The 162,794-nt window shown below is 43.5% G+C and carries 159 protein-coding genes and 1 riboswitch (1 of these 160 only partly in view); of the genes, 38 read left to right on the top strand and 121 right to left on the bottom strand.

Annotated elements, in window-relative coordinates; genetic code table 11:
* Together ACYVGZ_RS06950 and ACYVGZ_RS06945 are read left to right on the top strand one after the other, a co-directional pair.
* Window positions 1-211: hypothetical protein (locus tag ACYVGZ_RS06950; RefSeq protein WP_460753129.1), on the top strand; the 211-nt coding region annotated here is incomplete at its 5' end.
* Between the two features lie 75 nt (window positions 212-286).
* Complete coding sequence (locus tag ACYVGZ_RS06945) at window positions 287-2,236, top strand: DNA topoisomerase III (protein WP_460753126.1); 1,950 nt, start codon at window positions 287-289, stop codon at window positions 2,234-2,236.
* Here ACYVGZ_RS06945 and ACYVGZ_RS06940 read toward each other — a convergent pair.
* From ACYVGZ_RS06940 to ACYVGZ_RS06925, 4 genes are all read right to left on the bottom strand, one after another.
* Window positions 2,233-2,853 (bottom strand): LysE family translocator, encoded by a 621-nt coding sequence (locus ACYVGZ_RS06940; RefSeq protein ID WP_460753123.1) that lies wholly within the window; start codon window positions 2,851-2,853, stop codon window positions 2,233-2,235. The genes ACYVGZ_RS06945 and ACYVGZ_RS06940 overlap by 4 nt on opposite strands.
* A 170-nt stretch (window positions 2,854-3,023) precedes the next feature.
* Window positions 3,024-3,791: a hypothetical protein gene (locus tag ACYVGZ_RS06935; RefSeq protein WP_460753120.1), complete on the bottom strand. Its 768-nt coding sequence runs from the start codon at window positions 3,789-3,791 to the stop codon at window positions 3,024-3,026.
* Between the two features lie 195 nt (window positions 3,792-3,986).
* A complete protein-coding gene (locus tag ACYVGZ_RS06930; RefSeq protein ID WP_460753116.1) occupies window positions 3,987-5,561 on the bottom strand; it encodes an inorganic phosphate transporter in 1,575 nt (524 codons plus the stop codon).
* Window positions 5,562-5,783: 222 nt separating this feature from the next.
* Entirely contained in the window at window positions 5,784-7,166 is a 1,383-nt protein-coding gene (locus tag ACYVGZ_RS06925) for an L-serine ammonia-lyase (RefSeq protein WP_460753113.1), read from the bottom strand.
* 423 nt (window positions 7,167-7,589) lie between these two features.
* On the opposite strand from ACYVGZ_RS06925, the gene ACYVGZ_RS06920 reads away from it, so the two are divergent.
* Window positions 7,590-8,030 (top strand): universal stress protein, encoded by a 441-nt coding sequence (locus ACYVGZ_RS06920; RefSeq protein ID WP_460753110.1) that lies wholly within the window; start codon window positions 7,590-7,592, stop codon window positions 8,028-8,030.
* Window positions 8,031-8,040: 10 nt separating this feature from the next.
* The gene (locus ACYVGZ_RS06915; protein WP_460753108.1) at window positions 8,041-9,588 is read left to right on the top strand and encodes an alanine/glycine:cation symporter family protein; all 1,548 of its coding nucleotides are present in this window, start codon (window positions 8,041-8,043) and stop codon (window positions 9,586-9,588) included.
* Between the two features lie 70 nt (window positions 9,589-9,658).
* Here ACYVGZ_RS06915 and ACYVGZ_RS06910 read toward each other — a convergent pair whose 3' ends face one another.
* The 10 genes from ACYVGZ_RS06910 to ACYVGZ_RS06865 form a co-directional block, all read right to left on the bottom strand.
* Window positions 9,659-10,876, bottom strand: a complete 1,218-nt coding sequence (locus ACYVGZ_RS06910) for an MFS transporter (protein ID WP_460753105.1) — start codon at window positions 10,874-10,876, stop codon at window positions 9,659-9,661.
* A 58-nt stretch (window positions 10,877-10,934) separates the two neighbouring features.
* Window positions 10,935-11,198 (bottom strand): hypothetical protein, encoded by a 264-nt coding sequence (locus ACYVGZ_RS06905; RefSeq protein WP_460753102.1) that lies wholly within the window; start codon window positions 11,196-11,198, stop codon window positions 10,935-10,937.
* A 36-nt stretch (window positions 11,199-11,234) separates the two neighbouring features.
* A complete protein-coding gene (folE, locus tag ACYVGZ_RS06900; protein WP_460753099.1) occupies window positions 11,235-11,915 on the bottom strand; it encodes a GTP cyclohydrolase I FolE in 681 nt (226 codons plus the stop codon).
* A 211-nt stretch (window positions 11,916-12,126) separates the two neighbouring features.
* Complete coding sequence (locus ACYVGZ_RS06895) at window positions 12,127-13,218, bottom strand: MJ1255/VC2487 family glycosyltransferase (RefSeq protein WP_460753097.1); 1,092 nt, start codon at window positions 13,216-13,218, stop codon at window positions 12,127-12,129.
* Window positions 13,215-13,730 (bottom strand): phosphatase PAP2 family protein, encoded by a 516-nt coding sequence (locus tag ACYVGZ_RS06890; protein ID WP_460753094.1) that lies wholly within the window; start codon window positions 13,728-13,730, stop codon window positions 13,215-13,217. The genes ACYVGZ_RS06895 and ACYVGZ_RS06890 overlap by 4 nt, the downstream gene beginning before the upstream one ends.
* A gap of 141 nt (window positions 13,731-13,871) precedes the next feature.
* Window positions 13,872-14,438: a hypothetical protein gene (locus ACYVGZ_RS06885; RefSeq protein ID WP_460753091.1), complete on the bottom strand. Its 567-nt coding sequence runs from the start codon at window positions 14,436-14,438 to the stop codon at window positions 13,872-13,874.
* Between the two features lie 83 nt (window positions 14,439-14,521).
* Window positions 14,522-15,481: a phospholipase A gene (locus tag ACYVGZ_RS06880; protein ID WP_460753089.1), complete on the bottom strand. Its 960-nt coding sequence runs from the start codon at window positions 15,479-15,481 to the stop codon at window positions 14,522-14,524.
* A gap of 31 nt (window positions 15,482-15,512) precedes the next feature.
* Window positions 15,513-15,860 carry a 5-carboxymethyl-2-hydroxymuconate Delta-isomerase gene (locus ACYVGZ_RS06875; protein WP_460753086.1) on the bottom strand — a complete coding sequence of 116 codons (348 nt, stop codon included), beginning with the start codon at window positions 15,858-15,860 and terminating at the stop codon, window positions 15,513-15,515.
* A 60-nt stretch (window positions 15,861-15,920) separates the two neighbouring features.
* On the bottom strand, window positions 15,921-16,856 hold the full coding sequence (locus ACYVGZ_RS06870; RefSeq protein WP_460753083.1) for a 2-hydroxyacid dehydrogenase: 936 nt from the start codon (window positions 16,854-16,856) through the stop codon (window positions 15,921-15,923).
* Window positions 16,857-16,924: 68 nt separating this feature from the next.
* On the bottom strand, window positions 16,925-19,312 hold the full coding sequence (locus tag ACYVGZ_RS06865) for a putative bifunctional diguanylate cyclase/phosphodiesterase (protein ID WP_460753080.1): 2,388 nt from the start codon (window positions 19,310-19,312) through the stop codon (window positions 16,925-16,927).
* 225 nt (window positions 19,313-19,537) lie between these two features.
* Between ACYVGZ_RS06865 and rarD the strand changes: the two genes are divergently transcribed.
* Window positions 19,538-20,395 carry an EamA family transporter RarD gene (gene rarD, locus ACYVGZ_RS06860; RefSeq protein ID WP_460753078.1) on the top strand — a complete coding sequence of 286 codons (858 nt, stop codon included), beginning with the start codon at window positions 19,538-19,540 and terminating at the stop codon, window positions 20,393-20,395.
* A 174-nt stretch (window positions 20,396-20,569) separates the two neighbouring features.
* Window positions 20,570-22,207, top strand: coding sequence for a methyl-accepting chemotaxis protein (locus tag ACYVGZ_RS06855; RefSeq protein WP_460753075.1), 1,638 nt, complete (start codon window positions 20,570-20,572; stop codon window positions 22,205-22,207).
* A 48-nt stretch (window positions 22,208-22,255) separates the two neighbouring features.
* On the opposite strand, the gene ACYVGZ_RS06850 is transcribed toward ACYVGZ_RS06855, so the two are convergent.
* Window positions 22,256-23,116, bottom strand: coding sequence for an N-acetylmuramoyl-L-alanine amidase-like domain-containing protein (locus ACYVGZ_RS06850; protein ID WP_460753073.1), 861 nt, complete (start codon window positions 23,114-23,116; stop codon window positions 22,256-22,258).
* Between the two features lie 211 nt (window positions 23,117-23,327).
* On the opposite strand from ACYVGZ_RS06850, the gene ACYVGZ_RS06845 reads away from it, so the two are divergent.
* Window positions 23,328-23,567: a hypothetical protein gene (locus ACYVGZ_RS06845; RefSeq protein WP_460753070.1), complete on the top strand. Its 240-nt coding sequence runs from the start codon at window positions 23,328-23,330 to the stop codon at window positions 23,565-23,567.
* 15 nt (window positions 23,568-23,582) lie between these two features.
* On the opposite strand, the gene ACYVGZ_RS06840 is transcribed toward ACYVGZ_RS06845, so the two are convergent.
* Genes ACYVGZ_RS06840 through ACYVGZ_RS06800 form a run of 9 tightly spaced genes read right to left on the bottom strand, consistent with a single transcriptional unit; the run spans window position 23,583 to window position 32,413 of the window.
* Window positions 23,583-23,894 carry a thioredoxin family protein gene (locus tag ACYVGZ_RS06840; protein ID WP_460753068.1) on the bottom strand — a complete coding sequence of 104 codons (312 nt, stop codon included), beginning with the start codon at window positions 23,892-23,894 and terminating at the stop codon, window positions 23,583-23,585.
* A gap of 26 nt (window positions 23,895-23,920) precedes the next feature.
* Entirely contained in the window at window positions 23,921-24,691 is a 771-nt protein-coding gene (locus ACYVGZ_RS06835; RefSeq protein WP_460753065.1) for a cobalt-precorrin 5A hydrolase, read from the bottom strand.
* Window positions 24,688-25,434, bottom strand: a complete 747-nt coding sequence (gene cobI / locus ACYVGZ_RS06830) for a precorrin-2 C(20)-methyltransferase (RefSeq protein WP_460753062.1) — start codon at window positions 25,432-25,434, stop codon at window positions 24,688-24,690. Before cobI ends, ACYVGZ_RS06835 begins: the two co-directional genes overlap by 4 nt.
* A gap of 30 nt (window positions 25,435-25,464) precedes the next feature.
* Window positions 25,465-26,742, bottom strand: coding sequence for a precorrin-6y C5,15-methyltransferase (decarboxylating) subunit CbiE (gene cbiE, locus ACYVGZ_RS06825; RefSeq protein ID WP_460753740.1), 1,278 nt, complete (start codon window positions 26,740-26,742; stop codon window positions 25,465-25,467).
* Between the two features lie 2 nt (window positions 26,743-26,744).
* Complete coding sequence (locus ACYVGZ_RS06820; RefSeq protein ID WP_460753059.1) at window positions 26,745-27,428, bottom strand: precorrin-8X methylmutase; 684 nt, start codon at window positions 27,426-27,428, stop codon at window positions 26,745-26,747.
* Between the two features lie 45 nt (window positions 27,429-27,473).
* Window positions 27,474-28,214 carry a precorrin-6A/cobalt-precorrin-6A reductase gene (locus ACYVGZ_RS06815; RefSeq protein ID WP_460753056.1) on the bottom strand — a complete coding sequence of 247 codons (741 nt, stop codon included), beginning with the start codon at window positions 28,212-28,214 and terminating at the stop codon, window positions 27,474-27,476.
* A gap of 3 nt (window positions 28,215-28,217) precedes the next feature.
* Entirely contained in the window at window positions 28,218-29,339 is a 1,122-nt protein-coding gene (locus ACYVGZ_RS06810; protein WP_460753053.1) for a cobalt-precorrin-5B (C(1))-methyltransferase, read from the bottom strand.
* Between the two features lie 6 nt (window positions 29,340-29,345).
* Window positions 29,346-30,683: a cobyrinate a,c-diamide synthase gene (locus ACYVGZ_RS06805; RefSeq protein ID WP_460753050.1), complete on the bottom strand. Its 1,338-nt coding sequence runs from the start codon at window positions 30,681-30,683 to the stop codon at window positions 29,346-29,348.
* Window positions 30,680-32,413, bottom strand: a complete 1,734-nt coding sequence (locus tag ACYVGZ_RS06800; RefSeq protein WP_460753047.1) for an AAA family ATPase — start codon at window positions 32,411-32,413, stop codon at window positions 30,680-30,682. The genes ACYVGZ_RS06805 and ACYVGZ_RS06800 overlap by 4 nt, the downstream gene beginning before the upstream one ends.
* 227 nt (window positions 32,414-32,640) lie before the next feature.
* Between ACYVGZ_RS06800 and zntR the strand changes: the two genes are divergently transcribed.
* Window positions 32,641-33,099 carry a Zn(2+)-responsive transcriptional regulator gene (gene zntR, locus ACYVGZ_RS06795; protein ID WP_460753045.1) on the top strand — a complete coding sequence of 153 codons (459 nt, stop codon included), beginning with the start codon at window positions 32,641-32,643 and terminating at the stop codon, window positions 33,097-33,099.
* Complete coding sequence (locus tag ACYVGZ_RS06790; RefSeq protein WP_460753042.1) at window positions 33,096-34,250, top strand: SO_0444 family Cu/Zn efflux transporter; 1,155 nt, start codon at window positions 33,096-33,098, stop codon at window positions 34,248-34,250. The genes zntR and ACYVGZ_RS06790 overlap by 4 nt, the downstream gene beginning before the upstream one ends.
* Before the next feature lie 19 nt (window positions 34,251-34,269).
* Here ACYVGZ_RS06790 and ACYVGZ_RS06785 read toward each other — a convergent pair whose 3' ends face one another.
* Window positions 34,270-34,875, bottom strand: a complete 606-nt coding sequence (locus ACYVGZ_RS06785; RefSeq protein ID WP_460753039.1) for a YitT family protein — start codon at window positions 34,873-34,875, stop codon at window positions 34,270-34,272.
* Between the two features lie 258 nt (window positions 34,876-35,133).
* Here ACYVGZ_RS06785 and ACYVGZ_RS06780 point away from each other — a divergent pair, with 258 nt between their 5' ends.
* Together ACYVGZ_RS06780 and ACYVGZ_RS06775 are read left to right on the top strand one after the other, a co-directional pair.
* The gene (locus ACYVGZ_RS06780) at window positions 35,134-36,024 is read left to right on the top strand and encodes a LysR substrate-binding domain-containing protein (RefSeq protein WP_460753036.1); all 891 of its coding nucleotides are present in this window, start codon (window positions 35,134-35,136) and stop codon (window positions 36,022-36,024) included.
* Between the two features lie 78 nt (window positions 36,025-36,102).
* Window positions 36,103-37,053: a LysR family transcriptional regulator gene (locus ACYVGZ_RS06775; RefSeq protein WP_460753034.1), complete on the top strand. Its 951-nt coding sequence runs from the start codon at window positions 36,103-36,105 to the stop codon at window positions 37,051-37,053.
* Between the two features lie 48 nt (window positions 37,054-37,101).
* On the opposite strand, the gene grxD is transcribed toward ACYVGZ_RS06775, so the two are convergent.
* A complete protein-coding gene (gene grxD / locus ACYVGZ_RS06770; protein WP_460753031.1) occupies window positions 37,102-37,431 on the bottom strand; it encodes a Grx4 family monothiol glutaredoxin in 330 nt (109 codons plus the stop codon).
* A gap of 232 nt (window positions 37,432-37,663) precedes the next feature.
* On the opposite strand from grxD, the gene argF reads away from it, so the two are divergent.
* A complete protein-coding gene (gene argF, locus ACYVGZ_RS06765; protein WP_460753028.1) occupies window positions 37,664-38,569 on the top strand; it encodes an ornithine carbamoyltransferase in 906 nt (301 codons plus the stop codon).
* An 82-nt stretch (window positions 38,570-38,651) separates the two neighbouring features.
* Window positions 38,652-39,578: a LysR family transcriptional regulator gene (locus ACYVGZ_RS06760; RefSeq protein WP_460753026.1), complete on the top strand. Its 927-nt coding sequence runs from the start codon at window positions 38,652-38,654 to the stop codon at window positions 39,576-39,578.
* An 11-nt stretch (window positions 39,579-39,589) separates the two neighbouring features.
* Here the strand turns inward: ACYVGZ_RS06760 and ACYVGZ_RS06755 are convergent, their stop codons facing one another.
* From ACYVGZ_RS06755 to ACYVGZ_RS06730, 6 genes are all read right to left on the bottom strand, one after another.
* Window positions 39,590-41,110 carry an ATP-binding protein gene (locus ACYVGZ_RS06755; RefSeq protein WP_460753023.1) on the bottom strand — a complete coding sequence of 507 codons (1,521 nt, stop codon included), beginning with the start codon at window positions 41,108-41,110 and terminating at the stop codon, window positions 39,590-39,592.
* 6 nt (window positions 41,111-41,116) lie between these two features.
* Window positions 41,117-41,836: a response regulator gene (locus tag ACYVGZ_RS06750; protein WP_460753021.1), complete on the bottom strand. Its 720-nt coding sequence runs from the start codon at window positions 41,834-41,836 to the stop codon at window positions 41,117-41,119.
* A gap of 41 nt (window positions 41,837-41,877) precedes the next feature.
* Complete coding sequence (locus ACYVGZ_RS06745) at window positions 41,878-42,348, bottom strand: DUF1499 domain-containing protein (RefSeq protein WP_460753018.1); 471 nt, start codon at window positions 42,346-42,348, stop codon at window positions 41,878-41,880.
* Between the two features lie 33 nt (window positions 42,349-42,381).
* A complete protein-coding gene (gene rluB, locus ACYVGZ_RS06740) occupies window positions 42,382-43,284 on the bottom strand; it encodes a 23S rRNA pseudouridine(2605) synthase RluB (RefSeq protein WP_460753016.1) in 903 nt (300 codons plus the stop codon).
* A 105-nt stretch (window positions 43,285-43,389) separates the two neighbouring features.
* A complete protein-coding gene (locus ACYVGZ_RS06735; protein ID WP_460753013.1) occupies window positions 43,390-44,010 on the bottom strand; it encodes an L-threonylcarbamoyladenylate synthase in 621 nt (206 codons plus the stop codon).
* Between the two features lie 33 nt (window positions 44,011-44,043).
* Window positions 44,044-44,892, bottom strand: coding sequence for a PHP domain-containing protein (locus tag ACYVGZ_RS06730; protein WP_460753010.1), 849 nt, complete (start codon window positions 44,890-44,892; stop codon window positions 44,044-44,046).
* Between the two features lie 66 nt (window positions 44,893-44,958).
* Here ACYVGZ_RS06730 and ACYVGZ_RS06725 point away from each other — a divergent pair, with 66 nt between their 5' ends.
* Window positions 44,959-45,495 (top strand): septation protein A, encoded by a 537-nt coding sequence (locus ACYVGZ_RS06725; protein WP_460753007.1) that lies wholly within the window; start codon window positions 44,959-44,961, stop codon window positions 45,493-45,495.
* 2 nt (window positions 45,496-45,497) lie between these two features.
* Window positions 45,498-45,800, top strand: a complete 303-nt coding sequence (locus ACYVGZ_RS06720; RefSeq protein WP_460753004.1) for a YciI family protein — start codon at window positions 45,498-45,500, stop codon at window positions 45,798-45,800.
* Window positions 45,801-45,818: 18 nt separating this feature from the next.
* On the opposite strand, the gene ACYVGZ_RS06715 is transcribed toward ACYVGZ_RS06720, so the two are convergent.
* On the bottom strand, window positions 45,819-46,112 hold the full coding sequence (locus tag ACYVGZ_RS06715) for an Rdx family protein (protein ID WP_460753001.1): 294 nt from the start codon (window positions 46,110-46,112) through the stop codon (window positions 45,819-45,821).
* A gap of 89 nt (window positions 46,113-46,201) precedes the next feature.
* Here ACYVGZ_RS06715 and ACYVGZ_RS06710 point away from each other — a divergent pair, with 89 nt between their 5' ends.
* Window positions 46,202-46,753: a peptidylprolyl isomerase gene (locus ACYVGZ_RS06710; protein WP_460752998.1), complete on the top strand. Its 552-nt coding sequence runs from the start codon at window positions 46,202-46,204 to the stop codon at window positions 46,751-46,753.
* The gene (mnmC, locus tag ACYVGZ_RS06705; protein ID WP_460752995.1) at window positions 46,743-48,737 is read left to right on the top strand and encodes a bifunctional tRNA (5-methylaminomethyl-2-thiouridine)(34)-methyltransferase MnmC2/FAD-dependent 5-carboxymethylaminomethyl-2-thiouridine(34) oxidoreductase MnmC1; all 1,995 of its coding nucleotides are present in this window, start codon (window positions 46,743-46,745) and stop codon (window positions 48,735-48,737) included. Before ACYVGZ_RS06710 ends, mnmC begins: the two co-directional genes overlap by 11 nt.
* Before the next feature lie 31 nt (window positions 48,738-48,768).
* Here mnmC and ACYVGZ_RS06700 read toward each other — a convergent pair whose 3' ends face one another.
* Window positions 48,769-49,098, bottom strand: coding sequence for a hypothetical protein (locus ACYVGZ_RS06700; protein ID WP_460752992.1), 330 nt, complete (start codon window positions 49,096-49,098; stop codon window positions 48,769-48,771).
* A gap of 106 nt (window positions 49,099-49,204) precedes the next feature.
* Between ACYVGZ_RS06700 and cysE the strand changes: the two genes are divergently transcribed.
* Entirely contained in the window at window positions 49,205-50,035 is an 831-nt protein-coding gene (cysE, locus tag ACYVGZ_RS06695; RefSeq protein WP_460752989.1) for a serine O-acetyltransferase, read from the top strand.
* 53 nt (window positions 50,036-50,088) lie between these two features.
* Here the strand turns inward: cysE and ACYVGZ_RS06690 are convergent, their stop codons facing one another.
* From ACYVGZ_RS06690 to ccmA, 18 genes are all read right to left on the bottom strand, one after another.
* Window positions 50,089-50,538: a DUF302 domain-containing protein gene (locus ACYVGZ_RS06690; RefSeq protein WP_460752986.1), complete on the bottom strand. Its 450-nt coding sequence runs from the start codon at window positions 50,536-50,538 to the stop codon at window positions 50,089-50,091.
* Window positions 50,539-50,567: 29 nt separating this feature from the next.
* Entirely contained in the window at window positions 50,568-50,807 is a 240-nt protein-coding gene (locus ACYVGZ_RS06685; protein WP_460752983.1) for a YheU family protein, read from the bottom strand.
* Between the two features lie 83 nt (window positions 50,808-50,890).
* The gene (locus tag ACYVGZ_RS06680) at window positions 50,891-53,917 is read right to left on the bottom strand and encodes a type I restriction endonuclease subunit R (protein WP_460752980.1); all 3,027 of its coding nucleotides are present in this window, start codon (window positions 53,915-53,917) and stop codon (window positions 50,891-50,893) included.
* Window positions 53,917-56,046: a GmrSD restriction endonuclease domain-containing protein gene (locus ACYVGZ_RS06675; RefSeq protein WP_460752977.1), complete on the bottom strand. Its 2,130-nt coding sequence runs from the start codon at window positions 56,044-56,046 to the stop codon at window positions 53,917-53,919. The genes ACYVGZ_RS06680 and ACYVGZ_RS06675 overlap by 1 nt, the downstream gene beginning before the upstream one ends.
* Complete coding sequence (locus ACYVGZ_RS06670) at window positions 56,046-57,836, bottom strand: GmrSD restriction endonuclease domain-containing protein (protein WP_460752974.1); 1,791 nt, start codon at window positions 57,834-57,836, stop codon at window positions 56,046-56,048. The genes ACYVGZ_RS06675 and ACYVGZ_RS06670 overlap by 1 nt, the downstream gene beginning before the upstream one ends.
* A gap of 1 nt (window position 57,837) precedes the next feature.
* Window positions 57,838-59,154, bottom strand: a complete 1,317-nt coding sequence (locus tag ACYVGZ_RS06665) for a restriction endonuclease subunit S (protein ID WP_460752972.1) — start codon at window positions 59,152-59,154, stop codon at window positions 57,838-57,840.
* Between the two features lies 1 nt (window position 59,155).
* Window positions 59,156-61,633, bottom strand: coding sequence for an N-6 DNA methylase (locus ACYVGZ_RS06660; RefSeq protein WP_460752970.1), 2,478 nt, complete (start codon window positions 61,631-61,633; stop codon window positions 59,156-59,158).
* A 179-nt stretch (window positions 61,634-61,812) separates the two neighbouring features.
* On the bottom strand, window positions 61,813-63,750 hold the full coding sequence (locus ACYVGZ_RS06655) for a BRCT domain-containing protein (RefSeq protein WP_460752967.1): 1,938 nt from the start codon (window positions 63,748-63,750) through the stop codon (window positions 61,813-61,815).
* 186 nt (window positions 63,751-63,936) lie between these two features.
* Window positions 63,937-64,995, bottom strand: a complete 1,059-nt coding sequence (zipA, locus tag ACYVGZ_RS06650; RefSeq protein ID WP_460752964.1) for a cell division protein ZipA — start codon at window positions 64,993-64,995, stop codon at window positions 63,937-63,939.
* Window positions 64,996-65,059: 64 nt separating this feature from the next.
* Window positions 65,060-66,094, bottom strand: coding sequence for a tetratricopeptide repeat protein (locus tag ACYVGZ_RS06645; protein WP_460752962.1), 1,035 nt, complete (start codon window positions 66,092-66,094; stop codon window positions 65,060-65,062).
* Window positions 66,088-66,501 (bottom strand): cytochrome c-type biogenesis protein, encoded by a 414-nt coding sequence (locus ACYVGZ_RS06640; RefSeq protein ID WP_460752959.1) that lies wholly within the window; start codon window positions 66,499-66,501, stop codon window positions 66,088-66,090. The genes ACYVGZ_RS06645 and ACYVGZ_RS06640 overlap by 7 nt, the downstream gene beginning before the upstream one ends.
* On the bottom strand, window positions 66,498-67,007 hold the full coding sequence (locus tag ACYVGZ_RS06635) for a DsbE family thiol:disulfide interchange protein (RefSeq protein ID WP_460752956.1): 510 nt from the start codon (window positions 67,005-67,007) through the stop codon (window positions 66,498-66,500). Before ACYVGZ_RS06635 ends, ACYVGZ_RS06640 begins: the two co-directional genes overlap by 4 nt.
* Window positions 67,000-68,949 (bottom strand): heme lyase CcmF/NrfE family subunit, encoded by a 1,950-nt coding sequence (locus ACYVGZ_RS06630; protein ID WP_460752954.1) that lies wholly within the window; start codon window positions 68,947-68,949, stop codon window positions 67,000-67,002. Before ACYVGZ_RS06630 ends, ACYVGZ_RS06635 begins: the two co-directional genes overlap by 8 nt.
* Before the next feature lie 40 nt (window positions 68,950-68,989).
* A complete protein-coding gene (gene ccmE, locus ACYVGZ_RS06625) occupies window positions 68,990-69,412 on the bottom strand; it encodes a cytochrome c maturation protein CcmE (protein ID WP_460752951.1) in 423 nt (140 codons plus the stop codon).
* A gap of 5 nt (window positions 69,413-69,417) precedes the next feature.
* Window positions 69,418-69,585 carry a heme exporter protein CcmD gene (gene ccmD, locus ACYVGZ_RS06620; RefSeq protein WP_460752949.1) on the bottom strand — a complete coding sequence of 56 codons (168 nt, stop codon included), beginning with the start codon at window positions 69,583-69,585 and terminating at the stop codon, window positions 69,418-69,420.
* Window positions 69,575-70,321: a heme ABC transporter permease CcmC gene (gene ccmC / locus ACYVGZ_RS06615; RefSeq protein WP_460752946.1), complete on the bottom strand. Its 747-nt coding sequence runs from the start codon at window positions 70,319-70,321 to the stop codon at window positions 69,575-69,577. The genes ccmD and ccmC overlap by 11 nt, the downstream gene beginning before the upstream one ends.
* Window positions 70,321-70,980 (bottom strand): heme exporter protein CcmB, encoded by a 660-nt coding sequence (locus ACYVGZ_RS06610; RefSeq protein ID WP_460752944.1) that lies wholly within the window; start codon window positions 70,978-70,980, stop codon window positions 70,321-70,323. Before ACYVGZ_RS06610 ends, ccmC begins: the two co-directional genes overlap by 1 nt.
* Entirely contained in the window at window positions 70,977-71,516 is a 540-nt protein-coding gene (ccmA, locus tag ACYVGZ_RS06605; protein WP_460753738.1) for a heme ABC exporter ATP-binding protein CcmA, read from the bottom strand. The genes ACYVGZ_RS06610 and ccmA overlap by 4 nt, the downstream gene beginning before the upstream one ends.
* A gap of 201 nt (window positions 71,517-71,717) precedes the next feature.
* Here ccmA and fliK point away from each other — a divergent pair, with 201 nt between their 5' ends.
* Both fliK and ACYVGZ_RS06595 read left to right on the top strand, forming a co-directional pair.
* Window positions 71,718-73,091 carry a flagellar hook-length control protein FliK gene (gene fliK, locus ACYVGZ_RS06600; RefSeq protein ID WP_460752940.1) on the top strand — a complete coding sequence of 458 codons (1,374 nt, stop codon included), beginning with the start codon at window positions 71,718-71,720 and terminating at the stop codon, window positions 73,089-73,091.
* The gene (locus ACYVGZ_RS06595) at window positions 73,091-73,336 is read left to right on the top strand and encodes an EscU/YscU/HrcU family type III secretion system export apparatus switch protein (RefSeq protein WP_460752938.1); all 246 of its coding nucleotides are present in this window, start codon (window positions 73,091-73,093) and stop codon (window positions 73,334-73,336) included. Before fliK ends, ACYVGZ_RS06595 begins: the two co-directional genes overlap by 1 nt.
* Here ACYVGZ_RS06595 and ACYVGZ_RS06590 read toward each other — a convergent pair.
* The 38 genes from ACYVGZ_RS06590 to bioB form a co-directional block, all read right to left on the bottom strand.
* Window positions 73,333-73,737, bottom strand: a complete 405-nt coding sequence (locus ACYVGZ_RS06590) for a DUF2802 domain-containing protein (RefSeq protein WP_460752934.1) — start codon at window positions 73,735-73,737, stop codon at window positions 73,333-73,335. The two genes, ACYVGZ_RS06595 and ACYVGZ_RS06590, sit on opposite strands and share 4 nt — an antisense overlap.
* A gap of 24 nt (window positions 73,738-73,761) precedes the next feature.
* Window positions 73,762-74,253 (bottom strand): chemotaxis protein CheW, encoded by a 492-nt coding sequence (locus tag ACYVGZ_RS06585; RefSeq protein WP_460752931.1) that lies wholly within the window; start codon window positions 74,251-74,253, stop codon window positions 73,762-73,764.
* Window positions 74,254-74,279: 26 nt separating this feature from the next.
* Window positions 74,280-75,140 (bottom strand): chemotaxis protein CheW, encoded by an 861-nt coding sequence (locus ACYVGZ_RS06580; protein WP_460752929.1) that lies wholly within the window; start codon window positions 75,138-75,140, stop codon window positions 74,280-74,282.
* Window positions 75,141-75,146: 6 nt separating this feature from the next.
* Window positions 75,147-75,923, bottom strand: a complete 777-nt coding sequence (locus ACYVGZ_RS06575) for a ParA family protein (protein WP_460752927.1) — start codon at window positions 75,921-75,923, stop codon at window positions 75,147-75,149.
* A 91-nt stretch (window positions 75,924-76,014) separates the two neighbouring features.
* Window positions 76,015-76,848 (bottom strand): flagellar motor protein MotB, encoded by an 834-nt coding sequence (locus tag ACYVGZ_RS06570; RefSeq protein WP_460752924.1) that lies wholly within the window; start codon window positions 76,846-76,848, stop codon window positions 76,015-76,017.
* Window positions 76,841-77,578 carry a flagellar motor protein gene (locus tag ACYVGZ_RS06565; protein ID WP_460752921.1) on the bottom strand — a complete coding sequence of 246 codons (738 nt, stop codon included), beginning with the start codon at window positions 77,576-77,578 and terminating at the stop codon, window positions 76,841-76,843. The genes ACYVGZ_RS06570 and ACYVGZ_RS06565 overlap by 8 nt, the downstream gene beginning before the upstream one ends.
* Window positions 77,578-78,642, bottom strand: coding sequence for a protein-glutamate methylesterase/protein-glutamine glutaminase (locus ACYVGZ_RS06560; protein ID WP_460752918.1), 1,065 nt, complete (start codon window positions 78,640-78,642; stop codon window positions 77,578-77,580). The genes ACYVGZ_RS06565 and ACYVGZ_RS06560 overlap by 1 nt, the downstream gene beginning before the upstream one ends.
* 29 nt (window positions 78,643-78,671) lie before the next feature.
* Entirely contained in the window at window positions 78,672-80,981 is a 2,310-nt protein-coding gene (locus tag ACYVGZ_RS06555; RefSeq protein WP_460752916.1) for a chemotaxis protein CheA, read from the bottom strand.
* Between the two features lie 12 nt (window positions 80,982-80,993).
* Window positions 80,994-81,776 carry a protein phosphatase CheZ gene (locus ACYVGZ_RS06550; RefSeq protein WP_460752913.1) on the bottom strand — a complete coding sequence of 261 codons (783 nt, stop codon included), beginning with the start codon at window positions 81,774-81,776 and terminating at the stop codon, window positions 80,994-80,996.
* Window positions 81,777-81,785: 9 nt separating this feature from the next.
* A complete protein-coding gene (locus ACYVGZ_RS06545) occupies window positions 81,786-82,166 on the bottom strand; it encodes a chemotaxis response regulator CheY (RefSeq protein WP_460752910.1) in 381 nt (126 codons plus the stop codon).
* A 55-nt stretch (window positions 82,167-82,221) separates the two neighbouring features.
* Window positions 82,222-82,959, bottom strand: a complete 738-nt coding sequence (locus ACYVGZ_RS06540; protein WP_460752907.1) for an RNA polymerase sigma factor FliA — start codon at window positions 82,957-82,959, stop codon at window positions 82,222-82,224.
* A gap of 91 nt (window positions 82,960-83,050) precedes the next feature.
* Window positions 83,051-84,358, bottom strand: coding sequence for a flagellar biosynthesis protein FlhF (flhF, locus tag ACYVGZ_RS06535; RefSeq protein ID WP_460752904.1), 1,308 nt, complete (start codon window positions 84,356-84,358; stop codon window positions 83,051-83,053).
* 98 nt (window positions 84,359-84,456) lie between these two features.
* A complete protein-coding gene (flhA, locus tag ACYVGZ_RS06530; RefSeq protein WP_460752901.1) occupies window positions 84,457-86,574 on the bottom strand; it encodes a flagellar biosynthesis protein FlhA in 2,118 nt (705 codons plus the stop codon).
* 31 nt (window positions 86,575-86,605) lie between these two features.
* A complete protein-coding gene (gene flhB / locus ACYVGZ_RS06525; protein WP_460752898.1) occupies window positions 86,606-87,742 on the bottom strand; it encodes a flagellar biosynthesis protein FlhB in 1,137 nt (378 codons plus the stop codon).
* On the bottom strand, window positions 87,743-88,516 hold the full coding sequence (gene fliR, locus ACYVGZ_RS06520) for a flagellar biosynthetic protein FliR (protein WP_460752895.1): 774 nt from the start codon (window positions 88,514-88,516) through the stop codon (window positions 87,743-87,745).
* A complete protein-coding gene (gene fliQ, locus ACYVGZ_RS06515) occupies window positions 88,516-88,785 on the bottom strand; it encodes a flagellar biosynthesis protein FliQ (protein WP_460752892.1) in 270 nt (89 codons plus the stop codon). Before fliQ ends, fliR begins: the two co-directional genes overlap by 1 nt.
* 2 nt (window positions 88,786-88,787) lie before the next feature.
* Window positions 88,788-89,537, bottom strand: a complete 750-nt coding sequence (fliP, locus tag ACYVGZ_RS06510; RefSeq protein WP_460752889.1) for a flagellar type III secretion system pore protein FliP — start codon at window positions 89,535-89,537, stop codon at window positions 88,788-88,790.
* Window positions 89,530-89,949: a flagellar biosynthetic protein FliO gene (gene fliO, locus ACYVGZ_RS06505; protein ID WP_460752886.1), complete on the bottom strand. Its 420-nt coding sequence runs from the start codon at window positions 89,947-89,949 to the stop codon at window positions 89,530-89,532. Before fliO ends, fliP begins: the two co-directional genes overlap by 8 nt.
* A gap of 6 nt (window positions 89,950-89,955) precedes the next feature.
* Window positions 89,956-90,408 (bottom strand): flagellar motor switch protein FliN, encoded by a 453-nt coding sequence (fliN, locus tag ACYVGZ_RS06500; protein ID WP_460752883.1) that lies wholly within the window; start codon window positions 90,406-90,408, stop codon window positions 89,956-89,958.
* Window position 90,409: 1 nt separating this feature from the next.
* The gene (gene fliM / locus ACYVGZ_RS06495; protein ID WP_460752880.1) at window positions 90,410-91,387 is read right to left on the bottom strand and encodes a flagellar motor switch protein FliM; all 978 of its coding nucleotides are present in this window, start codon (window positions 91,385-91,387) and stop codon (window positions 90,410-90,412) included.
* A gap of 6 nt (window positions 91,388-91,393) precedes the next feature.
* A complete protein-coding gene (locus ACYVGZ_RS06490; RefSeq protein WP_460752877.1) occupies window positions 91,394-91,906 on the bottom strand; it encodes a flagellar basal body-associated FliL family protein in 513 nt (170 codons plus the stop codon).
* Window positions 91,907-92,003: 97 nt separating this feature from the next.
* On the bottom strand, window positions 92,004-94,349 hold the full coding sequence (locus ACYVGZ_RS06485) for a flagellar hook-length control protein FliK (RefSeq protein ID WP_460752874.1): 2,346 nt from the start codon (window positions 94,347-94,349) through the stop codon (window positions 92,004-92,006).
* Between the two features lie 54 nt (window positions 94,350-94,403).
* Window positions 94,404-96,053: a SpoIIE family protein phosphatase gene (locus ACYVGZ_RS06480; protein ID WP_460752871.1), complete on the bottom strand. Its 1,650-nt coding sequence runs from the start codon at window positions 96,051-96,053 to the stop codon at window positions 94,404-94,406.
* A 104-nt stretch (window positions 96,054-96,157) separates the two neighbouring features.
* Window positions 96,158-97,999: a hypothetical protein gene (locus tag ACYVGZ_RS06475; RefSeq protein ID WP_460752869.1), complete on the bottom strand. Its 1,842-nt coding sequence runs from the start codon at window positions 97,997-97,999 to the stop codon at window positions 96,158-96,160.
* Between the two features lie 110 nt (window positions 98,000-98,109).
* On the bottom strand, window positions 98,110-98,544 hold the full coding sequence (fliJ, locus tag ACYVGZ_RS06470) for a flagellar export protein FliJ (protein ID WP_460752866.1): 435 nt from the start codon (window positions 98,542-98,544) through the stop codon (window positions 98,110-98,112).
* 33 nt (window positions 98,545-98,577) lie between these two features.
* Entirely contained in the window at window positions 98,578-99,909 is a 1,332-nt protein-coding gene (gene fliI, locus ACYVGZ_RS06465) for a flagellar protein export ATPase FliI (RefSeq protein WP_460752864.1), read from the bottom strand.
* Window positions 99,910-99,920: 11 nt separating this feature from the next.
* Complete coding sequence (locus ACYVGZ_RS06460; RefSeq protein WP_460752861.1) at window positions 99,921-100,721, bottom strand: FliH/SctL family protein; 801 nt, start codon at window positions 100,719-100,721, stop codon at window positions 99,921-99,923.
* A gap of 7 nt (window positions 100,722-100,728) precedes the next feature.
* On the bottom strand, window positions 100,729-101,742 hold the full coding sequence (fliG, locus tag ACYVGZ_RS06455) for a flagellar motor switch protein FliG (RefSeq protein WP_460752858.1): 1,014 nt from the start codon (window positions 101,740-101,742) through the stop codon (window positions 100,729-100,731).
* Complete coding sequence (gene fliF / locus ACYVGZ_RS06450; RefSeq protein ID WP_460752855.1) at window positions 101,739-103,412, bottom strand: flagellar basal-body MS-ring/collar protein FliF; 1,674 nt, start codon at window positions 103,410-103,412, stop codon at window positions 101,739-101,741. The genes fliG and fliF overlap by 4 nt, the downstream gene beginning before the upstream one ends.
* 27 nt (window positions 103,413-103,439) lie before the next feature.
* Window positions 103,440-103,802, bottom strand: a complete 363-nt coding sequence (fliE, locus tag ACYVGZ_RS06445) for a flagellar hook-basal body complex protein FliE (RefSeq protein ID WP_460752853.1) — start codon at window positions 103,800-103,802, stop codon at window positions 103,440-103,442.
* A 68-nt stretch (window positions 103,803-103,870) separates the two neighbouring features.
* Complete coding sequence (locus ACYVGZ_RS06440; RefSeq protein ID WP_460752850.1) at window positions 103,871-105,217, bottom strand: sigma-54-dependent transcriptional regulator; 1,347 nt, start codon at window positions 105,215-105,217, stop codon at window positions 103,871-103,873.
* Between the two features lies 1 nt (window position 105,218).
* Window positions 105,219-106,373, bottom strand: a complete 1,155-nt coding sequence (locus ACYVGZ_RS06435; protein ID WP_460752847.1) for a sensor histidine kinase — start codon at window positions 106,371-106,373, stop codon at window positions 105,219-105,221.
* Window positions 106,373-106,843, bottom strand: a complete 471-nt coding sequence (locus ACYVGZ_RS06430; protein ID WP_460752844.1) for a helix-turn-helix domain-containing protein — start codon at window positions 106,841-106,843, stop codon at window positions 106,373-106,375. The genes ACYVGZ_RS06435 and ACYVGZ_RS06430 overlap by 1 nt, the downstream gene beginning before the upstream one ends.
* Window positions 106,844-106,932: 89 nt before the next feature.
* Window positions 106,933-107,622: a dethiobiotin synthase gene (bioD, locus tag ACYVGZ_RS06425; RefSeq protein ID WP_460752842.1), complete on the bottom strand. Its 690-nt coding sequence runs from the start codon at window positions 107,620-107,622 to the stop codon at window positions 106,933-106,935.
* A gap of 8 nt (window positions 107,623-107,630) precedes the next feature.
* Window positions 107,631-108,428, bottom strand: coding sequence for a malonyl-ACP O-methyltransferase BioC (gene bioC / locus ACYVGZ_RS06420; RefSeq protein WP_460752839.1), 798 nt, complete (start codon window positions 108,426-108,428; stop codon window positions 107,631-107,633).
* Window positions 108,412-109,215 carry an alpha/beta fold hydrolase gene (locus tag ACYVGZ_RS06415; protein WP_460752836.1) on the bottom strand — a complete coding sequence of 268 codons (804 nt, stop codon included), beginning with the start codon at window positions 109,213-109,215 and terminating at the stop codon, window positions 108,412-108,414. The genes bioC and ACYVGZ_RS06415 overlap by 17 nt, the downstream gene beginning before the upstream one ends.
* 17 nt (window positions 109,216-109,232) lie before the next feature.
* The gene (gene bioF, locus ACYVGZ_RS06410) at window positions 109,233-110,417 is read right to left on the bottom strand and encodes an 8-amino-7-oxononanoate synthase (protein ID WP_460752833.1); all 1,185 of its coding nucleotides are present in this window, start codon (window positions 110,415-110,417) and stop codon (window positions 109,233-109,235) included.
* A complete protein-coding gene (gene bioB / locus ACYVGZ_RS06405) occupies window positions 110,410-111,462 on the bottom strand; it encodes a biotin synthase BioB (RefSeq protein WP_460752831.1) in 1,053 nt (350 codons plus the stop codon). Before bioB ends, bioF begins: the two co-directional genes overlap by 8 nt.
* Window positions 111,463-111,499: 37 nt before the next feature.
* On the opposite strand from bioB, the gene ACYVGZ_RS06400 reads away from it, so the two are divergent.
* Together ACYVGZ_RS06400 and bioA are read left to right on the top strand one after the other, a co-directional pair.
* On the top strand, window positions 111,500-112,237 hold the full coding sequence (locus tag ACYVGZ_RS06400) for a ComF family protein (protein ID WP_460752828.1): 738 nt from the start codon (window positions 111,500-111,502) through the stop codon (window positions 112,235-112,237).
* Window positions 112,238-112,307: 70 nt separating this feature from the next.
* Window positions 112,308-113,588, top strand: a complete 1,281-nt coding sequence (gene bioA, locus ACYVGZ_RS06395; RefSeq protein WP_460752823.1) for an adenosylmethionine--8-amino-7-oxononanoate transaminase — start codon at window positions 112,308-112,310, stop codon at window positions 113,586-113,588.
* A 43-nt stretch (window positions 113,589-113,631) separates the two neighbouring features.
* On the opposite strand, the gene ACYVGZ_RS06390 is transcribed toward bioA, so the two are convergent.
* The 6 genes from ACYVGZ_RS06390 to rpsF all read right to left on the bottom strand — a co-directional run bounded on the left by ACYVGZ_RS06390 (window position 113,632) and on the right by rpsF (window position 118,768).
* Window positions 113,632-115,194 (bottom strand): methyl-accepting chemotaxis protein, encoded by a 1,563-nt coding sequence (locus ACYVGZ_RS06390; protein WP_460752820.1) that lies wholly within the window; start codon window positions 115,192-115,194, stop codon window positions 113,632-113,634.
* A 75-nt stretch (window positions 115,195-115,269) separates the two neighbouring features.
* Entirely contained in the window at window positions 115,270-116,646 is a 1,377-nt protein-coding gene (dnaB, locus tag ACYVGZ_RS06385) for a replicative DNA helicase (protein WP_460752817.1), read from the bottom strand.
* A gap of 116 nt (window positions 116,647-116,762) precedes the next feature.
* On the bottom strand, window positions 116,763-117,206 hold the full coding sequence (rplI, locus tag ACYVGZ_RS06380) for a 50S ribosomal protein L9 (protein ID WP_460752814.1): 444 nt from the start codon (window positions 117,204-117,206) through the stop codon (window positions 116,763-116,765).
* An 18-nt stretch (window positions 117,207-117,224) separates the two neighbouring features.
* On the bottom strand, window positions 117,225-118,085 hold the full coding sequence (locus ACYVGZ_RS06375; RefSeq protein WP_460752811.1) for a hypothetical protein: 861 nt from the start codon (window positions 118,083-118,085) through the stop codon (window positions 117,225-117,227).
* 21 nt (window positions 118,086-118,106) lie between these two features.
* Window positions 118,107-118,337: a 30S ribosomal protein S18 gene (gene rpsR / locus ACYVGZ_RS06370; protein WP_067013623.1), complete on the bottom strand. Its 231-nt coding sequence runs from the start codon at window positions 118,335-118,337 to the stop codon at window positions 118,107-118,109.
* A 23-nt stretch (window positions 118,338-118,360) separates the two neighbouring features.
* On the bottom strand, window positions 118,361-118,768 hold the full coding sequence (rpsF, locus tag ACYVGZ_RS06365; RefSeq protein WP_460752808.1) for a 30S ribosomal protein S6: 408 nt from the start codon (window positions 118,766-118,768) through the stop codon (window positions 118,361-118,363).
* Window positions 118,769-119,009: 241 nt separating this feature from the next.
* Here rpsF and ACYVGZ_RS06360 point away from each other — a divergent pair, with 241 nt between their 5' ends.
* Genes ACYVGZ_RS06360 through ACYVGZ_RS06350 form a run of 3 tightly spaced genes read left to right on the top strand, consistent with a single transcriptional unit; the run spans window position 119,010 to window position 121,575 of the window.
* The gene (locus ACYVGZ_RS06360) at window positions 119,010-119,747 is read left to right on the top strand and encodes a MipA/OmpV family protein (protein WP_460752806.1); all 738 of its coding nucleotides are present in this window, start codon (window positions 119,010-119,012) and stop codon (window positions 119,745-119,747) included.
* Window positions 119,748-119,774: 27 nt separating this feature from the next.
* Window positions 119,775-120,665, top strand: a complete 891-nt coding sequence (locus ACYVGZ_RS06355; RefSeq protein ID WP_460752804.1) for a DMT family transporter — start codon at window positions 119,775-119,777, stop codon at window positions 120,663-120,665.
* Window positions 120,666-120,678: 13 nt separating this feature from the next.
* Window positions 120,679-121,575, top strand: a complete 897-nt coding sequence (locus ACYVGZ_RS06350) for a DMT family transporter (RefSeq protein WP_460752801.1) — start codon at window positions 120,679-120,681, stop codon at window positions 121,573-121,575.
* Here ACYVGZ_RS06350 and ACYVGZ_RS06345 read toward each other — a convergent pair.
* From ACYVGZ_RS06345 to hldE, 7 genes are all read right to left on the bottom strand, one after another.
* The gene (locus ACYVGZ_RS06345; protein WP_460752798.1) at window positions 121,572-122,429 is read right to left on the bottom strand and encodes a DMT family transporter; all 858 of its coding nucleotides are present in this window, start codon (window positions 122,427-122,429) and stop codon (window positions 121,572-121,574) included. The two genes, ACYVGZ_RS06350 and ACYVGZ_RS06345, sit on opposite strands and share 4 nt — an antisense overlap.
* Window positions 122,430-122,444: 15 nt before the next feature.
* A complete protein-coding gene (locus ACYVGZ_RS06340) occupies window positions 122,445-123,149 on the bottom strand; it encodes a thiamine ABC transporter ATP-binding protein (RefSeq protein WP_460752796.1) in 705 nt (234 codons plus the stop codon).
* Window positions 123,136-124,698, bottom strand: coding sequence for a thiamine/thiamine pyrophosphate ABC transporter permease (thiP, locus tag ACYVGZ_RS06335; RefSeq protein WP_460752793.1), 1,563 nt, complete (start codon window positions 124,696-124,698; stop codon window positions 123,136-123,138). Before thiP ends, ACYVGZ_RS06340 begins: the two co-directional genes overlap by 14 nt.
* Window positions 124,699-124,735: 37 nt before the next feature.
* Window positions 124,736-125,734 (bottom strand): thiamine ABC transporter substrate binding subunit, encoded by a 999-nt coding sequence (gene thiB / locus ACYVGZ_RS06330; RefSeq protein WP_460752791.1) that lies wholly within the window; start codon window positions 125,732-125,734, stop codon window positions 124,736-124,738.
* Window positions 125,735-125,788: 54 nt separating this feature from the next.
* A riboswitch (TPP riboswitch) is annotated at window positions 125,789-125,911 on the bottom strand.
* Window positions 125,912-125,933: 22 nt separating this feature from the next.
* Window positions 125,934-127,160, bottom strand: a complete 1,227-nt coding sequence (locus ACYVGZ_RS06325; RefSeq protein ID WP_460752788.1) for a 3-deoxy-D-manno-octulosonic acid transferase — start codon at window positions 127,158-127,160, stop codon at window positions 125,934-125,936.
* 3 nt (window positions 127,161-127,163) lie between these two features.
* On the bottom strand, window positions 127,164-128,951 hold the full coding sequence (msbA, locus tag ACYVGZ_RS06320; RefSeq protein ID WP_460752786.1) for a lipid A export permease/ATP-binding protein MsbA: 1,788 nt from the start codon (window positions 128,949-128,951) through the stop codon (window positions 127,164-127,166).
* Complete coding sequence (gene hldE, locus ACYVGZ_RS06315) at window positions 128,952-130,379, bottom strand: bifunctional D-glycero-beta-D-manno-heptose-7-phosphate kinase/D-glycero-beta-D-manno-heptose 1-phosphate adenylyltransferase HldE (RefSeq protein WP_460752783.1); 1,428 nt, start codon at window positions 130,377-130,379, stop codon at window positions 128,952-128,954.
* Between the two features lie 100 nt (window positions 130,380-130,479).
* Between hldE and ACYVGZ_RS06310 the strand changes: the two genes are divergently transcribed.
* From ACYVGZ_RS06310 to ACYVGZ_RS06295, 4 genes are all read left to right on the top strand, one after another.
* Complete coding sequence (locus tag ACYVGZ_RS06310; RefSeq protein WP_460752780.1) at window positions 130,480-131,610, top strand: AGE family epimerase/isomerase; 1,131 nt, start codon at window positions 130,480-130,482, stop codon at window positions 131,608-131,610.
* Window positions 131,611-131,676: 66 nt separating this feature from the next.
* Window positions 131,677-132,624 (top strand): ADP-glyceromanno-heptose 6-epimerase, encoded by a 948-nt coding sequence (rfaD, locus tag ACYVGZ_RS06305; RefSeq protein WP_460752778.1) that lies wholly within the window; start codon window positions 131,677-131,679, stop codon window positions 132,622-132,624.
* Complete coding sequence (gene waaF, locus ACYVGZ_RS06300; protein ID WP_460752775.1) at window positions 132,617-133,639, top strand: lipopolysaccharide heptosyltransferase II; 1,023 nt, start codon at window positions 132,617-132,619, stop codon at window positions 133,637-133,639. Before rfaD ends, waaF begins: the two co-directional genes overlap by 8 nt.
* Window positions 133,636-134,421 carry a glycosyltransferase family 2 protein gene (locus ACYVGZ_RS06295; RefSeq protein ID WP_460752773.1) on the top strand — a complete coding sequence of 262 codons (786 nt, stop codon included), beginning with the start codon at window positions 133,636-133,638 and terminating at the stop codon, window positions 134,419-134,421. The genes waaF and ACYVGZ_RS06295 overlap by 4 nt, the downstream gene beginning before the upstream one ends.
* Here the strand turns inward: ACYVGZ_RS06295 and ACYVGZ_RS06290 are convergent.
* The 5 genes from ACYVGZ_RS06290 to ACYVGZ_RS06270 all read right to left on the bottom strand — a co-directional run bounded on the left by ACYVGZ_RS06290 (window position 134,418) and on the right by ACYVGZ_RS06270 (window position 139,617).
* Window positions 134,418-135,515, bottom strand: a complete 1,098-nt coding sequence (locus ACYVGZ_RS06290) for a glycosyltransferase family 4 protein (protein ID WP_460752770.1) — start codon at window positions 135,513-135,515, stop codon at window positions 134,418-134,420. The two genes, ACYVGZ_RS06295 and ACYVGZ_RS06290, sit on opposite strands and share 4 nt — an antisense overlap.
* A complete protein-coding gene (locus tag ACYVGZ_RS06285; protein ID WP_460752768.1) occupies window positions 135,515-136,543 on the bottom strand; it encodes a glycosyltransferase family 9 protein in 1,029 nt (342 codons plus the stop codon). Before ACYVGZ_RS06285 ends, ACYVGZ_RS06290 begins: the two co-directional genes overlap by 1 nt.
* Before the next feature lie 32 nt (window positions 136,544-136,575).
* Window positions 136,576-137,745 (bottom strand): nucleotide sugar dehydrogenase, encoded by a 1,170-nt coding sequence (locus tag ACYVGZ_RS06280; RefSeq protein WP_460752765.1) that lies wholly within the window; start codon window positions 137,743-137,745, stop codon window positions 136,576-136,578.
* 111 nt (window positions 137,746-137,856) lie between these two features.
* Window positions 137,857-138,768: an aldose 1-epimerase gene (locus ACYVGZ_RS06275; RefSeq protein ID WP_460752762.1), complete on the bottom strand. Its 912-nt coding sequence runs from the start codon at window positions 138,766-138,768 to the stop codon at window positions 137,857-137,859.
* 9 nt (window positions 138,769-138,777) lie between these two features.
* On the bottom strand, window positions 138,778-139,617 hold the full coding sequence (locus ACYVGZ_RS06270) for a sulfurtransferase (RefSeq protein ID WP_460752759.1): 840 nt from the start codon (window positions 139,615-139,617) through the stop codon (window positions 138,778-138,780).
* 143 nt (window positions 139,618-139,760) lie between these two features.
* On the opposite strand from ACYVGZ_RS06270, the gene ACYVGZ_RS06265 reads away from it, so the two are divergent.
* From ACYVGZ_RS06265 to ACYVGZ_RS06255, 3 genes are all read left to right on the top strand, one after another.
* Entirely contained in the window at window positions 139,761-140,528 is a 768-nt protein-coding gene (locus ACYVGZ_RS06265) for a TlyA family RNA methyltransferase (protein WP_460752756.1), read from the top strand.
* Between the two features lie 465 nt (window positions 140,529-140,993).
* Window positions 140,994-141,272, top strand: a complete 279-nt coding sequence (locus ACYVGZ_RS06260) for a hypothetical protein (RefSeq protein WP_460752754.1) — start codon at window positions 140,994-140,996, stop codon at window positions 141,270-141,272.
* A 60-nt stretch (window positions 141,273-141,332) separates the two neighbouring features.
* Complete coding sequence (locus ACYVGZ_RS06255) at window positions 141,333-141,602, top strand: hypothetical protein (RefSeq protein WP_460752145.1); 270 nt, start codon at window positions 141,333-141,335, stop codon at window positions 141,600-141,602.
* A 231-nt stretch (window positions 141,603-141,833) separates the two neighbouring features.
* On the opposite strand, the gene exaC is transcribed toward ACYVGZ_RS06255, so the two are convergent.
* Entirely contained in the window at window positions 141,834-143,348 is a 1,515-nt protein-coding gene (gene exaC / locus ACYVGZ_RS06250) for an acetaldehyde dehydrogenase ExaC (protein ID WP_460752751.1), read from the bottom strand.
* Window positions 143,349-143,570: 222 nt separating this feature from the next.
* Between exaC and ACYVGZ_RS06245 the strand changes: the two genes are divergently transcribed.
* Together ACYVGZ_RS06245 and hrpB are read left to right on the top strand one after the other, a co-directional pair.
* On the top strand, window positions 143,571-144,497 hold the full coding sequence (locus ACYVGZ_RS06245; protein ID WP_460752748.1) for a helix-turn-helix domain-containing protein: 927 nt from the start codon (window positions 143,571-143,573) through the stop codon (window positions 144,495-144,497).
* A 74-nt stretch (window positions 144,498-144,571) separates the two neighbouring features.
* Complete coding sequence (gene hrpB / locus ACYVGZ_RS06240) at window positions 144,572-147,103, top strand: ATP-dependent helicase HrpB (protein ID WP_460752745.1); 2,532 nt, start codon at window positions 144,572-144,574, stop codon at window positions 147,101-147,103.
* Here hrpB and ACYVGZ_RS06235 read toward each other — a convergent pair.
* Window positions 147,092-148,111, bottom strand: a complete 1,020-nt coding sequence (locus ACYVGZ_RS06235) for a phosphotransferase (protein ID WP_460752741.1) — start codon at window positions 148,109-148,111, stop codon at window positions 147,092-147,094. The two genes, hrpB and ACYVGZ_RS06235, sit on opposite strands and share 12 nt — an antisense overlap.
* 161 nt (window positions 148,112-148,272) lie before the next feature.
* Here ACYVGZ_RS06235 and ACYVGZ_RS06230 point away from each other — a divergent pair, with 161 nt between their 5' ends.
* The gene (locus ACYVGZ_RS06230; RefSeq protein WP_460752738.1) at window positions 148,273-149,802 is read left to right on the top strand and encodes a GtrA domain-containing protein; all 1,530 of its coding nucleotides are present in this window, start codon (window positions 148,273-148,275) and stop codon (window positions 149,800-149,802) included.
* Between the two features lie 340 nt (window positions 149,803-150,142).
* Window positions 150,143-151,549 (top strand): PhoH family protein, encoded by a 1,407-nt coding sequence (locus ACYVGZ_RS06225; protein ID WP_460752735.1) that lies wholly within the window; start codon window positions 150,143-150,145, stop codon window positions 151,547-151,549.
* 62 nt (window positions 151,550-151,611) lie between these two features.
* Here ACYVGZ_RS06225 and ACYVGZ_RS06220 read toward each other — a convergent pair whose 3' ends face one another.
* The 4 genes from ACYVGZ_RS06220 to ACYVGZ_RS06205 form a co-directional block, all read right to left on the bottom strand.
* Window positions 151,612-152,238: a bifunctional 4-hydroxy-2-oxoglutarate aldolase/2-dehydro-3-deoxy-phosphogluconate aldolase gene (locus ACYVGZ_RS06220; RefSeq protein WP_460752732.1), complete on the bottom strand. Its 627-nt coding sequence runs from the start codon at window positions 152,236-152,238 to the stop codon at window positions 151,612-151,614.
* Between the two features lie 24 nt (window positions 152,239-152,262).
* Entirely contained in the window at window positions 152,263-153,738 is a 1,476-nt protein-coding gene (gene zwf / locus ACYVGZ_RS06215; RefSeq protein WP_460752728.1) for a glucose-6-phosphate dehydrogenase, read from the bottom strand.
* A gap of 20 nt (window positions 153,739-153,758) precedes the next feature.
* Entirely contained in the window at window positions 153,759-154,733 is a 975-nt protein-coding gene (gene glk, locus ACYVGZ_RS06210; protein ID WP_460752725.1) for a glucokinase, read from the bottom strand.
* A gap of 102 nt (window positions 154,734-154,835) precedes the next feature.
* On the bottom strand, window positions 154,836-155,900 hold the full coding sequence (locus tag ACYVGZ_RS06205) for a diguanylate cyclase (protein ID WP_460752723.1): 1,065 nt from the start codon (window positions 155,898-155,900) through the stop codon (window positions 154,836-154,838).
* A 217-nt stretch (window positions 155,901-156,117) separates the two neighbouring features.
* Here ACYVGZ_RS06205 and ACYVGZ_RS06200 point away from each other — a divergent pair, with 217 nt between their 5' ends.
* Window positions 156,118-156,441, top strand: a complete 324-nt coding sequence (locus tag ACYVGZ_RS06200) for a hypothetical protein (RefSeq protein ID WP_460752720.1) — start codon at window positions 156,118-156,120, stop codon at window positions 156,439-156,441.
* Here the strand turns inward: ACYVGZ_RS06200 and ACYVGZ_RS06195 are convergent.
* A complete protein-coding gene (locus ACYVGZ_RS06195) occupies window positions 156,431-157,450 on the bottom strand; it encodes a DUF3080 family protein (RefSeq protein WP_460752717.1) in 1,020 nt (339 codons plus the stop codon). The two genes, ACYVGZ_RS06200 and ACYVGZ_RS06195, sit on opposite strands and share 11 nt — an antisense overlap.
* Here ACYVGZ_RS06195 and ACYVGZ_RS06190 point away from each other — a divergent pair.
* Entirely contained in the window at window positions 157,449-157,859 is a 411-nt protein-coding gene (locus ACYVGZ_RS06190) for an acyl-CoA thioesterase (protein WP_460752715.1), read from the top strand. The genes ACYVGZ_RS06195 and ACYVGZ_RS06190 overlap by 2 nt on opposite strands.
* A gap of 32 nt (window positions 157,860-157,891) precedes the next feature.
* Here ACYVGZ_RS06190 and ACYVGZ_RS06185 read toward each other — a convergent pair whose 3' ends face one another.
* The 6 genes from ACYVGZ_RS06185 to infB form a co-directional block, all read right to left on the bottom strand.
* Window positions 157,892-158,494 carry an LPP20 family lipoprotein gene (locus tag ACYVGZ_RS06185; protein WP_460752712.1) on the bottom strand — a complete coding sequence of 201 codons (603 nt, stop codon included), beginning with the start codon at window positions 158,492-158,494 and terminating at the stop codon, window positions 157,892-157,894.
* A gap of 115 nt (window positions 158,495-158,609) precedes the next feature.
* Window positions 158,610-160,718 (bottom strand): polyribonucleotide nucleotidyltransferase, encoded by a 2,109-nt coding sequence (pnp, locus tag ACYVGZ_RS06180; RefSeq protein WP_460752710.1) that lies wholly within the window; start codon window positions 160,716-160,718, stop codon window positions 158,610-158,612.
* Between the two features lie 161 nt (window positions 160,719-160,879).
* Window positions 160,880-161,149: a 30S ribosomal protein S15 gene (rpsO, locus tag ACYVGZ_RS06175; protein ID WP_460752707.1), complete on the bottom strand. Its 270-nt coding sequence runs from the start codon at window positions 161,147-161,149 to the stop codon at window positions 160,880-160,882.
* Between the two features lie 110 nt (window positions 161,150-161,259).
* A complete protein-coding gene (gene truB, locus ACYVGZ_RS06170; RefSeq protein WP_460752705.1) occupies window positions 161,260-162,192 on the bottom strand; it encodes a tRNA pseudouridine(55) synthase TruB in 933 nt (310 codons plus the stop codon).
* Between the two features lie 3 nt (window positions 162,193-162,195).
* Window positions 162,196-162,585, bottom strand: coding sequence for a 30S ribosome-binding factor RbfA (gene rbfA, locus ACYVGZ_RS06165; protein WP_460752702.1), 390 nt, complete (start codon window positions 162,583-162,585; stop codon window positions 162,196-162,198).
* Window positions 162,586-162,597: 12 nt separating this feature from the next.
* Window positions 162,598-162,794, bottom strand: the 3' portion of a protein-coding gene (infB, locus tag ACYVGZ_RS06160) for a translation initiation factor IF-2 (RefSeq protein ID WP_460752699.1). The gene runs 2,356 nt beyond the window's last position; the window shows 197 of its 2,553 coding nt (coding positions 2,357-2,553); its start codon lies beyond the right edge, outside the window — the gene reads right to left on this strand; it ends in the stop codon at window positions 162,598-162,600.

The following is a 162,794-nucleotide window of genomic DNA, read 5'->3' as shown; positions in this document are numbered from 1 at the left end:
AATTTTCTATCATTGCAAGGAGCCGGTTATGAAACAGCAAGCCACACATAAATCGCACCTAAACCCTAATACCTCAGTAAAGCGCACTGATTACATAGGTATCATTTTTGTCAGTTTGGTCCTATTTTCTTCTGCTAGTTGTTTTTTGTTTGACTCCCATCAGGAAGGGTCCAGCAGCAAAAGCCATACTATTGAGCTCAACAATACTTGATACGAGTAGTAAGGAACTGGCAATAATCAATCGAATTCGCTAGAATAACTGTATATAAAAACAGTACTTAAGTGAATGATCCTCTATATTGCTGAAAAACCCAGTCTGGCGCGAGCGATTGCCGCCGCAATGCCAGGACCACAAAAAAAACAAGACGGCTGTATTTGGTTAGCAAATGGCGACTGTATTAGTTGGTGTATTGGTCACCTGCTAGAACAAGCAGAGCCTCACCAATACAACCCTTGCTTCAAAAGTTGGCAGTTAGAGCACTTACCTATCATTCCTCAAGAGTGGCAGTGGCAAGAAAAAAAGCAAACCAAAAAGCAATTTAGCATTCTCAAAAAGCTCATCAAGCAAGCCGACCAACTTGTTCACGCAGGAGACCCTGACAGAGAGGGGCAGCTCTTAGTTGATGAAGTCTTACACCATACCAAGGTTCCAAAAGGCAAACTGCATAACACAAAGCGCCTGCTCATCAGTGACTTAACCCCCAAAGCGGTCAAAAAAGCACTCGCGAGTTTACGCGCCAACAGTGAGTTTTCGGCTTTATCCCGCTCTGCTTTAGCCCGAGCTAGAGCCGATTGGTTATTCGGCTTAAACCTGACTCGCTCTTACACTATCCAAGGCCGCCAAGCAGGTTACAATGGCGTACTCTCTATAGGACGAGTTCAAACTCCTGTACTTGGGTTAGTTGTAAGGCGTGATATAGAAAGAGAAAACTTTGTTGCTAAGGACTTCTACCAAGTATGGGCCGAGGTTCACACCCAGCAAGGCCACTCCTTTTCTGCCAAATGGCTCCCCAGTGAACATTGCAAACCTTATATGGATGAAGAAGGGAGAATCCTAAGCCGCCCTTTAGCCGAAAATGTTGCCACTCGTATCCAAGATAAACCCGCTCAATTAGTTGAAGCAAAATACCAAGATAAACAGCAAACACCACCTTTACCCTATAATTTATCTAGCCTACAAATTGATGCGGCGAAAGTCTTTTCTTTATCCGCACAACAGGTATTAGATACCTGCCAGAGCCTCTATGAAAAGCATCAGGTTATTACTTACCCAAGATCCGATTGTCGTTACTTACCAAAAGGGCAACACAGCGAAGCCAGTAGCATCATCAAAGCCTTAAGCATTGGCTCAGAGGCTTTAGCCCAAAGTGCCCTTAAGGCTAAGCCTGCGCGGAAATCCAAAGCCTGGAATGATGCCAAAGTCACCGCCCATCATGCCATCATCCCAACCAGTCAGGCAGCAAAGGTAAAGAAATTAAGTTCGCAAGAACAAAATGTGTTTTATCTCATTGCCCGCCAGTATTTAATGCAGTTTTTAGACAACTACGAATACCTCACCAGCGAAATTCTACTCTCCATAGAAGGAGGAAAGTTTCTTGCCAAAGGCCATACCCCTAAAGCACTAGGTTGGAAAGAAGTACTTCCCCAAAAAACCGCCAAGTCGGATGAGGATGCTCAGCCTCAGCTTCCTTTCCTAACCGAGTCAGACACTCTATGGTGCCAACAAGGCAAAGTGATAGAGAAAACCACCACTCCACCGCCCGCTTTTACTGACGCAACACTGTTAGCTGCAATGACAGGCATTAGCCGTTTTGTGCAAGACACCAATATCAAAGCTGTGCTAAAAGAAACAGACGGACTGGGAACAGAAGCGACTAGAGCTGGTATCATTGAGTTACTCTTCAAACGTGGCTTTCTAACACGCCAAGGTAAACAGATACATGCCAGCAGTACGGGGCGAGCTTTTGCAAACTGTCTGTCCGAAGCGTTAACCACACCTGATATGACGGCTCAGTGGGAAGCTAAACTGAATGCAATGAGCCTCGATGAGATAAGCTATCAAAGTTTTATGAATGAACTCACTTCGAGCCTGCACACGCTACTTAATCAATCGCAGACAGTATCAAGTAGTGCATTGCGAGCGCTACCCGCAGCTCCTAGCAAGGCTAAAGCCCGAAAATATAAAAGAAACCCAACAACAGGTAAAAGAAGTAAAGCCGCAAAAAAGTCAAATTAGCCTAGCGCTAGCCAAGCCCCCACCCCGATCATTAATGTGCCAGCAATACGGTTCATAATGCGAACATTACCGCTTTTCATGAGTAATGACTTTAATGTTCTCCCACCACTGGCATAAATAAGCAGACACACAAACTCTAACGATAAAATAATGGTGATTAGCAATACCAGCTGGTTTACCATTGGTTTAGATGCATCCAAAAATGGCGGTAGCAAAGCAACAAAAAAAGCCCACCCCTTAGGGTTCGCAATTGCAGTAACGAAGCCCTGAGAAATAAGATCGAAGCAGGCAGTTTGAGCTTGATTGTCATCATCAGATTTTATGGCCATTCGCCCTTTTGATAACCACATTTGAATGCCAATATAAGCCAAATATAAGCCACCCAAGTACTTAAAGACGGTAAATACCTGTGGGTAATTCAGCAATAAAGCCGCCACCCCCACTGCAGATAACGCAGCAACAATTCCAACGCCTATCAATTCCCCCAACATCATCCATAAAGCACGCTTTACCCCTATGGTCATGCCCATCGTCATGGCAAGTGTCATACACATACCTGGCGTAATTGAAACAAAGAAAAAGGTTGGGATAAAAGCCGACAATAACGCTACGTTCACTCGGTAACTCCATTTAAAGACAAGGAATAAAAATCTGAAATTGAGTTAATCAGAAGCAATAACGACACACAAGCAGTTAATTCGGGAAGGCAAAAAATAAGTCGATTTCACTCCGTTCCTCGAAAAAATCAGTCTATTAGATCTGCCTTTATTTAACTTAAAGGTTGTATTTAGAAACGTTTTTTTTCTTCAAACGTATTATCATCAATGAACTGCTCCCATTCCGAGTCCAATTCCTCTTTATTAGCAGGCGTTTTACTTGTCTCTACATGGAGCGGGCTTTGTTGAGAAATCTCTTCTATCGCTTGATTAAGATAAATAACGCTGCTCTGAGCATCAGGGGAGTCTTTCACTGGCGCAAGTTGAGAAAGTGCTTCTTGGTATATAGATAACGCTGTTTCAACTTTTCCATTCAAAAATGCCTGATTTGCTTTGTAGGCAAAAAAGTCTGCACTGACTTTATATTTATAAAATACCAATAAATCATCAAACCGGCGGGCCTGATCGGAAGACAAACTTTTCTCTTTTTGGGCGAGCAAAATATAGGTACGAAAAGACTCAAACATACGCTTCAGAGAAGTAATCATAAGTTCATCGTTAATCGTACGGGGCTTTCTGTCATCAGGGCTTTGTTGAAAGCTTTGCAATTCGTCTGAGTATTGAGTTCGACGTCTTGCTAAATTACTATCTGATTGCAATTCAAGCAATTGATCACTCAGTGCTATAATTCGAGAGTACAGCCAAATACGCATATCTTTTGGCTGGTATTGTGTTGGCATTTCATCTAAAAAGCCTCTTACCAAGCGCAACTGACTATTTAACCTAGCTGCTTTTCTTTGCCTTTCAATTCGAGCTTGCTCTTTAAAATGCAAGACGATCGCAAGCACTAAAAAGCCGCCGATGGCTAACAATAAAAAAGTAATGGCTATTTCAGTCATAATTAAGCAACTTATCTTAGCTTTTTAGCCAATAAATGTTTTACCTAAAGGCTAGTAAGCAAATTTCACTCTATGTCTAAATTTATCCCTCATACTCATCTCATCCTATGAGTCTTTTTTTATATCATAGACCATATATGAAGAACACATAAAAAAGGCCAGCAAAGCTGGCCTATGTTAATCAAACAAGCAATATTAACCCGCTACAGAATAGCCTAGCAACATATAGAATAAAGCAGCTGATAACGTCGCTGAAGCGGGCACTGTGATAACCCAAGCAGCAGCAATTTTTAGTAATGCAGAACGTTTAACCAATTCTTTTTTGGTTGCCTTTTTAAGCCCTTTTCTCTCACGGGAGGTAATTGGAGAAGAAGCTTTATGCTCTTTAAGCGCTTTTAACATCGCCCTCTTTTCGCTTACATCAGCCTTGGTAAATTGCTCAACAAACTCTTGAGTTTGAATAGCGTCATGACCGGCATCCGTAGAGTGTTCTATAATATCCTCTAGTTTCTTATCATAAGATAACTTCAAGTATTCGCGTAAAAAACCTACCCCAAACACACCACCAACGGCAATATGTGTTGAGCTTACGGGTAAACCAAGTTGTGAAGCGATGATCACAGTAATAGCTGCCGCCATTGCAATGCAATAGGCGCGAGTTTGATCAAGCTCTGTAATTTCAGTACCCACTGTTTTAATCAGTTTAGGACCAAACAATGCTAAGCCAACCGCAATACCTAAAGCACCCACAATCATAATCCATAAAGGAATCGCGGCTTTGCCTAGTACTGCTCCTGATTGCAAGGCTTCATTAATTGCCGCTAATGGCCCAATGGCATTGGCGACATCATTAGCACCATGAGCAAAGCTTAATAAAGCTGCCGAAATGATAAGTGGAATTGTGAATAAACTATTCACAGAGTCTTTGTCATTTTTAAGGTTATCTGCCGCACGTTCGACTACGGGACGGACAATAAAGTACACAGTAAGTGCAATGGCAAAGCCAATCATTAGAGCGGTAATAAAGTTAACCTTCCAAAGATTTTTCAAGCCTTTCAAAGTTAAGTAGGTCGCAAATACCCACACCATAACACCAACAAGTAAAGGCACGACCTTTTTAGCCGCCTCCACCATGTCACTTTTATAGGTAATATTGCGCTTTATGTAAATTAAGAAAGAAGCGGCTATCACCCCTCCTAAAACTGGCGAAATAACCCAGCTGGCAACAATGGCACTCATTTTATCCCACTGAGCTATATCCCAACCGCCCGCAGCAATACCCGCTCCCAAAACACCACCTACAATAGAATGGGTTGTAGAAACGGGGGCACCAATATAGGTGGCAAGGTTTAACCAGATCGCGCCAGCCAGCAAAGCCGCCATCATTACCCAGATGAAGGTCTTGGCGTCAGCAATGGCATTTGGATCAATAATGCCCTTTTTAATTGTGCCAACAACAGTTCCTCCAGCAATGATAGCACCAGCCGATTCGCAAATGGCTGCAATAAGAATGGCACCAGACATGGATAATGCTTTTGAGCCTACTGCAGGCCCAACGTTATTGGCAACATCATTGGCACCTATATTTAAGGCCATGTACGCGCCAATTGCAGCGGCAATAGATAAAATAGAAAGGTTGGATACTTCGATACCAATCGTTGAAGCGTAAAATCCGCATACTAATACAAAAGCTAAAGCAATTAGTACTCGCAGAAAATCATTACCACCTAAAAGGCTAGTATTTTTTTCAGAAGGGGAATCTTGGTTCATAAGGACTCTTATTAGGTTAACTACCACTCGTCATAGCTTTGGGGCGCCATTAAACATAGTGTAATCCCTAACACTGAAATCAATTTGCCCCAGTCATAAAACCGTCATTATTTTGTCATAAAACGGACGGCCGCAATTCTACACTGCCTCAAAAAAGATAAACACCCCTAAAATGTTAATTGAGTAAAAAGTAATCTTTTACACAGTAAAGCACCGTATTTATTAACATTCGATAACATTTACCGCCAAACCACCACGTGACGTTTCTTTGTACTTATCATTCATATCTCGACCTGTATCACGCATGGTCCGAATGACCTTATCTAAAGATACATAATGCTGCCCATCTCCTCTTAACGCCATAGCGGCGGAGTTAATCGCTTTCATAGATGCCATAGCATTACGCTCAATACAGGGCACTTGCACTAATCCACCAATAGGATCACAGGTCAGCCCTAAGTTATGTTCCATACCAATTTCCGCAGCGTTCTCTATTTGCTCTGGAGTACCTCCTGTAGCCGCTGCTAAACCTGCCGCGGCCATCGCGCAAGCCGATCCGACCTCACCTTGACAGCCAACTTCCGCTCCTGAAATAGAAGCATTTTCCTTAAACAGCATGCCAATTGCCGATGCCGTTAAGAAAAAGTCGATAATGCCTTGCTCATTAGAGCGTGGACAAAAATCCCAGTAATAGTGTAATACCGCAGGGATGATACCTGCCGCGCCATTGGTCGGTGCGGTGACGACTCGCCCGCCAGCAGCATTCTCTTCGTTAACTGCTAGCGCATACAAGTTAACCCAATCCATGGCACCTAATGATGGTGTAATCATATCCATGCGCGTTTTACTGTTAAGATCTTGATACAAACTCGGAGCACGACGCTTTACCTTGAGTCCACCAGGTAAAATTCCTTCTTTTCTAATACCATTCTGTACACACGCTTGCATAATAGACCAGATATTTAAAATACCAGTTTTAATGTCATCTTCGCTACGCCATACTTGTTCATTAGCTAACATGATCTCCGCAATCGTAAGATTATGAGTGCGGCACAAGCCAATAAGGGTTTCTGCATCATGAAAAACATAAGGCAATTCCGTCGTATCCTCTACTAGTTCAACGTCACCTTCTTCATTCTGCTTAACAATAAAGCCGCCCCCTACTGAGTAATAAGTCGCTTCTTCAATAAGCTCTCCAGCTTGATCATAAGCATAGAAAGTCATTCCATTAGCATGGAAATCCAAACGTTTAACTCGGTGATAAATTAGGTCTTGCTGGGAATTAAAAGAAACGCTCTTTATTTTTAAAATGTTAAGTGACTTTGTTTGCTCTATTTCAGCGACTCTAGGAACCACCATATCAGGGTTAATTAAATCCGGTAGCTCCCCCTCTAACCCCATCAATACTGCATCGCCAGTTCCATGCCCTTTTCCAGTAGCTCCAAGCGAACCATACAGTTCAACTTTAATTCGACTTGTAACGGGCAGTTTTTTTGAAGTTTCTAATTTATTAGCAAACTGACAAGCGGCTAACATAGGTCCTACTGTATGAGAACTTGATGGTCCCACCCCTACTTTAAATAAATCAAACAAACTGATTGCCATACCACACCTTTTATCTTTATTAACATTTCTATGGTCCGATAGGCTAATACTAGAACATTTGTTTCCAATAAGAAACAAATGTTCTTCCTTAGCATAGTTACCGCCAACTCATTCAACAAGCATTCACTCCAAGCTACCTATTAAGCACCCTTTTTTACCCCTACTTAGATAATTTTCAGGAATAAACACCAAGAAAAATGCATTTCTTAACATAAAACTCTGATAAAAATGCTTTATAACAGGATTTTTTAAAAAAAATATGCCACTCTATGGTGCAAGTGCACATTATTTACAAAATCAAAGATGCACTTAGCAGTCTCTTTTTAAGTTTTCATTACCTTGGAATGGGAATTGCTTTAATAAAGTCTACGGAAGCCAGTGTTATCTGACTTCTTATAACAAATATTACAGAGGACTTAATATATGTCAGCAACGATTGTAGTAGGCATTGATGGAAGCGAAGCGAGTAGCCGTGCTTTATCTTATGCGAAGCGTCTCGCCGGCTTAATTGGCGAAGAATGCACATTAGAACTGGTGTGTGTTGTCGAATGGTCACCTTATACTTTCCAAACTACCGAAGAAAACGCTCTGCGTAAGAAAAACCGCCAGGACGAAGTAGCCAAAGCACAGGAACGTGTCATCGAACCAGCCCTAAAAATGCTCAGTGAAGTAGGTATTAAAGCAGAAGGTCGAGTGTTACACGGTAAAGTAGCTCACTCACTTAATACTGTAGCCGTTGAGTCAAATGCTGAGCAAATCGTTGTTGCTCGTTCATCTGAGCATGGCTTAAGTGCCAGAGTATTTGGCAGTGTCACAGCGAATTTGGTTATGAGCGCGAATGTTCCAGTAACGGTTGTAGGTTAAGGTGGTCTTTATGAATAAACTAATTTCGTCTCTATCTGCCTTTATGGCATTTATTACATTAACCTTTAGTAGCTCTGCGAAAGCGGAAGGCCTAGACGCTGCGGTTAATGCTGCTTTTAGCTCTGCAACTGGCTGGTTTGTAAGCCTAATTTTCGCGCCAATTCCCGGGACCAGCTTTCCATGGATTGTTCTTTGGTTGGTAATAGGTGCGAGTGTTTTCACCTTATACTTTGGCTTTGTCCAATTCAGAAACATTGGTCACTCTATCTCCCTTGTGAAAGGGGATTACTCAAACCCTAACGATGCAGGTGAAGTAAGCCACTTCCAAGCCCTGGCGACAGCCCTTTCTGGGACTGTGGGTTTGGGTAACATTGCGGGTGTAGCTGTAGCCGTTTCTATTGGTGGTGCAGGAGCAACTTTTTGGATGATCTTAGCCGGCTTGCTGGGTATGGCATCTAAATTCACTGAGTGTACTCTGGGTGTGAAATACCGTAATGAGTATAAAGACGGCAGCGTGTCTGGTGGTCCTATGTATTATATCTCTAAAGGGTTTGCTGAAAGAGGCATTCCTGGAGGTAAAATCTTAGCTGGACTATTTGCCGTGTTCTGTATTCTAGGTGCGTTTGGTGGCGGTAACATGTTCCAAGCGAACCAAGCTCACGCTCAGATTAGCCAGTTAGCTGGTGATTATCCTGGTTGGATCACAGGTATTGTTTTTGCTGCTCTTGTATTTGCAGTAATTGTTGGTGGTATCAAATCTATCGCTCGCGTCACAGATAAAGTGGTTCCATTTATGGGTATCCTTTATGTGGGTGCGGCCTTAGTGATTCTAATTATGAACGCTGATAAAATTGGCTGGGCTTTTGGTCAAATTTTTGAAGGTGCTTTCACGGGCTCAGGTGTAGCCGGTGGTTTAGTTGGTGCCTTGATCCAAGGTTTCAAACGTGCTGCTTTCTCTAACGAAGCAGGGGTTGGTTCTGCTGCAATTGCTCACTCTGCAGTACAAACCAGCGAGCCAATCACAGAAGGCTTCGTATCTCTTCTTGAGCCATTCATCGATACGGTTGTTATTTGTACTATGACTGCTTTGGTTATCATCATCACTCAACAGTTGATGATCGATGCTGAAACAGGATTATACATTCTTAACGACAGCGGCACTATCATGACCGCAGACGGTTCTTCTGGTGTTGCTTTAACGTCAGCAGCGTTTGGTTCCAATATTAGCTGGTTCCCATTCATTCTTGCTATTGCTGTGGTACTGTTCGCTTTCTCTACTATGATCAGTTGGTCATACTACGGTTTGAAAGCTTGGACTTACTTATTCGGTGAAGGTAAAAATGCGGAACTTACTTTTAAAATCATTTTCTGCCTATTTATCATTGTAGGTGCTGCCGCTAACCTTGGCCCAGTAATCGACTTCTCTGATGCCGCTATCTTCGCGATGGCAGTGGCTAACATTATCGGTCTTTACTTCCTAATGCCGATTGTTAAGGAAGAGCTAAACTCTTACCTAAGCCGTCTAAAATCAGGTGAAATTAAAAAGTACAAAGACTAATCGTTAGGTTAGCTTAATAAAAAAGTCAGAGGACATTTTTGTCCTCTGGCTTTTTTATTTCTAATGTAGGTTATGCTTGCGCCATCAACAGACGTTCTCGGCAACGTAAGAAAATCCCTGCCATCACAGCAATACCAATTAAAAGACCATAAAAAGGCATGTCCATAGACACTTGATATAAACTGGCCAAAGTAACCGGACCTAATGTGGCTCCTATGCCTTGCATAGAGGCATTGATACTGGCTAAGCGGCTTTGTTGATCGTCTTTCACTAATAAGGTTTGTGCGGTTAAAACACCAGGAAAAATAGAACCTAGGCCGACACCGAATAACCCCATAGCGACCAATACTCCCAAGTAGGAATGACTGAATATAAAAGTCAGTTGGGCCAGTAAGGCAAACACTAACCCGTTCAAAATAAGCACTTGCGCACTAAACTGAAACTTTGGCACTAGTACCATTTGCATAAGAATACTAAAACAAGACATGCTCATCATCGCAAACCCCAGTAGCCTTGTGGTGTGGGCTGCATCTAGTAGAAACCTATCTTGAATGACAAAACCAATCACTTGCTGGATGCCAGTCACTGAAAGAATCGCCAGTACAGACATGAGCAAGAATGGCATGGCTGGTTGTTTCAACCAATTAATTGGTTTAGGTTTCACATGCTGGCGAACGTGCTTTTGGTCTTTAACAAATAGAACAACCAGAGCTCCAACAAAAAACACAAAGGCAGCAATAATGTAAAAAGGAGCGGTCAAACCAAAACTGCTAAGCAAAGAGGCTAATGCAGGCCCAAGAATCATCCCCACACTAAAGGAAGCCCCAATTTTTGCAATGGTACCACTGCGGTGTTTGATGTCACTGTGGGCTACCAAATACGTTTGCACTGACGGCATAATACCTGCGACACCCAATGCGAATACAATACGCAGTGAAAAAATCCAATAATAGGCTGATGCTGAGGAAAGGTCGTCTGCCAAAGCCTGCTGTAAAACGCCCCCTGTTAGAGCAATCGTCACACCATAACAAAGCATACCTATGATCACAGATCTAACTCTGCCAATTCGGTTAATGATGCCGCCCCATAAAAATGCAGCTACCACAAAAGCCGCAGCCCCTGCAGTAATAAGGGAGCTGATACGAACATCAGCAAGGCCGATCTCCCGCCCGATAGGAGGTAAGGAAGCAAAGATAAAAGATTGCCCAATGCCGACCGACATTAAGCTTAATAACAATAGGGCTTGGGACAGCTTTTCGTTTGCCGCCGGCTGAACATCCTGTTTCATTTAGGTATTCCTAGGTTTGTACGCCAAAAAAGTGGCTAAATAGAGATGAAGTGAATTATTAACCTTTTCGACGACGGTTAATCCGCTGCCACTTCCAGCTCGGAGCCTCACCTTTAACGAGATATAAAAATAACAGACAAAGTGTTAAGCACACTGTCACAATAGACCAGTTGAGTAATTCTTCTTTGGGGTCAATTAAGTAGCTGGTTAAGGCAACCGAGGATAAATACAACAATTGGCTTAGCCAGCCTTGCCATGTTTGAGGTTTTGCCCAGCCCCAGCCATTTTTCTTAGCAGGAAACCAAATGTTGCGCTTCGACATACCTTATATTCCCTAAACATTAATCGAAATAATGAGCTAATTGGCTAAGAATTCGCCACGTGTTTTATCACTGCTTTTAAATAAGCCACCAAGAGCAGTCGTTTGAGTGGATGAACTCGCATCCATCACGCCTCGGGCTTTCACACAGTAATGTACCGCATTGATACTCACTGCCACATTGTCTGTCTCAAGCAGCGCTTGTAGGGTAACTAAGATCTGCTGAGTAAGCCGCTCTTGTACCTGTGGGCGCTGAGCAAAAAAACGTACGATGCGATTAATTTTCGATAGGCCGATAATTTTATTCTTAGGTAAGTAGGCCACTTTTGCTAGCCCATCGATTGTTACAAAGTGATGTTCGCAGGTACTTGTAAAGCTAATATCACTTACTCGCACCATTTCATCGACCTTCATTTTATTATCAATGACGGTAATCTTGGGGAAGTACTGATAATCTAAACCTGAGAAGATTTCTCTTACATACATTTTCGCGATACGGTGTGGTGTTTCCGCCAGACTATCATCAGTTAAGTCTAACCCTAGAGTGGTTACCACTTCTTCGAAAGCACTTTTGATCTTTAAATATTTTTGCTCGCTGGTTAAACCTGTCTCAACCATAGGGGTTTCTAAGCCACGGGCAATTAAAGTGTCTTTTACTAATTGAGCTTCTCGGGAAAGCTCATTACCTGTATCAAGTTGATCTACCATCGCGACCTTCATCTACCTTATGCCAACTGTAAATATCTCTGCCCACAGTGCCAAATATGACTTAATTTTTACCTGGGCTTCGAGACGAGCGCCAAACATACTGGCTGTTCGTCACTCTATTACTTATTCAGCGACAATAGTAAAGGCAAAGCCCAAAAATATACAGGGTAAAAATGAGACATTAGTAAGAATACTCGCCTAAAGCGAGTACTCTTAGTACAGACTAAACCATAACGTTTTTATGGGACAAAGGGGCTTTCTTGGCAGGGTAGTCAAATTGTACTGGCGAAGAGCTATTAGTTTGTTGCCATAGGCTTGAGCATAGATCCGACAAACTCACTTGTTGCCCTCCCTGTAACCAAGCCACCACGGCTTTTGCTACATTAGGGTAAGATATTTGAACGGATTCACTGGTATTCAACCACTCTAAAATCACTTCCGAGCTAAGTTGTTCGCAGGCTGACGCCACTCCCAAATATTCTAATGCAATGGCATTTGAGTGTTGCTCAATCTGCTTATTGAGTGGTTTAACAAGAATTTTCCGCCCCAAATGCAAGGCTTCTGAATTTAACTCAAAACCTGCATTACAAAGCACAGAACCACATTCAGCAAGGTTCTTTTGAAAGCTATCACGACCAAATGCAAACACTTCTATGTGCCCATACACTCCAGGTTCGATGTCTTTACAGTGCATACGGAACTGATATTGAGGAATTTCTTCTAGCCATTCAAATACCGCTTCACTATTTTCAAAGGGCAAATAAACTAATACCTTATCGCTATCAGGCGCATTAACTTCGGCATTTAAATGTACTAACGGTGGCAAGATTGCATGACCGAAATGATGCCAATGAGAACCCAACGCTGTACTAACAGGTGCAAATTTTTTCATGATAAGCTGAGCTATTAGGTTACCTTTATAGCGAGGAATATCATGATTAAAAGCATATTGGTGCCCAAAGCCAATACAAGATACGCCTTGGCGTTTGGCAGCCCAAGCAACAATGGGTTCAAAATCGGTAATGACCAAATCGTACCCTGTTGTATCGAGGGATTTTATGTCTTTAACTAATTTTAGAATATGGGCATTACGGTAAGTCGCCAGTAGATCTAATTGACCGTCTTTGGCGACAAAACTTAATCCTTCAAAGGTTCGATAGTCACCAAAAGCCTGCATATCAAAATACTCTTCAGGGGGTCTGCCTGAAAATATGTAGTCGACCTCGATATTAGCCGCTTTTAACTCAGCAGCCATTGCCCGTGCTCTCGTAATGTGTCCATTACCGGTTCCCTGCACGCCATATAATATTTTCATGCCAGTACTCCGACCATCAACATTGCGCAACTTGTCCCTAAACATGCACCTACTACGGTATCCGTTGGAAAATGAACACCTAAGAACACACGTGATAAGCCCACGTGAGTAGCCCATAGGTATAAAAATTCATTCAGTCCTGGGAACCATTCTGCCAAACAATAAGCCATGAAGAATGCACCAGAGGTATGTCCAGAAGGAAAAGAAAACTGATCAGAAGGAATAATAAAACTCGTAAAATCTTCCAAAATATCAGCAGGGCGATTGCGCTTAAAACCTTTTTTTAAAATTAGGTACAAACAACGCTCTAAAATAAAGCCTACTGCGATTATTAGGGCTAGGGTGTCATAGCCATACCACCAAAGTAATACACCTATCAAAGCGTATAGAGGGCCATCTGCCGTAAACGAAACGCCTTTTCCTATTCGTGTCAAAACATCGCGACGTTTGCGCGCCATACACCAATAAAACGCACTCACATCAAAAGCGTGTATGTTCTGTAATATATTCATTAATAGACACCTAATCCGATTGCCATCATTTTAAAATATAAGGAAAGCATGTCAGTTTCGCGGCACTTTTATGACATATTTACGACAAAAAAACGCCTTACTGAAAACAAGTCAGTAAGGCGTTTTTTTGTTTGGAAAGGCTTAATTCAAGCCATTCATTTTCTTGAAGGCTTCAATCATTACAATCGGTTTTACTTTTTTATTATCACCGTTCAGTGCATACACGACTGTTTCACCAGCAGGACCTGAACCGATATCGGTATAACGTAATGGCACTTCGCCCACTAGACGAGCATTGTTCATTTCAGCAAGAGAAGAGAAAACATAAATACGCCCTTCTACTCGCATTTCTCCATAAAATGGCGTTGCGCCTTCTAAAGTACCATCGTACATTTCGATGCTAGCAATTCCAGATGTTTTCTTTTTGTCTTCATTCGTTAAACCAAAGACAAGGGTTTCACCTTTAGGGCCTTCACCAATACGTACCTTGCGGTAAGAGGTTTCACCTACTTCAAGAAATTCTTCGTAAGTACCACGATCATCAAAAATATAAATTCGACCTTCATGGTGCACTTCGTATAAGTCTTGGTTGTTTAATGCTACAGCCTCAACAACAGGTTGAGCTTGATCTTGTTTTACTGTTTCTGTACCACAAGCTGTTAATAAAGCAGCCGCCATTAAAGTGGAAGCGAAAGGCATAAATTTCATGGTTATAACTCCTAGTTAGAATGCAATAAACCATAATTTTTACACATTACAATATGATGACAATTAACACCCAATCAGCATTTTTATAGCCAGTTCGTTAACATGATCCCCATGCCGATCGATTGAGTATGGTTGTTATAATCAAGCAGTGACTGGCCGTAGCCATTAAAATATTGCAGATAGCCGCGGCTTTTTCCCCATAAGGGAAAATTAAAGCCAATTTGAAATGCACCTTTATTGTCTGATAACTTCAAATTATTACGTAACATCACGTCAATGCTGTAATCATCGACAACATGTAATAACCTAATTTCACCATAACCATAATAATCATCTATATCTGGATTATCGTCTTCTTCAGAGTTTTCAGGAAAGCGATACCAAGGTTTGATTGAAATGGCGGTATTTTCCTTTTCAAATAGAAAGTCTACGTAAACTCGATTCCAAGAGCGAGAAAGGTTTCCTGATTGGCCATTAGACTCATGCACAACACCATAAGAAACGTATTCAGGCTTTATACCTAAGAACTCACTTTCTGGCTGAGTACTAATAAAAAGTTCTGGTTCATAGTTAGTGTCTCTAAACGGCGCGGATATATTCTCGTTATAAGCCTGCCAATAAGACAGCTGTGTGTAGCCTAACCATAAGCTAGTATTTTTACCCACCACATCGTAAACCAGCGGAAATTTTAAACTGATTTGATATTTAAATTCTGTACTGTCTAGGTCTTGGTTTTCTGCTTCCTCACCTAGAAATGCCTCTTCATCAATGCGAGAACTGTAGTAAACAGGTAAAAAGTACGTAGGTTTATGAGGAGTCAAAACAAAAGGGTTATCCGCTGTTGCCGCTTCTCTGATCGCTCTTTGTCGAAACAGTCCCTTCGCATCTTGGGCTCTTTGATAAGTAGAATCAGGTACTTTAGGTTCCAAAGGCGTATAGGTAGACGAACTTGCGTTACTTGATGATTGCGTATCCTGAATTGAGCCTTCTTGTGCAACGACAACACCGGCCCCCAACATTGCACAGCATACAATCGCTTTCATTAATGACACCTTTGAATGGGGTTAATCACGTCTAAGACAAGACAACCTGTTTGTTATAAGTTTCTCTATCCATATCACACAGCTCCACAGAGTAACTGACATTTTTCACGGAGAAAGAAAGTAAGGCTTCTAATAATAACTTGGACACATGTTGTTTTTGTGTCTGAGTACGACCAGAGAGCAAGCGTAAGGTAACATGAACAAACGCATCTTCCTGTCCTGCGGTAATAAAGTTTTTGTAAGGACGACTGCGCACTTTAATATCATCAGGAGAAAATAACTCTGAATCGACACATGCTTTCTTCATGGCGTCCATCCAATCTACCGGAGAGACTTCTTGTTCTAAGTTTTGGCTGTATTCCACAATACAATGGGGCATATTAAATTCTCCTTTTTACTATTTTTGTTAGGAAAGATCGCCAAGATCGATTCTGTTCTTCTAATAACCTGTTGTTGTATCGACCGATTTCGGAATAATACCTTGTTTACGATATTGGCTAATGTTATCAGCAACGATTTGACAAGCACTTTGCGGATGAGTCGGAGCAGAAATATGAGGTAACACGGTCACTTTTGGGTGAGACCATAGCTTATCCTCTTGGGGCAATGGCTCCTGATTAAACACATCTAAAACCGCATGGGAAATTGCCCCTTCATCCAGGGCAGAAACTAAGCTCACCTCATCAATAATCGCGCCACGGGCAAAGTTAATGATACCCGCATTACTGGGTAATAATGCTAAGTTCTTTCGGTTTAAAAGGTGCTTAGTCTGGGGAGTTAAAGGTAACAAACAGACCAATATGTCACTGTGAGACAAAAGGTGATCTAGCCCAGCTTCACCATGAAAGCACGTCACATTGTCGAGAGCCTTAGGACGCCGGCTCCAACCTGCGACCTGAAAACCGTTTGCTTGCAAACGCTGAGCACTAACCTGACCTAGTTCACCTAAGCCTAAAATCCCAACCCTGCGATCCTCGGCACGAACCATTGGTTGCTGTTGCCACCGAGCTTGCCTTTGTAGTTGAGCATACTTGGGCATGTCTCTATGTAGGTAAAACGTCCAAGCTAATACCGCTTCTGACATAGTATGGGCAAGTTGAGGGTCTACCATGCGCACAACTCGAAAATCGGGATTAGGCATTTCGGCCAACAACCCCTCTACTCCAGCCCACACACTTTGTACCCACTTAAGGTTAGGGAGTAACTCTAGCGCTTTAGGGTCAGGGTTCGCTAAAATAGCAATGTCACATTGAGATCTTTCTTCATCACTAAGCTCATGAAACGGCACCACCTTCTCTTGAGGTAGCGCCTCGTTTAGAAGCTCAATCCAATGCTTTTGTTCTGCAGAGCTAATACGGCTTATAAAAGGCAACATATAGACAAACCAAGTTCATTAAATAAGTCAACCATCATACTGTGATTCACTTTCTTGTGCCAAGTAATCTAATGGGCAGGCACAAATTCTCCAATAAATTCGTTGGCTGGCAATGCCCGAGCAAAGTAGTAGCCTTGATAGCTCAAACAACCTATTTTTTTCAGATACTCATAATGTTCTAGTGTCTCAACTCCTTCCGCTAGAACATTGATTTTTAAGGCTTTAGCCATAGCAACAACCGCATCAACAATGGCTCCATTACTTTTATCTTCGAGCAAATCTCGAACAAAAGATTGATCTATTTTAAGACGATCAACGGGTAAAGATTTAAGGTATTTTAATGATGAATAACCAGTACCAAAGTCATCTATAGACAAGTAAACACCCAGTTCTCTAACGGCATTCATTTTAGCTAAACTGGATGCCCAATCAGACAACAGCATATTTTCAGTAATTTCTAGGTCCACATTCGCTGCAGGTACTTGATGCTTTTCTAATAACAGACGTAATTTCGGCAAAAAGTCAGCTTGCTGGAATTGTAGTGGACTCACATTGATAGACATACGCCAATCCGCCAACCATTGCCCTTGCTTTATCCAAGCCGCCACTTGTCCTAGAGCTTCATCCATCACCCAATCGCCAATATCAACAATTAAGCCTATTTCTTCAGCCACAGGGATAAATTGCGCTGGCGAAATAAACTGCCCTGATTGATCTTGCCAACGCATTAATGCTTCACTACCAATCAAGCTTCCTTGATCGTTCATTTGAGGCTGGTAAAACAACTTAAACTCACGATTGGCTAGGGCCTGATGAAGCGCTTTTTCCATTTTTAATCGAGCATCAACTGCTTCTTGCATACTTGCACGATATAAAAGATGAGTATTACGGCCATTTTCTTTGGCCTGGTTTAACGCCGTGTCTGCTTGTTTAAAAATGGTTAAAATATCTTTCTTTCCTTGAAAAATGGTTGCTCCAGCACTGGCACTTACATGCATTTCATGCAACCCAACCTTATTTATTTGACTACAAGCGGTAATCACTTTGCTCATAAAATCGTGTAGCTTCATTTCGGTCGAAGCACACTGACTCGCTAGGTTAACTAATAAAAAAGCAAATTCATCGCCTCCTAGGCGCATTAACGTGACATTCTCTTGAGCAATTTTTTGAAACTCTTCTGCTACCCGACACAATAGTTGATCGCCGACATTGTGCCCTAGGGAATCATTAACCGTCTTGAATCGATCAAGATCAACAAATACAAGTGCAGCTGTCTGTTTAACCTTTTGCTGTTCATCCAACAACACTGACAACTGCTCAATCAAGAATTGGCGATTTGGTAAATGAGTTAAACTGTCATAATAAGCAAGTTCATGTATGTGAGCCTCAGACGCTTTACGCTCGGTAATATCACGAATCAAAAGTAATGTTTCTAAATTCGAGTCTACCTCAAATTTGGCTAAACTCACCTCTACAGGAATATTTCCCTTTGTGGTTTCAATTAGAGTTTCATGAGTGCTATTCGAGTTGACACTGGCTTGAGCAACCTGTTCACAAAATAACTGCCATTGTGGTGTGGTACAAACTGAAGAGAGCTTTCGGCCTAATAACAAATCCCTATCAATCCCTAACAGTTTTGCAACGGCAACGTTCGCTAGCGCAATAGTTTGCTCTTCATCTAACTGTAAAATAGCATCGCCGGCGTACTCAATTCTTAGAGCTTGCTGACGGTTATTAGCCTCTAACGTTTGTAAGGCTGTACGAAGCTTTTGCCATAAAGACATAAAAGCTACACTAAGGCGACCCAGTTCATCGGTTCGGTTCGCGCCAACCAAACTAAATAGAGGCTGGTGAGTATCCACTTGTATTTGCGATAAAGAGCGAGTGAGTTGCCTTAACGGGTGCGTCACTAAAAAATAAAACAACAGCGAAATAAGACTGACTAAAAAAATGTCTCGTATTAAATGATCCCAAAAACTGTCTACCAGTTCTCTAAATAACACCTCAATAACACGGTGAGTGTGAGGCACAATGCTTACTGTTCCTAATACTTCAAGTTTTTGCGGGTCGTAAAGTGGAGCGCTGTACGCTTTTAACTCTGGTAATAAACTATCAGCAAATTGATGAATCAGGTTTTGATTTGTCTCAAGAGGCTCTAACTTCGCAATTACTCGGCCCTGTCGATCTGTCAATTGCACATAAGAAACTAGAGGGTAATTTAGTAAAGATTCAAGCCGCCTTTCGACTGCTACAAAATCATCGTCTACTAGAGCATCCACTAAAGGACGATTCAGTACCTGCATCCATTCTGAAAAGGATTCTTCAGTCTGCTCTTGCAACTCGCCAACACCACTAATCAGCTGATAGCAGCTACTCAGTAAACTTAATCCTACCGCCAATAGAAGGGTCAAAGCCGCTTGCTTGGCAAACAAGGACGTTAGAAAAGATCGTTTCATTTATTTCTCTAGTTAAGAAAAGCTAGGTTTATTCAACTGAATAAAAAGCAAACTCTATTCTTCTTACTAGTGCCTTCATTGCTTACTAATAAGAAAAATAGCATTATGTATTCGAAAACTTGGCGACAGCAAGGTTTAAAAAAATTACAAATCGATACATTTCAATTTTATCACTGTTTTCTTTTTCAGTTACATAAGTACACAAGCTAACTATATGGAAATAATATGAATCTCGGTTATTTATTTGCCCTAGGAGCCTTTGGGCTTTGGGGATTTACCCCTATTTACTTCAAAACACTTGGACATATAGCCCCAACAGACATAGTGGCTAATCGAGTGCTTTGGTCTTCTTTGCTACTGACTCTTATTATCAGCGTAATTGCCAAGTGGGAGAAGGTTGTAGTGGTGATTAAGCAGCCTAATCAGCTGGTCATCCTGCTATTCACTACTCTTCTCATTGCTACAAACTGGCTGGTATTTATATGGGCAATCAATAATGATCGAATGTTGGATACATCATTAGGCTATTATATAAACCCTCTAATCACGTTATTTTTAGGGTATGTTTTTCTAAAAGAGCGTCATTCCCCTCTGGCTTGGCTAGCCATAGTATTAGCAGCTTCTGGCGTCATTTTTCAATTAATCAGTCTAGGGTATTTGCCTTGGATATCCTTAGTGTTAGCATTCAGTTTTGGTTTTTACGGGCTACTGCATAAGCGCACTTCAACAGACAGCTTGACCTCATTGTTTATAGAAACCTGCTTGATATTGCCTTTTGCGTTACTCTACATGGTTTGGCTTAACAGCCAAGGCGAAATACCAGCTATTAGCAATTCTGATAATTGGCTTTTACTGGCGCTAGCAGGCCCCATCACAACAGCCCCTTTATTGTTTTTTTCCGCGGCTGCAAAGCGCTTACCCTTAGCACAAATTGGTTTTTTTCAGTATTTGTCGCCCAGCATCCTCTTTTTACTCGCGGTATTTGTATACCAAGAAAATTATGAAAATGAAAAATTGATTACCTTCGCTTTTATTTGGCTGGCCTTATTACTTTTCACATGGGATAGCCGCAGAAGAGCTTAAACTAACTTAAACCAACTTAAACCCAACAAGACTAGCTACTTGAGTGAAAGTAGGTAAAATAAAAATATCCGCAATTTATGGACGAATGAGGTAAAACAGAACCATACTGAAAGAAAGACAGACAGCCCGTCTAGGTAACTTTTCTTTCTTAAGATTGCCCGTTGAGGAATAATAATGATAAACATGCTTCGCTCAATTTCTATAAAAACTCGCTTAGTTTCTCTTGTTGGATTATTGTCGATCGGCTTTCTTGCCGTCGTATTCATGTCTCTTAACGAGACGAAACACTCCCTTCTTGATGAAAAATCCACAAAAACACGTCATGTGGTTGAAACTGCCTATGGGGTTATTCAATATTTCCAAAAGCAAGAAAGCGAGGGGCTGCTGGATCGCAATAGCGCGCAACAGCAAGCCATGCAAATCATTAAAAATATGCGCTACGATGAAGTAGAGTACTTTTGGATTAACGACTATCAATCCAATATGATTATGCACTCCGTAAACCCTGCATTAGATACTAAAAACCTTGCTGATTTAAAAGACCAAAATGGCAAGTATATTTTTCGTGAGTTTATTAAAGTTGTTGAAAGCCAAAATGCAGGCTTTGTTGACTATTTATGGCCTAAACCGGGCAGTGAAAATCCAGTTGAAAAGATTTCATATGTGAAAGGTTTCCAAGAATGGCAATGGATTTTAGGCTCAGGCATTTATTTAGATGATGTCGACAACCAATTCCAGCAGCAGGCAACCACTTTACTTACCTTGAGTTTGGTCATTATTGCTATCTGTTTACTGCTCTCTTTCTTTGTAGTCAGTTCCATTCTGTCACCTATGAAACAGATTCGTGAAGTAATGAATGACATCGCTAAAGGTGAAGGGGATCTCACAACTCGTTTACCCGAATCAGGTAAAGATCAGCTAGCGCTTATCGCTCATTCTTATAATGTTTTTGCTGATCGCTTGTCTGCTACACTGTCACAAGCAATTGACATGAACAATAAAGTTGCCAGTAAAAGCGATGACTTATTAACAGTTTCTGAAGACATTAAACAAATCACTCAGGAGCGCGAGGCTTTGTTTTCTAGCATGTCGGATACCATTAGTGAAGTAGACAGCTTTAAAGCGAATATTATTCACAGTACCCAAGAGACCCTAGAGTCAGCCCATCAAACTGCCGATAAAACACAAACAGGACAAGAATCCATTAAGAAAACCGTCAATTCCTTACAGCAACTTTCAGACGAGCTGGACATAGGCGTAAAATCCGTAGTTGCCTTAGAACAAGAATCGCAAAATATAGGTAAGGTATTAGACGTAATCAGCGACATCGCAGAGCAAACCAATCTGCTTGCTTTGAATGCGGCAATTGAAGCGGCTCGAGCTGGTGAGCAAGGCCGTGGTTTTGCCGTGGTTGCCGACGAAGTTCGAGGATTGGCTAGCCGGACTCAGTCATCTACCGATGAAATTCAAGCCATGATTAAAAAGTTACAAGATGGTGCTAAAGAAGCTGAACTTAGAATTACTTCTAGCCATAAGCAATCCCAACAATCCTCTGAGGACATTACCCTTACTGCGGCGGCTCTTGAAGCCATTGCCACCTCAGTGGACTCCATTACTCAAGCCAGCAACCAGATTACTGAAACTGTTGGTACTCAGAGCGAAGCAGTACAAACCCTTAACGAATTGAATGAGAAAATCATGACAATTTCAAAACAGGCGACGAATAGAATCCAGGAGAATAATAGTACTAGTGAGTCTCTGGCAAGCACTTCTGTTGAAATGAAGAAGGTGATGTCTACATTTAAGCTATGAGTCCTATGAACTGATAAACGTCGCATGATCACCAGATCATGCGACGTTTTATTTTGCTTCAATAGGCAGTTGCAAGTTAAATCCCTTTAACGAAGACCAAGCCAAAAATTGTGCAGCATATTCAGCAAAGTCTTCGTCGACCACACCTTTCTCTTCACTTGCATGGCGTAAATACACCCGATCGCCTTTGCGAACAATGAAACCTTGGTGGGAAATATTCATATTGGTACCAATCCATTTTTTCACCTGCCAGTTCGGTCTCACCCAATTAACGACAGCCCCATTTGGAAGTGCGGCTAATAGCTCATTATTCAAGCCACTCCAAGTTACTTCCTCTTCTATTTTTAGATCTTTAAAAAGCAGTTTAATCGGAATAAAAGGCGTCTTCACACTTTGTTTAGTATAGCCACTTCCTAGTTTCCGTAGATCGTCGAGCAGGTGAACACAATCTTGCTTAGAAAGATGACAAGCATAACTCTCTAAACTCATCGCCTGATACCAGGCTTTTTTATCAATCACAGTGTCGGCATAACTTACTTTACCCTGAGCAATTGGGACCGTTATGTCCTTTAAGAAATGTTTATTATTGGGAATCCAATCAAGACTCGGAAAGTGATTACGATTTTCAAAGCTAACTTGCCCATTTTTATAGCGTATTTGCGTCAAGGTAGCGACAAATGAATCGTCATCATGGGACATCGCTTTAGCAAGCACAGTTTCCACAAAAGTGGTGCAATCAAATGCGTCAAAACGATAAAGAGGGTCAGAGTCAAAACGACCGCTTACTCCTTCACCTAAGGGATTCGCTAAATATGGTGCGCCTAAAAAGACCTCACTCTGCTCTATCACTCGGTCAGCCATTGAGGTAGGTAGAGGTCTGTCGCTCGCTGAATCCTCCCTATTAGCCACACAAGCCACCAATAAAGCATAAGATACCACCAGTATAGCTTTGCTACTGGTTCTACAAAAATTTAGTATTGATAGTAGAAAATAGTAAGTTCGCAACCTAACCACTGACCTTAAAACTTTAACCTAGTAAAAATTATTTTATAGCCTGACAAATAAGACCAGCTTGTATAAAATATCAACACTTATTATTTATACAATGGATATCGCTCCTATGAGAATACCACCAGCCTCTCCCTTTCTACAGGGGCAGTTTGGACTGCAAAACAGTCAGGACAAACTTACCCAGGCAAGCCAAAATATTGCTCATAGCCAACAAGAATCCCCTAACAACATACCGTTAGAAGACTCTTTAGTAAGCCTAAAAAGCGCAGAATTAGAAGCAAAAGCCAGCACTCGCGTCATCGAGACTGCTAACTCCACCCTCGGCAGCTTAATCGATATTAAAGCATAATTATAAAGAGCTCACTCAGCCAATAAATCTCTCTAGCTGTGCTCGGCTATCCGGCCTAACTAGGCGATCAAGCTCTTCACCCTCTTTAAGTAAAATCAAAGTAGGCCATAATTTCACTTTGAATAAGCGACCGAGTCGCTTTCCCTTGCCATCATAAATTTTTATATGAGTCATTGGCGCTGAGCCGTTAAGAAGTTCGCACAAAGGTTCTTGGATAACTTGGCAATGAGGACACCATGGAGCGCCAAACTCTAATATCACTAAGCCTTTTATACTCTTTATGTCGTCAAAGTTTAATTCTTGATTTTGAAACTCTTGTTTAAACATGTCACACCGGTTAATTATTGTTACGTTTAATGCTTATACGAACGTGCAATTGAACAAGTGGCTTTCGTATTCTTAATTTTTTTCAGCACCAACTCGGGAGGCTGATCATTGGCTTCATGACTGGCCAATAATGCAGCTGATTCCGCAACCCCATAAACCCCAACGGTTTTAAAAACATAATCTGATCGAGTCGACAATAAGTCCGTCATGGTATTTAGCTGTTGGGCAGAATAAGTATGAAAGGGCCACTGATACTTCTTGGCTAGCTGTATCAAGCCAACCTCATCTGCTTTGATATTTATGCTATTAAGACTGTGTATGTCAGCAGGAGACAATCCCTTACTCGCTAGAGCTTCTAACATAAGACTCTCTAAAAACGCCAAAGGACAATGACGTTCGCACCCCATACCCAAGGTATAGGTAGGCTCAACATAGGCGTTGGCGGTGGTCATAACCAACTGATTCAATAATAGTTCTGACACCTGCTTGGCCAGATCGTTCGCCCCACCTTCGTGGCCAGACAGCAGAGGAATAACAAACTGCCCCTGTTCATCTAAGGCCAGCACAGGAGGGTCCTGATGTTTATTTTGCAACACAGGAGCCAAGCTTCGAATTACGATTCCTGTGGCACAAATAAAAATCAGTTTTTCTCCGTTGATAAAGGCTTGTTGAGCGCGCTTTGCAAAGGGTATGGGCTTGTAATCTAGCTGACAGCTTTCACCAATAGATTGAAGTTTTTCATTTAGCTCTTGTGCTAAGCTAAGCCCCTCTGGAGTCAAAGCAAAAATGCGGATCATGCTGTTCCTCTTTGGGAACGGGTAACAACAAACAAAGAAAAATAAGGCCCTGCTTTTTCTTCTAGCTGGCTAACGTCTTCAATAATCTGTTCATTTTCTCTACCAATATATTCAAGGTACTTGGCTTCATCTAAACGCCCCGTTTTTCGAAGTGCTGTTAAAATTCGAGGTCTCGCCCGCCCCGCCTTCATTATTACAACTGTATCATGATGGGCTAAAGCCATATCAATCTGTTCGGCACTATGGCGACCACTCACTACCGCAAAGGACTCTTTCAAAACAGTGAGAGGATGAGCTAAACGTGAAGCCGCGGCGTTAATGGAAGAAATACCTGGTACGACCGAACACTCAAAGTGCCCTTTAATACGCTCTAGCAAGTATGCAAAGGACCCAAAAAACAAAGGATCCCCTTCACATAAAAACACAACATTTTGTCCTGATAACAAATGTTGGCGTATTTTTTCAGCCCCCGCATCGTACACTTGATTGGCTAAGCGCCTGTCTGTCGACATAGGCATGATAATGGGAATTTCTATTGGTAATTGAGCCATACCCACAAACGCTTCCCTAGCAATGTGTTTTGATTGAGACTGCCCAGAATCATTGGCTAAATAGCTAATCACAGGGGCTGCTTGAATAGACCTGAGTGCCTTTAAAGTAATCAACTCCGGATCCCCTGGACCCACACCAACCCCAATAAATCGCCCTACTCGCTTAGCTTGATGGTTTTCAATCTGTTTCACGTATTACTCTCTTTCACTTGCATAGGGGGCTTAATTACCTGTCACTTTAGTAAATTGATATAAGGTCACAGGAAGGTTCGGTCTGAAAATGTTTTGACCGGCCAACTGCTCTCCCTTGGAGACAGCCAGTTGTCTGGTTAATTCTTGGCAATCCTGAGCGTTGGCTCTTTGTAAAGAAAACTGCATGGTATAAAAGCGAGTCGTTTCGGTAACACAAGAAACTAATAACACGCCACCTTGAGGTAAAGACTCCCACACCTGTTCCAATAACGGCACTAAATCACCATCGCTGCCACCAATGAATACTTTATTGGGAGACGGCAATGCCGCCAATGCTTGTGGAGCACGCCCTTCTATTAAGGTGAGATTGTTGCTCACACCAAATTGCTCTTGATTAGCCCGCAAGCAAAATAAACGTTCATCATGATGCTCTACCGCATAAATCTGAGCCTTAGGCTGCCAGTAGGCAAGCTCGACACTTACTCCACCACAGCCCGCACCAATATCCCAAATAATATCACCACTATTAGGCTGCAAATAAGACAACACCGCGAGCCGTACCTCTCGTTTCGTTATCATGCCTTTGCCAGCCCCTTTATCAGTGACAAAATATTCATCAGGAATACCCGGCGCACTGACAAAGCGCACAGATTGTCCTGCCAAAAAGACAACAACAACATTAAGTGGATCTACGCTAACAGGAGACTCAAGTAATTCACCTATCTCAAAATGGCGCACTTTCTCGTCTTTGTACCCCATCCTTTCACAAACACTTAAACGACTGGCAAGCAAGCCCGCAGCAACCACTTCTTTCGCGATATGATTAGGAGAGCTATTTTGATCAGTCAGCAGCACCAAAGTTTTATTAGCCTGTAAATGGGGTCGAATACTGTTGAGAGGGCGGCCATGCACACTCAGCACGGTAACATCTTGTTGAGATAACCCTAGCCTTTCGCAAGCTCCCTGAATGCTCGAGACATTCGAATAGTATTGAATACTCATAACCGCTGAGTGAGCCTTTACAAAACGCCCTAACCAAGCACCAATACCATAATAAAGCGGGTCACCCGAGGCCAATACCACCACTCTTGAAACTCTATCGGTTTGCGCCTCTAACAATAAGCTTTCAAGCTTTACCAGTTTAGGCAATACACGAACCTGTACTGCTTTATTAAATTTAACCATCGCCAGTTGGCGCTCTGAAGCAATTAACAAATCATCTGAGGTGAGGTTCGTCAGCAGAGCTTGGGGGGCTGAGGTCAGGCAAGCAGGCTCAGTGATGCCTAGACCAACAACATGAATTTTCATCACTAGTAGTATTCTCCATGATTGCAGCGCAACAGGGCGTTACAGCTTGCTGAAGTGACAGCACTTCCCCCCATGCGCCCAAGCAAGGTAATGCATTCGATGCCTAGGTCTTGATGAGCTTCCCATAAGGCTTGCTTTGATTCTGCTGCCCCCACAAAGCCCACCGGCATGCCGATAATAAGCGCAGGTTTGGCCTGTCCTGCCTGTAGCATTTCAAGCAAGCGAAACAAGGCGGTTGGTGCATTAGCAATTAATACAACACTGTCATTCAAGTGCTCTTGCCATAGAGAAAGAGCCGCCATAGAGCGTGTTTCTCCTTGCTGTTTTGCTAGCTGCGCCGTTCTTGAATCATTTAGAAAACACAAAGGAGGCTGGCTAATCATACGCTTGGTCACACCCTGCTTTACCATTTCAACATCACACAAAATGTTCTGATTATTTGCCAGGGCATCTCTACCAGCTTCAACAGCGCGAGCACTAAAACGAACATGTTCAGCCGCCTCTGGCAAGCCCAAACTATGTACTATGCGCATCACGACTTGTTGTTGGTCTAGGTTCCAAGCAGACAAATTGACCAACTCACGAATCTGCTGAAAGCTTTGCTGTTCAATATTCGTCGGGCTGTGCTCATAATGATAAGGTGTTATCTGGTTTCCAGAGCTATGATCTTGATTGTTCTTCAACACATTTTCTCTTTTTCAATGCATACAGGCTTTTAGCTGTAAGCGAATCTAATTCAACCCCATACAAGCGTGTAAACAGACATCAAGATCACTGAACTCTTTGTCTGCCTCAGGTAATAGAGGACGACTTTGTATAATAATAGGTACACCTAACTCGTCTGCCACGGTTAACTTTGCTTTAGTGGCATCACCGCCGCTATTTTTAGTGACCAGAGCGTCAATACCTTGGGTTAAAAACAAAGTTTTCTCATCTTCGTAACCAAACGGGCCAATGGCTTTTAACCAGTAAACGTTTGTGGGTAACTCAAATTTAGGTGCCACTGCGGTGCGCCAAACGACCGAGTCAATATTAGGCAAGACCAGTATAGCGTTAATAAGCTCAAGGCTCATTTGACCAGCACTTAATAAGGGTTTACGAGCCACCACAAGACGTTTTAATAAGGCGTCATCGTTATTGTATTCAAGCCAATTTTCTTCGTCACTCGGTCGCCAAGCAGGACGGTGAAAGCGCCAACAAGGAACATTAGCCGCTTTGCCCGCCTGCACCGCTTTACTACTCATCGTTTGCGCGTAAGGGTGGGTCACATCTAAGATCAAGGTGATTTCCTGCGCAAGCAGGTACTTTTCTAAGCCACCAAATTGAGTGAAACCGCCCACCACCAGCTGACAATCTAATGTTGGCAAACGTACCAAACCGGCCACACTATAAATGAGTTCAACGCCTGATCTAATTAAGCCTTCTGCGAGCTTTCGAGCATCTGCCGTGCCACCCAAAAGAAGTACTTTCATCTACTACCCCCGAGCATAGCCAATTAGCTTACCGGTACGATCAATGGCCATCACTTCTAATTCAAGACTTGCCGGAAGCTTGGTCCGACAAAAATTAGCAGCCTTCTGGCAGACTTCATTGGCCAGTGCATTAGCCTTAAGATCAGCATGATTCTGTTGAAAAATAGACAGCGCCTCAACACTGGTATTTGCCTGATTCATTGCTTTCCACACCTGGCTGCTAGCTCCTAATGTTACGGCTAAATCCGCTAACGCTGTTAAATTGATCGAGGAGGCACGACTATTTAAGTCCATATTCTTTTCAGCAAGCTTGGTCATTTTTCCAAAACCACCGCAAATTGAGAGTTTAGTAAGCTTAGGATCAGCAGATTCTACTTTTTTAAGATGCTTTAATACGGCTCCCACAAAATCTCCCATTTCTATAAACGCCATGTCTTCTAACTGATAATAGGCTTTAATAGCAGCCTCACTGGCGTTACCAGTCGTAGCTGCAATATGAGTAATACTGTTCGCCCGAGCCACATCAATACCTTGATGAATAGAAGCGATATAAGCAGCACACGAAAAAGGCCGAACAATGCCAGTGGTGCCAAGAATAGACAAACCACCCGTGATACCTAATCTGGGGTTCATGGTTTTTTGTGCTATTTGCTCCCCCTGTTCCACCCCTACTGCGACATTAAATCCACCTTGATAATGGTGCAAACGTGCAAAGTCTTGCAGATGTTCTGTCATCATATTCCTCGGAACTGGGTTAATGGCTGGCTCTCCAACTGGCAACAGCAACCCTGTTCGGGTCACGGTACCCACCCCTTGAGCAGCAAAAAAACGGACCCCTTTTTCTGGCACCAAACTCAATTCCACAAACACAGTGGCGCCGTGAGTGACATCGGGGTCATCACCTGCATCCTTAATCGTTGCCGTTTTACAGCCCTGTAAAAAAGGCTGATATTGAATGATGTTTAGGGACACTTCTTGCCCTTTGGGGAGCGTGACCTGCACCTCGGGCTCTTGGCGCTGAGTAAATAAGTATTGAGCGGCGGCAACACAACAAGCCGTAGCACAGCTACCAGTCGTTAAGCCGCTACGTAATGCTTTGGGTGCCTCAGAGCTCTCTGGCCACATAAACGGTTACTCTACACCCAATTCCGGCGCGAACACCCGAGCAAGGGCCATTGGGTTTGAGGGAAAGAATAAGTGTAGATAGCTGGCAACTAAGCCCTTTTCTTGATATATCGCCTCTCCAGGAGCCGGATGCCTTTGTCTTTTTCCATAACCAATTGGTTGCGGTGTATTTTCACTGCGAGACCTATGGTGAGCATGGCCTCTCACATCTCCTTGTATTAACTGCGCTGTTTGCATGCCTTGGCATCCCCGCTTACCTCGCATGGCACCCTGTCCTGCTAATAGCCCCAACATCGGGTATTCCTCACCATTGAGGTCCGATAGGCTTTGCAAGCAATACAGCAAGCCCCCACACTCAGCTAAAATGCCTTTACCCGAGTCATGAAAGGCTTGTATTGCTTTGTGCATTGGTGTGTTGCTCGCTAAACGCGATGCATGTAATTCCGGATAACCGCCAGGTAACCATAAAGCGTCCGCACTTGGCAGGCGAGTGTCCTCAAGGGGAGAAAAGAAAACCACTTCCGCCCCCATGCCTTCTAACAGCTCTAGATTCGCTTGATAAATAAAACTAAAGGCTGAATCTTTGGCAACGGCTATTTTCTTTCCGCTGAGTAATGCAGGTAGCGGCACGGCCTGTAGGTTTTCTTCTAGCGGGTAAAAAGCGACTGGCTCAGGTAAGGTTAACAAGCCTTCATCGAAGCTGGTTTGCAACCACTCCACCGCCGAGTCAAACGCTTGCTCAAGCTCACCAGAGACTTCATGGGCCTGAACCAAGCCTAAATGACGCTCTGGCAAAACCACACTCTCATCCCGTTTTAAACTGGCAAGTAGAGGCAGTTCCTTAGGTAACGCATCGCGGATGAGCTGTGCATGCCGTTCGCTGCCACAGCGATTGGCAATCATCCCTGCAATTTGGCAACTGGCACGAAAGTTAGCCAGTCCTGAAGCAATTGCAGCGGCAGTTTGCGCCATACCTTTTACATCCATGACAATCACCATAGGAATTCCAAACAACTCAGCGAGATCAGCACTTGAGGGCTCGCCATCGAACATGCCCATGGCTCCTTCAACCAGAATCAGATCTGCCGTTTGTGCTGCAAGATAAAGACGTTCTTGGCAATATTCTTTGCCCGCCATCCAGCTGTCTAATTGCTCTACTGGTTGCTTAGAGGCTTGGGCGAGTATTTGCGGGTCAAGATAATCTGGGCCTGTCTTAAAAACTCGGACACATTTCCCCTGCTGGGTAAAATACCTTGCCAATGCGGCTGTTATTGTCGTTTTACCTTGGTTGGAAGCGGGCGCTGTGAGAAACAACGCTGGGCAATAAATTGCGGACTTACTCATAATGTGTTCTCAGAAATATTGGATAACAATAAGTATTCTGCCCCTAAATCCGCAGCAATCTGTGCCCCGCGCCCACGCTTAATGGGGGCGTTTTCTGTGTCAATCAGCACACAGTGCCCAAGTAAGGCGCTAGCACCATTCGAGAAGTCAGAAACATCGGCCTGGGTACGACCGTCAGTAAGAATATAGGTGTGGCTGACAAGCTTGCTGTGCTGTTTATGTTGCTGCTGCAGATAGTGGCTGGCTTTTTCAATCGCTACACGAAAAGGTGTGCCACCTCCTGCTTTTAACGCGTCGAGCATGGGTAAGATTTCTTTTGGCGCTCTTACCCTAGGCAATAAAGAAGTAACGCCATCTTGACCAAAGCCTAGAATAGCCAGATGTTCACGAGCCAAGTAAGCCCGTTGGGCAATGTCCAAAATCACCCCTTTTGCTTGCGAAAAGACACCTTGCTTCAAAGTGGATGCGGAAGTATCCAATAACACCAAGTGCAATACCGTCTGGCCGGTTCGATCTTTTTTATGAGCCAAATGGCTGGGCGGCCACTCCTGAGGCGAGTTAACCAAACTCCGAAACCAATCAATGCCTTGTTTTTCTGTGGCACTTTGTTCAGCGACGCCTTTTGACTGGCCACGTTTTTTTCCTGCCGCTAACGATTGTGTATCAGAGTCAAAGCTGTTCTTCGTAGTATTTGAGCTTAACGGCACATGAATTGCTTCGCTGGTAGCTTGTTGTTCACCTACCATGGCTCCCCACTCGCCTTCTTGCGAAGAGTTGTCCGTATCGTGTTTTTGCGGCTGTTGAGGCGCCCTAGAACGCGGCGGCTCAGGTGCCCTAGATGATGGAGGCACATTATTTGGTTGACGACGATGAGACAGTACTAACTCTTCCACTGCTGCAACATCTGTAACATTGATTTCTGTTTTTCCTTGCCAAGCAGCATGAGCCACAGCGGCACGTAGCCAAACGATATCTGCGCGCATTCCGTCAACATAGGCGGCTTGGCAACGTTGAGCAATCTCTAGGCGAATCGAGTCGGAGCAACGTATTTGAGACAGTTTTTCTCTTGCCTGCTGTACTGTATTTTTAAGATTGCGTTGCTTGTACTTAAACGCTTCGATAAACGCTTGAGGGTCGAGATCATACTCTTCTCGCAAACGTACAATTTGTACTCGCTCTTCAAGAGTGTACTGATTGGTAAGCACGACATTGAGACCAAATCTATCTTGTAGTTGTGGCCTAAGCTCCCCTTCATCTGGGTTCATGGTGCCTACCAACAAAAATTGCGCAGCATGAGAATGACTCATACCGTCACGCTCAATGTAATTCACTCCGCTCGCGGAGACATCCAACAATTGATCAACCAAATGGTCGGCCAGCAAATTCACTTCATCAACATACAAAACGCCGCCATGGGCGTGACTCAAAATACCAGGCTTGAAAGACACCTCTTTGTCTTGCAAAACTTGCTCAAGATCAAGAGCCCCTAGTAGCCTATCCTCCGTGGTTCCTAAGGGTAAGGTTGCAAATGGCACCTCTTTTTCAAGGCTCTGAGCAGGCATAATGGCCGCTAACCCCCTTGCCAAGGTGGTTTTGGCTGCGCCTCTAGGACCACTAATCAGCACACCGCCAATTTTTGGGTTGATAGCACAGAGTATCAGTGCCAACTTGAGAGGCTCTTGCCCTGCCACCGCAGTAAAAGGGAAGTTAGTATGCTGAGTATGACTCATCCAATGACCTTGCTAATGTAAAATATAATTTAAGCCCTCTATTGTAGAGGGTTTACGCCTTGTTTGTCTCGCTTGATAAGTATCCTTGCCCAAGGGATCAAGTCAAATCAAAAAATACCACGCTAAGATGAAAAACACGCATTAAAAACTACCCCAGCCTCTTGACCTTGGATATAAGTCTAAGGTTTATAATCACCTTAATTCGACAGTCTTTTAAAGGATTCAGTATGTACCGTATCGGAGAAATCGCTAAACGTTTTGCGATCAACGCAGACACCTTACGCTTTTATGAGAAGCACAAATTGCTCATGCCGAGCGTCCGTTCTGAGGCTGGATACCGCCTTTATACTCAGCAGGACGCCCAACGGTTATCTTTTATTTTAAGAGCCAAGTCCGTTGGTTTTAGTTTGAGTGAAATCAGTGAGCTACTTTCAATAGACCTAGATAAGCAAAATAACGTGTGTTCCGACGTGAAGTCTTTGGTGGATATCAAGCTAACAAGCGTTCAAGAAAAAATCATTGAATTGCAGCATTTTGAAAAGTCCTTAACGCAACTGTCGCAAGCCTGTTGCGGCGGTGACATCAGTGCCGAGCATTGCACAATTTTAGAAGCGTTAGAGTCTTGTGACCCATCTTGGCGAGAAAGCACAGCCCCTATTTCGATTAACAAGGAAGATCACCCATGAACCTGATCGACAACTTTTTAGTTTTATTTTTAGAATCTGCTCCCTGGCTATTGTTAGGTTTAATGATAGCAGGCTTATTAAACGTTTTTATTCCCATGAACTGGATGAATAAGCAACTAGGTGGGCATGGGTTAAAGGCAACCATTAAAGCCGCCTTTATTGGCGCTCCTTTACCACTGTGTTCCTGTGGCGTTATTCCTGCCGCGGTTGGACTAAGAAGATCTGGTGCATCACGCTCAGCAACGACATCGTTTATGGTTTCCACTCCAGAAACTGGGCTGGACTCAATTTCTGTGTCCTATGTGCTGTTAGGACCCTTTATGGCCGTAGTCCGACCCATAGCCGCTATTCTTAGTGCAATTCTTGCAGGTCTACTGGTTGGTCAAGAGGATAAGAAAGAACAAAAGCTGCAAAACTCGTCTGCTAAACCCACTTCATCTTGCTGCACCAGTAAAACGGAAATACCAGAACAAGTAAAAGAAACAACACAAACCTCGTGCTGTTCATCCAATAAAGAGCCAACTGCAGAAGCAATAAAAGAAACGAGCGTTGCAAGTGCTTGCTGCAGCAGTGATAAACCCGCCAAACCTAAATCCAAGTTCTTAGGCAAGCTTGCTAAAGCGTTTCGTTATGCCAGCACTAACCTACTGGATGATACCGTAGTATGGCTAATGATCGGCCTTGGCTTTGCAGCCGTAGTACAAACTTATGTCTCTAGTGACTTTCTCGCCTCATGGGGGAATGGCCTTTTGGCCATGCTAGTAATAGTGATTATTTCAATCCCTATGTATATCTGTGCCACTGCTTCTACCCCAATTGCTGCCGGTTTGCTGATGGCAGGAGTATCACCAGGGGCTGCGTTAGTATTCATGCTAGCAGGCCCAGCCACCAACATAGCTACTTTGGGAGTAGTGGCAAAAGAATTAGGTAGGCGTGCTCTACTAGGCTATTTAACAGGAGTGCTGGGGGGAGCTTTAAGCTTCGGCTTTTTAATAGACTATCTAGTAACTGAGTTTGGCTTTCATGTGGCTCCCCAAATTGGCCCAGAGCATGAATTGCTCCCACTCTGGGCGACGGTGGTATCAGGTGCTTTGTTAGGCTCTTTAGTCTTACTGTCTCTGTACCGTAAGGGGAAAAAGCGTTTTCTCTAACAAGCCATCAATGTACAGCTCAAGAAGTACTTTCTTGAGCTTGCGGAGCCTGTGCCCACTTAGGTGGTTTATGGTAGCGCCCAACCACCGAACTGAGCAGTACAAAGGCGAGCAAAGAAAACACCAATTGGCTAATATCCAGCACTCCAAACGCTGCCACCAGCACACATAAATCCGCAATGAGAGTCGTACGACCAGCGTGAATTGAGAAACGGCGCTCAAGATAAACCGCCAGAATGTTTAACCCACCTAAAGAAGCATTATGACGAAACAAAATGATCAAACCAAAGCCAACCAACATGCCACCCAGTACGCCGGATAGAATAGGGTTGATGGTCATATGAAGGTAGTATCGCATTAACTCAGACAATGCAGACAGCAAGCTAATACTCACAAAAGTCCGCCAAGCAAACTCTTTGCCTAGTGTTCGCCACGCCAAAACATAAAAAGGCATGTTTAACAAAAAGAACAGTTGCCCAAAAGATAGATCGGTTACTTTACCTAGGATCATCCCAACCCCTGCTGTTCCACTTATGAGTAGCCCGGCAGAATTGAGTATGTGCAGCCCCAGAGCCACAAGAAGACATCCCTCCACTATGGAGAGCCAACGATGAGTGATATACATAACTTGTCCTTCCTTTGCTTTTCTAACTTATGATCAAAAAAGCCATTTAAACGTCAGCTTCTTTTGGAAGCCCAAATCGCTGCGCCTTCAGCTAGGCACAGCTTAACGCTAAATCAAGCACAATACGTACCAGATCGAGGTGCATTATTACTTCAATTGAATAAAATTTCACCTTTTTTTTTATTTTCTTATCTAAAAGCTTACTAGTGAGCAGCCAGAAGCACTTCATAATCCGGTAAAAAAGGCTACAATGTCCTCATGAGAATCACACTTAGACAGTTACAAATTTTTGAAGCGGTTGTACATACAGGCTCTGTAACGGCTGCAGCAGACCTTGTACACATCAGCCAACCTGCAGCTAGCCAAGCTTTACGGGAGTTAGAGACCCTACTTGGCAGGCCTCTCTTCAGGCGTCATGGCAAACGCTTACAAATCACCTCTCAGGCCAGACATTTACTACCCCAAGCGCGGGCGGTACTCAGCCAAATCGAGCAAATTGAGACCATGGGCAATGCCAATGAACTCAGTGGTTCTCTGCATCTTGCGGCCAGTGTGAGCATTGGTAACTATTTGCTTCCCAAACAAATGGCAGCTTTCAAGACCCAACACCCAAATATTCGCTTTAACCTAGACATAGGTAACACACAAAGTGTGATTCAACAGTTATTAACAGGAAAAGCAGAAGTGGGCTTTATTGAAGGCTATTGCCAGCATGCGGAATTAACAACACACACTTGGCTCAATGATGAGCTGGTCGTATTTGGATCGGCACAGGACGACCGCCCTGAGCAGCTCGATTGGCAAGACCTTGAGTCTGCAGATTGGGTAATGCGCGAAGCCGGTTCAGGCACCCGCACAATTTTAGAGCAAGCAACGTCTTCCCGCATTCCCAATTTAAATGTGGTGCTCTCTTTAGCTCATATGGAAGCCGTTAAACAAGCCGTTATTCACCAAATAGGCTTTGGTTGTTTATCGCGCATGGCGATTTCTCAAGAACTAGATTCTGGCTTAATCAAGCTATTCGAAACCCCTTTACAGTTAAATCGAAATTTATTGATCGTAACCCCTAAAAACACCGCCTTAACTCAAAATGCGCAGTTTTTTGTCGATCAATGCCAACAACTCGCATCACCACCTTCTGACGATTAAGGAAAACTTGACCTTTGCACTAAGGCTCTTACAATCTAATTCATCTGATTTATCAATTAGAAGACATTTATAATACAAATGAATATAAATAAAATTGATCTAAACCTACTGATTTACCTAGATGTCTTACTTAGAGAGTGCAATGTTACCCGTTCAGCCAATAAACTGAATATTACGCAGCCTGCTATGAGTAATGGCCTCAAGCGCCTTAGAGACTTGTTAGACGACCCTTTATTGGTCCGAACCAGTGATGGCATGATGCCCACTGAAAAAGCACTGCGTTTACAGCCCATTGTCCGTAAAGTCTTGCTGGAATTAGAAGAAGCATTACAACCCGAAGCCGACTTCAACGAGCAAACCAGCACCCGAGTGTTTCGCCTTATGGCAAGCGATTACGCCACCTCAACCGTAATCCCTCGTTTATTAAATCGATTACGTGAACGTGCACCTGGCGTCACACTAGATATTATGACTCCCAGTGACGTGACCTTTCACGACGTAGAGGTGGGCAAAATTGACATGGCCATCAACCGCTTTGAAGAGTTACCGCAATCATTTCATCAAAAAAATGTATGGGACGATACCTTTGTCTGCATGCTGAGTGCTAACAACCAAATAAAGAATCATTTAACTCTTGATGCGTATTTAGAAGCGCAACACATTTGGGTAAGTAAAACAGGTTTTGGAGTTGGGGTGGGAATGGACCCAACCGATGTGCAAAAACTTGGTTGGGTTGACGAGGCCTTACAAGCACAAGGCAAAAAGCGCACTATCCGAGTCTTTACTCGAAGCTACCATACCGCCATGCACCTAGCGTTGGAACAAGATTTGATTGCCACCCTGCCTCGTAAAGTGGCTATGGTTAATAGCAACAACCCTGAGTTGGTGATTGTTGAACCTCCTTTCCATATTCCCATGATTGAGTTAAAGATGATTTGGAGCCCATTACTGCATCACGACGCCAGCCACATTTGGTTCCGCAAACAAGTTATTCAAGTGGCCGAAGAGTTTAAACAACACAGTCCATAAACGAAAAAACGCACCCAAGGTGCGTTTTTTTACATTCAAGCTGAACGCTTACTCTTCTTCAGAGCCAGCCGCCTCTTTAATCAACGTTTGCAACTCACCGTTGTTTGCCATTTCAACAATGATATCGCAACCACCAACCAACTCACCTTTCACCCACAATTGCGGGAAAGTAGGCCAGTTCGCAAACTTTGGTAACTCAGCACGAATATCAGGGTTGTCTAGAATATTTACGAACGCGAAACGTTCGCCACAAGACATTAAAGCTTGAACTGCTTGGGAAGAAAAACCACATTGAGGAGCGCGTGGATTACCCTTCATGTACAAAAGGATATCGTTGTTGTTAATTTGCTCTTTAATAGTATCAATTGTCGTGCTCATGCATCACCTCATTCATTGAAATTCATTCATCACCTAGCAAGAGTCCACAGACGCTGACCAAGCTCGGCTAATTTAGCCCAGTTTATTGGGTTTGTTCTATGTATTACAACCCCCCACTCACCTTAAAAAGGAATTAACTGGCTATTCTACCTTTACTCTAGTTAGCGACTGTATTACATTGACCGATTACTTTTTTATTTCATCCATAACTTGATACTAAAAGGAGCTATAGGTGTCCCCTAGACATTTTCTTACGCTACAAGACTTAACTTCACAAGAATTTAAGCAAATCATTCTACGTGCTTCAGAGCTTAAGAAAATACAGCGCGAAGGGCGCATCTATGAACCACTTAAAAATCGAGTATTAGCCATGATTTTTGAAAAGTCTTCAACTCGTACACGGGTGTCGTTCGAAGCAGGTATGGCACAGTTTGGTGGCCATGCTCTGTTCCTCTCCCCACGAGACACCCAACTAGGCCGTGGCGAGCCCATTGAAGACAGCGCACGTGTTATCTCTAGCATGGTAGATGCTGTAATGATACGTACCTTTGATCATGCAACCGTGGAAACTTTTGCGAAGTACTCATCGGTACCTGTGATTAATGCGTTAACCGACGACTATCACCCTTGTCAGCTATTAGCTGACATGCAAACTTTCCAAGAGCACAGAGGGGATATCACAGGCAAAAAAGTCGTTTGGGTAGGTGATGGGAACAATATGTGCCACTCTTACATCAATGCGGCAGATTTACTGGATTTTCAACTGGTTGTCGCTTGTCCTAAGGGTTACGAGCCTAATGCTGATCTGGTTGCTAAACACAGCGATCGCGTTAGCATTGTGCATCAAGCAGATCTGGCTGTTGAAAATGCCGATTTAATCGTTACTGATGTGTTTGCTTCCATGGGTCAAGAAGAAGAACAAGAGCAACGAGTAAAAGACTTTGCAGGCTTCCAAGTAAACTCTGAACTCATGTCCAAAGCAAACAGTGATGCGCTCTTTATGCATTGCTTGCCAGCCCACCGTGGCGAAGAAGTCTCTGCAGAAGTTATGGACGCTGCGGACTCAGTCGTCTGGGATGAGGCGGAAAACCGCCTCCACGCACAAAAAGCATTACTTGAGTTCTTGCTAGTTAAATAGTTCAATAAGCCCGCTCGCCATAATACATGCGGGCTTTTTTGTTTTTCTTATACTGAATTTAATTCACCAATTACTAAAAATCATGAGCATAATCGAAGTTAGGCATTTAAAAACCCTAAATGCCTTAAGAGAAACCGGCAGCTTAGTCGAAGCCGCAGAGCGGGTTCACCTTACCCAGTCTGCACTATCACACCAAATCAAAGATTTGGAAGAGAAGCTCGGCTGTCCGTTGTTTATTCGTAAAACAAAACCCGTACGATTCACCAGCGCCGGTTTACGCTTATTACAATTAGCAGATGATGTTCTATTGTCTTTTCGTTCTGCGCAAAGAGATATTCAACGCTTTGCCGAGGGTGAGAGCGGTCGTTTACACATTGCTATAGAGTGCCATAGTTGCTACGAGTGGCTTATGCCCACTATAGACCACTTTCGCGAGCACTGGCCTGATGTTGAGCTCGACCTTTCAACCGCATTCAACTTCATGCCTCTACCCGCCCTAGCACGGGGTGATCTTGACCTAGTCGTCACGTCTGACCCTCAAGACCTACCTAATATTGAATACATACCGCTCTTTCAATATGAGTCACAAGTTGCTCTATCAAGGCACCACCCTCTCGCCAAAAAAGAGCACCTAGAGCCGGAAGATTTTGTCGATCAGACCTTGATCACCTACCCTGTTGAAACCGAAAGGCTGGATATTTTTAAGCACTTTCTCACTCCAGCGAACATTACACCAGCGAAAATTCGCCATAGTGAGTTAACCCTTATGATGATGCAACTCATTGCCAGTGGAAGAGGGGTAAGTTGTTTACCTAATTGGGCTTTAACGGAATACACCAACCGACAGTATGTGATTACTAAGTCATTAGGTGAGGAAGGCGTATGGTGTAAGTTGTATCTTGCGGTTCGCAAAGACCAGCGCCATAACGCCTATATGGATGATTTAATTAGCACGGCATCAAAAACTTGTTTTAAGAACCTCAAAGGCATTTTAGCCCCTGATCTATAAGGATAACAGCATCAAGACTCTTTCTCTTGATGCTGTTTACGAGACCAAATTAAGCTAAACTTTGCGCCGCCAGTGTCACTGTCGCCAATCAATACTGCACCACCATGCCAAAAAGCAATACGTTGCACAATCGCTAAACCAAGACCATAGCCTCCAGAAGCACGGGTTCGGCTATTGTCTAGGCGTTGAAAGGGAATGAATACTTTGTCCCTATCTTCAAAAGGAATGCCTGGACCATCATCTTCAATATCCAGCATCCAGCGCTCTGTATCTTCTGTAAAGGTTACTGAAATCTTACTATTGGCGTACTTAGACGCATTCAAAATCAGGTTTTGCAAAGCACGCCTTAAATGGTGCTCATCCGCTATTGCCGTACTGTTTGTATCCACTTGTACGTCTACCGATAGTTTTTTTAATAGCGATTGATTATTCTGCAAAATATCACTGACTAGGTGATGCACGCTGACGTTTTCGAAATTTAACGCTAAAGCACCTTCCTCAAGTTTGCCATAAGTGAGCACTTCATCAACCAGGGTATTCAGCTCTTCAACATCATCCTCTAAGCCTTCAATGGTTTTTTCAACCACCTCATCCACATCGTCTTTCATGACTTCAAGACCAAAACGCAAACGAGCAATAGGTGTGCGCAATTCATGGGATATGGCATTGATCATTTCCCGCTGCACCTTCAACAAACGTTCAATGTGCGTGGACATGGAATCAAAAGAATAAGCCAGCTCTTTTAAAGCGCCGTCGCCATCAGGAATACTCTTCGGCAAGGTCCCCTTGCCTCTAGCAATCTGACGGGTAATATTTTCAAACTTTCGTCGCCGTTTATCTATATTGACCAATTCACGCCAAATTACCAGCAGCATGATTACCAAAGCAACAGCAACGACCAACACCACCCACCAGTTTAATGGCAAACCCTTTGTATGAGGAACTAGTGTAATCAGAAGGTTCGGGCGGTCCCCTTCACCTTGCCACACATAACCAAACTCAAGCTCGTTTTTATCCATTAAAGACACACTGCCAAACGGCTCCAACGTTTTTAGGTCGGTTGCTTGTACTTTTAAACAAGCTAACTCCTTAAGCACTTTATGCTTATCGTTGTCGGTTAATTTGGGGGAGTTAATAAACAACCGAAGCAAGCTTTCTATGTGGGCTACCGTTTGCTTTTGTGAGTCTATAACCCCTCGTACAACAGGATTAGACGGATCTCCTAGCACAAGCTCGAAACCGCCAGAACCGAGATGAGTGAGCTGTTTATTATTAACCAGCTGCAACAGGTCTTCAGCACTTAATGTTGCAGAAGGTCTATGTGTAAAATCAAATTGGGAAAAGTCATCGGGAAAGTCGATGTCTGACAGCAAGAGCAGTGAACTCAAGTTAGCATCAATATTTACAAACTGCTCAACTCGCTCTGAGTCAAGCTTATGATTAGTGATCACCATAGCTAGGTAACAACCTATGACTATGATGACACCACTAAACAAAAGGTGACGGTAAAGACGCCAAATAGCTATTTGCATAAAAGATTAAACTTCTTTTACAAACAAGTAGCCCTTACTACGGATCGTTTTAATACGACGCGGATGAATTGGGTCATCACCAATTTTTGAACGAATTCGGGAAATTCGCACATCTACTGAGCGGTCCTGACCATCGTACTCGATACCACGCAACTCACCAAAAATCTCTTCACGGCTCATAGTACGACCTGAGTTACTCGCCAACAGCCATAAAAGGTCAAACTCCGCACTGGTTAATTCAATTTCTTCTTCCAGTAACCAAGCTTCACGACGTGAATTATCTATTTTAAGATTACCAAAGGTTAAAATAGAATCTTCCTGTGAAGCAGAGCCGCCTTGTGCTGCATCCATAGTGCTTCGGCGTAGTAAAGACTGAATACGTGCCAGCAACACCCGTGGCTTAGCCGGTTTCGATACATAGTCATCTGCACCAATTTCAAGACCCAGAATTTGGTCAACATCGTCACTACGGGCTGTCAACATCAAAATTGGCCCTTTGTAATCGTTACGTACGTTACGGCAAACCGTAAAACCGTCTGCACCTGGCAACATCAGGTCAAGCACTACCAAAGAAGGTTTCTCGGCGAGAATACGAGTGATTGCCTTACGACCATCGGCTTCGATATCGACATTAAAGCCATTTTTTTGCAGATATTCTTGCGTTAGAGATGCTAGCCTTTCATCGTCTTCCACAATAAGAATGCTTTGCTTTTCATCAAAATTCATCAGACTTCCTCTATCTATTGTCTTTATTGAAACAACTAGATTTAATTACTTATGGGTGTATTTAGGTGCTCTCTTACTTGCTCAACTCTTTGTCGATTCACTTCAAGGTCAGAATACCCTACTCTAGAAGCGGAGCGAACATGTACCGCACTGTCAGCTTCTGGAAGATAAAACTCGACATCATCAATGTACCCCATGAGTTTACTCTTTATTTCAAGGTGCACATAACCTAACGAGCTACTGACAATTTGAGCATTTCCCTGAGCCAATAAAAAAGACTCGATAGCTAACTGTACTTCTTTCCTATCACCATTGTAAATGATTGGTTCTATAAAATGAGGATCAGTCCTATCTGATTGACTTGAAACACAATTTGGTTGAGAAGGACAAACTTTCATCAATCCATCATTCACCCCAAGATCCGCAGGTCGCACATTATAGAACTTAACGTATACAAAAAAGGCTGCTACAGCAACAACGGCAATAACAAGTATCCAGCGCACCATGCCCATACAACTCCTCAATCAAAATGTCTTTTCGGCTCACTAACGAAACGATCTTTTACCTGGTTTTTTAGGCTTAAACTCTTGCTTATCATTCGCTTGCCAGTCAAACCCTTTATGATTTCTACGTGCCCCACCTGCTGAGCCCGTTTTATTTTTACTACGTTTAGCCGCAATTTTCTCTTGTTGTGTTTTTGGCTTAGGAGAATTCGCTTTAATATCCACCATAGCACAAAGGGAAGCGACTTCTGTCTCTTCCATTTCCACCCAACGGCCAACTTTTGCTTTTGAAGGCAAAAATACTGGGCCAAAACGTACTCGTTTCAAGCGGTTCACTTTTACCCCTTGAGACTCCCAAAGACGACGCACTTCACGATTACGGCCTTCCATTAAACACACATAAAACCAGCGGTTAATGCCTTCACCACCACCATCTACAATGTCGGTAAAATTTGCCATACCATCTTCTAAAGCCACACCTTTTTTAAGGGTTGTTAGGTGATCATCGGTGACTTCTCCCATTACTCGAACAAGGTATTCTCGGTCGATTTCAGTAGAAGGATGCATTAGGCGATTAGCAAGCTCGCCGTCAGTGGTAAAAAGTAACAAGCCAGACGTATTGATATCCAAACGGCCAACCGCTATCCAGCGCTCACCACGCAATTTTGGCAGGCGATCGAAAACCGTCGGGCGGCCTTCTGGATCTTTACGGGTACACACCTCTCCTTCGGGCTTGTTATAAATAATAACACGGCGGCCTTCACCGGCTTTTGTCACCTTAATGGGGTAGCCGTCTAGCTCAATTGCGTCTGTTAAGCTAACTCGATCACCCAGTGTGGCCACTTCGCCATTCACTAATACGCGGCCTTCGCGAATACGGTTTTCCATTTCGCGGCGGGAGCCCTGACCGGATCTTGCTAACACTTTTTGTAACTTTTCGTCCATTACGACCTCTTTGGAATGCTTCTCAGCAACCTGCTAGTAGTTTAAAAATAATGAATCACATTATAAGCCTTCACACGCTGGCTTTATACCCGTTTTTTACCTGTTTCACGTAAAGGGTGTGATATCTCCTGCACCAACACGTAAAACTTCCACATTATCTGCTTCCATCTTGATAACACTAGTGGGCTCTAGGCCACAATACCCACCATCTATCACCAAATCTAATGCATGTTCTAAGACATCACGAATATCATACGGGTCTGTCATGGTGTCGGTTTCTCCTGGCAGGATCAAAGAAACACTCATTAATGGCTCTTGTAGCTCTTCCAGTAAAGCTTGAGTAATTTTATTATCAGGAATGCGAATACCAATGGTTTTTCGCTTTGGGTGCAGCAAACGCCTTGGCACCTCAGAGGTAGCACTAAAAATAAAGGTATAAGGCCCTGGAGTGTTGTTTTTTAACAAACGGTACAAATGGTTATCAAAGCGTGCATAAGTGGATATTTCCGACAGATCACGGCACACTAAAGTGAAGTTATGCTTATCATCGAGTCGTCGGATAACACGGATTCTATCTAAGGCTGACTTATCCCCAAGGTGGCAACCTAACGAGTAGCCACAATCGGTTGGATAGGCGATCACACCGCCTTTTCTTACGACCTCAGCAGCCTGTTTCACTAAACGAGCCTGAGGGTTTTCTGGATGAATCTGAAAAAATTGGCTCATACTTTATTACTCCACTATTACAACAAGCATTTGTTACCAAGAGCGCCAAACAAGATTAACACTGGTTTCATGAATCTGAGTGTATTTACCAAGCTGCATCCAAGGCCCATATGGACCATGATAATCACTGCCGGCTGAAGCCTCTAAATCAAACTCAACAGACAACTTCTCTAACACCCTAACCGCATCTGGCCTTTCATTACCTGATGCGACTTCCATGCCAGTTCCACCCCAGGCTTTAAAGTCTTTCAACAATCTCTTCAGTTTAGTCAAAGTAAGAGGATAACGCTTAGGATGCGCTAGAATCAGTGACATACCTTGACCAGAAAGAGCCTTAAGAACCTCTTCCAGTTCTGGCCAGACATCCCTTAATTTACCTAAATGCTTATTACTCAAATAACGATCAAATGCCCTATTACTGTCTTTAACTATGCCTCTTTTCACCATAACCGCAGCAAAATGAGGCCGGCCTATTTGGCTGCCATTGGCGGCTGTTACTGCCTCCTCAAAGAGGTCTGGCAAGCCCCGTTTGATCAGCAAGTCAGCAATGCTTCTGGCCCTTTGTAGGCGGACCTGCTGATTGTTTTCAACAACTTTACGCAAGGCCTGATTCTCTTCTGAAAAATTCAGTGCCACCATATGCAGCGGAATACCTTGCCATTGGGTCGATAGCTCAACACCATTAATAAAAGAGATATTATAAGCTTGCGCTTGCTCTCTGGCCTCCGCTAAACCAGCGATTGAGTCGTGGTCAGTCAGAGCAAATAAGCTCACACCTTGTTCATGGGCAAGCTCAACCAGTTGAGTTGGCGATAGCTTTCCATCAGAGCAAGTTGAGTGCATATGCAGGTCAACTTTTCGATATCGTTCGGTTTCAGACATAGATAGACTGTTCTTTAAATGAATTGCTCGTTATCATAGCGCCAGCATACATAAAATGGTTTTTATATGAAAATATTATTCGACTTCCTTCCCATCGTTATTTTTTTTGTTGTCTATAAGATGACGAATGACATCATTATTGCTACTGCAGTACTGATTCCGGCCACGTTAATACAAGTGGCTTACACTTGGTTTAAACACAAAAGCATAGAAAAAATGCACATTGTGTCCCTTGCCCTTGTAGTCCTGTTAGGTGGCGCCACCGTCCTTATGGGGGATGGTGACTTCATAAAATGGAAGCCAACTATAGTCAACGGGCTCTTCGCCTTAGCCTTTTTTGGTAGCCAATTCATTGGTAATAAAAACATCATTCAACGCATGATGGGCGATAAAATAGAACTGCCCTTCAAAGTATGGCGCACTCTCAATCTTGCTTGGGTTGGTTTCTTTATTTTATCAGGACTCACCAACCTATATGTGGCCTTCAATTACAGTGAAGAGATCTGGGTTAACTTTAAGCTCTTCGGACTACTTGGAATGACAGTGGTGTTTATTGTCTTGCAAGGCATTTATCTATCTTCTCACATACAGAACAAGGAATAACCATGCTTTACTCAATTGTTGGACAAGATGTTGATAATAGCTTAGCTGCTCGACAGCAAGCTCGACCAGCTCACCTCGGTCGCTTAGAGCAATTACAATCTGCTGGACGCCTTGTCTTGGCAGGCCCGAATCCAGCTATTGATAGTTCAGATCCTGGCACCGCAGGCTTTACGGGAAGTATTATCGTGGCAGAGTTTGACTCTTTGGAAGCCGCTCAAGCATGGGCCGATGCCGACCCATATGTAGAAGCAGGTGTTTACCGCAACGTCATGGTAAAACCTTTTAAACAAGTTTTTCCATACTAAACTGACGGTTAAAGTAATTTAAGAAGGGGAACCTTGTTTCACGTCTGAATGACCTAGATCTCGCTCTGGGTCAATCACATCGCGCATACGTTGTTTCAAGACTTTTGCTTCTGGAAATCCGTTTTCTGCTTTTCTGCACCAAATTTCTTCGCCATTCACCCTTACTTTAAAAATGCCTCCTTGAGTAGGTATTAAAGTAACGCTTTTAATGTCATCGTCAAACGTGGTTAATAACTCTTGAGACAACCAAGCAGCACGTAACATCCAACGGCATAATGTACAATATTCGATTTCAACAATGGCGGTTCGCAAATTATAATCTCCTCAATAGGGTAAAATGGCCTAGCAGCCAAGGCGCCACCCCATTACTATGGGCACATACATTTCATAAGGGAAAAAGCATGTACAAACTGATTGCAATATGGGCGGTGTTATTTACATTTAGCCTACCAGCACAAGCCACTGAGGTCACTATTAGCACCGATAAAGGCGACATTCGGGTCGAGCTTTTTACTGAGCAGGTCCCTGCAACCGTTGATAATTTCTTACGCTATGTAGATGAAGGCTTTTACTCTGGAACGATTTTCCACCGCGTCATTCGTGGTTTTATGGTTCAAGGTGGTGGCTTTGATAAAAACATGAGTCGTAAAACCACTCATAATAGCGTTCCTTACGAAGGCTACAACAGCCCAAATAATGTACGAGGCACCATCGCTATGGCTCGTACGGCTGACCCAGACAGTGCAACGTCACAGTTTTTTATTAACCATGTAGACAACCCCTTTTTAAACCATGGCGCCAGAGGAGGCCCAGGTTACACCACATTTGGAAAAGTCATTGCTGGTATGGAAGTAGTGGATGACATTGCAGCAACACCAACAAAAACAATAGGGCCGTACCAAAACGTACCCAGTGACACCATCACTATATTGAGTATCAAACGTGTCGACTAGTTACCGCCTCACAGAACCTAGCCTTAATTGGGGAACAGACGGCGTACCGCGTTCAGAGTCTTTTGATGATGTGTACTTTGATCAAAAATCTGGGCTGGATGAAACCCGCTTTGTGTTTTTACAGCACAACAAGCTACCAGAGCGTTGGCAGTCTCATAAAGGGGCTTTCACCATTGCAGAAACCGGTTTTGGTACTGGCCTTAACTTCTTATGCGCCTGGCAAGCTCTTATAGAGCAAGCACCAAACGAGGTGAGCTTACATTTTGTGTCTGTTGAGAAGTTTCCTCTCAGCAAAGCCATACTGCAAGACGCCCTCAAAATGTGGCCTTCTTTGTCTGCTTATAGTGAGCAATTCATTGCAGCTTACCCTAGCGTTTGCAAAGGCTTGCATCGTATAGAGCTTGAGCAAGGTCGAGTACAATTAACGCTTTGGTTTGGCGAAGCGGAAGAAGGCTTTAGTCATCTGAACGCTAATGTGGACGCTTGGTTTTTAGACGGTTTTGCCCCCAGTAAAAACCCTGAAATGTGGACTGACACCCTCTTTCAACATATTGCTCGGCTAAGCCACGAGAGAACAACCTTTGCCACTTTTACCGCTGCCGGAATCGTTCGCCGCGGACTACAAAACGTTGGCTTTAACGTAAGAAAAACCAAGGGCTTTGGAAAAAAACGCGAAATGGCAATTGGGGAGTTTACTCAAACTCATGAAAGCTTCAGCCAACGCATGAGCCAAGGGCAAGCTTGGTTTAATAACCGTTCAGACGCTCCGCCAAAAGTCGGCAAAATATTGGTAGTTGGTGCAGGCTTAGCTGGTGCGAACACAGCCTATGCACTGGCCCAAAGAGGACTAACCGTTGACGTATGGGAACAAGCAGATCACGTTGCCCCTGCCGCATCGGGCAATCCTCAAGGCATGCTGTACCCAAAGCTTGCACTCAGCGATACACCTGTGAACCGCTACTATCTAGCCTCGTTTCTTTATGCCGCGCGATTCTATAACAAATTAGCCACAGGCCTTCCTGACCAAGATTTTTGGCAACAAACAGGGCTTATACAAATTCCTAAAGACGACAAAGAACGCCAAAAACTACAGCAACTATTAGACAGTAAGCTGTACCCAAATGAGGTTATTCAAGCTAGCCAGAACAAAAAAGATAGCCTTCTGCTTCCTCAAGCTGGCTGGCTGGCGCCCAAAAAGCTTTGCCAGGCGTTATTGGCTCACCCTAATATCAAGCTTCAGCTCAATACGGCACTGCATAAGCTAGAACGGGTAACAGAGCACGAACAAGCCGTTTGGCGAGCCCAATCTACGGATTTACAAGAAACCTATAGCCACGTTGTTATTTGTACTGCCAATGATACGAATAGCCTATCGTTTATAGAAACTCTGCCCACTAAAGCCATACGCGGGCAAGTATCCTATCTGCACCTTCCTCAGTTAAGCAAGAACACTGAGTTAGCAGATGCAGCAAATACACTTGACCATGTTTTGTGTGAACTGGGTTATGTTTCACCTGCCATGAATGGCGAGCTACACTTTGGTGCGACCTATGATTTAAAAGACCCTGACACACAAATAAGGGACGAAGGACACCAAAGAAACCTAACTATCTTAAACCGTTTGCTGGACCTTGATAATAGCAAGCTAGCACCTTCTGACTGCGCTGGCAGAGTGTCTTTTCGGTGTGCAGTGAGCGATTACACGCCTATTGTAGGACCCAGCACAGCCGCTCAAACACTGCGTCAGGCTTATCAAGCTCTGGCTCGTAATGCCAAATGGCAAAGCCAACAGGTTGCCGAGCAACCTACTGGGCTATTTCTCAACCTTGGCCACGGCTCCCGAGGGTTGGTTTCAACGCCTTTAAGCGGCTGTTACATTGCTGACTTAATTTTGGCTACCCCGAGCCCTTTAGAACACCAAGTTGCCAATCAACTACACCCGAACCGCTTTACCATTCGTGATATAAAGAAAAATATTCTTTAACCGTGGACTAGATGTGTTTAGAAAAACGTATCTAGTTTTCAAACAGCTCAATGGCTCTGGGAATAAGCTCGGCAAAGCTGTTAAATGTGGTAGGTCTATAAACGGTATTATCTAACTCACTTAACAGCACGGATAAGCGTTTTTTTAACTGCACTACACTTGGGTTAATCGCTTCGTAGGGGTACACATGGTCCTGTAAACTCAGCTTATGCAATTCATCCAGTTCATCCTGCAACATGGAGTCCATGGAAAAGAACCTATCCTTCTGATTGATATCGTTAGACTCCCAATAGGCATTTTCTAAACAGGCCTTGAGTTCATAAAAAACATTAAGAGCATCGGCTACGTTTTTTTGTGTCATATTTTCATCCTATTTTTTGGCATTCTTTTTCTTTGCCCTTGTATTGTTTTAAGCTAACCCTATAACCTACAATCTAAGACAAGAATCAGCATAGGTAAACAATCTCTTGATAAATGCACACAATCAGGCAATTTCTCCTGTTAATTTATGGCACACATTGCAAGAAGAAGCGAAAAAACTTGCCCTTGATGAGCCAATATTAGCGAGCTTTTTTAATACCACCATTTTGCGACACGATACCCTATGTAGCGCATTAAGTTTTTTACTTGCCAGTAAATTAGATAGCATATCCATTCCCGCTATGGTGTTGCGAGAAGTGTTTGAAGAAGCCATGGCAGACAAAAACTCAGGTATTGTGGATTGCATTGAAAGAGACATTCTTGCCATTAAAGAACGTGATGCTGCTTGCGACACCCTAACAACACCGCTGCTATTTTTTAAAGGCTTCCATGCTTTACAGACTCACCGAGTGGCCAACTGGCTGTGGAAGAACGACCGCAAGAGCTTAGCTTTGTATCTGCAGGGCCAGATGTCGATGGCATTCAGCGTCGATATTCACCCAGCGGCCACCATAGGCTGCGGCATCATGCTAGACCATGCTACAGGGCTTGTAGTTGGGGAAACCTGTGTGATTGAAGACAATGTGTCAATCTTACAATCTGTGACCCTCGGCGGTACAGGTAAAGAGCACGGCGACAGACATCCTAAAATCCGCTCAGGCGTGCTAATCGGTGCTGGAGCTAAAATTCTTGGCAACATTGAGGTTGGTGTTGGCGCGAAAGTAGGGGCTGGGAGTGTGGTTCTTGAAGAAGTTGCGCCTCATACTACCGTCGCAGGTGTCCCTGCCAAAGTGGTAGGACACAACACTGAAGAAGAGCCTGCTCTAGAGATGGACCACAATATTAATCATTGCGTTCCAGGGGATTGCGATAAGTAATCAAGAAGGCGCGCCTATTATAGGCGCGCCTTCTTTTTTAAAGACAAAACAGGTTACTGCACACTGCTTTTCGCAAGGCCATTAAGCACTTGTGAAACCTTTTTAATTACAGGTTCACAGCCTTCAATATGATGACGCTCTTGTAAATACACAGGGTCATTAAAAGATAACCACACCTTTTGATCAGCATCTTCTAGTACTAACACTTTCTGCGGTAGATCAATGGCAACGCTTTGCGCACATTGCATAAGCGGTGTTCCAACTTTGGGGTTACCAAACAAAATAACTTGCGTTGGCCTAAGTTCTAACCCCACACCTTGGGCGTTTTTCTGATGGTCAATACGAGCGAAGACATTCAAACCTTTTGATTGAGCAAGGTTAGCAAAGCGCTCAGCGGTTTCTGCAACGGAAAAGTCACTCTGATAGCGCACTACACCATCGGCAGCAGACACCGACACACAGGCAGAGACCAGTAAAATACTTGCTAAACTTTTTTTCCACATAACTCACTCCATTTTGTTATTTATTGGGCTTAACGAAAAGCATCGTAAGCTTCTAGTTCACTTTTTGGCAACATTTTGATGGTTTCACTTTCTGTATCAAACAACAAAACGGCCAGTTCGCTCTTTAAGGCCGCCAACGCTTGCTGACACTTTTGCTGAGAAGATAACTCGTAATCCCCATAATCAGTGCCATCCCGAGAGACAATGTCCTCTAAAATGGTCATTAAGGTCTCAGGTTGTAAACTGTCGTATGGAATAACGGTATCCACCTTAAATTGCTCCTAGCTCTGACAACAAAGTAATCACTTGAGTTTCAAGCGTCTTGGTTTTATTTTCTTGCAAGAGAATCTCCTCATAATCCAATGCTACGCTGCATGCTCTGCATCCAAGATGCTTTGAAAGCTGGGTCCCCAGCAAACAACTTGTAGAGCTCTAGTTCATCTTTACGTCTCGCCAACATAACTTCCTTCAACATTTTTTCGAATGCTAGCTCACGGTTATGCGGATCAGGGTTGTTTTGGTATTTCGCTTCAAAATCTGGATGCTGTTTAATACTTTCAGCAATATTGATGAACTTAACTTTCTGTTCCTCTGGCGTTGCACTCCAGCCTTGAAACCACCTTTCGTTGAAGTTCCTAATGATCTCGTCTAGCGGATCTCGCTCTTCTTCACCACCATGTGCTCCACGAGGATTAGGGTTCTGTGGCGCTAACTCTGTTTCTTCTGCATCAAGCCCAATACCATAATTCAACTTAACCCGCTGAAGGCCATAGGAACTTAAATCCACAGACTCTAATAATGCATCAAGTGCTGCTGAATCAGGATCTTTAACAATTAGCTTTGGTATTAAGAATTTTAAAAACCAAAACAGCTTTTCCCATGCAACAATTTCGTATGGCATGATTGAAGCCATTTGCCCGTAAATTTTAACAAATTGCTTAGCTTTGATCTTAAAATCGACTTTATCATCATCTTCTAGATCTAACTCAACATTAAAACGGTGTGACGCAGTATCAATTATAGGGCTTAAAGTTTGCGCATCTTCATTATCAAAATAGCGCTTAACGAAATTTTCGACTTCATACCACTCATATACCCCAACATCATCCATAGAGTCTTTTAACTCATGTAACACATTGATGTCAGTAGCTTCTGACAAAGTAGTTGAGGTGTAGAATGGATCAAATGCTACTTTAATATCATCAATACTGTTGAAAAAGTCTAAAACAAATAAGTCTTCTGTTTTTTTACCTAGTTTGGGCGCCGAACGATTTAAGCGCGACAATGTTTGTACACAAAGCACACTCGCTAATTTTTTATCAACATACATTGCACACAGTTTAGGCTGGTCAAAACCTGTTAGGTACTTATTGGCCACAACCAGCAAACGGTACTCATCTGTATCAAACTTATCTTTGGTTTCGCTTTCAGCAAAACCATTCATTTCCGCTTCTGTATACTCGACTCCATCAACCTCTTTGGTTCCAGAAAACGCAATAGCTGTTTTGAATGGATTGCCTTGCTGTTCAAGCTGCCTAGTTATCGCTTTGTAATAGCGAATAGCTGTTTCTATATTTTGAGTCACTACCATGCCTTTGCCTTTACCACGTAACTTCTTCGCGTTCACAACATGGGGGATAAAGTGCTCAAGCATAATTTCAGCTTTGGTATTTATTGTCTGCTGGCTTGTTTCAACGTAGGCTCGCAATCGTTTTTGCGCTTTTTTAGTATCAAATTCAGGATTGTCTTGAATAGATTTCTCAATCTCGTAGTAGCTTTTATAGGTGGTGTAATTTGCTATAACGTCCAGAATAAAGCCTTCTTCAATCGCTTGTTTCATCGAATATAAATGAAATGGCTTAAAGCTACCGTCTTCTTGTTTTTGGCCAAATTTTTCTAACGTGCTGTTTTTAGGGGTTGCAGTAAAAGCAAGGTATGATGCATTGCCTCGCATTTTACGAGAACGCATGGCTTGTAATACTTTATCTTGTGCATCTTCAGCTTCTTCCACCTCACTTTTGCCCATAGCTCTATTCATATTATCGTGGGCAGAGCCAGACTGTGAGCTATGCGCTTCATCAATAATTACCGCAAAACGTTTGTCGCTTAAATCACTAATACCATCAATAATAAACGGGAATTTTTGAATGGTAGTAATGATGATCTTTTTGCCATTTTCTAGGGCAGATTTTAGTTCAGATGATTTAAATGCAGGGGCCACAATATTCTTAACTTCAGAGAATTCTTTAATATTGTCCCTAAGCTGTTTATCGAGTAATCGTCTATCAGTTACCACGATCACAGAATCAAATAACGGCTGCTCAATACCTTTACTCCCCGGTACGTTTGCAGATTTTGGGTAAGTTTCAATAAGCTGATACGCTGCCCAAGTAATAGAGTTGGACTTACCAGATCCCGCAGAGTGCTGAATTAAATAAGTATGACCAACACCGTGAGTTGAAGCATGCTCAACTAAACGGCGAACAACATCCATTTGGTGATAACGAGGGAAAAAGAGCGTGCGCTTTTTCAAGTCATCTTTGCTTGATCCATCTAAGCGGACAAAATGCTGAATAATGTTAGCCAAACTTTCTTTGTTAAATACTTCTTCCCATAAATATGAAGTCTTATGACCTAACATATTTGGTGGATTACCCTGGCCATGATTATTACCTTTGTTAAACGGTAAAAAGAAGGTGCTTTTACCCGCTAACTTGGTGGTCATATACACTTCGTCAGTATCTACCGCCATATGCACTAAACAACGACCAAACTGCAATAATGTTTGGGAAGTATCTCTGTCTTCACGGTATTGTTTTTGTCCGTGGTAACGGGCATTTTGACCCGTCCAAGCATTTTTTAATTCAAGCGTTATTAACGGAATGCCGTTAATAAACAGCACCATATCGATTTCTTGTAGAGGGTTTGCTTTTGAGTACCTTAATTGCCTTGTGGCACTAAATACGTTGGCATTAAAGTTTTTTCTAACAGAGTTACTACTGCTTGCTAATGGCGCTGGGTACATTAGGTTTAAGTGGGCATCTTCTACACTTAACCCTTTTTTAAGCAAATGCAATATGCCGTGTTTTTTGATTAGCCTGTCAAAACGTTCAAGTACTTTACGCTGCCAATCATTAGGGCTGTTTTTGCTAAGCTTTTCTAGCTCTTGTTCTTGGGTATGTTGTAAAAACTGCCAGAAGACTTTGGTGTCTAATGCGTAATGCATATCAAAATCAGCGGGATAGCCCAGTTGATATTTAGCATTGTTAAAATTAGGCTCAGCTTCTTGCACTCCTGCTTTTAAGTCTTCTAAACAAGTGCCTGTTAAGTGCTTTTCAATAGCGGCTTCTAAAGCTTGTTCGTTTGTTTGACTAACCATTAAGAACTCCTTTTATCTTCTGGTAACAACGTATATAACTCACGTGGACTGCCGCCTTTAAAATCACCTTTTGTATTTAAAAATGGTCTGCGTTCATCAAACCTTTGATCTTCATTGTTGTCCGTGTAATATTCACAAAGTGCAATATAAGCCCCTTGATTCCACATATCTTCTTGTACGTTATGGTTGTACCAAAGCAGCTGACTTAACAATGTGCCGTCAGTACTTTCAATGTATTTTTTCCTTTTTTCAGCCAATAATTGCTCAACTGAGCAACCAGTTTCCATAAGCTCATCAAAAAATACCTTAAACTCCCTGCCTTTTAAAAAGGGAGTTCTTGAACGCACAATATTCCTCCAATCATTGAACTGGTAATTTTCGTAATACCATGGAGATTTTCGTTTCCAGAAATGACCATAATGTAAAAGTAAACTTTGAACTTTTGGAAACGTACTATTCTCTCTAGATTTATCCGCTGGAAAGCAGCCATAAAACGTATTTTTTATTTGGGTTAATTTCTCTAGCGTTGAGCCCTCATCGTAATCAACCAAATGGCTACTATTGGTTAAGCCTACATCTGAGCCATCGAGGTTAAATGGATGATCTTCAATTTTCCAAAGCATGGACTCAATACTTGCCCAGTTGCTTTTATTCTCATTTAAACGAGTAAGCCAACGCTCTTTTTTATACTCTTCATCTTCTGATTTGGCCGAAATAAACCCTGTTTCAAGCAAGCTGTTAACAGAGCTTTTTATACCATTATCACCCGTAACAGAACGCATGTTGTTTTTATATCTAAGGTAAAATTGGCGTATACCACGAAATATTTGATAAGTAGGTAGCTTTTTATCTGAGCTTAAGGCTGAATCAACCCAGTGTAATACGCCCCACACAAACACCATTCTTCGGTGCTCTGTTGAAAAACGAGGATTTTTGTAATCAGTCACCCATGCAGTCGTTGTTGTATTTAGTATTGACCAAAATTCACGTAAAAATTGCTCGACCCAATCAGGGTAACTATAGATATCAGCAAGAGCTCTCTGACTATGTGTAATGAACGATAACGCTTTTATGTACTTAGCGATAAGCTCTAAGGAAAGCACTTGAGTTAACATGCTTTGGGATGGTTTAAAGGATGTATTTTCATCTACCCACGAGTTGCCATTATTCTCTAAATAAATATTCAGCCCCGCTATACAGTTTAAAAACTCATTAAACCCTTCATCTGCGTTAAGCTTATCAACTTTAGTTGCACGTACACCTTTAGCCCTCATACGCCAGAAAAAGTCTTGCCAGTTCTCCCATTCGGCACCCATTGTGTTTTTTTGCTCTGTCGTACCTAAACCGCTTAAGAGTTCTGCTTTAAGATTTTCATTACCCTGCATTTGTTCGCCACGAGCATTAAGGTAAATATATAAGTTTTCCCCTTGAGCACTAATGTTGGTGTCAAAATACCAAAACTCAGTAAAGTCATTTAAATATAAATAAAACTCTGATTCTTTTATCGCTTTATCATCTAACCAGTCCAGGATTATCGAAAAGTTACTGATTATATTTGTGACTGTAATGTCATTTTCATAACTATTTAAACACCAAGACTGTTCTTTTATCTCATTTTTAAAGTCCGCATTGGGATTAGATAGAACAAAGGGAACTAACTGCCTGATAAAGTTACAAGCTGAATCTCGAACTCGATAATCAAGCTTTGGCATTGCTTTAATGCAATACTTTTTTTCAAAGTCTGCTGCATTATTTGTTCTAACGGCAAGCAATAGTAGTACTAAATATAAGGTGGTTATACGCTGCTGGCCATCGATTAAAAAGTAACGTCCATCGTATTGCTGATCGCTATACGCATAAATAAAACCTATATTAGAAGAATGATTTCTTTGGCGATAAAAGTCAGCAAAATCAGCGTTAAGCTGTTTTGAATCGGAACAATCTATACCTGAGCTAAGCGCAGGAATTTCAGCCTGCTCGAACCGTAAGAAATCTTCTTCAATAGACGATAGTAACCCGACTACTTGAGGCTTTTGCCAAACATAATCTCGCTGTATTTCAGGAATGATAAGTTGCTCAACATATCGATTAACAAACAAATCTTTATAGTTATATTTTCCTGCTCTCATTACCCATCGTCCTTAATGTCACTTAAAATGGTATTAGCAATATGCTCTGCATGTGCGTCAATGTCTGTTTTCGACCATTGCTTCAAGTCAACATCTAAGCCTTTTATCATCTTCGCAAATACATCAAAGGTATGTTTAGGAACAAAATCACCTTGTTGAATTAGTTCTAGAATCTTTTGTCTTTTACCATCGAAAAATAGGCAACCTAACGCACTATTTGCTCCGCCCGTTAATAAACACATATTCCCTATACTATCTAACGTACCGGTTTTTCGAATAGCATCAACATATACCTTTTGCTCATCCGTAGTACGGGATGCTTGTTGCAATAAGGCTTCGACCTCTTCATTTTCTTGATTCAGAATATTTCTAATATTGTCTTTTTCTTCATCGGTTAAAACATGCTCTTTACCTTCCGGTGTTTGCGGAAAAACATGCTCTAACGACCAGTCTTGCCGTTTGAATGAATCAAAATCAAAGCGACGAGTCACATTTTTAGGGAACACACTTAACGCTAATAGTACGGCATGAATTTGTTGATCATCAGCACCATATTTTAAGCTCTTAATTAGGGTCGCTTTGTTTTTTATCTCTGCATTTTTGCCGAAAAGTAATTCTGACTGCTTACTGCGTAAAAAAGAGATCAATGCCGTTTTAGTGGGTAGTGCTAAACACTCCTTTAAAAAGTTTAATCGCTTATATTCACTGTTTTTTGTAAATCGGCAAAAACCTATAAGGTGATATATTTCATCCGTCTCAAACCAATCTTTTAAACGCTCTTGGGTTGATATTAAGAACTTAAGGCCATCTTGTGTACTTTGTTGTTTAGAAAAGAAATTAAAAAGCAGATGGCTACCAAATTGAGTGTTGCTCAGTTCAGATGATTTAGCCCCCATAACGAATGCGGTTAATTTGAGTAACTCATGTAAAGGATCATGCTTGTCATCAAAATAGAAGCTGGCAATGGCGCTACTTTGCGCCCATTGCTGAATATCTTCCCATGTTCTGCTCAAACCTAGCCTGACTTCCATTACTTCACGGAAATGGCTGTCAGAGCTTTTCACTTTGTCGCGACCCACTCGGGTTATAAACAAGGCCTTGATCAGTTCAACTTCTGATAGCGGTACTTTATTGCTGTTTAAGTTTTTAAAAACGGTTTCACTGACAATATGTTGTTCAACTGAATTCACAATGAGCTTAACGTACTTAAATAAGTAGGCCTTAAAGTCATGCAGTAACTTGGTTTTGTCAGCAAAAAATTTATCGCACTCTTTGACAGCGCCATATAAATAATAAATATCTTGGCGATCTAACCGTTCAAGATCTTCTGCAATAAATTCATCCCAGTTGGTGTCCACAACTTCAGATAATTTTTCTTGCGCATAAATAAACTCATCAAAGAAGTTAGCTCTAATTGCATAATCGAGCTTATTGCAGGCTATATTGTCAGAGTCGTCTGTATCTGCTTGTAGTAGATTTAACACTGACAATAAAATAGATAAGGTCGTGAGCCTTTGCTGCCCATCGATCACCTCTAAATAGTTGATGCTATCCGCTAACTGTAACGGTTTTACTGTTATGTATTGCAGGTAATATTCGTCTTCTTGTTTTTCAAATGCATGCCATAAATCATTCAGCAGAACCGTAACAGCGCCATTTGGCCCTGCAGCCCATTTATATCCTCGCTGATAAGCAGGAATATGGAATGACGTTGCGCCATATTGGGATAAGCAGCCACCCGTAGTTTTGCTATTAAAGATATCTGCAATATTGAAAACAAGTTCCTTCATCCTAAATTACCTTTATCTTCCCTGTTACTGCACTGTTAATTAACGTGGTCTTGTATTCTTTAAGTTTTTCGATTTGTTGCTGAGTTGATGAAATTCCTTGATCATGTTTTGCTGTTTCCGAATTAAGAAACTCAAGTATTCTTTCTTGTTCTTCTACTGGTGGTATTGGCGCACAAAAGTCTTCAATTTGCTCAGAACTAATATGAGGAACACTTATGCCAGTAAGCATTGGTCCGAAATAATTAAGAAAAAGATCCGTCGATAGTAAAAGCTTAATATAAGCCGTTAAAGCGTTTTTATTGCCTCTGATTCTACCAACTCGCTGTAAGAGTAAGCACGGTAAATCAGCTTTTTTAATTTCAGCGACTCTTATGCCAGAAGAGACCCAAGGCCTATCCATTGCAATTACTAAATCACCTTCCTCTAAGAAGAACTTTTCTAAACCTTTAATTTTATTTTCAGGCCAGTAGACTACTTCGTTCCATTTGGTAAAACCTGGGGATACATTAACACCTCTAAGTAATGGAATATCTGTAGGCTCTGAAGAATACAACTCACTTTTAAATGCATAGCCAGGCAAAATATCAATGTAATATTTCAACTTTGATAAGTCCCAATGCTCTGGTATTTCACCAATCCAATCGACGCCGGAATCTTTCATTGGTGCGTCAGACTTCCCTTCATAAAAGATGCCTTGAGTCACCGCATTTTGGATGATGATTTGCTTTCGCTCTTTTAACAGCTCAATTTGCTTTTCTTTGATGGCAATGGCTTCATCAATTTGTGCTGTTTTTTTATCAAGAAAGTTGGCAATGGCGGTTTGTTCTTCATAAGAAGGCACCGCAATAGTTACTGTACGCATTTCATCATAACGAGTTGTCCATAAGTCAGCGACTATTCCACGACCAACTCGATAGTATTCCTCAATAAATGCATAGCTTTTTAATAAATGTTGCGAATATTTAGGATGAATTCCTTTTGGTTCCAGCACGATATTTATTAATGAAACGGAGCCATCTCTATCAGATACACCACTAGATCCTTTTCTATCTGAGCGACTATTTATTACGAAGTCACCAGCCTTAACAAGCTTACGGTTATCTCCATCTTTAGTCTTAGCTGCATTTTCTAGTTGAGGTAAAATGCCCTGTTTGGTTACTGACAATGCAGGGTAATCAATATCAGAAACTTTTGTTCTTCTCTCTATAAACCTCGTTCCTAATCTTGTTAACTCCCAAGTTTTAGGAACCTCACCAAGCCATTGAGCACCGGAATTTTGATATTCATCATAAGTAGAGTAAGTTGCTATGCTTACCATCTTACTCTCCTTGTACTTCGGCTAAACCTACACCTAAGATGTCAGCAATTAAGCCCTCAGCTTTCTGCTCTAGGTCGATAATCTCAGTGGCAACTTCTTCCATTGAGCGTAATGGTTTGTGTTGATAGAAGTATTTGTTAAAGCTGATCTCATAACCAATTTTAGTGCTGTCTAAATTGATCCAAGCTTCGCTTACATGTGGTTTAACTTCATCAAGGTAATATTGATGAATTTCACTGTTCTCGTTAGTCGTGTTTTTGTCTTCAAGGTAAGTCAGTGGTACTGATTCGGCATCACGCAAATCTGAATTGGCTTCGTATGTCGTGAACTCGTTTTTTGTACCTGTAGCGTAATAACCAAAATCGGCTAAATCAGTTTCTTCACAGCCTAAGTGATGTAACAGCTCGTCGAGTTTTTCTTGTTTAAACTTAACGACTTTCTTAACGACTTTTTCGGCATTTTCGTCATACCAACTCATGGCATTAACGACTGTGGTGTAAAACGCTTTGCGTTTATTTGCTTTAATGTCGGCTAACACATCAGCTGAAACGTCTTTAAAACAAGCTTCCACATCGGCTTTAAACAGGTTGAAATCGTTGTATTCTGTGGTGATGGTTTCAGCGAGCTTATTGGCAAGGGCTACTAGCAGCTTACCTTGTTGCCATGTATCGGTTGATAACAGCTTAGCTTTTGCTTTAGCGTTTAAGTTAATGTCGTTGTCTTCACACCACCCAACAATTTCTTTTTCCATCACTTTATCGTTAGCGGTAAAAAAGTCTGCTTGATAAACCTTGTCGCCATATTCTGCAAACAGATGCTCCATTGGCTCACGAAGGGTTTTATCAAAACGCAGTGGGGCAATAAGCTCGTCTTTAAATTGGGCACTACGTCTGTCTGGACGTTCAATGTTTACTTTGTAATAACCAAAATCATCATTATTAAATACTTTGGCGGCAATACCTGTTGGGTCATTATACCCTTGTGAAGTAACGGTTACCTGGCGTTCAACACTTGCTGCATCAAGGTAGGTTTGGGTAATTTCAGTAATATGCTCTGGTGAAAACTCACAGTTTTTATTACCTAAGTTTTTACGTAGCTTTCTAAATAACAAGCTGGCATCAATAAGCTGTACCTTACCTTTGCGCTCTTGCGGTTTATTGTTGTTAAGTAGCCAAATATAGGTAGTGATACCTGTGTTGTAGAACAAGTTATTAGGTAATTGCACTATGGCATCTAGCATATCGTTTTCGATAATGTAGCGGCGAATATTGCTCTCGCCAGAGCCTGCATCACCAGTAAATAAACTTGAGCCGTTATGAACTGATGCGATACGAGAGCCCAATGGACTTATATCAGTCGATTTCATTTTGCTGACCATTTCCATTAAAAACAGCAATTGGCCGTCAGATGAACGTGGAGTAGCGTCAACAAAGCCGTCTTTAGGTAAATTACCCCAGTAATCTTTCAGTACAACCTGAAAGCGGGAATCGATAACTTCTGCGCCTTCTTTAATGTGTTTTTGTTCACTTGCCCAGCTTTTGCCGTATGGCGGATTTGATAAACAAAAATCAAAGCGTTGTCCGGCAAACTCATCAGTAGAAAGCGTTGAACCTACTTTAATGTTTTTAGGATCGTTACCTTTGATCATCATGTCTGATTTACAGATGGCGTAAGTTTCGTCGTTGATCTCTTTACCGTATAAATTAATATCGCGGGTGGTATTTTCTACTGGATATTTTTCATTAATAAAGTTTTGCGTTTCGGTAAGCATACCGCCACTACCACAAGCCGGGTCGTAACAGGTTAATGTTAGCGGTAGGTCTGATTTAATTGGGTCAAATACAAGGTGAGTCATTAACTCGATAACTTCACGTGGGGTAAAGTGTTCTCCCGCTTCTTCGTTGTTGTCTTCATTAAATTTGCGAATTAATTCTTCAAACACGTAACCCATGCCTAAGTTACTTAGGGCTGGTAGCTTGTTACCATCAGGGTCTTCTTTGTCGTGCGGGGTTAAGTTGATGTATGGCGATACAAACTTTTCAAGTACATCAAGCAATACATCTTTACCCGCCATGTGGCGAACTTGCGCTTTTAGGTTAAAGCACTCGACAATCTCTTTTACATTAGCACTGAAGCCGTTTAGGTATTCTTCGAAGTTAGCCAACAAGATTTGCTGGTTATTAGTAGCCGTGTTGAATAGGCTTTTTAACGTCCACTTTGAAGTGTTGTAAAACACATAGCCAGTCTCTGCCGTTAATGGCGCATCATCAAGCTCTGTGGCTTCCATTTCTTCAATTTGAAACTTAACCTCGGCTAGCACTTCATCTTTGGTTGGTTCTAGCAAGGTATCTAAACGGCGTAACACCACCATAGGTAGAATTACGTCGCGGTATTTACCACGAACATATACATCACGTAGGCAATCGTCAGCAATTGACCAGATAAAGGAGATAAGTTTGTTATGTGCGCTGTGATCCATTGTGTTCCCTACTATTAAAGCGAATATGCCACTTCGTTAAATCTACATCTGCGTTCAATTATTAAATTGTTTACAGGTTATTTCGTATATCGGTGCTATGGCTAAACCAAAGACAACATTAAGTGGATTTTATTGCGTTGGTTCAATCGTTATTAACACTCCCCCCACTTGGTTTAGCGTTAATTTATTAAATCAAGATACTCTTGCTCTGTAAGCACAGTTACGCCTTTATCCTTAGCAGCATTAATTTTTGTTTCCCCCACTTTATCACCTGTTACTAAGTAAGTTGTTTTACCTGTTACGGATTTAGCGACTTTAGCCCCTAGAGTCTTAGCCTGTTTTTCCATGTCTCCTCTTGAGCCTTGCTGCATCGAGCCTGTAAATACAACTACTGCACCGGCAATAGGTGAATCCGCACCTTCACGCTCAGATACTTTAGATGTAACAGCCAAATTAAAACCAAGTTCATAGACTTTGAAAAACTCTTCTTTCACGTTTGCCAGCCCTTCAACTATGGCTTCTGCGCTAATTTGAGCAAAGCCGTCAATCTTAACCATTTCCTCTGCTGTTAACTCAAACAAGTCTACAATCGAGTGGTGCTGAAGCAGTTTTTCGCAATTGCCACCACCTAGGCGACTGACACCAAAAGCAGATAAGAAACGCCAATCTTCTATTTCAATTTCTCGGCTCGCTTTAAGCTGGTCAAATAAGTTTTGCGATGTTTTATCCCCAAAACCATAGCTAGCAAATTGGTGAGCTTTTATGTCGTATATTTCGTGAATATGCTTTTTACCAAAGCGACTTAATTTTTCGATCACTTTTGGCCCAAAGCCATCGTTATTCCCTAACGTTTTAAAAAAGTGAATAAGGGTGTTTTCCGTTTGCGCTGGGCAGTCACTCTTATTTGGGCAAATCAGATGATCAGACTCCCATAGCAAGTGAGAACCACAACTAGGACATGACTCAGGCAATTGCGGCTCGGCTTCTTTAATCACGCCTTCAATCTTTGGAATCACAAGACCACTTCTAACAAGCTGAACGATTGCACCTGGGCCGATTTTCTTCGTTTTAACCATATTGTAATGGTGTACTGTGACTCGACTTATGGTGGCTCCACTAAGCTTTGTAGGGACCAGCTCTGCAACAGGAGAAATACGCCCTGTTCTTGATGTTTGGGGAAGGATATTTTTTACTTCAACGTCAGCTGAATCTTCATTTACTTTAAAAGCAATTTGCCAACGATGGTTCTTCCTTGTGGCTCCCATATGTTCTTTCAATGTCGAGTGAGTGGTTTCCAGTATCACTCCGTCGATATCAAAATCGACTGCGTGCCACATTTCTTCAACGATCGACTCAAAGTTCGCTATGACTTCCGAAAAGTGGGCTGTTTTGTTCTCAATAAGAGCAAAGGGGTAAAATACACATGCGCCATCATCAATGGCTTTTTGAACACTCTTATCTACTTTTTTCTCTGCAATGATCGCGGCTTGAATGTTTCTGGAGTTCTCGAATATCTCACTTAGTTCTTTATTAAAGTAGCTTTTCTTGATAACAATTTCACCAGGACCTAAACCTCTATCACCGTTTTTTGCCACTTTTAACCCTCTTTCAAAGGCCCTAGTAATATCTTGGCCTCTGTAACCATCTCCTCTGGTATATAGGGTTGTTCCGTCATCAAAGGCTGCATAGCCGTCTAATTTCGGTGTTATTCTTAATTCTATGTCTTCTTCAGGAACATTAATTTCTTGAGCTGCCTTTAATATTCTTTTTAGCCACTTCTCGATATCTTCTTTTGAATAGGCCTTCTCTGTAGAAAGCATTCTCTGTGGTAGCTCTACCGTTTTGGCTTCTGCCAGAAATTCAGGTTCAACTTGGTTAAGATATGGGTGAAGATGATTTATGTTTCTTAACATAGAAATATATAAATCATATTGCTCATCCGTTATTGCCTGCACACCAGATCGGTAAAGGGCGTTGGATGCAGTTAATAAGTGAACTAATTCATCTGCGTTTAGGTCTGATTTATTGAAAAGGCTAATCAACTCATTTGGGTCAATCTTTTCATCTAACTGTTTTAACGTTTTTATCTGCTCATTATTGAAAGTAACTTTTAACATTAAATATATCCTTAATGAGCCATTGTATTTGTATGGTAGGCATAACTGTAGTCGTTAAGTTTGGCAACAAGTGCCTGAATGTCGGCAAGTGAGATTTCAGAACCTTGGGTCATATAAAATGCAATTTCTCTGTTAAAGCTAGAAACAAACGAGGCCCCTTAGGGCCTCAATAGTATAAAAAATGCGCTATTTGCGACGAGTCAGGCGCCGCCTTTCGAAGTCACGAATGCGCTGTCTACAATGGGCTATGGTTTGATCACTCATTGGGCTGCGACGTTCATCGCGTAGCTCGCCACCCAAATTACGGACTATGGTTTGCGCGGTTTCTAACATAAAGTCAAACGCCTTCATGCTGTTTTTAGGCCCTGGCAATCCCATGAAAAAGCTCACTCCAGGGCATTCTGTTTCGCCCATAGTGTCTAAATCGAAAGTACCAGGTTCAATGGCATTCGCCATACTAAACTGAACTCTACCGCGGTCAAAGCCATCTTCATGACGGTGGAAAATATCCATTTCTCCGTAGCGCATGCCACAATTTAGGACAAGCTGTAGCAGCTCCATGCCAGAGAAGGCTTGGTTATCAGGGGCAAAAATATTGATAACGATCACTTCTTCGATCTCGGCTTCGTCAGCTACTTGAGGCTCTTCCTCTTCTTCTAGCTGAATGCCTTGGGGCGTCACTTGGTCAACATCGACTGTAGAGTAATCGCGTTCATAATCAAATTCTGCAGGCTCGGCAGGCTCGGCAGGCTCGGCAGGCACAGGCTCATAAGGCTCTGCAGATGCTGGTTGTTCCTCAATATAATCGTACTCTTCCGCTTGGTCATAATCACCGTCGGAATAATCTTGATTGGAAACATCTGAATCAGAAAAATCTCGCTCTGGTACTAGGGAAGCCAGTTCATCAAGGTGCATTTCTTCCCCACGGTCAAGCTCTGGCCCTGAATCTACTTTATGCGGCAGATCCGCCAAGGGGGCTTTTGCTGTTTTACGAGCATTTTCGAAGGCGTTAGCAGCGGGGCTTGCCGCTGGTTGACGCTCTTTAGGAATGGGGCGAGCGCCACCGTTTGGTAGCTCACGGCGAATCATCGCTTCTTTGATCAAGTCATCAGGATCAACAAAATCATCCTCGTCTGACTGAGCAAGCGCTTGGGTCTTTTTATAACGGCGAAATCCGTCAATTAGAATCCCTAGAATTATGACGACCCCAATTAAGATCAGCCACTCACGTAAACTAAAATCCATTACATTTTCCGAGTTACATCAATGAAGTTGATCTTATTATCAAACGAAGCCGCCAATGTTTCAATTATAAGCGGACCTTGATTGCAAAAATCTTCCTACTATTTACATGAACAGGGCTTTTTCGAGCAATAATTTGGCCCTGAGTCAGGTCTTGATCCGATAATTTCGCTCGTCTTACCACCAGCTCTAGAGGCCCTGCACTGGATAATGACTGATTAGACATAAGATTGTCCAAGTTTGTCAGCATTACTGGCATCGCCAATTCACTGGGTAGTACACGCTGAATGGCAAGGGGCATGGTCGAATTTTGCCCCAAAACATACACTAAAAGCACATCATCAGATTGCCACTGGGCTTGCTCGTCCCACAAAATTTGAACCAATATCTGTTCTGTAATGAGTTTGGGCACCAAATTTTGATCTATATCGCCGGCAATTCGGGCTTTATCTATACCGGTTAATAAGGCCATCCGTTGTGCAGAGTTTGCGTTATAGCGTATGGCTTCTTGCCAAGCGAGCACCGCGCCTAAGTAGTTCTGTTCATCAAACTCACTAACGCCCTTTAAGCTCCAAGCAGTAGCTTGGGAAGGGTCAATAGCAAGAGCCTCATTAACTAAGCTTAATAATGCTGGGGAGCTCTGGTTGCCTTGTTGATAAAATAGCGCTTGGGCGTATTCGGTCAGAACCCTAGCTCGCTCCGTGGTTTCCTGAGGCAGCTTTTCCAAGGCCTTCTGGTAAGCCTGAATAGCCTGACCATACTTGCCATAACTCATGTGATTAGTGGCTTCATAAAACCAGTCTTGCGCACTGTCATAACGTTGGCTGCGGTATTGCAAATAGCGAGTAACACTTTCTGGCGTGGAGGTTTGACTCACTAGTTGCTGTCTAAAGACTACGTCTTTACTAAAGCCAAGCTCTTGATACAACAACACACTACCAAGAGTACTCACTGAAAGTATCCACAATCCAAGAGTACGCGGGGTCAACCGTGCTTGGTGAGGTAATTCAGCCTCACAAGCCAAGCGCTTTTTGTGGCAAACATATAGATACCCTAAGCTTATGATGAGTAAGGTAAGCATGACGAAATAAGCCACTAACATTCGCTTTCCTCCTGTTGCACCACTCGATTACGGCGAATCACACAATAAAACACCAATAAACCGCCTATTAATAAACTAAATGGACCATACCAAAGCAACCAAGTGCCTGGTTTATATACAGGGCGATACAAAACGAACTCCCCATATCGCGCCACCATATAATCCATAATTTCTTGGTCTGTTTTTCCTTCTTTTAACAGCAAAAAAACTTGCTCTCGTAAATCCGCGGCTATTTGTGACTCTGAGTCGGCTAAATTTTGGTTCTGGCATTTAGGGCAACGAAGTTCTTCAATCAGGCTAAAATAACGTTTTTCGTTTAACTCTGAACGAAACGAATACGGTTGCTGAGCCCAACTAAACTGGCTCAGCAAACTAAAGGTAATAACAAAGAATAGGGTTAACCTCATAGCAAATAGCCTTTAATTGTCTGCCAGTTTGCTAAATTGAGCTCTCCTTGATGGCGATACACTATGATGCCGTTTGCGTCTACGACAAAGGTTTCGGGTGCGCCTGTTACCCCCATATCTAAACCAAAATGTCCTAGCTCATCCATTAGCGTGACTTGATAAGGATTGCCTTTTTGCTCTAGCCATTGCTGGGCGGCTTTTGGTTGATCCTTATAATCAATACCAATAATCGCCACCCCCTGCTCAGCAAGTTCCATTAAAAAAGGGTGTTCAATATGGCAAGCAGGACACCAGGTGCCCCAAAAATTAATCAAGTACGCCCCTTTCGGCAGTTCACTTTTAGTGTAAGTAGTCTGCTCATGAAGGGTTAAAAGAGAAAATGAGGGGACAGGCTTACCGATTAATGCAGAGGTCATGGTAGACGGCCCTTGTATGAGTTGAGCCCCTAGTACCAAGGCGACCAGTATAAACACACTAATGGGGACAAAACGCATGAATTTAGCCAAAATAAGCCTCTCTTTGCTTTTTGAGCAGTCGCTTGTTGCTGATAGCAAGCACACCTGCCAACATCATCATCAAGCCTCCTAGCCATATCCAACGAACAAACGATTTTATATAAATACGAACGCTCCACGAGCCATCAGCTAAGGGCTCCCCTAACGAAATATACAAATCTCGAACAAATCCAGGGTCAAGAGCGGCTTCCGTCATGGTTTGCCCTCTAGCAGGAAAATAACGTTTCTCTGGGTGCATAACTGCAACCTGCTGACCATGCTTTGAAACGGTAAACTGCCCACGCTCCGACTGGTAGTTCGGTCCCTCTATTTGGGCTAAGCCATCAAATTGAAATTCATATTTGCCCACTGTTACTTGTTCACCAATCGCAATTTTCTCAATGGATTCGTCACTATTAAGGCTGACCATAAGAATACCAATTAAGCTTACCGCCATACCTAAATGCGCAAGATGCATGGCATAAAAACGCCTTGATCGTCGCAACAAAGAGAAACCACCGCCCGTGGACTTTTTAATGGCCTTGTTAAGGTTGTCGTAACCAGACAGGCCAATAACCCAAAAGCTCACCCAAAGGCTCACAATGGCGTGGAAAGGTAGACCAGCAATAATGGTTAACAACAAAGCCCCAAGCCCACTGAACAAGGCCACACTGATTAAGGGTTTGGTTAGAGTATTAAAGGCTGTAGAGCGCCATCGGGTTAACGGTGCCACCGCCATAAAGACCATTAACAATAAAGCAATCGGCGTGAACACGGCATTAAAATAAGGCGCTCCTACTGAAATCATTCCCAAGTTAAACACATCAAACACAAGAGGATATAAAGTGCCTAATAACACGGTTAATGTTAGAACTGTTAAGAAGATATTATTCAGTAACAACCAGGCTTCTCGCCCACTAAACACAAAGCTTTGGTTACTTTTCACCTGGCCAATCCGCACAGCATAAAGAAGCAAAGCGCCACCAACGTATAGGATGAGTAACGCTAGAATAAAGACACCACGAGTAGGATCAGCAGCAAAGGAATGCACAGAAGTGAGTATGCCCGAGCGAACTAGAAAAGCCCCCAACAAGGACAAACTGAAGGTAAAAATCGCTAACAATAAGGTCCAGCTTTTGAACGCATCTCGTTTTTCCATAACAGCCAGAGAGTGCAACAAGGCAGTTCCAGCTAACCAAGGCATAAAAGAGGCGTTCTCAACAGGGTCCCAAAACCACCATCCGCCCCAGCCTAGCTCGTAATATGCCCACCAGCTGCCTAATACAATACCTAGAGTAAGAAAGGCCCACGCACAGGCCGTCCAAGGGCGCGCCCAGCTCGCCCATTGTTTATCTAATTTACCTTGCAATAAGGCTGTAATTGCAAAAGCAAACACAACGGAAAAACCAACATAACCCATATACAACATAGGGGGGTGTAAAATGAGGCCGATGTCCTGTAAGAGAGGGTTCAGGTCCGCCCCTTCGATAGGAATATCTGGCAAGATACGAGCAAAAGGAGAAGAAGTGAAAAGCAATAAAGCAAGAAAACCCACAACCAGTATGCCCATTATGGTCAGTACTAGCATGACGGTTTCTTCTGGCAAATGAGTACGACGTAAAGCAACAGCACATGCCCAGCCAGATAAGATAACTACCCATAAAAGTAATGAGCCTTCATGCCCTCCCCAAACAGCACTCACCTTATAGTAAAAAGGCAATGCCGAATTAGAATGCGTGCTCACATACCATACCGAAAAGTCATCGAGCCAAAATAAGGCGATAAGAATAAAAAAACTAATCGCAATTAAAGTACTGGTAAGCAGGGTGAGTGGTTTCGCAAGCGAAAGACAAACACGATCTTTTAAGGCCCAACCTAAAAAAGGTACCAGCGCCCAAAGACAAGCAAAAACAAAGGCAAGAATTAGCGAAAAATGCCCAATTTCAGGAAACATAATATGTTAAACGTCCATTCTATATAAAACGAGCAAGTTACTATTGCTCTTGTAATGTTTTTTCTACTTCGGGAGGCATGTAGTTTTCATCGTGCTTAGCCAATACCTGTTCAGCCACTAACTCTCCTTGTCCATCCAGTTTACCCTGCACAACAACCCCTTGCCCTTCTCTAAATAAGTCGGGCAGGATCCCTTGATATTGAACCTTCAAGGTATGCTGGTAATCCGTGATAGAAAAACTGACCGCTAAATCCTGCATTGAGCGTTTTACACTGCCTTTTACAACCACCCCTCCTGCTCTAATCCTGCGCTCCAAAGGCGCCTCACCTTGCTGAATTTGTGTCGGTGAATAAAACAGATTAACGTTTTGTTGTAAGGCCACTAAGACTAGGCCAACAATCGCTGCAAACACCACCAACAAGGCACAGATAATATATAAGCGTTTTCTTCGTATTGGGTGCATAAATCTTACTGACTCTTACTGGCTTTTTTTATGTCGGATATAATGGCACGTTTTTGCCTGAAGGTTTGAAGGCATAGCCCCCCTAAACCAACAAACACAAAACCATAGGCAGACCAGACGTACAGACCATGCTTGCCCATTTGCCAAAATGCTTGCCAGCTTTCAAATGCCATGTTGTAAACCTTCTTTTTGAACCCAATGTGAGCGTTTTTCTCTCATTAAAATATGCGTTTGCATGCGCCAGATTGCCAACCCAGCTAACAATAACATCAGCCCTAAAGCCGAAATTAATAAGGGCAACCACATATCTATGGGCATCGTAGGCTTACTGGTTAAGCTAAATGAGGCCGGCTGATGTAACGTATTCCACCATTCCACTGAATATTTAATGATTGGAAGATTTACCATTCCCAATAAGGCAATTGCACCTGCAGCTCTATCAGCTAGGGCTCTATCTTCCAACGTATTATGGATCGCCATTAGCCCTACATAAAGCAAAAACAGCACCAACATAGAGGTAAGCCGCGCATCCCATACCCACCATGTCCCCCATGTGGGTTTTCCCCAAATGGCGCCAGTGACTAATGCGCATGCGGTCATCAAGGCACCTAGAGGCGCTACGGCCTGTATATAAATGGGCGACATTTTAATACGCCACACAAAAGCAACCAAAGCCGCCAAGCCTAAGCTAAAATAAATGCCTTGCGCGAACATTGCGCTCGGCACATGCACATACATAATTCGAAAGCTGTTGCCTTGCTGATAATCTTCTGGAGCAAAGGCTAACCCCCAGATCAACGCAACCATAAACAGGGTTAAGCCAAACCAAAATAACCATTTAGCAGCTGGCTGAAAGGCATAATAGAAATATTTCGGCGAACCAAGCCGATGCAACCATGACCAAGACATTAGTTTACACTCCCCTTCAATAAGGTGGCCGTTAACCAGGGAGCGAACACCCCACTAAATAAAGATAAGGCTGCAAGCAACAACAACTGACCCACATACAATCCACTGTCATGCTCCTGTAGAGCAGAGCTTGCAAATATCAATACAGGCAGAAAAAAAGGCAAAATCACCAGCAAGTGCAACACAACCCCTTGTTTGAGCGTCACTGTTAACGCAGCCCCAATAGACGCCATATAAAACAAACACGGTGTTCCCAATAAGAGAGTCGCGACAAGTAACCAAATAGCCTCACTAGGAAAGTGAAGCAACAAGGCTAAACCAGGCGAAAACACACAAATAGGCGCTATTACGGCGAGCCAATTCAACCCCGTTTTAATAGACACCAAAGCAAAGATTGATAAATCCGATAACAACCACTGGGCTATAGAGCCATCCTGCCAATCTTCAACAAACATACCTTGTGTAACCAATAACACAGCCACCAACACCGCACACCAAATAATACCTGGGGCTGCTAAGCGTAAAAAGTCTACCTCTGGGCTGACACCTAAAGGAAACAAACAGACCACCATCACAAAAAGCAGTAAGCCATTTACCACGGCCTGCTTGCGGCGCATTAATAACAACCCTTCACTGAGTATAAACTGTCTATATGTCATGCCAGCACCACCTGGTGCGCATCAAGCTGGGTAGTTTCAATGTGGCTAGTAAACAAGATCATGCCATTTAACGCCATATGTTTTAACATCAGGCGTTCAATCAAGTGGCGTCCAATATCATCTAAAGAAGTAAAAGGCTCATCTAGCACCCAAATGGCTTTTTCACTCAACAACAATCGGCACAGGGCCACTCTGTGCATTTGCCCCTGCGAAAGCTGGTGTACAAAAGCGTCTCGGTGTTCGCTTAAAGCCAGCTCTTGTAAAGCCAGTTCAAGGGCTTGCCCCGAGCTCTGGGGATTAAACTGACGTAGGTTTTCTATCACACTCAAGTGGCGTTTAACGCCACTGGTATGGCCAAGATACAGGCACTGCTTACGAAAGTCCTGCCCACTGTATTGCGGGTTATCACAACTCATTACCACTCTACCAGAATACATTGGTATTAAGCCTAAAATAGCTTTAAGCAAAGAGCTTTTCCCTGCCCCGTTTGTTCCTTTTACATGCGCGGCCTGACCACTTTTCAGTGAAAAAGACACACCTTCGAAAATTGCTCTCTCACTGCGCTCAAGGGCTAGATCGTGTATATGTAAAATAGCATTAGGAAACAAAAGATTTTCTCGCGTTGGCCGATAAGCAATTAACAGATGTATATGGTATGCCCCATACAAGGCTGAAACCTAACTTGTTGATCTATTATATGAGAATCTATCTTAAATAACGAACCTATGGTGTGAATTATGGTGACAAATATAACAACAATGCCCAAAGGCACTGGTACACCATTAGCCCAGACTTCCTCGTCCATAAAAAGTACTGGAGCCTTAGCGAAGTTAAGCAGCGAAATACAGCTCATCGAACGAATCACACCGATCAAACTACAAGGCAGCGAGAGCATTAGCTTACACGGTAAAAGTGCCCAATTAATTCACGCAAGCGATCAGCAAGGCAGACAATTTAGTTTGCTAAACCAAGGTCCAAACTTCCCTTCAACGAGCCAACAACACGCTCAGTTACAGCGGGTTGGAAACCTCACAGCTAACTTATCCATTGCTCAAAATGGTTCACAGCCCCCCTTAAAACTCGATAATTTACCGCTACACTCTCGTGTCATCAATTTAACCGTAACGGATTCTCTCCCTGCCCCTAAAGGCACGACCGGGCACCTAGTACAGGTTCATGACGGCAAACAAAGCTTTCCCCTTTTAAGCCAACACCCTTTATCAAAAGGCGAATCGATTCGCGCCGTGTTGGATGCCAATCAAGAGCTGCAGTATTTACCCAGTAAAACCGCCACGAACAGCCTACAGTTAGAGGCTTTAAAACAGAGCTTGCCGAAACAACTCACGGCGCAGGAAATGACGCAACTTATCAAGCAACTACAACAACTTGGCCAACAAGCAGAACAACTACCTGCGCAGAGCCGCCAAGCTATACAACAGTTGCTCCGCTCTTTACCTGATTTACAATCTCTCACCCAGTCCTCACAAGGAATGAAACAAGCCCTACTTACTAGCGGTATATTTTCCGAGTCTCAACTTCTTCAGCAAGGCAATCAACTTAGCGCAGATTTAAAGCTAAATCTGGCCCGTTTGTTAAACACAGACAGTGCTAATAAAGCAGTGAGCAACCAAATAGCGTCCCCATTACCCGTTGAGCAAATCGCCAACGCCATTGAGCGTATTACCACCACTCAATTGAGGCATTTTAGTGATGCTCAAACTGCACCGAATTTTCCTCTTTATATGGAAATGGCCATTCAAAATGGCGCAGCAAGTGAGTTAGTACAGATCCAAATAGACCAGGATCAGCAACAAGATCAATCAGATACAGAAAAAGAGCGGCGTTGGTTAGTAAAACTGAACTTTGACTTTCAGGAAACAGGTTATTTTGAAGCCAGAACCAGTATTCAAGGTAACAAGGTGGGTATTGTGTTTGCCGCCCAAAACCATGCAACAGCTCAACGTCTACAACAACAATTCCCTGAGCTAAAGCAGAGCCTACAGTCGAAAGACATTGAAGTAGAAAGGTTGGAGTCTTTTCAAACACAATTTAAGCAAAATACCCTAGATAAGCTAAAGCCTAAACATTCACTAATAGATATAAAGACCTAATGAAACAAGCTGTCGCGTTAAAATACGATTACCAAGGTGCGCCAAAAGTCACCGCCAAAGGCAGCGGACTGGTGGCGGAAAAGATTATGCAAATTGCAGAAGAAAATGAGGTGACACTTCACCAGAGCCCTGAGCTTGTGGCTATGTTAAGCACACTAGAGCTTGGAGAAGAAATCCCAGAAAGCCTGTATTTGGCCGTGGCTGAGATTATTGCATTCGCCCATCGTTTAAAAGACAGCCATTAATGAAAATCTGAGTTGCGGCGGGATTCTTTTTTCAAAAGACTAATGAGTTCAGCTTCGGCACGTATCAAGCCACATTTGGACACTAAATCATCCACTGTCGCGCCCATTTCCAACAATTCCATTGCTCGGTTATAAGATACACTGCCCTCTTTGGACAGAATTTCTGACTGCCTTTCCACCGCCATATTTAGCTTCTTCTCAATGGCGACCAATCTACGCCCCATACCAATAGAACCAGACGCAAGTACTTGCACTTGCTTTTTCTGATTCAGGTCAGCACTTGCATGGTCTTGCTCCAATTTTGATAAGCGTCGAGATAAGCGAAATGCCCACACACTGACGCCTATTAGCACTAGGAACTGTATGAACAATAATAAGTTAAATAACCACTGAGATTCCATTAAACCACAACTACCTTTAAGGCCTTATAAAGAGCCAACTTCCGACCATTCATCTTCAGACAGGAGTTTGTCTAAATCAACTAAAATCAGCAAGGTATCATTCTTGTGGCAAACGCCTTGAATGAACTTTGAGGACTCATCGTTACCCACACTAGGCGAGACTTCGATCTCTGACTGTCTTAAATAAACCACCTCAGACACTGCATCAACCAGAATACCAATAACATGGCCTTCCACTTCTAAGATCATGATGCGAGTCGCGTCGGTGATTTCTCCGGAAGGCAACCCAAAACGCTGACAGGTATCAATAACGGTAACTACAGTGCCACGCAAGTGAATAATACCCAGCACAAAGCTTGGTGCACCTGGTACAGGGGCGATTTCAGTATAACGCAGCACTTCTTTCACCTGCATTACGTTGACACCGTAAATTTCATGCTCTAAACGAAAAGTCACCCACTGCAACATAGGGTCTTCTGCTTGCGTACTGTCTTTCAAAGCAACACTTGTACTCATGTTCGGCCTCCGAAATCATGCCTTGATTATTTTTTTAGAGACTTAAACCCATTTTTAGGGTCGTCTAATAATTCAATAAAACCTTGTATATCTAAAATAGCACACATATGGTCAATAACGGTTCCCGCTAACCAAGGGCGCTTTGTTCTATCTGTTCGCCATTTTACTTGAGTGGGCTCAAGGGAAATAGCCTCTGCTACCTTTTCACAGGCAATCCCCCAGTCTGAACGATCAAGCTGAATGACAAATTGAAAATGTTCTTTGAGCTCTCCTTCATAATGATCAGGCATTACCCATTTAGCCGTATCCACGGTTCTAACGTTATGGTCGCCAACGTTTAAAATACCCATAAACCAATCCGGCTGACCAAAAATGCTGGTCAATTTTTCTTGGTCAGTTTTATGAATTCCGCCTAGCTCAACTAACGGAACGGCCATTTTGAGCCCTCCAACATAAAACAGTAAGCATTCAAACCGACTCTTCGCCCAGGGTAAAGGCTCGGTTTTAGCAATATAACGGCTTGGCTCTGGCTCTGGCTCTGGCTCTGGCTCTGGCTCTGGCTCTGGCTCTGGCTCTTCAATATTAGCTACCACTGTAGATTCCGGCAAAGCCTTTTCCACCGCTTCTTCAAAGCCCCCCATAGTCTCATCAGGCACTATTTCAGAGGCTTCAACGTCATCAGATTCTTGAAAATCCGAACTTACTTCACTGTTTAATTGCGGTTCTACTAACTCAACGTTTGCTGATGATTCTTCATCTGAAGAATCGCTTTCGTCCGTGGACTCTGCTACCTCAATAGTTGCCTCACTGAGTAGGTCATCGAGATAACGCTGCAACGCAAGCTGTGGGCCTAATGCTTGCTCTTCTTTATGTTTAGTGTCTTTCATAGCTATTTAGTGGTTCGTACGTTCTAGCAAGGTAGTCATCAAGCTCGAATAGGCTTTCACACCTCGGGCGTTATGGTCTAGCGCAGAGGGTGCTATTCCTGCCGTGCTGGCATCACGTAACTTGGTATCAACGGGGATAACCGACTCCCACACGAGCTCGTCATAGGCATCTTTCAAACTGCGTAAACTTTTAGTCGAAGCTTGAGTACGTTTATCAAACAAAGTTGGCACTATCATATAAGGTACAGGGCGTTTTCGAGCACGATTAATCATTGTTAGGGTTCGCACCATGCGCTCCAAACCTTTAATTGCTAAGAACTCAGTTTGCACTGGAATAACCAATTGCTGGCAGGCTGCTAGTGCGTTGATCATCAACACGCCTAAAACAGGAGGGCTGTCGATCAGTACATAATCATAACTGTCCCATAAAATGGCCAGCGTTTTAGAGATAACCAGCCCCATTCCACCTTGAGCTTGCGCGTGTCTTTCCAAGGTCGCCAAAGCAGTCGATGCAGGAAGCAGGGATAAATTAGGGTGCCCCGTATCCAATACGAGCTGGGCGGGTAACTCAGGAGGTATTTTTCCTGCCACCTGAAACAAGTCATAAGAGCTATGTTCAATGGAATCGGGATCAAAACGAAAATAACTGGTCAAAGAGCCATGAGGGTCTAGGTCTACCATAAGCACTCGGTGTCCGGCATCCGCCAATAAGCCAGCTAGGGTGACAACACTTGTTGTTTTTCCCACTCCACCTTTCTGATTTGCTACTGCCCAAATGTGCACTCATGTACCCCTGATAATATTTGCTCTTTCAATTAAGTATTAAGTGAAAGCGACTCTCACTTTCTTAACAACAATCATATACAGTTTGAGGCTAGTCGAACAAGTAATCGTGCAAATTATCTGACTTTGCTTTACTCACTCTTAGCACTACGCGACGATTTTGTTGCCTTGCAAACTCATTCGTGTTTCTAACTTTAGGATTGACGCTAGAAAAGCCGATAGGAGCGACTGTTTTAGGGTCCAACCCTCTATAGACTAATTCTTCAACCACTGCGGCCGACCGTAAACTGGATAAATGCCAGTTTGATACCAAACGCTCAGATTCAACAGGTAGATCGTCTGTGTCGCCTTCAACCAACACCACTGAAGGATACTGTTGCAATACGATTGCCACCTGCATTAGTAATGCCACGGCTTCATTCGTCAATTCATATTCACCGGAGCCGAACAAAAGTTGAGACTTTAACTCTAAATTCACCCAGTTTGCCGACTCTGAGACGACTATTTGGCCAGTTTGCTGCAAACCTTCAAACTGGCTTTCGACGATTTTATTAAGCAAATCAAACACATTAGAGGGTGTCACAGCCTCAACAGGCGCCTCTTCAACTAACGGAGTAGCAGGAGGAATGGGCGCAGCCTCTAATTGCTCATTTTGTACAGGCTCGCCAATAATGGGCTCACCTATATTAATGGGCTTTACTGACTTTTGTACTGCATCAAACACACCTTGCAATGTTTCAGTCAGTTGTTTTTCACTACCAGCATTTTGTAAAGACAAAGAGTACAACGCCACAAAAAAGGCAAACAGCAAGGTAATAAAATCGGCGTAAGATAGAATCCAACGGTCGCGCCCCTGGTGCTCAGATGTCGCTCTCTGGTTAGCCAACTGACGACGTTTCGAGACCCGGCGCGGTGTCTTACTCATACGCACTCAATTCTAAATCAAGTCGTTGAGGGTGCTTCCCAATGGAGATACCATGCACACCGTCGATCAACAGCTGGTGGTACAATAACTCCGTATCCACATAGCCCTTTAACTTCTTGGCAACAGGGAAGACGACAAGGTTAGCAAAGCCTTGACCGTACAAAGTGGACACGAACGCCACGGCAATACCTTGACCAAGTGCTTCGGGACTATCCAGGTTTGCCATGGCTTGTATCAAACCTAAAACCGACCCCATGATGCCTAATGTTGGCGCATAGCCCCCAATGGACTCTAAGAATTCGATACTCACCATACGTTTATCACGCATTCTGATGGCGTCATCGTGTAAACGGTCTGAAAGTAAATCAGGGTCTGTACCGTCGATTGCCATTTTTAACGCACGACTGACAAATGGGCTATCTAATGAGTCTATATCCCCTTCTAAAGAAAGGAGGGAGCTGCGGCGGGCTTTATTAGATAGGTTAGTAATTGTATTACGAGCTAATTGAAAGTCATAAGAAGGCGGAAACAGGCTCCATTTAACCAAAACTAAAGCTCGCAAAGCGTCACGCACACTGCTTTGGATTAACGTGGCACCAAAACTACCAATAATAACGATAATTGCAGAAGGCAGATTGAGCAAGAGTACCATCTCGCCCCCGCCTAACCAGTTCGCTAAGAAGACCGAGCTAAAAGCAATGACGATGCCAGCGAGGGTAATAAAGTCCACTAACCAACCTCGTGAGCAATGCGTTCGCCAATATGATCTAAAGTGATAATTTCATCCGCTAAATCCGCTTTTTCTACTGCCATCGGCATACCATAAATTACGCAAGACTCTTCACTTTGAATCCAAACTTTAGATCCTGAGCTTTTTAGCATTCTTGCGCCTTCACGGCCATCAGCCCCCATACCTGTCATCACCACAGACAAGACCTTACCGGGGTAACACTTAGAAGCAGAACCAAAGGTAACGTCCACAGAAGGCTTATAGTTTAATCGCTCATCACCATCTAGAATTCGGACACATCCGCCGTTTCGAGGGTCCACCATCATTTGCTTACCACCTGGAGCAATTAGAGCAACACCTGCTTGCAGTTTGTCACCATCCTTGGCTTCCCTTACAGTAATTTGGCAGAGATTATTCAGACGGTCAGCAAACGCTCCTGTAAAAGCAGCGGGCATATGCTGCACAACAACCAGTGGAACAGAAATGTTTTTCGGTAACTTAGTTAGAACATTTTGTAAGGCCATGGGCCCACCCGTTGAGGTACCAATCGCAACCAGACTGACTTTTTTACGCATGCGAGGAATAATAACCCCACGTTCAGTCACAATTGGTTTAGGTGCAGCTTTCGGGGCCAGACTCACAGCTGGTCGAGTCGCTCCCCCCACTCGGGTGCGAGCAACGGTAACAACTCTATCTCGTAACGTTTTCTTAACGATTTCAGAATCTCGAGAAATATCTTCGAAATTCTTGGGCATAAAGTCAACAGCACCCGCTTCAAGCGCATCAAGTGTAACCTGAGCACCTTCATGAGTTAATGAAGAAAACATCAACACAGGTGTCGGCTTATTTTTCATAATATGAGTAACAGCTGAAATACCATCTAACACAGGCATTTCGTAATCCATTGTTACCACATCAGGAGACAACGACTGAACTTTTTCTACCGCTTCTTTACCGTTATTAGCGGTACCTATTACGGTTAATCGCGGATCAGCCTCAAATATTTCGACCAAGCGACGCCGAAAAAAACCAGAGTCATCAACTACTAAAACCTTAACCGGCATATACTTTTTCTCCAGCGCTAGGGCAATACTTACCTAGACGCATAACCTTTCAACATACTTGGCACATCAAGGATTAAGGCAATACGCCCATCGCCTGTAATAGTGGCACCAGAGATACCAACAGTTCCCTGCAACATTTTTCCAAGAGGCTTGATAACGACTTCTTCTTGGCCAACCAATTGGTCAACAACAAATCCGACTTCATTCATTCCAACTTGTACAACTACTACATGGGCTTCTTCTGGTTGCGTATCTCCACTTGCTCCTTTCACTAGCCAGTGTTTTAAATGGAAGATAGGTAATGTCTTACCTCGAATAACAACCACCTGCTGGCCATCCACTATATTGGTTTTCTTCAGGTTCAAGTGGAATATTTCGTTTACACTCACCAATGGGAAAGCAAATGCTTGATCTTCTAAGGTCACCATTAATGTTGGCATAATGGCCAAGGTCAATGGCACTTTAATAATGAATCTCGAGCCTTGGCCTAGAACAGACTTAATATCCAGTGTTCCATTTAACTGAGAAATCTTAGTCTTTACCACGTCCATGCCAACACCACGGCCTGACACGTCGGTAATCTCTACCTTGGTTGAAAAGCCAGGTGCAAAAATTAGGTTAAAGGCTTCGTTATCAGACAAACGTTCTGCAGCATCTGAGTCCATCAACCCTTTTTCAACCGCTTTTTTACGTAATACATCAGCATCCATACCGGCTCCATCGTCTTCAATGGACAGCAAGATATGATCCCCTTCTTGCTCTGCTGACAGTACAACGCGCCCTTCACGAGGCTTACCATTTGCTTCCCTAATGTCTGGAAGCTCTACCCCATGATCCACTGAGTTTCGCACCAAGTGAACCAAAGGATCGGCCAATGCCTCAACTAGGTTTTTGTCTAGATCGGTCTCTTCACCATGAAGAATCAATTTTACTTCTTTCTTCATATTGCGAGCCAAATCACGTACTACTCGCGGGAAGCGACCAAATACTTTTTTGATTGGTTGCATGCGGGTTTTCATGACCGCATTTTGAAGGTCACCTGTCACTACATCTAAGTTAGAAACCGCTTTACCCATGGACTCATCGTCACTTTGGAGCCCTAAGCGAACTAAACGGTTTCGAACCAGTACTAGCTCACCAACCATGTTCATGATGTCGTCAAGACGCTTAGTATCAACACGTACCGTGGTTTCTTGCACTACAGGCGAGTTCGCTGCCTTCGCAGCAGGAGCCGCTGATTTAGCTTTCTCTGGGGCGTCTTTAGGACTGGCGGCTGCTTTAGGTTGTGCTTTTTGTGGTTGAGCCTTCTTGGCTTGAGTTTTTTTAGGTTCAGCTTTAGCACTGTCTGGCTGAGCAGAGTCCACTTTTGGAGCCTGCCCTTTACCATGCAAGCTGTCTAATAAAGATTCAAACTCATCTTCGGTAATTAGCTCAGAATCAGAGGCACTAGACTCTGTTGTATCGGACGCCTCAGCCTTAGCAGTTTTCTCTGCTTTAACTTCCTCTTTTTTGCTGGAGGCAGGCTCTCTGCTTTGAGCCTCATTCGCGCTAGAAGCACCGGGAGCTTGGTCACCATGTAATTGGTTTAATAGTGCTTCAAACTCATCCTCAGTAATGTCATCTGATTCTTGCTCTACCTTAGGCGAAGACTCTTCTTTTTTCGACTCATCAATTCCAGGGGCTCCACTACCATGAAGTTGATTTAATAGGGCATCAAATTCATCTTCGGTAATATCGTCATCCCCTGAAGGTTCAGTTTTGGCTTCGGCGGGAGTTCCATCGTCACCTAGGGCGTCTAATAACGACTCAAAGTGATCATCCGTTATGCTAGCTTCCTCTGTTTCACCCGCATTGCTAGACTCGTCATTATCCAGACTTGCTTCTTCAGGCTCTTCAAGCTCCGTGCTTTCACCCTCACTTTCACTTTCGCCAGCCAGTTCCTCTTCACTAGGGGGTTGGGCATAAACACTTAGGGCTGAAATAAGTTCAGGGTCGGCTTTTTCAGGTTCGCCACCAGCACGCACCGTTTCAAACATTTCGTTAACGGCATCAAGCGCACGCAGCACAATATCCATTAGGTCGGCATCTACTTGACGCTGACCGTTGCGTAGAATATCGAAAACGTTCTCAGCATAATGACAACAATCAACAAGCGCAGTTAGCTGTAAGAAACCGGCTCCACCTTTTACCGTATGGAAGCCACGAAAAATAGCGTTAAGTAAAGCGTTGTCATCTGGGTTTTGCTCCAAATCAACCAACTGCTCTGATAACTGCTCAAGTATTTCCCCTGCTTCTACGAGAAAATCTTGTAAAATTTCTTCATCGACCTCGAAACTCATCCTCAGCCCCTTTTAGAAACCTAAGCTCGACAGTAAATCGTCGACTTCATCTTGGTTATTTAATATTTCTGGGTTATTGTCTTTTTTAATGGCAGGGCCATGTCCGCGAGAGTCATCCACTTCCGTTTCTTTTCTTTCATGTTCTATGCCGGAAATACTGTCTACACGACCAGCCACTGCAACCAGATGCACTAGCTTTTCTTCCACTTCACGAATAAGCGTATTTACTCGAGTAATCACCTGACCAGTAAGATCTTGGTACCCTTGCTCTAGTAAAATAGTATTTAAATTAGTATGTAGGGTTGTCGCACTGTCATCCGTGTAAGCAAGGAAAGCATCTATTCTTTTATACAGCTCACGAAATTCTTGCGGCGTTAGATCTCTTTGAATGAGTCGGCCCCAATCCTTGCGTAAATCTTTTGCCTGAGCCTGCAACTCACCGGCAACGGGTAGACTGCTATCCACCATATCCATGGTTTTATTAGCCGCTGAGTTAGTCATTTCAATAACGTAAGTTAAACGGTCTGAGGCATCGGTGATTTTAGATGCGGTATCATTGTCTGCTGCCTGGAGTTCAACCGCATCAAATGTAAAATCACGGATCGCATCGTGCAAACTACGTGTTAACAGCCCTACTTCGTTATAAAAACTATTATGGCGTGCCTCACTCAATTCTTGAATGATCTTGATCGCACCGGAAAAATCACCACTTTCTATACGCCCAACCAGATCAGAAGCGCCATCCTTTACTAAATTTTCAAAGTCGCCAAGTCCAGCGCCTAACTTATCCGTCATTAGAGTCACCTACTTAGTCGCGTCAATTCGCTCAAATATTTTCTCAATCTTTTCTTTTAATGCCACAGCAGTGAAAGGCTTTACAACATAACCGTTCACACCTGCTTGAGCCGCAGCGATGATTTGATCACGCTTCGCTTCTGCTGTGACCATTAATACAGGAGTACTTTTTAACTTTTCATCTGCTCTAACCGCCCTTAGCAAGTCTATTCCTGTCATACCTGGCATATTCCAATCAGTAACAAGAAAGTCTATAGAGCCTGTTTGTAGAATTGGCAAAGCCGTCACACCATCATCCGCCTCTACTGTGTTGGTGAAACCTAAATCCCTCAAAAGATTCTTGATAATCCTTCTCATAGTTGAGAAATCATCAACAATCAGGATTTTCATGTTCTTATCCAATGCAACCTCCGTACCCTAAAGGTAATCTCTTACAACTCATAAATTAATCTCGCCAATCCGTTAATCTAGAACGTAATCTCATAGCCGCTTGGCTATGAATTTGGCTAACTCTAGATTCGCTGACGCCCAAAACAGCGCCAATTTCTTTTAGGTTTAGTTCGTCATTGTAGTACAAAGACAGAACCATTTTTTCTCTTTCAGGTAAACCATCGATTTCTTTTGCAAGCTGAACCTGAAAACCATTATCTTCCACTAGGCTGTAAGGTGAGCTGTCATTACTTGTCGCCGCTTCATCTAAGTGTCCACCTTCTGAATCTAGCATTTCTTCATAGCTAAATAATTGCGAAGACATATTAGAGTGAATAATGTCGTGATATTCTTCGATGGAAATCCCCATATGGGCAGCTACTTCCATATCAGTCACGTCTCTGCCAGTTTTTGCTTCAAGCTCTTTAATCGCATTATTAACAGCACGACCATTTTTACGCACGGAACGTGGCGCCCAATCTGACTTACGCACCTCGTCCATTATAGAGCCACGAATACGAATACCTGCATAGGTTTCAAAGCTTGCCCCCTTGGTCGATTCGAAACGTTTATACGCTTCAATCAACCCCATCATACCGGCCTGTATTAGATCATCTACATCCACGCTATCAGGCAAACGAGCTAATAAATGAAAAGCAATTTTTTTCACTAAATAAGCATACTGATCAACAATCGCATCCACTGAAAGCGTCGCTTTTTTACCGTATGTGTTGTATCCATTACTGCTTAACATTATATATGCTCATTATCCTGTCCACTTTAGAGACTGTTCTTACTTTATAATATAAACCTATAGTGCGCCTATTAGTAATAACATTTCTTAACTAACTACCGTACTTTAACGCCCCATAAAGCTGACTATAGTGCTCTGCTGTATAAACAGCACGGCTAATTATGTTATGAGCACGAGCTGGCTCAATATCATCAGGTATACGTTGCCCATCTGCAATATAAACAACTGGTAGACCTTCTTCAACTACCACACTAATCGCTTCTCCTAGAGAAGCAGACTCGTCTACTTTACTTAATACACAGCCATCTAGCTGAATCTGAGAGTAAACATCAACAACGGTTTTTAAGACCTGCCTTTGACTTGTACAAGGGAGCACCAGCAATTTACGAACATTGGCGCGAGCGCGTTTCATCATCAATAACTGGCGCTCTAAGTTTGAATCTCTAGGATTCATACCAGCCGTATCAATAAGAACTAATGAGTAGTTAGCATATTTAGCCAACACTTCATTTAAATCTGAATATTCACTTACAACTTCTACAGCAACATTTAAAATCCTACCAAAGGTTCTAAGTTGTTCGTGGGCTGCGATACGATAGGTATCAGTCGTAATAAGCACCACACTATCAGGACCATGCTTCAAAACATGCTGGGCTGCAATTTTACCAATTGAAGTCGTTTTACCCACGCCTGTGGGCCCCATAAAAGCCAAACAACCACTTAGCTCAGAAGACTGCGAGCGGACTGGAATGTAATCCGCGAGATGAGCAAGTAAACGATTCCAATCATCTTCGCGACCTCGCAATTCAATGTCATCTAATAGCCTTGAAATAACAAAGTCAGACAACCCTAATTTTTTTAACTTTTCTTTCGCTTGAGATTCAACTGGAGAACGTTTGGCATCAGAATTCTTTGCACTTTGACTTTGTTCGAGCAAGCTTCTAACTCGCTGAAGCTCTTCTTCCATCTCTTTTAGTTGCTGACTTTGAGCATTCTGGCGCAAAGACAGCGCTTCTTCGACAACTGGATCTTCATGATCAGGCTCTATGTCAGGCATTTCAAAGCGGTATGTCGCTTCACGGGGTTCCTGGGGAGTAGCTTTAGTCTCTTCCGGTTGCGGATTTTTTAGTTGTTTCGCACTTTCTATGCGTTGACGGTATTCATCCTGTGTAGAAGAACTCACTTGGGAATCAGGTGTGAGAGGAGGAGTAGGAATATCTTTTTTAGGCGTCGACAAACTAGAAGGCAAGGAGCCGTCGTAGTCTAATGCAGCCACTATCTCTATTTCACCAGTAGAGAGCCGCTGATTAGACAAAATGACAGCATCTGGCCCTACGGCATCACGTACTTTACGTATCGCTTGTCGCATGTCAGGTGCTCGAAACCGCCTAATTTGCATGAATTATTTTATCCTTCCCATTATTCTTCTTACAAATCCATAGCTTACCCGAAAGGTTATGATAAATATAGCCAGTAAATCACCTCAATATAAAGATACTATTGGCCAATAGCCCCCACCACTGTAATTCGCTTATGATCTGGCACCTCTTGGTAGGATAAAACCGACATATTCACCATGCCATAACGCATAAAACGCGCCAGCATAGGGCGTATGGGCGCCGAAACAATCAAGATTGGGGTATTCCCCATAGCTTCTTGCTGTTCTGCAGACTGTTTCAAAGAAGCCTGCAATTGTTCTGCCATTTGAGGTTCTAAAATAAGTGCTTCTTCATTTTTGATACCGGACTGCTGACTTTGCTGAACTGTCTGCATTAACATTTTTTCCAATTGTGGCTCTAGAGTCAGTACCGGAATCTCTTCGACACCATCAGCAAGGGTTTGAATAATCAAACGCGACAAAGAAACCCTAACGGCGGCCGTCAAAATCATCGGGTCTTGAGTTTTTGGCTGAACACCCATTATCGCCTCAGCGATTGTCCGCATATCCCGCAAAGGCACACCCTCAATCAATAAATTTTGCAGCACTTTCAACAGAACATTTAGTGGGACCGCATTAGGTACTAATTCTTCGGCTAATTTAGGATTATACTGTTTCAACAAGGTCAACAATTGTTGCACCTCATCATGACCAATCAATTCATAAGCATGTTTATGCATAATCTGATTAATATGAGTCGCCACCACTGTACTGACATCCACAACGGTATAGCCATAGGTTTGCGCTTGATCACGTTTTTTGGGGTCAATCCAAACAGCATCCAAACCAAATGATGGGTCTTTACCTGCAATACCGTCAATTTTGCCAAACACTTGCCCCGGGTCGATAGCAAGGTCTTTATCTGGGTGCACTTCTGCTTCCGCTAAACTCACGCCCATAAGGGTCACTCGGTAAGCATTCGGCATAAGATCTAAATTATCTCGAATATGCACACTGGGTACGAGAAAACCTAAATCTTGGGAAAGTTTTCGTCGCACCCCTTTTATTCGTGCGAGTAGCTCACCACCCTGGCCTTTATCAACCAAAGGAATTAAGCGATAGCCTACTTCTAAACCCAACATATCTACGGGTGCAACATCATCCCAGCTTAAATCCTTCACTTCAGCAGGAGGCGCACTTTCAGAAGAAGACTTACTCGCAGACTTAGTGCCTTTTTTAGCAACTTGCTTCTTGCGATACTCCAAGAAGTACGCTAAACCACCGATCGATGCAGCCAAAGACAAGAAGGATAAATGAGGCATGCCAGGGACTATCCCCATTATGCCCATTACGCCAGCTGCCACATAGAGCGCTTTAGGGCTGCCGAACATTTGACTAATGACCTGAGAGCCCATGTCTCCCGTTTCATTAACCCGTGTCACCATGATGGCCGCAGCAGTCGAAAGCATCAAAGAGGGCAACTGGGCAACCAACCCATCCCCTATTGTCAATAATGAGTATCGCTCAATGGCTTCCGTAAAAGACAAATCATGTTGCGCCATACCTATGGCCAGACCACCAATAATATTGATCCCTAGAATCAATAACCCTGCAATGGCATCCCCTTTAACAAACTTTGAGGCACCATCCATAGAACCGTAAAACTCGGCTTCTGCTGAGATTTCCATACGCCGTTGTTTCGCTTGATCCGCATCAATCATGCCGGCGTTTAAGTCCGCATCAATTGCCATCTGCTTACCAGGCATAGCATCCAAGGTAAAGCGCGCGCTCACCTCCGAAATACGCCCAGCACCTTTCGTGACCACCGCAAAGTTAATAATCATTAAAATAGCGAATACTACAAAACCCACTACATAATTACCGCCAATTACGACTTCACCAAAAGCCTCGATAACCTTACCTGCGGCATCTCCTCCTTCGTGGCCGTTCAATAACACCACACGGGTAGAGGCAACATTAAGCGCTAAGCGCATTAAGGTAGATACCAGCAGAACGGTAGGAAAAACAGCAAAGTCCAATGGACGCATGGAATATATCGCTACCAACAATACAACAATGGCGAGAGCAATATTAAAGGTAAATAAAACATCCAATAGAAATGCAGGTATTGGCAATACCATCATAGCCAATAAAGAAAGTAGCAAAATAGGAATACCTAAATTGCCATTGAAGATACCTTGCATCTGCCCGGCGACCCGATTTCGGTCAAAAATCACACACTACCTCTACTAAACAAGAACACTCTCACTATTGACCATCCCACTGGAATTCATCAGGTACATTCAACTCTGGCATAGCTTCAGGCCTCTGTGCACCTTGACGGACATTGCGTAACTGATAGACATATGCAAGAAGCTGTGCCACTACTTTAAACAATCCCTGCGGAATTTCATCACCAATTTCGGTGTGATGATACACAGCACGAGCTAAATCAGGAGACTGGATCACGGGGATATCGTAATGATTCCCAACTTCTCGAATTTTTAAAGCCATAAAATCTGCTCCCTTAGCAAGCATAACAGGGGCTTTACCACCAACTTGATCGTATTTCAGAGCCACTGAGAAATGCGTTGGGTTGGTAATGATTACGTCCGCATCTGGCACATCCGCCATCATGCGATTCATCGCTGCTTGCCTTTGCAATTGGCGGATTCGGCCTCTTACCTGAGGATCACCTTCTTGCTGTTTAAATTCATCTTTTACCTCTTGCTTGGTCATTTTAAGCTTTTCTTTATGAGACCAAATCTGAAAAGGCACATCTATCGCAGCAATAAGAACCAAGGCCAAGGAAACAAACACGAAAGACCAAATAACTATGTCTATACCATGAGCAACGGCCAATTGTACAGATTGGAACGGCAGACCAAGAGACTCAGCCAAGAAATAATTAATAACAAGAACTGAAACGAGGCCAACCAACAAGACTTTCGCAATGGATTTTAGCAACTCCACTAGGGATTGAGCAGAGAACATTCGTTTTAAACCAGAAATAGGGTTCATTTTACTTAACTTTGGTAGTAAAGGTTCCCAAGAAAAATTCAAACCTCCCAAAGCAATACTCCCCACAATCCCAGCCGCTGCTAAAATAGACATTAACAGCACCATGGAGTCCATTACTGCGACCACGGATTCATAGAGATGAAATACCATTCGGCTTAAATCAAACAGATCTTCCCGTTCAATAAGAAAATTAAAATTAAATAAAACAGATAAGTCACGAACCAGGAGCGTCCCTGTGCCATACAGGGTTGCAGCAGCCACTATTAGCAAAAGGGCAGAGCTAAGGTCTTTAGAGCGGGGGATATTACCTTTGTTTCGGGCATCTTGTAGTTTTTTACTACTGGCACTTTCCGTTTTTTCGCTACCGTCTTCGTTCTCAGCCATCTAACGAATTCCCCACGCTACTTTTAGCCATTCTGTAATCTCATTAAAGAAAAGCAGATAAATATCTAAAAAATCTTCCAGCATTACCCAAAAGAAGAATAAAGAAAATAACATAATTATAGGAAAACCCAACGCAAAGATATTCAATTGTGGCGAGGCTTTAGCGACAACGCCAAACGACAAGTTAATAATCAACACTGAAATGGCTAAGGGTAGAACGACTAACAATGCTTTTTCGAACATCCAGCCCCCCAGTAACACCAACGACCAATAGCGATCACTATCAAAGCCTGCACCAATTGGCCAATAGTTGAAGCTGTCCGCAAGGTATTCAATCATCACCAAGTGCCCATTAGTCGCCAAAAAAGCTAGCGCCACCATAGACAAGTAGTATTGCCCCAATGTGGCGACGGATATTCCGTTAGCTGGGTCATTCGACATAGCAAAACCCAACCCCGCTTTCATGGCAGCAAGCTGCCCCGCCAAAGCAAACAATTGAAACAAGATAGTGACCACAAAACCTAACACAAAACCGATAACAAGCTGTTCAGCAATTAAGACGACAAAAGCAGGAGAAATAGGGTCAAACGCGGGTTGATCTATCAGCGGTGTCACGATAATTGAAATAACAAAGGCAAAAGCAATTCGCACTCGAGCGTTGACTAGCTGACTGCCAAACAAAGGCAAAGCCATTATAAAGGCGCCAATACGAAAAAAAGGCAACATAAAGCTGATGGTTAAAGACAACAACTGATCAGGGTTAAGCTCCAGCATTACCCTATCATCATTGGAATATTAACAAACAGCGCATTGGTAAAATCTACTAGCTCCGTCAATATCCAAGGCCCCAACTGCATCAGAACCAATATAGTAACAATTAGCCTAGGTAGAAAAGACAGGGTTTGCTCATTGATCTGGGTAGCAGCCTGAAATACGCTGACAAGCAAACCCACCAACAAACTTGGCATCATAACGACACCAACAATCACAACGATCAGGTAAAAACCTTGCCCATAGAGATCAAGTGCAACCTGAGGATCCATACCTAGACTCCAAAACTGGCGGCAAGTGTCGCCATTATCATCGACCAGCCATCTACCATTACAAAGAGCATAATTTTGAATGGCAAAGAGATAATTATTGGTGATAGCATCATCATACCCATCGCCATTAAGACACTGGCAACCACCATATCAATGATCAAGAAAGGTAAAAAAATCATAAAACCAATCTGAAAGGCGGTTTTAAGCTCACTGGTGACAAAAGCAGGCATTAAGATGGTGAAAGGAAGGGTTTCCAATGACTCTATCTCTCCTTCTTGCCCCGCAAGTTTTACGAATAAGGCGATATCGTCTTCACGGGTTTGAGCCAGCATGAAGTTTCGCATAGGAACTGAGGCTGCTTCAATGGCCTGTCCTGATGTAATTTCTTCATTTAAGTAAGGCTGCAATGCCACTTGATTCACCTCATTTAAGGTGGGCGTCATTATGAAGAGAGTCAGAAACAAAGCCATCCCTATCATTATCTGATTTGACGGAGTTTGCTGCAAACCAATCGCTTGTCGTAAAATAGCCAATACAACAACAATACGTGTAAAAGCGGTCATCATCATCAGGGCAGCAGGCAATAAAGTTAACGCTGTCATGATGAAGAGAATTTGTAGCGAAACAGTGTAATCCTGACTTCCATCAGAATTAGTAACAACTTTCACGGCTGGCAAGCCGACTTCAGCCCAAGACCAAGTGGGTAACAGAAAAAATAGTGCGACAACTATGCTACCAACAAGTTTATTCATTGCCATCCTTAGAGGTGTTACTAGGGGTCACTGCACTTGTGTCCTGCATTACTTGCGCAAAAGCACTACCGTTGGGAGTAAAACTTTTTAAATGCGTAATAGCCTGACTTGTCACGCCTAACAAGACTTTTTCACCTTCCACTTCAATTAGTACCACTTTCTCTTTTGCCCCAACTCCCTGCACACTAACGACTTTAATATCCGATTGATTGAATTTCATTTGCGCCAGCTGCGCCTTCTTAACCAACCAAAGTGCAGCAGGAATAAAAGCCACAATCACCACTAATGCCAATACGACTTTCCACACAGAGTAACCTGTATTCACAGCCGATAGATCAGCAGCATATAAACGAGAAACAGCCGTGCAAAGCACAGCTGTTAAGAAAAGTTTACTTTTAAATGGCCTGTTCACAAGCGCCTACTTTAATCTTTTAATTCGTTCTGATGGGCTAACCACATCGGTTAAGCGTATACCGTACTTATCATTGACTACAACCACTTCACCATGGGCAATCAGAGTCCCATTCACCAGCACATCTAAGGGTTCTCCAGCAAAGCGGTCTAGTTCCACAACAGACCCCTGAGTCAATTGCATTAGAGTTCGAATAGCTATCTCAGTACTACCAAGCTCCATCGACAGGTTGACGGGAATGTCCATAATCAGGTCCAGGTCAGACCCTATGGAGCCTTGAGGTACTGCAGGACTGGTTAACTCATCTAGCTCCACTGGCTTTGCTTCTTGCTCTGACATGGCAGCCGCCCACTCATCTTCCGCGTTGCCATCATCTCCAGCTTCAGACATAGCCGCTGCCCATTCATCAGCGAGCTCTTCGTCCATTCCTTCCTGATCAGGAGATTGTTCTTCAGCCATGTTATTTCTTCACCTTAGTTATGGATATTTTTTCTTCTACTTGCACCGAGTAGTGCTCATTACTCACCCCAAGCTTCCCCTTGAAGGTTGGCACATCATTAGCTCTTACTGTAACAAACTCAGGCATTTCGATAGGAATAATATCACCTTCTTTGAACTTTAAAACATCTCGCAAGGAGATTTTACGCTTTGCTACGCTTGCGGTTAAATTAACAGAAATGTCTTCAATATCGCGCTCCAAAGATTTGCCCCAACGGTCATCTTTTTCATCTACATCACTTTGCACACCCGCATCTAATAATTCTCTTACAGGCTCGATCATAGAATAAGGCAGAGTAATATGTAATTCACCGCCACCACCGTCGAGCTCAATATGGAAGGTGGAAACAACCACAACCTCACTCGGGCTAACGATATTAGCCATGGCAGGGTTCACCTCAGAACTTAAATATTCTAACTCGAGTTTTAACACTGGCGCCCAAGCTTCTGTTAAATCAATAAAAACTTGTTCAAGCATGAGCTGTACAATACGGATTTCTGTGGGCGTAAATTCGCGTCCTTCGATTTTAGCGTGACGACCATCACCACCAAAAAAGTTATCAACCAGCTTAAAAACCAATTTAGCGTCTAAGATGAACAGCGCGGTACTTCTCAGGGGGCGAAACTTAACGAGGTTCAAACTGGTAGGCACATATAAAGTGTGTACATACTCGCCAAATTTCATAATTTGCAACCCCCCTGACGACACATCCGCAGTGCGCCTCAGCAGGTTAAATAGACTGATTCTGGTGTAACGAGCAAATCGCTCATTAATCATCTCAAGGGTCGGCATGCGCCCTCGGACAATACGTTCCTGACTGGTTATGTCGTAAGAGGCGACACCATTCGCATCTACCTCTTCTTCCTCAGCAGGTTTTTCATCCGCGCCGTGCAAGAGCGCATCAATTTCATCCTGTGATAATAAATCTTGAGCAGACATAAAGGGTTACTGCATCACAAAATTGGTAAACAAGGTGTCATCAATACCACCTCGGCCAGTTTCTTGCTCTAAAATACCATTCACCGACTCTACGGCAGCAAGCTTCAATGCCTTTTTACCTTCTATCGTTTGTAATTCTTCGAAGGACTGACTAGAAAACAGCAAGACTAAACTATTACGAATCAGAGGCATGTGAACTTTTACCGCATCGATCTGAGCCGCATCTCTTGATTTCAATGTCATGTTTAACTGCAAATATCTTTGCTTTCCAGCCACCATGAAGTCTACAACAAAGGGCGAATCTAATTCTAAGTATATGGAAGGGCCCTCTAGTACCACTTCTTCGGCATTAACGCCTTCGCCTTCTTCAGACTCAGCAGGACCGCTTAAAAATAGAAAATATGCCGCAGCACCACCACCAATTAGCAATACCAAAACCACTGCCAATATAATAATCAGCTTCTTCTTGCCGCCTTTTTTGGTTTCTTCACCGCCAACATCTAAGTCGTCTTCAGCCATACCCTAACCCTTAGGTTTGTTTATTCAAAATACTCAAAGTGTACACTAAGCCTATATTCTACAAAGAAAAAGCCTAGTCACCTAGGTTTTATCTAAGTTATGCGTAGTAATCTACGCCATTAGCAGAAACATAAGAAGTATTTTCTATAAGATCCGCTTCCAATTCTTCTTCAATAGAAGCAACCTGCCCTGCATATTGGCCTTGTTGCTGGTCTTTCTCTGCAAATTGCGTATTAGATGTGTCTCGCTCAGCCACATCCACATCTACCTGGTTTAAATCCATCCCTTGTTGTGCCAGCATTTCTCTTAATCTATGCATCTGGCTCTCTAATACGTCTCGGCTTTGCACGCTAGCTGCAACAAAACTCACCTGGGTGTTTGCGTCACTGTCCACACTCACTTTAACCGTTAGGCTACCAAGCTCAGGTGGATCTAGACGTATGTGCGCTGTATGCCCACCTTCTCTTGCTATCCAGGTAACCTTTTGAGCCATTTCGCTTGCCCAGTTAGGATGATTAGGAGGCACACTCATGGCTAAATTTTGTTGATTATTCGCATTTGTTAATTGTGTTGCCAGGCTAGCACTTAACGCTTTCGCCGCTTGGGGAGCAGAAACAGAACTGGCCATTCCCCCTACTTCTTGACCCACTCTCTCAGCCTGATTTGCCACTTTGGTTAATAGACTTTCTTGATCTTTTTTCCTGAGCTCTATGGTATCGTCCATAAGCACTTCATCTGTTGCTAAGGGCTCCCCTAACGACTCCAAACCACTTTTAGTGGCGGCAAGCGAATCCGCATCAAGTGAAACTCCCAATGCCATCGCAGCAGAAAGCTTAGCACCTTCTGAATTAAACTTATCACTTAACAGTGGTGCTCCTGTCACTGTTTGATCATTCGGCTTTGCTTCTGACATAGCAGAGGCCACAGCTGTAACTGAGGTTCCAGCCAGTTGTTTGGGAGCTTTATCCATTTGAGAAAGCACCCATGACAAATCATCGCTTTCAGTATCCGTAGCAATGGTGGCAGCTTCCCCTTCTTTTGGCAGCAACATATCATTGGACAAATTTGATGACGCCTGCTCAGCCCCTTGACTGGCTTCAAGCCCCACAGCCCCTTTCGCAGTTTTATCATTCGACAAGGCTTTTGTTGACGCTAATAGAGCACTAGACAATGCCACTGTGTCTAACGTTTTATTGCCCTGTTCGGTTTGCTTTGATAACGCTGTAGTATTCGCCTCGATATCCAAACCACTGTCTACAATAGGATTTGAAGCAGATAAAGGAGAAGACGGCAGAGTTGTGTCTGGTGACTGACTAAAATTGAGTGAAGAATCACCTATTTGTGAAACGCTATTCGTCACCGTAACGGATTGTTCAGCCGCCGTTGAATCATCCCCAGCTAAAGCACTCAAGCCTGCACCAGCCATAAAAGGTAATCCGGTATTCCCACTTTTTTGCTTGGGCTTTTCCGCTGTTTGCAGCACATCCTCTGGGGTTATATCTTCAACAGATACAGCCAGTTGATTCTGCGTAGAGCTGGATGCGGTTACAGAAGCACCTTGCTGACCGAGCAAAGGCATTTCTTGATTTGTTACCAGCTCTTTTACTGATTTTGCCGCAAGTTTCTCTTCTCCAGAAGACGGATTGAGCATCACTCTTGCTTCAGGGTCATCTAGTACAGTTGAAGCTTCTAGGTTTTCTATTTGCAACTGAGCCTCTTTTCCTTGCAGTGGCAAGGCCTCTCTAATTGCTGATGCTGCTCCTTGCTCAGGTAACTCTATAGCACCCGCTTTCGCAACAACTACTCCTGCCCCAACAGCAGCAGGAGTAACGATTGACGCTGGATCTTGTATTTCCCCAACCGTTACTGGCGCTACATCTGATTTTCCAGTAAAACGAGACGAATCTTGCAAAGAGGGGCTATTTATCAAGGGGGAAGTTTCTTCGGATGCCGTTACTGAAGCCTCAACCACACCTTGCGCTGTATCTTTCACGACGGGCAGTAAACTAGAGTGACTACTAAGGACGGTTTCATCCTGCTGAACGGCAAACTCACCACCATCCATCTGCAGAGTTTTGCCTCCTTCTGCCGTTGCTAACCCTACTCGCTTTACTGCCTCATTCACCCCAGCTTTCTCAGAGAGCAACTCGCCATCTTCTAAATCGGATGCCCCCAAAGTGCCGTTATGATTGGTCGCATCTTGTGTGGATAATTTTGTTTCGCCAACAGATTGAGTTTGTAAGTACTTACTTTCACTTTCATCTACTTTTTGCATGGAGGTAGATTTTGAACCCGCTGTTTTGTTTGCCTCAATAGACGATTGTGCGACCTTAAACGCATCATCGAATCCCCCCTCTGAAGAGGCTTTACTAGAGGCTCCTTTAGGAGATATTTGAGGGGACTCTGTAGAAACAGATAAAGCAAGATTAGAAGCTGTTTGCATATTTTCCTCCGTACGCACATTACCCTATGCAATAGGAGGGCCAACAACTCAAATTCAGTACTCTAATTGATAGCTTGCCGTCACTGAGCGACCACCTTGGGAAAACTCAATTCGTTTGCAAAGTTGATTCAATAAAGCAAAACCGCGGTTATAGAAAACCTCAGTATTAGGAATATCAAAAATCACCCTTTCAGTATCAAAACCATTACCACTATCTTCAACTGTTATCTGTAATACTGATTGCCCTCTAAGGGTTGTAACGCGTGCTTTTATCTTCACAAAGCCGTCAGTCAGGCTATCTAGAGCCTTTTGCCTATCTTCATAATAACGAGCAAAGCCTTCAGGGGTAGCCTTCTTATCAGACTTGAGCTTCAAGACTCCATGCTCAAGAGCATTAGAGTAAAGCTCTGATAGAATCATAAACACCTGCCCCGAGCATTTACTTAAACCTGGCTCAGCTGTGATAACCTGAAGAATGTAAGGCAGGGGGTCAATGCTTTTCAAAGATTGAGCATTTAGCTCGTACTCAAAAGAGAAACCGCCCGTCACTTCTGAAGCATCAATCAGAGTATTAGGCGATACAGGGTAGTGCTTATAAAGATGCGACAAGTCAATAGAAACAAACGTGTAGTCATCATGGTGATTCACTATCTGCGCCTGTAGCTCTGTTATTTGATCCTTACCAGCAAGTAATATGTCCTGCAAACCTGGCAACTTAACTTCCAGATCAACAGACTGCATGGCCACTATCGAGCTTTCTGAAATAGGGGCCATTTCCAATTGCGCCGACATAGCATTTGAGTCCTGCAACCCAAGGCACTGACCATTTGACGGAAAACGAATGAGTTGACCGGTTACCGAGTCTTGCAGGAGAAGATCAGGCAATCCTGCATTCCAAATTTCGACACTGCCTTCATGATGGCGCAAATCAATCAAAGCGCCAACCATACACATGTAATCTGGCAAACTGGATTTTAATCTATCATTCATTTTCAACAACACTTTTGTGGCAGAAAAGCCTTTCGCAGACATTTCGAAAAAGGCATCCGCCATAGAAAAAGCTGCAAAAACAGCTGAAAAGGAATGGTTATTGAAACGCCCAAGAAAGACGTGTAATCCACCATCAGGCTTCTTGGCCGACAAGAGCACATCTTTCTTAAAGAGATGATTAGAATGCGCAATATAGGTTAAAGCGGAATCATACAAGTTATTAAATTTGGCGATATTATCGTAAAGAGTTGTCGCCATTTCTTGATCGACACTTGTACTTCGAACCTCTTTTGCAAGCTGATCACTATTTACAGCACACAAATCAGAACATTCAAATCTTTTAACAACATGTTCAAGCTTTGTAGCCAGGTATTCGAATTTATAAGGCTGACACATAAAATCACCACCCCCTCTATTCAGAGAAAAAGGCAAAGATGTCACTTGATCTCCTTCACAAAGAAGAAGAAAAGAAGGCTGTAACTCTGCAGTAAGCTCTTGTAAATCAACTATTTCTTGCTTATTCGCAGTAGCAAGAAAGCTGGCTTTTATCATCAAAAGGTGGGGAACACGTTGAGAAACACTCGTGACAGCTTCCGCGAGACTAAACACCTGCGTCAAGTCATGACCTTGGCGTTCGATAAAATCTACTAAGTCATTACTGCTCTCATCGCAGACATCGACCAAGATAATTTTTAGAGCAAAGCCAGCCATCATAGGATACCTAAACGATACATTTGAGACGACTACCCACAGCCGTAAACATTTCTTTTATGAACAAAAACGCCATAATAAAACCCTTAAGCAGTCTACTCGTTTAGTTAAAAATCGTCCCACATCGCTGTTTTGCTATCGATACTTTTCACCTCACTTTGTGAGGTTTGTTTTGCCGCGCTTTGTTCAGATACATCACCCAAGTGTTCAAGCATTCCTGCAATGTTAGTTCGCGCTGATTCTAGCCTTGCATAACTTGACTGAATGTCAGACTCTACAAAATCGACAGAAGCAAGAATTCTTCGTTTCATTTGCTCTATTTGCTCAACAACCGTATCAACATCATGAGCTAAATCTTTCGCAATACGGTTACGCACCTGAGCACTTTCCTCTTGAGCAGAACTCAAACCAAATAGCACTCCTGCCATGACCTCTTGCAACCATTGGTCAACATTCGTAAGCAAAACTTCTTCTGCTAAAAGATCTTTCGCAAGCAAATCCAGCTTTTGAACAACCGTTTCATAACCTAATAAAACATTGTCATGAACATCTGAGAACGCCTGTACATTAACCCCTTTGACTTGCTTTTGATGCTCTACCACTTCAGGCACAACTACAGAATCAATCTCCGTTTTAGGTTGACCTTTATTATTGTTGTTCCCGCCTCGAATGTAAGTAGTTATTTGTTGCAGTTTGGTCGTTTCTTCGTAATTTCCATGCACTTTGAACTCATCATTAAGCGCATTTAGCAAGTTTAGAACCTGTTTACGTAAGCTCTCCAAGGCAACAGCAAATGGATAACACGCCCTACTCTCTGAAACCTTCACAGGGTAATCCCAAACCCCATTCGCCATTAAAATCAAACTATTGCGGAGAACATCTAGCTCTACACTAAGAGGTTCTAAACTAGCCTGTAACAAAATGAGGTTATCATTGAGGTTTTCGACTTTAAGCACGTATTCGGCCTCATTAATTTGTAAAGACGCAGAACAGTCTGCAAACAGAACAACGTCACTTACCACTTGTCCCAATGGTGTGTCTAAAGTCGCATCCATTCCTAATTGCTCTGCAATCGACTCTCTATTTTGCTCCCAAAAAGCCATAAATCCCTTACTGACGGCTTGCACCCCATCTTCAATATCAATGAGCAACTCGACTGAATTATTAACTTGAAAAAGCTGCTGTGTAATGCGCTTTTGCTGCTCTAAGAGTTGGTATCCCTTTTCTTTCTCCTGAGAACTTTTTGCAACCGCGGAACCGATATCAGTAAATTCATCTGATAGGCTATGTGCAGCTGCACTTTGCGCATATTGATTTTTGCCAAGATGATAATTAATCGTATGAAACCCGCTTCTTAAGCGTCGGCTCACCATTGTTGCAAATAAAAGAAACAGAAGCAGAAAGAGCAATGAGATAGAAACAATGTAATAGAGCGCATTCTGCTCCAAAGCTGCTCTATCAGCTTTCATTTGCACCGACGCTCGCATTAGCGATACATGCAGTAATTTTAGCTCATCTAAGACATGAAAAAGTTCACTGCGCTTAGATTCAGAAAGTTGAAATACCTGTTCGTCAGGCACGCCATAAAGACCTTCGAAGAAGGTCAATAAACTCTGATAGTCAGCAGGGGTGAATGCAGGCATTTTTTGTATGTGTTCTTCAATAAATCGAACTTCAGATTGCAAAAGATAAAGAGATTTAACCCCACGATTAGAACGCCCTTCCCCTATCAGCAAGGACTCAATTAGATACATCTCCACATTAGAAACTTGATACTCTAATGTTGCCAACCCTCTTTGACGCTGCTCTAATGCGGCGTGCTGTTGTTTCAACCAAGCGCCGCCAATGGCAGCGGACAAGATAAAAATCAGGAAAAAAAAGCCAACACGTTTATATAAGCTAGTAAAAACACTCTTCCTTGGCAGCAACAAAGCGTTTGTTTTATTCATTATGACCACTTTATCTTTTTAAAAAGGAAAACGGCATTTCACCGAAGGCTTTATAATGTAAAGATTACGAAGAGAAATACAACTGAAGAAGGGAATGCAGATACTATTTATTACAAGTTAGCATCCAAATAACGCCGCATGGCAAATTCATCGCTTTGTTTTTGCTCTAGTTTTTCATCAGCAACCTGTTCGATTTTTACTTTTTTGTCTTTTAGCCAATCCATACTTTGGGTTTGACTGCGTGCCTCTAGCCAACGCCGCATCGTCATTTCTGCTTGCTGTTCAGCTCGCCCAACTGCTTGCTCTTGTTGCATTACTGCTTGCTGCACTCGATTGACAAAATGCTGATAATTCGTTGTTAAGTAAGCACTGAGACCCAGTAAATTTCTTTCAGATTCATACTGAGCTGCATACTCCTTCAACTCGGCTAGCTTTTGCTTACTTTCAGCAACTTTTGAGCGATCTCTCGCTAATTGAGAAGCCACAGCATCTTCTTTGCGCTGAGCCAAATCGACCAGTATTTGCATTCGTTTAGACTGTTTCATTCCCTTCACCAACAGAAGATTTATGAGCCTCTATTATTGCCCTTTTGTCATAGCCATAACAAGCGCTTCTAAACTTTGATCTATAGTAAAGCTCTCTGCTAAAGCTTGCTGCAAAAAACCTCTAATCTCAGGCATCTGCACAATGGCCTGATCAAGGTCCTCATCGCTGCCTTTTGCATAGGCACCAACCGAAATGAGATCCTGATTCTGCTGAAATTTTGAATACAATTGTTTGACTCTCATGGCCCCCTGTAAATGAGCCTCACTGACTATTTGCGGCATCGCCCTTGATATAGAAGCCTCAATATCAATTGCCGGATAATGACCTTCTTCAGCTAAGCGACGGGACAATACTATATGACCATCTAAAATCGCCCGAGAAGCGTCTGCAATGGGATCTTGCTGATCATCCCCTTCAGTTAACACTGTATAGAAAGCTGTGATTGAGCCACCACCTTCACTGCCATTACCCGCTCGTTCGACCAATTGTGGAAGTTTTGAAAAAACTGAGGGTGGGTAACCCTTGGTGGCAGGCGGCTCACCTACTGACAAGGCAATTTCACGCTGCGCTTGTGCGTAGCGAGTTAAGGAGTCCATCAGCAGTAAAACACTCTTGCCCTGATCACGAAAATATTCAGCAATGCGGGTCGTTAACATTGCTGCTCTCAAGCGCATTAGGGCAGAATCATCGGCAGGGGATGCCACCACCACAGAACGTGCTAGTCCTTCAGGACCTAAAATTTGCTCAATAAACTCTTTAACCTCTCGACCACGCTCCCCGATAAGGCCGACAACCGTGACATCGGCTTGAGTAAAACGAGTCATCATGCCAAGAAGCATACTTTTGCCGACACCACTACCAGCAAACAAGCCTAAACGTTGGCCTTTACCCACAGTTAGCAGACTGTTTATTGCCTTTATACCCACATCTAAAGGCTCACTGATAGGCTTGCGTTGCAATGGGTTAATAATATCGCCATGCAAACTAACCGCACTCTGGCTTTTTATGGCTCCCTTGCCATCTAAAGGTTTCCCAAGGCCATTAACAACACGTCCCAATAAAGCATCACCCACCGGCATGAGACTTTCATCTAAGCAAGGTTTGACTCTAGCCCCTGGGGAAATACCATCAATCGCTTCAGTCGGCATGAGGTAAGTTAGGTTACCCGTAAAGCCGACTACTTCAGACTCTACCCACCGATCTTGGCGCACTTGCACTAAGCAACGGTCGCCCAAGGCGACGATGCAACCAACCGCCTCCATGGTTAGACCAACCATGCGCGTAACCTTACCTTCTAATTGTGGGAGGTGATGACGAGAGGACACACCTTCTAGCTTTTGCAACCTATCAAGTAACGTTGCCATTTGCCATTACCTTATTTGTGGGAGCCAAAGAGGTTGCGTAACTCATCGCAGACAGCTGCAATACGTTGTTCAACCCGACCATCTACATAAAAGGACTGAGAATCTATAACAAATCCTCCCGCAGTGAGGTCAGGGTCTTCCACTAATTTGAGCGCCAGCCTGTCAGAAATAGCAAGTTCATCCAGCACACTCATGTCATCTGGGTGTAAACGGACTTTAACCCGACCTTCAAACTCACCAATTTCATCAAAAATACGACTCAGCTGGGCTTTTAAAGAGTCTTTTAACTCTTCTTTCACTTGAGTCAAACAGACGCTTTCAACCATTCTCAGTAAAGCGGCATTGAGAATTTGCTCAGCGCCTGCTCGGCTTTCTTCAAGGGGACGCTGAACTTCTTGAAACAATGCGGATAGCAGTGTTTCAACTTGAGCAAACTGCTGCTCTGCTTTCTGTTGCGCCTCAGCACGCCCTTCTTCTGCCCCGATTGACTGACCATCTTCATAGCCTTTTTCAAAGCCATTAACCTCTCCTTTAGAGAAGCCATCAGCATAGCCTTTGTCATGCCCCTCAGATTCACCCTGCACAAACCCTTCATCGTAGGCTGCTGAGCGAATTTCTTCTAACTGAGAAGCTGTCAGGGGTTCGTATACCAGACTATCTTGATCTACTTCCTCAAAAGGCGCATCATCTTCTTTTTTATGCAGGATTGCAGGACCTGTCGGATTGGCTTTCTGAGGATTGTCAAGGTGTGGCAGCTCCCAGCGTTCATAAGCTGTGAGCTTTTTGGCTTTATTATCTTGCGGATCTGACATGAACTACCTAAAGCATCTGCTCGCCGCCACCGCCAAGAACGATTTCGCCGCTGTCAGCGAGACGTCGAGCAACAGCAAGAATTTCTTTTTGAGCCACTTCCACTTCACTGACTCGAACAGGGCCTTTTGCTTCCAAATCGTCTTTCAGCATGTCAGCAGCACGAGAAGACATGTTCTTGAAGATTTTCTCTTGCATATCAGGGTCAGCCCCTTTTAAAGCAAGTATAAGAGTTTCAGATTCCACTTCACGAAGAATGACTTGAATACCTCTGTCATCGACATCGGCCAAGTTATCAAACACAAACATCAAATCCTGAATGGTGTTAGCAAGATCCTCATCGGCATCACGAATAGACTCCATCAACTCAGCTTCCACCGAGCTATCAATAAAGTTCATGATATCTGCAGCAGTTCGAATACCACCAATGGTAGTGGACTGAGTCGACTGATTACCAGAGAACTGACGCTCAAGTATGGTATTTAATTCTTGTAACGCAGCAGGCTGTACTGTTTCAAGAGCCGCCACACGCAGTACAATATCCAAGCGTACACGTTCATCAAAGTTAGCCAAAATATCGGCCGCTTGGTCTGGGTCTAAGTAAGAAATTACGATGGCTTGGATTTGGGGGTGTTCATAGCGTATTACATCCGCTACAGCTCGTGGTTCCATCCATTTTAATGTGTCTAGCCCTGTCGTATTGCCCCCCAATAAAATGCGGTCAATGAGGCTACCTGCTTTTTCTTCCCCGAGTGCTTCTTTAAGCATGTTACGAATGTAGCCATCTGCACCAAGCCCTAAACCTGTCTGATCCCCGACTAAGACAAGAAAATCGTCCAGCACCTTTTCTACTTGGTGACGCTGAACGTTTGCCAATTGCGCCATGGTTTGACCAATACGTTGAACTTCTTTTGGCCCCATGTGCTTTAGAATTTGCGCCGCATCAGACTCCCCCAAGGACATGAGAAGTACCGCTGCTTTTTGTACTGAGGTTAAATTTTCATTTTGACCGGCGTCACTCATCCTTCCATCACCCACTGCTTAACAACTTGAGCAACTCGTTCAGGCTCTTCAGCAATGAGTCCTCTTATCGCATTTAATTGACGATCAATCTTCTCAGGCGAACCAGGCACCATAATATCTTCGGCACTCACGAGAGAGACTTGATCATCCGAAATTTCATCGGTTTCATCTGCAAAGATCGTCGCTTCAGTATCTTCGGCCACAGCGATTTTACTTTGCTCGCTTAGTGTTTTCAGAATTGGCCGTACTACAACCAATAATAAGATCAGAACAAACACGCCAACCAAAGTAGGCTGCAGTAGATTCAAGAACCAAGTTTGCTGATAAAAAGGTACTTCCGCAATAGGTTCTTCCGGTTCTGGTAACGCAAACGGCGAATTGATGACACTAACACTATCACCGCGAGATGGATCATAACCAACAGCATCACGAACCAGCAAAGTTAGCCGCCCAAGTTCATCATCACTCCAAGGGGTTCTCACTACCGCAGAAGACTCTGGATCGATACTCACAATGTCATCTACTACCACAGCGACGGATAATCGACGCACTGTGCCTTGTTGACGCTTGGTGTAACTGATGCTTCTATCCAGCTCAAAGTTACGGGTTGTCTCTTCTCGGGATTGCCCGTTATTTTGCCCACTAGAACCACCAACTGTAGCCCCATTTTGATCAAAAGTTTCAGGAGCACTAACCGCACCTGGAGGCTGATTACTTAATGCCCCAGGAATACCACCGGCACCGGTTCTGGAAGCACTGTTCTCTCTTAATGTTTGTTCACTTCTTAACGCGAGCAAGTCAGGGTTGTACTGTTCCGCGGTTTGTTCTACCGCCGTAAAATCCACATCCGCAGATACTTCGGCTTTAAATCGCCCAGCTCCGATAACTGGACCTAAAATGTTATTCACTCGAGTCAGCAAAACGTCTTCTACTTTTCGAGTGTATTCAAACTGTTTACCTGCAACTGATAATTCTGAAGTACTGTCTTTTTCAGTAAGCAGGGTTCCCCGCTGATCAACCACGGTAACGTCTTTATCACTCAACTGGGAAATACTAGAAGCGACTAAATTAACAATTGCATCAACCTGTGAGCGGTCCAAGCGCCGCCCCGGATACAATTCCAAAAAAACCGACGCAGACGGTTTTCGAGTATCTCGAACAAAAACAGACTCTTTTGGAATTGCAAGATGCACCCGAGCCGATTTAATACTTTGTAAGCTAGAAATAGTGCGACTTAGTTCGCCTTCTAAACCACGACGATACCGGGTGGACTCCACAAACTGAGAGGTGCCCAAACCTTGCTCTTGGTCCATAATTTCAAGCCCAACAATGTTGTCAGAAACGATACCTGAACCGGCTAGTTTTAAACGTGCTTGATGATAATAATCGCCTTCTACTAAGAGAGCACCAGTATTTTCATCTAATTTGAAAGGAATGTTATTTGTGCTAAGTATTTCAACAATTTGATCTGCGTTGTAATCCGTAATACTACTCAAGACTGGTTTGTAGTCTGGGCCATTCGTCCAAAGGACGGCCGCTAAGGCGATAGCGATAGACGCAGCTAAGCCGACCATTAATGCAAGCTGACGAATAACCGTCAGCTTGTTAAAGCCGGTTAGTAACTCTACATAGAGTTTTTGTTCCGTTTGTTCTGCAGGGACATTATCCATCAATAATCGCCAAGCGCCTTAAGCTGCCTATATAGGCATATTCATAATTTTCTCATACGCGTCAACGAGTTTATTCCTCACTTGAGTCATAGCTTCAAAGGACACGCTGGATTTTTGTAAGCCAATCATTACTTGAGGTAAATCTACACCTTCCTCACCGCGCTCATAGGCTTGCGCTAATTGGGAAGCTTCTTTCTGCATAGAATTGACATTATCAACCGCATTTTTCAGCATCTCTGCAAAGTCAGCCCGCTCCACTTGCGTAGCCGAGTCTGTTTCACCACCTAGAGTCGGTAGGTTTGAGACGGCAGAACTGGGAGACTGCACTTGCGAGCGCATATCTCTCATTTGAGATAAAACTTGATTAATGTCAGGTCGATCAGTGACCATTTAACTCACCTAATAAAATCAATACTCACACAGCTTAGCATAAAGAGAAGGAAAAAAAGATAGAAAAATCAATCTACCTCAATTCCTCTCTCTCTCATCTTAGCAATTTTGTAACGTAATGTTCTCGGACTGATTCCTAAAGTTTCAGCCACTTGTTTTCGCTTACCCTTAGCATCAATAAGAGCTTGAGCAATTATTCTAAATTCATGCTCTTGCACCCCCTTCCCTAAAATTGAAGCGGCGCTGTCGGGTTCTTGCTCAACAGGCTCAGCAGCAACGGGAGCCCCCATCATATCAAACACAATGTGTTCGGCTGAGATTTGGCCACTATGGCTAAGAATTAACGCTCGCTGAATCACATTATCAAGTTCACGAACATTACCCGGCCAAGGATGGGCTGACAATTTACTTTGCGCGGAAGTTGATAACAAAGGTTTTTCAATACGCATTTTATTAGCCTGTTTAACCAGCAAATGCTGCGCAATAGGTAAAATATCGCCTGTTCTTTCTCGTAGTGGCGACCAACGTAACGGGAAAACATTCAAACGGTAGTATAGGTCTTCTCGGAAACCACCTTCACGAACATATTCAGCTAAGTCGCGGTTGGTCGTAGCAATGACTCGTACATCAAGAGGGATGGTTTTCTTCCCACCTAAGCGCTCAACTTCTTGTTCCTGCAAGACTCGCAACAACTTCGCCTGTAAGCCTACGTCCATTTCAGTGATTTCATCAAGTAACAAAGTGCCGCCATTGGCTTGCTCAAACTTACCCGCCTGTGAAGAAACAGCACCAGTGTAGGCGCCTTTTTCGTAACCAAACAACATGGCTTCGAGCATATTTTCAGGAATTGCAGCACAATTGATAGCGATGAATGGCGCACTTGCACGATTAGATTGGTGGTGAATAAAGCTCGCTAGAACCTCTTTACCGGTTCCACTTTCTCCACAAATAAGCACAGTTGAATCCGTTACTGCCACTCGCTTAGCTAAGTCCAACATAGCAATACTAGAAGGGTCTTGGGCAATAGGTTGATAGCTTTGTTGGACAACCGCCTTCGAGGTATACTTCGCAATAATGGCTAAGAGCTCATCTTCTTGAAAGGGCTTAAGAAGATAATCAACCGCACCGTCACGCATTGCTTCAACAGCTTGAGCAATATCTCCATACGCTGTCATCAACATAATTGGCAATTCAGGATAGCTGTCAATAACGTGATGTAGTAAACCGTACCCATCCATGCCGGGTAAGTTCACATCAGACACTACCATGTCATAATTTTGTTGCTTCAATGCCAATACAGCACCTTCAGCGCTGTATACCATGCGGCACTGATAGTTAGCCAGCATTAAGGTGTCTTCTAGGGCCTCAGCCAAGCCTTTATCATCTTCAACGACCAATAATCTTACTTCTGACATTTCAAACCCTTAAAAGAGGCAAATTTAAGCTGGCTGTCGTACCAGCTCCCTCTATACTTTCAATCCCAAATGAACCATGATGAGCCCTTGCAATGGCTTTGACAACCATTAATCCCAAACCGGTACCATGTTGTTTCGTAGTCACAAATCCCTGCTGGACATTCTCAAGTTGTTCAGGAGACATCCCCTCCCCCTGATCTTGAAAAGACAGTCTCACTTGGTCTACTAATAACTCACAATTCAAGACAACGACTTCCCCTTGCGGCTGAGCCTCAATGGCATTATTTAATAGATTCAGCAGCCCACCTAATAGGGTTTCTTTATTACATTGTATATGCCCTTGAAGCGCATCATGAGGCACTTTCGACTCAAGCTTCGCGCCTTTTTGCTCACATATCTCTTGGCAGTTTTCCAATAAATTTGAATACAAATCAGACAAGGAAACGGTTTCATCTAACTTGATATCACTACGGGAGAATATCAGCATATCCCGTATTTGGCGCTCAATATTAGTCAGTCGGTCGGCCAACTTGTTAGCAAAAGATTGACGCATCACGGGGGCCAGATCTGGCTTTTGAAGGTGCCCTGCATACAAGGTTGCCGATGCTAACGGTGTTCTAATCTGATGGGCAAGCGCAGCCACCATCCGCCCCATATTAGATAAGCGCTCATGGTGTGAGAGTTGTTTTTGCAAAAGATAAGCTTCTGTCAGATCCACTAGAATGATCAACTGACCTGGCACATTACCAAGGGAAGCTGTTTCAACTCGCACTCGCTTCCCAGACACCATAGTGACTTCGTGGCCGTCGTCTTTTTGTGGGCGAAAACTGTTCGGAACAATTTTCCCCCAAGACTGCATAACTAAAGAAGCCCCAAATAAGCTTTGCGCGACGGGGTTTTCCATTACAACTAGGCCATCACCGTTTAGCAATAGCACCCCCACTGGCATGGATGCGAAGAGCTGCTGAAATTGTGCCACCAGCACTCGATTTTTGTCTTCTTCTTGCTTTTTAGCTTGCTCAGCAAGGGCCAGTTGCTCTGATAACCGAGCGACTTCCTGCTGTAGGTCTAAATAGGATTTAGCCAACACTTCAGAGGACTCAGAAAAAGCCTGAAAGGCTGCTTTAAGTTCAGCAATTTCTTCGTCTTTGTTCACTAGAACTCCGACTTATCAATATTATAGCGACGCATTTTTTCAATCAAAGTGGTACGCTGAATCTGAAGATTTTGGGCCGCCCGGGAGACCACCCCTTGGGTTGAAACCAATGCTTGGCGAATCAACAAAGCTTCAAGATGGCGCACATGTAAATTTAAATCTACACCAGACCTTTGCGGTAAGGATCTGGCATGTTGAATGTCCCGTATTACTGCAGAAAAAGATTGTGAGCGCCAAGGTAAAGGGCACTGCCATACGTTATATCCGTCTGCAAAATTGAGTTCTGGATTAAGTGAAATGATTGGCACAAGCTCGTCTAACTCGAAGGACTCAATGGCTTTGCCTATCACCACAAAATCCGGCAACCTAAAAGCAGTAAACTGGTCACTGTGCTCTATACCAACAAATGTCAAAACACTCGACACGCTGGACATTTCTTCTTCATCTAAGCCACATAACCAAGCTTTCACATTACCACCTCATGCTTTAAATCAGGTGACACGCCATTTTCAAACGCACCACCTAACTATAATGCGAATTTTTCCTTATCTTTCAACCCCTAGCATGAGAATAGGCGCGTAAAGATTTGATCAAAAGACTCATCAGTTTGTTCGTTCTCCTGCTGCCAAGGAACCTCGCCTAAAAATGGAGCTGGCAAAACGCTTTGCAAACTAAGCAAGTTCTCTTCACGACATGACATAGGGACCGGTTGTGCATCATTCGCAATCCAACCAGCTAAGGTTAGCCCATCCCGCGCAATGGCTTCTAGGGTGAGTCTTGCATGATTTAAGCAACCCAACTTCATATTGACCACTAAGATTACAGGTAAGGCCAAAGTGATTGCCAAATCAGACATAAACTCTCTATCATTTAAAGGAACCCGCCAACCTCCTGCGCCTTCAACACAACAAAGCTCATGGGGCGTTAACATACTGCCTTTGAGCAAGCCTTCTAACCGTGAAACCGTTACCATTCGTCCCTCTTGAGCAGCGGCAATATGAGGCGCTATAGCCGCTTCTAAAACAATTGGATTCACTTGCTCATACGGCAAATTAACACTACTTGCCCGCTGAAGCTGCAAGGCATCGTCATTTACTAAACGTCCATTTTCAAGAGACGCCCCAGCGGCAACAGGTTTAAGCCCTATGGTGCGCAGTCCTGCACGATTGGCGGCGCGCAACAACCCTGAGGTAACAAAGGTTTTTCCAGCATCCGTATCGGTGCCGGCAATAAAGAAACGTTTTTTCATCTATCCCCTTAACTCTTATATGCTACAACAAACGATACCTGATAACTCAGCGGCACCCCTTGTTGGCTTTTTTGCTTGGCGTACTGCTGTAAAAAGCGACGCCATTTGCCTGGCGCTAAAGCGCTATCACCCCTTTTCCCAACAAGACTCGCCCCCACTTTTGTTAAAGAGTGAATGGCTTTTTCTGGTGAATTAAACCACATAGTAACCGTATCTAAGCGTTGCTCACGAATGTCAAAACCAGCCAAACACACAGCTTTTAATAGATTGTCGTGACTTACATAATGATGAATGTGAGATTGCTCATCCACACCTTGCCACGCCTCTTGTATTTCTGGCATAGACCCCTGTGACAAAGTCGCAAATACTAAAAAGCCCTTATCGTCCAGAACACGATACAGCTCAGAAAATACATCATTTAAAGACAAGCACCACTGCAACGCTAGACTTGAGAATACCAAAGAGGTCACTTTGTTTGGAAACGGGAGCTTTTCCATATCCGCGCAAACATAATTCACATTTGACTCAAAGGAAAATTCAGCCCTTGCTTGCTCTATCATTCTTGACGACAAATCAAGTGCGGTAAGCGTCTGTGCACGTTGAGACAAAACCCCAATGGCTTGCCCTGTTCCCGTCCCTACATCAAGGGCGCTTGAAAAATATTGTTCTGGAATGAGATTAAATAAGGATTGCAGCACTTCTTGTTGAAATAAACCGTACTCATCATATGTCATTGCTGCACGATCAAAGCGCTTCGCCACTTGGCGCTTATAACCAATTGTTGATGTATTATCCTGGATGGGCATTAACAAACTTCTCTACTTCTTGATAACACAATGTTTCATGCTCTATAAACGCTTGATGCGCACAAGCTTCCACCACACGCAGTGTCATTTGCTCGTTTTGACAGCTTAAATCCATTAGCCCCTGGGGGTTCACCAAAGCATCATCCTCTCCGATAATATGAAGATTAGGCACATTTAAAACCCGCATTTCACGACGCACATCTAAAGATTTTAACAGCCTTAAGCCACCATTTAATGCAGATGAGTTAAGCCGCTCTGGCGGACACTGGGCCGCTAACAACTTAATCAACTCTCTGGTGTTCTGAGCTCCTTTCGCCTGCAAACCCCAAAAACGCTTTAATCCCATGATAGGAGAACTCTCTATTAAACTCGCAAACTGATCGAACTCAGCCTCTAACATGCCATATGGCCAACTATCGCGCTGAACAAAGCTTGGGGAGCTGGCAAAAGTAACCAGACCTTTAACACAGCTCGAACGTCGAGCTGCAATATAAGTGGCGATCATGCCCCCTAAAGACCAGCCAAACCACCAAGCATTTTTTGGTGCAGCCTCTATAAACTGCTCACTCAATGCATCAATATCATAGTTCATACCAGTTCTTGAACGATCTATCCAAGCTTCGGTTTGAGAAATGCCTGGCAAACTAGCTAACACAACATAAAACTTTTCACTTAATCGCTTAGCAAAAGGACGCATTACTTCTTTGGGCATGCCCCATCCGCTCAACATAAAAATGGCTGGCTGGTCAATATTTCCAAATTGCTCTGTTTCAATGCGCTTACGCATGGCTGCCCTCAATAGACTCAGTTATAGATTGCCAAAGAGTTTAACACTTGCTCCAAGGAATCGCCTAACAGGTCAATATCTTGCAAACTATGATCTGCACTCAGGGTTATTCGTAATCGAGCAGTATCAGCAGGTACGGTAGGAGGGCGAATGGCCGTACACCACACACCTAATTCTTTCAGTTGATCACTCATATCTAATGCTGCTTGCGCCCCCCCCACCAAGACAGGCTGAATAGCGGTAGTCGATTCAATTAGTTCTAATGACATACCTTGCATACGCTTTTGAAAGTAAGCAATGTTACTTCGCAATTGCTGCCGCCTTTGCCTGCCTTCATCAGATTGAATTAGTTTGAGCGACGCTAAGGTTGCTGCCGCCATCGCGGGAGACATAGACGTGGTATAAATGTAAGGACGTGCAAATTGGGTTAAATACTCTGCACAGGTATTATTTGTCGCAACAAACGCGCCTGCTGTACCAAAGGCTTTTCCAAAAGTGCCCACGAGAAGCGGAATGTGCTCACTAGAGAGCCCACATACTTCCATACTTCCTCTACCTGACTCCCCCAGACACCCTAGCCCGTGGGCATCATCCACCATCAGAAGCCAATCCTGTGCAGACGACAAAGAAGCCAAACCGGCTAATGGTGCAAGATCACCATCCATACTAAATACACCATCGCTAACCAGTAGGCCCGGCTGCGATTGCTTTGCCAGTAGCTTACTGGCACTTTCCAGATCACTGTGCAAATAACGTCTCACGGCAGCACCAGCCAACTTCGCTCCATCGATAAGCGAGGCATGATTAAGCTTATCTTGAATCACTGGCCTATGTTTATCTGCTAAGGCAGAAATCACAGCCAAATTCGCCATGTATCCGGTACTAAACAAGATGACACGCTCATACCCCAACCAATCAGCCAGAGCTTCTTCTAGCGCCTGATGAATTGACAGGTGCCCGCAAACAAGGTGCGAAGCACCGCCACCAACACCGTGATCTTGCGCCCCTTTTTGTAAAGCCTTAATGATTCTTGGGTGATTGGCTAAGCCCAAGTAGTCATTTGAACAAAACGCCAAATAGTCACGTTGAGCGATATTAATTCGTGTTTGCTGTGGAGTTTGTAAGGTAACAGTCTGACGCAATAAGCCTTGCTCCTCTCTTTGCTGCAAGGCTTGCGTCATCCAATCAGGCGAATTAGGCATTGGCATCGTAGAAAAGCTTAGCCTCTTCTTGCCGCACGGCTTGCGCAGCAATAGCGTCTACAACAGCCTCGTCAGAATGCTCTTCACGCTTTTCTGGGGCAATACCCAGTTTGGCGAATAATGCCATGTCTTTATCCGCTTCTGGGTTGCCTGTTGTCAGTAATTTCTCACCGTAGAAAATAGAATTCGCCCCAGCCATAAAACATAGAGCTTGAGTTTGCTCATTCATTCCTTGGCGGCCCGCAGACAAGCGAACATGAGATTTCGGCATCAAAATACGTGCAACCGCAATAGTGCGAATAAAGTCAAAGGTATCCAGATCGTCTACGTTTTCAAGAGGGGTCCCTTCAACTTTAACTAGCATATTAATAGGCACACTCTCTGGATGAGGCTGCATTTGCGACAATTGACGTAGCAAGCCTACTCGATCTTTCTCTTCTTCACCCATTCCCATAATACCGCCACAACATAGCTTAATCCCTGAATCGCGGACGCGGGACAAAGTATCCAGTCTATCCTGGTAACTGCGGGTAGTGATGATGCTGTCGTAAAACTCGGCTGAGGTATCTAGATTATGATTGTAATAATCCAGCCCCACATCGGATAGTTGTTTAGCTTGATCATCATTTAGCGTACCAAGTGTGACACAAGACTCTAAACCTAATGATTTAACACCCTTAATCATTTCTAGTACGTAAGGAAAATCTTTTTGAGAGGGGTGTTTCCACGCCGCCCCCATACAGAACCGAGTCGCCCCTTTGTCTTTTGCTAAACTGGCTTCTTCTAGCACCTTTTGCACTTCCATGAGCTTTTCTTTCTCTAGCTCAGTGTTGTAATGGCCACTTTGAGGACAGTATTTACAATCCTCAGGGCACGCACCTGTTTTTATAGAAAGAAGCGTACTAACCTGAACTTCATTAGCTGTGAAGTTCTCACGATGAACCGCTTGAGCTCGAAACATCAGGTCCATAAAAGGCAGATTAAAAAGCGCTTTAACTTCATCGTGAGTCCAATCAAAGCGCGGTTCAAAGTTAATTTGTGACATATTTCCCTCAATCCATCAATGCAAGGATGCAATACTAATGAACTGGAGAAAACTGTCAACCTCATTAAATAAGTCGGTTTACAAAAGAACATTAATTAATCAGTGCTATATTTGCCAGCAAATCAGCCAAAATAGTCTATGTCAACACTGCTTAAACAGCCTAATACGCAACACTCTTTGCTGCCCCACCTGCAAAGAGCCCAGCACTCAGCATAGCAACCTTTGCGGACGTTGCCAGACTGACACACCTTTATTCGATTACTGCTGTGCCCCTTATCAATTTGACGGCCTAATCAAAAAACTACTGCACGATTGCAAATTCCATCAGAAATGGCATTTCATTGAGCCTTTAATTTATGCTTTTAGCCAACAACTCTGGAAAGAGTATCAGACGCGTAGCTGGCCAGAAGAGCTTATATACGTCCCCAGCCATACTAAACGACTAAGAGAACGGGGATTTTGTCTAACAAGAACCATGAGTCAGACTCTGCATCAAACCCTTACTCAAATGGGCGCAACTCGGTTATTGATTCCACTCCGCTCACCAATTAAAAAAGTCCTCCACACCCAAGAGCAACACAAACTTTCTAGAAAGGAACGACTCCTTCAACCTATTAATCCATATCAGGTTATAAAACCTGTTGCCCAGCACATCGCTCTTTTTGATGATGTAATGACAACCGGCAGTACACTCAACAGCTGCATTCAGGTTCTAAGGAAAGCTGGCGCAAAGCGCATTGACGTTTGGGTAATTGCACGAACCCCAGCAAAATAATCTTTGTAGCTAGTCAATGACATACACATTGTTTAGTATCTGCCCTTATTTAATTCTGAGAAATAGCCACATGACACAGCAAGACTATGTTGAATTAGACAAACAACTTCTCTGGCACCCCTACACCTCCATGAGCCACCCGACCCCTCACTTTTTAGTAGAAAGAGCTGAAGGGTGCCACATACACTTAGCGGATGGCCGCACTCTTATTGATGGTATGTCCTCTTGGTGGAGCGTGATTCACGGTTACAACCACCCTGTTATCAATTCGGCTGTCAACCAACAAGTAGAGCAATTTGCTCACGTCATGTTTGGGGGCCTTACTCACAAGCCAGCCATTGAGCTAGCCGAAAAACTCATTCGCATGACCCCTAATAACCTAACCAGAGTGTTTTTTTCTGATTCTGGTTCAGTGTCCGTAGAAGTTGCCCTGAAAATGGCCATTCAATATTGGCACAATCAAGGTAAAGAACAGAAAAAGCATTTTGTGACGCCCAAAAGCGGTTATCACGGCGACACGTTTGCCGCAATGTCCGTATGCGATCCTGAAAATGGTATGCACAGTTTATTCACTGGCACCCTTACCCAACAGTATTTCGTCTCACCCCCACCACTAGGCTTTGATTCTGAGTTAGACAAAAACTATTTGACTGAAATACGTGAGGTATTTTCTAAGCACCATAGCCAGATTGCTGGTTTTATTATCGAACCCGTTGTACAGAATGCAGGAGGGATGAGGTTCTACAATCCTGGCTACCTAGATGCCCTACGAGCGCTCTGTGACGAGTTTGATATCTTATTGATCTTTGATGAAATAGCCACCGGCTTTGGCCGGACAGGCAAGCTTTTTGCTACCGACCATTGCCAAATTTCACCTGACATCATGTGCCTAGGCAAGGCCCTAACAGGAGGCTATATGACGCTTGCTGCGACCTTAGCCAGTGACAAGGTCGCTTTAGGCATTAGCGACAAAGGCGGTGTTTTTATGCATGGCCCCACTTTCATGGCCAATCCAACTGCCTGCGCTGCAGCCAACGCAAGCCTTGACCTACTAGAGCAATGGGATATAACACAACACATTGGCCAACTACAAAACTGGATGCAACAAGCCCTAGCTCCCTGTGCTGAGTTAAAAAGTGTAAAAGAAGTTCGCTGCCTAGGCGCGATTGGGGTAGTAGAATTACATGAAGCAGTCAACCAGCATGAAATTCAGCCTAAATTTGTTGAACAAGGAGTGTGGGTGAGACCGTTTGGCAAACTTATTTACCTAATGCCACCTTATATCATCAAGCAAGAGCAGATAGACAGCCTTGGGCAAGCCATTTATCAGGTAGCCCGTGAATTAACTTAAATCACTCGCCCTTCAAGCACAGTTTGGAGGGCGTAGCTTATTACTAGGATTTCATGCGCTCCGCGAGATTTCCTTGCTCATAAGCCTCTTCTTCAATATGAGAAATATTGGTTACTATGCCCTGAGCCTTTTCAATACTGCTTAAGCTGAGGGCATCTACCTCAGCCATTTTTTCATTGAGATTGCCTGCAACACTTGCCTGCTCTTCAGTAGACACATTAATTTGAGCCGTCATATCAACAATATTCTGTATGGCCTGCTCGATATCACTCATTTTTTCAGCCACTTGATTCACTCTATCTACACCATCTTGAGCAACAATAGCCCCTTTATCGATGGTTTCGCTTACATTAGTGGTTTTTTCCTTTAGCTCTTCCGTCATTTTGTTAATATTTTGGGTTGCATTCTGAGTGCGAATCGCCAGAGCTCTCACCTCATCAGCCACCACCGCAAAGCCTCGTCCGGCTTCACCTGCACGAGCCGATTCAATTGCCGCATTAAGAGCCAATAGGTTGGTTTGCTCTGCAATATCACTAATGGAATTGACCATCTCATTAATACTGTCACTTCGCTCTGCTAAAGCCGCGACTACAGTCTTTGCATCCGCAACTTCTTGATAAACCTGACGAATAGTTGCCCCTGTTTCTTCCGCTAAAGCACGGCTTTCACGAGATACCTGGCCTGCAGACTCCGTAGAAGACACAGCTACCTGAACATGACTGGACACGTCATTCACACTAGACAACAACTGACTACTCGCCGCCACAACATTCTCAAACGTGGCTCTCTGCTTATTAAAATTCGATAAATTTGATGTCACATGATTCTTCGCTTGAGTAGCACGCAGTCGCAATTGCTGGGCACCTTCTTTTAGCCTATAACGAAAGGTGTTCGATGCTGCTTCACGATGAATTTGTGCGAATTTTATCGCAGCATTTGGCCCCACTTCACCACAATATAAGTACTGTCCAATTGGATTGTGAGCTTCTTCAGGCAATGACGTAAGCACCTGACGAGTCGACTTTTGTTGCACATAACTTATTAATGCCCCCAACAAAGCAATACATGGGCCAATAAATTGCAAAGCCCGGTATTCAGAAAACAAACTTGTTATGGCCAGTAGTAGCAACACCATCACCATTAGCCAGGAGGTATTAGACAACAGTGAAGTCACTTTACTCACCCAAGGTAATAGGGTCTTACCTTGATTAAGTCTGTCATAGACCTCTTGTGCATGCTGTTTTTCAGCCTCAGCTAGCTTTCGTCTTACGGACTCATAACCAATGACCTTGCCATTATCAAGCAAAGGACTCACATGGGCACTTACCCAGTAGTGGTCACCGTTTTCACAGCGGTTTTTAACCAACCCCATCCAGCTTTTACCCTGCTTTAAATTTCCCCACATATCAGCAAAGACAGATGGGGGAACGTCAGGGTGGCGAATAATATTATGGGCTGAACCTATCAGTGACTCTCGTGAATAACCTGCCACCTCACAAAACCAATCATTTACAAAAGTAATGCGCCCTTTCGTATCCGTACTCGACACCAAAACATAATGATCAGGAAAATCGTTTTCTTTATTTGTCACCGGCATCTTACGCATATTCTCTTTTGTCCTTCAAAGCAGCATTAAAAAAAACCAATACCAACATAATATTACATAAAATCTTACAAAACCTTAATCTTCGTCAAAGTCTTGGTAAGCATCTGGTGCTAGATCCTCAAAACGCGTGTACTTACCTACAAAGGACAATCGACAGGTTCCAATCGGGCCATTACGTTGTTTACCAATAATGATTTCCGCAATACCCTTATATTTGGTGTCCTCGTTATACACTTCGTCACGATACACAAACGAGATAACATCGGCATCCTGCTCTATCGCTCCAGACTCACGCAAATCTGAGTTTACCGGGCGTTTATTGGGCCTATTTTCCAAACTTCGGTTTAGCTGAGATAGCGCCACCATAGGACACTCCATTTCTTTGGCAATGGCTTTTAAGGACCGTGAGATTTCAGAAATCTCATTTGTCCTGCCTTCACTAAAACCTGGAATCTGCATCAACTGAAGGTAATCCACCATTATCAGCGCCACACCATCGTGCTCACGAGCAATACGACGAACTCTAGAGCGCATCTCTGTAGGGCTAATGCCACCAGTATCATCGATGAACAGCTTGCGGTCTTTCAGCATCTTCACCGCCGACATCAACTTATCCCAGTCTTCTTGAATAAGCTGCCCTGAGCGCATGCGAGTTTGGTCAATCTTGCCAAGGGACGAAAGCATACGCATCATCAACTGCTCTGCAGGCATTTCCAGACTGAATACTATAACTGGCTTATCGCTGATCATAGCGGCGTTTTCTACCAAGTTCATGGCGAAGGTGGTTTTACCCATTGAAGGACGCCCTGCCACAATAATAAGATCGGATGGCTGCAACCCTGCTGTCATGGCATCCAGGTCTGTAAAGCCTGTACTTAAGCCTGTAATCGCACCATCTTGATGATAAAGTTCATCAATCTTATCAACGGTTTTACTCAGGATGTCTGCGGCAATACGAGGGCCGCCTTTCTTCTCTCCACCTTCCGCTATCTGAAAGATTTTTCGTTCCGCTTCATCCAACACTTCTGCGGCGGTCATACCCTCAGGATGGAAAGCTCGAGCAGAGATATCGTTTGTTGTCGTAATCAAGCTGCGCAAAATAGAGCGCTCTCTAACAATATCAGCGTACGCTGCTATATTAGCGGTACTGGGCGTAGATTCTGCTATTTCAATAAGGTAGGCCATACCGCCGATAGATTCTAGATCACCGCGCTTGTCTAATAGTTCACCTATTGTTACTACATCCGCAGGCTCTGACTCGTCAGCAAGACGGGCAATAACAGCAAAGATCATCTTATGCTCAGGACGGTAAAAATGATCAGCAAGAACAATTTCCGATACTTTTTCCCAAGCGGCAGGGTCCAGCATCAAACCACCGATAACAGAACGCTCGGCTTCTATGGAGTATGGTGGCAACTTAATAGACGCGACACTAGAATCATCTGATTGCACAAATTTATCCTTTAGATGTGACAAGAAAACAAGGCGAGTAGCTTAGCACGCCCATAAAAAAAGGGCATCTTGCAAACAAGACACCCTTTTTTAATAAGATCAAAAATCTTATTTAATTACTCAGCAACAACAGACAAAGTTACTGTTACAACAACTTCAGCGTGTAGTTGAATATCAACTTCAAAAGAGCCTGTTTGACGGATCGCACCCTCAGGAAGACGAACATCAGCTTTAGACACTTCTACTTCTGTAGAAATTGCTTCAGCAATGTCACGAGTACCGATAGAACCGAATAGCTTACCTTCGTCACCAGCGTTCGCTGTAATAGTGAAAGTTTTGCCTTCAAGCGCTTCTGCACGAGCTGTCGCAGCCGCTTTACGCTCGTTTGCTTGAGCTTCTAGTTCAGCACGGCGCTCTTCAAAGCTAGCCAAGTTAGATTTTGTAGCCATTACAGCTTTTTTGTTTGGAATCAAAAAGTTACGAGCAAAGCCTGGTTTAACGATTACAACGTCACCAATTCCGCCTAGCTTGTTTACTTTGTCGAGTAGAATAACTTCCATCTCGATCACCTCTAATTATTAACCATTACTTGAGCCGGACGGCTTATCTTGGATTCGTTTGCGAATATCAACAAAGCTATCAATTACACATAAGGTAATTAAAGCATTTACAAAATATACGTTTAATACGAAAAATCCCAATAGATAAAACGCAATAAGTCCAGCAATCCCAATTCTTTTCTTTGCTAGAATACCATGCACCAGCGCTAAACCTGGTAGTACCAAGGCCGGTACAGCAGCTTGAGCAAGCACAGACATACGTCCCTCTACACTCTCACCAATGAGCAACATAGCCCCAAGTACCAAAACAAATGCCACTGGCATTCGTAACTGATGAAACTCTGAACGCAAACCACCTGGATTATAAAGTGCGGCCTGCCACTTTCTCGCTAAAAATAACGAGCCGACTGCTGAAACCACCTGAATGGTTGAAACTGCAATCACAGCCTGATCTAAAATCAAGCTTCTTTCTGGCACACTTGCTCCTTCTGACGTCAAAACCTGCATAATTAAGTCTACAATAAGACCTAACATGTCAGACATCAGCAGAGGCTGCACAAGGGTACTGAAAACAACTAAACCGCTGCCAGCCAGTAACACCCAACTCCAAGACATTGTTGCTCTAAGCAAATAGCTCAACAAGGCCACATTCAGCAACACCATTAACGCGGTTGCATCACCTTGGAGATTCCACATGACTAATGCAGGCAGACACCCCCAAGCTAATACCGGTATTCCTTCTTTTACACCTTTACGAAGCACCACCAAACCAAGAATGGCAGCAGCAAGCCAAAACAACATAGGAATGATACTGAACACAGCAACGCCAATGACGGCATTTCGTGGTTTCTTCATCACCCAATTTGCAAGACTGCTCATATTGGTACTTCGATCCGCAACTTAATTAAAGTGGCTATCAGTGTAAGGAAGTAAAGCAATGTAGCGAGCGCGTTTGATTGCAGTCGCTAGCTGACGCTGGTAACGAGCCTTAGTGCCAGTAATACGGCTAGGTACAATTTTACCAGTTTCAGTGATGTAACCTTTTAGTGTTTCTAGATCTTTGTAATCGATCTCTTTAACGCCTTCTGCAGTGAAACGGCAGAACTTACGACGACGGAAAAAACGAGCCATGAGTATCTCCTAATTCAAATAAATTAATCTTCAGATTGTTCTGCAACTTCTTCAGTAGCAGTTTCGTTGTTACGCTCTTCACGCTGAGGAGCTGAACGACGGTCTTCACGACCTTCAGAAGCTTTGATTGGAGAAACGTCAGTTACCGCATCTTTACGACGGATCACCATGTTACGGATGATGGCATCGTTGTAGCGGAAAGTGTCGTTTAATTCAGACAAAACACTTTCTGAACACTCAACGTTCATAAGAACGTAGTGTGCTTTGTGAATTTTGTTAATTGGGTAAGCTAGTTGACGACGGCCCCAATCTTCTAGACGGTGAACTTGACCACCATCTTCAGTGATTAGGTTAGTGTAACGCTCAACCATTGCTGGTACTTGTTCGCTTTGATCTGGGTGAACCAGAAAGACGATTTCATAATGACGCATTTAAGCTCTCCTTATGGGTTCTTAGTCTCCACACTTCCCCTGTTAAAAAGCTGTGAGACAAGGAGTATTGATTTACAGGGAGGCGTATTATACAGCAGGTTTGAACAATTTGTAAACGATCCTTTTACCTTCTCGTAAAGAAACAAAGCAACATACTTTTTGGATTTTTTGTTTTACAGTTCGCTAGTAAAGTCGCTAAAATCTTCACACATCATTACATGGATATTACGAAGAGTTTGTTATGACAAATACCAAGACAAGAATGTCCCTTTTACTTATTCTGAGCCTTCCAACTCTCGCTCAGGCTCAGGGCAGCTTTGGTTTAGCTGGCGCTTATTCCCAAAGCATTTATCGAGGTATTGATACCGCCAACAAACTCCTCCCTAATATTGCTTACAGCAGCGACCGATTTTTCTTTAAATTCCCAGAAGTTGGCTATCAATTACTACCAAATAATGGATTACAAAGTTTATCTGCTGGGGTAAGGTACGACATGTCAGGGTTTGAAGCAGATGACTCAGACAATGTCGACATGAAGATGCTAGACGACCGAGACCCTAGTGTCATGGCATTCCTAGCCTATCGCTTAGGGCCCATTTCCACTAAACTCGCCCAAGACGTTAGTGGTGAACATGAGGGGTATTTTGCCCAAATATCTTTAGGCTACCCTATCCCTATTGGAAATTGGCAGCTTATTCCATCTGTTTCATATCGCTATAACAGTGAAAAATTAAGCAACCATCTGTTTGGTGTGAGTGCGGCAGAGTCTGCTCGAGTCGGTGGACGTATCGCTGCTTATAATCCACCTTCTACTAGTGTTACTTCCTTTGGCTTAAGAGCAATCTACCCGATTAATGATCAACTTAGTGTTTTCAGCTCCGTCAGACAAAACCAATATGACAAAGATGTCTTAAACAGCCCAATAGTTTCTGACAATAAGGCCACGACATTTATGGCCGGCTTTAACTATCGTTTTTAACGCCTTTGAAAAGAAAGGATCCCTCTTATGGCATCACTGTCTAATAACACCTTAGCATTGCTGCTTGGGTTAGGCGCCGTATTACTCTGGTCGACCGTAGCAACTGCTTTCTCCATCTCTCTCGATTACCTATCGCCAGCACAGCTATTACTGATTGCCAGCGTGATTTCTGCCACGTTTCTATCAGCTATCGTGCTCTATCAAGGTCAATTTACACTACTCTTACAGCACGCCAAACAATCTTGGAAAAGTTCACTGTTATTTGGGACGATTAATCCTCTTATTTACTATTTAGTGTTGCTGCAAGCCTACGACATGCTTCCCGCTCAAGAGGCGCAGGCCATCAATTACACTTGGGCAATCGTGCTCAGCTTTATGGCTGTGCCAATATTAAAGCAGCGTTTAAAAATTACCGATTACATAGCCGCCGCAGCTTGCTATTTTGGTGTGCTCTTTATTGCCACAAGAGGCGCAATTAGCAGCTTAGAATTTTCTAACTTGACTGGTGTAGGCTGTGCGTTGTTAAGCACCATTATCTGGGCTTGTTATTGGCTTTTTAACACTAAAGACACTCGCCCTAGTATTATTGGCTTAACGCTGAACTTTCTTTTTGCCCTACCGTTTATTTTCCTCTATGCCGCATGGCATGGAGAATTAACTAACTGGCATCTAACGGGTGTATTAGGAGCGGCCTATATCGGCCTTTTTGAAATGGGGCTCAGTTTTGTTTTATGGAATGCGGCGCTTAAATTGACTAGCAAAGCCAGTCAGGTCGCGAATTTGATCTTTTTATCACCTCTACTTTCCATTGTTTGGCTCTCGCAAATAGCCGATGAGCCTATATTAACTTCCACATTGATCGGCCTCGCCTGTATTTTATTTGGCCTGTTAGTGCAAAACCTAGCAAAAAAGTCTTAATTTAAGGAAGAATATGCCTGCTTTTATTTACCTGTTACTCCCCGTCCTATTTTGGTCGGGTAATTATGTGCTCGGCAGAATGACAGTATCTAACGGCATTGACCCTTACACTATTTCTTTTCTGCGCTGGAGCCTCGCCTGCCTTATCATTCTCCCTTTTGCTTATCAAAAATTGTGGCGTGAGCACCAACTCATCAGGAAAAACTTTCCTTTATTAGTCCTGTTTGGCTGGCTGGGCATCTGTAACTACAATTTATTCTTGTACATTGGGCTCACCTCCACCAGCGTCACCAATGCCGTACTACTGAATTCCATTATGCCAATCATCATACTCATTACGGCGCGCATTTTACTCGGTAATAAAACTTCAGCCTTACAAAATGTCGGCATTCTTATCTCGACTTTAGGAGCCATTGTCATTGTCAGTCGCGGCAGTTTTGATACGTTTTTACACCTTACTTTTTCGCGAGGCGATCTCTGGATCATAACCGCGGCACTGAGCTGGGCTATATACTCCGTTCTCATTGCCAAACGACCAAAGCAAATGAGTTTAATGGGGTTCTTTGCTAGCACCGCACTCATTGGCACCGCCTTTCAAGCGCCCTTATTCTTTATTTTTGGCAGCACTCAGTTAGGAAGTCTGACTCAGGCAAACTGGGGAAGCATTATTTATATGGCCATTTTTGCTTCTATCGGCTCTTTCCTATGCTGGAATACAGGGGTTCAAAAACTGGGCGCAGCGATGGCAGGACATTTTATTCACCTAATGCCAGTATTTAGCATTGGCCTATCAATTATATTTTTGTCAGAGCGGTTATTCCCGTTTCACTTGGCGGGCATCGCGTTGATTTTTAGTGGCATCTTTGTAGCAACTTATCTCAATCAAAAACGCTTGGCTAAAGGGCTTTAGCCCTTCACCAAGCGCGCACTGATTAAAATGCTAACAAAAATACATATCATGCCTATACAAGCATAAAAATCCGGCACATGCCCCCAAATTAGCCAGCCCCAGACACCACTGAATACGACCCCAATATAACTTACAGGGGAGATCAAGCTAGCAGGGGCAAAAGTGTAAGCTTTATTGTACCAATACATCCCCACATAAAGAGTAAGCGCCACCGTCAGCATTAAGGGCCATTGCTCCATAGGCAACATCAAACTATCGCCTTGCCCCCAAGCCAGCAAAAGGGATAACCCACAGGATATGGAAAAGTAAACCAACAAAGTCTCTCGGCCAGACACTTGATGAGATAACATACGAGTTGTCACCATAGACACAGACAAGCCCAATGCAGACAAAAAACCAACCAAATGCCAAGGGTTCACATGGTTTGGTGTTGGCCGAATAATCAATGCCACCCCAACAAAGCCAATAACCAACGGCAGCCAACGCCGGGGCGGAATAACAATCTTATGCATCAGCCAAACGACGAAAGGAACACATAAAGGAGCACAGGTACGCAACAGTGAAGCTTCCACTAAAGGAATATGATTCAAGGACCAATAATAAAATAAAAAGCCTGCAAAACCGCCACCACTTCTCAGTAAGTGCACTTGCCAAACCGACCAAGGTCGTCGCTGCCAGTGCCCTTTCATTTGCGGAAGCAGAATCAATGAACAGATTAAACTTTGCCAAAATACGACAGCACTAACGGCCACTTGGGTCTGCAATTGTTTTGCAGACAAGGCGGTAATCGACATAACAAAGGCATAGGCAAGGGTTAATACAATACCCTTCCTAATTACTGATGAGCCATCCATAGACATTTACCTTTATCAATTATCTAGACTATTAGAACCTAAATAGTCTTGCAAAACGGGCGTTACCTTACTTGACTCAAGCACTTCGACCCTATCATGTAATACAACTTTACCCTGACGAATTAGCAGAAACCTGCCACCCACCAGCCGCGCTTCTTGGGGCAGATGAGACACCAGGAGCGTGGTCAGTTGATATTCTTCTGTCACCTTCTTAATTAGCAACAGCATTTCTTGCCTTAATGCTGGGTCCAGAGCACTAAAAGGTTCATCTAATAGCAAAATAGGTTGCTCACGAACCAACACCCGAGCAATGGCAACTCTTTGCGCTTGCCCGCCAGATAGTGCCTGTGGAAAAGCATTTTGTTTATTCACAAGCTGAGTCTGCTCAAGTGCCCAGCTGACTTTTTGCTTCTGCTCAGTACTCAAACGTAAGTTTGCCGATAAACCAACGGCCACATTCTGCCAGACCGTTAATTGAGGAAAGAGGTTGTCACTTTGAAACAGAGTGGAAATAGGCCTTTCATAGGGAGCCTGTGAGAGCAAAGAAAGGCCATAATAGTTGAGCACTCCTTTACCCTGCAAGAACCCACCTATAAGCTGCAACAAGGTACTTTTACCTTCCCCACTGCCACCCAATAAAGTGGTAATACCAGGCTCCAATGTCACCTGATAGTGAGCCTCAAAGGCTGCCCAATTATAACTAAGATCAATGGACAACATGGTTTTTTCCTCCTACAAGGCGCACAGTAGTACAAAACAGCAACAAACATAGAGAAATCAAAACCACCGCCACACAAGCTCCTTCTTCTAGTCGATAAGAGCCAATTAATTGAAACAAATACAGAGGTAATGACTGCAAATTCTGGCTACCAAATAAGGCAATAGCCCCCATGTCCCCAAGTGATAACAATAAAGCATAAGCAAACGCCTGTGCGACACTGGTACGCACTAGCGGCCATTCAAGACACCACCGAGACCATCCTGTAATACCCAGGCTAATGTAAAGAGTGCGAAAACGTTTTTCCTGCTGATATATCACTGGCATTAGTGCTCGCATAACAAAGGGTAAAGCCATAACCGCATTCACCCAAACCACGACCCAATAGCCAGAAGACAAGCCGTAACCCAATTCTCTTAGCCATAGAAATAAGCCAGTGGCAATCACAATACCTGGCACCATTAAAATTAAATTACTCAGATGTTCCAGCTGATTAGGTAAAAAGCTTAACCGCCCCCTTTCTGAGCAATATCGAGCCAGTACAGCAAAACTCATGGCAATCAACAAACTAAGCAGAGCAGCAGGAAAGGCAATTTTAATGGAGACCCAAACAGCTTGCCAAAGGCCAGAGCTCAATAAGGTGTCAAAAAACTTAGGCGAAAAAACAGGCTCAAAGATTGCAATAAAAGGAGGAATAACTAATAAGAGCATCACACCAAATGCCAAGCCATCCACACTTCTGGCAAGGTAACTGTCTTTCACTGGGTAATATCTGGCTGCTAACAAACTCGTATCTTGGTGCCTAAGGCCTGCCAACCTGTACACCAGTACCGCGAAAAGCGTGCAGATTAATACTTGCAACACAGCAAGAAAGCTCGCCTTGCCAAGGTCAAACTCAAACCTGAGTGCTTGATATATGGCCACTTCTAAAGTGCTGGATTTGGGCCCACCCCCTAAAGATAAGACCACAGCAAAGCTAGAAAAACACAACATAAAGGTTAAAACAAAGGTCCCTGGCAAGACTTTTTTTAGGTAATGCCATTCAATTAACCGAAAAGATTGCCAACGATTAAACCCCAACTGAGACGCCTGACGCCACTGACCAACAGGAACCAAGCCATATCCTTGTAGCAACAATCTGGCCGCCAAAGGCATGTTTAAAAACACATGCGCCAGCAAAATTCCAAATAGGCCATAAAGAGGCACTTCGATCCCCAATAACTGATTAAGCCAGCCTGTCCGACCATACACGACCACTAAACCAAGAATGGCCACTATAGTCGGAACCACCATGGAAATAGCAAACAACTGTAATAGCCAAGCTTTTCCCCAAATTTGTCTGTGAGCGAGACAAGACACAACAGGAATAGCCACGAGAATACTGATCACACTGCTTAATAAGGCCTGCCAAAGTGAAAAGCGAATAACGCGCCATAAATAAGGCTCAGACAGGTATTCTAGCCACTGGCTAAATTCCGAGTAACGCAAAAGGGCAGCCAAACTGGCTGCCCCAACAATCACAAAACACAGCACTCCAAGGCTGGCTGGCAAGAGATGCCACCGAGCCTTGAAGGAACTCAATGCGCAATTAACGTGTCGTTGCATCGAGCCACTCGTTCACCCACGCTTTACGCTTTTTCGCCACTTGCTCTTGAGGAAGCAAAACTTGCTTGTCCACGGCTAGTGCCGGTGCAAATACTGCTGGCAATGGCTCTTTTGGAGAGACCACTGGAAGCATCCAGTTACCTGTTGGTATTTCAGACTGGAAACCTGGGCTCAAGATGAACGCCATAAATTGCTTAGCCAGCTCAGGCTGTTTAGAGCTCTTTAGCATAGCGGCCACTTCCACCTGTGGATAATAGCCTTCTGAAGCTGGCGCTGCCTTGTACTTAGTTTCCCCTTCGGCAACAACATGATAAGCAGGCGATGTGGTATAACTTAGAACAACATCAGCCTCACCTTTTAAGAACAGACTGTAGCCTTCATACCACCCTTTGGTCACAGTAACTGTATGAGAAGCGAGTTTTTCCCAGGCTTGGGGTGCCTGATCACCATAAACCGCCTTCATCCATAGCAACAAGCCTAAGCCGGGGGTACTGGTTCTTGGATCTTGGTAAATCACTTTTAGCTCTTGATTCTCAACCACTTCTTGCAAACTTGTTGGTGGCTCAGCTAAGGTTTCAGAATTATAAATAAACGCGAAATGTCCGTGGTCGAAAGGCACAAACTCCTCATCTGACCAACCACCAGCAAGCGTTACCGCCGACGTATCTACGGCATGCTTTGCTAACAAACCGCTTTGGGAAGCGGTCTGCATAAGGTTCAGGTCTAAGCCTAATAGAACATCCGCTTCACTGCTTTTACCTTCTAACTGCACACGGGACAAAATACCCACAGAAGAATCTAAGGCAATAAAGTTCACCTCGCAGTCACACTCAGCCTCAAAATTGGCTTTAATTTTTGGACCAGGCCCCCAGTCAGCCGCAAAAGAGTCATAAGTGTAAACATTTAAGGTATTGGCTACTAAGTTAGCACTGGCAAGGGCAGCTACAATGGCCACAATAGAGTTTTTCAAAGAAGGTATCACGGTGTCGCTCCTATATATAAAAAAGCGGCGCTCGGGAAAGACACAAGGTAGTTAACCAACTTGTCATCTCGATTCCTACGCCAGCACAATCTGGATCAGGTTCAATGGGTTAGCCGATAACGACCTCTCAGCGTTAGAAGAAAACTAGTTTTCTTCAAAGCACCCCATGAGATAGTGAAACGCTATTGTAAAGACTCCCTTAGAGCTTGTCTATTTGCGCTAAAGTTCGCGCCACGGCCCCTTGATTTTGCCTAGCAAAATTGAAAGCGGCTTGTCCCATGGAATGAGACATTTCTGGAGACCTCGCCAAATTCAGCAACATCTCTGACAAGGATTCAGCATCCTGGCACCGTGCCGCTGCCTGCTGCTCAACAAGCTGCTCGGTGATTTCAGCGAAGTTAAAAGTGTGTTCTCCTACCAAAAGAGGCTTTTTCAGCACGGCAGCTTCAATAGGGTTATGACCGCCACGAGGAATAAAGCTCCCTGCGACCAAAGCCACATCTGATGCTTGATAGTAATGCATCAGCTCCCCCATACTATCGCCAATGAGAACGGCAAAATCAGACCAGTTCTGAGGGGGAGTTTCACTACGCCTTCCAGTGAGTGCAAATGTTTGCTGGGCCATCCCGAACACGTCAGTGAAGCGTTCGGGGTGGCGGGGTACGATTATCAAGATGGCGTCGTGAATATGCTCTCGCAAGGTTTGATGGGCTTTTAGAAAAAGCTCATCTTCCCCCTGGTGAGTACTTGCTGCTACCCAGACAAAAGAAGTACCAATCAGCTCGCGCCAGTTCGACGCAAGAACCGCTTCACTTGGCTGAAGATCAAATTTAATGCTTCCCGTCACCTCTACATGGGAGGCACCAAGCTGGCGAAAACGCGCAGCATCATCGTCGCCATGAGCCAAAATCAAATCGGGCTGAGCCATTATAGTGGCAGATAAGGAAGAAAATTTTTTATAACGCCGAAAAGATCGTTCACTCAATCTGGCATTAACCACACTAATTCGACGACCTTGCCTCTTAGCGACCGAGAGTAGGTTTGGCCACAATTCAGTCTCAACAACCCAAAGCTGTGGACAAGATAATGACTTTAATGCTCTTTTCACGCACCACATCAAGTCGACTGGTAGGTACTTATGATTAGCGTTAGGAAAGGCTTTTGCTACCTGTTCCGCGCCGGTTGGGGTAACCGTTGTGATTAACAAACTGGCACCTGGATGCGACTCTTGCCAAGCATGAATTAATGGACGTGCCGCTAAGACCTCACCGACTGAGGCACAGTGCACCCAAAGATCAACAGACAATGGCGACCATGCCCCTAGGGCTTCAGAAAAACGGTAACCCTCATATTGGCGCTGAAAACGCCGCAGTTTTAATAAAATAAACGGCGTTAACAGTAACAAGACAATTCGATACCACCACATCTTTTAGCTGCTACTTGATTCGCTAAACTGCTGACTGTGTAGCTGAGCATAAGCGCCCTGCTTTTCTAGCAGCTCATGGTGTGTACCTTGCTCAACAATTTTGCCATCTTCCACCACCGCAATAATATCGGCTTTTTCAATGGTAGACAGCCTATGAGCAATGGCGATGGTAGTGCGATTTTCCATCAAGTTTTCCAGTGCCATTTGGATAGCTCGCTCGGATTCGGTATCTAATGCTGACGTGGCTTCGTCCAGAATTAAGATGGGCGCATTTTTTAGAATGGCTCGAGCAATAGCGATGCGCTGTCGCTGCCCCCCAGATAACAAGACCCCATTCTCCCCAACCATGGTATTTAAGCCCTGGTCGAGTTTTTCAATAAAGTCCCAAGCATTAGCCGCTTTTGCCGCTGCCATCACATCTTTATCTGTGGCACTGCGCAAACTACCATAGGCGATGTTTTCACGTATTGTGCCATTAAACAAGATGACTTGCTGGTTCACCAAAGCTATGTTTTTCCTTAAATCCGCTAAACGATAGTCGTTAATGGAATGGCCATCCAACAAGATTTGCTCACCCTCAACATCGTAAAAGCGCGGAATCAAGTTAGCCATGGTAGATTTACCGCTACCAGAGCGCCCCACCAAAGCCAATGTTTGACCAGCAGGTAGGCTAAGCTGAATGTTATCCAAGGCTTTTTTCTCGGCTCCGGGGTACTGAAAATTCAGCCCTTGCCATGCCAAAGCGCCTTTTAAGCGGCCTGCATGTTTCTTGCCTTTATCTTGCTCTTCTTGCATATCTAAGAAAGCAAAAATGCTGTAGGCTGCCGCAATCCCTTTTTGCAGAATACTATTTACTTCCGTTAATTGGCGCATTGGCTTACTTAACATTCCTGCTGCACCGATAAAAGCCACAAAATCACCGGCAGACATAGCTGCACTTATATTTGGGTCCAGTGCCAACCAAATTAGAGCGGCCAATGCCATAGCAACAATAAACTGCACAATGGGGACATTAAGGGCCCTTGTCATCTCCATCTTTAACTGGGAGCGACGATTTTCTTCTGAGGCTTGAGCAAATCGCTTTTTCTCGTAATCACTACCGCCAAAGATTTTGACCACTTCATGGCCTTTAATAGCTTCAGAAGCAACATCAGTCACTCCACCCATGGCATTTTGAATACGGGTACTAAGTTTTAAAAAGCGCTTTGAAGCATAGGAAACCACTGCTCCGATTAAAGGAATGATCACCAAAAAAAGTAAAGACAAACGCCAGTTGGTATACAGCATGTAGCCCATCAAACCAATAACCGTGAAACCTTCTCGGAGTAACACTCGTACCGCCTGAGTGACAGAACCTATAACCTGTTCAGTATCATAAGTAAGCTTTGCTAAGAGACGCCCGGAAGGCATAGAGTGAAAATACTCAGAAGGCAGGGTCACCAACTTATTAAACATACTGGTACGAAGATCGAACACCACTTGGTTGGCAACCTTTGCCATAAAGTAAGAACCTAAAAAAGTACCTACCCCCCGAATAATAAAGATCCCTAAGATGGCTCCAGGAATCACTAGTCGACTTTCTGAAATTTGGTTGTTCGACACAACATCGACTATGTGTTTCAGCAATGCTGCTAACGCTGGCTCCATTACAGAATACATAATGTAGCCAATGATACTCAGCACCACATAAAACCACGAGGGTTTTAAATAGCCTAATAAACGCCAATAAACCTTAGCACTGGACTGTTTACTGACATCTTGACTGGAATCTTCAGACTGCTCATTCTGCATTTATAGGTTTGCCTTTTCTATAATGGAAGTTGTGGAAAAACCATCCACAAAGGTTAACACTTTCACTTCCCCCCCAGTTTGTAAAACATGGTCTGCACCGACAATACTGTCGATGGTGTAGTCACCACCTTTCACAAGTACATCAGGGGATAAGGCTTCTATAATTTCTTTGGGGGTGTCTTCGTCGAACCAAGTCACCCAATCAATCGCTCCCACACCTTCTAACACGGCCATACGGTGAGCAAGATCGTTGATCGGACGCTTATCGCCTTTTAACCGTTTCACCGAGGCATCGGTATTGACTGCCACAATTAGTCGATCACCCAACGCTTTTGCTTGCTTCATATAGGCAATGTGTCCAGGATGTAGAATATCAAAGCAGCCATTTGTAAAGACCACTTTCTTGCCATCCATTTGCGCAAGTTTAATTTGCTCTAATATATCCTGAGGGGATAGTACACCAAAGTTCGCAGTTCGATTACGCTGAAACATAATGGCTTCAAGCTGGTCGGCATCAATAGAAGCCGTTCCAAGTTTACCAACCACATAGCCTGCCGCTTGGTTGGCATATTCAACCGCATCGTTAAAACGCTTACTGGTCACGTATACAGCCGTCAATACGGCCACAACCGTGTCTCCTGCGCCGGTAACGTCAAATACTTCTTTGGCGGCTGTCGCTAATGAAAAAGGAGCTTTGCCATCTTCAAATAAAATGAGCCCATCTTCACCACGCGTCACTAAAAGCGCCTGCCACTGGTGTTGCTCGCGTAGTTGGCGAGCTTTTTCTTCCAACTCTTCTAAAGAAGAGCAAACACCTACTATGTTCTCAAACTCAAGCAAGTTAGGTTTGACGAGTGTGGCCCCTTGATAAATAGAGAAATCGTCTCCTTTAGGGTCGATCAAACTTGGCACCTGAGCACGATTCGATGCTTGAATTAAGCCTTGTACGTCAGCCAAACAACCTTTTGCATAATCGGAATAAATTACGGCATCAACCTCTTTTAGGCAGGCTTCGACTTGTTTAGCCACTGCTTCATTTTGAGAAAGACTATCAATGCGTTCTTCAAAATCGAGCCGAATTAATTGCTGATGACGACTCATCACCCTCAATTTTGTAATGGTAGGCAAATCAGGAGAGCGCACAAATTGACAAGTAACGCCCTCTTTTTCTAAGCAAGCTTGCAACACATTGGCGTTTTCATCATCTCCTACAACGCCCACCAGCGTGACGGTGACACCTAATTTTGCTAGTCCCAAGGCTACATTTGCCGCGCCACCTGGGCGATCCTCAATATCAGATACTTTAACCACTTGCACAGGCGCTTCAGGTGAAATGCGCGAGGTACCACCATGCCAGTAACGATCCAACATCACATCCCCAACAACCAGAATGTGTTTATCCTTAAAATTCAAATAGGAAGAGTTCATATAAGCAACATAATAATCGATTTTTGAGAGCGACCATCTTATCATACTCAATCTATAAGTTGGACATTCTAAGATCACAGCAAATAAGGCAATTTAGACTATGCTAAACAACTCACTTGCGACCTGCCGAGAGTTTCTTTTCGATCAACTATTAGAAAACTGGCAGAATAATGGACTCGATCAAGAGAAAGGGTTTAGTTACGAGAGCCTCAAGCACGATTGGAGCCGCAATAAGGTGGGCCGTGTGCGTCTACTCACTCAGTGCCGTCAACTTTACACCTTTAGCCATGCCTTAAGCCTCAAACCTAACGCAGAATGGCAGGCTCGGCTCACACCGTTATTCGATTTCATTATTGAGTATTACCTAGTAGATGGCCGCTGGATATTTTCTTTAGACGATGAATTGAATGTTTTAGAAACTAAAACCGATGCTTATGCTCTAGCCTTTATCCTGCTGTCTTTTAGTCATTATTACCAAGTAAGCAATGATCAACGGGCTATTAGCCTAATGAAAGACACACACCACTTCCTTGTGGAAAAGATGTCAGCCCCGAGCGGTGGTTTTTACGAAGCATACCCAGTCGATACTCAGCAAGTTCGTAGACAAAACCCTCATATGCACTTGTTGGAAGGTTATATTGCGGCCTTTCAAACCACTCAAGACGAGGCCTATAAAACCGTTATACAATCTTTGCTCGAACTGGCCTTAGAGCATTTTTACGATAAAGAAAGCAAATCTCTATTGGAGTTTTTCCAAGCAGACTGGAAACCAGACCCGCAAACAGGCCATCAAGTAGAACCAGGCCATCACTTTGAGTGGGTTTGGTTGTTATATCAAGCCAATAAGATCCTTCCTAATCAAGAGTATCTTGAGCTTGCCCAACAGCTATGGAGTACCGCTGTACGCTATGGCATGGGGAGCAATGGAGGTGTGTATAACCAAATTAGTAATCAAGGCTACCAAGCTTTGGATAAAGAAAAGCGCATTTGGCCTATTACAGAATATTTAAAGGCCATTACTGTCTTGCCAATCGGAAAAGATGAAAAATGTCACCGTATTGAAAATGCTTTGGCTTTCATGCAGGAATACTATTTCTTAGAAAACGGCCGCTGGAACGAATATTTAACACAAGACAATCACCCTAAAGACTTCCCACTGCCAGGAACCAGTAGTTACCATATTTTTCTCGGTGTTACGGAAGTGTTAACATGGGCGCAAGAATTAAATTAGCCTAACGACAAGAGAATTGTGATGGCACTTGCTGCCGTCCATCCATATCAAAAAGGACACTCTATTATGTACATTGTTACAGGTGGCGCCGGTTTTATCGGCAGCAACATTATTAAGGCCCTAAATAACAAAGGTATTACCAACATTTTGCTGGTCGACGATCTAACAGACGGAAAGAAATGCCTGAATCTTTCTGATCTGGATATCGCTGACTATATGGATATGTATGATTTCCTAGACGCAATTAAAAATGGCACTCTAGGCATCGCTCCTAGTGCAGTATTCCATGAAGGTGCTTGCTCTGCTACCACAGAGTGGAATGGCAAATACGTAATGGATGTGAACTACCAATATTCAAAAGCGGTATTGGATTTTTGTTTAGAACATAAGGCACCTTTTTCATACGCCTCTTCTGCGTCAGTATATGGCTCAGGCCCGGTTTTCCAAGAGTCTCGCGAAAACGAAAAGCCCCTCAACATGTACGCCTACTCGAAATTCCAATTTGATCAATACGTACGCGCCATTTTACCTTCGGCGCAAAGCCAAATTGTGGGGTTTAGATACTTCAATGTGTACGGCCCTAGAGAGCAGCATAAAGGTAGCATGGCCAGTGTAGCCTTCCATTTACGCAATCAAGTATTAGCAGGTGAAAACCCTAAACTATTTGGTGCCTACGACGGCTATGAAGCCGGTGGACAAAGCCGCGACTTTATTTACGTTGAAGACCTAGTCAACACGAAACTTTGGTTCCTAGAAAACACCGATAAGAACGGCATCTTCAACTTGGGAACAGGTCATGCTGAACCTTTCAGAACAATTGCCGAAACCGTTATTAGTCATTATGGTAAAGGTGAAATTGAGTACATTCCTTTCCCTGAACACCTGAAAGGCGCTTACCAAAGTTTTACTGAGGCTGACATTAACAAGCTCCGCGAAGCTGGCTACCAAGGCAGTTTTAGAGGCCTAGCACAAGGTGTGCAAGACTACCTAAATTGGTTGGACAACAATGGCTAAATACCTCATTGTCGGCCCATCTTGGGTGGGTGACATGGTGATGGCGCAAAGCCTCTTTATATCGCTGGCTGAGCGAGATAAAGAGGCCATTATTGACGTGATTGGCCCTAACTGGTCTTTGCCTATTTTGGCTCGTATGCCAGAAGTGCGACGTGCTATAGCCCTTCCGACAGGTCATGGGGAATGGAGCATGTCGGTACGTAAAAAACTTGGCCAATCCCTACAAGACGAACAATACGACAAAGCCATAGTGATGCCTCGTTCATGGAAGAGCGCTCTAGTGCCATTTTTTGCTAAAGTAAAAAAACGGGTTGGCTTTCATGGCGAGCAGCGATATTTTTTGCTTAATGAGCGCCGCAAGCTAGACAAGAATATTCTCAACCAAACGGTTAAACGTTTTGTTTCATTGGGCTTACCTAATGATGAAGCTTACCCACCATCTAAACTGCCTCAACCAAAGCTGACCACAGATCCGAACAACCAAAGCAAGCTGTATCAAGCGCTAAAGTTAAGCCAGCGCCCTGCCCTTGCTCTTATGCCAGGAGCAGAGTTTGGACCGTCTAAACAATGGCCAATACAGTATTTTCGTGCTGTGGCTGAGCATGCGATTCAAGCAGGCTATCAAGTGTGGGTACTCGGTGGCCCGAAAGACCAGGCTGATGGTGACCAAGTTATTGATACTCTTGGTGAATATGCTATTAACCTATGCGGTAAAACCAGCTTAGTCGACGCCATAGATTTATTAGGAGCGGCAGAACAAGCGGTCAGTAATGATTCAGGCTTAATGCATGTTGCGGCAGCAGTCGGTACGAAAGTTCATGGCATTTACGGCTCGACCAGCGAGTTATTTACTCCTCCCTTAACGGATAACGCCAGCATCCATAACCTAAAACTTGATTGTTCACCTTGCTTTAAAAGGGAGTGTCCATTGGGGCACACGGACTGCCAAAATAAACTGCTACCCAGTCGAATTATTCAGGCCCTCAACATCTCTGGTGCGGAATCCATATCATGACACAAGCAACGACACCTACTCTGAGCGCAGCGTTAATTGTTAAAAACGAGGCTAAGAACCTCGATGCCTGTTTAGCCAGCCTAGTTGGCTGGGTTGACGACATAGTGCTACTGGATTCAGGAAGCACCGACAACACAGAAGAAATTGCTCGCCAGTACACACAAAGCTTTTATCATAAAACCGATTGGCACGGCTTTGGCCGCCAACGCCAAGCGGCCCAAGCGCTGGTAAAAACCGATTATATTTTATGGGTAGATGCAGATGAAGTAATTGGCGAGACCCTAAAAGCCAGTATTCTAGCGGCAGTGCAAGCTAATAAAGCCAACACAGCTTACAGTGTTAATCGCAAGAGCTGGGTGTTTGGCCGTTTTATTGAGCATTCGGGTTGGTATCCTGACCGAGTCACGCGACTCTACAAAATGGCCCAAGGACGTTATTCTGACGACCTAGTCCACGAAAAAGTGTTGCTTGATGAGGAAGTGCAAGTACTGCCACTAGCAGGCGATATGACGCACTATACCTATGACGACTTACACCACTATTTAGTAAAGTCCGCCTCTTACGCCAAACTGTCGGCAGATCAAAAACAACAAAGAGGCAAAACCTCTTCTTTAAGCAATGCCTGCTTACATGCCTTTGCTTGCTTCGTAAAAATGTATTTATTAAAAAGAGGCTTTCTAGATGGCAAACAAGGCTTTTTATTAGCCGCCTTGTCTGCTCATTCCACATTCATTAAATACGCTGACCTTTGGATTCGTTCACAAGCTAAACGGCCTGACTAACAGCCTCGATACAAGCTGATCAATTGATCTAAATGATGCTTTTGCCCAAAAAAGGCTTCTGCTCGTGCTCTTGAGGCCTGAGCAAGCCTGTTTCGCTCAGCCGGATTTTCGCACAAGGCATCTAATGCGTCGGCCATCCCTTGACAGTCAAAAGGGTCTATTAGCAGACCGCTATCTTCAAGTATTTCTGGAATAGCGCCATGGCTTGAACCAATGATGGCCTTTCCCACCGCCATGGCTTCGATCACAGTTAAACCAAAAGCTTCCATATAAGATGGGATCACCACAATATCCATAGCTTTTATTAAACTTTCAGGAGAGTCTGTGAAACCATAAAAGGTGACCTTGTTTTGTAAACCATGCTGCTCAACATAGTCTTGCAATTCTTTGACATACTTTTCATCACCCCCTTCCTGAGCCGTTAAACCACCCACAATCACCAGGTGGGCCCGCTCATGCTTCAGTAAGCTGAATGCCTCAAGTAACTCACCGTGTCCCTTACCATGGGACAAGCGACCAATAATGCCAATAATATTCATATTCGTCTGTAGCGCGAGTTCTTTTTTTAAATCCAGGTTACGTAAACCTGTTAGGTCTAATTGGGTACCGTGCCAGAGAGTGATATTTTTATCTTCAGGCACCGGCAAAGCTTTGACATTATTGCTTCTGGTAAAGTGACTGATTGATAGTAATAGGTCTAAATTTCGGTAGATAAATCTATGAAAGGCATCCTTCTTGTTGCGCCTCACACCCATGTGGTCTGTATAAATTAGCTTAAACCGACACAATTTTTTAAGCAGTACAGCCAGCACCAGATCACTGGATTTATGACAATGCACCTGAGTAATTCGATGCCTTTTAATCCATTTCGCTAAAGCAAATAAGTGTCGCAAACCATACCCTCGGCTGGGCAGTGTGAGTACCTCTTGATAAGCTTCTTGCATGCCTTGGGCGGTCGGAGTGTTTTCAAGAGCAATCCCAAACACCTGATGACCTGACTCTTTCATCGCCTTGCCTAAACGAATGGGGTACAGCTCAAGCCCACCAAAACCTGTCGAAATGCAAATATGGAGTACATTCAATGGATCTGCCATTAAGCTTGCTCCTGTAAGGATTCAAGCCAATTGCCAATGTCGTCAAAGCGACGGCTGACCTGTAATTGACTCAAAACGTCTTCCTGCTCAGTTGGTGTGAAGGGTAACCAACGCCCTGGTGAGTTAAGGGTTTTCCAACGCACAGGCGTTGAAGAGCGTTTACGGGGATAAAAACCAATGGTTGGCACATCTAGCGCGCCAGCAATGTGCAAGGGACCAGTTGAGCCAGCAATAAACAAATCCGCCAGCCCGATAGACAGCATAAAATCGGCTAAACCATCGTTTTTATCATATAAGCTGACGTGTTCAACTTTATCTTTTAAGGCTGTGACCAATTTTTGTGACTGCTCACTTTCACCAGGACCTGCCGTAATAACAAAATGCCAATCTGCCCGACTGGCAAGATAGACAGCCAGATCTACCCATTGCTGTTGATCAAGGGTATTAGAAGAGCCACCGGTGACAGGATGTATAAAGCAAGTTTTTCGCTCGCTCAACACCCCGGCAGCTTTCAGTTTGCTTTTCTGTTGCTCAAGGCTTGCTAAAGGGTAGTGAAACATCTTCTCAGAAGTTGGCACGGGCTGACCTTTTAACAAGTCGATAAAAAAGTTAGCTAAATCAAGGTTGTATTCAAACTCAGCTTTCAGAGATTGGGAGCGGCGCTGACGTAATCTATGGGTGTATAAGAACTGTACCCATTTTGTCCCTGGGGCAACTCGCACAGGAATATTAGCACGGCGAACTAAAGTCGCGTTGTACTGATCAGAAAATAAGCAAAGACAAGCATCAAAGTTGTGCGCTTTTAACTGTTTAGCCAGATTCGATTTCTGTGCAGGGTCTTTTGGATCAATAATCACATCATCAATCCATTGGAATTGCTCGGCAATCGCTTTTGTGTAATTTGGCACTAACGCCGTTACTTGCGCAGCAGGGAAAGCTTGCTTTATCGCTTGTATCGCAGGCAACGCCAGTACGAAGTCGCCTATTTTGTCGTTTCTTACGACCAAAATATTCTTTATTGAAGGCATATTTTTCCTATTAACCTGCGATCATTAAGTGACTATGCGTCATTACCAAATAAATCACGGGTATAAACCTTATCTTTTACATCCGCCACATCATCAGTGAGACGGTTCGCCACAATAACATCTGACATAGCTTTAAATGCGTCTAAGTCATTTACTACTTTAGAATTAAAGAATGTCTCTTCGCTGAGCACGGGTTCATATACAACAACGTCAATGCCCTTGGCTTTAATGCGCTTCATAATTCCTTGAATAGCAGATGCCCTAAAGTTATCTGACCCTGCTTTCATAACAAGACGATAAATACCCACTGTTTTAGGCGCTCTTTTCAGTATGGATTCGGCAATAAAGTCTTTACGAGTGACATTAGCGTCTACAATGGCGCGCACAATGTTGTTAGGCACCTTGTCGTAGTTGGCAAGCAATTGCTTGGTGTCTTTCGGTAAACAATAACCTCCATATCCGAAGGAAGGATTATTATAGTGGGGGCCTATGCGCGGGTCTAAGCTCACACCATCTATTATTTGTCGGCTATCTAAATCATGCGCTTCAGCATAACTGTCCAGCTCATTAAAGAAGGCAACTCGCATCGCCAAATAGGTATTAGCGAAGAGCTTTATTGCTTCAGCCTCGGTTGAGTCGGTGAATAGTATATCCACATCTTGTTTTTCTGCGCCACTTGCGAGCAACTCGGCAAACACCTTCGCTCGTTCCGACTGTTCGCCAACTATAATTCTGGATGGGTATAAATTGTCATGAAGAGCTTTGCCTTCACGCAAAAACTCTGGCGAGAAAATCAAATTATCGGTATTAAACTTGTCACGGGCTTTTTGAGTAAAGCCAACAGGCACGGTAGATTTAATTACCATGGTGGCGTGCGGGTTAATCTTTATGACATCTTGAATAACCGCTTCCACATGGCTGGTATTAAAATAGTTGGTTTGCGGGTCGTAGTCCGTTGGCGTCGCTATGATTACATAATCGGCTCCAACAAAAGCATCTTCTTGACTTAACGTGGCAACAAAATCGAGCTCTTCATGGGCTAAGTAACGTTCAATATCTTGGTCTTCAATTGGAGAAACCTTGTTATTCAGCATGTCCACTTTTTCAGGCACAATATCCAGAGCCACTACCTGATTCTGTTTCGCTAACAATAAGGCATTTGATATACCTACATAGCCCGTGCCTGCTACTGCTATTTTCATTCCTAAAACCCTAATCCTATTTGAGTGTGGTCATTTTATGTAGGTTGCCTATGGCTTTCAATGAACTTTCGATGAAATTATTCAAAGTCATGGGTTACTATTCAAATAGCATTAAGCCCTTTGAATAGTAAAGCAAATATCACCTTGTAAGCTCTCATTAGGAGACAACATTTGCATACCACCTAGTGCATCGCCCCACTCAGGTTCATTGAAGGCATTGGTTACATGGGTTACTGGCTCTAAACAAAAGTGCGGTTCATTTGGGCTGAAGATAACTAGATGACGAAACAAATCTGAAGCAGTTAACGTTAGGTAGTCAGCTCGTCCCGCCCAACGGATATCCGCAGCTCCTTGCCATTGAGTAAAATTGTTATCTAACCCTTTCGGTAAGACACCACTTGCCAGATCCGCTAAGGCAGGGTGGTCATTGCTATGTTGATTCGGGATATTTTCATCACTACCAAGCCAAATACCTTGGCAGCGAGTAGTAACAGACACTTCTTGCTGCGCATCAAAGTACGGATGTAACCCCATACCTGCTGGCATGGTTTTAGAAGATGTATTGGTTAATTTCAGGGTTACCTTCAAGCCAGACTCCAGCAGTTCAAACTTTTGTTCAGCTTGAAACTGAAACGGCCACCCATAGGACGCCACCTGCTCATGGGGCAAATTAAACATTAATGTGACACTGGATTGGCTTTGCTGTTGCACATCCCATGCTCCCATCCAGCTGTGTCCATGGATTAAGACTTCTCCTGGTATATTGCTGAGTAAGGGATATACCTCGCCTTCAATTGACAACTTATTATTGGCTATTCGATTAGAAAAAGGAAACAGAGGGAAACAGCCGGTACGAAATGCCTCAGGGGTCGCGTCAGACAAGTCCACACCAACTGGCCTAAGCCAATGACGAGTTTCTCCCAGCTCGTTCTGATCACTAAAAGATAAAATGGTACCACCCAATTCAGGGGAAATAACCGCTTTCATCCCTGACTTTTCCAATACAACTTCTTTCACTGTCATCCGCTACTCCTAATTATTATCTTTACTGAGCTTTAACATTCTTTTTGCCCATTGGCTCCATGAGCCAATATACACTTTTTCAGCTTCGATGCCTGCGTAATTTAATGCTAATACATTATGACAAGCCGTCACCCCCGAACCGCAATAATAGACAAAGTTTTCATATTGATCTCTTAAAGCTTGCCACTCATATGCCAATTCCTCGACACTTTTAAAAACGCCCAATCCAGTAAGGTTATCGGTAAAAGGACGATTGATTGCACCAGGAATATGGCCTGCCACTGGGTCCATTGTTTCATTTTCGCCAAGAAACCTATCTGCCGACCTTGCATCAACCAGTTGAAATCCAGCCGTTTCAAAGTTCTCCATCACCTGTTTTTCTGTGATTGCCCAAGGAAATGAAACGTCTATCTTTTGTTCCACTTTAGCAGCACAGGGCAACTCGGTTGAGATCGGCTGACCACTAGCCTGCCAAACAGGGAAGCCGCCATCAAGTACGCGCGCATGTATTTCTTGTTGCGACAACATCCACCAAGCTCGCGCTGCGATGGCTCCGCCCATATCATCGTACACCACAACTTGGCTATTTCGATCGATTCCCCAAGCCGCTAGCTGGTTACTAAAAACAGTCTCCTCTGGTAATGGGTGACGACCTGAATCAGGCGTTTCCGGCCCAGCTAGCTGTTCATGAAGATCCACAAAAAGTGCCGTAGGAATGTGGCCTTGTTCATATTCCTGGCGCCCCTTTTTATGATCGGTTAAATAAAAACGGCTATCCAATATCACCAGGTTAGGTTGCTCTATAATAGAAGCCAGCTCCTCTACTTGGATTAGACTTGGTCGTATCATTGCTCACCTCTTTAATTATTTGATGGTACCCAGACTCCACAATGCCACAGGTTTAACAAAATCTGAAACATCGTTTCCTATCTATTTTGGCAACTACAAGTTTGCTAAAATACAGCCCAAACCGAGTAAGTTAATGAGTTTACATGATACGCATCGACCTTTTAATTACCGAGCAAGGGCTTGCTAAGTCTCGCTCTCAAGCCCAATCTTTCATTCAAGCAGGCCGTGTCCAATACTTTGATGGTAATGCATGGCAACTTGTTGGCAAGCCTGGTTTAAAAGTCGCCCCTGAGACTCAGCTAAAGATCCAAGCAGACGCAACAGACAAATACGTTTCTAGAGGGGCTTTAAAACTGGAAGGTGCGCTAGAATACAGCCAATTGGATATCACAGGCTTTCATGTTCTAGATCTTGGACAATCCACAGGGGGGTTTAGTGATTGCGCTATCCAACAGGGAGCAGCCCATGTTGTCGGTGTGGAAGTTGGCCATGATCAACTCGATAAAACCTTAAGAAACCACCCCAACATCACCTGCCTTGAAGGGATTAACGCGCGCAATTTAACCCGCCAAGACTTAGGCAAACATTACCCTAAACAGGGCTTTGATTTAGTAGTAATGGATGTTTCTTTTATTTCCCAAACCAAAATATTGCCACAGCTTCCAGCATTATTAAAAAATAGTGGTCATTTGATAACACTTGTAAAGCCCCAATTTGAAGTTGGCAAAGAGTTTATTGGTAAAGGCGGCATAGTAAAAGACATGGGCCGAGTTAAACAGCTTGAGAAAGATATGAGTCTTTTTATTAGAAGCTTGGGGTTTCAAGTAGAGTGCTATATTAAAAGCAACATTAAAGGAGGTGACGGAAACCAAGAATACCTGCTCTGGGCCACATACCAGCCGGAGCTATAAACCGCATTGGGAGAAGGTCGTGATAGCTTAGCAACACCATAATTTTTTTATAGCCATGAAGAGGCCTTGGCTCACCTTTCCGTGTTTAAACTCTTCTTACAAGTGCTTTTTTCACCTTTTTTGTTTTTTTATTGTGATCTAAAAAGTGCAAAGAAAAAGAACTCACAGTCTTGGTAAATACACAATTTCATTTTTTAACCCTTAATTAAAATAATAATGTTAGGTTAAACACTCTTCTTACCATCTATTTAAATCTTTCTTCCTTATTTGTTTAATACTTCAACTTTCCTTATGAAATCGAACGATTTTGCGCATTTTATCGATTATACGAATCAAAAAGGGAAGCGCCTCCCAGCCTCTTTTTATTTTGATTTAAAAAGCTATTATACATTCCATCGAAAGCAAACATGCTTAATAAACAAAATCTAATCGGAAAATATATTCCGAAATATGAGGGGAAATATTATGAACACATTTAAAAAATCTGCCATCGCTCTTTTTGCTACTGCTGTTATGACTTCTGGTGCATTTGCAAACACAGACGACAGTCCAATTGAACAGGTACGTACCGCTAAAGCAGGCGTTGATGCTCTTGCTAAAACTCTTGAGCTTCAAGGCGTAGCGGTAGATGCCAGCGTTAATCTAAACGGTGCTCACACTTTCGCTGAAAAAGAAGCGGCTTACCAAGCTAAATATTCTGAGCTTCAAGCACAGTTTAATGCACTAAGCCAACAAAACTCTTAATCGCATTATTATTTGAATATTAATTTAACGAATTAAACTGAATTGAAAGGAAAGAATATTATGAACACATTTAAAAAATCTGCCATCGCTCTTTTTGCCACTGCTGTTATGACTTCTGGTGCATTTGCAAACACAGACGACAGCCCGATCGAACAAGTACGTACTGCTAAAGCAGGTGTTGATGCGCTAGCTAAAACTCTTGAGCTTCAAGGTGTAGCGGTAGATGCCAGCGTTAACCTAAGCGGTGCACATACTTTCGCTGAAAAAGAAGCAGCTTACCAAGCTAAATATGCTGAGCTTCAAGCACAATTTAACAACCTAGCGTCATAAGCTAGTTTAAAACCAAAATAAAGGCCGAATGTGATTCACATTCGGCCTTTTTATTATCCATGTATCACCTAAAACCGTGTGTCCGTTAGATGCGCAACGCCAATGTTTACATCAATATCCATTGGGATGATACGTCGCCTAATCGTAGGGCGCTGTTAGGCCGAAGGCCGTAATGCGCCGTTGGGTGCGCAACGCCAGCCCCTCCATGAATCTGGCGCGTCTATCAAGGCTTTAAAAGAATCCCAGTGGGTTTATGTCGTAGCTGACTAACATGTTCTTAGTTTGCTGATAGTGCTCTAGGGCCATTTTATGGGTTTCTCGCCCTACTCCAGACTTCTTGTAGCCACCAAATGCTGCATGAGCTGGGTAATGGTGGTAGCAGTTCATCCAAACTCGACCTGCTTCTAATGAGCGCCCCATTCGATATGCAAGGTTGGTATCACGAGTCCAAACACCCGCTCCTAACCCAAACTCACTGTCATTGGCTATGGCAAGAGCTTCCTCTTCATTTTTAAAGGTTGTGACACTGACGACAGGTCCAAAAATTTCTTCTTGGAAAATTCGCATGTCATTATCACCCTTAAACAAAGTTGGCTGTATGTAATACCCCTTTAACCCATCAATCGCCTCAACATCGCCCCCGGCAAGTAGCTCAGCACCTTCATTTTTACCGATATCTATGTAGTTCATAATGCGATCGAACTGCCCCTGTGAAACCTGTGCCCCCACTTGAGTGTCTGTATCTAATGGGTTACCACGTTTTATAGTTTTCATGCGCTCAATCACTAAAGCAGTAAACTCGTTATAAATATCTTCTTGAATTAGCGCCCTAGAAGGACAAGTACAGACTTCACCCTGGTTAAAGAAGGCCAGTACTAACCCTTCAACACATTTATCAATGTAGGCTTCTTCTTGTTGCATAATGTCGGAGAAGTAAATATTCGGCGATTTGCCGCCTAACTCAACCGTAGACGGAATAATATTCTCGGCCGCACATTTGAGAATATTTGAGCCCACTGGTGTGGAACCGGTAAAGGCAATTTTGGCTATGCGCTTACTTGACGCCAAAGCCTGCCCTGCCTCTTTACCGTAACCATTAACAATATTCAGCACACCTGGCGGCAATAGGTCTTGGATTAATTTCACCACCTCTAAGATCGAAGCTGGAGTCTGCTCTGCAGGTTTCAATACGACACAGTTGCCACCCGCTAGTGCCGGAGCTAATTTCCATGCTGCCATTAAAATAGGGAAATTCCAGGGGATGATTTGACCCACAACACCAAGGGGCTCATGAAAATGGTAGCTTACGGTATGCTCATCAAGCTCTGCCGCGCTGCCCTCTTGGGCTCGTAAGCAACCTGCAAAATAACGAAAGTGATCAACGGCTAAGGGAATGTCTGCGTTTAGCGTTTCTCGCACAGCCTTACCGTTATCCCAAGTTTCGGCCACCGCCAGCATTTCAAGATTCTGCTCTATGCGATCAGCAATTTTTAATAAAATACTAGAACGTTCAGTGACCGATGTTTTCCCCCAAGCGGACCTCGCTTTATGGGCTGCATCTAAAGCGAGATTAATATCTGCTTCACTGGAGCGAGGAATACGACAAAAAACTTCCCCATCTACAGGACTCACATTGTCGAAATACTCGCCATTACAAGGCGCTAGCCACTCACCGCCAATGAAATTGCCATATTCCGCTTGAAAACTCATAAGGCTACCAGGCATACCAGGTTTTACATAGATCATGACCTTGTTCTCCATCTTATTGTTGTTTTGTTCAAAGGAAGACCCTTTCATTTACAAATTAGATGAAGCTTTTAAGCTTGGCTTGCCTGTAAGTCCAGATGTGTTATCCGATAGTCCTGCTTATTCATTAGCTTGTCGCTAGATATTGACCTAAGGCCATTCTCAAGCCATGATGACTGATCAAGTTTTCGCCACACCATACAACAATAATAGGGGGTGTTTATGAGTCGCCTTGCGTCTATGGAAAGCCTTTTACAGTCATGTAAACGCTCTCCTGTGCAGCTCATTGAAAATCGAGTCGCCTTTGCCGGCCCTGATGCCGAATTAAGTATTTATGATACCTATGAGCAAGCCGAAAAGGTCAGCTTAAAAGCAGACTCTTTGCTCTACTGCGGCATGGTATCTGGCGCGAAAACCATGCATACAGCACAAGATGAAAGCCTTCCTTTTATGCCTCACGAGTCTTTTGTACTGGCTCCTAATGAAGAGGTCTTTATTGATTTTCCTGAAGCGCAGCTGTCTAAGCCCACCACCTGTTTAACCATCTCTATTTCAAATGAAAGAATCATGCAAATTTGTGATCGTATGAACGATGTAATGAGTACTTCGTCACCATCTCATACCGACCTAGACCCGAACAAGCCATTGCACACGATACACAGTCAAGCCACTCAACAAGTATTAGACAGGCTGACCAGCCACTTTATTCAGGATGATCCAGATCGAGATTTATTAGTCGACTTTGGCGTGAACGAATTGGTAACTCGAATACTGAGATACCACGGGCGTAATGCATTAATTGAATTGAGCCAAAAGACACCTGATCATAACGGACTAAGCAGTGTCATCCACTGGATAGAGCACAATCTTTCCCGCCCCCTCGATGTGTACCAACTTGCTAAAATGGCGTGTCTAAGTCGCAGTGCTTTCTACGAACACTTTAAGCGTGTTGTTGGTTGTACCCCTTTGGAGTATCAACACCAACGTCGAATGGCAAAGGCATATCAGTTACTGCAGCAACAGCAAACCGTAACCCGCGTTTGTTATGAGCTAGGCTATCAAAGTTTGAGCCATTTTAGTCGCCGCTTTCATCAACATTTTGGCATGCCACCAAAGCAAGTTTTACAACAGCACTCCAGTGCCCACTGAAAGTCTTACGGTTCACTAAAATATGCGTTTAAAACAAGGTATGATTTACTTTATTTATTAAAGTAAGTTGTCCTATGTCTGCTGATTCTCTTAGCTCACTGCCTATCACGTCCCTCATTCCTGACCTTCTCATGCAATTAAGGCGTTATGATGAAGCTTTATTAGAAGCGGCCCCTGGGGCAGGTAAAACAACCGCTATTCCGTTAGCGTTATTAGGAGAAGACTGGCTAAAAGGTCGTAAAATTATTGTATTAGAGCCTCGCCGCTTAGCCGCCAAAAGCGCTGCTCAAAGACTCGCAGACAACCTAGGAGAACCCCTCGGTCAACAGGTGGGTTTTCGCATTCGCCATGAAAACAAAGAAAGCAAGGAAACTAAGATCCTAGTGGTGACCGAAGGGGTTTTAACGCGCATGCTACAAGACGATCCAAGCCTTGAGGACGTAGCACTGGTTATTTTCGATGAATTTCATGAAAGAAACCTACACTCTGATTTAGCACTTGCCCTGTGTTTACAAGCTCGGGAGTTATACCGCGACGAGACCCCTTTAAAGCTTCTCATCATGTCAGCCACATTAGACACTCAAGAGCTATCACAAAAGCTTGCTTGTACCCATCTAAAGAGTGACGGTAGAAGCCACCCTGTAGAACTCATTTATAGCAACAAAACCTTAAAAACAGCCGATGTGGTAAACGAAGTAATTGCATTAACGCGTCGGGCTCTTCATGAACAAAGTGGTAGCATTTTGGTCTTCTTACCTGGACAAAAAGAAATACGTTATGTCCAGCAACAACTTACAGACCAGCTTAACGGGCAAGACGCCATACACATTCTTCCACTATACGGCGAGCTAAGTTTGAAAGAGCAAGAGCAAGTTATTCGCCCAGCCGCGCCTAATGAAAGAAAGGTCGTTCTAGCCACGGCAATAGCCCAAACCAGTTTAACCATCGATGGTATCCGCGTTGTGATTGATAGCGGACTTAGCAGAGAAGCCCAGTTTGATGCGAAGACAGCCACAACTAGGCTGGTTACTCGCAAAGCAACCCAAGCTGAAACCACACAAAGAATGGGCCGAGCGGGTCGTACGCAGGCTGGTATCTGTTATCGTTGGTGGAGTGAGAACGCACAACAGTTATTAGCTCAACAAGCCCAACCTCAGATCGAATGTGTTGATTTAAGCCACCTTGTTCTCAACCTCGCCCAATGGGGCGTACAGGATAGATTAGAGCTTAATTGGGTTACCCCGCCCCCATTTGCCCATTTTGAGCAAGCCGTAGATTTGCTTCGTGCTCTCAATGCTTTGCAACCTGCAGACCTTGCCCTTACAAGACAAGGTGAACAGATGACCAAACTGAATTTAGACCCAAGGCTCGCCAAACTAATGATTATAGGAAAAAGCTTTGGACAAGCCGCCTTGGCAAGCCAAACCTGTGCTCTGCTTTCAGAAGGTGATCCGTTACGCCATTCAGACAGTTCAATGGAACAACGACTTAACTGGCTAGCAGGTTCGCAAAACAAAGAGACAGCTCGCCCTAAATTTCTCTATGAAAAGTCCGCCCAACAATGGCTAACTCGTGTTGAAAATCTTGCCATTGAGCCAGTGCTGGATCCGCCGTCAAAACATGCCACCTTAGGGATACTTCTAGCAGCGGCCTATAGTGATCGAATCGCAAAACGCCTAGATCCGAGTGGGTCACCAGAAAAAGTACGCTATAAACTTGCCAATGGACGTATTGCCACCCTAAATAATGGTGACCCAAATGCGCAATATGAGTACTTAGTCGCTCCGCAAATCAGCGGTTTTAAAGGCCAGCAAGAAGACCGTATTCATTTAGCGCAAGCCCTAGATATGGGGCTAATAAAAGAATACCTTGGTCATTTAATTACACAACAAAACCGAGTGCTTTGGTCAAAAGAACAAGCTCGCTTAATCAGCCTTGAGCAGAGCTTTATAGGGAAACTATGCATTGCGCAAAAGCCAACTAAAAAACTTAATGAGGCCCAAATAAGCCAAACCGTTATTGAGCATATACGACAACAAGGGCTCAACTGCTTACCTTGGGACGATCACAGCAAACAGTTAATCGCCAGAGTAGGCTTTGCTCAAAAATTTGACTCTAATCACTGGCCGGATTGGAGTCATACAGAGCTTTTGCGCCAATTGGAAGACTGGCTCGCGCCTTATTTAAGCAAGGTTACTACCCAAGCCGCTCTTGATAAGCTCGATATGTACAGCATTTTACTAAACAGTTTAAGTTGGGAATTACAGAGTAGGCTCCAACAATTTATCCCAGAGCGGTTAGCGGTAGCTTCTGGACACCAACATAAAGTGGATTACCAAAAAGAGCCTCCTGTACTCAGTGTGAAACTCCAAGAGGTTTTCGGTATGACTCAAACACCGCAAATTTTGGGACAAAACGTGTCTTTAGAGTTGCTGTCTCCAGCCCAACGACCTTTAGCCATCACTCGGGATTTGCCTTTTTTTTGGCAGGAAACCTACCCAAGTATCAAAAAGGAAATGCGCGGACGGTACGTGAAGCACCCTTGGCCAGATGACCCTCTTAGTGCCCTTGCGACAGCAAAAACTAACCGCGCCCTAAGGTCTTAAAGTTTGAAGCCCTTTCTCAGCCAAACGTTGACTTAATTGGGTATTTTTATGGTGGTTGGGGCTCCAGCCTAAAATGAAACGATGAAAATCCGCCCAAGCGATGTAAAACAAACCCTGCCACTCATTTACAACCTGCTGAGCCAATGCCTGGCTTTCTCCTTGCGCTAACAAGGCTTGAGCCAACTCATCAAAATAAAACTCAAGTAAATAGTCGAGTTCTATACTGAGCACGTCTTCGGTAAGCGCACTGCCAAGCAAATACGCTAAATCCTGTACTCCCACGCCCGCCCCTATGTATTGAAAGTCCACCGCTGCGGCATTTTTGCCGTCTTCAGACAAACAAAAGTTTGCCACCTTCGCATCCCCATGAACTAAACATTTGAAACGGCTTTGGGCCAGTTGCTCACTGAGGCGATGTGCGCCGTTTTTCAACGGGCCCTCTGCCATTACCTGCCATTCATCCATACGAGTACTCAAGTGCCAATAAGTCCCCTCTGACCATAGACCTAATGGCCAACTAGACTGCGGAGTATCTTGAATAAAACGACTATGAAATCGTGCTAACCAAACAATACATGCCTCTAACTGTCGCTGCCTATGCTCGTTATCAAGCGTCTGATAACGGCTGCTGTACCCTGACTGGTCGAGATCTTCCAAAATCAATAGGCTGATCCTCTGTGCCTCGTCTCGGTAACTACCTAAACATTTCGCCACTTTGAAATTATTTGCAGGGTCCGTAAACCAGTTTTCATATGCTGCCTGCTCAACTTGGTAAGAACGTATTTTGCGCTGCTGGGCATGTTCTGAATTCCAACCTCTTGGGTGAGAGGGTGTCTCAGGAAACTGCCCTAATTTAACGACAATGCTGTTATAGTAAAAATCCTCTTCTCGCTCTTTATAGTGATAACGCACTATTTCACCATAGCCACTCCATAGACTCTGTATTCTTTCTTTACGTATAAGCTGGCAAGCATTCAATTGGCGCTTGATACAAATTTCTGGAGTCATAACACTAACCACTCATTTCCTTTGAATAACAACGAAAATTTACAAAAACACACATAAAATCTCTCATAATATTTGCTAATAACCATTTGCGGTATGTAATCCTCATCAAGTCATGATTTAATATCCGCTTTGTCTTCTTAAGGTGCAGGATAACCAAAAACATGGCTAGTAATAACCGTCTTTCTAATGAAAAACTCTTTAATATTGGCGTCAACTTAGTTAAATTCGCTTGGGTTGTTGAAATTCTAGCCGTCTCTATTGGTTTTCTTATCTCTATTATCGTTTCTTATTCTGTGTATGCAGAACTCAATCGTACAGATAACCACATGAGTTTTGGTGATTACAGCAGCATTTTAGTGGCCGCTTTACCTTTCGTTCTCGTTGCTGTGGTAGAGGCCGCTAAAATTCCTGTGGCTACCGCCATGATGTATGCCAAGCACTTTTCTTGGCGCTTGTTATTTTTTATTGGCTTGGTATTGCTAGCCTCCATTACTTTTGAAACCATGCTAAACGGCTTCGAGCGCAACTTTTCTGGTCTCAACATCACCATAGATGAAAGAAAGAATGAAGCACTTCTCATTCAAGGAAAAATTGATGATTTAGAAAACCGAAAAACGGAAATTAACGTGATTGACCCAGAAGAAGTAGACAGTAACTATCAACAGTCTTCAGGGGTTGCTAACAGCAACTATTACCAAACCCTCGATCGCCAACGCAGTCATATTGCCCAGCAAATTGCTCAACTTGACTCAGAAAATGAAAAAATACAAGAGTATCAAGCTGAAATCTCCGAGTTAACTCGCAAAGAGCGCGACATATATGACGCTTGGGACAGAGACCGTAATGAGCTTCAAGCGCGTTTACGTGGTCTTCTGAATAGCTACGTATCGAATTCTCAAAGTGAACGCGAACAACTGCAAAAAGAGTTAGATGACTTAAAAGCAGAAATGGAAAGAGAAGTAGCCGATGCTGGCTTTTTTACCCGCTCGCAAGTGGAAAAGAAATACCGTCAGTTAGTTGCCGAGAAAGAAGCTCGACTTTACGATGTGTCTGACCGTACCGGTGGCCAAGAAGCACTGCAAAAACAAACTGAAACTGAACAACAGCTTCAAAACCAGCTACAGGTTCTAGGGCGTACTTATCAAAGCCGTATTGATATTGGCCGTGCTCGAATTACTTATTTAGAAAACCAAATCGCATCGGAAGCCACTGGCAATGAAGAAAAGAAAAATGCCGTCCGAGCCAGTTTTGATCGAATTGCAGCGCAGGCTGAGTCGACTCGAGTTAATACCATTAACATTGCTCTAAATGAGCGCAACAAACAACTTTCAGAATATGAAGTCATTCAACAGGAAGTGAGACAGCTTGATGAGGCTATTTTCCAGCTAAACCAAGAACAAACTCAGATTCGCCATGAAATTAACCGCCTAGTAAACTCTAACCAAATTTATCGCCTTGCCGCTTACGTTGCTGACAAAGAACAAGCGATTGAGGTACCCAAATCGACCGTTGGTTTTGTCGCTTTAGTATGGTTTTCTTCATTGGCCTTTATTAGTGCCGTTACCGGTGTATTCTTAGCAATTGCAGGGCTATATATGCAACGTGTTTATGCTAAGTCTGAAGATAACACACCGCCACCAGCTAATACCCAACAACAAGACTCTGGTGAACCTCTTCACTCCGTAGCTTAACTCACTTAATAACAGCATTTACCTATTCCTATAGGTAAATGCTTGTTCTAACGTTTATTTTCCATTTTAAAAAATAATTAAATTTCTACAGCGCTAGCAACAAATTTGTCATACACTCTCAATAGAGTATGAATAAAGAATGTGAGGCAGTGCTTCTGAATACACTATTTTATTTTTTACATACTACCCCTGCTCATGCATCTCTACGATTGCAGGAATATATTCAGCTCACGCTACGCAGCATCGCTCTACCCTCTCCTTTAATCTCTAATCACCATTTGCTCAGATCGCTAAATCTCTCTCAACCTAAATCTTGTTACCTATTACAGGAGTGAAGTTTATGGAAAAAATTTACGTTCTCGATACCAATGTTCTGTTACATGATCCTTTGGCCATCTACGCTTTCGCCGAGCATAAAGTCGTTATCCCAATGACCGTTCTTGAAGAGCTCGATGTTATTAAAGACAGACGCGACAAAGATGTGAGCAGAGAAGCTCGCTTGGCTATCAATACAATCGATAAGATTGTCGGAGATGCTTCGCCGAAAGCATTACAATCTGGGGTCCCTATTCGGATCCTTGCTGACTCGAACGAAGACGCTGAGGAAATAATGGGCGAAGGTTCTTTAGCCATTTACCCAGATCAAATGATCAGTAATACAGACAACATTCCATTCTTAAACGGTAACCATGATCACGCTAATGACAACCGTATTATTAATGTGGGGCTGAGCTTACAGGCTACCAACCCACGTTCTTCTGTGTGCTTGGTCACCAAAGATATTAATATGCGTATCAAGGCCAAAGGCTCGGGTCTTGAGCGAGTGGAAGATTATAAGAAAGACCGAGTTCTAGATGACCTAGACTTAATGAGCAAGGGCTACATCCAATTCGATGGCAGTTTTTGGAGCCGTGTTGATAGTGTAAAAACGGAAAGCCATGGTCGCCATACGGTTCACGTCATTGCAAAAACAAACCTACCTACACTGTATTTAAATATGTTCATTATTGATGAAGAAGACTTTGTCGGATTTGTCGTTAACATGGACAAAGAGTTTGTATACTTAATTGATATTAATAAACAAAACCTAATGCACCAAAGTTTCTGGGGAATTAACCCTAGGAACTTAGAACAAGCTATGGCGTTTTATTTACTTCGTCACGACAACTCTGATCTCATGATAATGACAGGTCCGGCAGGCTCAGGTAAAACCTTACTTGCCTTAGCTTATGGCCTGCAAGTCACGATGGAAGAGAAACGTTTTAACAAAATCATTGTGGCTCGATCCACTCCACCTATGGCCGAAGACATTGGTTTTCTACCTGGCACAGAAGAAGAAAAAATGGCCCCTTGGCTGGCAGCTTTTGACGATAACCTAGAAATTCTGCATGGTGCCGATGAACATGCCTTTAGTAGTATCGACTATGTAAAGCAAAAGGCTAACATCCAGTTTAAATCATTAAATTTCATGCGGGGCCGCTCTTTCAACAATGCCTTGATCATTGTTGACGAAGCTCAAGGTTTAACTCAATTTCAACTAAAATCCATTGTGACCCGCATAGGCAGCAATTCAAAAATCATTGTGTTAGGCAACCTTGCTCAGATAGATAACAAGTACATTACCCCATTAACCTCTGGGTTAACCTATCTGGTTGAAAAATGTAAATCTTTTAAATATGCGAGCATCATGCATGTAAATGGCATTGAACGTAGCCGACTTGCTGAATTTGCTGAAGAAAATTTATAAGGAACAGCACAAACAAAAAAGGGAAGACCAAGTCTTCCCTTTTTAAACACTATTAAGACAGCTTACTGAGAAACGGATTTCGCCAACTCAGTAATTTCGTCCCATTTACCTGCCTGAACCAGATCAACAGGAACAATCCAAGAACCGCCTACACACAACACATTTGGTAAGGCTAGGTATTCACGGAAGTTGCCTGCACCAATACCACCAGTTGGGCAGAAACGAATTTGTGACAATGGGCCACCGAATGCTTTAAGCGCTTTCACGCCGCCATTCACTTCCGCTGGGAAGAATTTGAAGTGATCGTAGCCATACTCCATTCCTAAAAGAATATCAGAAATGGTTGCGACTGCAGGCAAATAAGGAATGTCGTACTCTTTACCCACGGCGAGCAAATCAGCGGTCATGCCAGGACTAATGATAAACTGAGATCCAGCCTCTACAGCTTGAATGTATTGCTCACGCGAACATACTGTACCCGCACCCACAATGGCTTCAGGAACTTCTTTACGAAGCGCTGTAATGGCTTCAAGTGCAGCAGGTGTGCGCATAGTCACTTCTAGTACAGGCACACCGCCTGCTACTAAAGCTTTCCCCAAAGCAACGGCTTGTTCAGCATTATCAACAACAATAACAGGAACAACCGGGGTCGCTGTCATCACTTGTTCCGCAGTATAAGATGTACTCATCCTAGTATCCTTTTTTATTCGAACTTAATAGTCGTGCCAGTTACGGCCATCTTTAATTGGCAGTGCCATAGAAGCTGCTGGTCCCCATGAGCCGGAAGCATACTCTTTTGGACGCTCGCTAGTTTGATTCCAAGCGTCCATAATGCCATCCACCCACTTCCAAGCGGCTTCTACTTCGTCATAACGCATAAATAAGGTCGCATCATCGCGCATTACATCAAGCAATAGACGCTCATACGCTTCTGGGCTACGTTTATTTTGGAAGGCCTCTGTCAGACTTAAGTTCAAGTCAACAGGTTGTAAGTTCATACCTTCACTTGCGCCTGGTACCTTATTCATGACCGTTAACGAGATCTTCTCTTCTGGTTGCAAGCGAATAATCAGCTGATTACGCTGCAATTGACGATGACTTTCGTCACTGAAGATACTATGTGGCACCGCTTTATATTGTATTACAATTTCAGAGTAACGTTGACCTAAACGTTTACCTGTACGTAAATAAAATGGTACGCCAGCCCAGCGCCAGTTATCTATGTCTGCTCGCAAAGCTACAAATGTTTCCGTACGAGACTCTGGATTACTGCCTTCTTCGTCAAAATAGCCGACAACACCCTTACCTTTAATCTGACCTTGAGCGTATTGGCCTCGTACTGTTTTGGTATACGCATTAGCACCTAGGATGGGGCGCAATGCTTTCAGCACTTTAATTTTTTCGTCACGCACTGAATCTGCGTCCATACGACCTGGTGGTTCCATTGCGACCAAACATAGCAACTGAACTAAGTGGTTTTGAACCATATCGCGCATGGCGCCAGCTTTATCGTAGTAACCCCAGCGCCCTTCTACACCAACGGTCTCAGCGACGGTGATCTGCACGTTATCAATGTGCGCGCTAGACCATAGTGGTTCAAACAAGGTGTTACCAAAGCGAATAGCCAATAAGTTTTGTACTGTTTCCTTACCTAGGTAGTGGTCAATACGAAATACTTGTTTCTCGCTGAAGTTCTTCATTACTTCATTATTGATAGCGCGAGAAGAAGCTAGGTCACGGCCCAGGGGTTTTTCAAGCACCACACGCATACGTTCTTGGTTCAAATTACAATTTGCTAAAGAAGAACAAATTGAACCAAATAGATCAGGCGAGGTAGCAAGATAGAAAACAACGTCGCGATCATCACCACCAACATTATTTTCATTTAAGCGTTTAAAGTCACTTTCTTGTTGAGCATCAACAGAAATATAGCTTAGGCGCTCTTTGAATCTTGGCCAGGTTACTTCATCCCCAACACTAGATGGGACAAACTCATCTAACGCGGTACGAATTTTGGCTTGGTAGTCTTCTGCACTTACTTCACGACGAGAGGCACCAATAATACGGGTGCTAGGAGCAAGTAAACCATCCATATCTAGGTGGTACAAAGCGGGCAACAACTTACGCATTGCAAGGTCACCACCACCACCAAATATTACTACATCACAGGCTTTTAAACTGGCCTTCATTATCTTATCTCCAACTAAATCTAGGCTTTTGACACTAGATGGGAAGCATAACAAGCACATCCCATCAGCCCTGGGTATTCAGACATCACTACAAAAGTCGGAATAGGGGTAACATACGCTTTCATACGACCTTTATCTTGCATCGCTTCTCGAAAGCCACTAGCTAATATTTCATTTACATATCGAGGAACAATACCACCGGTAATGTACACTCCACCACGCGCTTCTACGGTAAGAGCAAGATCTCCTACAACACGACCAAGAAAGACAAAAAATTGCTCTAACGCCGCCTTGGCAATGGGGTCATTCCCCGCTTTCACTGCTTTCCCTATTTCCGGTGCCGTTAAACGGGCTTGCTTTCCTTCTTGCCACACTAAGGCCTCATAAATGTTTTCTAAGCCCATGCCGGATAGAACACGCTCTGCTGACACTCTATGATGACGCTTACGTAAGAAACTGAGTATGGCATCTTCTACCGGAGTGCAGGCACTCAGATCAACATGACCTCCTTCACCCGGTAAAATGTAATTCGGCCCATCAAATTTTGGAATAACACAGGAGACACCAAGCCCTGTACCAGGACCAAGTACCCATGCAGGTTGAGCTTTGTCTAGATGTTGTGTATCCCCAATGGCGACCAATTCGCTGTCAGGAATAACTTGTAAAGCATGACCTAACGCATCATAGTCGTTTAATAGTGCGACGCTCTTAGACTCGCCAAAGAAGGTTTGAACTTGCTCACGGGTAAAAGACCAAGGGTTGTTTGAAAAACGGATCACCTCTTGGTTAACCGGCCCTGCGATAGCGAGCACGACGGCATCTATATTCGCCATATCCACTTCACTTGACTCGATGTAAGCTTCCACCGCATCAAAAAAACTCGAATAGTTTTCACAAGGAAATACTTTTACCGCTTCGGGCGTAAACTGATGAATCGGAACCAATGCAAAACGTGCATTTGTGCCGCCCAAATCAGCGATCAACGCGTGGGACATGGATCTATCCTCAAAGATTTTTTTGAAATTTTACAACAAAAACAACACAAAAAACACCAATACACAGGATAAATCTCAATTATTTTGTAATAAAATTACAAACTATCTTAACTTATTCAAAAACTTGAACACCTTAGTGGGTACAGATCTTTTACGGTTGTTTTTATATTCATACAGTCGTTCATCTGCAACTTTAAGCAATTGCTTATAATTGCTCGGGGCGTCTCCAGACATGCTCGCGCCACCATAACTGATCGTAATAGGCACTAAATTTGACTTATACCTGAGAGGATTCGACTGCAAGTACTCCTGGATGGACTCAGCCACATGAATAGCTTGGTCGTAACTTTTTCCCGGCATAACAAAAACAAATTCATCCCCGGCAAAGCGAAATGCTAGCCCTTGTCTATGAACATATTTGAGTAACCGCTTTGCAATGTATTCTAACACTTCATCACCGCAATTATGCCCCAAAGTATCATTAATTGACTTAAAGGCATCACAGTCTATAAAGACCGCTGTCAAATCTCTACCCTGATTCTTAGAGCGCAGGAATTCCCGGTCTAACATCAACTCTAATTGTCTACGATTCAACAAACCTGTTAGAGGATCACGGGTAGCAAGATATTCAAGCTTTTCTCGTGCTGAAACATTACTTAAGCAAATGGAAATTTTAATGGCCAATTGATCCAGTAAAAACGTATCTTTGGTAGCAGCATCATAACGGCTACTGTCTGCATCGGCTTGACAAAAGAAGCCCACTAATTCGCCATCCATCGTCAGTGGGGATATAGCAACAGATGAGATAATGCTTCGATAGGTATCAGGTATAATCTCTCGGCAGCGCTCTAAATCTGAGTTAACAAGAATCGTCTTATTGCCTGATTTGATAATATCAATCATGTGCCTACGCTGAGTAAACAAGACACGATCACGTAAATCGGGCATTTTTTCGAGGCTTTCCGCCAAATGCGAGAGTGGCGCTTCGTTGATTAAATTTACCCAAACATAAGGTACATTAAACTGCTTTTGAACCTCTTTGGTTAAGGTCGAAACAAATTGATCACAACGCCCAATAGAAAGAATACATCTTTCTATTTCAAAAAACTTAAGCGCAATTTGTTCATTGCGCCTAACATTGTCTATCAGTTCATCGATATTATGCATGCATCATGTTTCAACGGACTTATTAGTCTCGCCTTCCTCATAAGTAACCCAAACCATACGAAACGATTGATCTATAATGCATTATAGTACGATGCTTAAGCAATATGAGCCATCTTTAGTTAATAATAACTGGGTTATTTTTGTCTTTTTCACTTTTAACTTTAGAATTTTAGCTACGTGCCGTTAAGATTATTACTTGAATCTCACTAGGGTTAACATGAATATTCGCGGCGTTGTTGAAACTCAGCTCACTCAGAGAAGCCAGCCAGGCCAGCCTGTTAATGGTAACGCTCAGTTTGCTTTATTTATGAGCCTATTCAACCAACCGGGGCCAGCAACACTAGAAGCTGAGGATACCTTTGTTCAACATGAGCCACATGCTGTTGTGCGTCCGACTCAATTCTCCCACAGCATTGCTAACAACCCTACAGCCAATATTGCCCTAATTAAAGCACTAGGAGAAGAACCATTAGCCAGTGGCCCAGCTTACCAGCTTGATGTTATCGAAACGCTAGAACACCAGATCAATACTAGGGTTTAACCTTACAAAGACTAAATAACCTACTCCAAGCTTGAGCATGAGCTTGGGAAGCCCGCTGATATCTTTTCCAGCCCCCATTTGGCTCAGTAAAGCTTAATAAACTCACATAATCAGATAAGGCTTTTGGCAAAGGCGGCAAAGTATTCATAAGCTGATTAAAGAGTGGCAAAACTTCATAGGCACTGCTATTCAACCTGGCCATATAAGGCTGAAGCAAATCGATGTACTGGTCTTTAAATACTGTCCTTAAAAAGCTTAATGGCGGCCCACATAAGGTATGGTCTTGTATCGCTAAACTCTGAGACACGGCCAGCAAATAACTTTCTAAATGCATTAAACTCATCAACATGCGACCAAAGTATTCACTATCAGACAAGGTTTTTAAATCCTCTTCAAACTGTTCACTCTCGATTAAGGGTAGTTGGTCGAGTTTTTGCGCAATAACAACTAAGCGTTGCAGTGCTGCAAGGAGCTCACCGTCATGAGCCGTTGAGTGGCTCATAGGAATAAGGCCATTTGAGAGGCTAAAAAAGCCACTACTGTCTTGGTCATTGAACAGGGCATTAGCCAGCGCTTTGGATAATTCGGCTCGTTTTGCTTGAGCGACATTTGACAGTTCTGCAGCCAAATCATCATCATGAATCTCACAGCTCTCAATTGCTCTGACAATATTTACTTCATATAAAAAGCGTTGGCTATGAGTCATAACTCGACCCAACACGCTGTTTCTTTTACCTGCAAGATAACCTACATCACACCGTTGTAGGGATAAGAAATCAAGCAGACTGATATCAAACTCAGACATATTAAGTAAGCGATTTCTTAAGGCTGGATAGATCTGCCAATCTAAAGCTGGGGGTTGGGAAAGATCAATAAACTGAGAGCGCTTTAAGTTCGTGAAATAGTGGTCTAGATGCTCTTTCGCAACAAATCGGTTATCACATCCTACCAATACCAATAGTATAATAATGCCAACTAAATAAGACTGAGCTTTAAGGCAATAATTCATGACTGAGCAACTCTTTGAAAAAAGAAAAAAACTATCAGAAACCCGCGTAGCAAAAATGGTATTCCCATCCACAACCAATCACTATGATACCTTGTTTGGTGGGATTGCTTTGCAATGGATGGATGAAGTTGCCTATATTGCTGCGACACGTTTTTCGCGTAAAACAATGGTCACTATTTCAACTGAGCAAGTCGATTTTACTCGCCCCATTCCTTCGGGAATCTTAGTCGAATTAGTTGCAAAAGTCGTTCATGTGGGACGCACCTCCCTCAAAGTTGAGGTGTCAATTTTCTTAGAGCAACTAGACAGCGATGTACGTATTAAAGGCGTCACTGGGCATTTCAACTTTGTTGCCGTTGATCAAAATAGAAAGCCCATTCCCATTTTTGATGAGAACGGGCCTGCTTAATCAAACCAGCTACAAATGAATATTAAGCGACATTAACCATTAGAGCGGCTTAGCGCTATTTCCGCAGCCAGTTCATCAAAGCTCTTTTCAGCTTGTAGCTTCTGGAATACGGCCGCTTCATTTTTCATTGATGTGCGTAAAATATCTTGCGCAACTTGACCTGCTTGCTCAGGGTTCAGACCAACCAATACAACTAATCCACCACTAGGAGTAGGGATCTGACGAATCACTTTTGAGCCAATCAAGGTTTGGTCAGTAATCTGTTTGGTTACCACGCTATTTACACGATCAACGGTTTCAGCATCACCTGCACCGGTTGTTTCCACGTATTGTTTAACCATATTTTGCAGATCAACACTCAGCACTTGCGCTAATTCAACACGTGCCGCTGTCGCTGCCATTTGTTTCATATAATTAGGCCCGGCTGCTGACTTCTCGCTGTAGCCAACCGCTGAAAGCTCGACCCCCTCAACCGGAGCACCACATACCCACAAAGGAGCAGGTTGATTAGAGCCATCCGCAAAGACACACTCTGGAACAGCCGCAGGCTGTGGGGCAGGTGTATCAATGACTTCTTTACTACATGCAGCTAATGCTAGACCCGCTACAACAACGCTTGCAAGCTTCAATTTCATGCTATTTCCCTCTTTCAATGAGCTATCCACTCGTTTCACTTTCTACTTAGTTATTAAACAAAAAAAAGGGCGCTAACAATAGCCCCCTTTTCAAGTCTTTACTTAATGTTGGATATTACTCAGTAAAAGACGCTTTGTCTTCTTCAGTAACATCTTTCATAGATAGTTTGATACGGCCACGCGCATCAACGTCTAGCACTTTAACGACCACTTCTTGACCTTCAGAAAGGAAGTCAGCTACCGCACGAATTCTCTCTTCAGCAATTTGTGAAATGTGAACTAGGCCATCTTTGCCAGGTAGGATATTAACGAAAGCACCAAACTCTGCCAAACGTACCACTTTACCTTTATAAAGTTTGTCTACTTCTGCTTCTGCAGTGATCTCATGAATTTTTAATAATGCAGCATCTGAAGACGCTTTGTCTGCCGCATAAATACGTACAAGACCGTCATCATCAAGATCAATAGAAGCACCTGTTTCTTCGGTAATAGAGCGGATAGTTGCGCCGCCTTTACCGATAACATCACGAATCTTCTCTGGGTCAATCTTAATTGTCGCCATAGATGGCGCATTTGGAGACACTTCAGGACGAGCGTAACCAATCACTTCAGCCATTTCACGAAGAATGTGCTTACGGGCATCCATTGCTTGGCTTAGAGCGATGTCCATGATTTCTTCATTGATACCTTCGATTTTGATGTCCATTTGCAGTGCTGTGATACCTTCTTCAGTACCCGCAACTTTAAAGTCCATATCGCCAAGGTGATCTTCGTCACCCAAGATATCTGTTAATACCGCAAAACCATCGTCTTCTTTGATTAAGCCCATTGCAATACCAGCTACAGGAGCTTTCAGAGGTACACCAGCGTCCATCATAGACAAAGAGGCACCACACACAGAAGCCATAGAGCTTGAACCGTTAGATTCAGTGATCTCAGACACCACACGAATGGTGTAAGGGAATTCTTCTTCAGAAGGCAATACCGCCTGAACACCACGACGAGCCAAACGACCGTGACCGATTTCACGACGACCCACACCGCCCATGCGACCACACTCACCAACAGAGTATGGAGGGAAGTTGTAATGCAACATGAAGCTGTCTTTGCTTTCGCCAGTCAGTCCATCTGTCATTTGAGCATCACGGCTTGTACCTAGAGTACAAGTTGCAATGGCTTGCGTTTCACCACGAGTAAACAAAGAAGAACCGTGAGTTTTGCTCAACACGCCCACTTCTACGTTGATTGGACGAACAGTTTTATTATCACGACCATCGATACGAGGCTGGCCTTCAATCACACGGCGACGAACGGTACGTTTTTCTAATTTAGAGAAAACGCCAGTTACGTCTGCTTCGCTAAATTCGCCTTCTTCTGTAACTAGAGCGGCAACGGCAGCATCACGAACTTCACCAAGCTTAGCGTAACGCGCCATTTTTTCACTAATGCCATATGCTTCTTCAATTTGCGCAGCATAGCCAGTTTCAACAGCTTCGATTAGAGCAGTATTAGCCGCTTCTGCTTCCCATTCCCAACGAGGCTTACCTGTTTCTGCAGCGAACTCGTTGATGGCACTGATTGCTGCTTGCATTTCTTTGTGCGCGAATAGAACGGCACCTAGCATTTCGTCTTCAGTCAATTCTTGAGCTTCAGACTCAACCATTAATACGGCATCTTTCGTACCTGCAACCACCATGTCTAGCAATGAGCCATCTAGCTCAGAGTAAGATGGGTTCAATAGGTAGCCATTTTCGTCATTAAAGCCAACACGAGCGGCACCAATTGGACCGTTAAATGGGATACCAGAAATCGTTAGTGCTGCAGAAGTCGCAATCATGGCAGCGATGTCTGCATCCAAGTCAGTGTTGGTAGACATTACCGTACAAACAACCTGAACTTCGTTCATGAAACCATTTGGGAACAAAGGACGAATTGGACGGTCGATTAGACGAGAAGTTAATGTTTCTTTCTCTGAAGGACGCCCTTCACGCTTTAAGAAACCGCCAGGAATTTTACCAACTGCGTAAGCACGCTCTTGGTAATGAACAGACAGTGGGAAAAAGTCTTGACCAGGTTTAGCTGATTTAGCGCCAACCACAGTGGCTAATACTTGCGCATCACCAATGGTACATAGCACAGCGCCTGTTGCTTGGCGCGCAATGCGACCAGTTTCAAGAGTAACTGTATCGTTACCAAACTGGAAAGTTTTAGTCGTAATACTCACACGTATTCCTTTTATTTATAAAATTACTTTTTTCCCAAAGGCCATCTTTTTAAGCCAGTACTCATATAAATTCTCTTGTAAAAACTCATATGAAGTACAGGCTGCTCCTTGGGAAGCCAATAAAAAAAGGGCCATACTTCTAATATGGCCCCTCTTCAGTCTTAGCGACGTAGACCTAGCTTTTTGATCAAGCTAGTGTAACGTGCTGCGTCTTTACGCTTAAGGTAGTCCAACAGCTTACGACGTTGGTTTACCATGCGAATTAGACCGCGACGAGAATGGTGGTCATGGATATGAGATTTAAAGTGACCTTGTAGACCTTCGATGTTCTTAGTCAACAATGCTACTTGAACTTCAGGAGAACCAGTGTCGCCTTCCGCTACTTGAAACTCTTTAACCAACGCTGCTTTTGATTCTGCAGACAATGCCATAATCTTTATCTCCAAATAATATGCTATTAAGGGTCAAGGATAGCCGAGCATATTTTCAGTTACCCTAGGCCAGCAAGTTTAACACTTTTTTTTGCAGAACTCACTGCAAATTATGCGGCAAACTCACTGGTATTTATTAATCTTTGAGGCTTAATATTCGACTGTTTCACGTCACCTAAACCAAGAAAGCGCATGTTACTTGAATCGTATAAACGAACCAAGCCTTGAGTGAGTTCAGGTTGGGTATTCGGTACCGTTCGCCCAAACATCATATCCTTTGCTGATGCTGCGTCCAAGAACACTTTCGGAAGGTGTTCTACAGCGCTGTCCATAGGCATGAGCTTTTGGTCGAGTTCCGCTTCACCTAGCTCAGCAAGCGCTTCAAACTCTTCTAACGTCAACATATCCTGAGGATCGTAACCCGCGGTGGAAATACGATGTAGCGTTTTCAGGTGCGCTCCGCAACCCAGCTTTTCCCCAATATCTTCCCCGATAGTACGAATATAGGTGCCCTTAGAACAACGTATATCAAGGGTAATGCTGTCCGCCGTTCGCTCAACCAGTGTTAAATCAGAAATCGTCACTTGGCGGCGTTTTCGCTCAATCACTATGCCTTGCCTTGCATATTCATACAACGGCTTACCTTCATGTTTTAGCGCGGAATACATAGGAGGAATTTGTTCGATATCACCCCGAAAACGATTCAATACTTGCTCTAACTCAGAGTCCGTTAGTTCAGGGATGGCTTGGGTTGTGAGTACTTCGCCTTCTTGATCACCAGTCGTAGTGCGAACACCCAACTGAATACAGGTTAAGTACCGTTTATCGGCATCAAGCAGATACTGTGAGAACTTGGTCGCTTCACCTAGACATAATGGCAACATGCCCGTCGCTAAAGGGTCTAAAGCGCCAGTGTGGCCTGCTTTAGCCGCTCTATACAAGCGACGGACTCGCTGTAAAACCTGATTGGAACTAAGTCCAATCGGCTTATTAAGCAGAACAATACCATCAATAGGTCGCCACTTTGTTTTACCTACTGCCACCTATTATTCACCTTCTTGAGTTTGCTTAGACTGATCTCCACGAATGGCTTCATCAATCAAAGCAGACATACGCGTACCATTAACGACACTTTGATCGTAATGGAATCGTAGTGACGGCATAACTCTTAACTTCACTTCTTGAGATAAACGGCGACGCAAAAACGCTTTTGCACTGTCTAACGCTTTTTGGTTAGCAGCAAGCACTTCTGGTTGATCGTCTTTCCCAAGCACAGTGTAGTAAATGTCTGCGTAACCAAGATCCTTGGCAACACGCACTTCATTGATTGTAACTAACCCAAGTCTTGGGTCTTTTACTTCGAATTGGATAAGTTTGGCCAGCTCCTTTTGGAGCTGGTCACCAATTCGACTAGTTCGACTAAAATCGCTTGGCATATCTATTTCCTATTAAAGCGAACGAGCAACTTCAATGGTCTCGAAAACTTCGATCTTGTCGCCTACTTTAACGTCAGTGTAGTTCTTCACACCGATACCACATTCCATGCCCTTGCTAACTTCATTCACTGCATCTTTAAAGCGACGCAAGGATTCAAGTTCACCTTCGTAGATAACAATGTCATCACGTAGAACACGGATCTGCTTAT

Source organism: Marinomonas epiphytica (assembly GCF_054780655.1).
The sequence above is the reverse complement of the archived record's forward strand: the minus strand, read 5'-3'. Positions and strand labels throughout refer to the sequence as shown.

Bases quoted from the DNA above. Each gene is read 5' to 3' on its own strand.
- ACYVGZ_RS06945 (WP_460753126.1), top strand. From the start codon at position 287: ATGATCCTCTATATTGCTGAAAAACCCAGTCTGGCGCGAGCGATTGCC.
- ACYVGZ_RS06935 (WP_460753120.1), bottom strand. From the start codon at position 3,791: ATGACTGAAATAGCCATTACTTTTTTATTGTTAGCCATCGGCGGCTTT.
- ACYVGZ_RS06930 (WP_460753116.1), bottom strand. From the start codon at position 5,561: ATGAACCAAGATTCCCCTTCTGAAAAAAATACTAGCCTTTTAGGTGGT.
- ACYVGZ_RS06925 (WP_460753113.1), bottom strand. From the start codon at position 7,166: ATGGCAATCAGTTTGTTTGATTTATTTAAAGTAGGGGTGGGACCATCA.
- ACYVGZ_RS06920 (WP_460753110.1), top strand. From the start codon at position 7,590: ATGTCAGCAACGATTGTAGTAGGCATTGATGGAAGCGAAGCGAGTAGC.
- ACYVGZ_RS06915 (WP_460753108.1), top strand. From the start codon at position 8,041: ATGAATAAACTAATTTCGTCTCTATCTGCCTTTATGGCATTTATTACA.
- ACYVGZ_RS06910 (WP_460753105.1), bottom strand. From the start codon at position 10,876: ATGAAACAGGATGTTCAGCCGGCGGCAAACGAAAAGCTGTCCCAAGCC.
- ACYVGZ_RS06905 (WP_460753102.1), bottom strand. From the start codon at position 11,198: ATGTCGAAGCGCAACATTTGGTTTCCTGCTAAGAAAAATGGCTGGGGC.
- folE (WP_460753099.1), bottom strand. From the start codon at position 11,915: ATGAAGGTCGCGATGGTAGATCAACTTGATACAGGTAATGAGCTTTCC.
- ACYVGZ_RS06895 (WP_460753097.1), bottom strand. From the start codon at position 13,218: ATGAAAATATTATATGGCGTGCAGGGAACCGGTAATGGACACATTACG.
- ACYVGZ_RS06890 (WP_460753094.1), bottom strand. From the start codon at position 13,730: ATGAATATATTACAGAACATACACGCTTTTGATGTGAGTGCGTTTTAT.
- ACYVGZ_RS06885 (WP_460753091.1), bottom strand. From the start codon at position 14,438: ATGAAATTTATGCCTTTCGCTTCCACTTTAATGGCGGCTGCTTTATTA.
- ACYVGZ_RS06880 (WP_460753089.1), bottom strand. From the start codon at position 15,481: ATGAAAGCGATTGTATGCTGTGCAATGTTGGGGGCCGGTGTTGTCGTT.
- ACYVGZ_RS06875 (WP_460753086.1), bottom strand. From the start codon at position 15,860: ATGCCCCATTGTATTGTGGAATACAGCCAAAACTTAGAACAAGAAGTC.
- ACYVGZ_RS06870 (WP_460753083.1), bottom strand. From the start codon at position 16,856: ATGTTGCCTTTTATAAGCCGTATTAGCTCTGCAGAACAAAAGCATTGG.
- ACYVGZ_RS06865 (WP_460753080.1), bottom strand. From the start codon at position 19,312: ATGAAACGATCTTTTCTAACGTCCTTGTTTGCCAAGCAAGCGGCTTTG.
- rarD (WP_460753078.1), top strand. From the start codon at position 19,538: ATGAATCTCGGTTATTTATTTGCCCTAGGAGCCTTTGGGCTTTGGGGA.
- ACYVGZ_RS06855 (WP_460753075.1), top strand. From the start codon at position 20,570: ATGATAAACATGCTTCGCTCAATTTCTATAAAAACTCGCTTAGTTTCT.
- ACYVGZ_RS06845 (WP_460753070.1), top strand. From the start codon at position 23,328: ATGAGAATACCACCAGCCTCTCCCTTTCTACAGGGGCAGTTTGGACTG.
- ACYVGZ_RS06840 (WP_460753068.1), bottom strand. From the start codon at position 23,894: ATGTTTAAACAAGAGTTTCAAAATCAAGAATTAAACTTTGACGACATA.
- ACYVGZ_RS06835 (WP_460753065.1), bottom strand. From the start codon at position 24,691: ATGATCCGCATTTTTGCTTTGACTCCAGAGGGGCTTAGCTTAGCACAA.
- cbiE (WP_460753740.1), bottom strand. From the start codon at position 26,742: ATGAAAATTCATGTTGTTGGTCTAGGCATCACTGAGCCTGCTTGCCTG.
- ACYVGZ_RS06815 (WP_460753056.1), bottom strand. From the start codon at position 28,214: ATGAAAGTACTTCTTTTGGGTGGCACGGCAGATGCTCGAAAGCTCGCA.
- ACYVGZ_RS06810 (WP_460753053.1), bottom strand. From the start codon at position 29,339: ATGTGGCCAGAGAGCTCTGAGGCACCCAAAGCATTACGTAGCGGCTTA.
- ACYVGZ_RS06805 (WP_460753050.1), bottom strand. From the start codon at position 30,683: ATGAGTAAGTCCGCAATTTATTGCCCAGCGTTGTTTCTCACAGCGCCC.
- ACYVGZ_RS06800 (WP_460753047.1), bottom strand. From the start codon at position 32,413: ATGAGTCATACTCAGCATACTAACTTCCCTTTTACTGCGGTGGCAGGG.
- zntR (WP_460753045.1), top strand. From the start codon at position 32,641: ATGTACCGTATCGGAGAAATCGCTAAACGTTTTGCGATCAACGCAGAC.
- ACYVGZ_RS06790 (WP_460753042.1), top strand. From the start codon at position 33,096: ATGAACCTGATCGACAACTTTTTAGTTTTATTTTTAGAATCTGCTCCC.
- ACYVGZ_RS06785 (WP_460753039.1), bottom strand. From the start codon at position 34,875: ATGTATATCACTCATCGTTGGCTCTCCATAGTGGAGGGATGTCTTCTT.
- ACYVGZ_RS06780 (WP_460753036.1), top strand. From the start codon at position 35,134: ATGAGAATCACACTTAGACAGTTACAAATTTTTGAAGCGGTTGTACAT.
- ACYVGZ_RS06775 (WP_460753034.1), top strand. From the start codon at position 36,103: ATGAATATAAATAAAATTGATCTAAACCTACTGATTTACCTAGATGTC.
- grxD (WP_460753031.1), bottom strand. From the start codon at position 37,431: ATGAGCACGACAATTGATACTATTAAAGAGCAAATTAACAACAACGAT.
- ACYVGZ_RS06760 (WP_460753026.1), top strand. From the start codon at position 38,652: ATGAGCATAATCGAAGTTAGGCATTTAAAAACCCTAAATGCCTTAAGA.
- ACYVGZ_RS06755 (WP_460753023.1), bottom strand. From the start codon at position 41,110: ATGCAAATAGCTATTTGGCGTCTTTACCGTCACCTTTTGTTTAGTGGT.
- ACYVGZ_RS06750 (WP_460753021.1), bottom strand. From the start codon at position 41,836: ATGAATTTTGATGAAAAGCAAAGCATTCTTATTGTGGAAGACGATGAA.
- ACYVGZ_RS06745 (WP_460753018.1), bottom strand. From the start codon at position 42,348: ATGGGCATGGTGCGCTGGATACTTGTTATTGCCGTTGTTGCTGTAGCA.
- rluB (WP_460753016.1), bottom strand. From the start codon at position 43,284: ATGGACGAAAAGTTACAAAAAGTGTTAGCAAGATCCGGTCAGGGCTCC.
- ACYVGZ_RS06735 (WP_460753013.1), bottom strand. From the start codon at position 44,010: ATGAGCCAATTTTTTCAGATTCATCCAGAAAACCCTCAGGCTCGTTTA.
- ACYVGZ_RS06730 (WP_460753010.1), bottom strand. From the start codon at position 44,892: ATGTCTGAAACCGAACGATATCGAAAAGTTGACCTGCATATGCACTCA.
- ACYVGZ_RS06725 (WP_460753007.1), top strand. From the start codon at position 44,959: ATGAAAATATTATTCGACTTCCTTCCCATCGTTATTTTTTTTGTTGTC.
- ACYVGZ_RS06720 (WP_460753004.1), top strand. From the start codon at position 45,498: ATGCTTTACTCAATTGTTGGACAAGATGTTGATAATAGCTTAGCTGCT.
- ACYVGZ_RS06710 (WP_460752998.1), top strand. From the start codon at position 46,202: ATGTACAAACTGATTGCAATATGGGCGGTGTTATTTACATTTAGCCTA.
- ACYVGZ_RS06700 (WP_460752992.1), bottom strand. From the start codon at position 49,098: ATGACACAAAAAAACGTAGCCGATGCTCTTAATGTTTTTTATGAACTC.
- ACYVGZ_RS06690 (WP_460752986.1), bottom strand. From the start codon at position 50,538: ATGTGGAAAAAAAGTTTAGCAAGTATTTTACTGGTCTCTGCCTGTGTG.
- ACYVGZ_RS06680 (WP_460752980.1), bottom strand. From the start codon at position 53,917: ATGGTTAGTCAAACAAACGAACAAGCTTTAGAAGCCGCTATTGAAAAG.
- ACYVGZ_RS06675 (WP_460752977.1), bottom strand. From the start codon at position 56,046: ATGAGAGCAGGAAAATATAACTATAAAGATTTGTTTGTTAATCGATAT.
- ACYVGZ_RS06670 (WP_460752974.1), bottom strand. From the start codon at position 57,836: ATGAAGGAACTTGTTTTCAATATTGCAGATATCTTTAATAGCAAAACT.
- ACYVGZ_RS06665 (WP_460752972.1), bottom strand. From the start codon at position 59,154: ATGGTAAGCATAGCAACTTACTCTACTTATGATGAATATCAAAATTCC.
- ACYVGZ_RS06660 (WP_460752970.1), bottom strand. From the start codon at position 61,633: ATGGATCACAGCGCACATAACAAACTTATCTCCTTTATCTGGTCAATT.
- ACYVGZ_RS06655 (WP_460752967.1), bottom strand. From the start codon at position 63,750: ATGTTAAAAGTTACTTTCAATAATGAGCAGATAAAAACGTTAAAACAG.
- zipA (WP_460752964.1), bottom strand. From the start codon at position 64,995: ATGGATTTTAGTTTACGTGAGTGGCTGATCTTAATTGGGGTCGTCATA.
- ACYVGZ_RS06645 (WP_460752962.1), bottom strand. From the start codon at position 66,094: ATGTTAGTGGCTTATTTCGTCATGCTTACCTTACTCATCATAAGCTTA.
- ACYVGZ_RS06640 (WP_460752959.1), bottom strand. From the start codon at position 66,501: ATGAGGTTAACCCTATTCTTTGTTATTACCTTTAGTTTGCTGAGCCAG.
- ACYVGZ_RS06630 (WP_460752954.1), bottom strand. From the start codon at position 68,949: ATGTTTCCTGAAATTGGGCATTTTTCGCTAATTCTTGCCTTTGTTTTT.
- ccmE (WP_460752951.1), bottom strand. From the start codon at position 69,412: ATGCACCCAATACGAAGAAAACGCTTATATATTATCTGTGCCTTGTTG.
- ccmD (WP_460752949.1), bottom strand. From the start codon at position 69,585: ATGGCATTTGAAAGCTGGCAAGCATTTTGGCAAATGGGCAAGCATGGT.
- ccmC (WP_460752946.1), bottom strand. From the start codon at position 70,321: ATGTCTTGGTCATGGTTGCATCGGCTTGGTTCGCCGAAATATTTCTAT.
- ACYVGZ_RS06610 (WP_460752944.1), bottom strand. From the start codon at position 70,980: ATGACATATAGACAGTTTATACTCAGTGAAGGGTTGTTATTAATGCGC.
- fliK (WP_460752940.1), top strand. From the start codon at position 71,718: ATGGTGACAAATATAACAACAATGCCCAAAGGCACTGGTACACCATTA.
- ACYVGZ_RS06595 (WP_460752938.1), top strand. From the start codon at position 73,091: ATGAAACAAGCTGTCGCGTTAAAATACGATTACCAAGGTGCGCCAAAA.
- ACYVGZ_RS06590 (WP_460752934.1), bottom strand. From the start codon at position 73,737: ATGGAATCTCAGTGGTTATTTAACTTATTATTGTTCATACAGTTCCTA.
- ACYVGZ_RS06585 (WP_460752931.1), bottom strand. From the start codon at position 74,253: ATGAGTACAAGTGTTGCTTTGAAAGACAGTACGCAAGCAGAAGACCCT.
- ACYVGZ_RS06580 (WP_460752929.1), bottom strand. From the start codon at position 75,140: ATGAAAGACACTAAACATAAAGAAGAGCAAGCATTAGGCCCACAGCTT.
- ACYVGZ_RS06570 (WP_460752924.1), bottom strand. From the start codon at position 76,848: ATGAGTAAGACACCGCGCCGGGTCTCGAAACGTCGTCAGTTGGCTAAC.
- ACYVGZ_RS06560 (WP_460752918.1), bottom strand. From the start codon at position 78,642: ATGCCGGTTAAGGTTTTAGTAGTTGATGACTCTGGTTTTTTTCGGCGT.
- ACYVGZ_RS06555 (WP_460752916.1), bottom strand. From the start codon at position 80,981: ATGAGTTTCGAGGTCGATGAAGAAATTTTACAAGATTTTCTCGTAGAA.
- ACYVGZ_RS06550 (WP_460752913.1), bottom strand. From the start codon at position 81,776: ATGACGGATAAGTTAGGCGCTGGACTTGGCGACTTTGAAAATTTAGTA.
- ACYVGZ_RS06545 (WP_460752910.1), bottom strand. From the start codon at position 82,166: ATGAAAATCCTGATTGTTGATGATTTCTCAACTATGAGAAGGATTATC.
- ACYVGZ_RS06540 (WP_460752907.1), bottom strand. From the start codon at position 82,959: ATGTTAAGCAGTAATGGATACAACACATACGGTAAAAAAGCGACGCTT.
- flhF (WP_460752904.1), bottom strand. From the start codon at position 84,358: ATGCAAATTAGGCGGTTTCGAGCACCTGACATGCGACAAGCGATACGT.
- flhB (WP_460752898.1), bottom strand. From the start codon at position 87,742: ATGGCTGAGAACGAAGACGGTAGCGAAAAAACGGAAAGTGCCAGTAGT.
- fliR (WP_460752895.1), bottom strand. From the start codon at position 88,516: ATGCTGGAGCTTAACCCTGATCAGTTGTTGTCTTTAACCATCAGCTTT.
- fliQ (WP_460752892.1), bottom strand. From the start codon at position 88,785: ATGGATCCTCAGGTTGCACTTGATCTCTATGGGCAAGGTTTTTACCTG.
- fliP (WP_460752889.1), bottom strand. From the start codon at position 89,537: ATGAATAAACTTGTTGGTAGCATAGTTGTCGCACTATTTTTTCTGTTA.
- fliN (WP_460752883.1), bottom strand. From the start codon at position 90,408: ATGGCTGAAGAACAATCTCCTGATCAGGAAGGAATGGACGAAGAGCTC.
- fliM (WP_460752880.1), bottom strand. From the start codon at position 91,387: ATGTCTGCTCAAGATTTATTATCACAGGATGAAATTGATGCGCTCTTG.
- ACYVGZ_RS06490 (WP_460752877.1), bottom strand. From the start codon at position 91,906: ATGGCTGAAGACGACTTAGATGTTGGCGGTGAAGAAACCAAAAAAGGC.
- ACYVGZ_RS06485 (WP_460752874.1), bottom strand. From the start codon at position 94,349: ATGCAAACAGCTTCTAATCTTGCTTTATCTGTTTCTACAGAGTCCCCT.
- ACYVGZ_RS06480 (WP_460752871.1), bottom strand. From the start codon at position 96,053: ATGATGGCTGGCTTTGCTCTAAAAATTATCTTGGTCGATGTCTGCGAT.
- ACYVGZ_RS06475 (WP_460752869.1), bottom strand. From the start codon at position 97,999: ATGAATAAAACAAACGCTTTGTTGCTGCCAAGGAAGAGTGTTTTTACT.
- fliJ (WP_460752866.1), bottom strand. From the start codon at position 98,544: ATGAAACAGTCTAAACGAATGCAAATACTGGTCGATTTGGCTCAGCGC.
- fliI (WP_460752864.1), bottom strand. From the start codon at position 99,909: ATGGCAACGTTACTTGATAGGTTGCAAAAGCTAGAAGGTGTGTCCTCT.
- ACYVGZ_RS06460 (WP_460752861.1), bottom strand. From the start codon at position 100,721: ATGTCAGATCCGCAAGATAATAAAGCCAAAAAGCTCACAGCTTATGAA.
- fliG (WP_460752858.1), bottom strand. From the start codon at position 101,742: ATGAGTGACGCCGGTCAAAATGAAAATTTAACCTCAGTACAAAAAGCA.
- fliF (WP_460752855.1), bottom strand. From the start codon at position 103,412: ATGGATAATGTCCCTGCAGAACAAACGGAACAAAAACTCTATGTAGAG.
- fliE (WP_460752853.1), bottom strand. From the start codon at position 103,802: ATGGTCACTGATCGACCTGACATTAATCAAGTTTTATCTCAAATGAGA.
- ACYVGZ_RS06440 (WP_460752850.1), bottom strand. From the start codon at position 105,217: ATGTCAGAAGTAAGATTATTGGTCGTTGAAGATGATAAAGGCTTGGCT.
- bioD (WP_460752842.1), bottom strand. From the start codon at position 107,622: ATGAAAAAACGTTTCTTTATTGCCGGCACCGATACGGATGCTGGAAAA.
- bioC (WP_460752839.1), bottom strand. From the start codon at position 108,428: ATGCCCATCCAGGATAATACATCAACAATTGGTTATAAGCGCCAAGTG.
- ACYVGZ_RS06415 (WP_460752836.1), bottom strand. From the start codon at position 109,215: ATGCGTAAGCGCATTGAAACAGAGCAATTTGGAAATATTGACCAGCCA.
- bioF (WP_460752833.1), bottom strand. From the start codon at position 110,417: ATGCCTAATTCGCCTGATTGGATGACGCAAGCCTTGCAGCAAAGAGAG.
- bioB (WP_460752831.1), bottom strand. From the start codon at position 111,462: ATGTCACAAATTAACTTTGAACCGCGCTTTGATTGGACTCACGATGAA.
- ACYVGZ_RS06400 (WP_460752828.1), top strand. From the start codon at position 111,500: ATGAACTGGAGAAAACTGTCAACCTCATTAAATAAGTCGGTTTACAAA.
- bioA (WP_460752823.1), top strand. From the start codon at position 112,308: ATGACACAGCAAGACTATGTTGAATTAGACAAACAACTTCTCTGGCAC.
- ACYVGZ_RS06390 (WP_460752820.1), bottom strand. From the start codon at position 115,194: ATGCGTAAGATGCCGGTGACAAATAAAGAAAACGATTTTCCTGATCAT.
- rplI (WP_460752814.1), bottom strand. From the start codon at position 117,206: ATGGAAGTTATTCTACTCGACAAAGTAAACAAGCTAGGCGGAATTGGT.
- ACYVGZ_RS06375 (WP_460752811.1), bottom strand. From the start codon at position 118,085: ATGAGCAGTCTTGCAAATTGGGTGATGAAGAAACCACGAAATGCCGTC.
- rpsR (WP_067013623.1), bottom strand. From the start codon at position 118,337: ATGGCTCGTTTTTTCCGTCGTCGTAAGTTCTGCCGTTTCACTGCAGAA.
- rpsF (WP_460752808.1), bottom strand. From the start codon at position 118,768: ATGCGTCATTATGAAATCGTCTTTCTGGTTCACCCAGATCAAAGCGAA.
- ACYVGZ_RS06360 (WP_460752806.1), top strand. From the start codon at position 119,010: ATGACAAATACCAAGACAAGAATGTCCCTTTTACTTATTCTGAGCCTT.
- ACYVGZ_RS06355 (WP_460752804.1), top strand. From the start codon at position 119,775: ATGGCATCACTGTCTAATAACACCTTAGCATTGCTGCTTGGGTTAGGC.
- ACYVGZ_RS06350 (WP_460752801.1), top strand. From the start codon at position 120,679: ATGCCTGCTTTTATTTACCTGTTACTCCCCGTCCTATTTTGGTCGGGT.
- ACYVGZ_RS06345 (WP_460752798.1), bottom strand. From the start codon at position 122,429: ATGGATGGCTCATCAGTAATTAGGAAGGGTATTGTATTAACCCTTGCC.
- ACYVGZ_RS06340 (WP_460752796.1), bottom strand. From the start codon at position 123,149: ATGTTGTCCATTGATCTTAGTTATAATTGGGCAGCCTTTGAGGCTCAC.
- ACYVGZ_RS06325 (WP_460752788.1), bottom strand. From the start codon at position 127,160: ATGTGGTGGTATCGAATTGTCTTGTTACTGTTAACGCCGTTTATTTTA.
- msbA (WP_460752786.1), bottom strand. From the start codon at position 128,951: ATGCAGAATGAGCAGTCTGAAGATTCCAGTCAAGATGTCAGTAAACAG.
- hldE (WP_460752783.1), bottom strand. From the start codon at position 130,379: ATGAACTCTTCCTATTTGAATTTTAAGGATAAACACATTCTGGTTGTT.
- ACYVGZ_RS06310 (WP_460752780.1), top strand. From the start codon at position 130,480: ATGCTAAACAACTCACTTGCGACCTGCCGAGAGTTTCTTTTCGATCAA.
- rfaD (WP_460752778.1), top strand. From the start codon at position 131,677: ATGTACATTGTTACAGGTGGCGCCGGTTTTATCGGCAGCAACATTATT.
- waaF (WP_460752775.1), top strand. From the start codon at position 132,617: ATGGCTAAATACCTCATTGTCGGCCCATCTTGGGTGGGTGACATGGTG.
- ACYVGZ_RS06295 (WP_460752773.1), top strand. From the start codon at position 133,636: ATGACACAAGCAACGACACCTACTCTGAGCGCAGCGTTAATTGTTAAA.
- ACYVGZ_RS06290 (WP_460752770.1), bottom strand. From the start codon at position 135,515: ATGGCAGATCCATTGAATGTACTCCATATTTGCATTTCGACAGGTTTT.
- ACYVGZ_RS06285 (WP_460752768.1), bottom strand. From the start codon at position 136,543: ATGCCTTCAATAAAGAATATTTTGGTCGTAAGAAACGACAAAATAGGC.
- ACYVGZ_RS06280 (WP_460752765.1), bottom strand. From the start codon at position 137,745: ATGAAAATAGCAGTAGCAGGCACGGGCTATGTAGGTATATCAAATGCC.
- ACYVGZ_RS06275 (WP_460752762.1), bottom strand. From the start codon at position 138,768: ATGACAGTGAAAGAAGTTGTATTGGAAAAGTCAGGGATGAAAGCGGTT.
- ACYVGZ_RS06270 (WP_460752759.1), bottom strand. From the start codon at position 139,617: ATGATACGACCAAGTCTAATCCAAGTAGAGGAGCTGGCTTCTATTATA.
- ACYVGZ_RS06265 (WP_460752756.1), top strand. From the start codon at position 139,761: ATGATACGCATCGACCTTTTAATTACCGAGCAAGGGCTTGCTAAGTCT.
- ACYVGZ_RS06260 (WP_460752754.1), top strand. From the start codon at position 140,994: ATGAACACATTTAAAAAATCTGCCATCGCTCTTTTTGCTACTGCTGTT.
- ACYVGZ_RS06255 (WP_460752145.1), top strand. From the start codon at position 141,333: ATGAACACATTTAAAAAATCTGCCATCGCTCTTTTTGCCACTGCTGTT.
- exaC (WP_460752751.1), bottom strand. From the start codon at position 143,348: ATGATCTATGTAAAACCTGGTATGCCTGGTAGCCTTATGAGTTTTCAA.
- ACYVGZ_RS06245 (WP_460752748.1), top strand. From the start codon at position 143,571: ATGAGTCGCCTTGCGTCTATGGAAAGCCTTTTACAGTCATGTAAACGC.
- hrpB (WP_460752745.1), top strand. From the start codon at position 144,572: ATGTCTGCTGATTCTCTTAGCTCACTGCCTATCACGTCCCTCATTCCT.
- ACYVGZ_RS06235 (WP_460752741.1), bottom strand. From the start codon at position 148,111: ATGACTCCAGAAATTTGTATCAAGCGCCAATTGAATGCTTGCCAGCTT.
- ACYVGZ_RS06230 (WP_460752738.1), top strand. From the start codon at position 148,273: ATGGCTAGTAATAACCGTCTTTCTAATGAAAAACTCTTTAATATTGGC.
- ACYVGZ_RS06225 (WP_460752735.1), top strand. From the start codon at position 150,143: ATGGAAAAAATTTACGTTCTCGATACCAATGTTCTGTTACATGATCCT.
- ACYVGZ_RS06220 (WP_460752732.1), bottom strand. From the start codon at position 152,238: ATGAGTACATCTTATACTGCGGAACAAGTGATGACAGCGACCCCGGTT.
- zwf (WP_460752728.1), bottom strand. From the start codon at position 153,738: ATGAAGGCCAGTTTAAAAGCCTGTGATGTAGTAATATTTGGTGGTGGT.
- glk (WP_460752725.1), bottom strand. From the start codon at position 154,733: ATGTCCCACGCGTTGATCGCTGATTTGGGCGGCACAAATGCACGTTTT.
- ACYVGZ_RS06205 (WP_460752723.1), bottom strand. From the start codon at position 155,900: ATGCATAATATCGATGAACTGATAGACAATGTTAGGCGCAATGAACAA.
- ACYVGZ_RS06200 (WP_460752720.1), top strand. From the start codon at position 156,118: ATGAATATTCGCGGCGTTGTTGAAACTCAGCTCACTCAGAGAAGCCAG.
- ACYVGZ_RS06190 (WP_460752715.1), top strand. From the start codon at position 157,449: ATGACTGAGCAACTCTTTGAAAAAAGAAAAAAACTATCAGAAACCCGC.
- ACYVGZ_RS06195 (WP_460752717.1), bottom strand. From the start codon at position 157,450: ATGAATTATTGCCTTAAAGCTCAGTCTTATTTAGTTGGCATTATTATA.
- ACYVGZ_RS06185 (WP_460752712.1), bottom strand. From the start codon at position 158,494: ATGAAATTGAAGCTTGCAAGCGTTGTTGTAGCGGGTCTAGCATTAGCT.
- rpsO (WP_460752707.1), bottom strand. From the start codon at position 161,149: ATGGCATTGTCTGCAGAATCAAAAGCAGCGTTGGTTAAAGAGTTTCAA.
- rbfA (WP_460752702.1), bottom strand. From the start codon at position 162,585: ATGCCAAGCGATTTTAGTCGAACTAGTCGAATTGGTGACCAGCTCCAA.